The 230,686-nt window shown below is 44.7% G+C and carries 218 protein-coding genes, 4 tRNA genes, 1 pseudogene and 1 other annotated feature (2 of these 224 only partly in view); of the genes and pseudogenes, 129 read left to right on the forward strand and 94 right to left on the reverse strand.

Going from position 1 to position 230,686, the window contains the following annotated elements; translation table 11 throughout:
• Both FKN88_RS00515 and FKN88_RS00520 read left to right on the forward strand, forming a co-directional pair.
• Nucleotides 1-828: the 3' portion of a LacI family DNA-binding transcriptional regulator gene (locus tag FKN88_RS00515; RefSeq protein WP_004395499.1), read on the forward strand. It extends 174 nt beyond the left edge of the window; 828 of the gene's 1,002 nt are visible here — the last part of the coding sequence; the start codon falls outside the window, past its left edge; the stop codon is at nt 826-828.
• A 130-nt stretch (nt 829-958) separates the two neighbouring features.
• On the forward strand, nt 959-2,587 hold the full coding sequence (locus FKN88_RS00520) for a glycoside hydrolase family 32 protein (protein ID WP_154168465.1): 1,629 nt from the start codon (nt 959-961) through the stop codon (nt 2,585-2,587).
• A 167-nt stretch (nt 2,588-2,754) separates the two neighbouring features.
• On the opposite strand, the gene FKN88_RS00525 is transcribed toward FKN88_RS00520, so the two are convergent.
• Nucleotides 2,755-3,672: an aminoimidazole riboside kinase gene (locus FKN88_RS00525; RefSeq protein ID WP_154168464.1), complete on the reverse strand. Its 918-nt coding sequence runs from the start codon at nt 3,670-3,672 to the stop codon at nt 2,755-2,757.
• A gap of 252 nt (nt 3,673-3,924) precedes the next feature.
• Between FKN88_RS00525 and FKN88_RS00530 the strand changes: the two genes are divergently transcribed.
• The 7 genes from FKN88_RS00530 (at nt 3,925) to FKN88_RS00560 (ending at nt 11,591) form a co-directional block, all read left to right on the forward strand.
• On the forward strand, nt 3,925-4,308 hold the full coding sequence (locus FKN88_RS00530; RefSeq protein ID WP_154168463.1) for a DMT family protein: 384 nt from the start codon (nt 3,925-3,927) through the stop codon (nt 4,306-4,308).
• Between the two features lie 582 nt (nt 4,309-4,890).
• Entirely contained in the window at nt 4,891-6,522 is a 1,632-nt protein-coding gene (locus FKN88_RS00535) for an ABC transporter substrate-binding protein (RefSeq protein ID WP_154168462.1), read from the forward strand.
• A 104-nt stretch (nt 6,523-6,626) separates the two neighbouring features.
• On the forward strand, nt 6,627-7,547 hold the full coding sequence (gene oppB, locus FKN88_RS00540; RefSeq protein ID WP_072669302.1) for an oligopeptide ABC transporter permease OppB: 921 nt from the start codon (nt 6,627-6,629) through the stop codon (nt 7,545-7,547).
• Nucleotides 7,548-7,562: 15 nt separating this feature from the next.
• On the forward strand, nt 7,563-8,465 hold the full coding sequence (gene oppC, locus FKN88_RS00545; protein ID WP_004395493.1) for an oligopeptide ABC transporter permease OppC: 903 nt from the start codon (nt 7,563-7,565) through the stop codon (nt 8,463-8,465).
• Nucleotides 8,466-8,489: 24 nt separating this feature from the next.
• Nucleotides 8,490-9,458: an ABC transporter ATP-binding protein gene (locus FKN88_RS00550; RefSeq protein ID WP_161438609.1), complete on the forward strand. Its 969-nt coding sequence runs from the start codon at nt 8,490-8,492 to the stop codon at nt 9,456-9,458.
• Nucleotides 9,458-10,450, forward strand: a complete 993-nt coding sequence (oppF, locus tag FKN88_RS00555; RefSeq protein WP_306687058.1) for a murein tripeptide/oligopeptide ABC transporter ATP binding protein OppF — start codon at nt 9,458-9,460, stop codon at nt 10,448-10,450. Before FKN88_RS00550 ends, oppF begins: the two co-directional genes overlap by 1 nt.
• A gap of 193 nt (nt 10,451-10,643) precedes the next feature.
• Nucleotides 10,644-11,591: a glutathione S-transferase family protein gene (locus FKN88_RS00560; RefSeq protein ID WP_154168460.1), complete on the forward strand. Its 948-nt coding sequence runs from the start codon at nt 10,644-10,646 to the stop codon at nt 11,589-11,591.
• 89 nt (nt 11,592-11,680) lie between these two features.
• On the opposite strand, the gene pta is transcribed toward FKN88_RS00560, so the two are convergent.
• Together pta and FKN88_RS00570 are read right to left on the reverse strand one after the other, a co-directional pair.
• Complete coding sequence (gene pta, locus FKN88_RS00565) at nt 11,681-13,825, reverse strand: phosphate acetyltransferase (protein WP_004395489.1); 2,145 nt, start codon at nt 13,823-13,825, stop codon at nt 11,681-11,683.
• Between the two features lie 189 nt (nt 13,826-14,014).
• Entirely contained in the window at nt 14,015-15,211 is a 1,197-nt protein-coding gene (locus tag FKN88_RS00570; RefSeq protein ID WP_004395488.1) for an acetate kinase, read from the reverse strand.
• 351 nt (nt 15,212-15,562) lie between these two features.
• Here FKN88_RS00570 and yfbV point away from each other — a divergent pair, with 351 nt between their 5' ends.
• The gene (gene yfbV, locus FKN88_RS00575) at nt 15,563-16,015 is read left to right on the forward strand and encodes a terminus macrodomain insulation protein YfbV (RefSeq protein ID WP_040904387.1); all 453 of its coding nucleotides are present in this window, start codon (nt 15,563-15,565) and stop codon (nt 16,013-16,015) included.
• Between the two features lie 86 nt (nt 16,016-16,101).
• On the opposite strand, the gene dusC is transcribed toward yfbV, so the two are convergent.
• Nucleotides 16,102-17,049 (reverse strand): tRNA dihydrouridine(16) synthase DusC, encoded by a 948-nt coding sequence (dusC, locus tag FKN88_RS00580; protein ID WP_040904385.1) that lies wholly within the window; start codon nt 17,047-17,049, stop codon nt 16,102-16,104.
• A gap of 180 nt (nt 17,050-17,229) precedes the next feature.
• Here dusC and FKN88_RS00585 point away from each other — a divergent pair, with 180 nt between their 5' ends.
• The 4 genes from FKN88_RS00585 to serS all read left to right on the forward strand — a co-directional run bounded on the left by FKN88_RS00585 (nt 17,230) and on the right by serS (nt 21,406).
• Nucleotides 17,230-17,850, forward strand: coding sequence for an SEC-C metal-binding domain-containing protein (locus tag FKN88_RS00585; protein ID WP_154168459.1), 621 nt, complete (start codon nt 17,230-17,232; stop codon nt 17,848-17,850).
• A gap of 182 nt (nt 17,851-18,032) precedes the next feature.
• Nucleotides 18,033-18,626: an outer membrane lipoprotein chaperone LolA gene (lolA, locus tag FKN88_RS00590; RefSeq protein ID WP_004395484.1), complete on the forward strand. Its 594-nt coding sequence runs from the start codon at nt 18,033-18,035 to the stop codon at nt 18,624-18,626.
• Between the two features lie 21 nt (nt 18,627-18,647).
• On the forward strand, nt 18,648-19,997 hold the full coding sequence (locus FKN88_RS00595) for a replication-associated recombination protein A (protein ID WP_306687059.1): 1,350 nt from the start codon (nt 18,648-18,650) through the stop codon (nt 19,995-19,997).
• A gap of 101 nt (nt 19,998-20,098) precedes the next feature.
• A complete protein-coding gene (gene serS, locus FKN88_RS00600) occupies nt 20,099-21,406 on the forward strand; it encodes a serine--tRNA ligase (protein WP_161426372.1) in 1,308 nt (435 codons plus the stop codon).
• Between the two features lie 100 nt (nt 21,407-21,506).
• On the opposite strand, the gene bioA is transcribed toward serS, so the two are convergent.
• A complete protein-coding gene (gene bioA / locus FKN88_RS00605; protein WP_306687060.1) occupies nt 21,507-22,790 on the reverse strand; it encodes an adenosylmethionine--8-amino-7-oxononanoate transaminase in 1,284 nt (427 codons plus the stop codon).
• Between the two features lie 270 nt (nt 22,791-23,060).
• Between bioA and bioB the strand changes: the two genes are divergently transcribed.
• Genes bioB through bioD form a run of 4 tightly spaced genes read left to right on the forward strand, consistent with a single transcriptional unit; the run spans nt 23,061 to nt 26,761 of the window.
• Nucleotides 23,061-24,113 (forward strand): biotin synthase BioB, encoded by a 1,053-nt coding sequence (bioB, locus tag FKN88_RS00610; protein ID WP_004395479.1) that lies wholly within the window; start codon nt 23,061-23,063, stop codon nt 24,111-24,113.
• Nucleotides 24,100-25,257: an 8-amino-7-oxononanoate synthase gene (gene bioF, locus FKN88_RS00615; RefSeq protein ID WP_306687061.1), complete on the forward strand. Its 1,158-nt coding sequence runs from the start codon at nt 24,100-24,102 to the stop codon at nt 25,255-25,257. The genes bioB and bioF overlap by 14 nt, the downstream gene beginning before the upstream one ends.
• Nucleotides 25,254-26,060 carry a malonyl-ACP O-methyltransferase BioC gene (bioC, locus tag FKN88_RS00620; RefSeq protein ID WP_004395477.1) on the forward strand — a complete coding sequence of 269 codons (807 nt, stop codon included), beginning with the start codon at nt 25,254-25,256 and terminating at the stop codon, nt 26,058-26,060. The genes bioF and bioC overlap by 4 nt, the downstream gene beginning before the upstream one ends.
• Nucleotides 26,057-26,761, forward strand: coding sequence for a dethiobiotin synthase (gene bioD / locus FKN88_RS00625; RefSeq protein ID WP_154168452.1), 705 nt, complete (start codon nt 26,057-26,059; stop codon nt 26,759-26,761). The genes bioC and bioD overlap by 4 nt, the downstream gene beginning before the upstream one ends.
• A 90-nt stretch (nt 26,762-26,851) precedes the next feature.
• Here the strand turns inward: bioD and FKN88_RS00630 are convergent, their stop codons facing one another.
• The 12 genes from FKN88_RS00630 to FKN88_RS00685 all read right to left on the reverse strand — a co-directional run bounded on the left by FKN88_RS00630 (nt 26,852) and on the right by FKN88_RS00685 (nt 37,566).
• Entirely contained in the window at nt 26,852-27,241 is a 390-nt protein-coding gene (locus FKN88_RS00630) for a GspS/AspS pilotin family protein (protein WP_154168450.1), read from the reverse strand.
• Nucleotides 27,242-27,243: 2 nt separating this feature from the next.
• Nucleotides 27,244-27,540, reverse strand: coding sequence for a YciI family protein (locus FKN88_RS00635; RefSeq protein ID WP_154168448.1), 297 nt, complete (start codon nt 27,538-27,540; stop codon nt 27,244-27,246).
• 148 nt (nt 27,541-27,688) lie between these two features.
• Entirely contained in the window at nt 27,689-28,093 is a 405-nt protein-coding gene (yciA, locus tag FKN88_RS00640; protein WP_306687062.1) for an acyl-CoA thioester hydrolase YciA, read from the reverse strand.
• 118 nt (nt 28,094-28,211) lie between these two features.
• A complete protein-coding gene (locus tag FKN88_RS00645; protein WP_306687063.1) occupies nt 28,212-28,757 on the reverse strand; it encodes a septation protein A in 546 nt (181 codons plus the stop codon).
• Nucleotides 28,758-28,943: 186 nt separating this feature from the next.
• Nucleotides 28,944-30,143, reverse strand: coding sequence for a Na+/H+ antiporter NhaA (gene nhaA / locus FKN88_RS00650; RefSeq protein ID WP_158138307.1), 1,200 nt, complete (start codon nt 30,141-30,143; stop codon nt 28,944-28,946).
• Nucleotides 30,144-30,516: 373 nt separating this feature from the next.
• Nucleotides 30,517-31,329: a tryptophan synthase subunit alpha gene (trpA, locus tag FKN88_RS00655; protein WP_004395468.1), complete on the reverse strand. Its 813-nt coding sequence runs from the start codon at nt 31,327-31,329 to the stop codon at nt 30,517-30,519.
• Entirely contained in the window at nt 31,329-32,519 is a 1,191-nt protein-coding gene (trpB, locus tag FKN88_RS00660) for a tryptophan synthase subunit beta (protein ID WP_004395467.1), read from the reverse strand. Before trpB ends, trpA begins: the two co-directional genes overlap by 1 nt.
• 108 nt (nt 32,520-32,627) lie before the next feature.
• Nucleotides 32,628-34,037, reverse strand: coding sequence for a bifunctional indole-3-glycerol-phosphate synthase TrpC/phosphoribosylanthranilate isomerase TrpF (trpCF, locus tag FKN88_RS00665; RefSeq protein WP_306687064.1), 1,410 nt, complete (start codon nt 34,035-34,037; stop codon nt 32,628-32,630).
• A gap of 5 nt (nt 34,038-34,042) precedes the next feature.
• Nucleotides 34,043-35,041, reverse strand: a complete 999-nt coding sequence (trpD, locus tag FKN88_RS00670; RefSeq protein WP_306687065.1) for an anthranilate phosphoribosyltransferase — start codon at nt 35,039-35,041, stop codon at nt 34,043-34,045.
• Nucleotides 35,042-35,094: 53 nt separating this feature from the next.
• A complete protein-coding gene (locus FKN88_RS00675; protein ID WP_154168438.1) occupies nt 35,095-35,676 on the reverse strand; it encodes an aminodeoxychorismate/anthranilate synthase component II in 582 nt (193 codons plus the stop codon).
• Between the two features lie 4 nt (nt 35,677-35,680).
• Nucleotides 35,681-37,246: an anthranilate synthase component 1 gene (locus FKN88_RS00680; RefSeq protein WP_306687066.1), complete on the reverse strand. Its 1,566-nt coding sequence runs from the start codon at nt 37,244-37,246 to the stop codon at nt 35,681-35,683.
• Nucleotides 37,247-37,407: 161 nt separating this feature from the next.
• Nucleotides 37,408-37,509: a sequence feature (Trp leader region), on the reverse strand.
• Nucleotides 37,456-37,566, reverse strand: a complete 111-nt coding sequence (locus tag FKN88_RS00685; RefSeq protein WP_083797757.1) for a Trp operon leader peptide — start codon at nt 37,564-37,566, stop codon at nt 37,456-37,458. It overlaps the preceding feature by 54 nt.
• A gap of 88 nt (nt 37,567-37,654) precedes the next feature.
• Here FKN88_RS00685 and FKN88_RS00690 point away from each other — a divergent pair, with 88 nt between their 5' ends.
• From FKN88_RS00690 to rluB, 3 genes are all read left to right on the forward strand, one after another.
• On the forward strand, nt 37,655-38,527 hold the full coding sequence (locus tag FKN88_RS00690; RefSeq protein ID WP_158143989.1) for a PHP domain-containing protein: 873 nt from the start codon (nt 37,655-37,657) through the stop codon (nt 38,525-38,527).
• A gap of 2 nt (nt 38,528-38,529) precedes the next feature.
• A complete protein-coding gene (locus FKN88_RS00695) occupies nt 38,530-39,150 on the forward strand; it encodes an L-threonylcarbamoyladenylate synthase (RefSeq protein ID WP_004395461.1) in 621 nt (206 codons plus the stop codon).
• Nucleotides 39,151-39,268: 118 nt separating this feature from the next.
• On the forward strand, nt 39,269-40,309 hold the full coding sequence (gene rluB, locus FKN88_RS00700) for a 23S rRNA pseudouridine(2605) synthase RluB (protein ID WP_186463071.1): 1,041 nt from the start codon (nt 39,269-39,271) through the stop codon (nt 40,307-40,309).
• Nucleotides 40,310-40,424: 115 nt separating this feature from the next.
• Here rluB and FKN88_RS00705 read toward each other — a convergent pair whose 3' ends face one another.
• The 6 genes from FKN88_RS00705 to FKN88_RS00730 all read right to left on the reverse strand — a co-directional run bounded on the left by FKN88_RS00705 (nt 40,425) and on the right by FKN88_RS00730 (nt 48,854).
• Entirely contained in the window at nt 40,425-42,143 is a 1,719-nt protein-coding gene (locus tag FKN88_RS00705; RefSeq protein WP_306687067.1) for a hypothetical protein, read from the reverse strand.
• 160 nt (nt 42,144-42,303) lie between these two features.
• Nucleotides 42,304-44,025 (reverse strand): cysteine/glutathione ABC transporter ATP-binding protein/permease CydC, encoded by a 1,722-nt coding sequence (gene cydC, locus FKN88_RS00710; RefSeq protein WP_004395458.1) that lies wholly within the window; start codon nt 44,023-44,025, stop codon nt 42,304-42,306.
• Nucleotides 44,018-45,805, reverse strand: coding sequence for a cysteine/glutathione ABC transporter permease/ATP-binding protein CydD (gene cydD / locus FKN88_RS00715; protein ID WP_154168430.1), 1,788 nt, complete (start codon nt 45,803-45,805; stop codon nt 44,018-44,020). Before cydD ends, cydC begins: the two co-directional genes overlap by 8 nt.
• A 118-nt stretch (nt 45,806-45,923) precedes the next feature.
• A complete protein-coding gene (gene trxB, locus FKN88_RS00720; RefSeq protein ID WP_158138323.1) occupies nt 45,924-46,883 on the reverse strand; it encodes a thioredoxin-disulfide reductase in 960 nt (319 codons plus the stop codon).
• Nucleotides 46,884-47,024: 141 nt separating this feature from the next.
• Nucleotides 47,025-48,377 (reverse strand): MATE family efflux transporter, encoded by a 1,353-nt coding sequence (locus FKN88_RS00725; protein ID WP_004395455.1) that lies wholly within the window; start codon nt 48,375-48,377, stop codon nt 47,025-47,027.
• Nucleotides 48,378-48,389: 12 nt separating this feature from the next.
• Entirely contained in the window at nt 48,390-48,854 is a 465-nt protein-coding gene (locus tag FKN88_RS00730) for a MarR family winged helix-turn-helix transcriptional regulator (RefSeq protein ID WP_004395454.1), read from the reverse strand.
• Nucleotides 48,855-49,252: 398 nt separating this feature from the next.
• Between FKN88_RS00730 and FKN88_RS00735 the strand changes: the two genes are divergently transcribed.
• Together FKN88_RS00735 and FKN88_RS00740 are read left to right on the forward strand one after the other, a co-directional pair.
• Nucleotides 49,253-49,909: a 2OG-Fe dioxygenase family protein gene (locus FKN88_RS00735; RefSeq protein WP_186459779.1), complete on the forward strand. Its 657-nt coding sequence runs from the start codon at nt 49,253-49,255 to the stop codon at nt 49,907-49,909.
• Complete coding sequence (locus FKN88_RS00740; protein WP_373567165.1) at nt 49,884-51,143, forward strand: cysteine desulfurase-like protein; 1,260 nt, start codon at nt 49,884-49,886, stop codon at nt 51,141-51,143. The genes FKN88_RS00735 and FKN88_RS00740 overlap by 26 nt, the downstream gene beginning before the upstream one ends.
• 61 nt (nt 51,144-51,204) lie before the next feature.
• Here FKN88_RS00740 and FKN88_RS00745 read toward each other — a convergent pair whose 3' ends face one another.
• From FKN88_RS00745 to FKN88_RS00760, 4 genes are all read right to left on the reverse strand, one after another.
• Entirely contained in the window at nt 51,205-52,035 is an 831-nt protein-coding gene (locus tag FKN88_RS00745; RefSeq protein ID WP_154168422.1) for a DUF2797 domain-containing protein, read from the reverse strand.
• A 149-nt stretch (nt 52,036-52,184) separates the two neighbouring features.
• Nucleotides 52,185-52,943, reverse strand: coding sequence for a vancomycin high temperature exclusion protein (locus FKN88_RS00750; protein WP_199244796.1), 759 nt, complete (start codon nt 52,941-52,943; stop codon nt 52,185-52,187).
• Nucleotides 52,916-53,239 (reverse strand): DUF3392 domain-containing protein, encoded by a 324-nt coding sequence (locus FKN88_RS00755; protein ID WP_306687069.1) that lies wholly within the window; start codon nt 53,237-53,239, stop codon nt 52,916-52,918. The genes FKN88_RS00750 and FKN88_RS00755 overlap by 28 nt, the downstream gene beginning before the upstream one ends.
• 101 nt (nt 53,240-53,340) lie before the next feature.
• Nucleotides 53,341-55,029 carry an NAD-dependent malic enzyme gene (locus FKN88_RS00760; RefSeq protein ID WP_004395448.1) on the reverse strand — a complete coding sequence of 563 codons (1,689 nt, stop codon included), beginning with the start codon at nt 55,027-55,029 and terminating at the stop codon, nt 53,341-53,343.
• A 348-nt stretch (nt 55,030-55,377) separates the two neighbouring features.
• Here FKN88_RS00760 and FKN88_RS00765 point away from each other — a divergent pair, with 348 nt between their 5' ends.
• Nucleotides 55,378-55,776, forward strand: coding sequence for a transporter (locus FKN88_RS00765; RefSeq protein ID WP_154168420.1), 399 nt, complete (start codon nt 55,378-55,380; stop codon nt 55,774-55,776).
• 58 nt (nt 55,777-55,834) lie between these two features.
• On the opposite strand, the gene FKN88_RS00770 is transcribed toward FKN88_RS00765, so the two are convergent.
• From FKN88_RS00770 to FKN88_RS00800, 7 genes are all read right to left on the reverse strand, one after another.
• A complete protein-coding gene (locus tag FKN88_RS00770; protein WP_170906695.1) occupies nt 55,835-56,938 on the reverse strand; it encodes a phosphoribosylaminoimidazolesuccinocarboxamide synthase in 1,104 nt (367 codons plus the stop codon).
• A 180-nt stretch (nt 56,939-57,118) separates the two neighbouring features.
• Nucleotides 57,119-57,514: a SulA-like leucine-rich domain-containing protein gene (locus FKN88_RS00775; RefSeq protein ID WP_158138332.1), complete on the reverse strand. Its 396-nt coding sequence runs from the start codon at nt 57,512-57,514 to the stop codon at nt 57,119-57,121.
• Nucleotides 57,515-57,780: 266 nt separating this feature from the next.
• Entirely contained in the window at nt 57,781-57,966 is a 186-nt protein-coding gene (locus FKN88_RS00780; protein ID WP_083797756.1) for a hypothetical protein, read from the reverse strand.
• 154 nt (nt 57,967-58,120) lie between these two features.
• On the reverse strand, nt 58,121-59,131 hold the full coding sequence (locus FKN88_RS00785; RefSeq protein WP_306687070.1) for a J domain-containing protein: 1,011 nt from the start codon (nt 59,129-59,131) through the stop codon (nt 58,121-58,123).
• Between the two features lie 120 nt (nt 59,132-59,251).
• On the reverse strand, nt 59,252-59,920 hold the full coding sequence (locus tag FKN88_RS00790; RefSeq protein ID WP_004395444.1) for an OmpA family protein: 669 nt from the start codon (nt 59,918-59,920) through the stop codon (nt 59,252-59,254).
• Nucleotides 59,921-60,166: 246 nt separating this feature from the next.
• Nucleotides 60,167-60,850 carry a DUF2786 domain-containing protein gene (locus tag FKN88_RS00795; protein WP_004395443.1) on the reverse strand — a complete coding sequence of 228 codons (684 nt, stop codon included), beginning with the start codon at nt 60,848-60,850 and terminating at the stop codon, nt 60,167-60,169.
• 199 nt (nt 60,851-61,049) lie between these two features.
• On the reverse strand, nt 61,050-61,739 hold the full coding sequence (locus FKN88_RS00800; protein WP_004395442.1) for a DUF3334 family protein: 690 nt from the start codon (nt 61,737-61,739) through the stop codon (nt 61,050-61,052).
• Nucleotides 61,740-62,014: 275 nt separating this feature from the next.
• On the opposite strand from FKN88_RS00800, the gene FKN88_RS00805 reads away from it, so the two are divergent.
• Together FKN88_RS00805 and FKN88_RS00810 are read left to right on the forward strand one after the other, a co-directional pair.
• Nucleotides 62,015-65,083: an FAD-binding and (Fe-S)-binding domain-containing protein gene (locus FKN88_RS00805; RefSeq protein ID WP_306687071.1), complete on the forward strand. Its 3,069-nt coding sequence runs from the start codon at nt 62,015-62,017 to the stop codon at nt 65,081-65,083.
• Between the two features lie 49 nt (nt 65,084-65,132).
• Nucleotides 65,133-65,594: an isoprenylcysteine carboxylmethyltransferase family protein gene (locus FKN88_RS00810; RefSeq protein WP_154168409.1), complete on the forward strand. Its 462-nt coding sequence runs from the start codon at nt 65,133-65,135 to the stop codon at nt 65,592-65,594.
• Between the two features lie 160 nt (nt 65,595-65,754).
• Here the strand turns inward: FKN88_RS00810 and FKN88_RS00815 are convergent, their stop codons facing one another.
• Nucleotides 65,755-66,480, reverse strand: coding sequence for a DUF3581 domain-containing protein (locus tag FKN88_RS00815; protein ID WP_306687073.1), 726 nt, complete (start codon nt 66,478-66,480; stop codon nt 65,755-65,757).
• Nucleotides 66,481-66,690: 210 nt separating this feature from the next.
• Between FKN88_RS00815 and FKN88_RS00820 the strand changes: the two genes are divergently transcribed.
• The 4 genes from FKN88_RS00820 (at nt 66,691) to FKN88_RS00835 (ending at nt 70,476) form a co-directional block, all read left to right on the forward strand.
• The gene (locus tag FKN88_RS00820; protein ID WP_154170666.1) at nt 66,691-66,837 is read left to right on the forward strand and encodes a DUF2256 domain-containing protein; all 147 of its coding nucleotides are present in this window, start codon (nt 66,691-66,693) and stop codon (nt 66,835-66,837) included.
• Nucleotides 66,837-68,312 (forward strand): cryptochrome/deoxyribodipyrimidine photo-lyase family protein, encoded by a 1,476-nt coding sequence (locus FKN88_RS00825; protein ID WP_306687074.1) that lies wholly within the window; start codon nt 66,837-66,839, stop codon nt 68,310-68,312. The genes FKN88_RS00820 and FKN88_RS00825 overlap by 1 nt, the downstream gene beginning before the upstream one ends.
• 158 nt (nt 68,313-68,470) lie before the next feature.
• Entirely contained in the window at nt 68,471-69,445 is a 975-nt protein-coding gene (locus FKN88_RS00830) for a transposase (protein WP_154168406.1), read from the forward strand.
• Nucleotides 69,446-69,897: 452 nt separating this feature from the next.
• The gene (locus tag FKN88_RS00835) at nt 69,898-70,476 is read left to right on the forward strand and encodes a DUF1440 domain-containing protein (RefSeq protein ID WP_306687076.1); all 579 of its coding nucleotides are present in this window, start codon (nt 69,898-69,900) and stop codon (nt 70,474-70,476) included.
• 111 nt (nt 70,477-70,587) lie between these two features.
• On the opposite strand, the gene hutH is transcribed toward FKN88_RS00835, so the two are convergent.
• The 5 genes from hutH to hutC all read right to left on the reverse strand — a co-directional run bounded on the left by hutH (nt 70,588) and on the right by hutC (nt 77,188).
• Nucleotides 70,588-72,138 (reverse strand): histidine ammonia-lyase, encoded by a 1,551-nt coding sequence (gene hutH / locus FKN88_RS00840; protein WP_154168404.1) that lies wholly within the window; start codon nt 72,136-72,138, stop codon nt 70,588-70,590.
• 12 nt (nt 72,139-72,150) lie between these two features.
• Entirely contained in the window at nt 72,151-73,848 is a 1,698-nt protein-coding gene (hutU, locus tag FKN88_RS00845) for a urocanate hydratase (protein WP_154168403.1), read from the reverse strand.
• Nucleotides 73,849-73,969: 121 nt separating this feature from the next.
• On the reverse strand, nt 73,970-75,037 hold the full coding sequence (gene hutG / locus FKN88_RS00850; protein ID WP_306687077.1) for a formimidoylglutamase: 1,068 nt from the start codon (nt 75,035-75,037) through the stop codon (nt 73,970-73,972).
• Nucleotides 75,030-76,232 (reverse strand): imidazolonepropionase, encoded by a 1,203-nt coding sequence (gene hutI, locus FKN88_RS00855; protein ID WP_306687078.1) that lies wholly within the window; start codon nt 76,230-76,232, stop codon nt 75,030-75,032. The genes hutG and hutI overlap by 8 nt, the downstream gene beginning before the upstream one ends.
• 242 nt (nt 76,233-76,474) lie before the next feature.
• Entirely contained in the window at nt 76,475-77,188 is a 714-nt protein-coding gene (gene hutC / locus FKN88_RS00860; protein WP_154168401.1) for a histidine utilization repressor, read from the reverse strand.
• Nucleotides 77,189-77,395: 207 nt separating this feature from the next.
• On the opposite strand from hutC, the gene yqfB reads away from it, so the two are divergent.
• The gene (gene yqfB, locus FKN88_RS00865; RefSeq protein ID WP_306687178.1) at nt 77,396-77,695 is read left to right on the forward strand and encodes a N(4)-acetylcytidine aminohydrolase; all 300 of its coding nucleotides are present in this window, start codon (nt 77,396-77,398) and stop codon (nt 77,693-77,695) included.
• Between the two features lie 143 nt (nt 77,696-77,838).
• Here yqfB and FKN88_RS00870 read toward each other — a convergent pair whose 3' ends face one another.
• Together FKN88_RS00870 and yeiP are read right to left on the reverse strand one after the other, a co-directional pair.
• On the reverse strand, nt 77,839-78,159 hold the full coding sequence (locus FKN88_RS00870) for an HI1450 family dsDNA-mimic protein (protein WP_004395430.1): 321 nt from the start codon (nt 78,157-78,159) through the stop codon (nt 77,839-77,841).
• Nucleotides 78,160-78,161: 2 nt separating this feature from the next.
• Nucleotides 78,162-78,728 (reverse strand): elongation factor P-like protein YeiP, encoded by a 567-nt coding sequence (gene yeiP, locus FKN88_RS00875; protein ID WP_004395429.1) that lies wholly within the window; start codon nt 78,726-78,728, stop codon nt 78,162-78,164.
• 206 nt (nt 78,729-78,934) lie between these two features.
• Between yeiP and FKN88_RS00880 the strand changes: the two genes are divergently transcribed.
• Nucleotides 78,935-79,702, forward strand: coding sequence for a nucleotidyltransferase domain-containing protein (locus tag FKN88_RS00880; RefSeq protein WP_154168397.1), 768 nt, complete (start codon nt 78,935-78,937; stop codon nt 79,700-79,702).
• Between the two features lie 11 nt (nt 79,703-79,713).
• Here FKN88_RS00880 and FKN88_RS00885 read toward each other — a convergent pair whose 3' ends face one another.
• From FKN88_RS00885 to FKN88_RS00895, 3 genes are all read right to left on the reverse strand, one after another.
• Nucleotides 79,714-82,077 (reverse strand): DNA polymerase II, encoded by a 2,364-nt coding sequence (locus FKN88_RS00885; RefSeq protein ID WP_154168395.1) that lies wholly within the window; start codon nt 82,075-82,077, stop codon nt 79,714-79,716.
• 255 nt (nt 82,078-82,332) lie between these two features.
• Nucleotides 82,333-84,198: a DUF4105 domain-containing protein gene (locus FKN88_RS00890; protein ID WP_154168393.1), complete on the reverse strand. Its 1,866-nt coding sequence runs from the start codon at nt 84,196-84,198 to the stop codon at nt 82,333-82,335.
• 125 nt (nt 84,199-84,323) lie between these two features.
• Nucleotides 84,324-84,806, reverse strand: coding sequence for a DUF3015 family protein (locus FKN88_RS00895; RefSeq protein WP_004395424.1), 483 nt, complete (start codon nt 84,804-84,806; stop codon nt 84,324-84,326).
• Nucleotides 84,807-85,388: 582 nt separating this feature from the next.
• Between FKN88_RS00895 and uvrY the strand changes: the two genes are divergently transcribed.
• The 7 genes from uvrY (at nt 85,389) to FKN88_RS00930 (ending at nt 89,217) form a co-directional block, all read left to right on the forward strand.
• Entirely contained in the window at nt 85,389-86,033 is a 645-nt protein-coding gene (gene uvrY, locus FKN88_RS00900) for a UvrY/SirA/GacA family response regulator transcription factor (RefSeq protein WP_154168391.1), read from the forward strand.
• The gene (uvrC, locus tag FKN88_RS00905) at nt 86,033-87,862 is read left to right on the forward strand and encodes an excinuclease ABC subunit UvrC (RefSeq protein ID WP_306687079.1); all 1,830 of its coding nucleotides are present in this window, start codon (nt 86,033-86,035) and stop codon (nt 87,860-87,862) included. The genes uvrY and uvrC overlap by 1 nt, the downstream gene beginning before the upstream one ends.
• 46 nt (nt 87,863-87,908) lie before the next feature.
• The gene (pgsA, locus tag FKN88_RS00910) at nt 87,909-88,466 is read left to right on the forward strand and encodes a CDP-diacylglycerol--glycerol-3-phosphate 3-phosphatidyltransferase (RefSeq protein WP_072669232.1); all 558 of its coding nucleotides are present in this window, start codon (nt 87,909-87,911) and stop codon (nt 88,464-88,466) included.
• 351 nt (nt 88,467-88,817) lie between these two features.
• Nucleotides 88,818-88,891, forward strand: a tRNA-Cys gene (locus FKN88_RS00915).
• 2 nt (nt 88,892-88,893) lie between these two features.
• A tRNA-Gly gene (locus FKN88_RS00920) sits at nt 88,894-88,969 on the forward strand.
• Between the two features lie 48 nt (nt 88,970-89,017).
• Nucleotides 89,018-89,104: transfer RNA gene (locus tag FKN88_RS00925), tRNA-Leu, on the forward strand.
• A 37-nt stretch (nt 89,105-89,141) separates the two neighbouring features.
• A tRNA-Gly gene (locus FKN88_RS00930) sits at nt 89,142-89,217 on the forward strand.
• A 167-nt stretch (nt 89,218-89,384) separates the two neighbouring features.
• Here FKN88_RS00930 and FKN88_RS00935 read toward each other — a convergent pair.
• Entirely contained in the window at nt 89,385-90,314 is a 930-nt protein-coding gene (locus FKN88_RS00935) for a LysR family transcriptional regulator (protein WP_154168389.1), read from the reverse strand.
• A gap of 10 nt (nt 90,315-90,324) precedes the next feature.
• A complete protein-coding gene (locus FKN88_RS00940; RefSeq protein WP_154168387.1) occupies nt 90,325-90,807 on the reverse strand; it encodes a GNAT family N-acetyltransferase in 483 nt (160 codons plus the stop codon).
• Between the two features lie 283 nt (nt 90,808-91,090).
• Here FKN88_RS00940 and pheS point away from each other — a divergent pair, with 283 nt between their 5' ends.
• The 4 genes from pheS (at nt 91,091) to FKN88_RS00960 (ending at nt 97,949) form a co-directional block, all read left to right on the forward strand.
• On the forward strand, nt 91,091-92,074 hold the full coding sequence (pheS, locus tag FKN88_RS00945; protein ID WP_154168385.1) for a phenylalanine--tRNA ligase subunit alpha: 984 nt from the start codon (nt 91,091-91,093) through the stop codon (nt 92,072-92,074).
• Between the two features lie 17 nt (nt 92,075-92,091).
• Entirely contained in the window at nt 92,092-94,479 is a 2,388-nt protein-coding gene (pheT, locus tag FKN88_RS00950) for a phenylalanine--tRNA ligase subunit beta (protein WP_154168383.1), read from the forward strand.
• Nucleotides 94,480-94,906: 427 nt separating this feature from the next.
• Complete coding sequence (gene ihfA, locus FKN88_RS00955) at nt 94,907-95,203, forward strand: integration host factor subunit alpha (RefSeq protein ID WP_004395417.1); 297 nt, start codon at nt 94,907-94,909, stop codon at nt 95,201-95,203.
• A 328-nt stretch (nt 95,204-95,531) separates the two neighbouring features.
• Nucleotides 95,532-97,949: a M9 family metallopeptidase gene (locus tag FKN88_RS00960; RefSeq protein ID WP_306687080.1), complete on the forward strand. Its 2,418-nt coding sequence runs from the start codon at nt 95,532-95,534 to the stop codon at nt 97,947-97,949.
• 122 nt (nt 97,950-98,071) lie between these two features.
• Here FKN88_RS00960 and FKN88_RS00965 read toward each other — a convergent pair whose 3' ends face one another.
• Nucleotides 98,072-98,848, reverse strand: coding sequence for a RelA/SpoT domain-containing protein (locus FKN88_RS00965; protein ID WP_154168381.1), 777 nt, complete (start codon nt 98,846-98,848; stop codon nt 98,072-98,074).
• Nucleotides 98,849-99,174: 326 nt separating this feature from the next.
• On the opposite strand from FKN88_RS00965, the gene FKN88_RS00970 reads away from it, so the two are divergent.
• Nucleotides 99,175-99,822 (forward strand): thiopurine S-methyltransferase, encoded by a 648-nt coding sequence (locus tag FKN88_RS00970; protein ID WP_004395414.1) that lies wholly within the window; start codon nt 99,175-99,177, stop codon nt 99,820-99,822.
• Nucleotides 99,823-99,927: 105 nt separating this feature from the next.
• Nucleotides 99,928-101,232 carry a PAS domain-containing methyl-accepting chemotaxis protein gene (locus FKN88_RS00975; protein ID WP_306687081.1) on the forward strand — a complete coding sequence of 435 codons (1,305 nt, stop codon included), beginning with the start codon at nt 99,928-99,930 and terminating at the stop codon, nt 101,230-101,232.
• Nucleotides 101,233-101,314: 82 nt separating this feature from the next.
• Here FKN88_RS00975 and purT read toward each other — a convergent pair whose 3' ends face one another.
• Entirely contained in the window at nt 101,315-102,490 is a 1,176-nt protein-coding gene (gene purT / locus FKN88_RS00980) for a formate-dependent phosphoribosylglycinamide formyltransferase (protein ID WP_154168377.1), read from the reverse strand.
• Nucleotides 102,491-102,814: 324 nt separating this feature from the next.
• Between purT and FKN88_RS00985 the strand changes: the two genes are divergently transcribed.
• Nucleotides 102,815-105,508 carry an EAL domain-containing protein gene (locus FKN88_RS00985; RefSeq protein ID WP_306687082.1) on the forward strand — a complete coding sequence of 898 codons (2,694 nt, stop codon included), beginning with the start codon at nt 102,815-102,817 and terminating at the stop codon, nt 105,506-105,508.
• A gap of 33 nt (nt 105,509-105,541) precedes the next feature.
• Here FKN88_RS00985 and cdd read toward each other — a convergent pair whose 3' ends face one another.
• The 6 genes from cdd to FKN88_RS01015 all read right to left on the reverse strand — a co-directional run bounded on the left by cdd (nt 105,542) and on the right by FKN88_RS01015 (nt 110,735).
• Nucleotides 105,542-106,429: a cytidine deaminase gene (gene cdd / locus FKN88_RS00990; RefSeq protein ID WP_154168375.1), complete on the reverse strand. Its 888-nt coding sequence runs from the start codon at nt 106,427-106,429 to the stop codon at nt 105,542-105,544.
• 163 nt (nt 106,430-106,592) lie between these two features.
• Nucleotides 106,593-107,270, reverse strand: a complete 678-nt coding sequence (locus tag FKN88_RS00995) for a CidB/LrgB family autolysis modulator (protein ID WP_154168373.1) — start codon at nt 107,268-107,270, stop codon at nt 106,593-106,595.
• Entirely contained in the window at nt 107,270-107,656 is a 387-nt protein-coding gene (locus FKN88_RS01000) for a CidA/LrgA family protein (protein ID WP_115152724.1), read from the reverse strand. The genes FKN88_RS00995 and FKN88_RS01000 overlap by 1 nt, the downstream gene beginning before the upstream one ends.
• Nucleotides 107,657-107,688: 32 nt before the next feature.
• Nucleotides 107,689-109,131: an exodeoxyribonuclease I gene (sbcB, locus tag FKN88_RS01005; RefSeq protein ID WP_154168371.1), complete on the reverse strand. Its 1,443-nt coding sequence runs from the start codon at nt 109,129-109,131 to the stop codon at nt 107,689-107,691.
• A 274-nt stretch (nt 109,132-109,405) separates the two neighbouring features.
• Nucleotides 109,406-109,792: a thiol-disulfide oxidoreductase DCC family protein gene (locus FKN88_RS01010; protein WP_154168369.1), complete on the reverse strand. Its 387-nt coding sequence runs from the start codon at nt 109,790-109,792 to the stop codon at nt 109,406-109,408.
• Between the two features lie 55 nt (nt 109,793-109,847).
• Nucleotides 109,848-110,735 carry a LysR family transcriptional regulator gene (locus FKN88_RS01015; protein WP_154168367.1) on the reverse strand — a complete coding sequence of 296 codons (888 nt, stop codon included), beginning with the start codon at nt 110,733-110,735 and terminating at the stop codon, nt 109,848-109,850.
• A 108-nt stretch (nt 110,736-110,843) separates the two neighbouring features.
• On the opposite strand from FKN88_RS01015, the gene budA reads away from it, so the two are divergent.
• From budA to FKN88_RS01030, 3 genes are read left to right on the forward strand one after another with little or no spacing between them, the layout of a single operon-like run.
• A complete protein-coding gene (budA, locus tag FKN88_RS01020; RefSeq protein WP_154170661.1) occupies nt 110,844-111,629 on the forward strand; it encodes an acetolactate decarboxylase in 786 nt (261 codons plus the stop codon).
• Nucleotides 111,630-111,661: 32 nt separating this feature from the next.
• Nucleotides 111,662-113,368 (forward strand): acetolactate synthase AlsS, encoded by a 1,707-nt coding sequence (gene alsS, locus FKN88_RS01025; RefSeq protein WP_306687084.1) that lies wholly within the window; start codon nt 111,662-111,664, stop codon nt 113,366-113,368.
• Complete coding sequence (locus FKN88_RS01030; protein WP_154168365.1) at nt 113,365-114,123, forward strand: SDR family NAD(P)-dependent oxidoreductase; 759 nt, start codon at nt 113,365-113,367, stop codon at nt 114,121-114,123. Before alsS ends, FKN88_RS01030 begins: the two co-directional genes overlap by 4 nt.
• A gap of 113 nt (nt 114,124-114,236) precedes the next feature.
• On the opposite strand, the gene FKN88_RS01035 is transcribed toward FKN88_RS01030, so the two are convergent.
• Nucleotides 114,237-114,773, reverse strand: a complete 537-nt coding sequence (locus tag FKN88_RS01035; protein WP_154168363.1) for an RNA methyltransferase — start codon at nt 114,771-114,773, stop codon at nt 114,237-114,239.
• Between the two features lie 160 nt (nt 114,774-114,933).
• On the opposite strand from FKN88_RS01035, the gene blaCARB reads away from it, so the two are divergent.
• On the forward strand, nt 114,934-115,824 hold the full coding sequence (gene blaCARB, locus FKN88_RS01040; RefSeq protein ID WP_154168361.1) for a CARB/PSE/RTG family carbenicillin-hydrolyzing class A beta-lactamase: 891 nt from the start codon (nt 114,934-114,936) through the stop codon (nt 115,822-115,824).
• A gap of 85 nt (nt 115,825-115,909) precedes the next feature.
• Here blaCARB and FKN88_RS01045 read toward each other — a convergent pair whose 3' ends face one another.
• Together FKN88_RS01045 and FKN88_RS01050 are read right to left on the reverse strand one after the other, a co-directional pair.
• Nucleotides 115,910-116,215, reverse strand: a complete 306-nt coding sequence (locus FKN88_RS01045) for a DUF6482 family protein (RefSeq protein ID WP_154168359.1) — start codon at nt 116,213-116,215, stop codon at nt 115,910-115,912.
• 199 nt (nt 116,216-116,414) lie between these two features.
• Nucleotides 116,415-117,302: a LysR family transcriptional regulator gene (locus tag FKN88_RS01050; RefSeq protein ID WP_154168357.1), complete on the reverse strand. Its 888-nt coding sequence runs from the start codon at nt 117,300-117,302 to the stop codon at nt 116,415-116,417.
• Nucleotides 117,303-117,391: 89 nt separating this feature from the next.
• Here FKN88_RS01050 and FKN88_RS01055 point away from each other — a divergent pair, with 89 nt between their 5' ends.
• Nucleotides 117,392-117,850 carry a PACE efflux transporter gene (locus FKN88_RS01055; RefSeq protein ID WP_154168355.1) on the forward strand — a complete coding sequence of 153 codons (459 nt, stop codon included), beginning with the start codon at nt 117,392-117,394 and terminating at the stop codon, nt 117,848-117,850.
• 84 nt (nt 117,851-117,934) lie between these two features.
• Nucleotides 117,935-118,669: an RNA methyltransferase gene (locus FKN88_RS01060; protein ID WP_154168353.1), complete on the forward strand. Its 735-nt coding sequence runs from the start codon at nt 117,935-117,937 to the stop codon at nt 118,667-118,669.
• A gap of 119 nt (nt 118,670-118,788) precedes the next feature.
• On the opposite strand, the gene fdxA is transcribed toward FKN88_RS01060, so the two are convergent.
• Nucleotides 118,789-119,112 carry a ferredoxin FdxA gene (gene fdxA, locus FKN88_RS01065; protein WP_154168352.1) on the reverse strand — a complete coding sequence of 108 codons (324 nt, stop codon included), beginning with the start codon at nt 119,110-119,112 and terminating at the stop codon, nt 118,789-118,791.
• Between the two features lie 225 nt (nt 119,113-119,337).
• Here fdxA and FKN88_RS01070 point away from each other — a divergent pair, with 225 nt between their 5' ends.
• Complete coding sequence (locus FKN88_RS01070; protein WP_306687085.1) at nt 119,338-120,942, forward strand: NAD(P)/FAD-dependent oxidoreductase; 1,605 nt, start codon at nt 119,338-119,340, stop codon at nt 120,940-120,942.
• 79 nt (nt 120,943-121,021) lie between these two features.
• On the opposite strand, the gene FKN88_RS01075 is transcribed toward FKN88_RS01070, so the two are convergent.
• The 4 genes from FKN88_RS01075 to FKN88_RS01090 all read right to left on the reverse strand — a co-directional run bounded on the left by FKN88_RS01075 (nt 121,022) and on the right by FKN88_RS01090 (nt 125,980).
• The gene (locus FKN88_RS01075; protein WP_306687086.1) at nt 121,022-122,734 is read right to left on the reverse strand and encodes a putative 2-aminoethylphosphonate ABC transporter permease subunit; all 1,713 of its coding nucleotides are present in this window, start codon (nt 122,732-122,734) and stop codon (nt 121,022-121,024) included.
• A 22-nt stretch (nt 122,735-122,756) separates the two neighbouring features.
• Nucleotides 122,757-123,824, reverse strand: a complete 1,068-nt coding sequence (locus FKN88_RS01080) for a putative 2-aminoethylphosphonate ABC transporter ATP-binding protein (RefSeq protein ID WP_154168350.1) — start codon at nt 123,822-123,824, stop codon at nt 122,757-122,759.
• Between the two features lie 99 nt (nt 123,825-123,923).
• Nucleotides 123,924-124,943 (reverse strand): putative 2-aminoethylphosphonate ABC transporter substrate-binding protein, encoded by a 1,020-nt coding sequence (locus FKN88_RS01085; RefSeq protein WP_154168348.1) that lies wholly within the window; start codon nt 124,941-124,943, stop codon nt 123,924-123,926.
• Between the two features lie 119 nt (nt 124,944-125,062).
• Nucleotides 125,063-125,980 (reverse strand): LysR substrate-binding domain-containing protein, encoded by a 918-nt coding sequence (locus FKN88_RS01090; RefSeq protein ID WP_154168346.1) that lies wholly within the window; start codon nt 125,978-125,980, stop codon nt 125,063-125,065.
• Between the two features lie 157 nt (nt 125,981-126,137).
• On the opposite strand from FKN88_RS01090, the gene FKN88_RS01095 reads away from it, so the two are divergent.
• Nucleotides 126,138-126,788, forward strand: coding sequence for an HAD family phosphatase (locus FKN88_RS01095; RefSeq protein ID WP_154168344.1), 651 nt, complete (start codon nt 126,138-126,140; stop codon nt 126,786-126,788).
• Between the two features lie 459 nt (nt 126,789-127,247).
• Entirely contained in the window at nt 127,248-128,900 is a 1,653-nt protein-coding gene (locus FKN88_RS01100; RefSeq protein WP_154168342.1) for a methyl-accepting chemotaxis protein, read from the forward strand.
• 248 nt (nt 128,901-129,148) lie between these two features.
• Here the strand turns inward: FKN88_RS01100 and FKN88_RS01105 are convergent, their stop codons facing one another.
• The 10 genes from FKN88_RS01105 to FKN88_RS01150 form a co-directional block, all read right to left on the reverse strand.
• The gene (locus FKN88_RS01105; protein WP_306687087.1) at nt 129,149-130,387 is read right to left on the reverse strand and encodes an integrase; all 1,239 of its coding nucleotides are present in this window, start codon (nt 130,385-130,387) and stop codon (nt 129,149-129,151) included.
• Nucleotides 130,388-130,588 carry a hypothetical protein gene (locus tag FKN88_RS01110; protein WP_306687088.1) on the reverse strand — a complete coding sequence of 67 codons (201 nt, stop codon included), beginning with the start codon at nt 130,586-130,588 and terminating at the stop codon, nt 130,388-130,390.
• A 37-nt stretch (nt 130,589-130,625) separates the two neighbouring features.
• Nucleotides 130,626-132,158, reverse strand: a complete 1,533-nt coding sequence (locus FKN88_RS01115) for a DNA cytosine methyltransferase (protein ID WP_306687089.1) — start codon at nt 132,156-132,158, stop codon at nt 130,626-130,628.
• A gap of 66 nt (nt 132,159-132,224) precedes the next feature.
• Nucleotides 132,225-132,821, reverse strand: coding sequence for a hypothetical protein (locus FKN88_RS01120; protein ID WP_306687090.1), 597 nt, complete (start codon nt 132,819-132,821; stop codon nt 132,225-132,227).
• A 24-nt stretch (nt 132,822-132,845) separates the two neighbouring features.
• Entirely contained in the window at nt 132,846-133,853 is a 1,008-nt protein-coding gene (yejK, locus tag FKN88_RS01125; protein WP_306687091.1) for a nucleoid-associated protein YejK, read from the reverse strand.
• A gap of 42 nt (nt 133,854-133,895) precedes the next feature.
• A complete protein-coding gene (locus FKN88_RS01130) occupies nt 133,896-134,609 on the reverse strand; it encodes a DUF2786 domain-containing protein (protein WP_306687092.1) in 714 nt (237 codons plus the stop codon).
• Nucleotides 134,609-134,848 (reverse strand): hypothetical protein, encoded by a 240-nt coding sequence (locus FKN88_RS01135; protein ID WP_306687093.1) that lies wholly within the window; start codon nt 134,846-134,848, stop codon nt 134,609-134,611. The genes FKN88_RS01130 and FKN88_RS01135 overlap by 1 nt, the downstream gene beginning before the upstream one ends.
• Nucleotides 134,849-135,090: 242 nt before the next feature.
• On the reverse strand, nt 135,091-135,462 hold the full coding sequence (locus FKN88_RS01140; protein WP_306687094.1) for a hypothetical protein: 372 nt from the start codon (nt 135,460-135,462) through the stop codon (nt 135,091-135,093).
• Entirely contained in the window at nt 135,459-135,719 is a 261-nt protein-coding gene (locus FKN88_RS01145; protein WP_306331051.1) for a hypothetical protein, read from the reverse strand. The genes FKN88_RS01140 and FKN88_RS01145 overlap by 4 nt, the downstream gene beginning before the upstream one ends.
• Nucleotides 135,720-135,867: 148 nt before the next feature.
• Nucleotides 135,868-136,137, reverse strand: a complete 270-nt coding sequence (locus tag FKN88_RS01150) for a hypothetical protein (protein ID WP_306687095.1) — start codon at nt 136,135-136,137, stop codon at nt 135,868-135,870.
• Nucleotides 136,138-136,739: 602 nt separating this feature from the next.
• On the opposite strand from FKN88_RS01150, the gene FKN88_RS01155 reads away from it, so the two are divergent.
• Nucleotides 136,740-137,408 (forward strand): hypothetical protein, encoded by a 669-nt coding sequence (locus tag FKN88_RS01155; protein WP_306687096.1) that lies wholly within the window; start codon nt 136,740-136,742, stop codon nt 137,406-137,408.
• Between the two features lie 15 nt (nt 137,409-137,423).
• Here FKN88_RS01155 and FKN88_RS01160 read toward each other — a convergent pair whose 3' ends face one another.
• A complete protein-coding gene (locus FKN88_RS01160) occupies nt 137,424-138,326 on the reverse strand; it encodes a LexA family transcriptional regulator (RefSeq protein ID WP_306331047.1) in 903 nt (300 codons plus the stop codon).
• An 88-nt stretch (nt 138,327-138,414) separates the two neighbouring features.
• Between FKN88_RS01160 and FKN88_RS01165 the strand changes: the two genes are divergently transcribed.
• The 42 genes from FKN88_RS01165 (at nt 138,415) to FKN88_RS01370 (ending at nt 168,841) form a co-directional block, all read left to right on the forward strand.
• On the forward strand, nt 138,415-138,609 hold the full coding sequence (locus FKN88_RS01165) for a hypothetical protein (protein ID WP_306331046.1): 195 nt from the start codon (nt 138,415-138,417) through the stop codon (nt 138,607-138,609).
• Between the two features lie 73 nt (nt 138,610-138,682).
• Nucleotides 138,683-139,231, forward strand: coding sequence for a toxin YdaT family protein (locus tag FKN88_RS01170; RefSeq protein WP_306687097.1), 549 nt, complete (start codon nt 138,683-138,685; stop codon nt 139,229-139,231).
• Nucleotides 139,232-139,298: 67 nt separating this feature from the next.
• Nucleotides 139,299-139,433, forward strand: a complete 135-nt coding sequence (locus FKN88_RS01175) for a hypothetical protein (protein WP_272924509.1) — start codon at nt 139,299-139,301, stop codon at nt 139,431-139,433.
• Nucleotides 139,430-140,218: a helix-turn-helix domain-containing protein gene (locus tag FKN88_RS01180; RefSeq protein ID WP_306687098.1), complete on the forward strand. Its 789-nt coding sequence runs from the start codon at nt 139,430-139,432 to the stop codon at nt 140,216-140,218. Before FKN88_RS01175 ends, FKN88_RS01180 begins: the two co-directional genes overlap by 4 nt.
• A 2-nt stretch (nt 140,219-140,220) precedes the next feature.
• Nucleotides 140,221-140,952 (forward strand): ATP-binding protein, encoded by a 732-nt coding sequence (locus FKN88_RS01185; protein ID WP_306331043.1) that lies wholly within the window; start codon nt 140,221-140,223, stop codon nt 140,950-140,952.
• Complete coding sequence (locus FKN88_RS01190; RefSeq protein WP_306687099.1) at nt 140,952-141,584, forward strand: DNA N-6-adenine-methyltransferase; 633 nt, start codon at nt 140,952-140,954, stop codon at nt 141,582-141,584. Before FKN88_RS01185 ends, FKN88_RS01190 begins: the two co-directional genes overlap by 1 nt.
• Nucleotides 141,581-142,096: an SAM-dependent methyltransferase gene (locus FKN88_RS01195; RefSeq protein WP_306687100.1), complete on the forward strand. Its 516-nt coding sequence runs from the start codon at nt 141,581-141,583 to the stop codon at nt 142,094-142,096. Before FKN88_RS01190 ends, FKN88_RS01195 begins: the two co-directional genes overlap by 4 nt.
• Nucleotide 142,097: 1 nt before the next feature.
• Complete coding sequence (locus FKN88_RS01200) at nt 142,098-142,682, forward strand: transposase (RefSeq protein ID WP_306687101.1); 585 nt, start codon at nt 142,098-142,100, stop codon at nt 142,680-142,682.
• Entirely contained in the window at nt 142,683-142,985 is a 303-nt protein-coding gene (locus FKN88_RS01205; RefSeq protein ID WP_306687102.1) for a hypothetical protein, read from the forward strand.
• A gap of 62 nt (nt 142,986-143,047) precedes the next feature.
• On the forward strand, nt 143,048-143,185 hold the full coding sequence (locus FKN88_RS01210; RefSeq protein WP_306687103.1) for a hypothetical protein: 138 nt from the start codon (nt 143,048-143,050) through the stop codon (nt 143,183-143,185).
• A 196-nt stretch (nt 143,186-143,381) separates the two neighbouring features.
• Nucleotides 143,382-143,660: a hypothetical protein gene (locus FKN88_RS01215; RefSeq protein ID WP_243032901.1), complete on the forward strand. Its 279-nt coding sequence runs from the start codon at nt 143,382-143,384 to the stop codon at nt 143,658-143,660.
• A complete protein-coding gene (locus FKN88_RS01220) occupies nt 143,638-144,138 on the forward strand; it encodes a hypothetical protein (RefSeq protein ID WP_306687104.1) in 501 nt (166 codons plus the stop codon). Before FKN88_RS01215 ends, FKN88_RS01220 begins: the two co-directional genes overlap by 23 nt.
• A gap of 26 nt (nt 144,139-144,164) precedes the next feature.
• Complete coding sequence (locus tag FKN88_RS01225; RefSeq protein ID WP_306687105.1) at nt 144,165-144,443, forward strand: hypothetical protein; 279 nt, start codon at nt 144,165-144,167, stop codon at nt 144,441-144,443.
• Complete coding sequence (locus tag FKN88_RS01230) at nt 144,440-144,655, forward strand: hypothetical protein (protein WP_306687106.1); 216 nt, start codon at nt 144,440-144,442, stop codon at nt 144,653-144,655. The genes FKN88_RS01225 and FKN88_RS01230 overlap by 4 nt, the downstream gene beginning before the upstream one ends.
• 640 nt (nt 144,656-145,295) lie before the next feature.
• Nucleotides 145,296-145,766, forward strand: coding sequence for a hypothetical protein (locus FKN88_RS01235; RefSeq protein WP_306687107.1), 471 nt, complete (start codon nt 145,296-145,298; stop codon nt 145,764-145,766).
• A complete protein-coding gene (locus tag FKN88_RS01240; protein ID WP_306687108.1) occupies nt 145,747-147,834 on the forward strand; it encodes a terminase gpA endonuclease subunit in 2,088 nt (695 codons plus the stop codon). The genes FKN88_RS01235 and FKN88_RS01240 overlap by 20 nt, the downstream gene beginning before the upstream one ends.
• Nucleotides 147,831-148,049, forward strand: coding sequence for a hypothetical protein (locus tag FKN88_RS01245; RefSeq protein ID WP_161425309.1), 219 nt, complete (start codon nt 147,831-147,833; stop codon nt 148,047-148,049). Before FKN88_RS01240 ends, FKN88_RS01245 begins: the two co-directional genes overlap by 4 nt.
• Nucleotides 148,042-149,541 carry a phage portal protein gene (locus tag FKN88_RS01250; protein WP_306331034.1) on the forward strand — a complete coding sequence of 500 codons (1,500 nt, stop codon included), beginning with the start codon at nt 148,042-148,044 and terminating at the stop codon, nt 149,539-149,541. The genes FKN88_RS01245 and FKN88_RS01250 overlap by 8 nt, the downstream gene beginning before the upstream one ends.
• Nucleotides 149,534-151,570 (forward strand): ClpP-like prohead protease/major capsid protein fusion protein, encoded by a 2,037-nt coding sequence (locus tag FKN88_RS01255; protein WP_306687109.1) that lies wholly within the window; start codon nt 149,534-149,536, stop codon nt 151,568-151,570. Before FKN88_RS01250 ends, FKN88_RS01255 begins: the two co-directional genes overlap by 8 nt.
• Before the next feature lie 71 nt (nt 151,571-151,641).
• Nucleotides 151,642-151,974: a DUF2190 family protein gene (locus FKN88_RS01260; RefSeq protein ID WP_306331032.1), complete on the forward strand. Its 333-nt coding sequence runs from the start codon at nt 151,642-151,644 to the stop codon at nt 151,972-151,974.
• A complete protein-coding gene (locus FKN88_RS01265; protein ID WP_217516390.1) occupies nt 151,974-152,309 on the forward strand; it encodes a hypothetical protein in 336 nt (111 codons plus the stop codon). Before FKN88_RS01260 ends, FKN88_RS01265 begins: the two co-directional genes overlap by 1 nt.
• Nucleotides 152,287-152,814 carry a phage tail protein gene (locus tag FKN88_RS01270; RefSeq protein WP_306687110.1) on the forward strand — a complete coding sequence of 176 codons (528 nt, stop codon included), beginning with the start codon at nt 152,287-152,289 and terminating at the stop codon, nt 152,812-152,814. The genes FKN88_RS01265 and FKN88_RS01270 overlap by 23 nt, the downstream gene beginning before the upstream one ends.
• Nucleotides 152,780-153,283, forward strand: a complete 504-nt coding sequence (locus FKN88_RS01275) for a hypothetical protein (protein WP_306687111.1) — start codon at nt 152,780-152,782, stop codon at nt 153,281-153,283. The genes FKN88_RS01270 and FKN88_RS01275 overlap by 35 nt, the downstream gene beginning before the upstream one ends.
• Nucleotides 153,246-153,944, forward strand: a complete 699-nt coding sequence (locus FKN88_RS01280; RefSeq protein WP_306687112.1) for a phage baseplate assembly protein V — start codon at nt 153,246-153,248, stop codon at nt 153,942-153,944. Before FKN88_RS01275 ends, FKN88_RS01280 begins: the two co-directional genes overlap by 38 nt.
• The gene (locus tag FKN88_RS01285) at nt 153,941-154,285 is read left to right on the forward strand and encodes a phage baseplate protein (protein ID WP_306687113.1); all 345 of its coding nucleotides are present in this window, start codon (nt 153,941-153,943) and stop codon (nt 154,283-154,285) included. Before FKN88_RS01280 ends, FKN88_RS01285 begins: the two co-directional genes overlap by 4 nt.
• Nucleotides 154,282-155,271, forward strand: a complete 990-nt coding sequence (locus FKN88_RS01290) for a baseplate J/gp47 family protein (RefSeq protein ID WP_306687114.1) — start codon at nt 154,282-154,284, stop codon at nt 155,269-155,271. Before FKN88_RS01285 ends, FKN88_RS01290 begins: the two co-directional genes overlap by 4 nt.
• Nucleotides 155,255-155,998 (forward strand): phage tail protein, encoded by a 744-nt coding sequence (locus FKN88_RS01295; RefSeq protein WP_306687115.1) that lies wholly within the window; start codon nt 155,255-155,257, stop codon nt 155,996-155,998. Before FKN88_RS01290 ends, FKN88_RS01295 begins: the two co-directional genes overlap by 17 nt.
• On the forward strand, nt 155,995-156,552 hold the full coding sequence (locus FKN88_RS01300; RefSeq protein ID WP_161425320.1) for a phage tail protein: 558 nt from the start codon (nt 155,995-155,997) through the stop codon (nt 156,550-156,552). The genes FKN88_RS01295 and FKN88_RS01300 overlap by 4 nt, the downstream gene beginning before the upstream one ends.
• On the forward strand, nt 156,545-157,801 hold the full coding sequence (locus FKN88_RS01305) for an SUMF1/EgtB/PvdO family nonheme iron enzyme (protein ID WP_306687116.1): 1,257 nt from the start codon (nt 156,545-156,547) through the stop codon (nt 157,799-157,801). The genes FKN88_RS01300 and FKN88_RS01305 overlap by 8 nt, the downstream gene beginning before the upstream one ends.
• Before the next feature lie 64 nt (nt 157,802-157,865).
• Nucleotides 157,866-158,228: a diversity-generating retroelement protein Avd gene (gene avd, locus FKN88_RS01310; protein ID WP_306687117.1), complete on the forward strand. Its 363-nt coding sequence runs from the start codon at nt 157,866-157,868 to the stop codon at nt 158,226-158,228.
• Nucleotides 158,225-159,499 (forward strand): RNA-directed DNA polymerase, encoded by a 1,275-nt coding sequence (locus FKN88_RS01315; protein ID WP_306687118.1) that lies wholly within the window; start codon nt 158,225-158,227, stop codon nt 159,497-159,499. Before avd ends, FKN88_RS01315 begins: the two co-directional genes overlap by 4 nt.
• Complete coding sequence (locus FKN88_RS01320; RefSeq protein WP_161425322.1) at nt 159,492-159,779, forward strand: hypothetical protein; 288 nt, start codon at nt 159,492-159,494, stop codon at nt 159,777-159,779. The genes FKN88_RS01315 and FKN88_RS01320 overlap by 8 nt, the downstream gene beginning before the upstream one ends.
• A gap of 40 nt (nt 159,780-159,819) precedes the next feature.
• On the forward strand, nt 159,820-160,014 hold the full coding sequence (locus FKN88_RS01325) for a hypothetical protein (RefSeq protein WP_161425323.1): 195 nt from the start codon (nt 159,820-159,822) through the stop codon (nt 160,012-160,014).
• Entirely contained in the window at nt 160,014-161,183 is a 1,170-nt protein-coding gene (locus FKN88_RS01330) for a phage tail protein (protein ID WP_306687119.1), read from the forward strand. The genes FKN88_RS01325 and FKN88_RS01330 overlap by 1 nt, the downstream gene beginning before the upstream one ends.
• Nucleotides 161,176-161,661 carry a phage major tail tube protein gene (locus FKN88_RS01335; RefSeq protein ID WP_306687120.1) on the forward strand — a complete coding sequence of 162 codons (486 nt, stop codon included), beginning with the start codon at nt 161,176-161,178 and terminating at the stop codon, nt 161,659-161,661. The genes FKN88_RS01330 and FKN88_RS01335 overlap by 8 nt, the downstream gene beginning before the upstream one ends.
• A 59-nt stretch (nt 161,662-161,720) precedes the next feature.
• Nucleotides 161,721-162,425 carry a phage tail assembly protein gene (locus FKN88_RS01340; protein ID WP_306687121.1) on the forward strand — a complete coding sequence of 235 codons (705 nt, stop codon included), beginning with the start codon at nt 161,721-161,723 and terminating at the stop codon, nt 162,423-162,425.
• A 111-nt stretch (nt 162,426-162,536) separates the two neighbouring features.
• Nucleotides 162,537-165,659, forward strand: coding sequence for a phage tail tape measure protein (locus FKN88_RS01345; protein ID WP_306687122.1), 3,123 nt, complete (start codon nt 162,537-162,539; stop codon nt 165,657-165,659).
• A 3-nt stretch (nt 165,660-165,662) separates the two neighbouring features.
• Entirely contained in the window at nt 165,663-166,028 is a 366-nt protein-coding gene (locus FKN88_RS01350) for a phage tail protein (protein ID WP_161425328.1), read from the forward strand.
• On the forward strand, nt 166,028-166,231 hold the full coding sequence (locus FKN88_RS01355; RefSeq protein WP_161425329.1) for a hypothetical protein: 204 nt from the start codon (nt 166,028-166,030) through the stop codon (nt 166,229-166,231). Before FKN88_RS01350 ends, FKN88_RS01355 begins: the two co-directional genes overlap by 1 nt.
• Nucleotides 166,231-167,208 (forward strand): hypothetical protein, encoded by a 978-nt coding sequence (locus FKN88_RS01360; protein WP_306687124.1) that lies wholly within the window; start codon nt 166,231-166,233, stop codon nt 167,206-167,208. The genes FKN88_RS01355 and FKN88_RS01360 overlap by 1 nt, the downstream gene beginning before the upstream one ends.
• Nucleotides 167,208-168,488: a tyrosine-type recombinase/integrase gene (locus FKN88_RS01365; protein WP_306687126.1), complete on the forward strand. Its 1,281-nt coding sequence runs from the start codon at nt 167,208-167,210 to the stop codon at nt 168,486-168,488. The genes FKN88_RS01360 and FKN88_RS01365 overlap by 1 nt, the downstream gene beginning before the upstream one ends.
• Nucleotides 168,489-168,538: 50 nt before the next feature.
• Nucleotides 168,539-168,841 carry a helix-turn-helix domain-containing protein gene (locus FKN88_RS01370; RefSeq protein WP_306687127.1) on the forward strand — a complete coding sequence of 101 codons (303 nt, stop codon included), beginning with the start codon at nt 168,539-168,541 and terminating at the stop codon, nt 168,839-168,841.
• Nucleotides 168,842-168,992: 151 nt separating this feature from the next.
• Here FKN88_RS01370 and FKN88_RS01375 read toward each other — a convergent pair whose 3' ends face one another.
• Nucleotides 168,993-169,328 carry a helix-turn-helix domain-containing protein gene (locus tag FKN88_RS01375; protein ID WP_306687128.1) on the reverse strand — a complete coding sequence of 112 codons (336 nt, stop codon included), beginning with the start codon at nt 169,326-169,328 and terminating at the stop codon, nt 168,993-168,995.
• A gap of 199 nt (nt 169,329-169,527) precedes the next feature.
• Between FKN88_RS01375 and FKN88_RS01380 the strand changes: the two genes are divergently transcribed.
• Nucleotides 169,528-169,749 (forward strand): hypothetical protein, encoded by a 222-nt coding sequence (locus FKN88_RS01380; protein WP_306687129.1) that lies wholly within the window; start codon nt 169,528-169,530, stop codon nt 169,747-169,749.
• 312 nt (nt 169,750-170,061) lie between these two features.
• Here FKN88_RS01380 and rplY read toward each other — a convergent pair whose 3' ends face one another.
• Both rplY and FKN88_RS01390 read right to left on the reverse strand, forming a co-directional pair.
• Complete coding sequence (gene rplY, locus FKN88_RS01385; RefSeq protein ID WP_154168340.1) at nt 170,062-170,340, reverse strand: 50S ribosomal protein L25; 279 nt, start codon at nt 170,338-170,340, stop codon at nt 170,062-170,064.
• Nucleotides 170,341-170,519: 179 nt separating this feature from the next.
• Nucleotides 170,520-172,259: a DEAD/DEAH box helicase gene (locus tag FKN88_RS01390; protein WP_306687130.1), complete on the reverse strand. Its 1,740-nt coding sequence runs from the start codon at nt 172,257-172,259 to the stop codon at nt 170,520-170,522.
• A gap of 86 nt (nt 172,260-172,345) precedes the next feature.
• On the opposite strand from FKN88_RS01390, the gene rsuA reads away from it, so the two are divergent.
• The 3 genes from rsuA to FKN88_RS01405 all read left to right on the forward strand — a co-directional run bounded on the left by rsuA (nt 172,346) and on the right by FKN88_RS01405 (nt 175,094).
• Nucleotides 172,346-173,041 carry a 16S rRNA pseudouridine(516) synthase RsuA gene (gene rsuA, locus FKN88_RS01395; protein WP_154168336.1) on the forward strand — a complete coding sequence of 232 codons (696 nt, stop codon included), beginning with the start codon at nt 172,346-172,348 and terminating at the stop codon, nt 173,039-173,041.
• 185 nt (nt 173,042-173,226) lie between these two features.
• Complete coding sequence (locus FKN88_RS01400; protein ID WP_004395386.1) at nt 173,227-174,435, forward strand: Bcr/CflA family multidrug efflux MFS transporter; 1,209 nt, start codon at nt 173,227-173,229, stop codon at nt 174,433-174,435.
• Entirely contained in the window at nt 174,435-175,094 is a 660-nt protein-coding gene (locus FKN88_RS01405) for a DUF2913 family protein (protein WP_187003206.1), read from the forward strand. The genes FKN88_RS01400 and FKN88_RS01405 overlap by 1 nt, the downstream gene beginning before the upstream one ends.
• 205 nt (nt 175,095-175,299) lie before the next feature.
• On the opposite strand, the gene FKN88_RS01410 is transcribed toward FKN88_RS01405, so the two are convergent.
• The 3 genes from FKN88_RS01410 to FKN88_RS01420 all read right to left on the reverse strand — a co-directional run bounded on the left by FKN88_RS01410 (nt 175,300) and on the right by FKN88_RS01420 (nt 178,642).
• Nucleotides 175,300-176,139, reverse strand: a complete 840-nt coding sequence (locus tag FKN88_RS01410; RefSeq protein ID WP_306687131.1) for a lipase secretion chaperone — start codon at nt 176,137-176,139, stop codon at nt 175,300-175,302.
• A complete protein-coding gene (locus tag FKN88_RS01415) occupies nt 176,139-177,053 on the reverse strand; it encodes a lipase family alpha/beta hydrolase (protein WP_373567166.1) in 915 nt (304 codons plus the stop codon). Before FKN88_RS01415 ends, FKN88_RS01410 begins: the two co-directional genes overlap by 1 nt.
• A 161-nt stretch (nt 177,054-177,214) precedes the next feature.
• Nucleotides 177,215-178,642: a DUF2867 domain-containing protein gene (locus FKN88_RS01420; RefSeq protein ID WP_306687132.1), complete on the reverse strand. Its 1,428-nt coding sequence runs from the start codon at nt 178,640-178,642 to the stop codon at nt 177,215-177,217.
• Between the two features lie 181 nt (nt 178,643-178,823).
• Here FKN88_RS01420 and FKN88_RS01425 point away from each other — a divergent pair, with 181 nt between their 5' ends.
• The 15 genes from FKN88_RS01425 to nspC all read left to right on the forward strand — a co-directional run bounded on the left by FKN88_RS01425 (nt 178,824) and on the right by nspC (nt 198,784).
• The gene (locus FKN88_RS01425) at nt 178,824-180,200 is read left to right on the forward strand and encodes an MATE family efflux transporter (RefSeq protein WP_004395381.1); all 1,377 of its coding nucleotides are present in this window, start codon (nt 178,824-178,826) and stop codon (nt 180,198-180,200) included.
• 125 nt (nt 180,201-180,325) lie between these two features.
• Entirely contained in the window at nt 180,326-180,997 is a 672-nt protein-coding gene (locus FKN88_RS01430; RefSeq protein WP_306687133.1) for an ABC transporter ATP-binding protein, read from the forward strand.
• Entirely contained in the window at nt 180,978-183,437 is a 2,460-nt protein-coding gene (locus tag FKN88_RS01435; protein WP_306687134.1) for an ABC transporter permease, read from the forward strand. Before FKN88_RS01430 ends, FKN88_RS01435 begins: the two co-directional genes overlap by 20 nt.
• The gene (locus FKN88_RS01440) at nt 183,434-184,552 is read left to right on the forward strand and encodes a lipocalin-like domain-containing protein (RefSeq protein ID WP_306687135.1); all 1,119 of its coding nucleotides are present in this window, start codon (nt 183,434-183,436) and stop codon (nt 184,550-184,552) included. The genes FKN88_RS01435 and FKN88_RS01440 overlap by 4 nt, the downstream gene beginning before the upstream one ends.
• 631 nt (nt 184,553-185,183) lie before the next feature.
• Nucleotides 185,184-186,377 carry a Na+/H+ antiporter NhaA gene (gene nhaA / locus FKN88_RS01445; protein ID WP_004395375.1) on the forward strand — a complete coding sequence of 398 codons (1,194 nt, stop codon included), beginning with the start codon at nt 185,184-185,186 and terminating at the stop codon, nt 186,375-186,377.
• 491 nt (nt 186,378-186,868) lie between these two features.
• Complete coding sequence (locus FKN88_RS01450) at nt 186,869-189,160, forward strand: putative monovalent cation/H+ antiporter subunit A (RefSeq protein WP_154168322.1); 2,292 nt, start codon at nt 186,869-186,871, stop codon at nt 189,158-189,160.
• Nucleotides 189,157-189,588, forward strand: coding sequence for a Na+/H+ antiporter subunit B (locus FKN88_RS01455; protein ID WP_040904350.1), 432 nt, complete (start codon nt 189,157-189,159; stop codon nt 189,586-189,588). The genes FKN88_RS01450 and FKN88_RS01455 overlap by 4 nt, the downstream gene beginning before the upstream one ends.
• Before the next feature lie 5 nt (nt 189,589-189,593).
• Nucleotides 189,594-189,947 carry a Na+/H+ antiporter subunit C gene (locus tag FKN88_RS01460; RefSeq protein WP_154168320.1) on the forward strand — a complete coding sequence of 118 codons (354 nt, stop codon included), beginning with the start codon at nt 189,594-189,596 and terminating at the stop codon, nt 189,945-189,947.
• Entirely contained in the window at nt 189,944-191,440 is a 1,497-nt protein-coding gene (locus FKN88_RS01465) for a Na+/H+ antiporter subunit D (protein ID WP_306687136.1), read from the forward strand. The genes FKN88_RS01460 and FKN88_RS01465 overlap by 4 nt, the downstream gene beginning before the upstream one ends.
• On the forward strand, nt 191,437-191,910 hold the full coding sequence (locus FKN88_RS01470; RefSeq protein ID WP_040904346.1) for a Na+/H+ antiporter subunit E: 474 nt from the start codon (nt 191,437-191,439) through the stop codon (nt 191,908-191,910). The genes FKN88_RS01465 and FKN88_RS01470 overlap by 4 nt, the downstream gene beginning before the upstream one ends.
• Before the next feature lie 6 nt (nt 191,911-191,916).
• Nucleotides 191,917-192,192: a monovalent cation/H+ antiporter complex subunit F gene (locus tag FKN88_RS01475; protein WP_040904345.1), complete on the forward strand. Its 276-nt coding sequence runs from the start codon at nt 191,917-191,919 to the stop codon at nt 192,190-192,192.
• The gene (gene mnhG, locus FKN88_RS01480) at nt 192,185-192,595 is read left to right on the forward strand and encodes a monovalent cation/H(+) antiporter subunit G (RefSeq protein ID WP_154168316.1); all 411 of its coding nucleotides are present in this window, start codon (nt 192,185-192,187) and stop codon (nt 192,593-192,595) included. Before FKN88_RS01475 ends, mnhG begins: the two co-directional genes overlap by 8 nt.
• 748 nt (nt 192,596-193,343) lie before the next feature.
• Complete coding sequence (locus tag FKN88_RS01485) at nt 193,344-196,229, forward strand: pyridoxal phosphate-dependent class III aminotransferase (protein WP_306687137.1); 2,886 nt, start codon at nt 193,344-193,346, stop codon at nt 196,227-196,229.
• Between the two features lie 14 nt (nt 196,230-196,243).
• Nucleotides 196,244-197,488, forward strand: a complete 1,245-nt coding sequence (locus FKN88_RS01490; protein ID WP_004395366.1) for a carboxynorspermidine synthase — start codon at nt 196,244-196,246, stop codon at nt 197,486-197,488.
• A gap of 165 nt (nt 197,489-197,653) precedes the next feature.
• Nucleotides 197,654-198,784 carry a carboxynorspermidine decarboxylase gene (gene nspC / locus FKN88_RS01495; RefSeq protein WP_306687138.1) on the forward strand — a complete coding sequence of 377 codons (1,131 nt, stop codon included), beginning with the start codon at nt 197,654-197,656 and terminating at the stop codon, nt 198,782-198,784.
• A gap of 76 nt (nt 198,785-198,860) precedes the next feature.
• On the opposite strand, the gene FKN88_RS01500 is transcribed toward nspC, so the two are convergent.
• Both FKN88_RS01500 and FKN88_RS01505 read right to left on the reverse strand, forming a co-directional pair.
• Nucleotides 198,861-199,373, reverse strand: coding sequence for a glycine cleavage system protein R (locus FKN88_RS01500; protein ID WP_004395364.1), 513 nt, complete (start codon nt 199,371-199,373; stop codon nt 198,861-198,863).
• Nucleotides 199,374-199,551: 178 nt separating this feature from the next.
• The gene (locus tag FKN88_RS01505) at nt 199,552-200,448 is read right to left on the reverse strand and encodes a DUF3943 domain-containing protein (RefSeq protein WP_306687139.1); all 897 of its coding nucleotides are present in this window, start codon (nt 200,446-200,448) and stop codon (nt 199,552-199,554) included.
• Nucleotides 200,449-200,734: 286 nt separating this feature from the next.
• Here FKN88_RS01505 and FKN88_RS01510 point away from each other — a divergent pair, with 286 nt between their 5' ends.
• Nucleotides 200,735-201,985 carry a CinA family nicotinamide mononucleotide deamidase-related protein gene (locus tag FKN88_RS01510; protein WP_306687140.1) on the forward strand — a complete coding sequence of 417 codons (1,251 nt, stop codon included), beginning with the start codon at nt 200,735-200,737 and terminating at the stop codon, nt 201,983-201,985.
• Nucleotides 201,986-202,177: 192 nt separating this feature from the next.
• Nucleotides 202,178-202,444 carry a hypothetical protein gene (locus FKN88_RS01515; protein WP_040904342.1) on the forward strand — a complete coding sequence of 89 codons (267 nt, stop codon included), beginning with the start codon at nt 202,178-202,180 and terminating at the stop codon, nt 202,442-202,444.
• A gap of 26 nt (nt 202,445-202,470) precedes the next feature.
• Here the strand turns inward: FKN88_RS01515 and yfaE are convergent, their stop codons facing one another.
• From yfaE to ubiG, 4 genes are all read right to left on the reverse strand, one after another.
• Nucleotides 202,471-202,749: a class I ribonucleotide reductase maintenance protein YfaE gene (gene yfaE / locus FKN88_RS01520; protein ID WP_004395361.1), complete on the reverse strand. Its 279-nt coding sequence runs from the start codon at nt 202,747-202,749 to the stop codon at nt 202,471-202,473.
• Nucleotides 202,749-203,882, reverse strand: coding sequence for a class Ia ribonucleoside-diphosphate reductase subunit beta (gene nrdB / locus FKN88_RS01525; protein ID WP_004395360.1), 1,134 nt, complete (start codon nt 203,880-203,882; stop codon nt 202,749-202,751). The genes yfaE and nrdB overlap by 1 nt, the downstream gene beginning before the upstream one ends.
• Before the next feature lie 76 nt (nt 203,883-203,958).
• Nucleotides 203,959-206,241, reverse strand: coding sequence for a class 1a ribonucleoside-diphosphate reductase subunit alpha (nrdA, locus tag FKN88_RS01530; RefSeq protein ID WP_158138393.1), 2,283 nt, complete (start codon nt 206,239-206,241; stop codon nt 203,959-203,961).
• Nucleotides 206,242-206,741: 500 nt separating this feature from the next.
• Nucleotides 206,742-207,449, reverse strand: a complete 708-nt coding sequence (ubiG, locus tag FKN88_RS01535; RefSeq protein WP_306687141.1) for a bifunctional 2-polyprenyl-6-hydroxyphenol methylase/3-demethylubiquinol 3-O-methyltransferase UbiG — start codon at nt 207,447-207,449, stop codon at nt 206,742-206,744.
• A 350-nt stretch (nt 207,450-207,799) separates the two neighbouring features.
• Between ubiG and gyrA the strand changes: the two are divergent.
• From gyrA to FKN88_RS01560, 5 genes and pseudogenes are all read left to right on the forward strand, one after another.
• A pseudogene (gene gyrA, locus FKN88_RS01540) lies at nt 207,800-210,356 on the forward strand (DNA topoisomerase (ATP-hydrolyzing) subunit A); the annotation flags it as partial.
• 484 nt (nt 210,357-210,840) lie between these two features.
• Entirely contained in the window at nt 210,841-211,029 is a 189-nt protein-coding gene (locus FKN88_RS01545) for a hypothetical protein (protein ID WP_372436266.1), read from the forward strand.
• A 479-nt stretch (nt 211,030-211,508) separates the two neighbouring features.
• On the forward strand, nt 211,509-212,156 hold the full coding sequence (gene ribA / locus FKN88_RS01550; RefSeq protein WP_154168307.1) for a GTP cyclohydrolase II: 648 nt from the start codon (nt 211,509-211,511) through the stop codon (nt 212,154-212,156).
• 389 nt (nt 212,157-212,545) lie between these two features.
• Nucleotides 212,546-214,084 (forward strand): murein L,D-transpeptidase, encoded by a 1,539-nt coding sequence (locus FKN88_RS01555; RefSeq protein ID WP_306687142.1) that lies wholly within the window; start codon nt 212,546-212,548, stop codon nt 214,082-214,084.
• Between the two features lie 109 nt (nt 214,085-214,193).
• A complete protein-coding gene (locus tag FKN88_RS01560; protein ID WP_306687144.1) occupies nt 214,194-214,850 on the forward strand; it encodes an MBL fold metallo-hydrolase in 657 nt (218 codons plus the stop codon).
• 66 nt (nt 214,851-214,916) lie between these two features.
• Here the strand turns inward: FKN88_RS01560 and FKN88_RS01565 are convergent, their stop codons facing one another.
• Nucleotides 214,917-215,582, reverse strand: coding sequence for a DUF2982 domain-containing protein (locus tag FKN88_RS01565; protein WP_161438150.1), 666 nt, complete (start codon nt 215,580-215,582; stop codon nt 214,917-214,919).
• A gap of 247 nt (nt 215,583-215,829) precedes the next feature.
• On the opposite strand from FKN88_RS01565, the gene FKN88_RS01570 reads away from it, so the two are divergent.
• Entirely contained in the window at nt 215,830-216,216 is a 387-nt protein-coding gene (locus FKN88_RS01570) for a MarR family transcriptional regulator (protein WP_154168303.1), read from the forward strand.
• Between the two features lie 69 nt (nt 216,217-216,285).
• Here FKN88_RS01570 and FKN88_RS01575 read toward each other — a convergent pair whose 3' ends face one another.
• Nucleotides 216,286-216,762, reverse strand: coding sequence for a MarR family winged helix-turn-helix transcriptional regulator (locus FKN88_RS01575; RefSeq protein ID WP_004395351.1), 477 nt, complete (start codon nt 216,760-216,762; stop codon nt 216,286-216,288).
• Nucleotides 216,763-217,391: 629 nt separating this feature from the next.
• Here FKN88_RS01575 and FKN88_RS01580 point away from each other — a divergent pair.
• Together FKN88_RS01580 and FKN88_RS01585 are read left to right on the forward strand one after the other, a co-directional pair.
• On the forward strand, nt 217,392-218,966 hold the full coding sequence (locus tag FKN88_RS01580) for a BCCT family transporter (protein ID WP_004395350.1): 1,575 nt from the start codon (nt 217,392-217,394) through the stop codon (nt 218,964-218,966).
• A 224-nt stretch (nt 218,967-219,190) separates the two neighbouring features.
• The gene (locus FKN88_RS01585) at nt 219,191-221,074 is read left to right on the forward strand and encodes a methyl-accepting chemotaxis protein (protein WP_154168301.1); all 1,884 of its coding nucleotides are present in this window, start codon (nt 219,191-219,193) and stop codon (nt 221,072-221,074) included.
• 128 nt (nt 221,075-221,202) lie between these two features.
• On the opposite strand, the gene FKN88_RS01590 is transcribed toward FKN88_RS01585, so the two are convergent.
• Nucleotides 221,203-221,919 carry a 3'-5' exonuclease gene (locus FKN88_RS01590; protein WP_187985807.1) on the reverse strand — a complete coding sequence of 239 codons (717 nt, stop codon included), beginning with the start codon at nt 221,917-221,919 and terminating at the stop codon, nt 221,203-221,205.
• Nucleotides 221,920-221,926: 7 nt separating this feature from the next.
• A complete protein-coding gene (locus FKN88_RS01595) occupies nt 221,927-223,816 on the reverse strand; it encodes a DUF294 nucleotidyltransferase-like domain-containing protein (protein WP_158138402.1) in 1,890 nt (629 codons plus the stop codon).
• A 227-nt stretch (nt 223,817-224,043) separates the two neighbouring features.
• On the opposite strand from FKN88_RS01595, the gene FKN88_RS01600 reads away from it, so the two are divergent.
• Nucleotides 224,044-224,664: an Ail and OmpX gene (locus tag FKN88_RS01600; RefSeq protein WP_187985806.1), complete on the forward strand. Its 621-nt coding sequence runs from the start codon at nt 224,044-224,046 to the stop codon at nt 224,662-224,664.
• A gap of 101 nt (nt 224,665-224,765) precedes the next feature.
• Here the strand turns inward: FKN88_RS01600 and FKN88_RS01605 are convergent, their stop codons facing one another.
• Together FKN88_RS01605 and asnS are read right to left on the reverse strand one after the other, a co-directional pair.
• Complete coding sequence (locus tag FKN88_RS01605; RefSeq protein WP_187985805.1) at nt 224,766-225,956, reverse strand: amino acid aminotransferase; 1,191 nt, start codon at nt 225,954-225,956, stop codon at nt 224,766-224,768.
• A gap of 221 nt (nt 225,957-226,177) precedes the next feature.
• On the reverse strand, nt 226,178-227,578 hold the full coding sequence (gene asnS / locus FKN88_RS01610) for an asparagine--tRNA ligase (RefSeq protein ID WP_154168294.1): 1,401 nt from the start codon (nt 227,576-227,578) through the stop codon (nt 226,178-226,180).
• A 430-nt stretch (nt 227,579-228,008) separates the two neighbouring features.
• Here asnS and queD point away from each other — a divergent pair, with 430 nt between their 5' ends.
• Nucleotides 228,009-228,368, forward strand: coding sequence for a 6-carboxytetrahydropterin synthase QueD (gene queD, locus FKN88_RS01615; protein WP_004395344.1), 360 nt, complete (start codon nt 228,009-228,011; stop codon nt 228,366-228,368).
• A gap of 38 nt (nt 228,369-228,406) precedes the next feature.
• Here queD and FKN88_RS01620 read toward each other — a convergent pair whose 3' ends face one another.
• Both FKN88_RS01620 and FKN88_RS01625 read right to left on the reverse strand, forming a co-directional pair.
• On the reverse strand, nt 228,407-229,789 hold the full coding sequence (locus FKN88_RS01620) for an efflux transporter outer membrane subunit (RefSeq protein WP_187985804.1): 1,383 nt from the start codon (nt 229,787-229,789) through the stop codon (nt 228,407-228,409).
• A gap of 2 nt (nt 229,790-229,791) precedes the next feature.
• On the reverse strand, nt 229,792-230,686 hold the 3' portion of the coding sequence (locus FKN88_RS01625; protein ID WP_170905836.1) for a MacB family efflux pump subunit. The gene runs 1,070 nt beyond the window's last position; only the last 895 of its 1,965 coding nucleotides appear in the window; the start codon falls outside the window, past its right edge; its stop codon occupies nt 229,792-229,794.

Here is a 230,686-nt window from a genome sequence, read left to right on the forward strand (position 1 = left end):
ACCAATTTGATTGGCGTGATTGTGCCTCGGGTCTCTTCCCATGCCACCGCGCAAGGGGTTGATGGTTTAACGGCTATTTTTGAACAAGCAGGAAAGCATGTATTGCTCGCCAATACTCATCAAATTCATGCTAAGGAATTAGAATACATTCAAATCTTTAATCAAAAGCGGGTTGAGGGAATCATCTTCTATGCGACTCACCTTGATGAGCCTTTGATTAAAGCGATTCAACAATCTCATGTTCCCGTTGTATTAATTGGTCAGGATGGCTCGCTATACAATATCCCTAGCGTGGTGCATGATGATTTACGAGTCGGGTTTGAAGCAGGTAATCGCTTAGTCGCGGCCGGGTGCGAGCAGATCGGTTTTATCGGTGTGCAAAGTGATGATTTGGCGGTGGATGCCCTGCGTTCGCAAGGGTTAGCTCAGTCACTAGCGCTTCATCAGCGAGAGTTATTGTTTCATGCACGTGGTGATTTTTCGATTGAATCAGGTTATCGGTTAGCTAAGCAGCAACTGCAAGTTTTCCCTCAACTCGATGGACTATTTTGTGCGACTGATCGATTAGCGGTCGGGGCAATTAAAGCCCTGCATGAGAGCGGTAGAATTGCGGGTCAGCAGGTGAAAATACTCGGGGTCGGTAATGACGAGTTGGCTTATGTCAGTACTCCAAGCTTATCTACTTTCAATTATGCTTTTGATAAAGCAGGAGAAAATGCCGCAAAAATGTTGCTTGATCGTATTGCTGGGCAAGGTTTAGAGATGAGTAAAGTCGTGTTGACCTTTCAAAATATTGATCGTGAGACTTGCTCACCATTAGTCTCGTAGAGACTCGTCGACAATTTTGTGTTCTTTCTCACATTGCTCTCGTCGAGTTACTCATGAAAATCAGAAATACTTGCCTATCGGCGTAATGTCTTATACTTTTTGAGAACGTTCCCGATTTAATGGTAATTCTATGTCTCTTAATTTGTTGATTGAACTCGCTGGTGGGATAACCAATATTCTGCGTATTTTAGCACCAGAAGGGCGGGTAACCGTTGCGGTACGTGATTTACAGCAGGTTAAACCGCTGCCAACATCGATAGTCTCAGAGTCGGTATTAGGGGAGTGGCAGCTTTCTATGCCGATCAGTGATGAAATTTCTGAACACGATTTGGCAGAGGTTGGCATTCACATTGCCAAGCAGCAACGTCAACAAGCTAAAGCTTATTTACCGCCGACCGAAAGTGTATATCGTCCGCAATGGCATATTTCGCCGCCACAAGGTTTACTCAATGATCCTAATGGCTTTGTTTATCATCAAGGTGAATATTATCTGTTTTATCAGTGGCACCCGTTTGCTTGCCAGCATAAAGACAAATATTGGGTGTTACTCAAGAGCCAAGATCTCATCAACTGGCGTTGGCATTCGATCGCTTTAACGCCTTCAGATTGGTTTGACAGTCACGGTGTATTTTCAGGTCATGCGGTCAGTGATGGTGACGATCTGTGGCTGTTTTATACCGGAAATACTCGATTAGGACAGGATCGTCAGCGGCAGACCATGCAGTGTATTGCCAAAGCTAACTCCGAAGGTGGTTTCACTAAGCTAGGCCCGGTTATTCGCACTTTACCAGATGGTGTTACTGAGCATATTCGCGACCCTAAAGTAGTCTATAAACAAGGCCGCTGGCAGATGCTGCTCGGCGCGCAAACTCAGCAATTAGCGGGTTGTTTAGCCGTTTATCATTCGGATAACTTACATGATTGGCAATTTGATGGATTGTATGGTCAAGAATTAGCGCCTTATGGTTATATGTGGGAATGCCCAGATAGATTTGAACTGGATGGCCAAACCTTGGTTGTTTTTGGTCCACAAGGTATTCGCTCATCTAATCCTCATCACACCATTGAACACCACAATCGAATTTTTACCGTCGCCGACAATCAGCAAGGACAGCTACAATTCTTACAAGGTTGGGAGCTTGATAGTGGTTTTGATTTTTATGCGCCGCAAACGGCATTAACGCCAGATGGACGCCGCGTACTCTGTGGTTGGATGGGGCTACCGGACGAGGTCGATCACCCCAGTTGCGTTGATGGTTGGATCCATCAATTAACCGCGTTACGTGAGTTACGGTGGATAAATGGTCGCGTGATACAGAGCCCGATTCGTGAACTGACTCAGTTGCGTGGCGAAAAACGCTCACTACATTTGACCGAGCAGGGTATCGACATTGGCGGTAAAAGTTATGAATTACAGGTCACTTTACCTTGGGGGAGTGAGCTGCATTTGATGAAAAATCGTCACCAGCAAGTTGTGTTATCCCTTGATGATCAGAGCCACACTTTACGCTTAGATCGCAGTCAAACTGAGACCCGTCAAGGGGATACAATACGAGAGCTAAACCTCACGACAGAACAAGTTAAGCTACAAATTCTGGTTGATCATTCGTCGATTGAAATTTTTATCAACCAAGGAGAGCAAGTGATGAGTAGCCGCGTGTTTACCGCGCCGGATGCTACGCAAATCGCTTTGTTCGGCGCTGAGGTTGAAGCGGATTACTTCCCTCTTCAGGCAACATTAAAGCCGTTTGCTGCTTAAGGTTATCCTCCTCCTATTTGCAACTGTAGCGATGTTTGCTACGTTCGTTCATCCCAATAAAATAGCTTGTTTATGCTTATTGGGATGAATTCATTTGCCGCTTACCTGTGACTCCAAATCGTTTGGGTATAGTGGCTGTTGGTTCAACAAGACCAACAGCCATTCAATTAAGATTCGATAAATTCGAGTAATGCTTGTTGATTAGGCAGAGCCGTCATGGCTCCTTTTTGGGTAGTGGCTAATGCACCGCAGCCATGTGCCCATTGGATGGCTTGGGCAATATTCTCTTGCCAGTTATGGCTTGTCGCCAATTGGTACAACAAACCACCGACAAATGCATCGCCTGCGCCAGTGGTATCAATAGGTTTGACCACTTTACCTGTAACTAACTGCTGTTGTTTGCCTGTTACCACTAAAGCACCTTTTGCCCCTTGAGTGACCACCACTAAGGGTAAGGCGAGGGGAGCTAATGCGGTTAACCCTTGCTCAATAGTTTGTGTTTGAGTTAAAAAAGTCAGCTCTTCTTCAGAAAATTTCACCACGTCAGCCTGACTGACTGCCTGCATCACGATCTCGATAATCTGCTCCGGGTTTTGCCAGACTTCTTCTCGTAAATTAGGATCAAAACTAACATAACCGCCGGCTTGTTTGATTCGTTCTATAGCTGCAAAAGTGCTGCTGCGACTTGGCTCGTTAGCAAGAGCAATAGAGCAAGCGTGTAACCAGTCACCTTGTTTAAAGTTTGGGATATCGGTTGGCTGTAGGAACTGATCGGCACTGGGTTTGACCATAAAAGTGAAGCTACGCTCACCAGAGCTATCGAGATCAACCACCACGGTTGAGGTGCGTTGCTGCTCATCGAGAATAAGATGTTGGCAATCGACTTGTTCCGTGGTTAAGATTTGTTGGATAAATCGACCAAAGGGATCGTTCCCGACTCGACCCAAAAAAGCGCTTTGCCCACCTAATCTTGCAATAGCAACGGCAACATTAGCAGGAGCCCCTCCGGGACATTTTAAGTAATGCTTGTCTCCTTCGGGAATTAAATCGACGACGGCATCACCCGTTACCCAAATTTTGTTCATTGTCATTTCTCCAGATAATGGTTTGTTCCAGTTTAGCTGATGGACTAGGGAGTAAAAAGCGCCAAGTGATGAGTAGAATATTTTGCTTCTCAAAATGTGACCGTTTATCAATAAACGAGGTAAATTTAAGATTTTTAGTTTAATTTCCGGTATCGTTCCCAGTTTGATTTAAATTACGCTTGGACAGATTGACGAAAATAAAATCTCAGCGCAAACTGCGCTGGTTTTTCTACTTGTTGCGGAGCGTTTAGCATGTTTTCCTTACCGCCAATGTTGGTCACTATTGGTCTATTATTGATCAGTAATGTTTTTATGACCTTCGCTTGGTATGCCCACCTAAAAGATTTAGCTCATAAACCTTGGATCATTGCTGCATTGATCAGTTGGGGAATCGCCCTATTTGAATATATGTTTCAAGTACCCGCCAATCGTATTGGTTATACGGTAATGAACTTAGGCCAACTGAAAATATTGCAAGAAGTTATTACGTTAACTGTGTTTGTACCTTTTGCGCTGATTTATATGAAAGAACCTTTTCGACTTGATTTTATCTGGGCCGGACTGTGTTTACTTGGCGCGGTGTTTTTTATTTTCCGTCCACAAATACTTGAAATTCTGACGCGTTCTCTTGGATAGCTGATGTTTAGGCGAATATCGGACGAAGAGTCATTAAAACTAATCGGTTAGGCGTGTAGTTATTCTTTTTGTGAATGCGATATGCTGGGGCAATATGATCAGCTTAATGCAAGGTAGTGACCCTCTTCACAGAACGCAGGGCTTTAACAGGGGATTATTACAATAAGTTAGACGTTCTACTGTTTAAATGTTAATTTTTTGCTAAATTGACGGCGAAAGATACTGCTAATCGGGTTGTAAGCAGTGCTTATGCCCGACTTATCTAAAGATTGTTTCCCCTTGTCGATTAAAAAGGCTACTGGCTAAGTAAGTGGTGGTTTATTAGTCACTAGGGTATAGCCGCAAACGCGCAGCGGTACAGCGTTATAGTGGAGTAATTGCCTAATAATTGATGTGGGTTAAGGATATCATTGGTTAGCTTTACATTTTATTGGCAAATTACTTCGATGATTGCTAATGTGCGAAATTCTTTATTAGGTCTAGGTTATATTGCTTGGTTTTTGCGCTAAGCCACCTGATTCAGGCCGTTCTGAAGGCTTAATAAAGAGTCATGGATGCAAAATAAAAACTTGGAGTTTATGCATGTACAAAAATAAAATCACACAAGCCTTGTTACTTGGCGCAGGTTTAACTGTCGCTACGGCCTCTTTCTCTGCGCTCGCTGCTGATGTTCCAGCAGGAACTAAACTTGCTCCTGTTCAAGAGCTTATCCGTGGTAATGGTACTGAAGTTGCTTCTCTCGATCCGCACAAAACAGAAGGTGTACCAGAATCGCACGTAATTCGCGATTTGCTCGAAGGTTTAGTTAACCAAGATGCTGATGGTAATACCATTCCTGGTGTTGCCGAGCGTTGGGAAACCTCAGATAACCAAACTTATACCTTCTATTTACGTAAAGATGCAAAATGGTCTAATGGCGATCCAGTGACTGCGCAAGATTTCGTTTACAGCTGGCAGCGTGCGGTCGACCCTGCTACAGCGTCACCTTATTCTTGGTATATGGAATACACCAAGATGAAAAATGCGAAAGAGATCATTGCCGGAGAAAAAGCCAGCACGACATTAGGTGTTAAAGCATTAGACGATCATACTTTGGTGGTTGAATTGGATACGCCACTGCCGTATTTCGTGATGATGACTGGTCATACCACAATGAAGCCTGTCCATAAAGGGACGATAGAGAAACATGGTGATGAGTGGACTCGCGCGGGTAATTATGTCAGCAATGGCGCTTATATGTTGGACCGTTGGGTAGTTAATGAGCGTTTAGAGCTGAAACGTAATCCAAATTACTGGGATGATTCAAAAACAGTGATTAATAAAGTCACGTTTTTACCGATTGAAAACCAAGTCGCAGAGATGAACCGCTTCTTATCTGGTGAGATTCACATTACCAACGAAGTGCCGATTGAGCATTTCCGCCGTTTACAACGAGACCATGCTGACTCGGTTTCGGTAGTAGGAAGTTTATGTACTTACTACTATGGTTTTAATAACCAAAAACCGCCTTTGGATGATGTGCGAGTTCGAAAAGCGCTCTCTTTCGCGATTGACCGTGATGTCATCGCCAATGCGATTATGGGCCAAGGTGAAAAACCGGCTTATTTCTTAACCCCAGAAATTACCGCTGGTTTCCAACCAGAAATGCCTGCTTATGGCAAAATGACTCAACCGCAACGTTTGGCTGAAGCGAAAAAGTTACTAGAAGAAGCGGGTTATAATCGTAGTAATCCACTGCGCTTTAATTTGCTATACAACACCTCAGAAAACCACCGTAAAGTCGCGACCGCGATTCAATCGATGTGGCGTTCAGGCCTTGGAGTGAACGTTACGCTAGAGAACCAAGAGTGGAAAACCTATCTTGATTCACGCCGTGAAGGTAACTTTGACGTGACGCGTGCTGGCTGGTGTGGTGACTACAACGAAGCTTCATCATTCCTTACCTTGATGAAGTCAAGTAACAGCTCGAATGATCCAAGATATCATAACGAAGAGTATGATGCGCTGATGGTCAAAGCCATGGCAACTACCTCAGAAAAAGAGCGTCAGGCGATTTACGCTCAGGCAGAAAAACTGCTTGCACGTGACATGCCTATTGCCCCTATCTATCAATATGTTAAATCTCGTTTGTTATCACCACAGGTCGGTGGTTTCCCGAGCAATAACGCTGAAGAAAAAATCTACACTAAAGATCTTTATCTCATAGCAAAATAATAATTGAGTGGTTAAACCACCTGTTGTTCGACTCTGCATGTACGTAACGGTGCATGCAGTGTCGTTTGTATTTTTTATTATCACAGATTGGAAAGAGTGAGTTTATGTTTAAATTCATCGTAAAAAGGATATTTGAGGCAATACCAACCATGTTGGTATTGATCACCCTGTCTTTCTTTCTCATGCGCTTTGCACCGGGAAATCCGTTTTCTAGTGAGCGTCCATTACCACCGGAAGTCATGGCCAATATCAATGCCAAATATGGCCTTGATAAGCCCGTTTCAGTGCAGTATATCACTTATCTCGGTAATATTTTGCGTGGTGATTTAGGTCCCTCGTTTAAATATAAAGATTATACCGTGAATGAGTTGGTCGCGAGTTCACTGCCCGTGTCGGCAAAAATTGGTGCTGCGGCGTTTATCTTTACCATTATTATCGGTGTCTCGATTGGTACGATTGCGGCGTTAAAGCACAATACTTGGATAGACTATACGATTATGTCGACCGCGATGCTCGGGGTCGTCATGCCTTCCTTTGTATTAGCGCCGGTATTAATTTATGTCTTTTCCATCAAATTAGGTTGGTTTCCGGCCGGTGGCTGGCTCGATGGATCCTTTAAATATATGGCGTTGCCAGTGATTGGTATGTCGTTGCTGTATGTTGCAACTTTTGCCCGTATCACCCGTGGTTCGATGATTGAGACCTTAAACAGTAATTTTATCCGTACCGCTCGTGCCAAAGGATTAAGCTATCGCTATATCGTGTTTAAGCACGCGTTAAAACCCGCTTTACTGCCGGTTGTCTCTTATATGGGACCGGCTTTCGTTGGCATTATCACTGGTTCGGTGGTCATTGAAACCATTTTTGGTTTACCCGGAATTGGTCGTTTGTTTGTTAACGCGGCATTTAACCGAGATTACTCCTTAGTGATGGGAATCACCATTTTGATTGGTTTCTTATTTATCTTATTTAACGCGATTGTCGATATTCTTCTGGCTTATATCGACCCGAAAATTCGCTACTAGTTTGAGGGCGAAAGCATGTTAAAGAAACAAGAACACTTACAAGCCATAGAGAAATTTACCGAAAACCTTGAGATTGAAGGTCGTAGTTTATGGCAAGACGCTCGTGTACGTTTTATGCGCAACAAAGCGGCAATGGCGAGCTTATGTATTTTATGCTTCATCACTTTACTGGTGGTGTTTGGGCCGATGTTGGCTAATTTTAGTTACGATGAAACCGATTGGTATGCGATGCACGCGGCCCCTTCGGCAACCCATTGGTTTGGTACTGATGCCTTAGGGCGAGATTTGTTTGTCCGGACCCTAATTGGTGGTCGAATCTCTTTGATGGTCGGGATCATGGGTGCGTTTGTTGCCGTACTGATTGGGACTTTATACGGCGCGGCTTCTGGTTTTATTGGTGGTCGTACCGACCGTGTGATGATGCGTGTTTTGGAAATTTTATACGCGATTCCTTTTATGTTTCTGGTTATCGTTCTCGTCACCTTTTTTGGCCGTAACATTGTGTTGATCTTTGTTGCGATTGGCGCGATTGCTTGGCTGGATATGGCACGGATTGTTCGTGGGCAGACCTTAAGCCTACGCAGCAAAGAGTTTATTGAAGCTGCGCATGTCTGTGGTGTCAGTCAATGGCGAATTATCACTCGTCATATTGTGCCGAACGTACTGGGTATTGTTGCGGTTTACTCTACGCTACTGATCCCGAGTATGATTTTAACCGAGTCATTTCTTTCTTTCCTTGGTTTAGGGGTTCAAGAGCCGATGACCAGTTGGGGGGCGTTGTTACAGGAAGGCGCTAACACAATGGAAGTCGCGATCTGGCAACTTATCTTCCCGGCTACTTTTATGATCGTCACTCTATTTTGTTTTAACTACGTCGGTGATGGGCTGCGTGACGCGCTCGATCCTAAAGACCGATAACCCAACTTAGCTAAGGAATAGATAATGAACTTATTAGATGTTCAAGACCTGCGAGTTGAGTTCTCGACTCGGGATGGCATGGTCACTGCGGTCAATGATTTAACCTTCTCTTTGCAACAAGGTGAGACCTTGGGCATTGTTGGTGAGTCTGGTTCGGGCAAGTCACAAACCGTGTTTGCTTTAATGGGTTTGCTGGCCAAAAACGGAAAAATCAGTGGCAGTGCTAAATTTGAAGGGCGAGAAATTTTAAACTTGCCTGAACGTGAATTGAACAAAGTTCGCGCAGAACAAATTGCAATGATTTTCCAAGATCCAATGACGTCGCTCAATCCATACATGAAAGTCAGCGATCAGTTGATGGAAGTGTTAATGCTTCATAAAGGCATGAGTAAGGCGCAAGCTTTCGAAGAGTCAGTGCGTATGCTCGATGCGGTGAAAATCCCCGAGGCACGTAATCGGATCACCATGTATCCTCATGAGTTTTCTGGTGGTATGCGTCAACGGGTGATGATTGCAATGGCACTGTTGTGCCGTCCAAAACTGCTGATTGCCGATGAGCCGACGACCGCACTGGATGTGACAGTACAAGCGCAAATCATGGATTTGCTCAATGAGCTGAAAAAAGAGTTTAATACCGCGATCATTATGATCACCCATGACTTGGGCGTCGTCGCTGGTTCATGTGACAAAGTGCTGGTTATGTACGCCGGGCGGACCATGGAATACGCTGACGTGGATGATATTTTCTATAATCCAAGTCATCCGTATTCAGAAGGGTTATTAAAAGCCATTCCTCGTTTGGATACGGAAGGGGAAATTTTACCGACCATTCCGGGTAATCCACCGAATTTATTACGTCTACCACCGGGGTGTCCGTATCAAGAACGCTGTCATCGAGTCACCGATCGTTGTAAACGTGAAGCGCCGCAGTTACTGACTTTTGCCGATAATCGTCAGCGCGCTTGTTTTTCGGATTGGGAGGGATGGAAGTAATGAACTTAGAAAAAAAATTATTGTTGGATGTGCAAGATCTGAAAGTACATTTTAGCATTCCAGCCAAATCACCATGGCCATGGGCTAAACCCTCGACACTTAAAGCGGTCGATGGCGTGAATGTGCGTTTGTACGAAGGGGAAACCTTAGGTGTGGTCGGTGAGTCAGGGTGCGGTAAATCGACCTTTGCGCGGGCAATCATTGGCCTAGTCGAAGCGACCGAAGGGCAAGTGGTCTGGTTAGGGCAAGATTTAACCCGTCTGAATGCTGTTAAGCGACGAAATACTCGTAAAGATATTCAGATGATTTTCCAAGATCCATTAGCATCACTCAACCCGCGGATGACGGTGGGCGATATTATCGCCGAGCCACTACAAACCTTTTACCCTGAGCTATCTAAACAAGAAGTGAAAGATCGCGTTAAAGAGATGATGGCCAAAGTCGGTTTACTGCCGAACGTGATTAACCGTTATCCTCATGAATTTTCAGGTGGTCAATGTCAGCGTATTGGCATTGCCCGTGCGTTGATCTTAAATCCGAAAATGATCATCTGCGATGAACCCGTCTCAGCACTCGATGTGTCGATTCAGGCTCAGGTGGTTAACTTATTGCAGCAGTTGCAAAAAGAGCTAGGCTTGTCGTTGGTGTTTATTGCTCATGATTTGTCGGTGGTTAAGCACATTTCCGATCGGGTATTGGTGATGTATTTAGGTAACGCGGTGGAGTTGGGCACGTCCGAAGCTCTATTCTCCAATCCGCTGCATCCTTATACCAAAGCCTTGATGTCGGCAGTGCCTATTCCTGATCCTAAAAAAGAGCGCAGTAAAACCATTCAGATGTTAGAAGGGGATCTGCCTTCGCCGATCCATCCACCTTCTGGTTGTGTATTCCGCACTCGTTGCCCACAAGCCACGGCAGAGTGTGCGCAAACCAAACCGCAAATCAAAGGTAATGATATTCACGCTGTGTCGTGTCTACACGTCGAAATATAGCCTAATATCTACCTCTACCACATCGCCCCGAAAGATTGATTGTCTTTCGGGGTGATATTCAAATGGTTTTATTTACTTTCCCCATCAAAAATTTTGAACATCTAGGCCAATTCCCTTCGGTTCTCTTCTTACGGCTGCACTTTATACTAGCGTATCAATACTGAGTAGCAAAATACGTAAAGAGAGGTCAAGCATGGGTAGACTAGTGGCAGGCCAATGGCAGGACGTTTGGTACGATACGAAACAGAGTGATGGGCAATTTGTGCGTGAAGACGCTGGCTTTCGCGATTGGATAGACAATACACCGAATGCTCGATTCACTCCCGATTCAGGTCGTTATCATCTGTATGTTTCTTTAGCTTGTCCATGGGCGCACCGCACGTTGATCTTTCGAGAGTTAAAACAGCTGACGGACCATATTGACGTAACAGTGGTTTGCCCTGATATGCTAAGCCATGGCTGGCAGTTTGGGATCCCCGAGCCTTTATTTGGCCATCGTTTTTTGCATCAACTCTATACTCAAGCCAAAGCGGACTATACCGGACGCGTTACTGTGCCAGTACTATGGGATAAACAAACCCAAACCATCGTCAGTAATGAATCTGCAGATATTATCCGAATGTTTAACTCGGCTTTTAACTCATTAACCGGCAATGATATCGACTATTACCCATTGGCATTACGTGAAGTCATTGATGATTGGAATGCTTTTATTTATCCCAATATTAATAATGGCGTTTATCGCTGTGGTTTTGCTACTACCCAGCAAGCATATGAAGAAGCGTATGAAGCACTCTTTGCGGCTCTAGATAAGGTAGAGCAACATTTGGCAACGCATCGTTATTTGGCTGGAAAAGTGTTAACTGAAGCGGATTGGCGGTTGTTCACGACCTTGATTCGTTTTGATGCGGTGTATGTGGGTCATTTTAAATGCAATAAGCGACGGATTGCTGATTATCCTCATCTTAATGGCTATCTTAAAGAGTTGTATCAGCATCCGGGAGTGCGTGAAACGACGGATTTTTATCATATTAAGCGGCACTATTATTTTAGTCATAGCATGATTAATCCAACGCAAGTGGTGCCAAGAGGTCCAGAACTTGATCTTGATAGTGCTCATGGTCGTGAACAGTTAAGTTAATCGACATTTGGTCGTCATGATTAAAAAAGCCCTCGAATTACATCGAGGGCTTTTTGTCTGCCATTAACCGTGAGCAATCATTATCTCAATTATTTTTGCTCTTGGTCTGCTTGAATCGCAGTTAAGGCGATGGTGTAGACGATATCGTCAACCAAAGCACCACGTGATAAGTCGTTCACCGGCTTACGCATGCCTTGCAGCATTGGACCGATAGAAACCAGATCCGCTGAACGCTGTACGGCTTTATAAGTGGTGTTACCTGTATTCAGATCAGGGAAGATAAACACGGTTGCTTTACCTGCAACTGGAGAATTCGGTGCTTTAGAAGCCGCGACATTTTCCATGATGGCAGCGTCGTACTGTAGAGGTCCGTCAATGATTAAATCAGGACGTTTCTCTTGAGCAAGACGAGTGGCTTCGCGCACTTTATCCACATCCGCGCCTTTACCTGAGGTGCCGGTTGAGTAAGAGATCATCGCGACGCGAGGCTCAATACCGAATGCAGCCGCAGAGTCTGCCGATTGAATCGCGATCTCCGCCAATTGTTCAGCAGTTGGATCTGGGTTAATCGCGCAGTCACCGTAAACCAAAACTTGATCAGGCAGCAGCATGAAAAACACCGAAGAGACGATCGAAGCGTTCGGCGCAGTTTTGATGATCTGGAATGGTGGAACAATGGTATTGGCTGTGGTGTGAACCGCACCAGAAACAAGACCATCGACTTCATTCGCTTCAAGCATCATAGTGCCGAGGAATACCGAATCTTCAAGCTTTTCACGAGCGACGACTTCGGTCATGCCTTTCGCGCCACGCAGCTCAACCAAACGAGCAACGTAATTTTCACGAACGGCTGCAGCGTCAATAATTTCAACGCCTGCACCAAGCTCAACGCCTTGCAATGCAGCAACGCGTTTGATCTCTTCTGGGTTACCAAGCAGTACGCATTTTGCAATACCACGCTCTGCACAGATCGCAGCGGCTTTAACGGTACGTGGCTCATCACCCTCTGGTAGCACGATACGTTTGTTAGCACGACGAGCAAATTCAGTCAGTTGATAACGGAACGCTGGTGGGCTTAAACGACGCGTTGCTTGAGTGCCTTCGGTCAGCGAATCAATCCATGGGCCATCAATGTGGCTAGCAACATGTTCACTGACAAACTCAACGCGCTCTTTATCATCCGCTGGAACTTCAAGGCTAAAGCTTTGTAGGTTCAATGAGGTTTGCCAAGTATTGCCTTGCGCTTTGAAAATCGGTAGGCCAGTGTCAAAAGCAGGCTTACATAGGTTAGCGATCTCTTTAGGAATATCGTAACCACCGGTCAGCAATACGGCACCAATTTCTACGCCATTCATCGCCGCTAAAGCAGCAGCAACAATAACGTCAGGACGGTCGGCTGAAGTCACTAATAATGAGCCAGGTTTAAAGTGCTCAATCATATGCGGGATAGAGCGTGCACAGAAAGTGATGCTCTTAATGCGTCGACTGTTGATATCACCTTCATTAACGATTTCGGCTTTGAGATGTTTCGCCATATCAATCGCACGAGTCGCGATAAGGTCAATGCTCCATGGCACGCAACCAAGTACGCGAATTGGGCTACTGTTGAAGATTTGCATTACTTCAAGGTTGGCCTGTTTTGCACCATCGGCATCGTCAAAAATCTCTGACAAATCGGGACGAGTACGACCCGCATCATCGACTGGCGCATTGAGTTTGTTAATAACCACACCAGAGATGTTTTTATTCTTAGTGCCGCCAAAGTTAGAGCAAGCGACTTCAATACGCTCTTTGAGCTGAGTTGGATTATCAGTACCAGGCGTGGCAACGAAGACAATTTCAGCGCCTAACGTTTTAGCAATCTCTGCGTTAACTTGGTTCGCAAAAGGATGCTTACGCGTTGGGACTAAACCTTCGATTAACGTGACTTCGGCATCAACAATAATTTGGTTATAGCGTTCAACAACCGTTTCCAGTAGTACATCCATTTTTTCGCCGCCAATCAGCGCTTCGGCGGCTGACATGGCCATTGGTTCAGCAATTTTGATATCGCTACTATGACGAATAATGGTTGATGTTAAATCTGGCTGATCGCCACCGCTACGTGGCTGTGAAATTGGTTTGTAAAAAGAAACGCTTACACCTTTACGCTCCATGGCGCGCAAAAGACCCATGCTCACACTGGTTAAACCCACACCGGCACTGATTGGGACAAGCATAATAGTACGGGACATACGTTAAGTACCTCAACACTATCGATACAATCTAAACGAGTTAGATTGAAAGGAACAAAGCCCAACGCCGTATTCCGTAAGAATAGGTCTTGAGCCCCTAAAAAAATAGGCTACATCTTGAGACGCTAGATAAACCTTGCCGATAAGTAACACTATCGGCAAGGAAGGAAGAGTCGCCTACATGGACAATTAGATGCCTGCTAAGCGCGCAGTATCTTCAGCAATCACCAGCTCTTCGTTGGTTGAGATAACCATTGCAGGGATGCGGCTGTTTGCTGTGGTGATCACACCTTCACCGCCAAAACGAGCTTTGAGGTTAGCGGCGCTATCGACTTCAATACCAAAAATTGCTAAACGATTTAGAACCATTTCGCGAATTGGACCCGAGTTTTCACCGATACCACCAGTAAAGACGATAGCGTCTAAACGGCCATCCAGGCTTGCAGTGTAACCAGCAACGTATTTCGCTAGGCGATGGCAGAATACGTCCATTGCGCGAGTGGCTTCTTCTTTTTCACCGTAGTTATCTTCAACAAAACGGCAGTCTGAGGTCACTTGAGTTAAGCCTTGTAGGCCAGACTCTTTGGTTAGCATCGTGTTGATTTGCTCAACCGAGTAACCTAATGCATCATGTAGGTGGAAAATGATCGCAGGATCGATATCACCACAACGAGTACCCATTACTAGGCCTTCAAGTGGTGTTAAACCCATTGACGTATCAACCGATTGACCGTTTTTAATTGCACAAACTGAAGCACCGTTACCTAAATGGCAGTTAATGATGTTCAATTCATTGGCTGGTTTACCTAAACGCTCAGCGGCTTCACGAGCAATAAATAGGTGAGAAGTTCCATGCATACCGTAGCGACGGATACCGTGCTCTTTATAAAGATGGTAAGGTAGTGCGTATAGGTAAGCTTCTTCAGGCATGGTTTGGTGGAATGCGGTGTCAAATACAGCAACATTTTTCAGCGCTGGAAAAGCTTTTTTAGCCGCATTGATACCAATGATGTGTGCAGGGTTATGCAGAGGTGCGAAAGTTGCAGCGTCTTCAATCCCTTTTAGTACCGAATCATCGATTAGCGCTGATTGAGTGAATTGCTCACCACCGTGTACCACTCGGTGACCAATAGCTGCAAGGTTTTCAGCTAGTTCAGGTTTTGAAGCAAGGATGGTATCAACCATAAATGCGAGCGCTTCTTCGTGAGCTGCGCCATGACCTAATTGGGCTTCATGTTTACCATCAAGTTTCCACTTGATACGCGCTTCAGGAAGGTGCAGACATTCTGCAAGACCGGAGAGATGCTCATTGCCGTTTTCTGCATCAACAACCGCAAACTTGAGCGAAGAACTACCGCAGTTTAAAACTAAAACTAGCTTGGACATGTATAACTACCTGTATAATCAGTTAGGATAAAATTTAACCACAAGAATAGCTGAACCCGTAAAAAGTGAGAACTAATCTTGATCAATAACACGGTGAATATCCGTATAATAGGGACGTGACTGAATCAGTATAATCGCCGACGCATTCCATGCTGATTTCGTCTTACGGTTGCCTAAATTGTAAATAACAGCAACAATAAGATTGAGAGTCCGCAGAGGATAGCGATAATGGCTCAGTATAACAAAAAAAATTTGAAACAATATTAGCTTTCGTCAAATTTTTACGCCATTTGTTGAATCATTAAACTATTTTTTAGTCTTAAGGTTCATCAACAGTGAAGGAGAGAGGGTATGGCCAATAGAGCAGGAATCATCCATAGTTTAAGAGATGGCCAAAAGTACATGGATACCTGGCCAATGCGTAAAGAGCTCAACTTACTGTTTCCGGAAGCACGTATCATAAAAGCGACCCGTTTTGGCATTAAAGTCATGCCAGCCATTGCGGCGATTAGCGTACTGACTCAAATGAGCTTTCATAATTTACAAGCCATGCCACAAACCATTGTGGTGGCTCTGTTTGCGATCAGTTTGCCATTACAAGGCATTTGGTGGTTAGGCAGTCGTGCGAATACCCAGTTGCCTCCTTCATTGGCAGGCTGGTATCGTGAATTGCACCAAAAAATCATTGAGACGGGTTTTGCGCTTGAGCCACTCAAAGCGAAACCTCGTTATAAAGAGTTGGCTTTAGTGCTTAACCGCGCTTTTCGTCAGTTAGATAAAGGGGCGTTAGAGCGCTGGTTTTAAATAAGATATCGACGGTCATATGACCATATAAACGAATAACACCGCGCCGCTGATTGAGCCGCGCGGTGTTTTGTTTTGGGAGCCGATTAGCGCAGTTGATCGCGATAGCGTTGAAAGTGGCTCACGATGGCGTTGACGTCAGTCAGTGTGCGTATCTCTCTAAATAGCTCTGCCGCTTCTGGATACGCTTGACGTAAATACGAAAACCACTGCTTGACGCGGTTAGGATAGTAGCGACCTTTATCTCCGCGCACTTCATAGGCAGAGTACTCGAGTAATAACTCGACAACTTGATTCCAAGGCATTGGCGCATGGTTGTATTTGACTATATTGCCTAAGTTAGGAATATTCAGCGCGCCGCGGCAAACCATTAAAGAATCAACACCAGTCGTACTAATACAAGCTTGAGCATCGGCATAATTCCAAATTTCACCGTTGGCTATCAAAGGGATGGTGCTTTTTTGGCGGATCTGATCAATATAGTCCCACTGAATTTCACTGGCTTTGTAGCCACCCGCTTTGGTTCGCGCATGCACGGTCAGCTCATCGGCCCCTGCCTGAGTCACCGCATCGACAATGTCAAAACAGTCATTAGGATCTTCCCAGCCTAAGCGAATTTTAGCGCTGACAGGGATGTGTTTCGGTACCGCGTCACGGCAGGCTTTAACCACCTGATAAATCAATTCAGGGTGTTGCAGCAGTGCCGCGCCGCCTTTGCTTTTATTGACCATTTTCGCGGGACAACCAAAATTGAGATCAACGCCATAGGCGCCCAATTCAGCGGCGCGTACGGCATTTTCTGCCATCCATTGTGGCTCTTGGCCTAAAAGCTGGACTTTGATTGGGGTACCGGATTGAGTGCGTGAAGCGTGTTTAAGCTCGGGGCAAAGACGATAGAAAACATGATCCGGTAGGAGCAAATTGACCACGCGAACAAATTCGGTGACGCAAAAATCGTAATCATTGATTTCGGTGAGCATTTGACGCATCAAGTGGTCAAGAACGCCCTCCATTGGGCCTAAAATAACGCGCATAATAAAGAGTGGTACCGCCAATAACAAAGACGCGAGATTGTAGTGGCAGATGGGCGATGAGTCATCCTCTTTTGTCGTCTTACGGATCGATTGTAGCAAGTGATACTCGGATCATGGCTGCAACTGACAACGGTTTACGTTTATACTGTGTCAATCTTAATTGACCGATACCGATAATTTATGAACTACCCATTGATAATGCTCCCTAAGCACTTCTGCTCTGTATCCCCCTTGTTTATCGAAGGCAGTATATTAGCGGCGAATTTTGCTACTCAGCCACTGGATCCTAAGCAGTGGTTAAGTGAGTTGTTTCCAGACAATGTCGATGAACTGGAACCTTTGGTTACCGCCCAGATCAATGCACAGTATCAGCAGCTTAAAGCCAATCAATTTGCGTTGTTAAGTCTTTTATCGCAACACGCAGAATCACGTGAAAAGGGGTTAACGGAGTTTGCTCAGGGGTTTATGAGTCTATGGCCGATGATCGAACCGCAATGGCAGACGAGCAGTCATTCCGATGGTTCATTACGCATGCTACAAGCGTTATTAACCACCTTAATGTTGGCGATTGATGAAGCGGGGACTCATCAGCAGATGCAAGCCGCGGGTTATCAATCATTACCCACGTTAGCGCATATGATTGAACAACTGGATTTAATGGTTCATGAGGTGGCGCTGGCCGCCGATGAAGCGATGCTTGGTGCTAAAGCCCAAACCATTAATCCTTATAAACAAGTTGGGCGTAACGACGCTTGTCCATGTTCGAGTGGTAAAAAATTCAAGCATTGCTGTGGCCAATAACCACACTTAGACGGCGTCATGTCAACCTTGTTTTCGACATGACGCGGTTTAACCACGAACTTTTTCTACCGAATGTTGACATATAAAACAAGGAAAGCCGTTATACCTTAGCATTGAAGATATTGATGCGGTTAATCATCACGGATTTATCCTTAAGTCAGGTTGTCAGGAGTAAAAATAAAATGAAAAAATGGATAGTGCTGCTGTTTTGTAGCTTTTCGGTATTGGCGAGTCCTAAAGAGACGCTGAGTCAGCGTTTAGCATTAACCGAAGGTTTTAGTGCCCAGTTTGATCAGCAAGTGCTGAGTCCAGAAGGGGAAACAGTCATGGAAGGTAAGGGCACCGTTGAAGTGGCTCGTCCGGGATTGTTTCGCTGGGAAACCTTTGAACCGGATGAAAATATCTTGGTCTCCGATGGACAAACACTGTGGTATTACAGCCCATTTATCGAACAAGTCTCAATTTATAATCAGCAACAAGCCACCGAGCAGACACCTTTTATATTACTGACTCGTAATCAAGCCAGTGATTGGAATGCGTACCAAGTCGAAGCTGAAGGCGATGTGTTTACCTTAACACCGATTACCTTTGAATCGAACCAAGGACGTTTTCAGATCGTGATTGATGCACAAGGGAAAGTGACCGGATTTACCGTCATCGAGCAAGATGGTCAGCAAAGTCGTTTTACGTTCCATGATGTCACTTTGCAAAAGCCGCCTATCAGCCGTTTTCAATTTGTCATCCCCGATGGGGTTGATGTTGATGATCAACGCTAATCACGGAATCAATGAGCGATCGTGAGTAATTACCGTTTAGATTTTTCAGGGGATGAAGATTTTCGTCCCCTTGCGGCACGTATGAGGCCACAAACCATTGAGCAATATATTGGCCAGCAGCATATTCTTGGCCAAGAGAAACCACTGCGTCGTGCGTTACAGGCGGGGCATCTTCACTCGATGATTCTTTGGGGCCCGCCGGGAACTGGAAAAACGACGCTAGCTGAAGTCGCTGCCAATTACGCGAATGCTGAAGTAGAACGTGTCTCAGCCGTCACGTCCGGCGTTAAAGAAATTCGTGCGGCTATCTATAGAGCGAGAGAAAATCAGCGCGTCGGGCGGAGGACGATTCTTTTTGTCGATGAGGTTCATCGCTTTAATAAATCACAGCAAGATGCTTTTTTACCGCATATTGAAGATGGAACGGTGACCTTTATAGGCGCGACGACCGAAAACCCGTCATTTGAATTAAACAATGCGTTGTTATCTCGCGCACGGGTGTACAAACTCACCTCATTGAGTGTCGATGAAATTTTACAAACGCTGCAACAAGCGATTGACGACAAGCAAAAAGGGCTTGGCCAACATCCAGCTGATTTTCATGATAACGTTTTGCAGCGGCTCGCCGAGTTGGTTAATGGCGATGCACGAATGTCGCTCAATTATTTAGAACTGTTGTATGACATGGCAAGTCAAGATGCGCAAGGCCGTAAACAGATCACGCTCAGTTTATTGGCTGAAGTGGCGGGAGAAAAAGTCGCTCGTTTTGATAATAAAGGCGATATTTGGTACGACTTAATCTCGGCATTACACAAGTCGATTCGTGGTTCCAATGCCGATGCCGCCTTGTATTGGATGGCGAGAATGATCAGCGCAGGGTGCGACCCATTATATATTGCGCGTCGTTTACTTGCGATTGCTTCTGAAGATGTGGGTAATGCAGACCCAAGAGCAATGCAAGTCGCTCTCTCTGCTTGGGACTGTTTTACCCGTGTCGGTCCAGCTGAAGGTGAGCGCGCGATTGCTCAAGCGGTGGTTTATTTGGCCTGTGCTCCGAAAAGTAATGCAGTTTATACCGCTTGGAAACAGGCCCTGAATGATGCTCGTAACTTACCAGAGTATGAGGTGCCAGCACATTTGCGTAATGCACCGACTCATTTAATGAAAGATCTCGGGTATGGTGCGGAATACCGTTATGCCCATGATGAGCCTGGGGCTTTTGCCGCTGGTGAGCGTTACTTACCGCCAGAAATGATAGGTAAGCGTTATTATCAGCCAACTAATCGTGGCCTAGAAACTAAGATTGCGGAAAAACTCCAGTATCTAGCCGATTTAGACGCAAAAAGCCCACAAAAGCGCTATGAAAAGTAGTGGCTTTTGGTTATCTTTGGCTGAGTAAATTCAATACGTGTGATGTTGTTCAAAAAAACAACGTCCATGTTTCTTCACAACATTAAAGCATAGGATTAGCAATGCTGGATTCTAAATTACTTCGCACAGAGCTGGATGAAACAGCTGCAAAATTAGCACGTCGTGGCTTTACGCTCGACGTCGACACCATTCGCACCCTTGAAGAGCAACGTAAGTCGATTCAAGTCGAAGTTGAAAATTTACAATCCACGCGTAACTCCATCTCCAAGCAAATTGGCCAACTGATGTCGCAAGGTGATAAAGCGGGCGCGGAAGCGATTAAGCAGCAAATTGGTACTCTCGGTGAGGATCTCGACAGCAAGAAAGTTGAGTTAGACAAAATCCAAGCGGAACTAGAAGCGATCACGCAAACCGTGCCTAATATTCCTGATAGTTCAGTACCCGATGGTAAAGATGAAGATGACAACGTGGAAGTGTCACGCTGGGGTACACCGAAAGAGTATGATTTTGAAGTGAAAGATCATGTCGACTTAGGTGAAATGAGCGGCGGTTTAGACTTTGCGAGTGCAACCAAAATTACTGGCGCTCGTTTTGTGATCATGAAAGGTCAGTTTGCTCGTTTGCATCGTGCTATTGCCCAATTTATGCTTGATTTGCACACCGAACAACATGGTTATACTGAGCTATACGTTCCTTACTTAGTCAACCAAGAGACGTTATTTGGTACTGGTCAGCTACCTAAATTCGGTAAAGATCTGTTCCACACCGAGCCATTGACGGAAAAAGCCAGCGATGAAGATCCACGTCGTTTTTCTTTGATCCCAACGGCCGAAGTTCCAGTGACCAACTTGGTACGTGATGTGATTTTGGATGAGGCAGATCTGCCACTGAAAATGACCGCTCACACACCGTGTTTCCGCTCTGAAGCCGGATCTTATGGACGCGATACGCGTGGTTTGATCCGCATGCACCAATTTGACAAAGTTGAGCTGGTGCAGATCACTAAGCCAGAAGATTCGATGGCGGCGTTAGAAGAGTTGACCGCTCATGCAGAAAAAGTGCTGCAACTGTTAAATCTTCCTTACCGTAAAGTGGTGCTATGCACCGGTGATATGGGCTTCGGTGCTTGTAAAACTTACGACTTAGAAGTGTGGGTACCCGCGCAAAAAACCTACCGTGAGATTTCATCATGCTCAAACATGTGGGATTTCCAAGCTCGCCGTATGCAAGCTCGCTTCCGTCGTAAAGCAGAAAAGCGCCCTGAGTTAGTACACACGCTGAATGGTTCTGGTCTAGCGGTTGGCCGTACCATGGTAGCGATTTTGGAAAACTACCAGCAAGCGGATGGCCGTATTGAAATCCCAGCGGTATTACAAAAATACATGGGTGGTTTAACCCACATCGGTTAATTTCTGCCTTATTGTTACTCAAAACCGACGCTCAGTGCGTCGGTTTTTTATTGGATGCTAAGCTGCGCGCTATCGATTTAAAACCAGTTTTCGTTTATTGCTAGCTTATTTGGAAACAGGCGTCATTTTGCACAGCCATCTCGATAGCATCTAACAGAGCATCAATGTGTTTATGGTCACTGATATAAGGTGGCATTAAATAGATTAAGCGGCCAAAAGGCCGGATCCATACACCAAGCTCGACAAACAGTGCTTGAATCACACTCATATTGACTGGATGGTGGGTTTCTATGACGCCAATGGCGCCAAGCCAGCGCACGTCTTTTACGTGTCGGTAGGTGGTAAAATCGGGTAAACGTTTGGCAAATTGGCTTTCAATATTAGCCACTTGTATTTGCCAATCTCCTTTGGCAATCAGTGCGAGACTGGCGGAAGCGACAGCACAAGCTAAAGGATTACCCATAAAGGTTGGTCCGTGCATAAAGCATCCAGCTTCACCACTACAAACCGCATCAGCGACTGCTTTGCTGGTTAATGTTGCCGAAAGGGTCATATAACCACCGGTTAAGGCTTTACCAAGACATAATATGTCTGGTTGTATATCGGCATGCTGACAAGCAAACAATTTCCCCGTTCGACCAAAACCGGTAGCAATTTCATCAACAATTAACAGCACGTTATAGTGATCACAAAGTTGACGTACTTCACGTAGAAATTGTGGATGATAGATGCGCATGCCTCCTGCACCTTGAACGATCGGCTCAAGGATCACCGCGGCAATCTGTTGATGATGGAGTGCGATCTTGCTGCGAAAATCGTCGATATCAGACTCTTGCCAACGATCATAAAAACCAGTTTTTGGTGAATCAGCGAAGATGTGCTCAGGTAAAAAGCCTTTATATAGGCTATGCATTGAGTTATCCGGATCAGTCACTGACATTGCAGCGAAAGTATCACCATGATAGCCATGACGTAAGGTAAGAAATTTAGCGCGTTGTTCACCTTTGGCGTGCCAATACTGTAGCGCCATTTTTAGGCTAACTTCCACGGCTACTGAACCGGAATCGGCGAGAAAAACCTGCTGTAAGTTGTTGGGCGTCAATGCGAGTAGTTGTTTACATAGTTCGATTGCCGGTTGATGCGTGAGGCCGCCAAACATGACATGGGCCATTTTATCCACTTGCTGATGCGCCGCTTGATTTAAAGCTGGATGATTATAACCATGAATGGCCGCCCACCAAGACGACATACCATCAACCAATGTTTTGCCATCTTCTAAGTAGAGAGTGACGCCTTGTGCATGAGTGACGGGATAACAAGTTAACGGGTTAATGGTTGACGTATAAGGGTGCCAGATATGTTGGCGATCAAAAGCTAAATCCATGAAAAATCCATACTCAAGTGAGAGCTTAAAGTAACCTTTTGTAAACTCAATGGGTTTTTAAATGTTGACAGTCTAGCTTGGAGGGGTGATAGATCCAAGCATAAGCGGTATAAAAACTGGGGAAGGTGATGAGAAATTTATCTAATGCGTAAGGTTGTTATTTAATCGACTGTAAACTTGCAAGTTAATTCAGTGTTGACAGTTAATGTCGCTTAAGTAGACTACAGCGCATAAATGTCACCAAGCAAGGCACATTGCTAAGGATTACTCGTGGAAGTACGTCACAACTGGACAAGGGCGGAGGTTACTGCGCTGCTTGATCAACCATTTATGGATTTGTTATTTACTGCGCAGCAAGTTCATCGTCAGTTTCACCCCCACAATCATGTTCAGGTCAGTACCTTATTATCGATCAAAACTGGGGCTTGTCCGGAAGATTGTAAATATTGTCCACAAAGTGCTCATTATCGGACTGATGTTGATAAAGAGCGACTTATGGAAGTAGAGCGTGTTTTAGACGCGGCGGAAAAAGCCAAGCAATCGGGATCGACGCGATTTTGCATGGGAGCAGCATGGAAAAACCCCAAAGCGCGCGATATGCCATTGTTGAAAGCGATGATTGCTGGTGTCAAAGAAAAAGGGCTAGAAACCTGTATGACGTTAGGCATGCTCAGTGCAGAGCAAGCGTATGAGCTAGCGCAAGCGGGATTAGATTATTACAACCATAATCTTGATACCTCTCCTGAATTTTACGGCAATATTATTACCACGCGAACCTATCAAGACCGTTTAGATACCCTGTCTCATGTCCGTGATTCAGGAATGAAAATTTGTTCTGGCGGGATCATCGGCATGGGAGAAAGTGTTGATGATCGTGCTGGCCTGCTCGTTGAGTTGGCGAACCTACCGACTCAACCTGAAAGTGTGCCGATTAATATGCTGGTTAAAGTTCAAGGAACACCACTCGCGAGTGCAGAAGAGGTTGAGCCTTTTGATTTTATAAGGTTAATTGCGGTTGCACGGATCATGATGCCAAAATCTGCAGTACGTTTGTCGGCAGGACGAGAGAAGATGAATGAACAGATGCAGGCACTGTGTTTTATGGCTGGTGCCAACTCAATCTTCTATGGTTGCAAATTATTAACTACGCCAAATCCTGCTGAAGACAGTGATCTGCAGCTGTTTAATAAGTTAGGTATTAACCGTCAACAAGCGATTCAAAAACCGGATCAAGTGACAGAAAACGATCTGCTCGATCAAGTGATTGAACGTGTTGCATCAAGACCAAGTAATACGGATCTGTTTTACGATGCTAGCCTTTGAGCAACGGATTGAGTATGCGCTGAATGAGCGAAACCAACGAGGCTTAACCCGCCAATTGTCAGCAGTTCAAACCACAGATTCAGCGCAATTAGTTCACGCAGGGCGAAAGTATGATCATTTTGCGAGTAATGATTATTTAGGATTAGCGAGAGACCGCTCATTAGTTGAAGCGTGGCAGCAAGGCTTAGCTCACTTTGGTGCTGGCAGCGGCGCTTCACCATTAGTGAGTGGTTTTTCACCCGCGCATCAGCGGCTTGAAGCCTTGCTTTGCGAGTGGTTAGGGTATCCTCGAGCTATTTTATTTAGCTCTGGCTTTAGCGCCAATCAAGCCCTGTTGTTCACCTTGTTAGAGGAGGGGGACCTGCTCTTACAAGATAAGCTTAATCATGCCTCGTTGATTGAAGCTGGTCTATTATCTTCAGCTCAATTACGGCGCTTTCAGCACAATAATCTTGAACACCTTAAGCAATTGTTAACCGCCCATTCATCCCAGCACGCGTTGGTAGTCACTGAGGGGGTATTCAGTATGGATGGTGATAGAGCGCCTTTATCATCAATCCAGCAGCAGGTTGATCAACGAGCATGGCTGATGGTTGATGATGCCCATGGTATTGGTGTTTTGGGGGAGCAAGGGCGAGGAAGCTGCGCGCAAGCAGGAATTCACCCCGATATTTTGGTCGTCACCTTTGGTAAAGCGCTTGGTTTATCGGGAGCAGCAATCTTATGTAGTGAGGCTTTGGGAGATTATTTAACTCAATTTGCTCGTCATCATGTCTATTCAACGGCGATGCCGCCAGCACAAGCTTATGCTCTCTGCCATTCTATCCAAATGGTGCAACAACAATCGTGGCGCAGAGAGAAGTTGCAAGAACTTTCTATGGTCTATGACCAAATGCTTACTGGTGTGCCTGGCTTTGTTTCCACTTCAACTCCCATCAAACCATTTATCCTTGGAAGCAACCAGCGTGCCATCACTATTGCTGACCGACTGCGTGATGGTGGCATTTGGGTGGGTGCAATTCGCCCCCCCACGGTCCCGACCAATCAAGCAAGACTGCGAATTACGTTAACGGCCAATCATACCAATCAACAAGTCACAAAGCTGGCTGACGCTTTAATGATGGCGATGGAGGGGCAATTATGAACCTCGCGGTTGGGGTAGAGCACGCTGAGCAAGGGGCAACGAAAAAAGCCATTGCTCAAGCCTTCAGCAAAGCGGCATCTCGTTACGATCAACATGCGGCTTTTCAACGTGATGTCGGGCAACGGTTATTGGACACTTTGCCCAAACAACTGGTGGATTGGCAGGTACTGGATTTGGGATGTGGTACGGGTTATTTCGCTCAGCAACTGCGATCACGGGGTGCGACCGTCGTCTGTGCGGATCTTTCATCAGCAATGTTGTATCAGGCTAAACAGCGTTGTGGTCATTATCGAATGCATTATGTCCAACTTGACGCTGAAGCTCTCCCTTTCAAAGCTGCGCACTTTGATCTGGTGTTTTCGAGTTTAGCCTTGCAGTGGTGTGAGGATTTAGTCGTTCCGCTGCAAGAAATTCATCGCATTCTCAAACCTCAAGGACAAGCAAGATTTTCCACTTTATTGTTTGGATCATTAACCGAGTTAGCACAAGCGTGGCAGAAGGTTGATGTACATCAACACGTTAAACGCTTTGCGGATGTGAATAAGATAAACCTTGCGTTAGCGCAATCTGACTTTGCGCAATATCACTTAGACTTACCCGCAATAACCGTGTGGTATGAGAGCGCTTATCAATTAATGCGCGATCTGAAAGGTATTGGGGCCACCCATATCCATGGCCGATCTCAAGGGCTAACGGGCCGCCACACTCTTGCTCAGGTAGAGCAGGCCTATCAGCAGTTTGCTGGTCAGCAAGGCCTCCTACCTGCAACGTATCAAGTTTGTTTAGGGGTGTTACATCGATGATTAACGCAATATTTATTGCCGGTACGGATACCGATGTGGGTAAGACCGTGGCTTCAAAAGCGATTTTGCAGGCATTGGCCGCTCGTGGTTTTTCTACTATAGGTTATAAACCAGTAGCGGCTGGATGTGAGCAAACGGCAGAAGGAATGCGTAACGGCGACGCTTTACATTTGTTGCAAGCAGCAACCGTCAAAATGCCGTATGAAGATATTAATCCGTATCCGTTAGCCTTGCCGGCTTCGCCTCATATTGCCGCCAAACATGAGCAGGTAAATATAGATACTAGTGTGCTGAGTGAAAAACTCGCGAAGTTACAATCTCATGCTGATGTTGTATTGGTTGAAGGCGCAGGTGGTTGGCGGGTACCAATATCGGATAGTGAGGGTTTATCTCGCTGGGTGCAGCAAGAACAATTAGCAGTGATTTTAGTTGTTGGTATTAAACTGGGTTGTTTAAGCCATGCTTTACTAACGGCAGAAAGCATTCATGCTGATGGATTAAAGATTGTTGGCTGGGTAGCGAATCGAGTCAATCCTGGAACCGAGCACTATGCAGATATTATTCAATTACTAGAACATCGGATTGATGCGCCAAAGTTAGGTGAGATTCCCTACATGCCAAGTATTAAGTGCCGAGATTTGGGTAAGTATATTGATTTATCCCCATTATTGATTGAGCAGCAAGAAGCGCTGACTTGTTAGAGAAACAAGGTCTACCGGAATGGTTAGACCTTGTTCATTTGAGTTTGCCCGCGACTGAATTCTCATCGATAGGAAAGCCGAATTTAGCGTTTATTTGCAGCTACTTTTCGTCATCGATTGGTCAACCATGGTTTGTCCTCGTGGGTTGCGTACCAAGAAACGATAACTAATGCCGACATCAAGATTGGCACGAATATCAGGTGTCGAGCAAAAACGTTGTAAACTGGATTGCATCACTTGATCAATTGGGGTCGCACCTTGTTGGTCGTTGTTATAAATCATCATCATTTCAATCATTGTCCCCTTGGCGCTGGCACGCATGATAGTCAAAGGGCCTTGTTCAATCGGGAGTTCAGCGTTTAATACGCTGGCGCGATTAGCGGCAAGCAGTTCTAGGTGTTTTTGTTGATCGGCGGTTGAACTACAGCCAGCCAATAATAGCATCGTCAGTCCTACGCAGGACAATAGTAACTTATTCATAATTAAAACACTTTTTTGAATGGTTTGACGATCACCTGGGCATAAACGCCAGCCGTGACATAAGGGTCGTTGTCAGCCCATTGCTGGGCGGCTTGTAGAGATTCAAATTCAGCAATCACTGTTGAGCCAGTAAATCCAGCGTCACCTGGATTCTCTGCATCAATAGCAGGCATTGGTCCTGCGGTAAGCAAGCGACCTTCATCACGTAATGCTTGTAAGCGTGCTAAATGAGCAGGACGAGCACTAAGGCGTTGTGTTAGAGAATTCGGTACATCCTGAGCAAAGATCACATACCACATATTGATATCCTTATTGGTGTTTAAAAGTAGATTATCTGTCTACCTATAACTTTCGGTTTAGTCAGTATGGTTGATGTTAATGTACTGAAAGTAAAGCGATTTTAAAATGCCTATTGACGATTAATATTATTAATCCTTCGTTATGTGATCAAGCGCCTCTCTGCTTTATCACTCGAGGCCGCCCATCTACATCAATCGCGACATAATTAAACGTAGCTTCACACACTTGAAAGCGATCAAGTACCCCATCTTCTTTGATTGGCTTGACCCACACTTCAAGATTAATCGACATCGAGGTTCGGCCGATTTTGGTGCATTCACCATAACAGCACACCACATCACCGACTTTGACTGGTTTTTTAAAGGTAATACTAGAAACAGAGACAGTAACAATACGTCCGCTGGAAATTTCTTTAGCGAGAATACCACCAGCGAGATCGAGTTGCGACATAATCCAGCCACCAAAGATATCACCATTGGCATTGGTATCGGCTGGCATCGCTAACGTTCTCAATAATAGTTGGCCTTTAGGAGAGTGTGCATCCTGATTCATTTTCGACATCCACAATAAACAAAACAGCGACCCACAAGGGTCGCTGAAAAAGAACTGAGATTATACCCTTAAAATAGGATTAAGCTCAAAAGTGTTATGAGTATCGGGCTGCCTCCCGTTACTGCTCCGTGTCTTTTTTCTCTTTTGGCAGGTGTTTATAGATATAAAATCCGGTCAGTAAAGTATAGATAAACGTTGCGGCAAGTAAGCCAAAAACCTTGAAATTAACCCATACTTCTAACGAGAGCTGAAAGGCAATGTAAGTATTGAGAAGCGCACAGACAGCAAAAAACATCACCCATGCCCAAGTGATTTTGGCCCAAATATCATTCGGTAGTGAAATTTCTTTGCCAAGCATACCTTTAATCGCTGATTTACCCAGTTTATGGCTGACAGCAAGTCCGATAGCAAACACCAGATAGACAATAGTCACCTTCCATTTTATAAAGTTATCATTATGTAAGAAGATGGTCATGCCGCCAAAAATAGCCACAAGAGCAAAAGTGATCAGCTGAATCTTTTCGACTTTTTTGACTAAAAAGTAAGTGATCACCACTTGCAGTGCGGTTGCGGCGATCAGCGCGCCAGTCGCAATATAGATATCGTAAAGCTTAAATAGTACGAAGAAAATAATCAGCGGAATAAAGTCGAGCAGTTGTTTCATTATCAGATGAGGCCCAAAAGGAGACGATGGCGACAGTCTAGCGAAATAATCACTAAATCAAAACAGATAATCGCTCACCGTGGTGTTGGCTTACCCCAATCATATCGTTTATTTATATGATTGGGGATTCACTTCGTTACTGCCTAATTATAATTCCACGTTGTTTGAGTATAGAAGCAACCATGATTATTTAATTCGGCTTTGTTGCAACTCACTTACTCTGGCTTGGCTAGAGACAATGTGTGGCGTTGATACTGGAAGCGCCTTGATTAACATAGAAAACCCCAAGATGGCTGAAGCGGTCGAGCCCATCAAAATACCGATTTTGGCGTAATCGACCATCACACTTTGCTCAGCGGTAAACGCGAGAGTGGAAATGAAAATAGACATAGTAAAACCAATCCCACACAGTACAGCTACCGATAGAATCATGCGTAGGTTGACAGTAGGGGGCAGTTGAGCGACGCCAAGCTTAATCGCTAACCAACTGAATAAGAAGACACCGATAGGTTTACCGACAAATAATCCTAGCGCAATACCGAGCGGTAAGTGAGCATTACTACTGACGATATTAATCGACGAAAACGTGACGCCAGAGTTAGCAAAGGCAAACAGCGGTAAGATTAAAAACGCGACATAAGGGTTCAATAAATGCTCAACCCGTTTCGCTGGGCTCTTTCCTGCTCGGCAAGTCAGTGGAATTAAGAAACCAGCGATAACGCCTGCGAGCGTAGCGTGAATTCCTGAGTGGTAGACGGTAAACCAAAGTACAAGGAATAATACAAAATACAGCGCGAGAGAGGAAAATTGCTTCTTGCCACAAAAGAATAAAAACAAACTGATGGTCAAGACAAACAGCAGCATCATGCCTGAAGGCTCACTGTTATAGAATAGAGCAATAATAAAAATCACGCCTAAGTCATCAATAATGGCCAAAGCCAACAAGAAGACTTTCAATTCAACGGGCACTCGTTTACCGAGTAAGCTTAAAATCGCTAAAGCAAAAGCAATATCTGTCGCCGCTGGAGCTGCCCAGCCATTGATGGCAATCGGATCTTGATAATTAAAAAACAAGAAGATAGCGATAGGGAATAGCATGCCACCTAAGGCAGCCATCGCTGGTAACATGGCTTTTGAGCGACTATTTAACGATCCCTCAATCAACTCACGTTTTACTTCTAAGCCAATCATTAAAAAGAATAAAGCCATTAAGCCATCATTGATCCAATGACTGACGCTGATCCCAAAAACATAGAAGTTTAAAAATTGTTGATAAGAGTGTTGTAGTGGTGAGTTAGCGATGGCAAGTGCGGTGATGGCGGCAAGCAGCAGTAATACACCGCTCGCAGGATCACTGGTGAGAAAATATTTAATCCTTTTATACATTGTCATTCTTCCATTGTTATTTTTTTAGTATTGCTATAGCCGATAGTTTCAATCTAGTCGTGTAATGAAACGTTAAGTCTTCTATCAACATTGGTCTTGGGCATTGTCAGAGTAAAAACTCAACATCTGAGCCTATGATAGTTGACTGTAAAAATATTCGTCTCGTTTATATCGATTAAATCTTGTTTAACAATCGGGATTTCCGAATTGGAGCGTAAATTGAAGGGTGAAAAGTGAATACTTGGAGTCAGTTCACATTTGTCACCAGAAGAGGAAGTGAGAGAAAAATAGACTGGGTTTGTAGATAAAAGGAAGCGAAAAAATAGGCGACCATAAGGCCGCCTCAGTGAAACGCTAAGTACTTAGCGGATAATTAGTTATCGCGTTGAGTAGCGTTTTTCATTGCCGAAATAAAAGTTTTCAGTTCATCCAGCATCACTTCGGGTTCGGCAAGATGTTGCTCGATAATTTTGACTACCGCCGAGCCAGAAATCGCCCCAGCAGCGCCAGCCTCAATGGCCTGTTTGACTTGTTCTGGCTCTGAAATTCCAAAACCGAGTAACGCTGGAGGCGCTGAAAATTGGTTAAGGCGATCGAGTAAGGCGTGAACGGGCATGTTGGCTTTGGTTTCTGCGCCCGTTACCCCTGAGCGAGATAAAAGGTAGGTATAGCCGCTACCTAGCTCTGCAACCGATTGTAAGGTCTCATCACTGGCGGTAGGTGGTGCAATAAAAATTGGATGAATGGCGTATTTTTTCGCTGCGGTCACAAACTCAGCACTTTCATTGGTGGGGACGTCAGCGATTAACACTGAATCAACGCCCGCTTGTTGGCAGCGTTGATAAAAATTATCGATGCCGCGAGCGTAGACCAAGTTGGCATACATTAATAAACCAATGGGTAAATCAGGATATTGTGCTCGAATGGTGCTGATCAGCTCAAAGCATTGATCGGGTGTGGTACCGGATGCTAACGCGCGAATATTCGCCCCTTGAATAGTCGGGCCATCCGCCAAGGGATCTGAAAATGGCATACCCAGCTCTAGTGCATCGGCTCCGGCTTCAACCAGGGTTTGCATAATGCGCAGCGACTGCTGTGGGTTAGGGTCGCCAATGGTGACAAACGGAACAAAAGCGCCTTGGTTCTGTGCTGCCAAACGTTGGAATAAATGTTGATAACGATCCATTATAGTGCGCCTCGTTCTTCTAATAATTGATGGACGGTGAAGATATCTTTATCACCACGACCAGATAAATTGACGACCAGTAACTGCTCTTTATCGGGCTCGGCATACGCCATTTTTACCGCATAAGCGAGAGCGTGTGAGGATTCCAAAGCCGCGATGATGCCTTCGTTACGCGCGATAGATTGAAACGCCTCTAACGCCTCATCATCGGTAATGCTTTCATATTCTGCGCGGCCAATGGCATTCAGGTGCGCGTGCTGCGGGCCAACGGATGGAAAATCCAACCCAGCAGAAACCGAATAGGACTCTTCGACTTGGCCATACGAGTCTTGCATCAGTGGCGCTTTCATACCAAAAAAGATCCCCGTTTTACCGTGTTTGAGTGGCGCGCCGTGTTGATGGGTATCAATGCCTTTTCCTGCTGGCTCAATACCAATCAAACGTACGTTAGGTTCATCAATAAAATCGGCGAACATACCAATCGCGTTAGAGCCGCCACCGATACAGGCTAATACGGCATCAGGTAAGCGTCCTTCACGAGCCAAAATTTGCAGCTTAGTTTCTTCACCAATGATGCGTTGAAATTCACGCACTATGGTCGGGAAAGGGTGTGGGCCTGCCGCCGTACCGAGTAAATAGTGAGTCGTTTCATAAGTAGCAGACCAATCACGCAGCGCCTCATTACAGGCATCTTTTAAGGTTGCCGAACCAGAATGAACAGGGATAACTTCTGCGCCCATCAGTTTCATACGAAAGACGTTCGGGCTTTGGCGCTCAACGTCCTTAGCGCCCATGTAAACGCGACATTTCAGTCCAAGTAGCGCGCAAGCGAGCGCGGTGGCTACCCCGTGTTGCCCAGCGCCGGTTTCGGCGATGATTTCATGTTTGCCCATCCGTTTTGCTAGCAAGGCTTGGCCTAGAACTTGGTTGGTTTTGTGCGCGCCGCCGTGCAATAAATCTTCTCGTTTTAGGTATAGCTTGGTTTTGGTGCCCTTAGTGAGATTGCGGGTTAGGGTTAGAGCGGTTGGGCGACCGGCATACTCTTGCAACAAGGTCATAAATTCAGCACGAAAGTCAGGGTCTTCTTGCGCATCAATAAACGCTTGCTCTAACTGATCCAGCGCAGGGACTAAAATTTGTGGCACATATTGACCACCGTATTCGCCAAAATAGGCATTAAGCTTTGCCATGATTCGTATCCTTTGTCTTGTCATTGGTTGCGCATGATCCTCTTGTCATTGGCGTCGTTTGCCCCCCTAGTGGGTGGTTTGGACTGTTGGTCATGCGCAAATCGGTGATTAATAATGCCTAATGGCACGAAATGCTGAATTCAGTTTCTGTTGATCTTTTTTACCGGGTTGACTTTCTACTCCTGAATTGAGATCTAATCCCAAACAGCCAAGGCTTGCCGCCTGCTGAGCGTTGTCTGGGTTTATTCCTCCCGCGAGCATCACGTTATTGACCTCATCGAGCAGTTGCCAGTTAAAAGCTTGTCCTGTGCCACCCGATTGAGCGCCGACTTGGCTATCAAACAGATGACGATCAATATGCCGTTGCAGAGTTTTTGGCTTGCTATCACTCACGCCATAGGCTTTCCAGATCTCAATCTCATTGGCTAATTGCATTCTTAATTGATCAACGTAAGCTTGGTCTTCATCACCATGCAACTGTACCGCTTTGAGCGATAGCTGCTGCGCGATATCGACCACCTCTTGCAGTGAATGATTTTGAAATACCCCCACGTAATGCAGTGGTGCGCCGCTCATGACGAGTCGTGCCTGTTCAATATCCACATAACGTGGTGACTTAGACACAAAAATTAACCCGCCAAACACGGCTCCGGCTTGATAGGCTTTGGCGGCATCATCGGCATGGGTTAAGCCACAGACTTTATTTTCACCGAGGATAATTTTGCGCACCGCCAGTTCAAGATTTTGCTCGGCCATCAGTGAACTGCCGATTAAAAAGCCGCTGGCATAATGGGCCAGATCACGCACTTGTTGATGGTGATAAATGCCCGATTCTGAAATGATGATGGTGCCTTTTGGTAATAAGGGAGCTAACTGTTTAGTGCGATTGAGATCAGTTGAGAGATCGCGCAAGTTACGGTTATTAATACCAATCACCTTGGCTTCTAGGGTGATGGCGCGCTGTAATTCCGCATGGTCACTGACTTCGGTTAATACGCCCATGCCCAGTTGGTGAGCAATCGCGGCTAAGTGTTGATACTGCTGATCATCGAGTACCGATAGCATCAATAAAATCCCATCAGCGCCATAATGACGAGCCAAATACACTTGATAAGCATCAACCATAAAATCTTTACACAGGATTGGCTGACTCACTTGCCCTCGGATCCGTGGCAGAAACTCGACATTGCCTTGGAAATATTTTTCATCGGTTAAAACCGAGATCACATCTGCATATTGATGGTAAACCGAGGCAATATAATCCAAATCAAAATCTTCGCGAATCAACCCTTTGGACGGTGAGGCTTTTTTACATTCTAAAATAAAGCGCGTTTTCTCTGGACTGAGGGCGTCATAAAATGAGCGATCGGCTGGTGTCAGCAAGGCTTGAAAAGTATTCAGCGGCTGTTTGGTTTTACGCTGTTCAACCCAAAGGTACTTATCTTGCACGATTTTAGCTAATACTTCGGCCATCTGAGTATCTTGGATTGAAATATGTTCGGAGAGTTGCTCAGACATAGGATTTAACCTCTTTGTGCTAATTGTTGAACCAGTTGAAACGCTTTACCCGAGTTCATCACGTCGATGGCTAACTGGGCGTTGGCTTTCAGATCGTCACGGCCAAATAGGCGTAGCAGCAGAGCGACATTCACCGCAACAGCAGCCAGTTGTGCATCGCTGCCTTTCCCCGTCAAAAGATGGGTAATGATGGCGCGGTTTTCTGCCGGCTCTCCGCCTTGAATAGCAGAGAGAGGGTAAGACTCGAGGCCAAAATCTTCAGGGGTCAAGGTGTATTGAATAATCTCACCATGACGAATTTCTGCAACTAAAGTTTCACCATGGATGGCGACTTCATCCAAGCCGCTACCATGCACCACGGCAGCACGTTGCAGCCCCATTTGTAACATGGTTTGGGCGATTGGCAATACTAGCTCAGGGCTGTAAACCCCCATCAGCTGAATCGAGGGCCGAGCTGGATTGATTAAAGGCCCTAAGATATTGAAAATGGTGCGTGTTTTCAGGGTTTGACGCACGGGCATCGCATGGCGAACCCCTTGGTGATATTGAGGTGCAAATAAAAAAGCCACGCCTAACTCATCCATGGCTTGACGAGTTTGCTCAGCGCTCATTGCAAGGTTGATGCCAAAAGAGTCCAACAGGTCAGAAGAGCCTGATTTGCTAGAAACGCCTCGATTACCATGTTTGGCGATTTTCACGCCGCAGGCGGCAGCCACAAAAGCGGCAGTGGTGGAAATATTAAAAGTATTCGCACCGTCACCACCAGTACCGACGATATCCGCAAAGTCATAGTCGGGACGTGGGAACGGCTCAGCGTTAGCAAGTAAAGCTTGCGCCGCGCCAGCGATTTCATCCGGTGTTTCGCCTTTCATTTTTAAGGCGGTTAATACTGCGGCGATTAAAATGGGGTCAAGTTCACCGCGAATGATGACGTCAAATAGCTGCTGACTTTCCAGTTGCGAAAGTGACTGCTGGGCATACAGTTTATCGATGATGTGTTGCATAAAATATCCCTATCAATCTGTGTATAAAATTAGGCGGAGCATCGTGGTTGAGCTTATTCGCTCAGTGCCCAATCAATGGCATTGGCAAGCAATGTGGCGCCATAGGTGGTCATGATCGACTCAGGATGAAACTGAAAACCACAAATTTTGTCTTGTTCATGGACAACAGACATCACCAAACCATCAACTTTTGCTGTAATAGTTAAACAGTCAGGGACTTGTGTGGCGACCAGTGAGTGATAACGCGCAATCGCCATCGGTGAGGGCAACTGGGCATAAATCGCGTGATGCTGATGTTCCATCATTGACACTTTGCCATGTACGATGTCTCCGGCTCCAGCAACGGTGCCGCCATAGGCTTCAACGATGGCCTGATGACCAAGGCATATGCCGATGATCGGCACTTTACCTTTTAAGCGTTGTAGTAGCTCGGGCATACAACCCGCGGCAGATGGCGCACCCGGTCCTGGTGATAAGACCAGCAAAGGATTATCTAGTTGCGTGATGGCGTGTTCAATGGTTTGCGCGGTAATGTGGTTACGATAAATGGTCACTTGATGACCTAAGGTGCGAAATTGATCGACCAAATTGTAGGTAAAGGAGTCAAAGTTATCGACAAACAAAATATTCGCCATGAGGTTACTCCTGATGCGCGGATTGAATCGCCGCGATCACGGCTTGGGCTTTACCGCGTGTTTCATCGGCTTCGGATTGCGGATCAGAGTCATAAACAACACCAGCGCCCGCTTGTACTTGTGCGATGCCATTTTCCACATACGCTGAACGGATCACGATGCAGGTATCTAAATCACCATCCCCTGTTAAATAGCCCACCGCACCGCCATAGCTACCACGTCTGGTTTTTTCTACTTCACGAATAATTTGCATGGCGCGGATCTTCGGTGCTCCCGTTAACGTGCCCATGTTCATACAAGCTTGGTAAGCGTGTAGGGCATCGAGATCGCCCCGCAACTGACCAACAACGCGAGAGACCAAATGCATCACATGGCTATAACGGTCAACTTTGAGTAAATCAGCCACATGGCGGCTACCGGCTTGCGCAATTCGCGCCACATCATTTCTTGCCAGGTCAACCAGCATCATGTGTTCGGCGTTTTCTTTTTTATCACCGCGCAATTCAAGCTCAATACGACTGTCTAAATCATGATCAAGGGATCCATCAGCGCGTTTACCGCGGCGGCGGGTACCGGCGATCGGATAAATCTCGACTTGATTGCTGTCGGTTGAGTATTTCAAGGCGCTTTCTGGCGAAGCCCCAAACAGAGTGAAACGGGTATCCTGCATATAAAACATGTATGGGCTTGGGTTGCTGTCTTTGAGTTTTTTATACGCAGCCAATGGAGACGGGCAAGGCAGCATAAAACGGCGAGAGGGGACAACTTGGAAAATATCGCCTTTCACGACCAAGGTTTTTAGGTGCTTGACCGTCTCACAGAATACCGGATCAGAAAGATTGGTGGTCACGCTGAGATCAGCGACTTTTTGTGCTGTAGGCAGTGGCTTTGACTCTGCACTAAGAGTGGTAATGGTTTGTAAGCGAGCGGCTAACACTTGGCGTTGCTCTTGATTGGCGCTAAACAGCGTCGCTTGTAGGCGGCAGTGTGCGTTTTTATGGTCAATGACCATTAAAGTTTCAGCGACATAAAACACATAATCTGGACACTGGTCGATGGCCTCTGCATTGCCTAAAGGTTCAAAATTAGCCACTAGGTCATAAGCAAATAAACCGCCGAGAAAAATCGCATACTTATCTTGGTTGCTTAGATCAAAGCTGTGCTGCACTAAACGCAGCGCATCAAATGAACTGGCTTCTTGCAAGCGTGAATCTTCATCTAGCTGATCACTGAGTGGAGCGAAGTTGAGGGTTAATGTATCATGATCGAGCTGGTGGCTAATATCGGTAGCAATATTATGTTTAAGTAACTCAACCAACTGCTGGCCATTATCGGTGAGGGCGTGAAAAGTGACGCGATGACCGACGCAAGTAATGCGCACCGCGGCATCAATCAGCAACAGGCTTTTGACATCTTTTTTTGATTCAATATCCGCGGATTCCAGTAATAAACAGTCGGTTTTATCGGCACACAAGGCATGGAAGACACGCGTCGGATCCGGTGTATAAGGTAGCGTTGTGTGAAGAACCTCAAGCTGCCCTTGTTGTTTGATATCAATAGCTTTGTTCATAAAGCTTCCTTGATGAATGGTTTTCTTGCTACTTTGCATACTCGCATAATCCTGTGTTTGACCCAATCGTCTTGTGATGTATTTCTAAGCTGTTATCCCTTTTTATTGAAAGTGGTCACTCCAAGTCGTTTAGGGAGAATAAAAGTCAGCGATCTGAGTCAATAAAAAAGCCCGCTCAGTATCCGCGGGCTTTTGGTTGCGTATTCGATTTAGAAATACACCGTTGCCCACCAAGAACTTGTCCAAGTGCGCCACCAAGTGAGTTCAGCAGAAGCTGCACTAAAATTGTGATTATGGTTTTGGTTAAATTCTTGTAACATAGGAAGCCTTAATACGGTGCTTTTGTATTTGCGTACTAGTTAACTAGTTCGAGAGCAGAAAGTCAAGCCTAAATAACAGGCAATAGATATGAAAATAGATCTCCACAGTCATACGACTGCTTCAGACGGTCGATTTAGCCCTGAGCAATTGATCGATCGCGCGTTAGAATTTAATCTCGATGTATTGGCGATTACCGATCACGATACCATTGATGGTTTAGCTCCAGCCCGAGCCTATATTGAAGCTGGTCAGCATCCGATTACGTTAATCAACGGTATTGAGATTTCCACGGTATGGCAGAATAAAGATATTCATATTGTTGGGTTAAATATTGATCCCGATAATATCGCTCTCACTCAATTAATTGCAGAGCAAAAACAGCACCGCGTGGGGCGTGCTGAGCTGATCGCTGAGCGGTTAGCGAAAGTGACGAGAGAAGGGGTATTGGAAGACGTTAAGCGGATCGCTGGTGATGCACCTATCACTCGTGCTCATTTTGCCAAATGGCTGGTTGACCAAGGCTACGTCAAATCCATGCAACAAGTGTTTAAAAAATACTTAACCCGTAATAATCCCGGCTACGTGCCACCCAACTGGTGCAGTATGAGTGAGGCTATCAGTGCGATTCATGCCGCTGGGGGACAGGCGGTTTTAGCCCATCCAGGGCGATATGACTTGACGGCGAAATGGCTTAAGCGCTTAATTAGCGCATTTGTTGAAGCGGGAGGTGATGCTATGGAAGTGGCACAGCCTCAGCAAGCACCGCAAGAAAAGCGCACCCTTGGTGATTACGCAATACATTTTAATTTACTCGCTTCGCAAGGCAGCGACTTTCATTATCCCTCTCCTTGGATGGAGCTTGGGCGAAATCTTTGGTTGCCAGCAGGCGTTGAAGCGGTTTGGAAAGAGTGGCAGCACCTGCCAAACCAGAGAGTCGTGAGACTCAATGAAGAGGAATAATCATGAGCCAATTTTTTTATGTTCATCCTGAAAACCCACAAGCACGTTTAATTAACCAAGCGGTTGCGATTATTCGTAATGGCGGTGTTGTCGTCTACCCAACGGATTCTGGCTATGCGTTGGGTTGTCAATTAGAAAATAAACAGGCTTTAGAGCGGATTTGTCAAATTCGTCGTTTGGATGATAAACATAATTTCACATTATTATGTCGCGACTTATCGGAGTTATCTTTGTATGCACGAGTCGATAATACCGCGTTTCGTTTGCTCAAAAATAACACACCGGGCCCCTATACCTTTATTTTCAAGGGTACTAAAGAAGTCCCTCGTCGTTTAATGAATGTGAAACGCAAAACCATCGGTATCCGCGTACCAGATAATAAAATTGCTCTCGATTTATTAGAGGCGTTAGGTGAGCCATTAATGTCCACTTCGTTGATTCTTCCTGGCAAAGAAACTACGGAATCGGATCCGGAAGAGATTCGCGATCGCTTAGAGCATCTCGTTGATGTGATTCTCAATGGTGGGTATTTAGGGGAACAACCCACCACGGTGATTGATTTCAGTGAAGATGAAATGGTTGTTGCACGTTTAGGTGCAGGAGACCCAACCCCATTTCAATGATCGCATCAGTCACAAAACGGATGCTTTTTGTTGGATTATTTGCAATAATATTCGACCGCGATTTTAAGATCGCATATTGTCATTCGACGTCTGAGAAGACGACATCATAGGTAGATAAATGAGCGAAAAGTTACAAAAAGTTTTAGCACGTGCTGGTCATGGTTCTCGTCGAGAGCTTGAAGCTCTGATCCGAGCTGGACGTGTAAGTGTTAATGGCAAGGTAGCTATACTCGGTGAGCGTCTAGAAGATGAAACCGCCGTAGTACGTATTGATGGGCATGCCGTTTCTGCTAAAGCGCCAGAAGAAGTGATCTGTCGTGTGCTGGCTTATTATAAGCCGGAAGGTGAGCTGTGTACTCGTCACGATCCTGAAGGTCGTCGCACCGTCTTTGACCGTTTGCCGAAAATTCGCGGGTCACGTTGGATTTCAGTTGGACGTCTTGATGCCAATACTTCCGGTTTACTATTGTTCACTACCGATGGTGAGCTGGCTAATCGTTTGATGCACCCAAGTCGTCAAGTAGAACGTGAATATTTAGTTCGAGTTTTTGGCGAAATTAACGAAGAAAAAATTCGCAACTTAGTGCGCGGTGTGCAGCTTGAAGACGGCATGGCTCGTTTTGAAGATGTTATGTATGCGGGTGGTGAAGGTATGAATCATACCTTCTATGTGGTGATTAATGAAGGGCGTAATCGCGAAGTTCGCCGTTTGTGGGAGTCACAAGGCACCACAGTAAGTCGTTTGAAGCGCGTGCGTTATGGCGATATTTTCTTAGATAAGAAATTACCGCGTGGGGGATGGGTAGAGCTCGATCTTAAACAAGTTAACTACTTGCGTGATCTCGTTGAACTACGCCCAGAAAAAGAAACCATGCTGGATGAATCGAAAGATAATACATCGCGCAAACGTGAACGTTCACGTAGTCAGAAGATCCGTCGTGCTGTGAAGCGTCATGAAGAGCGAATCACGACCACCACCGCTAAACCGAAAAGCCGAGTGACTAACGGGACAACGACTGGTGGTTCGACAGGCAATACACCTACACGTGCTCGTCGCAAACCTGGTTCAAGTACTCGTAATAGTGCACAAGAGCAGAGCTCCCGTCAGGGTACCCGCGCTCCGAGCGGTAAAGCTAAAGCGCCACGTCGCCAAGGCTAAGCGCATTTTTTGTTATTGAATAGGTTTATCCATAACAAAAGTAGCACTTGACCTTTGGTTAATGATTGAAAAATCCCGAGCAATGCTCGGGATTTTTATTTGTTCATCAATAAGATTACTGTACCGATGGGGCTGAACGTTGATGATAGTCAACCGTGATACCGCTATCGTTAATATCGATGACAAACTGAGTAATCACATTACTCGTTGAACCATGCATTAACTCTTCAGGTAACTCTTCGCCACTGAACTCTGCGGCTAATCGCATGGCTTCCATAAAACGTGGCATATTAACATCAAACTGAAACAGACCTTTAGCCGTTAATGGTTGTTTTAAGATAGCTTCTGCGGAGGTTGCTGATTGGGCACCAGAATAAAGAGCAAGGTGTTTATCATTAAGCCGAGCAAATAGTGGCGTTTGCATCCCTGTTTCAGCTCTCACCAGTGTCGAGAGATCAATCGGCTCTCCATTGGCTTCAAGTGTCAATTGCGCTAATTCTGGCACGAACATCTGAGCGCTGAGCAAGAGGTTTTCTGGTTGATTAGCTGAAAGAGTGAAGAGAAAATCGAGTTTATCCCATTGTGGTCCAAAAGGATGCTCTGTATCCAAGGTCAGGTCATTCAGCGCAAAATGCATACCTTTGACACTGCTTAGCATACTTGCCCCTAGACTGAGCATTGTCGCCGGGTTTTCATCGCCTAAACTTTGTTGAAAATCTGCCAACAAACCACAAGAGTAGCTTGGTTGACGTAAGTCATTCCAAATGCTACCAACAGAAGTGGCTAATTTTGAAACATCTAAACCCAGACCGATAGAAAAAATGCGCTCTGTGGGATCGGTCACTTCAGGTAAAAAGCCACGTATGGCTTTGAGTGCATTAATGATCACTTGGTTATGGCTTTCAATGACCAATTTACCCTTGATCGCCGCTTGTCCATTATGCATGCTATATTCAGCAAGCCCAACGGTGCGTGGCCAGTTACGGGCAATGGCTGCTAACTCTGTTTGACAATTGGGGTGACGAATTTCATCAAGAAATGGTTCAGAGGTCTGTTGTTGTAATACCTCCAGCTGACGAGCAATACGGTTACTGGCTGGTTGGGTGAGACCTTGGATAATGGCTTGATGATCTAAGTAAGCATAGTTGCTGTATTGTTGACCATATTTGGTTTTCAGCTCGCTAAAACGATCGCTTTGCGCAAAAGAGAGTTGTGGTTTTTCAATGCCTAAAGCTAATTTAAGCGGGTTTTCTTCACCAAGCATTGGCAGATCAAGCGTAAAGGTCGCGACTTGATTACCTACCGCAATGATCAGACCAATATCTTCATCCTCTTCTTCAGTGAGTCGATAACGGCGATAAGTGACTTCACCGAATTGGCCAGTTTGGTAGGTTGCCCCTGTTTCTTGTTCAACTTGCGAGATGGTTCGCCAAAAAGCGTCGCTGTTTTCGAGCTGAAGCTTATACACAGGAACTAAGCCTAAGGTATACATCACTGGCTTAATGTTATCCGGTGCACCGAGGTAGGTTTTCAGAGTCTGTTTATCAACAGCACTTTGTAAATAACCATCAAGATATTGAATAATAAAGGCTTGCTCTGCGGTGAGCTCTCTATCATCAAGATAGTCGTACAAACTCTCTTGAGCATAACCGAAGGCATGTAGATATTGATAATGATCGTAGTCTTCGGTAGCGAAAGAGACAAAAGCCGATTCTGCTGGGATCAGAGTCAGTAAAGGATCGATGTCACTATCGGTTTTTGGATCAAGATGGTAAAAATAGCCACCCGCCGCTGCCGTGGCAGCAATGGCAGCGGCAAGAATCAGTTTTTTCACGGTCAACTCCGTTGTGTCCCTACGATGAATCGTCAATAAACCGAGATTAAAGAGGGCATAGTGATGATTGAAATAAGTCGCCCTACGTTATGTAGGGCGAGTATAAAAACCATATCATATAGTAATGACTATGCTATTCAATACGTTGTTTATTGATTGCTTATAAAGTTTGTTGCAGTTGAAAGTATCGTCCTTGTTGAGCGAGTAGTTGGTCATGATGACCTTGCTCGACGATTTCCCCTTGATCAATCAGGCAAATCGTATCCATCGACTCTAGAGCAACCAAACGGTGAGTGATAAACACCACCGTCTTATCGACAAAATGGGTTTGTAGTAAGGCCATAATTTGTTGCTCAGTTTGCTTATCTAAACCTTCGGTAGGCTCATCAAGCAGCAAAATTTTTCCGTTATGGAGCAGTGCTCTTGCGATACCAATCCGGCGTTTTTCACCTCCGGAAAGTTGACGTCCACCATCGCCAAGCCAAGTATCTAATCCTGGGCCATCCAACAATTTCTCTAGCCCGACTTGATGAAGTAATGGTTCTAATTCACGGTCGGTTACATCAGGCTTAGCCATCAGAAGATTATCACGCAAACTGCCATTTAGAATATCAACCCGTTGACTGACGACACTGATTGCGCGGCGTAAATCGCTCTCTTGCCACTCTTGCAAACGAGTTCCACCAATAGAAATGCAACCTTGTGATGGATCCCAATAACGACACAGCAATTGAATGAGTGTTGATTTCCCCGATCCGGTTTGACCCACAATGGCAACTTTTTTACCAGCAGGAATCGTGAGATCAACCTTATCAACAACGGTTTTTGTACTGTCAGGGTAAGCGAAACTAACCTGATTAAACTCGATATCCAATTGCTCAGCATGTTGAGTGGGTGACAGGGGGAAAACCACGTCGGGCTCACTAAGAATGATTTCATTTAAGCGACGAGCGGAGGTTAAGGTTTGTCCTAAATACTGAAATGCACCGGCAATCGGCATTAATAATTCAAAGCTAGCCATGGTCGCAAAGGCCATTAAGGCAATCATCGGATCGGGTGCTTGACCATTGACGCCATCTGCCGCTAACCAAAGCATGAGTAGCAATGCCCAGCCGTTAGCGAGAAGCAAGAGGGCTTGTGCAAGGCCAGTATAATGGGTATTGACCTTTTGATTGTATAGGAGCTTATCTTGGGCAATAAAAATCGCATTGCGGTAGCGCTGCTCAGCATTAAAAATAACCAGTTCACTATAACCTTGCAGCCAGTCTAGCGTTGCAATACGCATCTGCGCTTTATGTTCCGTTAACGCTTGACCATTACGTTTACCTAGCAGGTAAAACAAAGGCGGCCAGACGAGCAGTAACGTCAGTAAGATAGCCCCTAACGTTAACCCCAAACTCATATCAAACCAACAGAGTAGGGCGGTTAATGCGCCAATCCCAAAAATACCCACGGTTACTGGGTTAATGAGTCTTAGATAGACATGATCCATCGCATTGATATCAGCGACTAAGCGATTGAGCAAATCCGCATCACGCAGATTATTGATTCGTCCGGGAATCAAGGGTGCTAATTTAGTAAAAAAGAATACTCGCAGATCGGTCAGCAGTTTGAAGGTGGCATTATGGCTAACCACTCGCTCACCCCAGCGGCCTGCTGTACGCTGCATAGCAAAGCCGCGGACAAAAGCCCCAGGTAGCATATAATTAAACGTTTCTCGGGCAATGGTTAAGCCTGCTACCGCTGCAGCCGATAAAAACCATCCTGACAGTGTTAATAAACCGATTGAGGCACAAACCGTAAAAAAGGCCAGTAACATACCCAGTGATAAGCCAAACCAATGTTTTTTATACAGCTTGAGATAAGGCAATAATTCACGCATCTAAATTCCCCTTATCGGCTTCTTTTCTAGTTTGGTTTGCACTAAGCATGCGAGAAAAGAGTCCTGGTTGCTGACTAAGTTGATGAAAATTACCTTGTTGAACGATCTGTCCCTCTTGCATCACTAAGATTTGATCGACGGAACGTAAAGGTTCAAGTTGATGAGTCACAAATAGCGCCGTTTTATCACTAATTTGTTGTGTTAAGCTGCGCATAACCAGTTGCTCACTTTGTGCGTCTAAGCTGGCAGTTGGCTCATCCAAGAGCCAAAATTTGCCGTTCTGTAACATCGCTCTCGCCAGTGCTAGGCGTTGAGCCTGACCGACGGATAAGCCACCAGAGCGATCACTGATTGGGTAATCTAATCCATGTGAGTGAACAAATTCGCTAGCAAAAGCCTCATCTAATACTTTTTGTAGCTGTTTATCGTCGATACTTTCTTTACCTAAAGTGACATTGTCACGAATGGTTCCGTGGACTAAAAGCGGGTTTTGTCCAATCCAACTGATTAACGCTCGCCAAGAAGCATGGTCGATTTGACTTAATTCCGTACCATTAATGGTTAAACTGCCTTGATAAGGCATAAAACCAAGCAGGGCATTGACTAGGCTGGTTTTGCCTGCGCCACTTGGTCCGACTAACGCCGTGGTTTGACCATGGGTTAATTGAAAAGAGATCGGACCAACGAGCGTTTTTCCTTCTAGGCTTAACACGGATAAATCTTTGGCAATAATCTCGATAGAAGGGGCATTGGCCATAGAGTGATGGCCTGATTGGACTTGTTCAACATCGATACTTAAGAAATCCACCATACTTTCAGCGGCAGCAATCGCTTGTTGTTTGGCATGATAAAAGGTGCCTAAATCACGTAAAGGCTGATAAAACTCTGGGGCGAGGATCAAAATAAATAATCCTGCAAATAAGGTCACGCCAGTACCGTAATATCCAAAATTGAGTTCACCGATAAAGCTAAAACCAAAGTATACCGCGGTGATGGCAATCGATACCGAGGCAAAGAACTCTAATACTGCGGAGGATAAGAAAGCAATGCGTAAGATATCCATGGTTCGTTTACGAAACACTTCCGAAGCCCCTAGCATTTGATCGGTTTCTGCTTGGGTTCGATCAAATAAACGGATCGTCGTCATGGCCTGTAAACGATCATAAAAATGACCGGATAAACGTTGCAGCGCTTTAAAGTTTTTCTTGCCTGCATCAGCGGCTTTCATGCCCACTAAAGCCATAAATAGCGGAATAAGCGGAGCGGTGATCAAGAAAATTAATCCTGCCGCCCAGTTGACCGGGAATACCACCACTAAAATGATAAAAGGGATCAATACTGCCAGCGCCATTTGTGGTAAATAACGAGCAAAAAAGTCATGCATTTCTTCGACTTGTTCAAGCGTTAAGGTTGCCCATGCTCCGGCAGGTTTACCTTTAATGTAGGCTGGTCCTAAATCACGAAGTTTATTAAAAATCAGTTGCCGAATGTAGGTTCTGATCTCTTGACCAGCACGAAATCCAGCCATTTCTCTCGCCCACGAACAGCCAGCGCGCAGTGCAATGGTCATGGCCAATAAACCGAAATGCGTGACTAAGGCTTGTTTATCTACCTGCTCGATGATTAGCTGGTGAAGAATACTGGCGATCAAGGCGGCTTGCCCGAGCAAGAGCAAGCTCGAAATAACGCCTAACCCAATAGCAAGCATTAACCAACGTTTGGCAAGTTTGCTTTGCTGTTTGAGCCAAAGATTGAGGCTGCGTTGCTTTTTCTTATCCATTTTAAAGGCTTATTGATCATTATTATGAAAGGTAAGTCGGCTAGTATACAAAAGAAAACCCAACGGATATACCGCTGGGTTAGTCAGTTGTCACACAGGAGGCACAATCGATGGTTTTTTATTTGTTATTGAGGCTATCAAGGTAGCGCTCAGCATCGAGTGCGGCCATACAACCTGTACCAGCAGAAGTGATGGCTTGACGGTAATTATGATCCATCACATCTCCCGCAGCGAAAACTCCAGCTACGCTCGTTTGAGTGGCATTACCTTCTAAGCCAGATTGAACCCAAATATAGCCATCTTTCATATCAAGTTGACCTTGGAAGATGTCGGTATTGGGTTGATGACCGATAGCAATGAAAACTCCCATGACATCGAGTTGTTCGGTTTGATCAGATTGTGTGTCTTTTAAACGAACGCCGGTCACGCCCATCTCATCGCCAAGCACTTCATCTAACGTGCGGTTGGTATGTAGAACAATATTACCGTTGTTGACTTTATCCATTAAACGGTCAATAAGAATTTTCTCTGAGCGAAAGGTATCTCTGCGATGAATTAAGTGAACTTCAGAGGCGATATTGGCAAGATACAAGGCTTCTTCGACAGCGGTGTTACCGCCACCGACCACCGCGACTTTTTGGTTACGATAAAAGAATCCATCGCATGTTGCACAAGCAGAAACCCCTCGGCCTTTAAACGCTTCTTCAGAAGGTAGGCCTAAGTATTTTGCGGAAGCACCGGTTGAAATAATCAACGCATCGCAAGTGTACTCTTGGCTATCACCTTTCAAGCGGAAAGGGCGCGTTGAAAAATCGACCTGATTAATATGGTCAAATACAATTTCAGTTTCAAAGCGCTCTGCGTGTTGCTTCATCCGCTCCATTAAATTGGGTCCGGTTAATCCTTCTGGATCGCCTGGCCAGTTTTCCACTTCCGTGGTGGTCGTAAGCTGACCACCTTGTTGCATCCCAGTGACTAACACTGGATTTAGGTTCGCACGCGCTGCGTAAACGGCAGCGGTGTAGCCAGCTGGGCCTGAGCCTAAAATAAGTAGTTTACAATGCTTTACATCGCTCATGATGACTCCGCTGTGAGTTCTAAAAAGTTAATCGATTGTAAGGAATAATGTTCGGGATGAAAAGCCATATATCCCCTTGCTACTTGAAGCCGTGGTGTGAGCTGCCTCCACCACTGGCCACATCAAGTTATTAGAGGTTCGCTAGGGGATGACTAATGAATCGGGTTGATGACCGAGTTTTTTCCATTGGCGATACAACATAAAACCCACCAGTAAGGATAAACAGATATTGGACAGCGGAACCGCGAGCCATACGCCATTTAAACCAAAGAAATGGGGCAAAACCAACAAAAAAGGAATCTGAATCATCATATTACTCATGGTAATAAACGTCGCTTTATTGCCTAATCCTAAGGATTGAAACCACGTTGCGGTTAAAATAAGAAAACCGTCTAAAAACATGGCACATAAAAACAACCGCATTGCCCATGTGGTGGTGGAGAGCAGTGCTTCATCGCCTTGAGCAATAAAAAATTGTGCAAAGAAACTGGGTGACCATTGAATCGCCAGAACCAGGAAAATACCACTGCCTAGGGTAAATGCGCTGGCGATTTTAAACGTTGCTTTGACGCGTTGTTTAAGATTCGCACCGTAGTAAAAACTGGTCAGAGGCTGCATCCCTCCTGCAGTGCCTTCGGCCATCAGATAGTAAAAAGTCAGTAAATAACCAGCAATACTATAAGCAGCAACATGGATGGCTTGACCATGTTTGAGCAGCAGCATGTTGTGCAGCACAATAGAAAAACTGATATATAGGTACATCAGCATACTCGACAAGCCGGTTTTTAGAATGTCGAACACGGCTTTGCTTTGCCAGTGAAAAGCTTGTTTTGAGATAGGTAGTTGGCTGCGACGGCTCAGTAAATAGTTTAAACAGATGGCGACGGAGATCAGCTCCCCCAGTAGAGTAGCAATCGCTGCCCCTTGCAATCCAAAACGGAAATAACCAATAAATAGGGCGTCCAAGGCAATATTACTGATCGCACCAATTCCCATCGCGAGTGTTGCTAAACGTGGTGCTCCGGCGTTACGTACTAACAGTGGTAAGGCAATACTGCCGAGAACAATCGGAGCGCCAGCCATCATCCAATACAGATAATCTGCTCCTTGTAAGTAAGCTCCATCTGTTGCACCTTGAAAATGCAAAAACATTGGACTTAGAAAGTGCAGTGCAATGCCTAGCGGCAAGCCGACAGCGACCAGTAATAGTAGGCCGTGGATCAAATAATTAATTGCAGACGAGGTTTCACCTGCGCCCATTTTTAACGACGTATGAGCCCCTGCACCCATGCCAATCATCATACCAAAGGCGAGTAATACGCCGACAAATGGCCACGCTAAGCTAATTGCGGCTAATCCATCGGCACCGATAAAGTGGCCAACAAAAATACCATCGACAATTTGATAGGTACCACTGACCATCAATGCGGCAATCGATGGCAAGGTGTAGTGCCAAAACGCTTTACCGACAGAAGTGCGCTGTAAATTTATCATGTTGTTTCTCAATTAATAAGGACGAGAGGTGAGCTGAGGCGGCTCCATGCCCCCAAGATCTAAATCACGACAAGCTTTCATTAACAACTGTTCTAATTGTCTCAACTCATCGCTGGTTAATGTCTGTTGAAAGTGCACAATGGCGGAGTGATACACCTCTGCTTCATATTCTTGCATGGCCAACATTTTTTCACTCGGCAATAGGCGCTGTGCTCGCGCATCCTCCAGGCAAGGTTCACGAATGATATAACCTTGTTTTTGCAGCTTATTGACCATGGCACTCGCTGAAGCTTTGCTCACCTTCATCTGGTCAGCCAATTCGGTTAAACGAATGCCCTGTTCCGCATAGGCAAGTAAGGTATAGATATACTGCAATTCACTATTGGTTAACTCTAAATGACCATTATGTTTTGCTTGTTCACGCCAATGATGCCATAAGTGCCACTCTAAGCGCTGTAGGCTATGCCTTAAGTCCATAATTTACTCTTGCGTTTATCTTTTTAGTTAGTCTAACTAATGATTTCCGTGGTAACAAGAAAATCATTATTCAATCCATGGAACGACAGGCCAGTCGAATGGAATGAATGGTTAGATTACGCTTTAGTATTCTAAGACAGTTTTTATGTATAACCATTTGTTTTAATTTAATTTTTATTTTTCTTGGTGTGTGAGTCTGAAATTTGGGCTATGCAATGTTAGTTTTTGGTTTATTAGTCTAATTTTAATGCATTAATTGGCTTTTTATTTCTTATTGTTGCTGTCTCTTAGGGTTTATTGTCTGCTTGGCTTGAATAAAGCGTATTTCTGCGTATTCTTTATGTGAATATAATGTTAACTAAAAGTATCTGACATGTGTTTTCATTAAGGAGTCAATAATGTTATCTGCACATGAAACAACCCTACAAATAACTCATTTAAGTCCAGAGGCCACGCGCCAATTAGCGCCATCGTTTGCCACGCTGCCCCATACCGAACATGCGGATGGTAAATACCGCTTGCGTCGTTATTCCGTGATTCAGTATCGAGATGGTCAAGTGGTTTCCCTTGGAAAAAATGAGTTTGTGCAAAGTGAAGACATTAACCATTTTCAAGGGGATATTATTCGTCAGTTTGAGCCGATTCTTGCCGAGACACTCAATAGTGAGGGAATGCGTGAGGTGTGCGAGTTATTTATGCAGGCTAATGAGTTACCTAATGGGCAAGAGATAGAGATTCATCAAATTCGAGTCACGGCGATTTATGATGAAACTCAAGTCGCTCCAGAAGGCGTTCATCAAGATGGGTTTGATCATATCGCCTTAGTCAGTATTGACCGTCATAATATCGTTGGTGGTGACATAATGCTTTACAACGACTGCCATGAAGCGCCATTTTTCCGTAAGGTGCTTGATAATGGCGAGGTGGCGATACTCGCAGACAGTAAGTTATGGCACAACGCGAGTCCCATTCGCTCGGTGGATCATACTCAAGAAGGGCACATGGATGTTTTTGTTCTAACCGCTAAGGATGGTCGCCATGAGTTTCACTCCTGAGCAAGCACGGGTGCAGTTTTCTGCTTTAGCCCAGACTCACCATGATCGGCCAGTGTATTTCTTTGATGGGCCCGGTGGTTCTCAGGTTCCTCGCTCAGTGCTACAAGCGATGACGGATTATCTGGGTCACTTTAATTCTAATCTTGGTGGTCACTTTTTTTCGAGCCAACGGACAACGGATCTCATGTTACAAGCAAGAGAATCGGCTCAAGCGCTACTCAATGCTGAATCGTCGGGTAACATTGTCTTCGGTGCGAATATGACCTCCTTGACGTTTCAACTCAGTCGCAGCATCAGTCGAGAGTGGCAAACGGGTGATGAAGTGGTTGTTACGGCCTTGGATCATTATTCTAATGTATCGAGCTGGGAACAGGCCGCACAAGATAAAGGGGCGCTTGTTCATCAAGCAAGGATCAATCCTGAAAACGGTACGCTGGATATTGATCATCTTTTAAGCCTAATTAATGCTCAAACAACTTTGGTCGCGTTGACTTATGCGTCTAATACGACGGGTTCAATCGTCGATGTCAAAAGGGTTATCGAGGCAGCTCACGCGGTAGGGGCTCAAGTGTTCATTGATGCTGTGCATTATGCGCCGCACCATTTAATTGATGTCCAAGATTTGGAGTGTGATTTCTTAGTCTGTTCGGCGTATAAATTTTTCGGGCCCCACATCGGTATTGCCTATATCCACTCTCAATGGCTACACAGTTTGCAACCTTATAAAGTGGAACCCGCAACCAATATTGGTCCCGGCCGATTTGAAACGGGAACCCAGAGTTTTGAAAGCTTAGCAGGCTTAGTGGCTGCGATTGATTATTTGGCTCAATGGGGAGAAAGCGGTGCGCCTTTACGTCAACGTTTGGCGCAGAGTTTTGCACAATTTAATCAACATGAGCAGCAGCTGAGTGGTTATTTTCTGCGTAAATTACAACAATTACCGCAAGCTCAACTGTATGGTCGATGGGAAGCGGACAGCGATAAGCGTACACCGACGTTCGCGATTCGTATCGCTGTTCATTCACCAGAATGGATAGCCAAGACGTTAGGTGAACAAAATATTTGTGTCTGGAATGGCCATTTTTATGCGCTAGGTTTGATTCGTCAACTAGGGTTAGAAGCGAAAGGTGGAGTGGTGCGAATTGGTTTAATGCACTACAACACCGTTGAAGAAATCGATCAGCTTTTTAACGTATTGGCGCCATTGGTTAAGCCGGTATCGCTCGTCGAGTAACGCCGCCAGTCGCCATCGGGCAAACTTGTTTGCTCGATGGCTCTCTGGATTATTTCCGATATTATTCGTTGTAACTCACTTCTACTTCGTAAGCGGTGTATTTGCGAATATTGATCACGCCGCTATCAAAAATCAGATATTGACCTTTAATACCTTGTAACACACCACTAACTAATGGCTGTTTATCAAAATTATGGGAAGTGATTTTAATCGGATGTTGTTCAACCGGATAACTGATCTCGGTACCGCTCTCATTCAACTCAATTACCGCATCATCTCCAAATTGTTGTTTTAATTCGGTAATTTTTTCTGCTAATAATGGTGTTAACTTTGCAGCGTGTTCGGCTAAGGGCAGAGGTTCACCATCCCCTTTCAGTAGCGTTCGCCAATTGGTTTTATCAGCGATGTGTTTAGCCAGTTCGACTTCGAGTAAGCCTGAAATATGTCGAGTTTTGACTTTGTACAGCGGTAATCCTTGAGTGGCTCCTTGATCTATCCAGCGCGTCGGAATTTGATTATGGCGAGTGATGCCGACTTTTAAGCTCGAGGTGTTGGAGAGATAAACGTAATGATCGACCATGCAGTGATTTTGTGCCCATTCAGGTTCACGGCAGGTGCCTTGTTCAAAATGGCAGGTCTCTGGTTTCATGATGCACATATCGCAACTAGCAAGTTTCTTCATGCATACAAAACAATGACCTTGAGAGTAACTTTTTTTGGTCTTTTTGCCGCATGAATGGCAAAAAATATTACCCGTATGGTGAAGCGTCAGTGTTTTACCAATCAATGGATTAAGGTCGATCAAATGCTCGCCAACGGGAAGTTGGTAATGAACCGTTTGATGATGTTGAGCGCGCATTTTTTGTAATACGCCGCGAATAGTTAAAGACATGACATCGCTCTTTTTTGTAGTGTTATCCCTTACTGACCGAAACTTACGTTGCTTATGACCTAGTTAATCAACAGATTATTGAGATCCGTAAGCCAGAGCATAGGTTATTATCGGCGTGTTTTCGGTCGTTTGGGTTTAGAATTATGTGATTACTTTTGAGTCCAATCAGACTCATCGACAGTGTTCTCGCTTAGTGTACCATTATCACGAGATTCAGACAGGATAGGTTCTTTGGGACCTAAGAACCTTGGTTGCGTATCGAGGAAGTAAAGATCTAAAACCGCTTTGCTTCTTGCGAAGACTTCACGTAAACGTACTTTGTATCCTAGATGATTTTTAGGACCGGGAACGGCTAGACAAGTAGCGTTAATCTCGTGATGTTGAGCGATAAAGAGCGCACGCTCGCAATGAAAACGTTGAGTGACGATCAAGAAATCATCGGTATCAAAAATGCGTTTCGCTCGGACAATCGAATCTAAAGTACGAAAGCCAGCGTAGTCGAGATAGATCTGCTCATCGGGCACGCCCGCTTTGAGTAAATCGCGTTTCATCGTCCAAGGTTCGTTATAAGAACGATGAGCATTATCGCCGCTCAGAAGAAAATAATCGGTTTTATTGAGTTGATAAAGCTCAATCGCCGCTTCAATACGGTGTAGATAATAATCGTTTAAGGTGCGCCCAAGGTACTTACTGGTTCCTAGCACCACCGCGACATCAAATTTGGGTAATTTATTGATATCACTAATAATATGCGGTTGAGTTTGCCAGCTTACCCAGCGGTCGATAGAAAAAATGACGGCTACGGCTATCAGGAAAAGCAGCATCAGCAAGGCTACGCCGCGGAGAAACCAACGTAAAAGCGTTTTCAGTCGGCCAATCATTAAATTTGTCGGTTTTTTTGTGCCCATAAACCTATCACAATAAAACTGATCATGATGATACTAAACATCATGCCTCGCTCTAAGTTGGCCAGTGTGCGAGTTAGGTAAGGGCTGGCTTTGACAATCAGTAAGCCATAACCAAACGCATTGACGATAATAAAGACTAAAGTGCGGATAATAAAATGCTGGTTATGCATCAGGCGACGCAGTAACGCATTCACCTCTCCGCCTAGCATTACCAACCAGCAGGCGATTAGCGCCATCGAGATTTCAGCAAGATAGGGGGCCAGATACTGACCGGCTGGGGCAAAAAAACTCATCATATCGGTGCTCTAGTGATTAAAGCCTTGGAGCTGCTAACGTTGCACGACAAAACAGTGCAAAAATTAACAGCTCCTATTAACGCTTTGTTCAACGGGACGAATTAAAAAGCAGTACGCTTGTAACGACGATAAGCAGGTTGCCAGAAATGCTGTTCAATGGCAACGTCCAAAGCTTCATCCGTAATTTCTAACGCAACACCTTGTTCTATCGCTTTTTTAGCAACAGCGAAGGCGATTTTCTTCGAGACAGAATGAATCGATTCTAATGGTGGTAGAAGCGGACCGTGACCATTAATCGCTAGTGGTGAGCAGAGTGATAAGGCTCGGCTCGATTCCATTAACATTTCATCGGTCACTCGTTTTGCGCCCACGGCGAGTACGCCTAAGCCAATCCCGGGGAAGATATAGCTGTTATTACACTGGGCAATCGCGTACGTCTTACCATCATGGATGACGGGAGCAAACGGACTTCCTGTTGCGACTAACGCTTCACCATTTGTCCAATGAATAATGTCAGCAGGTGTCGCTTCAACTCGACTGGTTGGATTAGACAAAGGGAAAATAATTGGTCGAGGGCAATGCGCATGCATCTCTTTGATCACTTCCTCACTGAACAGACCCGGAGCGCCTGAAACACCCACCAACACGGTTGGTTTGGCATGACGCACTACATCGACCAATGAGTAACCATTACCTTCAGAAGTCCAATCTTGTGTATTGTCTTTTTTCTGCACCAGACGCTGTTGGAAATCAAGCAGATTCGGCATCCCTTCTTCTAATAGACCCCAGCGATCGACCATATAGACTTGTGAACGAGCTTGAGCATCGGAGATCCCTTCGGAGACCATCTGGGCAATAATCGCTTCAGCAATGCCACAGCCAGCAGAGCCTGCACCTAAGAAGGTGATCCGCTGTTGTGATAATTGGCTACCTGCCGCTTTACAAGCCGCCAGTAGTGAGCCAACGGTGACCGCCGCTGTACCTTGAATGTCATCATTAAAGCAGCAAATGCGATTTTTGTAGCGTTCCAACAGTGGCATGGCATTTTTTTGCGCAAAATCTTCAAATTGAATTAACGCATCTGGCCAACGATGTTGTACCGCTTGGATAAAATCTTCGACAAAGTTATCGTATTCGGCTCCGGTGATCCGAGGATGACGCCAGCCCATGTACATTGGGTCTGCTAAGCGTTGCGGGTTATTGGTACCGACATCCAATACGATAGGTAAGGTATAGGCCGGACTGATTCCGCCACAAGCCGTGTAAAGTGATAATTTACCGATTGGAATGCCCATCCCTCCAATCCCTTGGTCGCCAAGGCCGAGAATACGTTCACCATCAGTCACCACAATCACTTTAACGTTATGGTTTGCGGCGTTATTAAGCAGATCGTCGATACGATCTCGGTTAGCGTAGGAGATAAATAGCCCACGACCACGACGGTAAATATTAGAGAAATTCTCACACGCAGCGCCAACCGTCGGGGTGTAAATGATCGGCATCATTTCAGAGATATGGTTTTGTACTAAACGATAGAAGAGAGTCTCGTTGGTGTCTTGAATATTACGTAGGTAAATATGCTTATCCATATCACTTTCAAAGCTGCAATATTGTTGGTAAGCACGGACCACTTGTTCTTGAATCGTTTCTGTCGATTCCGGAAGTAAGCCTTCCAAGTTAAAAGATGCACGCTCTTCGGCGCTAAAGGCACTACCTTTGTTCAATAAAGGGGTGCTAAGTAGCGCAGGGCCAGCATAAGGAATATAAAGCGGACGTTTATCGTTATTCATTTGGTGCCTATGTAGGGTAGGTGGGAACAGATGGTTAAAAATGATAGCGGCTTATCCGCTAAGTTGTAAATAGATAAGCCTTTCCGTTTAAGTGATTATTTTCATTATAGACTTAATTAAAGGTTAAATCGGTCACTCTCGCGTACTTTTTGATGGATAACCTTCTGTTGACGAGAAGAGTACCAATCAGAAACATAGTCGGTATATAGTGTTACAAGTTTGATTTTTTATATTCCAGTTAGAAGAGAATACTTCCCATAAAAGATTGTTTTTACATATCGTATTGCTATATAAGTGTTCCTGCATAATAGTAAGCCCGCTAGGATAGATTTTTACATTGAGGTAAACATGCAACAATCACAACGAGTTTCTGTCGTGTTTGATTATGCGAGCTTTTTAGGAGCATCGTGTACCAAGCGATGGAATTTTTCTGATGTATTAGCCTCCTTTGCTCCGATTTTCGGTACCGTCTGGCAAGATACCGTTAAACAGAGTAAAACCCATGAAGAGCGACTATGGGATTTGGCCTTAAGCACGTTATCTAGCCGTCGAAGTGACGAAGCCAATCTCATCGCATTGCTCAAACTGGCTAAAGCCGAAGGGATAGAAGAGCTAACACTGATCATGCCTTATGGATTAGAGCCTGCGCAGGTTCTGTTGATCGAGCAAAGCGCCGAGGTTAAATTACAGCCCGCTCAGGGGGATGAGTTTTTGGTGATCGTTAACCCCGCTTTGCCCGTGAGTTAGCGCTTTGATTATCATCCGCACCCATCGATCAGATGATGAGTGCGGGTAAAAAACAGCGTTAGACAATCAAATCGTATTGATCACGCAATATAGCGATGATCTCTTGTTTAGGATGGCTACTCAGTTTGATAGGGTGGCCGACAATTTTTTCTGCAATGCCTAAATAGGTGCGCGAAATGTCCATCAGTGCTTCTACCGGAAGCGCATTATTTTGTGCCAATGCTTCGCGCTCTGTCATCCGTTCTTTATTGAGTAAAATATCTGGGTCAGGGAAGTAACCAAGCAAGAATTGGCGGAAGCCTTCTTTTGAATTTTCGACGATTTGGCCTTTTTGATAATATTCGGTGTCCCAAATGCGCGAAGAGTCGGGCGTACCAACTTCATCCATATAAATCAGTTTTTCTTGTCCATTGGCATCGGTAACATAACCAAACTCAAATTTGGTATCAACAAACTGTTGCCCGATGGCTTTTAATGCTTCACTAATCACGCTAAAACCCTGTTTAAGCAGCGTTTCGTAATGATCAATATCAGCAGGATGAGTAAAGTTAAATGCAGCGAAATTCTGTTCGATATCGTGTCGAGTGATATTCACATCATCGGCTTCAGGAATACCAGGGATCCCAGTTAAAATCCCTTTGGTTGATGGCGTGATCAGTAGCTCAGGGAGTAGGCTATCTTTTTCCAATCCATCAGGCAGAGCAATACCACAAAATTCGCGTTCACCTTTAGCGTAAGCACGCCACATCGATCCAGTGATGTATTGGCGGCAGATCGCTTCGATTTTAATCGGTTTGGCTTTTTGGACTATCCACACTAAAGGGTGAGGAATGTCGACGATGTGACTATCGGCTAACCCTTGTTGTTTGAAAAGGCTAAACCAATGGTTAGAAATAGCATTGAGCGCCGCGCCTTTACCGGGAACGCCTTTTAATCCACCTTCTGCATGCCAAATACAATCAAAAGCAGAGATACGATCGCTGATCACCATAATTGCCAGTGGTGCATCTTTGGCAATCGGATAACCTTTTTCTTGGATCAATCGCTGACTGTCTTGTTCGGTAAGCCAGTAAACCGAGCGGACTTTACCGCTATGTACAGGCAAGTGGGTACGAATGGGGAGGTCGTCATTGACGGCAAGAACTTGATCAGCAAGACTCATGAAACATTCCTATCTGGATTAAACAGCGTTGACAAGAAAGACCCTCTGGTTTGTAAACCGACCATTGGGTCTTGTTTATGGCACGCATCATACCAGAACTATTTTCTGTCGCCATATAAAAAGCAAACGTTTGCCTTGGTGGGTTATTGATGGATTCAGTCTCTGCTCGGGGTACCGTCGTTAATGAAAGACCGGCGAGTTTTTGTTCAGGAAAAAAACTTCACATTGGTGCTGTTTCGCCATGTGTTGTAAACGGCGTTGATTTGCTTTATCGATACCTGCCGAAGCAACAATAGCACTGGCATTGCCTGATTGAATCGCTTTGAGCACAATGTCTATTTCAGAACCTGAACGTGAAGCCTTCATATGAATAATTTTATGGCACTGGATCCGGTGTATGCTTAATTGTTGATAGTGAGGACGCGGGCATTGTGCCGTATAGAGAATCCATTGGTGTTGCTCGGATAGCTGAGCTAATCGAGACAACATAGGATAATTGAGCAGTGGTACGCTGTGGTGATTGACTGTGCAAGTCTCGTAAATCGTGTCTGAATAATGGAAGGTAGTGTTAAGCATAATACTGTCCTCATATACATGCTGTATGTATATACAGTAGTTGAGGCGTGGATGATGATCAAGTGGTAAATGTGTTCGTTTTTGGTTCATTTCTGACATTTAGTCGTCATTTTTATCCTAGATGATTGATAAATAAGCGGTTGTTTTTTGAACGAGAGAGTAGATGAAAGATGTGAATTTGTGATCAAATTTACAGTTTGTTGAGATGAGAGATGAAAAGGGAATTTATTTAACAATAAAGCGCCTTGGCGGCGCTTCTATCGAGGTTAGGATGCTTGGTGCATTTGTCGTTCACGGGAGGCGAGTTCATCAAGATTGAATAATCTGACGTCCATTCTTGCCAGATCATGGCAATTTGGACAAGAATAATGCGCTTTACCGTCAATATATTCATGCTTAGTTAATTGGTTTGACAGTTTGCACCAATCGCACACTCCGATCACAGTAAACATTACTTCTCCCCACCTTATTCTGTTTGGTGTTTAATCTGTGCAGATTATCGCACATGCTCAGTAATTAAGTTAAGTATCTGTTACTGGCTTTGCGATGCTAATCGTTTGCTTTCTAATTTATTTAGAAGAGGTTGCGATATGTTTATTATAATTATTAACGCTTAGTTAACCTTTGGTTGATGATTTTCATCGCGCCGTTGAGACGTTTCATCTCTTCTTCGTTGCCTTGCAGATCGGGATGATAGATTTTACTCAGTTGTTTATAGCGTTGTTTGATGATTTTTTCATCGGGTAATCGATGAGGGTGAAAACCGAGTAGGGCGCAGGCCAAAGAAAAAGTCTGGTCGTGTTGGTGATGTGCCTGTTGGTGTTGTTGTTTTTTAAACTCTTGATAGAGCTTATCAAGTTGACGTTTTTGTTGTTTTATAATCGCCGCTTGCTGTTGGATCTGCTCTTTTTGTTCCATATTTAATTGCTCGGCTTGATGCTGTTGTTTGTTTTTGATTGAACGATACAGAGACAAGATGCCCATAATTAACAATAGGCCAATTAAAACGAACAAAAAATCGCTCATCAACGACATCGTATGATCTTGAGTTTGGCGTTCTTGTAACGCCTTATCTTCGTCCTCGTTCCTTAAACCGTCCTGTTGCGCTTGTATTTCGAGATTTTGTAAGGCAATTAATTGATTGGCTCGACGTTGATTAAAACGTTGTTGTAATAGTTCACTGTAGCGTTGTTCACCTAGCGGATGGCGATCCGCAATACTGTGATACCAAATTTCTGCCATGAGCAATGATTGAGGGAGATATTCTCCTTGTTGATATAAACGTCCCATTGCTAAGGCTGCCTCAACATCACCTAAGGTGGCTGATTTGGTATACCAAAGTAGAGCTTGGGTTACATCAGTAGACGTACCTAGACCCTGTAAATAAGCATTGGCTAGTGGTGTCATTGCGGGTTGATAGCCGCGCTCTGCCGCTTGTAAAAACCAGTAATAGGCTTGGTCTGATTGCTGCGCTTGTTGATAGCTCACTGCTAATTGAAATTGTGCTTCCGGATTACCTAAGCGAGCTTGTTGGCGAACTTGATCGGTTTGCGCGGCAATAGGCCATGAACACACCAAGGTGAAAAACAGCAGTAACCAGGGTGATAAAACGTGCATGCTCAGCGTGTCCTAATGAGTTGATGGTTGTGATCACCGTATCGGTGCTAATGAGAAAAAGGCCCAATTAAGGGCCTTCTAAGTATACTCTTGTTCACTAAACTTGCCTTGCTGGAGGGCTTATTTTAGCGGCAAAATTTGAATGTCTACTCTGCGGTTACAAGCTCGTCCTTCCACAGTACTATTGGTACAAATTGGGAAGCGAGAGCCATTACCTCGCGCGATAGCTCGTCCTGGAGCGACCCCTTGTGACAACAAGAAGCTGCGCACTGACTCAGCACGACGTTCCGATAGCACTTGGTTAGTGGTATCACCACCAGTACTGTCGGTATGCCCATCAATCACTAAACTGGTGTCTGGGTATTGGACAAGAATTTTGGCTACGCCGCGTAGTGTACGGTGAATGCTTGAGTCGAGTTGATAAGAGTTGGTTTGGAAACCGATGCCGTTTTCCATACGCAATAAAAGTTGATTGTCGCCGACACGTTGAACTTGTACGCCTGAATGAAGCAATTCTTCACGCAAAGCCGCTTCTTGTTGGTCAAAATAGTAACCGACACCACCACCTACAGCCGCGCCACCAGTCGCACCAATTAAAGCGCGTTGACGGCGCTGTTTCGCATTATCACCAGTGGCTAAACCCGCGGCCGCACCAGCTACCGCGCCAATTAATGCTCCGCGAGTGGCGGCATTCGTTTCTGATTCGCCTGTTGTGGCATTTTGCCTTTGTGTGGCAGCACAGCCAGACAATGTGATGACCAGTGCCATCGCCAGCGTGATTTTTTTCAATGTATTCTCTCCGTGTTGGCAGTATGTGTTCATTTCCGCTTATTGGCTACGCCATGTGTAGTTTATAGCCTTAAACTTTTTAAGCTTTGGTTGGAAGTTGTTGGTCATCCAGCGGTAGGGGCGATAGGGAAGACGCCTTGAGTCCACTGGAATTAGCCTGAAATAAACAAAACTTATCGAATAAAGTCAATCCATTGATCTAAATTTTACATTCGCATCACTTAATTGAGCGTTATAGACGAAAGGTTATTTAAGTCGTTTTGGCGCTTGTGCGCCATCAATCGGTCTATTAACGGAAACTTTACGGCCTTTTTTGAGCCCGACTTCATAATCTGCGGTGATGTTCTTCATCGCATCACGTAGCTGTTGCTTAAAGGTTTCCCGATCAATGTTTTCGAACTCTTTATCAATGTAACTGTTGATTTTATTCATTGAGTTTTCGTCAGGCGTAATGGTTGGCAATTTTTCCAGTGCGCCTTCTACCCAACCGGATAAAAACGAATTTACGCGCCGCGAGACTTCTGTCGTTGGTGTGCCACTGCCTGCAAAACTGTTGCGAAACTGCCCAGTCTGTTCATTCATTTCACGATAAACAATATCAAAAGCAAAGGCGGCAAAAATCGCTCTGTCTGCCTCACCGATAAATTCGACGCGTTTTAAACCTTTATGATTGATCAAAACGGCTTCAACACCAAATTTGGTATTAATGCCTCGGATAATACGTAAAATGCCGGAACTGATGGAGGCAGGCAGAAGATGAGTTGATTGGGTTTTGCCCATTTTAATAAACTCAATATCGTCTTTATCCAACCCATATTTGAGCATCAGCCGGTGGGCCATTTTGATCGCGTTGGCCGCTTCATTGACATTAGCGGAGTTACCTAACTCTAGGCATTTGGCTATTTTTTTTAAGGCTTTTTGTTTATCCATCGAATTATAAAATCGGTTCCGCAGCGCTAAGAAAAGTCAGCTATTTTACCGTTTTTATCTAAGGAGTGAAAGGGATGCTGGATATTCGCCTACCGGCGGGACGAATTAACCGGTAATTCGATGTTATCTTGATGGTAACTTGAAGTTGCGGCTCGGTTGGTAAGCGACAACTTCAAGTAGGGTAAAGATAGATACTCGGTTAGATACCTAGTTCATCGAGTAAATCGGCGGAGAGGTCACTATTTGCTTGGCTTGCCGCTTTATTGGCCGCTTTGTCGGCCATCTTTTGTTGTGTATCAGCTAAAATAGAGTCTGGACTTTCATCTTCCTGAATTTCAAAGTCTTCCAATTGAATAAACTCAGTGCGATCCATGGCCAATTCTAGATAGAAAATATTATTATTTTCGGTCGAGAAGGTTACGCGGCGGGCTTGTGGTCGATCTAAGTTAGTATCAACCGATAAGTTAACTTGTTTGTTGAGTGACAACATTTTCGGCTGGTTTTGAGTGATGTTGGTTTGTAACTCTTTGCGTACTTTGTTGGTGAAATCACCGACCAGTTGGTTCATCAGTTCACCGAGTACATCACCAACTTCGTCGGAGGTGTGTAATACCGCAAGTTCATCTTCTGGCATGCCCATATTGCGCATATATTGGGTATACACTTCTAAAGCGGCTTTAGAAGTGAAGTTAATTACCACTAAACCAGAAAATCCGCCATCAAACAAAACGAAGCAGCCAAAGTCTGGTTTGAGTGACGTTTTGGTGATTTTTTGTACCATTGCCGAGTAGGTGATGTTCGAACCCGTGGCTGAGGAGAGTACGGTTGAAACCGATTGACAAAGTTTCAATAGAATATCTTCTGTGGTAACGACTTTATTTTTTTTCATATCTAGGTCCATGAGTGTGTCAGGGCTAAGTGGTTAATCAATGACCGCTTAGGAAAGTAGGCGACGAAAATGTATCTGTGTTTACTTAACGATAGCTGGATTTAGCTGACCTTCAACTCTTCCGTTATCTAAAAAATGGCTTAACTCTATTGTTGTTAAGATTCTGATTTGATCACTGATTTAAATGTTGTAAAGTGACCGGACTCAAAAAAATAAATTAAAACTCACCCATTACATAGCGCTGATTGGATCAGCGGCGTTCGGGCAGGAAGCAAATGTTACCAAGACTTCACCTCCAATCTGATGTTGATCCGGTTGTTTTAACCTTTTTACATGAGTTAAAAACAGCTGGGTTTACGGGCGATATCGAAACACAGTATGCCAGTCGTTTAGCCGTGTCTACTGATAACAGCGTTTATCAGCAACTTCCACAAGCGGTTGTTCATCCTAAAACTAGCCATGATGTTTCGCTTATCGGTCAATTAAGTATTAGGCCAGAATTCGAACGTGTCACGTTTTCTCCGCGTGGAGGCGGGACAGGCACCAATGGTCAAGCCTTAACCAAAGGGATTGTGGTTGACTTGTCTCGCCATATGAATCAAATCCTTGAAATCAATCCAGAGCAAGGTTGGGTAAGGGTTCAGGCTGGTGTGATTAAAGATCAACTGAATGATGCGGTGCGCCCTTATGGGTATTTTTTCTCACCGGATCTCTCCACCAGTAACCGAGCTACATTGGGTGGGATGATTAATACCGATGCTTCAGGCCAAGGTTCACTCAAATACGGTAAAACCTCCGATCATGTTCTCTCGCTACAAGCGATATTTGCCGATGGGTCAATCTTAGAAACCGACGGTTCACGGGGCGACCCGCAAGCCAATAGCTATGCTGAAAAAGCCATGCAGGTTACCGAAACCGTCTGCCGTAACCAGCGAGAGCAGATAGTCGCCAAGTTTCCGCCTTTAAACCGTTTTTTAACTGGCTATGATTTAAAAAATGCTCTTGATGAACATACTGACGAATTTAATATCACCCGCGTACTGTGCGGCGCTGAAGGTTCATTGGCTTTTATTACCGAAGCCAAACTCAATCTCACCCCAATTCCTAAAGCGCGAACCTTAGTTAACATCAAATATGACAGTTTTGATTCGGCATTACGTAATGCGCCGCTAATGATTGAAGCCAATGCGTTATCGGTGGAAACGCTAGATTCAAACGTACTCAATTTAGCGAAACAAGACATTGTTTGGCATAGCGTCAGTGATTTGTTAACCGATGTGCCTGGCAAGGAATTGCTCGGAATCAATATGGTTGAGTATGCAGACCAAGACCCAGAGCAGGTAAAACAATTAGTCACGCAATTGACCCAGCGTTTAGATGTGATGATCAGTCAGCAGCAAGCCGGGATTATTGGTTATCAAGTGTGTGATGATTTAGCCAGTATTAACCGTATTTATACTATGCGTAAAAAAGCAGTAGGTTTATTGGGCGCGGCCAAAGGACGAGCTAAACCGGTGCCATTTACCGAAGATACTTGTGTGCCACCGGAGCACTTGGCGGATTTTATTAGTGAATTTCGCGCGCTGCTTGACGACAAAGGCCTCAGTTACGGTATGTTTGGTCATGTGGATGCTGGCGTATTGCATGTGCGTCCCGCACTTGATTTATGCGATCCCAAGCAAGAGTTAATGATGCATGAGATTTCCGATCAAGTCGTTAAGCTGGTGGCGAAATACGGCGGTTTAATGTGGGGGGAGCATGGTAAGGGTTATCGCTCTGAGTACGGCCCTGAGTTTTTTGGAGCGGATCTATTTACCGAATTACGCCGCGTCAAAGCGGCTTTTGATCCTCACAATAAGATGAATCCCGGTAAGATTTGTACGCCCCTTAATAGCAGTTTTGAGCTGGTTAAAGTATCGGATACCAAGCGTGGCTATTTTGATCGGCAGATTGCCGTTAAAGTTCGTGACAGCTTTAAGCAAGCGATGGAATGTAACGGCAATGGGCTATGTTTTAACTACGACACTAGCTCCCCGATGTGTCCATCGATGAAGGTTACCGCCGACCGTCGTCACTCGCCAAAAGGTCGAGCGGGTTTAGTGCGTGAATGGTTGCGTCAACTGACGGAGCAAGGGATTGATATTCTCGATTTAGAGCAACAAGCCTTGCAGAAAACAGCCAGTATCAAAAGCCTATTGGATCGCGTTCGGCAGCGTATTCGTCCCTCTCATGAGTATGATTTCTCTCATGAAGTGTATGAAGCGATGAATGGCTGTTTAGCCTGTAAGGCCTGCGCTAGCCAATGCCCAATTAAAGTGGATGTGCCGAGTTTTCGTTCACGTTTCTTAAATCTTTATCACACTCGCTATCCGCGTCCGGTTAAAGATTATTTAGTGGCTAATATCGAAATCATGTTACCGCTGATGGCGAAAGCGCCACAAGTGGTCAATGCGGTTATTGATCAGCCATGGATTGAACGCTTAACGGCGGCGACAGTCGGCTATGTCGATACCCCTCGGTTATCTATCCCGACCTTAGCGGCGCGAGCTCGTCGTCATAATATTGTGCCGTTTGATCGCCAACAATTGATGGCGCTTTCTCAGCAGCAGCGCTCTGAACATGTGATTATCGTACAAGACCCTTTCACCAGTTATTATGATGCGCAAGTGGTGGAAGATTTTATCGCCCTGGTGATTAAGCTGGGTAAAAAACCGATTTTGCTGCCGTTTAAGCCTAATGGTAAAGCGCAACATATTAAGGGCTTTTTACAGCGCTTTAAGAGTACAGCAACCAGTACGGCTGGCTTTCTATCTCAAGTCGCGGATCTTAATATTGCTATGGTTGGGGTTGACCCGGCTCTGGTGCTTTGTTATCGCGATGAATACGTGGAGATTTTAGGTCAGCAACGGGGCGAGTTTGAAGTGCTTACCGCACATGAATGGTTATTACCACGATTGGCTGAGATACCATCGCAAGCCAATGTTACTCAAGCGAATATTGATCAAGGACAGGCACCACAAGCGCCTTGGTATTTATTGGCTCACTGCACCGAAAAAACTAAGTTACCTAATGCTGAAAAAGAGTGGGGGCAGATCTTCAGCCACTTTGGGGCTGAGTTGCACACCGTACCTGTAGGTTGCTGTGGTATGGCAGGTACCTTTGGTCATGAAGTGGATAAGCTACAGATGTCGAAAGACATTTATGCCTTAAGCTGGCAGCCAAATTTAGATAAACTGCCTAAAGAACGCTGTTTGATGACCGGTTACTCTTGTCGTAGCCAAGTGAAGCGCTTTGAGGAGATACAACCAAGGCATCCTATCCAAGCCTTGTTAGAGATCCTATGACCCTAGCGGCCATCTTCGGATGGCCGTTTAACCAATGAGGAGAGGAGTTGTGCGTTATTTAGAACTGAAAATTCCACCCGTGGCCCTGTTTTTAGTGGCACTGGTGATGTCTAATCGGTTAGCGTATCTATTTAGCTTTGCCGATCTTACTCTTCCGTATACCAAGCTGATCTTTGCATTATGCGTTATGTTATCAGGGGTAGTCGGTATCTCTGCCGTTGTACAATTTCGCAGGGCGAATACCACGGTCAATCCCACTAAACCGGATCAAGCTTCTACTGTTGTCGATTCTGGAATTTTTAACTACAGCCGTAATCCTATGTATTTAGCGTTATTACTATTGTTATTTGGCGTGGCATATTGGCAGCAAAATCTAGTCAGTTTATTAGTGGTGATAGGGTTCATCGCTTACATGAATCGGTTTCAGATCCAGCCAGAAGAGCGAGTATTAGAGCGGGTGTTTGGTGAGCGTTATAGCAATTACAAAGCGCGAGTTAGGCGTTGGATATGATTTATAGCCTTCCTACTTGGAGCTGCAGCGGTGTTGGCTACGTTCGTTCACCCCAATCACATAGTTTGCCTATGCTCATCGGGATTCACTCACTTGCCGCCTACCTGCAACTCCAAGTCGTTTGGATATAGCTCCTCCGGTAGTGGCGGAGCTGAGATGATTAGGCCGCTTGTGATAACTCAGCCAGAAAACGCACTTTGCGGTCGTTAAAGCGCTGCACTAAATCATCAATATCGGCTTGGTTATAAGGCTTTAATCCACTGGCAACCATACGTTTGATGCCTTTGCCGACTAATTGGCCTTGATCTTTAAAGGTAAAATTCAAGGTCACGACGCCTCGTTTACCATCGACATCGAAGGAGGCACCGCTAAACTCAACTTCTGGATGGCTAAGATCCAAGCGCTCAAATTCCACTTCCATACTTTCATAAATCACCAATGGACGCTGGCAGTTGATCATCACTTGTTGCTGCTCCATCAGTGGCACCATAATGTGTGGAAAGTTCATGCCTGAAAATTGGACATAACTTTTAATCACATGCTCAATAAACACCGCATCGTGGGAAACTTCTCCCTCGCGTTGCATTAATAAATATTCTTTACCCGATTGATCGACCAACGAACTCATTTGGCTGCATTGATTTTCAACATGCAGCGCAACGCCATCACTGACCATGCCGGAGAAAGTAAAGCGCATTTTTTGGCTAATACCGTTCTTTTTCAAGAGCACAGCAAACAGCAGATCGCCGGGTACGCAAAACCGCTTACTGTCTTCGTCGTGGATCGGATTGAAATCACCCGCCACTTTCTTGGCAAAATGGCTCGCTTGTCGGCGAGTAAATTGAAATTGATGTTCAGCAGATGAAAAATAAGGTTTAAGCAGCATAATCAACACTTGTTCATAAAAACTGTTGCCGATTATAGCCCCAAGAAAAGTTTTAATGGTCCAATCAGTGTTAAATTGTTCACAATTCGTGCCTTTTGGCAAAAAGAAAGGATTTTTAGCTTATAAAACAGCACGATTTTAGCTAAAACCGTGATCGTGGTTGGCAAGCTTGACGTAATTAACGGCATGATAACGAATCAATCAATGGTCATGACAAGTCATCAAAAAGCCTTTTTACCTGAAAAACTCTGCTCAGTGTGTAAGCGCCCTTTTCGTTGGCGGAAAAAGTGGCAACGTTGTTGGAATGAAGTGAACTATTGTTCAGAACGGTGTCGTCGTCAGCGAGGTAAAGCATAATGAGCCCTCCAGCCATCAACATTGTTTGGTTCAAGCGCGATTTACGTTTAAGTGATCATCCCCCCTTGTGCGCTGCATTAGATAGCGGAATACCGACGCTGTTGGTGTATTTCTTTGAGCCCATGCTGCTCAATGATCGCCATTATTCTGAGCGCCATTGGCGTTTTGTCTGGCAATCACTGCAAGATATCAATCAACGGCTCGCTCGATTTGGTCATCAGATACTGATTGCTAATATCTCAGCTGAGCAAGGTTTGGCGACATTAGCGGCACATTTTTCGATTCAAGGCCTTTATTCTCATCAGGAAGTGGGTCTTGCCAATACCTTCGAGCGTGATGTTGCCCTTCAGCATTGGTGTACGGAGCAGGGGATAAGTTGGCATCAAAGTGCTTATGGCGCCGTACGCCGCGCGGCAACTCATCGTCAAGGTTGGGATGAGCACTGGCAAGCAATTATGCGAGCACCATTGGCAATGCCGAATTTAACCGCACAGAGGTTAATTTCTGTTTGTGCTACCGATTTAGGTTTGGATAACAATGTACCATCAGCTTGGCGACGTAAAGAGAAAGGATTCCAAACAGGCGGTGAGACACTCGCTAAACAGACCTTAGCGGATTTTTTTCAGCGTCGAGCAAAAAATTACTACTTTCAGATATCCAGCCCGTCGCTCGCCCGAGTATCTTGTTCGCGTATGTCCCCTTATCTTGCATGGGGGAATATCTCATTGCGCGAGATGTATCAAACGCTACTCAGTTATTGGAATACGACTGGGTTAAGGCGGAGCCTAATTGCGTTAGCTTCACGGTTACACTGGCATTGCCATTTCATACAGAAATTTGAATCAGAATGTGAGATGGAGTTTCGCTGTGTAAATCGTGCTTATGAGCCGCTTCTGGCGCAAGCGTGTCAGCCGGATACAGAACTATTGGAAGCTTGGAAAAGCGGCCAAACAGGCATTCCATTAGTCGATGCCTGTATGCGTTGTTTGTACCATACCGGTTATTTAAACTTTCGTATGCGCGCAATGTTGGTGAGTGTGTTGACTCATCATATGAATCAAGATTGGCGTGCTGGGGTCGGGCACTTAGCACAGCTATTTTTAGATTTTGAACCAGGCATTCATTATGCTCAATTTCAAATGCAGGCTGGGGTGACTGGGATCAATACGATTCGAATTTACAACCCAATCAAACAAGCTCAAGAGCATGACGCGCAAGGTGTTTTTATTCGGCAGTGGGTGCCTGAATTGGCAGAAGTACCACTATCTTTGCTGTTTGAACCGTGGCAAATGAGCCCTATGGAAGCCATTATGTATCAATTGCCCGCCGATAGTCGCTATTTAAACCCAGTGATTGATGTGGCAGCTTGCGCTAAGCAAGCGCGAGATAGGTTATGGGCTTGGCGCAAACGAGAGGATGTTAATCGTGAAGCTCAGCGTATTCTTGCCATTCACGCGCGGGTGAATATGAGGTAATGGGGATTTTTGTACAAAGACGGGGGCTGGGTTAGCTACATTTATTGGGGATGTTATGGGACACACACCAAAAGTATGGAAAAAGTATGATTTTTAGTCTTTTGGTGATTTGATAGCACATTTAATCATCATTTATTGCTAAGGTTCCTTCACGTTTAATGGAGGACACTACTTTGACCACCGCTCGACAACAACTGGTTTCTACGGATGTAACATCTTATTATCACTGCATTTCTCGCTGCGTGAGGCGTAGCTTTTTATGCGGAAAAGATACGCTGACCAATCGTTGTTATGAACATCGAAGAGAATGGATAGAACAAAAAATCTATTCGTTAACTAACGTCTATTGCATTGATATTTGTGCATACGCAATCATGAGCAATCACTACCATTTAGTGGTAAATATTAATCAAGACAAGGTGTTAAACCTCACGCATCATCAAGTCGTTGATCGCTGGAGCCAAGTTCATAAACTCCCAGTACTAATCCAACGTTGGCAAAATAAACAACTCACTAGTCTAGCTGAACAAACGTGCTGCATTGAACTAATAGAAGTTTGGCGGGAAAGGTTATCGAGCTTGAGCTGGTTTATGAAAGAGCTCAATTACGACATTGCTTGTAAAGCTAACCGAGAAGACAATTGCACTGGACACTTTTGGGAGAGCCGCTTCAAAAGCCAAGCGTTACTGGATGAAAAAGCACTGGTTGCGGCAATGGCTTATGTTGATTTAAACCCGATACGAGCGGGGATAGCTGATACCCCAGAAACCAGTGAATTTACCTCGATAAAAGCCAGAATTAATGCGCTAAGCAAAAATTTAGTGACAGCGCCTTGTTTGCATCCATTTATTGGTAACCCAACTAATGAGCTGCGAGAGGGGATCCCTTTTCGTCTGATGGATTATTTAGAGTTGGTTGACTGGACCGCTCGCCAGTATCGAGACGGCAAAGCATCCATGAGCAATAAAATGCCAAATATTTTGTCGCGATTAAGTTTCAATTCAAGGGATTGGCTAAAAATCTGCATTGGTCTAGAGAAGTCGCGCGCGACCGCTATTGGTACTCGGCCTCAGGCAGCAATAGCGAAGGTAGTTTTTAAAAAACAAAAGATGCACCTGTATCTTTTGGAGTAAGTGTTAGCTTTACTATAAAAACTCAGTATAGAAACTAGACCAGAACCTTTGCTGGAATTATGCATTCTTTTAATTCAATCAATATACGATATCTACCTACTTGTTATAACCTCGTTTTAATTAATTTAGTTTAAATAGACCTTAAACGCTTGGAGACAGAGTTAGTTTCACTATCATTTGATAAGTTTTTAGTACTAATCCTTAGAAATGGGGTTATTTAGTGTGTGTCCTGTAAAAGATATTAGAAATGGAGTTATTTGGTGTGTGTCCTGTAAAAGATAAAGGTATACGAGAGAGATGAAGATATCTTGGAGTATGCTGATAACTACAGCTACACTGAAATCACATGAGCATATGATGTTTACTGCACAGCTATCTTCGAAATCAACAGTGGATGGTCGTGTTTTTACTGACAGTGCAAGAAATTGCGCGAGCCAAAAAGGATCTCGAGAATGTCCTCTCAAAACATGAATAGATTTGATTTTATTTTCGACAAAAAAAATGCCATGGTTTTGGTGCTTGCTACCTTTATTGGGGGCTTTATTAGTTCTCTCGTAAAATCAGGTACTGAGGCTAATATGCCGCCACGTATAGCGGGTGAAATATCGCCGCCTGCCGCGAATATTGATGCTTGGTTAGGATGGCTAGGAGTAAACTCTCATTCGCTGGATTATGTTTATCAAGGCATTACTATCCCTGGTGCGGTAATGCTTTATCACTGGCTATTTAGTTTTGCTTTTGCCTTTGTTTATATTTTCATCTCAGCAATAGCACCCAAGATAAGACTTTGGTATGGGGCAGTGTACGGAATTATAATTACATTAGTCATGCATGGTCTATTGATCCCCGCATTAGGTTTTCGACATCCAGCGTATCTTGATGGACAAGTAGGATGGTTATGGAATCTTAATGGTTATGAGTTTTGGAGTGAGATGATCGGCCATATTTGTTGGTCCGTTTCGATTGAGATCAGCCTTATTGCCGTCTTAGCTCTGCTTGGAAAACCGATCATAGGTAATTGGGCTAAGTAGATTGTCTATAATAGCGGAGATTTTATAAGCTAATCGAATGCACGCTGCGCTGATATAGCACAGGGATTAATCTGACGATCAATCCCTGTGTTAGTGGATTACCTTTTATTATCACATGGTTACATGATGAGTAACACTTGGCAGCAAGCCTTCAGGCATTAAACCATTATGCACCGCTTGTTTAAGCAACTCGTTCGCTTGTTGTATGTCTGGTGCAAAGTAGCGATCTTTATCATAAAACGATACTTTGGCGCGTAACATTTGCTTGGCCAGTTCAATGCGTTCAGAAGAGCGATGCGGCGCACGAAAATCTAATCCTTGCGCGGCTGAGAGATATTCAACCGCCAAAATCCCACGCGTATTTTCTGCCATATCGCGCAGTCTTCTGGCGGCAAAGGTTGCCATCGAGACGTGATCTTCTTGATTCGCTGAAGTGGGTAAACTGTCAATCGAGGCTGGATGGGCATAGGTTTTATTTTCACTCGCTAGTGCAGCCGCGGTGACTTGGGCAATCATAAACCCTGAGTTGACACCGCCATTATCAACCAAAAAGGGCGGTAGTTTACTCAGCGCACTATCAATTAACAGCGCCATGCGCCTTTCTGACAAGCTACCAATTTCGGCTATCGCTAAGGCGAGGTTATCGGCAGCCATTGCCACAGGCTCGGCATGAAAGTTACCGCCAGAAATAATATCGCCATCATCAGCAAACACCAGAGGATTATCAGATACCGCATTCGCTTCAACGCTAAGCACTTCCGCAGTTTGGCGAATTTGCTGCAAACAGGCCCCCATCACTTGTGGTTGGCAGCGTAGCGAATACGGGTCTTGCACCTTTTCGCAACCTGAATGTGAATCGCCGATTTCACTACGACTATCAAGTAAATGACGATAGGCAGCGGCGGCATCCATTTGAGTACGATGACCACGAACACGGTGTATGCGCGGGTCGAATGGCTTACGGCTGCCTAACGCCGCCTCAACGGACATCGCGCCGCAGACCGTTGCCGAGGCGAACAAATCTTCGGCCATAAATAAGCCTTGCAGCGCGAATGCGGTTGAGGCTTGAGTGCCATTGAGTAGCGCCAGTCCTTCTTTAGGCGCCAAAGTAATTGGTGATAGACCAGCAATGCGCAGCGCCTGAGCACCATCAATGATCTCCCCTTGATAACGTGCCTGTCCCTCACCGAGCAATACGGTGCTCATGTGGGCGAGAGGAGCTAGGTCACCTGAAGCTCCCACCGAGCCTTTTTGTGGTACGCAGGGGTAGACTTGATGATTGACTAAAGTGATTAAAGCCTCAATCACCGATAAACGTATGCCTGAGAAGCCGCGCGCTAGGCTGTTAATTTTTAACACCATCATTAAACGCACGGTGTCATCGTCCATCCATGCGCCAATGCCAGCAGCGTGGGAAAGGACAATACTTTTTTGCAGCGTTTCTAAATCTTCAGGGGCGATTTTGGTGTTGGCCAATAAGCCAAAACCGGTATTGATCCCGTACACGGTTCGGCCTTCCGTGATCACTTGCTCGACCACTTTGGTGCTTTGTTCAATCGCTGGAATCGCGCTTGGATCTAAACTCAAGCAGACAGGGGATGAGTTAATGTGGCGCAGTTGGCTCAGCGTCATCTCGCCGGGAGTAATGGTTAAGTGATGCATGGGTTATCCTTATTATTTTAATTGAGCCAACTCTGCGTTAAGCATAGGTAAATCGAGTTTTTGTTCCGCCGCGCAGCGCTTGGCAATGTCGTAGCCTGCATCAGCATGACGCATTACCCCGGTAGCAGGATCGTTATGCAGCACTCGGGCAATGCGCTCGGCTGCATCGTCACTACCATCACAACAGATCACCATTCCTGAGTGCTGTGAAAAGCCCATACCAACGCCGCCACCATGATGAAGCGAAACCCAAGTCGCGCCGCTGGCCGTATTGAGTAGTGCATTCAATAATGGCCAATCAGAGACGGCATCAGAGCCATCAAGCATCGCTTCGGTCTCTCGGTTAGGGCTTGCCACTGAACCAGAATCTAAATGATCACGACCAATAACGATGGGCGCTTTTAGCTCGCCATTTTTGACCATTTCATTAAACGCGAGTCCCAGTCGTTGGCGGTCTTTTAAACCCACCCAGCAGATACGCGCTGGTAGCCCTTGAAACTGGATGCGCTCACGAGCCATATCGAGCCAATTATGCAAGTGAGGATTATCAGGAATGAGTTCTTTAACTTTTTGATCGGTTTTATAAATATCTTCCGGATCGCCCGATAAAGCCGCCCAGCGAAACGGTCCGATACCTTCACAAAATAAGGGACGAATATAAGCAGGGACGAAACCGGGGAAGTCGAACGCGTTAGCAACACCCTCTTCTAAAGCCATTTGCCGAATGTTATTCCCATAATCTAAGGTCGCCGCGCCGCGTTGCTGCAAGGTGAGCATGGCTTGTACTTGAGTGGCCATCGAGGCTTTAGCGGCTGCCGTGACTTTAGCTTCATCTTCTAAGCGGCGCTGCGCGGCTTGCTCCATCGTCCAGCCTTGCGGTAAATAGCCATTGAGTGGATCATGAGCTGAAGTTTGATCGGTCACCACATCAGGCGTGATATTACGCTCAACTAACTGTGGGAAAACATCCGCGGCATTACCTAATAAACCGACCGAAACCGGCGTCTCTGATTCATAAATAATGGCTAATGCTTCATCTAAGCTAGTGGCTTTTTTATCGACATAGCCAGTGCGTAGACGATAATCAATGCGCGATTCATCGCATTCAACGGCAATCATTGAAAATCCTGCCATGGTTGCCGCGAGAGGCTGAGCGCCGCCCATACCACCGAGACCACCGGTTAAGATCCAGCGCCCTTTGGCTTGACCATCAAAATGTTGTTTAGCAACCGAGACAAAGGTTTCGTAAGTGCCTTGGACAATGCCTTGTGAACCAATATAAATCCATGATCCGGCGGTCATTTGCCCATACATCATCAGTCCTTGTTTATCGAGCTGATTAAAATGCTCCCAATTCGCCCAATGAGGGACTAAGTTTGAGTTGGCAATCAACACTCGTGGTGCGTTTTTATGGGTCGGGAACACCGCCACCGGTTTGCCCGATTGAATTAACAGCGTTTGATCTTCTTCAAGACGCTCTAATACCTCGACGATTTTATCGAAACATTGCCAGTTGCGCGCCGCGCGGCCAATACCACCGTATACCACTAATGCATGAGGATGTTCGGCAACTTCCGGATCTAAGTTATTCATTAACATGCGCAGTGGTGCTTCGGTCAACCAAGATTTCGCGCGCAGAGTCGTGCCGTGCGGAGCACGAATAGTTCGAGTGGTATCTAAACGAACATCGTTATTGGGTGGTTGTGACATGGTGTTGCTCCTTATTCATGGTTCCGTTTACGGGTCAAACCCTTTTTTATCATCGAGGATAGATGCATGACCCACTCAGCCAGTATGGGGGCCGGTAATGAGTGAGTCGTTTGATTGAACTTTAAATATCATCAGAAGGAGAGTCAGTGCTCTGAACTTCAACCGATGATGGGGTAGCGTGTGACTGCTCTTGGTGCTGAGTCATGGCACTGGCGATTTCCCAACACAGACGAGCAGCAAGTCGCGCCGTTTGATTATCGATATCGTGGCTCGGGTTATATTCAGCCAGATCGGCAATCAGCAGCTTATCAATATGGTGTTGCAGTAGATGATCGAAGTAGAGATGGAAATTATCTAAACTTACGCCTTGGGCAGCAGGAGCGCTGACACCGGGGGCGGTCGCCGCTGGAAAGACATCGAGATCGATGGTTAAGTAGAGATAATCACAATCGGCGATAAATGCATCCATTTTCTCGATTAACGCAGCATGATTGCGTTCGTTGAGGGTTTTATCATCGACATACCAAACACCAAGCTCATCGGCACGCTGGAATAGAGCGGTCGTATTGTTAGCACGGCTGACACCTAAGCAGGCGTAATGAAAATCCCAGCCGATTTGTTGGCAGTGATCAGCGATTTGCATAAACGGAGTGCCAGAGCTGGGTTTGATGGATACCTTCTCACTGCTAAAGGATCTGAGATCAAAGTGAGCATCAAAATTGATGATCGCGATCTTTGGCGTTTTCATGCCTTGTTTGAGTAAATGTTTGCCCAGTCCTTGAAAACTCGCCCACGCCACTTCGTGACCACCGCCAAGTACAATCACTGGTGAGTGTTCTAAAGCGTCAGCAATTAACTGAGCACAACGGAGTTGGGATTGCTCTAAGTCATCATCATGGCAGTGAATATTGCCCAAATCGCATAACGAGCTGGTATGGTGCCACGCTAAATTGGCTAATGCTTGTTTAATTAAATTCGGTGCATGTTTTGCGCCGATCCGCCCTTTATTGCGCTCAACACCGGCATCACATTCAAAGCCGACCAATGCAACGCTATGGGAGGCCTCGGTTAATTCATCAAGGTGTTTTATTTGCATAACATGGTGGACTCGCTGACCCAGTTCACCATCTTCAACATCATCACGACCTTGCCACTGATAAAGATGGGAAGGGGAAACGGAATTAGTCATGACAGAGCTCTCCATCAACCATACGGGCTTGTAAAGAAGGGATACCAACTTGATAACTCAATTCAGCAGGATGATTGAGTGACCAGAAGGCCAAATCGGCATCATAGCCGACGGCAATTTGGCCGCGGCTTGCCGCGACACCCAGTGCTTGTGCTGCATGAGTGGTAACCCCACGCAGCGCTTCTTGCGGAGTTAAGCCGAACAAGGTGCAAGCCATGTTCATCATTAAGGTCAGGTCAGCAAATGGTGAAGTGCCAGGATTGATATCAGTAGCAATCGCCATGGGTACTTGATAGTGGCGTAACCATTCAATGGGTGGCTTACGTGTTTCGCGTAAAAAATAAAACGCACCGGGCAGCAAAGTCGCGACGGTCGTTGATTGTGCTAATGCTTGCACTCCAGCTTCATCGAGATACTCAATGTGATCGACCGATAGCCCGTTATAGCGCGCCGTTAAAGCGCTGCCACCGAGATTGGACAGCTGTTCTGTATGGCCTTTAATCGCTAAACCATGCTCAATGGCACACTGAAACACTTGCTCAGTTTGCTTAAGATTAAAGCCTACTGATTCACAAAACACATCGACACTGCTTGCCAATTGCTGCTCTGCCACTTGTGGAATGATAGTTTGGCAGATGAAATCAACATAACTATCGGCTTTACCGGCAAACTCAGGTGGCACGGCGTGGGCGGCAAGTAGGGTGGTGGTGATTTTCACTCGGCGGTGGGCTTCCAACGCTTTCGCGGCTTTGAGCATTTTAATTTCATCATCAAGCGTCAGCCCATAGCCAGATTTGATCTCTACACTGGTGATCCCGCTGCGTAATAAACCATCTAAACGAGGCAGTGCTAACTCGATTAATTGATCTTGTGAGGCTTGGCGGGTGGCTTTCACCGTTGACATGATTCCGCCCCCTTGAGCGGCAATCGTCTGATAAGAGACGCCATTTAAGCGTTGTTCGAACTCATTGGCTCGTTGACCTGCATAAATAAGGTGCGTATGGCAATCAATCAGTCCCGGAGTGACTAACTGGCCTTGGCAATTGGTTCGCTGTGGATGGTCGGCTAAGGTGTTTGTGGTGATGTCGGCAATTTTTCCGTCACGGATGACAATTGAAAGCGGCTCACTGGGCTGATAGCCGATATCACCAGCTTGCATACTCACTATACGCGCATTGGTTAAGACGTGTTCCATTTCCCCTACTTAGCGAGCCAGAGGTTCGCGATGATACCGATTTCCTTGTTACTTGAAGCTACATCGACATTGGCTACGTTCGATCATCTCAATTCAATCGCTGAGTTTTCGACTGTTTGAGGACGATTTTTCCAAACAGGTAACATTAGGTCGTTAAGGATGATTTAATGTATATACAATTAATAGAATTAACGGGTGATGAATGCAACGATTATGTTACAAAAATGTGATCGACTCTATGGTTATGGATAGACAATTTTCGAACTTAATTTGTACTTACTGGCCGGATGATAGAGCTGAGCGAAGCTCACTAAATGCTCACCACTCCAAGTACGACGATTAAGCAGCAAGCAAGGTTCGTTAGCTTTGAGTAGCAACGCTTCACTGATTGGTTTGTCAGCGATCAAAGCTTCGACCGTATGCTCAATCGCACTGAGTGGGCAGGCCTCGGAAAGGTATTGATTAGGCGTAATATGAGTAAAGTCTTGTTGAAGGTAGTCAGGGGCATGCCTAGGGTTAACCCAACGAACTTCAAGTTGTAATGGTTGATCGTTCGCGTAATGTAATATTTCACTATAAAACAATGGAGTAGAGAGCATTACCCCTAATTGAGTAGCAAGAGTTTCATCGGCAATTAAAGAGTGATGAGCGCGAACTTTATTATGATAACGCTGACCTCGACTGACGATTTCCTCGGCAATATTGCGTATATCTAACAGTGGAGATTCGGCTTTTTCTGGTGCGGCGCAGACAAAGGTGCCTAACCGTGGGCGACGTTGCAAGCGGCCTTCAGACACTAAATCTCGAATCGCTTTATTGACCGTCATGCGACTGACAGAAAATTGCTCAGTTAATTCCAATTCGGTGCTGATCCGTTCACCAACTGGCCATTGGCCGGATTCGATCTGGTGAATAATGTGCTGTTTAATTTGTTGGTACAGGGGTGAAGTAGGCATACAAATCCATTACATTTATTTATCTATACAAATGATTGATGAGCGAGCTAAAAAAAGCAAGTCTATTTGTTCGTATTTAGCGCAGGGCTATACAGATAATGTTTTTTGCGATTTAAAGCCTTAGGCTTATTCGCTATAGTGTCAGCTATTTCTAGGCTAATAAGAGAGAAAAATATGCTCGCATCCTCGACCAGCATTCCTACAGAAATGACTTTCTTTTCACGATTTGAAAGCGATATTTTAACCGAAAAAAAAGTCATCACTATTCGCGATCAAAGCGAGAAGGATTATCAACCGGGTTCTATGGTTGAAGTGAGTACCTTAGAAGAAGGGCGTTGGTTTTGCCGTTTAAAAATCATCAATGTTGAGCCGATCCAGTTTGATGACTTAAATGAGTTTCATGCTCAGCAAGAAAATATGACCTTAACTGAATTAAAACAGGTGATCAGTGATATCTATCCAGGGATAGAAGAGTTGTATGTGATTCATTACCAACTAGTCGAATAACGATCTTTGGTTATTTAACTGCCGTGCTAAGTTGATTTTTCTTTTAGGAAAAAAAACAATGCCAACTCGTGCTGAGTTGGCATTGTCGCTGATCCCCTTCTTACTTAAAGTTTTCTGGGTATCGTCCGTTAACGAAACGAATATTAGTCACGTTTCCAACGAATATGACAAAACTTTTGTTCAGGATCTCGGCTTAGCAATAAACGTGCAAAAACGTCATCCAGTACGTCGTTACTCTCATTGACCAATCCTATGCAAATTTCTGCATAGCGCTCTTTATCGACGCTAAAGCCCACTTCCGCATCCCAATCATCACTAATATCAACCACTTCAGCTGCGCCGCGCTCATCGAACTGGGCAACAAAGAGCAGGACATCTGCTGGTTCAAGGTTATCTTCCGCCATTTCTAAGAAAATGTCGTAAGCGGTATCGATGGCTTCATCGTAAGAGAGTAAGTCTGTCATGCTCACGCTCGGTTCATGTATTTACGCTCAGCGGTATTGATCACAATGCGATCACCGTTAGCGATATATTCAGGCACTTGTACCACTAGACCCGTGGCAAAACGCGCTGGTTTAGTACGAGAAGAAGCAGAAGCCCCTTTGATTGATGGATCGGTTTCTTCAATCACCATCTCTACAGAAGAAGGTAATTCGATGGCAACAGGTTTACCATCAACCAACACCACTTGTAGACCTTGAATTTCTTCAGTGATAAACAGCAGTTCATCTTCGATATCGGCTTTTTTAAAGGTGAATTGTGAGTAATCTGCATTATCCATGAAGATATAATCATCACCGTCGACATAAGAGAAAGAAACGTTGCGTTTGTTCATCTCTACCGTATCAAGAAAATCGTCAGATTTATAACGTTCGTCGACGCGAGCACCTGTAGTTAGGTCAGTACAACGTAATTTGTAAATTTTAGAACCGCCACGGCCACCTGGAGTGGTGACTTCGATATCTTTGATTAACAATGTTTTGCCGTTAGAAATAATCGCAAAACCTTTTTTTAGTTCACTTGCCTTTGGCATGGAAAATACCCTTTGTGCTTGATTTCGGCGCATTATAACGAATGCTTTCCCAGAAAAGAAATGCTTCATGCGCTCCTGAAAAGAAAAAGTTGTTGTGCAGTGGAAATTGTCTTGCAAGACACGGTTGGTCATGATTTGGCTATTGATTCGAACGCGCGCATAGGAGAACATAACTTTATGTTTCACTTGTTGAGTTACTTTACGACATGACCTTGTCGCCTATTGATGCCAAGCAGCCTTTCCAAATTGATTATCAACCTGCGATTAAGGAGTTGGTCTCTTTTTTGCGCGCTGGATTAGGCGAGCAGCTACATAGCGTATATCTCTATGGCAGTGTGGCACGCAAAACTGCGCGTCCCAACTTTTCAAATCTGGATGTGATTGTGGTGACTTATGGTTCAATCGAGAACACTCGTACGACGTTAATCAATACCATTCGTTGGCGTTTTCAAAAACGCTTTGCGTTTATTACTGATGTCAGTTTTAAAACCGCTGAAGTGAAAGAAGTCGCGACGTTAGACAGTTTATTTTCTTGGGGTTTTTTACTGCGCCACTGTAGCGTTTGTGTCTATGGCGATAACCTCGCAGAATGTTTTGGTGATTATGAGCCAAGTTGGGAAATCGCCAAGTATTGGAATATGGATGTCGAAGATTGGCTGTTGTTTTATCGTGATAAAATAGCCAAAACCCATGATGCCGCTCAACAGGCGAACGCTCAGCAGATGATTGCTAAAAAACTGCTTCGTGCCAGCTATTCATTGGTCATGTATCAGGACAAAAATTGGTTTGATGATCCGCGTCAGTGCGGCGAGCAGTTTTTACGTTACTACCCAGAGAAACAAACTGAGGTTGACCGTTTAAAAATTTTGCTGAAAGGGCAAGTGATCCCCAAGCGTTCGGTGATAGGTTTATTAGATAGCTTTGGTCCGTGGTTAATCAAACAGTATAAAAAAACCGAATTTAAAATTGGTTAATAATCGTTGAGTTAAAATAACCCGAGTTGCGCGGCGGTGATTTGCTCAAACTGACGGTTAATAAAAGGCAAAATCGCATCGGCAACGGGTTTGAGTTGTTTATCAATGTAATGTTGGTAATCGATAGGGCTGGATAAGTACTGCTTAGGTTCAGGGCCATTAAGTGTCATACAGTATTCAATCGAGCCTTTATTTTGATATTGTAAAGCTCTACCTAAACGCGCATTGATTTCATCTGCTAGGCGAGCGGCGCGTACTTGAGGAGGCACGTTTTTTTGGTACTCGTGCAGCTTGCGTCGCAGGCGCTTTTGGTAGGTTAGCTGCTGATCAAACTCTCCAGCTAACGTTTGCTCAACGGTCGTGCGAATATACTCATCTGGCTGCTGATCGTGAAATATCATCCAATACAGTTCAGACTGAAAACGTTGGGCAAGAGGCGTCCAATCACTGCGGGCGCTCTCTAAGCCTTTAAACACCATTTTTTCCGCACCGGGTTCACCAATCAGGCCAGCGTAGCGCTTTTTCGACCCCGTTTCTGAGCCACGAATGGTCGGCATTAAAAACTTGCGGTAGTGAGTTTCATACTCCAGCTCTAAAAAAGAACTTAATCCGTAGGCTTGCTGAAGATGGGTTGCCCACCACTGGTTAATGTGCCAGACCAAGTCACGTCCGATTTTGTCAGCTTGTGTTTGGCTAAATACGCCACCTAATGAAACAAAGGTTGAATCGGTATCACCATAAATGACCTGATAACCTTGCGCCTCAATTAAGGTTTTGGTCTGCTTCATGATTTCGTGGCCGCGCATGGTAATACTTGAAGCCAGACGAGTATCAAAAAACCGGCAGCCAGATGATCCAAGTACGCCATAAAAGGAGTTCATAATAATTTTGATCGCTTGCGAAAAGGCGGGCTCGTTGTTTTGCTTAGCAATATCCCGAGCGGCCCACAGTGCTTCGATCATTGCCGGCAAAAAATGGCGTTGACGATGAAACTGGCCGCCACGAAATCCAGCGACCGCTTGATGTGGTTTATTGCCGATCTCAAGTGGTAGACCTTCAATCAGCCCTAAAGGGTCAATTAAAAACGACCGGATAATTGAGGGATAAAGGCTTTTAAAATCAAGTAGTAGGACTGAGTCATACAAGCCAGGGCGAGAGTCCATGACATAACCACCTGGACTGGCAATCCAGTTTTCGGAGTGCAGGTTGGGCGCAACATATCCAGCACGGTGTAGTTGAGGCAGATAGAGATTCGTGAAAGCGGCTACTGAGCCGCCAATTCTATCTAACTCTAATCCGGTTAATCGAGAGCGCTGAATAACAAAGTCCAATAAATGGGTATGTTGGAAAATCTTCTCGACTAAAATGCAATCTTGCAGATTGTAATGGGCGAGCTGAGGTTTATCTTGTCGGTAAAGGCGATTGATTTCTTCCATTCTATCGTGCGGCTGAGTAATGGCTTTACCTTCTCCTAACAGTTGACGGGACACGGCCTCTAAAGACCAAGAGCGAAACTGATAGGTCGCGGTTTTTAAGGTATCGATTCCATCCAGTACTACGCGTCCGGGAATGGTAATAAAGCCTTGGTTCGTTTGCGCAGCTGATCGAAAATAACTGGCCTGCTTAGCTCGGCCAAGTTTGAGCTTTAATTTATGCCATTCGGCCCGCTTATGCAGTAAGCGAAAGTCAAAATCAATCACATTCCAGCCAATGATCACGTCCGGATCAAAGCGTTGAAACCAATCGACTAAAGCATTGAGTAAGTGATATTCATCGCTGACCCATTCGATAGTGGTTTCAGCGGACTGTGGCTGGCCGACCATGATCACACGACTATCGATGGGGCTATGCAAACCGATGGAGTAGAGTAAGCCTTTCTCTGAGCATTCAATGTCTAATGAAACCACATGGAGTTGTGGTAAATAGTCGGCTTGTCGGCATTTTGCTTGACGGACTTGGCGATAGTCGCCGTAGTGGGTTATGGTGCCGGTAAACTCAAGGCTGCCTTGAATGAATCGTTCCATTAAATAGCGATCCGCCAGTTTAATATCGGCTTCTAAAGTGATGATATTCTCATGCTGGAGCGCTTGAGCCAGTTTGGATGCTTGATAATGGCTCGCAAAATAACAACCTGCCAGTGACTGTTGGTTAAAGTCTTTAAGCTCAAGAGGCCGAATATCAACGGTTATTTGCTGTTGTTTGGCGATGGCTTGGCAAGCTTGAATCTGCGTTTGTTCGATAAAGAACACCGCTTGTTCGCCCTCGATAATCAACTGTGTTGGCCCTTGATTTGTCGCCAGCCACAACTCAATGTGACTTTTACCGTTGATATCTTTTGCTTGGCGGGTGAGGACAAAACCTGATTCGAGAGTCACAGTCAACCTTATTGATGGCAGTATTTAGGCAGAAGATATCTTCCTTTGCTACTTGTCGTCTATCTGTAACATCAAGTCGTTTGGGGATACCTAAAAAATAGCAGAAGATAATACCATCTTCTGCTATTCGCGTCAGGACGCGTTGAGGTCGGTGTAATTTGAGGTTTTGCCGATAGTGGACCTTATCAAGTTCATGATATTTCTAAACTAAAGTGAACATTATTATAATGGGCCACTGCGATTTACTTGTCGCGCTTAGTAATAAAAATAACCAGTGACTTTTGCACTCATTTCTTCTTGTTGCCAATGCTGATAGCGAATTTCACTGCGCAGTGCCCAATGACGAGCAAGACTCCAGTTCCAAGTTAAATTAATCTGGCTATGATGAGCGGCAGCGCTATTCAATAAAGCCAAGTATTGTCCCTGTAACCCTAAACGGTGCTTGTCTGCCACTTGCCAGAGGACGCCTGCTTCCATCCCCACACCGGTGGTAAGACGATAATCGGTCAGTGAACCATGATTGAATGCCAGTGAGGCTAATCCATAGCTGTGTAAGTTATTGGGGTCACCCCATGCCTGACCATAACCACCTTGCACAAACCACCGTCCTTGACGTTGTTGCTGGCTTGGCTGGCGATCAAAACCAAGTCGCATATTCCATGATGCACTAGAGAATAGATTGTGATTTGGCGCGACTGTCATGGCATCAAGCAGATACAACTTTTCTAAACGTGTGGTGTTATGTTGATCTTGACTTAATTGTAGATCCAAAAAGCTAATTTGTGCGCCAGGAATAAAACCTTGCTGAGCATCTAATAAGTCGTGATAGGCGGCGCGCCACTCAAGATTTAACGCTGATGGTGTATGATGCCAATACTGCCCACCGATGCCGAGTCGTGCCGAACCATGCCCTTGTTCAGGAGAAAAAGCCGGTATCGGTACGGGCTCAAAAGGTGATGAGGCGTTGATTTGGCTACGCAGTCGTAATAATTGCGTCAGCCGCTGCGCCGTCGGATCGCGTTCTAAGCCTTGATCATACAATTGAAAATTGAGCCATTCATAAGCAAATTCATAAATCGTGGCTAATTCTTGATCGTTAAACTGGTTAGGGTCAGGAAACTGACCTTGTGTCGCCAGTTTTGCTGCTTGAAAAAGCTCTGGAGAGACTTGTTGTGACTGATGGATTAAACGCGTACCGAATGATTCCCGATAACGCGGGGTATCAATCAAGCCGCGTTTGGCTAAGGCGTTGACGGTATCTGATGGAATGGCTTGAAAAGGAAAATCTTCCACTAAAAAAAGATCATCTCGAGCCAATTCTAATAAAGCGAGCAGTTGGTAAGAGCAGTTTTCATCCAAGAAATAGTAATCAAACTCGGCTAATTGCATTTCCCATAAATGCAGCAGCACTCGTTCGACTTCTTGCTCAGTTAAATTCAAGGGATATTCCCAAATATCACGTGACTCAATGTCATTGTATTCACGCACTTTACGATAATAAGGCATCACAGTGAATCTACCCGGATAAAAACCAAATAAACCTTTCATCGCATATAATGCAGGGTTGTCATTGCCTTCGGGTTCGGCGGCAAAATTGATCGCAAACGCGACCAGCTCTTGATGACGAGTTTGATCTTTTGCATCAATCCGGAGCAGAGTATGACCAAACATCGAAGAGGGATTATTCATAAACGCAGTAGGAAAGACCAAAGTCATCCCTGCCGGATCGATCACGCTGCGCCAATTGTCTAATTCTGGACAATTAAGCTGAGCTGTACGGCCTAATTGTGATTCTATCCATGTATAACGTGCTGGATAAGTGCAGCGAGCTTGCTCTGCTATGGCCGGATCGGAATGATAAAGCGTATCTAATGTCGCCTGTAATTCGGCTTGCGGATTAATTTTACCGTCTTGAGCAAGGAAAAATGGCGTTGAATCGATAGTGCTGCGATATCCTCCCCATCGAGGCAGATAGTGACCTAATTTTAGCCAATAAGGGTGTGTGGCGAGATCCATCGTGTTCAGTTCTGAACTGGCGAAGGCGGGGCGAGTTAATACTACGCTGAGTAAAAAGAACCCTAAGGAGCGCCAATGGCAGTAATGTCTAGCAGAAAGTCTCATACTTATCGTGTTCTTTGGGGGGACGAAAATAAATAAAGAGTGCCCTTATCGGGCACTCTATAGGTAGCTTATTCATCAACCTAAAACTCAACCATTAGGCTTTTGCTTTGGTCAGGAATCAGCGATTAGATAGTGTAAGCAGCAAGCGCTTGATCTTGAGCAACTAAGGTATTTAGATTAGTAAATACTTCTTGTGAAGTCACGTTTTCAGATTGGAAAACGTTGGCAAAATTTTCTTTTGCTAGTTGATTAAACGCTGCTTTATCAGAGGCTTGAATTCCCCAAACTTCAGAAAGTGTTGCCAGTGTTTCGCCTTCGCCACGTGCGATATCACGTGCAAGGTTATCAAGGTTACCATCGATAAATAGCGCAAGTTTTTGTGCGGAATTAATGGTGCCAGTGCCATCACACCCTAGTGTACCAAAAGTGATACCGAAGGTTTGGTTACCAGAAGTACCGTTGGTGGTTGCACCAAGTACTTTAAACACTTTACCTTCCTTACCATCAAAGATCATGGTGCCGACACCACAACCAATATCAGAGTCTGCCATTACTGCGTTAGAAAAAGGGAGTGCTACAAGAGCGGCCACTGCGAATAGTTTTTTCATGTTTTTATATCCTTAAGATTATCGTTTTAATATCAAAATATCCCAAAGCGCTTTACCTATTTAAATCGCGCATGAGTGGTGACTCAGTGAGCTGATAATAAACGGTGCGTATTATGGGATTGATTGACGGGACTTATAAATATATGAAATTGACTGCATTTTCAATCGAAAGTTACGAATGACTCTCAAAAAGTGGGTGTTTTGTGTGATCTTTGTTCAGTATTAAGCCTGTTTATAAAATGAGGATGTCTATTTTTTAATTACCTTCATAGTGTTTGAGAATAACGTCATAGATTCTTCAATCTCATCATTATTGCTCTGCCTAATTGGATTTGGTTATGGTTGTCACTGATTGTTTGCTAAATTTAATGTTAGCGATTTATGGTGTTGAGTAGAAACGTTTTAATGAGAGCCTAATTGCCTATTAAACTGCACAGTTTGTAAAAGAAATACTTGCCAAACGTGTGCTTTCGGCACATATTCATTGGCAGCGAGCTAGCCATTTAGGTTAGACTAAGCAGCCATGCTGCATCTTTAATATGATAAAGTGCAGAGCGAATAGATAAGTGTGGAGATACAAGTTTGATCAATGTTTTCCTTGTAGATGATCACGAGCTGGTTCGCACAGGGATACGACGTATTATTGAAGACGTCCGTGGAATGAACGTAGTAGGGGAAGCGGATAGCGGTGAAGATGCAGTAAAATGGTGTCGTAGTAATAACACTGATATTGTATTAATGGATATGAATATGCCCGGTATTGGTGGATTGGAAGCCACTAAGAAGATTTTACGTTTTAATCCAGACGTAAAAATCATTGTGCTCACTATTCATACTGAGAATCCGTTCCCAACCAAAGTGATGCAAGCTGGTGCTGCTGGTTATTTGACCAAAGGTGCCGCGCCCGATGAAATGGTGAACGCTATTCGTATTGTGAATAGTGGCCAGCGATATATTTCTCCTGAAATCGCTCAGCAAATGGCATTAAGCCAGTTTTCACCCGCCTCTGAAAATCCGTTTGCTGGTCTATCAGAACGTGAGCTACAAATCATGATGATGATCACTAAAGGCCAAAAAGTAACCGATATTTCTGAGCAACTCAATCTTAGTCCAAAGACCGTCAATAGCTATCGTTATCGTTTGTTTGCCAAGCTAGATATTAACGGAGATGTTGAGTTAACCCATTTAGCCATTCGACATGGGATGCTCGATACAGAGAAGTTGTAGTGGCTGATTTCGATTCTGCTTCCTTTTTAAAAAATGTCACCCATCAGCCCGGTGTGTACCGTATGTATAACACTGAGGCTGAGGTGATTTATGTTGGTAAAGCCAAAGATCTTAAAAAGCGACTGTCTAGCTATTTTCGTAGTAAAGTTGATAGTGAAAAGACCCGAGCTTTAGTCAGTCATATTAATAAAATTGACGTCACGGTTACTCATACTGAAACCGAAGCGTTGATCCTCGAACATAACTACATCAAGCAGTATTTACCTAAATACAATGTGTTGCTGCGGGATGATAAATCTTATCCTTATATCTTCATCAGTGCGCACAAGCATCCTCGTCTCTCTGCGCATCGCGGTGCAAAAAAACGCAAAGGTGAGTATTTTGGCCCTTATCCAGATTCTGGTGCGGTGCGAGAAACGTTGCACCTGATTCAAAAAATATTTCCAGTGCGGCAATGTGAAGATACGGTGTACAGCAATCGTGTTCGCCCTTGCTTAATGTATCAAATAGGCCGCTGTGCGGCTCCTTGTGTGAGCAGCCTTATTTCTGATGCCGATTATGCCGAGTTAGTGAACTATGTACGGCTGTTCTTGCAAGGAAAAGATAAGCAAGTTTTGGAAGTGTTGGTTCGAAAAATGGAGACGGCCAGTCAGGCGTTACGTTTTGAAGATGCAGCAAAGTTTCGTGACCAAATTCAAGCGATTCGCCGTGTGCAGGAACAGCAGTTTGTAGCAGAAGACTCACAAGATGATCTGGACGTGCTTGGTTTTGCGCAGGAGAAAGGGTTGGCCTGTATCCATATTTTGATGATCCGCCAAGGTAAAGTTTTGGGGAGTCGGAGCTTTTTTCCAAAAATCCCAGCCAATACCGAGTCGCAAGAAGTCTTCGAAAGTTTTTTAAGTCAATACTATCTTAATCATACTGATAGCCGAGTGGTTCCGAGTCGAATCATTCTTAATCAGGGGTTATTAAAAGAGACTAAACCATTACAATTGGCGTTGCGTGAATTAGCTGGGCATAACGTTCATTTTCATGTCAGTCCGACAGGGACACGTGGCCAATACTTGAAGTTATCAAATACCAATGCATTGAGCGCGATGACCAGTAAGCTTAATCACAAGATGACCATTCAGCAGCGTGTTAATGAACTTCAGCGTGTATTAGGTATAGATAATGTAACTCGTATGGAATGTTTTGATATTTCTCACACCATGGGAGAAAGTACCGTTGCCTCTTGTGTGGTGTTTAATCAAGAAGGACCACTCAAAGCGGAATATCGTCGTTATAATATCACTGGAATTACTGGTGGCGATGATTATGCAGCCATGGCTCAAGCTTTAGAGCGTCGATATGCCAAACAATTGGATGTGGATAAAATACCAGATGTAATATTTATTGATGGTGGCAAAGGTCAACTCAATCGCGCGCTACAGATCATTACTCAATGTTGGCAAGATTGGCCGAAGCGACCACAGTTGATTGGTATCGCGAAAGGAATTAGTCGTAAACCTGGCCTTGAAACATTAATCACCACCGAGGGCGACGAGTTTCATTTACCTAGCGATGCGCCTGCATTGCACCTTATCCAACATATTCGTGACGAAAGCCATAATCACGCTATTACCGGACATCGTGCTAAACGAGGTAAAACTCGACGTACTAGTACTTTGGAAGGGATTGAAGGCGTGGGGCCTAAACGTCGGCAAGCTTTATTGAAATACATGGGGGGCTTGCAAGAAATTAAGCGTGCGACTGTTGAAGAAATCGCCAAGGTGCCGGGTATTAGTCACTCTTTAGCAGAAATTATTTATCAAGCATTGAAACCATAGTCAAAATGCAGCACCATTAACGCGCCATTGATCAGAGCCTACTATTATGCGTTTAAATATTCCTAACATCTTGTCGTTGTTGCGACTTTTTCTCATCCCTGTCTTCATCGTTGTTTTTTATTTGCCTTATAGTTGGTCTCCCTTTGCGGCTGCCATGATTTTTTTTGTGGCTGGTTTTACCGATTGGCTAGATGGCATGTTGGCGAGAAAGCTTGGCCAAACGTCGCGTTTTGGTGCGTTTATTGATCCGGTTGCTGACAAGGTTCTTGTCGCTACTGCGCTGATTTTGATCACCGAGTATTATCATTCAATATGGATAACCATCCCCGCGGTGACCATGATTGGTCGAGAAATTATTATTTCAGCATTAAGAGAATGGATGGCTGAAATCGGTAAGCGCGCTAGTGTGGCTGTTTCTTGGATTGGTAAAGTAAAGACCGTTAGCCAAATGTTTGCATTGTGGATTTTGATCTGGCGTTACGATCAATGGATGGTTTGGTTAGGATTTATAGCTCTGTATGTCGCGACTATTTTAACGTATTGGTCTATGGCACAATACTTAGCAGCGGCGAAAAATGATTTGCTAAATGAAGAACATCATTAGAAAAGCGGGCATCGGCCCGTTTTTCTATTTTTAAACACCGCCGATCTGGATGTCGATTGGACTTGGCTGCGATTATTTCTTAATAACGCGTTTCTTGTTGATTAATGATCGTCGCTTATTGTTCGATAAAGAGTAATCAAAAGCCGAGTAAAAATGGATTTTTGCTCGTTATGTTCTGGATAAATAGAGACTTTTTGCTAAAAAAATAAACAAAAAAACCATTTTTGAATGCAAAGTAATCAAACGATTCAAAAAGCAAAAAAATTCTATTGACTGATCGCATCGAATCCGTAGAATGCATCCCGTACTCAAGAGCAACGCGATAAAGAAGCAAGCGGTTTGAGTTTCGAAGGCGCGTTGGCAGAGTGGCCATGCAGCGGATTGCAAATCCGTGAACCTCGGTTCGACTCCGGGACGCGCCTCCATTGCGACACTAGCTCAGTTGGTAGAGCGCAACCTTGCCAAGGTTGAGGTCACGAGTTCGAACCTCGTGTGTCGCTCCAGATTATATCGGTATGGCGAAAGCGGTGCTGAGATTAAAAAATTAGTGTGCCCTGGTGGTGAAATTGGTAGACACAAGGGATTTAAAATCCCTCGACTTTCGAGTCGTGCCGGTTCAAGTCCGGCCCGGGGCACCATTTATAAAGAGCAACGTGATAGCGTCACTTGCTTAATGCGACACTAGCTCAGTTGGTAGAGCGCAACCTTGCCAAGGTTGAGGTCACGAGTTCGAACCTCGTGTGTCGCTCCAAAATAAAAAAGCCCAGCCAAAAATGGTTGGGCTTTTTTATATTAACTGTTTTCTGTTGAAAAAGACTTACGTTTTAATAGATAGCATCATATCCAGATTTGCTGATGTCCGATTGATTGAACTATAGCCTAGGAAACCTATTCAATACTGGAGTACACAAGCAGTGACTAAGAGACCAGTAGTGAGTAGCCAATATCTTGTTTGTCTTTGATATCTTGTTTAAAAAACTGATAGCAAAATTCACGAAACCAGCGATGTTCAAGTGAGTGATGGTGTTTTGCATGCCAAAGTAAGTAATAATCGTGCTGAGGCAGCTCATAAGGCGTAGGAAAAAGGGTCACTGGGTGCCCTTGGGCATATTGAGCGGCGATATGTAATGGTAACGTAACCAAGCAGTCGGTACCAATCATGGTTTCAATGGCAAGACGAATTGAAGGTAACGTGGCAAAGATCCGACGTTTTTTTCGATAGCGTTGAAATAACGTATCAACTTGTAAGCTTTCCGTATGAAGTCCACTGACTAAAATATGCCTTGCTCGAAAGTAGTCATCAAGTGTGAGTGTTGTATTCTGCTCGATACGCTGTGACCAACGACAGACGACATACTGATCACTGGCTAATTTTTTACCATGTAAGTTTTCAGGAACAATAACAGATAATGTGGCGAGTAAATCTACTTGGCTTTCCGCTAACTCGCTGAGTGCACGATCTTGCCATAGTGTTGTATTGAGTCTAGCTCTGGGGGCTTGCTGATGAAATTCTCGGCAAAGTTGGGGCAGAATATCTGGTGAAATAAAATGATTGAGCGCGAGATTAAATGGCCGCTGAATTTTATGCACTTCACAATCGGCAGGTTGATAAAGTTGTTCCAGTTGTGTAAATACGGAGGGGAGAAGTGCCAGTAATGATTCTCCCCGTTTGGTTAATATAAATTGCTGTCCTTGCCTGATAAGTAACGGATCCTGAAACTCTTCGCGCAGTTGTTTAAGCGTTTTGCTGATAGCGGGTTGAGTAACGTTCAGTTTTTTAGCTGCATCAGTGAGATTTTTGGTCTCTAATAGGGCATATAGGGTCGGCAGCAATTTGTAGTTATGCATAGTATCCTGATTATAACTTTTTCATCATCCAAACATCACAGCCACCATGTTCAGTACCTTCGAGAGGTTTTGATAGGTGCTCAAAACCTAATCGTTCATACAATGCGATAGCTGAAGACATACTAGAAAGGGTATCAAGATAACAGTACTGAAACCCTTGAGATTTAGCAAATTCTAGACAGCGTTCGGCGATGATTCTTCCGCCGCCGTGACCCCGGCTTTTGGCTAGTAAGAACAACTTTTTTAATTCGCAAACACTCCTACTATCTTGAAATGGTGCTATTCCACCCCCTCCAACAATATCATTATCCAACAGGGCAACAAGATATAGACTATGTCTATCCTGAGTGTAGTACTTACTCATAGTTAAAACTTCTTCATCAGCAGGTCCAAAACCTTCGCCGACCGCACCAAATTCAGCACCGACTTGTTTAATAATTTGGCAAATTGAGGCATCGTGTTCTGCTTCAATGGGTAAAATTGTTAATGGCATTATCAACCTCTGGTTATAATCTTTGTGGGTCTAACCATAACGGGCAGCGTCATTTGAACAAAATCAATTTATGACAAAATCACTATAACTAAAAGTTATTTTGCAACTGCCTAACTTGATGAGTTAGCGATGAATAAACACGCAAAAAATGAAGGAAATGTGATTTCAATTTGGCTTTGACAGCGGCTTTCGTTACTATGTACAGCTTACTAAAAACCCCAAGAATCCCTTAATTCCCTCACGGGTGCCTTAAGGAAACTGCGCATCAGCAGACGAGGAAACAATGCAACATCTACAACAGATTATTGCTAACGCGACAGCAGCCATTAATGCTGCGGAGTCGTTAGTTGCACTGGATGAAGTGCGTGTTCATTATCTGGGCAAAAAGGGTGAGCTAACGGCTCAACTGCAAAGCCTAGGTAAATTACCACCAGAAGAGCGTCGTACCGCAGGTCAAGAAATCAACGTTGCCAAAGAAACCGTACAAAAAGCGATTTCACTGCGTAAAGATGCTTTACAACGCGCCGAATTAGAAGCGAAGTTGGCGGCTGAAACGATTGACGTGACTTTACCTGGTCGCCGTATTGATAATGGTGGTTTACACCCAGTCACCCGCACGATTGAACGCATCGAAAACTTTTTTGGTGAATTAGGCTTTAGCGTTGAGTCTGGCCCTGAGGTTGAAGATGCCTTCCATAACTTTGATGCGTTAAATATTGCTGCCGATCATCCGGCGCGTACCGATCACGATACCTTCTTTTTTAATCCTGATTTGATGCTGCGTACTCACACTTCTGGCGTACAGATCCGCACGATGGAAAACGGTAAACCACCGTTCCGCTTTATTGCTCCAGGTCGTGTGTATCGTAATGATTATGATCAGACTCATACGCCAATGTTCCATCAAGTCGAAGGCATGTTGGTCGATGAAAAGGTTAACTTTGCTCAACTTAAAGGCATTTTACACGATTTTCTATGCAACTTCTTTGAAGAAGAAGTTGAGGTGCGTTTCCGTCCATCTTATTTTCCTTTTACCGAGCCCTCCGCTGAAGTGGATGTGAAAGGTAAGAACGGTAAATGGTTAGAAGTACTGGGTTGCGGTATGGTTCATCCTAATGTATTGCGCAGTGTCGGTATTGACCCTGAGCAGTACTCAGGTTTTGCCTTTGGTATGGGAGTAGAGCGTTTAACGATGTTGCGTTATGGCGTGAACGATCTACGTTCGTTTTTCGAAAACGACCTGCGTTTCCTTAAACAATTCAAGTAATCCAGAGGCTTATCACTATGAAATTTAGCGAATCTTGGCTTCGTGAGTGGGTAAACCCTGCGGTTAGCACTGACGAATTGACTCATCAAATTACTATGGCAGGGTTAGAAGTCGATGACGTTCTCCCTGTTGCTGACGTGTTTAACGGCGTTAAAGTTGGCCAAGTGGTTGAATGTGGTCAACATCCTGACGCTGATAAACTGCGTATCACTAAAGTCGATGTCGGTGAAGACGAATTACTCGATATCGTTTGTGGCGCAGCCAACTGCCGTCAAGGCTTGAAAGTCGCGGTTGCTACCGTTGGTGCTGTACTGCCTGGCGATTTCAAAATTAAGAAAGCCAAATTACGTGGCCAGCCTTCTCACGGCATGTTGTGTTCATTCTCAGAGTTAGGGATTGACATTGAATCAGACGGGATTATGGAATTAGCGCAAGATGCGCCGATTGGCTGTGATTTTCGTGAGTTTTTAGGTCTTAATGATGTCACTATCGATGTCGACCTTACGGCTAACCGTGCTGATTGTTTCAGCTTGCGTGGATTGGCGCGTGAAGTTGGCGTACTTAACCGTCTGGATATTATTGAGCCATCGGTTGCTCCTGTAGCGGCGTCAATTAACGATACCCTAACGATTGATATCCAAGCACCTGCTGCTTGTCCGCGTTATCTAGGGCGAATTGTCAAAAACGTTAATGTGAACGCCGCCACTCCATTATGGATGCAGGAAAAGTTACGCCGTTGCGGTATTCGTTCGATCGATCCGATTGTCGACATTACTAACTATGTGATGCTAGAGCAAGGCCAGCCAATGCATGCGTTTGATTTGGCAAAGATTGAGGGCGGTATTGTGGTACGTCTTGCTGAGCAAGATGAAAAGCTAACTCTTCTCGATGGCACAGAAGCGACGCTCAATCCTGATACCTTATTGATTGCTGACCATAACAAACCACTGGCGATTGCAGGTATATTTGGTGGTGAGCATTCTGGGGTAAGTTCAAGCACGCAAGATGTGTTATTAGAGTCGGCTTTCTTCGCGCCAGATCATATCCGCGGTCGTGCTCGTCGTTATGGATTACATACTGATTCGTCGATGCGCTTTGAACGTGGTGTAGACTACGAGTTACAGCAAGCGGCTCTTGAGCGTGCTACCCAACTATTGATTGATATTTGTGGTGGTCAAGCGGCTCCTATTGTTGCTGCACAATCTGATCAGCATCTCCCAAGTGCGAATCAAGTGACTCTACGTCGGACGACATTGGATAATTTACTTGGCCATACTATTGCCGATGCCGATGTGGTCGAAATTCTACAACGTCTTGGCATGCAAGTAGAAACCACGTCACAAGGTTGGCAAGCGACTGCACCAACTTGGCGTTTTGATATCGCTATCGAGCAAGATTTAGTTGAAGAAATCGGCCGTATTTATGGCTATGACAATATTCCTAATCAAGCTCCTCAAACGGCATTGAATATGAATGCCCACAAAGAAGCGCGTTTACCGCTCAAGCGTGTGCGTGATTTGTTAGTGGATCGTGGTTATCACGAAGCTATTACTTATAGCTTTGTTGAACCGGAACAGCAAAAACTAGTGGTTCCGAATATAGAACCCCTCATTTTACCAAACCCAATTTCTGCCGATATGTCAGCGATGCGCCTTAGCTTAATCCAAGGCTTGCTGAATACGGTGGTGCACAACCAGAAACGTCAACAGCCGCGCGTACGCTTGTTTGAGCAAGGTTTGCGTTTTATTCCCGATCAAACTGCTGAAAATGGTATGCGTCAAGAGCCTATGCTGGCTGGTGTGATCGCTGGTACTCGTGGTGATGAACATTGGAACATGGAAACGGCTAGCGTTGATTTCTTTGATTTAAAAGGCGATGTAGAAGCAATCCTCGATTTAACTGCGAATGGCCGAGCTTATCAGTTTACGGCAACGCAGCATCCGGCATTGCATCCTGGTCAGGCGGCTGCGATTGTGCTGGATGGTAAAGAGATCGGCGTGATTGGTACCGTTCATCCAGAACTTGAGCGTAAATTTGGTTTAAATGGTCGTACAATCGTATTTGAAATCGAATGGTCAGCGATTAATACCAAAGTGATCCCTGAAGCCGTCGCTCTATCTAAGTTCCCTGCAAATCGCCGTGATATTGCTCTGGTTGTCGATCAAAATGTTGCTTCTGGTGACATCGTTGCTACTTGTCAATCGGCGGGTGGCTCGTTATTACGCGATGCTAAACTGTTCGATGTTTACGTTGGTAAAGGTGTTGAGGAGGGTAAGAAAAGTTTAGCTATTGCGCTTATCTTACAATCGGCAGAGCGAACGCTAGAAGATGCGGATATCACTGCTGCAGTGAACAATATTGTTCAAGCGGTGGCTGAACAGTACTCTGCAACACTGCGAGACTAAATAGATAAGATACATTCAGTAAACCAAAAAGCAGATCAACGTGATCTGCTTTTTTTAGGTCTAATTTTTAGAATTATAAAAACAACAGTATGATTTTTAAGATTATTTACAAAAATTTCAGATCGAGATCAATAAAGATAAGGTTTGTGTTTTTAGTGTTATAGTCTTTAATTGTCTTGTTTTATGTATAAATTTAGATTTAAATTTTTTATTTTTAATTAATTGAGTTTTTAATTTCGCGACTGTATGCAAAACGTACCATTCTAAAGGCTTTCCAGCCAATGTTGTTCATGATAAAAAAGTTGGCGAAAATCATAAGCTTGGCATACACTTTTCAACAGAGCCGATATGTCTTTGATTGGCTGAACAAAAATGATTTTGATGCTGCTTAATACAGCAAAGTTTAACCTAGCTTTGAGGAAAGTTTATGGCGCTCACAAAAGCCGATTTGGCTGAAAACCTGTTCGAAAAACTAGGGTTTAGTAAACGGGATGCCAAGGACACGGTGGAAGTATTTTTTGAAGAAATTCGTAAAGCACTTGAGAATGGCGAACAAGTAAAACTGTCTGGTTTCGGTAATTTCGATCTGCGAGATAAAAGTGAAAGGCCAGGTCGAAACCCTAAAACTGGAGAAGATATTCCGATTTCAGCTCGGCGTGTCGTTACATTTCGTCCAGGACAGAAGTTAAAAGCCCGTGTCGAAAATATTCAAGTGGTAAAATAGTAATACATCGCATCAGGCCATACGTTAAGTATGGCCTCGGTGTTTTTACTTAACCTGTTGATAGAAAAGCCTTTCTTAACTTCTGTTTTGGAAGCAGTCTCTTGTTTTTAAATTAACCCAGTTTCATATCCCCGCCGTTATCCGTATAACCACGCCTCTGTTCAATCAATAATAAAGCGCCTAAGTTTAAGCTTACCTAAGCAACTGGATGCTACCAATGTCTGTACCGTCTTAATAGGCTATAGAATGGCCTTCTATGAATGGCGTACCTAATTAGGTTTTTATCCAAGTCGTTAGGAAAGCTCACTTACGCTTTGGAGTGAGTTATATGGTTCCTTTTTCTTTACGTCGTCAACATCCATTAATGCTAGCCTGTTTATTGGCTTTTTCTTCGGCCAGTTTAGCTGATAACCATTGTTATTTTTCTGAATTAGCTCAGGCCGATGATCGGTTAGCCAGTATTAAACATGCAGACCACACTTGCTATAGTTCATGGTATAGCGCTGGAGTAGATAGCCTCAACGATTTATACAGCGAGCAGAGTATTGCAGCCATTCAGCGTGACTTAATGACTCACGTTGGTCAGTATCAAGGGCAGGCGGATCAAGCGAAGATCATTAATAATTTAAGTGAATTTATTCGTGCTGCTTATTATGTGCGTTTTTATGCCCAAGGTGAACATCAGCCATTTTCTCAAGCATTAAACGAGCGAATTGCACAAACAATCAATCAGTTTCTGCGCTCTCCTCATGTGGTTAATCAAGGCCGAGAGCAAGTTAGTGCCTTTAAAAACATGAGTTTGATGGCGGATAGCATTAAACAACTGCCATTGACGATGGACAGTATGATGGCGTTATTAGAGCACTTTACCCCCGATACTGCGCAAAATACTCAATGGGTTGATGGCTTAAATAATTTATTTAGAGCTATGGCCGGTCATATCGGACGAGATGAGTTTTATCAATATTTAGCTCACAATCCACAACATATTGATACTTTGGAGCGGTTTGCGCAAAACAATCAGTGGGCATTAACCACCGACGCAAAATTTTTAGTTTTTAATGCGATTCGAGAAACAGGACGGTTACTGGCTTCCTCTCAGTTAGTTACTCGCCAACAAGCGAAACAAGTGATGCTGGATACGTTACAACGTTACCCGTTAGGTAGTGAACATGAAACGCTATGGTTGGCAGCGGTAGAGATGCTCCAGCACTTCGCCCCAGAAGCGATTGCCGATATAAATATAGAAGCGCAAAAAGATAACCTAGCAGCGCGTATATTACCTAATTGGCACCAATGTGATGGCCCAGCGATTGTTCGTTCGCAAGATTTGACCATACAACAAGAGCGTGAAGTCTGTTCGGTTCTCAACGCGAAAGAGCAAGATTTCCATCAGGTTATCAACAGCGGTGGTCTACCGGTAGCCGACGATTTGAATGACAAAGTAGAAGTTGTGGTGTTTGCGAATAACCAAAGTTACGTCGATTATTCCGCATTTTTGTTTAATAACACGACGGATAATGGTGGTCAGTATCTAGAGGGCAATCCAGCCGATCCGAATAATCGAGCACGATTTATCGCTTATCGCTATGCTAACGGTGAAGATGCGCTATCAATTCTTAACCTTGAACATGAATATGTCCACTATTTGGATGGACGATTTAACTTATATGGCGGTTTTGGCGAAAACCTTGCTCATGGACATATTGTCTGGTGGTTAGAAGGTTTTGCGGAATACATGCATTATAAACAAGGTTACGATGCTGCTATTCGCACGATTCAACAGGGGAAAATGAGCCTTTCTGATGTTATGGCGACCACCTATTCTCATGATACTAATCGTATTTATCGTTGGGGTTATCTCGCAGTGCGCTATATGTTAGAAGCGCACCCTCAAGAGGTGGATCGCTTGCTGGCGTTGGCAAGACAAGGTCAATATGCACAGTGGGCAGAAGTGGTGAAACAATTAGGTACTCAATATGATGAGGACTTTTCGCGCTGGTTGGATACCTTAAATGTTGATGAGCAACCCTCGATTGATCCAACACCTGAGCAGCCACAAGAGGCACAACCGATAGAGTTAGAGGCTAATCAAGCGATAATATTGTACGGTAATTATCTTTCTGAGCAACTCTATTATATTGATGTTCCTGAGCGCACGTTAAGCTTTCAGGTTACGATTGATGGGCAAGGTGATGCGGACTTATACATGAGTTATGAAAAAGTCGCTCATTATTATGATTATCAATTCAGTAATGTTGCCCTTGGTAGTAATGAGAGATTAAGTTTTAAGCCTCAAGCGGATGGTTATGTACAAGCTGGTCGTTATTATATTAGTGTCACTGGGAGAGCGGCATTTTCTGATGTCAAGCTATTGGCACAGATCCAATATGACCAAACTAGCACCCCAAGCCATGAAGTTGACGATTTGAACCCGATACGCCTTGAGGCTGAGGTCAAACAGAACTTAATGGTGAATCAGCGTCGTTATGCAGCGATTTACGTCCCTGAAGGTGTTCAACGTGTCCAAATATGGATGACGCCAACACAATCCACCACGAATAATGTTGATCTCTTTGCAAGCCAAGTGACATGGCCAAGTAGAGATGACTATCAATGGAACTCTGTGCGATCAGACAGTCATGAATATCTATCGATGCCAATAGAAAAAGCCGGTTATATCTACTTCACTTTGGATGCGCAAGCACGAGGTGAGAATGTTGACTTAGTGGTTTATTTCGATTAATCACGATAAAAATTATTGAACTCAGTTTAGTTTGCTCAAAAACTAACGAGTTCATAGACAAAACATCAACAAAAGAACGCAGAGCCATCTAGACTCTGCGTTCTTTATTGTGTTCGAGATAATTAAGCCGCTTGGATATTTGTCGTAATGTACGGCTGCCAAGCCTGTTGATATAAGTTGAGAGATTGATGGCGAATTTGATGGATTTTGGCTACTTCCCAATCGGTGAGTGGTCTTTGCTCTTGGCTGGCGTTACGTTCGATATGCTGTATTTGTTCGTATAAAGCATGCTCTGGGCCACTTTTGACTTCCGCGATGGCTTTTAAGTGCAATTGAACTTCGGCAATAATTTTACTTTTTGGTAATTCGACTAAGAGATTTAAATCACGGTAGCCAGAGGCTGCTGGTGTTTTAAAGCGATTTTTTACTTTCACGATCCTCGCTTCGCGTCCTAACACCTCATAAGCTTCGACTAAACTTGGTACATCGTCAGCAATGATGGTCGCGCGTGCTAAATCAGTAATTCGTTCTGGTTGGCCATTGAGTTCTAATGCGATTTTTTCGAGCGCTCTTGAACGAGATTTAGTTCCAGAAAATAGGGCTTGAGCCGATGTGAGCATTGCAGTACCAGTACATAAGGCTTCTAGCTCTAGTTGAGCGTCACTCGCTTTTTGATAAAGTTCATCAAAGTTACTGTATGGTTGGATGACCGAGTGATGCGTGCTTTGGATACCGTATAAACCACTTAAACTATGCTTAAAGCGTTGGGCATTGATTTCATTTTGATATTCTCCTTGAGGCGTTTGAGACGATACATTGACCGGAATGGTTGCGGCGAAGGCAGGGGCTCGGCTTAACATGAATAGCATGAGGGCCGTCGTTCTTAGCAATAGACTCATTCATTCTCCTTAGCTTGCGTTGTTTAGGTCAAAAGAAGGACTTAAAAGAACGCTAATCCAACAACAAACAGAAGCCACTAAGGTTTAAGTTGGGGTGACTGAAACGAATTCAACCTAAAGTATCTTCTCTATTTCAATAATATGGCTTTGGTCACAGTGTTGAGACTCTTGATTGGGTCCACAGTTCCGCATTCGAATGTAAAGAAATGTATATCCTTCACATTTGATGTTGAGCCTTATTGATGACAACAGCATAATGCAGCCTTTTGCGTACTTTAGCGTATCAGTAAGCTAGTCGTCTTTGAATAATACAATGGTTGAGAAAAATGAGAGATCCAGAATTTTGGCATAACAAATGGGCGGCGAATCAGCTTGGTTTCCATCTTGATGACGTTAATCCATTACTCATGGAATATTGGTCAGCGACGTTACCCCAACGTAGTGATAACGTTTTTGTTCCTTTGTGTGGAAAAAGTGAAGACTTAGTCTGGCTAGCCGCTAGACATGATGAGGTTCAAGGTGTTGAGCTTAGCCCAATAGCAGTAAGAGCCTTTTTTGCTGAACATTTTTATACGCCATTAGTGACTCAACTGTCTGCACAGCATGAGAGTTATCAATTTGATGAACTGACTCTTTATACTGGGGATATTTTTACCGCGCCATTGACTCCGGTTGATATTATTTATGATCGCGCGGCCTTAATCGCTCTCCCAGAAGAGATGCGAGTACACTATGCTGAGCGCTTAAAAAGCTTACTGAAGCCGGGAGGTAGAATATTGCTGATCAGTTTGGATTATCCTCAAGAAGAGCGCAGTGGCCCACCATTTAGTGTTAATGAACAAGAAATTCGTCAGTTATTTAATGGCTTTGATATCCAACGTTTAGCTCGTGATGAAGTGGATGCACAGCATCCGGAAAGCGTCAAAAAAGGAGTCAGTTATTTTGCTGAAGAGGTCTGGTTAATAAAAACATAAAGAGCCAAGGCTTTTCGGCATAATGATATAAACTGTAATCAAGGATTTGTTAATTAGGCTCTATTTTGAGCCTCAGCCTTAGCCGTAGATAATAAGGATCGTTTTATGTTTTTTAATCAGCAGTCCAAACAATTAAAACAAGTTACTCAAGAGCGTGACCAGTTAATCGCTGCGGGCGATATTCTTGCGGCAATCGGTAATCATACCGCTTACATCGAGTTTACCCCCCGAGGTGAAGTGTTATCTGCGAATAAGCTTTTCTTACAAGTCACAGGGTATGGTTTAGAAGAGATTAAAGGGCATCATCATCGAATGTTCTGTGCTAAAAAACTGAGTGATTCACCTGCTTACTCAACTTTTTGGCAGCAGCTTGCTCAAGGGCAATCTCAATCGGGAACGTTCAGTCGTTTAACCAAAAGCGGGCAAGAAATTTGGATCGAAGCGACCTATATACCGATTAAAAATCAGCAAGGTAAAGTCTATAAGGTGATTAAAATTGCCAGTGATGTGACTAAAGCGAAACAAAAATTAGATTCGCAGGCGGCCGTTTTTAATGCTGTGGATAAATCGATGGCGGTGATCTCTTTCACACCGGATGGGACAATTATTGAAGCCAATAAAAATTTCTTAACGGCACTTGGTTATCAATTGAATGAGATTGTCGGTAAACATCATCGTATTTTTTGCGATGAAGCGTTTCATCAAGAACACCCTAAATTCTGGAGCGAATTAGCGAAAGGCAAGTTTCAATCAGGATTATTTAAACGCTTGACTAAGTATGGTGAGGAAATTTGGATAGAAGCGACCTACAATCCGATTTTTGATGATCAAGGTAAGATCGTTCGAGTTACTAAATTTGCTAGTGACATAACCGATAGAATACAAAGGTCAAAACGGATAGAAGAGGCGACTCTGATTGCTGAGCAGCGTTCTCAAGAAACGGTTTCTCTAACTCATGATGGTTCAAAAATGGTGGCCGATGCGGCTGCTAGTGCACAAGATATTGAAGCTACGGTCAATAAAGCCAATGAGCTAATGGGGCAATTAGCTGGGCAATCTAAACAGATTGTGCAAATTGTGACCACCATTTCTAGTATCGCTGATCAAACCAACTTATTGGCGTTGAATGCGGCGATTGAAGCGGCGAGGGCTGGCGAGTATGGCCGTGGATTTGCGGTCGTTGCCGATGAAGTCCGCTCACTTGCAGCCAACACCTCTAAAGCGACCGATGAAATCAGTGCCATTGTAAAAAGAAATACCGAATTAACGACAACCTCAGAAGCGAGTTTAGACAGTGTGCGTTCCAAGGTGACAGAGTGTAATAATCAGTTAAGTATTACCAAAACATTGATTGAAGAAATACGTAAGGGTGCGGTGTACGTGGCGGAGACGATAGAAAAAATCAAATAGTGTTGTCGTTCTCATTACTGATCATAATGAGAACGCTATTTTTGTTATCGACACGATTTATTGTTGAGTGACAGTAATACGATTAGTACTCAATACTAATCGCTTTAGCGCATTCTATGGCTCGATCTGTGGCTTCGGTCGTCGTTTTACCACGTGTTAAAGCGACACCTAAACGACGACGCCCATTAATCTCAGGTTTCGCAAATAGACGAACCTGAGCGGTTGGTACACTCAGCGCATCATCCAATCCTGAAAATTGGATGTTGTTTGAGATACCTTGACCAAGAATAGCGGCTGAAGCTGAAGGCCCATATTGAGTTATCGCTCCGACGGGTAAACCGATAAAAGCGCGCACGTGCAGTGCAAATTCCGATAAATCTTGCGAAATCATCGTCACCATACCAGTATCGTGTGGTCGAGGGGAGACCTCATTGAAAATGACTTGGTCGCCTTTGACGAACAATTCAACACCAAATAATCCATAGCCACCAAGCGCATTAACAATTTCCTCGGCAACATATTCAGCGGCTTTTAAGGCATTTTCGGACATTGCTTGTGGCTGCCAAGACTCACGATAATCACCCTCTTCTTGTCGGTGACCGATAGGGGCGCAAAAATGGACACCATCGATAGCGCGAATCGTTAATAAGGTGATTTCATAATCAAAATCAACAAAACCTTCGACGATTACTCGACCTGCACCTGAACGTCCGCCTTGTTGAGCATAGTGCCATGCTTGTTCAATATCTTCTGGGCTTTTTAAAACACTTTGACCTTTACCAGAAGAGCTCATGATCGGTTTACAGACACAAGGTAAGCCAATTTGCTCGACAGCGAGCACGAATTGCTCATAGCTATCCGCAAATTGATAATTGGAGGTTGGTAGCGATAGCTGCTCAGCCGCGAGACGGCGAATGCCTTCTCGATTCATCGTCAATTGAGTCGCTTTGGCGGTTGGGATAACCGTGAAACCTTGTGTTTCTAATTCGACCAGTTTATCCGTGGCGATGGCTTCCACTTCGGGCACGATATAGTGTGGTTGCTCTTGCTCGATGACTTGCTGTAGCGCTTGAGGATCAAGCATATCGAATACATGGTAGCGATGTGCGACTTGCATTGCAGGCGCATTCGCATAGCGATCACAAGCAATGACTTCTAAACCAAGACGTTGACATTCAATAGCGACTTCCTTACCGAGTTCGCCTGAACCAAGTAATAGCACCCGTGTTGCACTATTGAGAGTAGCCGTTCCCAACATAAAGAATCCTTATTCATACTCAATGCCCAGATGACATTGACTTTCGCTTGAGAGATAAAAACAGCGGCAATGATACTGGAACAGCATGAAAAAGAAAACGTTTGCGGCATAAGGTAACACTCGATTATCGATCGTTAAAACCTCAACGACATAGGCTTCATAACGGCGAAATGATCAGAGATAGTCCATACTGTTGGTATTGAAATAAGTGAAATGGATGGTTTTAGTCGGATACTTAACTTATCGTGGAGCAATATCACGTTACGTGTCGGTTTTAGCAACTAAAATCGGATATCTAAGAGCGATGTTAATGAAGAGACGACGATGATCCGTAAGGTTAATTTAGAAATAAAGACAGCTTTACTTTTTGCTCTAGGTTTAGTTGGCGTAGTACTCAGCAGTTTATTGCTGACTCGGTATTTTTTCTTATATAGCTTATATGAGTTAGAAAATATGGAGGTTAGACGAGCGAGCACTCAGGCCTCATCGGTAATTGAATCCATTATTAAGAGTCAAGAAGAGGCCTCTTATGATTGGGCTCATTGGGATGAAACTTATTTGTTTTTGATTGATAAGGATACGGTTTACGTCGAACGTAATTTAACACAGGAAAGCCTAGATATTTTAGGTGTTGATATTATGGTGTTTCTTAAGCCGATGGGAACGCTTTCGTTAGCCTATGGACGCTTTTCAGACTCAGAGGTTAGCCACATTACCGATCAAATGCTGAATTCGGACAGTGTGACAGAATATTTACATTTGATGGAAAGACGAAGAGATAGTGATAAACAAAGTTTTTCCGGTCTTATTCGTGTTGATCAGCAACTATGGGTTATAAGCCTCACATCAGTAAGAGATAATAGTGGTCAAAGTGACATGGTCGGTTGGATGCTTTGGGCTCAAGATTTAACCGCACGTTTTCCTGAACGTTATCAAGCGATTTTAATGGCTGACAATCAACTGATTACCGATTCTGAAGCATTAACATGGTGGACAGAGGTGAGTGTTTCGGAACCTTCATTGGTCATTGAGCGAACAGAACAGTTTTTAACGCATTATTCTCTACTTAAAAGCGCTGTAAATGAGCCGATTGGTGTCTTAAAAACCATAGAACCCAGAATGTATTTTCAACAAGCGAAAATAGTTTTCTTTCGTTTGATCGTAGTGATGACGGTGGTTACAAGTGCTATTGCTCTAGGAATGTACGGTATTTTTTGGATAACCGTCAGTAAACGATTCAGTTATTTTGAGAAGGGGATGCAAAGCTTATTAAGCTCGGTCGATGCTCCGATAAAGAACAAACACACTGATGAGTTTGATCGTATTACTCAATGGGTGAGTGCACTTGCCGAGTCTTCAACACAAACTCAAGAAAAACTGCAAGAAACACTACAAAAATTTGACGCATTATACCATGGACATACGGTTGGGATGATCCTATTAACGGATAAGATCATCGTGGATGTCAGCCCTACCTTGTTAATGTTGTTAGGGTTTCAACGTGAGCAACTGATTGGGCAACCGATAGGCAGTATCTGTGGATGCCACAACACTCAATGTGGCTCCGATCAATTTTATCGTTTACTCAGTCAAGGGCAGCATCACTTTGAAACAGCCATGAAGCGCAGTAATGGTACTGAGATCATCTGTTCGGTGGAAGCGGCGTTACTCAATGATCGTGATCAAACGTCTATTATGTTATCGGTGAAGGATATCAGTGAGCAAAAGCAGCAAGCGGCATTAATCCAAACCTTAACCCATTATGATCCCGTTTCAGGTTTATTAAATCGTCCTACGTTGGTGGACAATGCGAATCAATTATTACTTAATCACCCTCCGGTTAGTATTCTTTATTTATACGCAGCACGATTAAAAGAGATAGAGGCGGTATATGGTCATGATTATTATGATAGGGCTGTGCAGCATCTTGCGACGACTTTAAAACATACATTTCCTGATCTCTCGATAGGACGGGTGAGTGAGCATGCCTTTATGGTATTGAGTACGGATTCCCAAGATGAGTTAATACAAAAGGGCAATCGCATTTTAACGATTTATCGCCAGAAAATTGTGCTAGAAGATATTGAGTGCGATCTTGGCTTAAAAGCGACTTTAGTCTCTTCGTCTATTGGGGTGAAGGATTTTGAGCGTTTATCTCGTGGTGCTGATTATGCGGCGACTCACCATCGCTCCAGTGTATTTGTCACTATGGTCAGTGCAGAAGATACTCAACGCGCAGAGACATTATTAGTGATACATCGAGATATTATCTCTGCGCTAAAAGAAGGCCAATTTATGGCCTATTATCAGCCGATTGTAAAAGCCTCATCGGGTGAATTAGTAGGTTTTGAAGCGCTTGCTCGTTGGCAGCATCCACAGCTTGGTTTGCTTTTCCCTGAAGTTTTTATTCCTGTGGCTGAGCAGAGAAAATTAATTGTTGAGCTCGGAGAACAAATCCTTGATAAAGCTTGCCAATTTATTCAGAGTTTACCTCGCCATAAAAGTCATCATTTGAGTATTCATGTCAATATTTCCAGTCCACATTTTCATCATAATAGCTTAGTTGATACATTAAAACGTCTGATTCATCATTACCAACTGCATCCTAGGCAACTGGTGCTTGAATTAACAGAAAGTATTTTATTGGGTGCAGAAGAAGATATCATTCAACGGATGCAAACCATTAAAGCTCTAGGAGTGCAACTTGCCCTCGATGATTTTGGTACCGGTTATTCTTCTTTTAGTTCGTTGTGTAATTTCCCATTAGACATTGTTAAATTGGACAAATCTTATATTGATCGTCTGGAAGATAATCAAAAAGCGCAAATACTGATTAAAAATATTATCTATATGGCTCAAGAGCTGGGTATGACGACGGTTGCTGAAGGTGTTGAAAGTGTCGATCAGCTTAGGCAATTGCTGGTGTGGGATATTGATGAAATCCAAGGATACTATTTTTATAAACCGATGACTTCGGAGCAGGCAAAGGAGCATTTTTTGACACTACTCCAACCCTAAACCGACGAGCGATGTAGGGTTGGAACGTCATGGTTACAACGCAAGATAAGACAATGGAAGGTCTGGATTAATCGTTTCTAACGTGGCTTGTGTATCGGCTAAATGGCTGATTTGACCTTGTGCCATCTCGACTAACGCAGCGCCCGCTAAGTCGGTGAATTCTTCCCCTGCCATACGCAATTGGATTAACGCGACTTGTAACGGTGGTAAGCTTGGATTAAAAGCGGCATTCTCGGCATAAGCGCCGCTGTATTCAGCACCAGAAGCACTGCGCAAAGCTACGCCACTGAGATTATTAGTATAAGGGGCATGGCTACGGTTGAGTGCGCCGATAGCGGTTTGAATTAACGCATCTTGATCATCACTACGGTAACCATGATCAATCGGGGTCATTAATGCAGATTGAATTCCCAAATCACTTGGACCAAAAGATTCAGGTAAATAATACTGTAAGGACTTTTCTTCACGTTGTGGCAGTTGAATGGTTAAAGAGGGAGCGGTGTTCAGTTCATTCATAAACTGTCGGCAGTGACCACAAGGACTATAGTTAACGGTCATACTGGCTAGACCTTGTTCACCCTTCATCCACGCATGGCTGATCGCGGCTTGCTCTGCATGAATCGTTTGTCCTAGCTGCGCTCCAGAGAATTCCATGTTAGCGCCAAAATAGAGTCGTCCACTCACTCCTCGAGCAATCGCCCCCACATGAAAATTTGAAATAGGTACGTACGCATAAGCGGCAGCGAGTGGCAATAAAGCGACTCTGAGATCGGCGTCACTTAATCCCGATAAGGCGAGTAATTGATTGAATTGATCAGCAGAAAGGGTGGCATCAAAATGATCAGCCGTGACGATGGGCGTTAGATACTCGGTAAGCGCGGCTGGCATTGGGGATAATGCCTGTTCAATTCGGCTATGCATAATTCATCCTTAATTGGTCAATTGAGCTCCATTTTAGATAATTATCGCGGCCAATCTGTGATTGTTATCACTTTTTTAAATGTAAATTGATTTCATTTTTCATAATTAGAGTGAGGTCACACATAATACCCATCGAATTTCCCAAAACCTCAACAAGGCGAGTTTAATAAAAAAGCCATAGACTAAAAGCAAACAAGCCGGGAGCTAAAATGGAGGTGATTACACCACAGAGCACAAGAGCCAACGAGCTGAACGCCGCGTCTCGAGGATCTTTTTCAGCGCAGGTAGCCGTTCCTAGCGCGTGAGCAACAGTCCCTGTGGTTAAGCCTCTGGCAATCGGGTGGGTAATATTAAGCAGGTTATAAATCGGGTAGGCCATAATCGCGCCAAATAACCCCACCAACAGGACAAGAATGGCGGCGATAGCGGGCTCTCCACCCAAATTACTGCTCACTTCCATGGCAATCGGTGTGGTGACGGATTTGCCCATCAAGGCAGCGACTAACGCGACATCCGCTTGCATTGATAAGGCAATAATACTGGCCGTGAGCATGGACATAATACTTCCCACCCCACAGGCTAATAGAATAATCCGCCAATTCGAACGGATTTGTGGTAATTGCTCATAGAGGGGATAAGCGAGCGCCACGACGGCTGGCTGGAGTAAATCACTGATCCAATGGTTATCGGCGTAATAGACTTGGTAAGGAACCTCTAAAACGATCAGTAACGGAATTAAGATAGCGATGCAGATCAACAATGGGTTGACCAAAGGTGAACGGTATTTTTGTGCTACCCAACGAGCGAAAAAAAACACCATCAGCGTAACCAGTAACCACATTATTTTTTGCCTCTTTTGAGAAAGCGATCAAGCACATAGCCAAGAGAAACTAAAACCAAAGCGGTACCGCCAATCGCACTGGCGAGAATCGGCCAAAGATTAGCGGATAACCTATCAAAATGGACCATCAAACCGACGCTGATCGGTACGAACAGCAAAATCATATAACGGATAAAAAGATGCGCGCTGGGCCGAACCCAGTCGACGGGAACGAGACCGCTAGCCAGTAAAGCAAATAAAATCAACAAGCCAAAAATACTGCCTGGAATCGTAATTCCTAACCAATGTTGTAGGCTAACTCCAGCCCAAAGACAGAGGAAAATCAGTCCCATTGAGACTACGTACTGCGCGGTCGTTTTCAATAATTTGGCTAAGTTAGGTATCATAGCGTTAATAAAGCCTTCTTTTTATAAGCCGTTTAAGAAGCCAGCGCTTCAACATAATGATACACCGCTTTCAGTATGGCGATTTTTTTAGCATCGTGTTGATGTTGCTCGACCAAATTTTCTAAGTTGAGCATATAACTTGGTAACTGAGTAGCAAAGTAATCTTGACAATGGCTTGCCCAGCGGCGCTGTTCTGTTTCATTGAGTGTCCAAGGATAATGACGAGCTCGATAACGAAACAGCAGGGGTGCAATGCGTTGATCACTGAATTGAATATCTAAATCAGCGAGCGACTCCGGCACCGCAGAGCGAATAATGTCCATTGCCGCGCGATCGGAAGGAGAAAAGAACCCATCATAGAGCTGGCTATCGACATCACTGCTGGCTGAAAAGTCACGTTCAGCACTAAACACATCCACTAACTTTTCACGTAATGTTGGTTGTTGACGAATTTGCGAAAGATGAGCCAAGCACTGCTCGCGGTTAATACCTATGGTGGCGGCATTTTCAGCGGTAAGGGTTTTCGCTGGGGCTAAAATGGGGCACTTATTCAAATGAATCAACTTAACTGGCGCAGGCAGCTCACCCTCTGCCAAGTCATCATGTTTAGTATAGAGGCGCTGTAAGAGTTGCTCGCTGGTTAACTCGAATAACGGCTCGGGATTTTTCGCCAAATCGACCACGATTACGGCATTTTGATTGGTGGGGTGCCAAGCAATAGGTACAACCCAACTGGTGTAACTGCGCTCACGTCCTAGCATGCCAGAGACATGCATTAATGGCGTCATGTTAACAATATCAACCAAATCAATCAGCTTACGCTTATGGCGCATCGATAAGAAATAATCAAACAGCTTAGGCTGTGCGGCTTTGATTTTTTTTGCGAGCTCAATGGTGGCAATCACATCAGCCATCGCATCGTGAGCATTGCTGTGTTCTATACCATTGGCTTTAGAAAGGTGCTCCAGTTTAAAACTGGTAAAGCCTTCTTGGTTTTCAGGCCATTCAATACCTTCTGGGCGCAAAGCATGGCAAGCACGCATCACATCAAGTAAATCCCAGCGTGAGTTGCCTTGTTGCCAACTCCAAGCGTAGGGGTCAATAAAATTCCGATAACAGGTATAGCGAGTTACTTCATCATCAAAACGAATGCTGTTATAGCCTAAACTGGTGGTATTCGGTGTGGCCAGTTCAGCATGAATGCGGGCAATAAATTCTGGTTCTGGCAACCCTTCTGCCATCGCTTTTTGTGGCGTAATACCCGTTATCAAAGCGGCTTCTGGTGAGGGCAAATAGTCGCTAGGCAGTTGACAATAAATGACCAGCGGCTCGCCAATGATATTAAAGTCCATATCGGTACGCACACCAGCAAACTGGCTGGGACGATCTTTGGCTGGGCTCGTCCCCCACGTTTCATAATCTAGGAAGAAAAATGTCGGTTGATGATCTGCGTTGTGAGGTCTGGAATTTTTCAAAGTAGGCCTTATCTTTCCGTCGATTGATAAAGAGAGTTGCTGCTCTCATTCATGACGTCGGTTTGGACATTACGATACAACCACAGCCAGTAACCGATGGCACGATCTGGTTAGCGAGATCGGCGGAGTATTAGTATTCGGTCACTAGAAAATGATTGAGCAGTATTGATAGGCTAAGTATCTGATCATATCCACTGACAATGCAAGAGCGATCGCGCTTTGCACAAGCAACTGGCTTTCAATTGATGTCAATCTAGGCGCTAAAGAAAAATAGTTAACGCGAACATTGGTTATTAGTGCATTTAGCGGTGCCAGTTAACCAAAACGAGAAACGATAACGGTGTTTGGCAAAATACAAATACGCTTTATCGGCCAAAGGTTTAATCAATCGCCAACGTAGTGGAGTATAAATCCAACCTTTCCCGACCAATTGCCAAGCACGATGCACCGCGTCTAAGCCGAGAATCAGTTGCTGTGATTCGTCTAATCCGTGCAAAATAATGCCTGCTTGCTCAATATCAATCTGTGGATAAGCGGCAATATCCTCACTATAAATATCAATCATCTTAAGCGATTGTTTTTTATCTAGTCGCCTAAGAGTATCCATTTCTTTAACGCACAATGGGCAAGTGGCATCATAAAATAAAGTTAATTTAGTCATGGTTGGGTCCGGTTAAAATTATCATGGTTATTATACGTCTTCGTGACGGTGTCGATCACTGTTTAGGGCTGCGCATACATTGGATGCTGGTATTAATTAACGGGTGATGATGCCGGCTATTCCATACCAATGCGACCTGGCTGACAAAAGGCATGTCGTTGAGATGTTGTATAACGACGGATTGGTCGAGATGCTCAGTTAAAGATAACGGTACAATGGCGATACCAAAACCGGCTTGTGCCATGGTAATCGCGGTACGCAGTTGTGGTGCAGCGTAAGGCTGAGCTATATGTACGCCGGCATGATGTAAAGCTGCCTCAATACGATCGTATAACGCGGGTCCAGTATCTCTAGGAAACATCAGCACATTCTCATTATGCAACTGCGCCAAATAAAGTGTTGAATGAGCGGCCAATCGATGATTAATCGGCATGACAGCCACAAAAGGATCATCAAACAAGATCTGATGGTTGAGTGACTCACTGGCATAACAAGGCAAGCGCAGAAAAGCCAGCTCTAGACGTTGTTGTTTAAGTAACGTAACGAGCTCAGGCATTGAGTGCTCAACGGCAATTAAATGGAGAGTTGGACACTGTTCATGCAATTGGCGGATATTCTCTAAAACGCTGCGGCTACTGGCGGTTGAGGAGGCAAAACCGATACGCAGTTCCTGTTTTTCACCGCGCGCAATTTGTTCTAACTTACGTTGGCAGCGTTCGACTTCTTCTAAAATATGCTGTGCGTCATGATAAAACACTTCACCGGCAGTCGTGAGCTCCACACCACGAGGCAGTCGCTTAAACAGAGTGACTCCAAGCTCATCCTCTAACTTTTTGATCTGTTGACTGAGTGGCGGCTGGGCGATGCCCAACTGCTCAGCGGCGCGGGTAAAATGCTTGGCTTTGGCGACAGCGACAAAATACTTCATGTAGCGAAATTCCATGGTTCATCCATATTTTTTTCATATCAAAATAAATCTTTTTTATATTGGATTTGTTGCGCATAGCAAGTCAATCTAAATGTACGCTTTAGTTCATATTAGGATTGAATGATGCAACGTTTAATCTCTGCGGTCTGTTCTTGTCCTCAACAAATTGCACAACAATTTGCTCATTATCAGCAAGGTTCGGGAGAAGGGGAGATTTATCAGACTTCGCTGATGAGTGCCTTGATTGCTGGTGTCTATGAAGGTTCGACAACCATTGCCGAACTGCTTAAACACGGAGACTTCGGTTTAGGGACATTTAATCAATTGGATGGCGAATTGATCGCTTTTGATAGTCAAGTATTCCAATTGCACGCTAATGGCTCAGCGCATCCTGCTCAACTTGATCAAAAAACGCCTTTTGCGGTGTTTACTTTCTTTAAACCAGACATTGAATTGCCCATTAATGACACGTTAACTCGTCAGGAAGTGCATCAGCTCATCGATCGTTTGGTGCCTAGTGACAATGTATTTTGCGCGATTCGGCTTGAAGGAGATTTTCCATTAGTCCAAACCCGCACCGTACCTAAACAGCAGCGTCCTTATCGGCCGATGCTCGAAGCGATCAAACAGCAGCCAACGTTTCATTTTGAACATCAATCGGGGGTGATGGCGGGGTTTCGTAGTCCGCGATACACCACGGGGATTAATGTCCCCGGTTACCATGAGCACTTTATTGATCAAGCGAGAACGGGGGGCGGTCATGTTCAGGATTACGTTGTTTCATCGGGTTTTTTACAAATCGGTCGTGTGTCGCGTTTAGTGATTGATACACCGATATCGAGCGAGTTTCTTGACGCCGATCTGATGCCAAAAGATCTTTATTCCGCCATCGAAGCGGCTGAAAAATAATCCAATACTTTGTCAGTCAAAAAGGAAACGTTATGCCCTCTCATCATACTTTGCGCAATGGCGCGCAGTTAATCGCACAGCAGCTAGAAACTTTAGGCGTTCGTTACGTGTTCGGTATACCCGGTGCCAAAATTGATCGGTTATTTGACGCACTTGAAGATACCCGCATTGAGCTGATCCCGGTGAGACATGAAGCCAATGGCGCGTTTATGGCTGGTATCATGGGCCGCTTAACTGGTAAAGCGGGAGTCACCTTGGCGACCTCAGGACCGGGATGTGGAAATTTAGTGACTGGCGTTGCAACGGCTAACGCCGAGGGCGATCCGATGTTGGCTATTGGTGGTGCGGTAAAACGAACTTACCAGCAAAAACAGACTCACCAGAGTATGGATACCGTGAGCATTTTTCGCTCGGTAACTAAATATAGCGCAGAGATCCAGCATGTTGATGCGGCGAGTGAAATCATGGCTAATGCGTTTCGAATTGCCGAGTCTGGTCGTCAAGGGGCATGTTTTATCAGCGTTCCGCAAGATGTGTTAAGTGATCAAACGGAGACTGATTTAGTCATCCCACCTAGCTATCGCCCAACCGGTTACGCCGATCTGGCGGCGGTTGAAGAGGCCGCCAATCGGATCAGTAAAGCGCAGCGCTGCGTGGTGCTGCTTGGCTTACATGCGAGCGATCAAGTCACCGCCTCTATGATCAGTCAATTTTTACAAAAAACGCAGTTGCCGGTGGTTGGCACTTATCAAGCGGCAGGTGCGGTGGATATTAACTACTATCACCATTTTGCTGGCCGAGTCGGACTATTCAATAATCAGCCGGGAGATGTGTTACTGCAAGATGCGGATTTAATCATCACCATCGGTTTTAACCCGATCGAATACGACCCAGAGCTATGGAATGCGCGTCGTTGCCCGATCATTCATATTGATATTGAACCAGCACAGTACCAACAACACTACCAACCTTGTATTGAAATGATTGGTCATATTGGAGCAACGTTACAAGCCCTTTGTGCACAAATGACGGAGTTTGTCCGTTTATCGCCTACGGCATTATCGATTTTAGAAGAAGTGACGCAGCAAAGGCATATTATCAAAAGCTATCCGATTAAACAGCGGGCGGCAGGTTTTCACCCTTTAAGCTTGATTAAAACCATGCAGGCGATCATCACGCCCGATACGACATTATGTCTTGATATGGGGAGTTTTCACATTTGGATTGCGCGCTATTTAAGTTGTTTTCGAGCTCGGCAGATGTTGGTCTCGAATGGTCAGCAAACCATGGGCGTTGCGCTACCTTGGGCGATTGCTGCGAGCCTATTAAAACCTGGGCATAAAGTGGTCTCGGTTTCTGGTGATGGTGGCTTTATGCAGTCGAGCATGGAATTAGAAACCGCGGTGCGCTTAAAGTGCAACATTGTCCATATTATCTGGGTTGATCATGCTTACAACATGGTCGAAATGCAGGAGCAACAAAAATATCAACGCAGCTCAGGGGTAAAATTTGGCCCAATTGATTTTCAAGCTTACGCGCAATCGTTTGGTGCGCATGGATTTGCCGTGACCCAAGCGGATCAATTAATGCCTATTCTTCGCCAAGCCATGGAAGTCGAAGGGCCAGCAGTTGTCGCGATTCCAGTCGACTACTCAGACAACTACAAACTCATGCAGGCTCGTAGTGAGCAGCATCAAGATCCTGTTTTTCAAATCAATAATGAAGGAGTGTTACTATGAAAGGGTTAACGAATAAAGTCGCGATCATCACCGGTGCCGCTAATGGCATTGGTTTAGCGATTGCACAGCGTTTGTATGATGAAGGCGTTCAACTGATGCTCGCCGACTGGGATCAAGAGCAGTTGCTGAATGCTTTAGAGTATTTTGATAAGTCTCGTGTTGCCGCGCAGAAAGTGGATGTATCAAATGCCCAGCAAGTGGCAGCCTTGGTGCAAACTTGCGTAGAGCGCTTTGGTCAACTGGATATTTTAGTCAACAACGCGGGGATTCATATTCCCGGAACGGTACTGGAATGCAGCGTAGAAGACTGGCAGAAAATTTCGGCAGTCAATATCGATGGGGTGGTTTACTGCGCGAAATTTGCCTTACCAGAGTTATTGAAAACCCGTGGCTGCATTGTTAACACCGCGTCGGTTTCTGGTTTAGGTGGTGATTGGGGCGCAGCATTCTATTGTGCAACGAAAGGAGCCGTCGTCAATTTAACGCGTGCGATGGCGCTAGACCATGGTTTAGCTGGCGTTCGCATCAATGCGGTATGCCCAAGCTTAGTGAAAACCAATATGACCAATGGTTGGCCTGATTCAGTGCGAGATAAATTTAATGAACGCATCCCATTAGGGCGTGCCGCTGAACCACAAGAGATAGCTGCGGTAGTCGCGTTTTTAGCCAGTGATGATGCTTCATTTATCAATGGTGTGAATTTGCCCGTTGATGGTGGCGCGACGGCCTCAGATGGGCAACCGAAAATCGTCTAATCCGCAATTCACGATGATTTACACAGCAAAGCCAGTATGAGTGTAGAGCGTACTGGCTTTTTGTTCGAATGAATCAAAACACAGTGATGAGGGAAGAGATAGAGAGTTTTCGATTAATCATTCGCTGGATTGAGTTTGTTGCGCTGAAACTTCAAGCGGTTTTTGACATCGCGATTGGTAATGATTTGCTGTTGATGATCGATGTCAGCGTTAGTTTTGGCAAGTCGGTCATACAGTAATACATTAACACTAGCGGCTAAATTCATACAGCCCACGGTCGGGACATAGACTACATCATCGGCTTGATTGATAATGGCTTGAGGAATAGAGCCATCTTCAGGACCAAATACATAAAGCGCCTGTGGAGGGTGAACAAACTCAGGCAGTGGCGTCGCGCCTTCTGCCAGTTCCACACAAACAATTTTGCAACCACTCGGTAAATTTGCGGTGATATCAGTGACGGCGATCAGGGGAATGCTATTTTGACGGTTTTTGGTGTCCGTTTGCAGTTTCACTGCTCGGTCGTAACGGGTTCCCGTATAAAGAATCGCATCAGCTTGATAACACCCCACCGCACGCAGTACACCACCGACATTGGTTGGGCTTTTCGGGTTACATAAGCCAATGATCACTGACGTTTCATTGTTCACAACGTTTTCCTCTTAAAATTGGGGCGAGCAGTATAGCGCCAAAATCTTAGAGGATAAGCAAAATATTGAATCGAATAGGAGTACGTACTGTTCCTATTGATTTTATTGTAGATAATTTATCGGTAGAATGGTGAACAATCTAAGTTATGAGCGTGTCATTATGAGAATACTAAGCGTTTTTTTAGTCCTTTCAATTTTAATGCCTTCAGCATCGTTCGCCTTTAGCGAAAAGTTAACGCGAGTCGAGCAAGAGGTAAGATCAATCGAGGAGCAACTTTCTGCTCGTATAGGTGTCGCTGTTTTTAATACCGAAACCGGTGAACATTGGAATTATCGAGGAGAGGAACGGTTCCCTCTGACAAGTACTTTTAAAACAATCGCCTGTGCCAAGTTATTACATGATTCAGAGCAAGGTGATATTGATCCGCTTAGTAAAGTAAAGATAGAAGAAAATGATCTTGTTACGTATTCGCCGATTATCGAGCAATACGTAGGCCAAGAAATAACACTCGATGATGCTTGTCAGGCAACGATGTCTACGAGTGATAATACGGCCGCTAATATGATTATTAAGGCTGTCGGCGGCACAGAAAGCATTACCAGTTTTATCAGAGCAATGGGTGACGAAGTCACCCGCTTAGATCGTATCGAACCGGATTTGAATCAAGGATTAGTGAATGATCTTCGAGATACGACCACGCCAAATGCAATGGTCATTACTCTCCATGAACTACTATTTGGATCTGTACTTTCTGAGTCGAGCCAACAAAAGTTGTTAACATGGATGATAAATAATCAAGTCACGGATAACTTATTGCGTTCGGTATTACCTAATGGCTGGGGAATAGGCGATCGTTCTGGTGCTGGAGGTTTTGGCGCAAGGAGTATTACTGCTATCGTTTGGAGCAAAACGCAATCACCAATTATTATTAGTATCTATATCGCTCAAACAGAAGTATCAATCGAGCAGCGAAATCAGGCAATCGTTAAGATTGGAAAAGCGATTTTTGATAACTATATCGACAGCAATGATTATCACCGCGATCAGTAAGTAATGGTATAACAGACAAGCATAAAAAATGGTGGTGAAAAAATCCCTACGACTTTTTTCACCACCACTCTTACGGTTTTTATCTTTAGTAGTAACCATTATCACGAAGAGGGACTTCGAGAGTATTATCACCTTGTCGAGTTGGGGTGCCAATCATCTCATCATAAGGACTTTGATGGCGTAGCACTTGCTGCTGTGTATTCAGCTTTCTGCAACGTTTTTGCATTTCTACGATAGAGTGGGTCTTTAAGAGATTATCGTTGTTATCGACTACCCAATACTCTTGGTCATCAATAATTACTGACGCTTGATAAAGCGCCATATCCAACGCGTGAATAATTAACTTATTGATATAAAAGTACTGTTCTAGCGTAGTCAGTGTTTGTCTCATGATTCCTCCTTGATTATTAACCAATACGTTGGCTTATTAAGAGGCGATCACTCAACGTTATATCCCCTTCGTACTTGAAGCTGCAGCGGTGTTGGCTAGGTTCATTCACCCCAATCACATCGTCTGTCTATGCTTATGGGAATTCACTCACTTGCCGCCTACCTGCAACTCCAAGTTGTTTGGGTATAGATGACGCGGGTTATTCATCCGTCGAGTCATTAAATAAGCTTAATAAAGCTTTACGTGCTTGCTGGTGCAAAGGATCGGTATTCCATTTTTGGTGTTGAATCAGGTCAATATTAACCTCCCATGCAAAGTTGGTGAACGTGCCATTAATTCGAGTCAGCGCATTGGGCACGCTTTGTGCGAGATGGTTAGGTAAAAAGGACCAGCCAAAGCCGTTCACCGCTAATTCTAGAACTGTGTAATAGTTATCGGTGTACCAAATGTCCGGACTAAAGGCTTGATTTAAGCTACTAAATTGACTGTTTTTAGAGCGCACGGTGAGCTGTCGATATTGTCTTAACTCATCAATGTGTGTAATCGGTATGTTAGCCAGTGGATGATGTTTAGCGACAAATACATCAAAGGCGATATGACCTAAACTGAAAAAATCTAAGCAAGTGGGTAAGTCTGGTTCACTTAAAATCAGTCCAGTGGTGGCGCGTCCTGATTCGACTAACTCAATAATATCGCGGCTTGAGGCCATTAAGCACTCGATCTGAAGGTGAGGAAAGGCTTGTTCTAATTGACGTAAAGCAATCGGCAGTTTAGCGAGTGGAATTCCTTCATCCATCGCTAAAATTAATTGGTTGGCATCAGGGGTATAGAGCTGTGATGCTTTACTACTCATGCGAGCAAGCTGAATCAATGTCGCTTGTGCATAAGGCATTAACTCTTCCCCTTTAGCGGTTAGCTTTGGGTAACGTCCACTGCGATCAAAGAGATCGACCCCGCAATCTAATTCCATATTGATGATGTGCTGACTGATCACTGATTGTGCTTTGCCAAGTTCTCTTGCTGCTGAGGAAAACGAGCCTGTTTCTACGGTTTTGACAAAAGCACACAGCTGATCGATGTTGAACATATCGTTTTTACCGATGGTATCTAACTTTTAAGTATCCTTATTGTAGATAAAATGATGACTCTTGAATAGCTGAATTGAGGTAATTCATCATGGGTCGGAATGAGCGTATTTTTCACGCTGTGGTTTTCGAAATTATTGCACTATTAATGATGGTGCCCCTTGCTGCGTGGTTTTCTGGTAAAGGAACGGGTGATATGGCGTTAGTGAGTATCATTCTGAGTGTTACCGCGACAGTATGGAACTATATTTATAACGTGTATTTTGATAGGTGGTTTGGTGGTGAGCGGATTCAACGTGGTTTAATGATGCGCATTGGTCATACACTTGGCTTTGAAGGCGGGTTATTACTGATCACGATTCCGTTTGTTGGCTGGTTTTTACAAATGTCGTTATTAGAAACCTTAGCTTTAGAAGCGGTCTTTATTACGTTTTTCCTCTTTTATACCTTAGGATTTAACTGGTTATACGATAAATATCAGCCTTATCGTGCGCTAGCTAAATGGTTAAAAATAGGAAAGAGAGTAGAAACGAAGAGAATTTCTTCGTAACGATTGTTGCCACAACGCCCTAGCGCTCTTTAGCTCTAGGGCGCTTTACTTTATAATCGGCGCGCTTTCATCTGGGATAAAATTATGATTTCAAAAAACCAACTCAAATTACTGCGCGCGTTAGGGCAAAAAAAACAGCGTAAAGCGCACGGCCTATTTTTGGTTCAGGGTGAAAAAAACGTCCTTGAATTAACTCATTGCACCTTTAACGTTCAGCACATTTTTGCTACCGCTGAGTTTCTTAACCTGCATGCGAAGAGTTTAGTCGGTTACGCTTGCACTGAAGCATCATTGGATGAGTTGACCAAAGCCAGTACGTTGGTTAGTAATAATGCCGCGATAGCCGTGGTTGAGATCCCGAAGATTGAAGTCCCCAAAGCACAAGGTTTAATGATTGCTTTAGATGGTGTTTCTGACCCTGGTAATTTAGGTACGATTATTCGAGTCGCGGATTGGTATGGGATTAAACATATTGTTGCCAGTGTCGATTGCGCTGATCCTTATAATCCGAAAACCATCAGTGCAACTATGGGCAGTTTTGGCCGCGTTCAGGTGAGTTTGGTGGATTTACCCCATTACTTGGCACAAGCCAATCTGCCCATTTATGGTGCGTTTTTAGAGGGGGAAAGTGTCCATGCAACCTCCTTTAGTGCCCAAGGAATTTTATTGATGGGCAGTGAATCTCATGGTATCCGCGAACCGGCTGCGCAATGGGTAACCGATAAAATTACCATTCCGGCATTTGGTGGAGCAGAGTCATTGAACGTGGCGATGGCGACAGGAATTATTCTGGATAATATGCGTCGTCAGCATAGCTAATCACTATTTTCGTGTACCCTATGGCTATTTGATATTGCTACTCCACGTCGTTTGGCTATAAAGCAAAACACCAGCGCTAAGCTGGTGTTGTTGTGAGAGACAAAAATCAGGTAACTTGGCTATTTCTCTAGCATTGAAAGCTTATTTGGCACACCATTCCATTTAGCTGCTTCATCCATGGCTGGCTTGACTTCGGTTTGTGTTGGCCAGATTTCCGCCAGCTCGGCATTAAGCTCAATAAATAGCTTTTGGTCGTCGGGCAATTCATCTTCTTGAAAAATCGCTTGCGCATCACATTCCGGCACACAGAGGCCACAGTCGATGCACTCAATCGGATTGATAACCATAAAGTTGGGACCTTCGTGAAAGGCATCGGCTGGACATACCGCCACACAATCTGTGTATTTACATTGTATACAATTATCGGTGACTACAAACGCCATAACAGGTTGCTCTTTACTCAGTCAAAAACGAAGAAGGGGCATGATACGGATCCGAAGGCAAAATTCAACATTCTCTGCACAGAATGTTACTGTCAATCGGCTCAAATCTTTGCTGAATCGGGATTTAGTATGACATAGCAAGCAAATTCTCGTAAAATGCGCGCCATTGTGAGCCGGGCCTTAATGGCTCTAGCTAAGACACCAACCGATACGAGACATCACTTCATGATACGTTTAACTGAAATCAGACTCCCTTTGACACACGAAGAAGGCGAACTACGCGAGGCGATTGCCAAAAAATTGCGTATTCCTGCACAGCAAGTGCTCTCTTTTACTCTGTTCAAACGTGGCTATGATGCTCGTAAAAAAAACAATATCCAGTTGATTTACACTTTAGATGTGGAAGTCGAGAACGAAGCCGAGTTGCTGGCAACGTTGAGTGAGGATCCTCATGTTCGAATCACACCGGATATGGAATATAAATTTGTTGCTCAAGCACCGGCTGATTTGGCTGAGCGTCCAGTGGTGATTGGTTTTGGTCCTTGTGGTTTGTTTGCTGGGTTGGTTTTAGCACAAATGGGCTTTAAGCCAATTATTGTTGAGCGCGGTAAAGAAGTGCGTGAGCGGACCAAAGATACGTTCGGTTTTTGGCGTAAACGAACATTAAACCCTGAATCGAATGTTCAGTTTGGTGAAGGCGGAGCGGGGACCTTCTCTGATGGTAAGCTATACAGCCAAGTCAAAGATCCTCACTTTTATGGCCGCAAAGTGATCACTGAATTTGTTGCTGCCGGTGCGCCAGAAGAGATCATGTACGTCAGTAAGCCACACATTGGTACCTTTAAATTGGTGACCATGATTGAAAAAATGCGCGCGACGATTCTTGAACTGGGCGGTGAAATTCGTTTTAGCACCCGAGTGGATGATATTCATCAACAAGATGGCAAAATCACCGGTGTGACCTTGTCCAATGGTGAGGTCCTGCATTCTCGTCATGTTGTACTTGCCGTTGGTCATAGTGCACGTGATACGTTTGAAATGCTTTATCAACGCGGCGTTTATATGGAAGCTAAACCATTTTCGGTTGGTTTTCGGATTGAACATAAACAATCGATGATCGATGAGGCGCGTTTTGGCCCAAGTGCTGGCCACCCGATTTTGGGCGCTGCCGATTACAAATTGGTTCATCATTGTAAAAATGGTCGTACGGTATACAGCTTCTGTATGTGTCCGGGGGGAACCGTAGTCGCCGCCACATCAGAAGAAGGGCGCGTGGTCACAAATGGCATGAGTCAATATTCTCGTGCTGAGCGCAATGCGAACAGTGCGATCGTCGTTGGTATTGATCCTGAGCGTGATTATCCTGGTGACCCATTAGCAGGTATTCGTTTCCAACGTGAATTGGAGTCGGGCGCTTACCAATTGGGTGGTGCCAACTATGATGCGCCTGCACAAACAATAGGTGATTTTCTGGCTGGGCGTGAGCCAAATGCTCTCGGCGATGTTGAGCCTTCTTTTACTCCCGGTATTAAACTGACCGATTTATCGAAAGCGTTACCGGCGTTTGCGATTGAAGCGATTCGTGAAGCCATTCCCGCGTTTGATCGCCAAATCAAAGGTTTTGCCTCGGATGATGGTTTATTAACTGGCGTAGAAACCCGGACGTCATCACCTATCTGTATCAAACGTGGTAAAGATTTCCAAAGCATTAACTTACAAGGATTTTATCCTGCGGGTGAAGGCGCTGGTTACGCTGGCGGTATTTTATCTGCCGGGATTGATGGAATTAAAGTTGCTGAGGCGGTGGCGCGCGATATGTTAAAAGCGTAATGAACAGCGAGACATAACCTCAGTACTGCATCATCAAAAGCGCTCTTCGGGGCGCTTTTGATGTATTAATGCTCGACGTTTATTTATTTCGCCAGCGGCTGGTGGAGCGAGATAGCCCATAATGCAGCGCGCTGTGAATCAGTTTAGCGATAACACAAGTAAAAAAGATCACCATGGCCATGGCCGCCGCAGGGGCCGTTCCGCCCGCTTCTTCTAAGCTCATCACCACTACAGAGGCTAAACGAGAGTGAGGGCCATATAAGAAAACGACCGCAGAAACGGTGGTCATTGCGTTAACAAAAAGATACAGCGCAATATCCAACATCGCGGGTAAAGAGAGTGGCAAAATGAGTCGCGAAAAGAGATGAATCCGACTCGATTTAAGTGAATCGCCAACGCTTTCAAACTCACTATCCAATTGTTTTAATGAAGTTACCGCCGTTAAGTGTGCGACCGAATAAAAGTGCACCACCGTTGATAATACCATCACCATTAATCCCCCATAAAAGACATTGAGTGGATTACTTGGATGATTGAAAAAGAAGATATAAGCGATTCCTAAGACTAAACCAGGTACTGCCATCGGTAGTAACGCCACAAACTGATAGATTCTCGCTAACCAAGCCGGTTGTGGCGTGCGCTCTACTAACCACGCATTAAAAAAGACGACCGTAGTACCAATAATCATGGTCGTCGAGGCCATCATCAGCGAGTTTTGATAGGGTTTCCAGCCATGAGCGTCAAAACGTTCAAATTGATAGTTGGCGAAAGTGAGATCTAAATTATAGGGCCAATAAGTAAACAGTGAAGCCATCCCTGCCATCCCGAGAATCGTCAGGATAAATAAGCCGCTTGGTGCCACACACAGGATGCCAAATAGACTTTTACGCCATGAACGTGGCGGTTGATAAGGGACTGAACGTGCATTTAAACTGGCTACTTGTTTTTTGCGCACCCAAAGGTCGGCGGCAAAGGCGAGTAGAGCAGGAAGTAACAGGATCACACCGACCACGGCTCCCATTTCAAATCGTTGTTGACCAATCACTTGTTTATAAATGTCCGTTGCTAAAACATTAAATTGACCACCAATGATTTTGGGCACGCCGAAGTCGGTGATCACTAAAGTAAAGACGACAAAGCTGGCGCTGACTAAGCCATAACGAGCCGAAGGCACAGTGACAGACCAAAAGGTGCGCCATGGTGAGGATTTTAAGCTCGCTGCCGCTTCATATTGTCTTGCGTCAGCATGAGAAAGTGCCGTACAGAGGATCATTAGCGCGTGTGGAAAGGTCCAAAAGACCGAACCAAGGACAATACCAATTGGGCCATAAATAGTCTGGTCGGCGAGTAAAAACTTGAGAATACCTTGATTACCAAATAGATAAATTAAGCTGATCGCCGGCAATAATGAAGGGGCTAAAATTGGGATCGTTAGCAAAAGACGCAGCAGATGACTGCCCGGTAATCGAGTGCGTGTGAGAGCGTAAGCAGCCATAAAACTGAAGAAAATCACGATGACCGTGCTCATCGACGCCACCCAAAGCGAATGGTAAGCTGCGGTAGTGATCCCGCCCGATGAAATATAAGCTGCGAAATTAGCCAGCCCAACAAACTCGCCTTGTGCATTCATTAGGCTGCGGCTAAAGAGCGTGTATAATGGCCCCAATAAAACGATACTCAAAAATAATAGACCGACCGCTAATAAACAGGTTAGCCAAAAGCGCTCGCTGATTCGCCATTCTTGAGGCCAAGCGAAAGAGAATCTGGACGGCGACATCCTAGTTGATAACATGGTGCTTTCCTTTGTTTAACTTCTATGCCGCAAAGCAGTGAATGCTGTTTGCCTGTAATGATACGCCCACATAATCGCCAGTACGCAGTTGTAACCTCTGAGCAAGTCCGATAGTGATATCAGCATAAAGCGCTTCTGAAATGCCCTCGATCACTAAACTACAGCGTAAAAAAGCCCCCATAAATTCGATATGATTGATTTGTGCTTGAATATGACTTTCATGAGTTGCAACGAGGGAAACGTGCTCCGGCCTTACGGCGATACGTAGGGTTTTATCGATTGGGTTTGGATGGCTATGCGTTGCCAAAGCTTGCTGCACCGCGCTAAGTTGATGGATTTGACTCTCTTGTGTCGGTGTCATGAAGTTCATTTGACCGATGAAATGGGCAACAAAAGCACTGGCGGGTTGGTTATAAATTTGCTCTGGGGTGCCAATTTGTTCAATGACACCGTGGTTCATGACCACGATACGATCCGCCATGGCTAAGGCTTCCTCTTGATCATGAGTGACCATAATCGTTGTTACGCCTAAGCGTTTTTGTAAACTGCGAATTTCATGACGTAAATGGGCACGGACTTTAGCATCTAAGGCGGATAATGGTTCATCCAGTAGTAGTAAACCCGGCGCAGGTGCTAACGCTCGCGCAAGAGCGACACGTTGCTGTTGACCTCCGGAAATTTGTGCGGGAAATTTATGGGCATGTTCGGAGAGTTCAACCAAGTCGAGTAACTCATTGACACGTTGTTTAATTAAGCGACTTTCTGCGCCTTGGCAACGTAGGCCAAACGCAATGTTATCGAACAAGCTCATGTTGGGAAACAGCGCGTAAGATTGAAAGACAATCCCAAAATCACGTTCTTTGACAGCCAGTGTGCTGATGTCACGTTGGCCTTGTAATAACGTCCCGCTATTTTGTTGCTCTAATCCGGCGATAATTCGCAATAAAGTCGTTTTTCCGCACCCAGAAGGACCTAAAAAACAGATCAACTCTCCAGGTTGGATAGTTAAGTGAATGTTATTTAGCACTTGAGTTTCACCAAACCATTTATTGATATTTTCAAGAACCAGTTGGCTGCCTTGGCATCGCATGATGTTCTCCTTAACTAAGCTGAGATAAAAGGGGTAAAGAGGCGTCAACCAGTCTCTGCTATTTGCGACAAATCAGAAACTGGTTAACCATTATTTCGATTATTTAGCTTCAGATTTAGCGTCGTAACGACGTTCCCATTCGCGTAAAATCCGCTCACGATTAGCCGCTGCAAATTGGAAGTTATTATCAATCAGTAGGCTTTCTGCATTGGTTGGGAAATATTGGACGGGCTTAGCAATACCGGGCATGGCAACAATGGCGTATCCTTCGTTGTACATTTCCATCGCCGACTGACTGATTGACCAATCAACCAGTGTTTGAGCCGCTTGTTGCTGCTTTGTCCCCGCGATGATAGCGGTCGCTTCCATATCCCAGCCGACACCTTCGGTTGGGAAAATCAGCTCAAGGGGCGCACCACGTTGTTTTTCACGTGCGCCGCGAAAGGCAAAAGAAATACCGATAGCGGTTTCTCCGGTAGCGGCATGCACACAAGGACGAGATCCGGAATGGGTATAATTTTTGATGTTGGCGTGTAACTTATCCATATACGCCCAGCCTTGTTGTTCGCCAAACAGCTGTAACCAAGAAGAAACGTCTAAATAGCCGGTTCCGGAAGAGGCTGGATTCGGCATCACGATATGACCGCGATAGACAGGATTGGTAAGGTCTTGCCACGATGTTGGCATTGGCAAGTTGTGTTTTTTCGCTTCAATCGTATTGAAACAGATTGCTGCCATCCAAGCATCCATACCGACCCAATGAGTGGGTTGAGCGCTGTCTTTAAATTTAGGCGACAATTTTTCGACACCTTTAGGTGAGTAAGGCAGTAGCATCCCTTCATCTTGCAGCAACATTAGGCTGGTTGCCGCCAGTCCCCAAACCACATCGGCACGAGGATTGTTTTTTTCTGCCAATAGACGAGCTGTAATCACGCCCGTTGAATCGCGTACCCAGTTAATTTTAATGTCTGGATGAGCTTGGTTGAAACGCTCGGCGTATTTACGTAAATCATCTGATTCAATGGCGGTATAGACGGTCAGTTCGGTTGCGTGAAGCATAAAAGAAAAACTTGCCGAGAGAGCCAGTATTCCTTTGGCCAAAATGTGTCGTGCTGACATGGTTAACTCCTCATAACATATTTGTTGGACGAATATTTGTGGTGAACTTTATTATGATTACATTAAGCAAGTTAGATGACGAAACCGTTACGCCATTGGGTTAAATGGCCTAGAATTTCTTATGTCAGACCTAATAAATCAGCTTGTGTTGCATGGTGCTTGGCAACTTCACGACGAATCCAATCACAAAAAGCCAATACTTTGGGGCGATGATCGCCTTTTTTCCACACGAGATAATGTCCTCCAGTCGTTGTCATACTCGCCGGATGCGCCAGTACGAGGCTACCTTTAGCAAGAGGATCGGCGACCACAAAATTACGCGTCAGTAAGGCAATGTCACCGTGACGAACCGCTTGAATTGCTAGGGTAGTGGTATCGAACTCTAAGCAAGGTGCATCGGCAATCTCAGTGATACCTTGTTGACTAAACCAATCGAGCCAAGTTTCTCGATAACCAATAATCGCGGCGCGTGGCCAATCTAATAACTGTTTGGCACAAGTGACGTTACCGTAATGGTTTATGGCTTGTGGGCGGCACACCACTTGCCAGTATTCATGAGTTAGCCGTTCGACTTGACGCCCATCCCAGTCTCCATAACCGTTGTATATTTCAATATCAGGCTGACTTCTTTGATCAGATTGGCTCCATGGCGAGGTGTATAACCGAACTCGAAAGCGGGGATAATCTTTTAAAAAACTCGGCAATCTTGGGGCAAGGAAATGCTCAGCAAATGTATTGGATACACGCAGTGATAAGGTGTTATTTCCCCGCTCACCAAACAGATCTTCAGTTCCAATCCGTAATGAGTGAAAAACTTGGCTTAATACGGGTTGATAACTTTGTCCCGCATCCGTCAGTCGAATGCCTTTCGCCTCACGAGTAAACAATGTGGCTTTGAGATGATGTTCTAAAATTTTCACTTGTTGGCTGACCGCAGCTTGCGTGACATTGAGTTCATCGGCCGCTTTGGTAAAACTGCCTAAACGAGCTGAGGCTTCAAATGCACGTAAAGCATTCAGAGGGGGTAGTTGACTCATGATTAACTCCAATGGGATGTGGTTTAACCATAAATAAGAAAGATGAAGTTCCAATGACAGACATTAGTTAATATAGGGCTAAGGCCAAGCTAGACTCGCTATACAAAAGCAATTTGGCTTGGCATCCTATACAAAGGATTATCGATTAGGAAAAAATATGGAACTGGCTCTGTTTGATTTAGACCACACATTGATTGCTACTGATAGCTCTGCACAGTGGTGGCATTACATGTCGGAAATCGGTTGGTTGAAAGAGAGTGCATTGCATCATCAGCATGCACAGATGATGGCTGAGTACGATCATGGTGTACTGGACATGCATGATTATTTAAAGCTCACCCTTGCTCCTCTTGTCGGCAGGGAGTATCAGCAAGTCAGTCAGACAGCGGAAGCGTTTGTGCAGCAGCATTTATTCAAGCAGTTATATCCGATGGCGCAACAATTGATCAGAGAGCATCAACAAGCTGGACGTCGAGTCGTGATTGTTTCAGCCAGTGAGGATTTTTTGGTGCGCCCTTGGCAGCAGTTATTAGCGATTGATGCCGCGATTGGCATTGAGATAGAGACACAGCAAGGGATCATTACCGGACAGGCGCGAACCCCGTTGAGTTATCGGGAAGGAAAAGTGGCGGTAATTAATCGTTGGTTGGCCGAGCAGGGTATCAGCCCTGGTGATTGCTACGCCTACAGTGATTCACATAATGATATTGCCATGCTTGAGTTTGCCAGCCATCCAGTGGCGACTAATCCAAACCAACAGCTTAAAGCGCGAGCTTTAGTGTCTGATTGGCCGATCATGCATTTTTAGCTGTTGTTGATGCTGAATAAGTGAAGAAAAGGACATACGCCTACAGGAAATATTTTCTCCATACTTTTGGGTGTGTGTCCTTTATTATTTTTTGCCTTGTTATTTTACTTAATCAATCGCCATCAAGCAGAATCATCAATCTTCATCGTATATCTTGGTGCTAATTTTTAGGGATTGGTACTTTTGATGATTTTCCCTATCAAATTAATACGTAGATTCGATTAGCGAAGGCCCCTTTATTTCACTATACCTAATCAGACTAAAGTGGTCTTTTTAGTTTGCGTTACGTACAACCTGTTCAGCATTGATTCGACGTACGACACAGTAAAAACTGTTTTGTCTGAACGTGTGATACATCGGTGTGTTGACCCTATTTAGCCTATTTTTTGCATTAAATATTAGCAAGCTTAATAACAAGAAATACTAATAATTAATTGATACTTATTTTTGGAGGAAGCCATGGACTTTATGTCTCAATGGAAAGTAAAAACGCGACTTGCACTGGGTTTTGGCATTTTAGTCTGTTTAATGTTGCTGTTAACGATACTGGGTATTCAGAAAGTAAACTTGATTGACGATACTTTGTCACAAATCACCGATGTCAACTCACTCAAACAGCGTTATGCGATTAATTATCGAGGTAGCGTGCATGATCGCGCTATTGCAATTCGAGATGTTGCCATCGCCCGAAATAGTAGTGAGCTTAATAGATTAGAAAATGAGATAAAAAATTTAGAGCGTTTTTATCGAGACTCTGAAAATAACATGCAAAAAATGATCGCCAGTGGCGTGATATTTACGCCGAAAGAGCAGGCTATCTTACGCAGTATTGATCAAATCCAGCAAAAAACCTTACCCATGGTGCAATCGATCATCAGTGATAAGAAAAGAGACATTAATGCGAATGTAGCGCTCCTTGATCAGGTTCGTCCGGCATTTGTTGAATGGTTGAATAGCATCAACCAGTTTATTGACTATCAAGAAGAGTTGAATCAGCAGATGACGCCCGCGGCTCGTGAACAAGCAAGCGGTTTTCAAAACTTAATGCTGTTGCTATCGGGAGTGGCGATCGTGATTTCATTACTCGTCGCCATCGTTATTGAGAGAAGCTTTCGCCAATCATTGGGTGGTGAACCTTATGAAGCCCAGCAGGCGATCAAACGCTTATCAAAAGGGGATTTAACCCACCGCTATGGGCAACGAGCGAAAGACAGTATTTTGGATTCATTGTCTGGTATGTCATTAACCTTAACGGCTATCGTCAGTAATATTGTTCAAGCTTCAACCAAGATCGTTGGTCAAGTTTCAGAGGTCTCTGATGGGTCGAGTCGAGTTTTGAGTTCGGCCAAGCAGCAATCAAATTTAACCGCAGATACGCTTTCACGATTAGAAGATATGCGTCATACGATTGATCAAATCGCGGATATTGCTAAACAAACCGAAAGTAATTCGGTCATGACGACAGATAATGCTCATCACGGGCGCGAATTAGTCTTCTCGGTCGCGAAACAAATGGAAAAAATTGCTCTTACGGTCAACTCAACGGTTGAACAGGTCAAGTTACTTGAAGCGAAGACCAAAGATATTGGTGGAATATTAAATGTGATCAGTGGTATTTCAGAACAAACCAATCTCCTCGCGTTGAATGCTGCGATTGAAGCAGCACGAGCCGGAGAATCTGGTCGCGGCTTTGCCGTGGTTGCTGATGAAGTTCGTCAATTAGCCAAGCGTACCGGGGAAGCGACTTCGCAGATTGAATCATTGATCAGTGAAGTTCAGTCTCAAACGGCGATCAGTGTTAAGGCCATGCAAGCGACACAACCTCAGGTCGAAGAAGGTAATCAAAAAACCGCGCAAGCCAGCGATCTACTGATTAATATAGAAAAACAAGCTAAAGATACGCTTCATCGTATTCGAGAAGTGGTTTCAGCGACGGATGATCAAGTGGCTGTGGTTGGTGAAGTGGTTTCAGCGATGGGACAAATCTCATCCATGTCGAGTGAGTCGATCCAATTGATGGCAGTCAATGAAAATGCGGGGCACGAGTTAAATCGTTTAGCTAACGAGCTTAAAAAAGAGGTCGCTTACTTTAATATTTCGCACAACCGCTAACGCGATAAACCATGAGGGCATCGCTTTAAATGAAGCCCTTAAAACGGCGAAACCCCGATGTTGGTAGAGTAAATCTATAATCAAAGATAAATTTATTTAAATCAATATGTTAAGTGGTGTTTTTGTTGTTTTTTTGTCACCCAAAAACAAGCAAAAATCTAAATTTAACAATATATAAAAATCAATCAGTTATTAGAATTGAACCACTGTATAATGACACCCCCGGCAGAGCCTCTGCCGGAGCGTGTTTACTGGCGGGTTTTTACAGTGATTGGCGTTGCTTCATTCCATATCAGCTCACGAGATCCAGTATAAATTTTTGTGGTTTTGGCATCGGAATGAGCCATGCGTATTGTGGCGCTTTCTCCCATTTGCTCAATAAGCCTTGCAGATAGACCACGAATCTCGTGATATGTCGGACGCAATGAGATATCTAGGTTACTGTATAAGCCTAATTGATCTCGAATCTTACTGAACTCCTTACTGATATTGTGATGATGAACTTGATATGGGTGGTCACAATCTTTTGCAATCCCTCTTTTAGCCTGAATAGGCTTGCGGTGAACAATGTAAGGGCAATGAAGTCGGTCAGTTTTTGAAAGTTCGACTATTTCCTTAATTGCATCCGTAACAGGGATCGCTACCATTGACGACGCTGCCTTTTTTACCTTCTCTCGGTGTATGTACAACGTCCCGTGAATTATATTTCCATCTTGCAGCTTCGGCTCCTTGAACCAAACGATGCCGCAAACACCCTCTTTGGGTTCCTTAATCTTGTACTTGATGCGGTAAACTTCTCTAACAACGTGCGTTGTTTGTAATGAGAGAGCCATTGCAACTTTCAAAAAGAGTGGGGCGGCAGAATAAATATTTTCATAATCCTCAACGGTTAGGTTGTTTCGCCGTTTCTTAAAATCATCTTGTGATACTTTTTTGAGTTTCTTACTCAACATAAAGTTTGTATCGATAGCACTTTCATCGGCAAGGTATGAGAAAATCTTTTTTAAGTTACTAATCTTGCCGTTAAAAGTTCTTTTTGAATCGTTGCTGTAGTGAGAATTTAGAAATTCATTGATATGCACAAGCGTTAGCGATTTAGTTAAAACACCCCCCAAGTCCTGCTCTAACTTATTACATTCATTAACAAATCGGCTTAAAACACCTGCAGAAAGTTCCTCTTCAGATTTCACTCGTTTAATCACAACGGGCAGCCATTCCCGAAGAGGTTTATCCAGTGAGTCTTTCTTTTTCATTGGCGAAGGGTAATTGCTCGGAGCATCCAAACAAAAGCGCGCTTCACTTGCTCGATGCTTAGCGTTATATGCTAATGCAGCTTGAATGGCTTGCTGTTCAGTTGTACCCAGAGGAAACATTTTCCTAGAGCCATCTACAGTTTGAAATCTAAAGCGCGTTTTCCCTTTATGTGTCACTTTCCATAGGAACTCAGGGTAATGCGCAGTCTTGATGCTTCTTGGTCGAGCTGCCATTTACGACTCCAAAAACTCTAATAGTTCACTAGTTTTATCTGTATGCTGGGTCTGACTGTTGATAAGAACTAAGTATCGTCCAGTGGGTGTCATTGTGCCTTTTAATTTTCCGCGTTTTATCCAGTTGATGATTGTAGCGGCACACATACCAGAGTCAGGATAAAATTCATCAATGTATTGTTTAGGCTTTAATGTTCTCATTGCACTGATCTCCATTATTTCAATTTCAAGCCGCTGGTCAGGCGGCTTCTGATAGTTTATTTTGGTTTAAGTTAGCCTCAACAAGCGCCTGAGCCGCTGGAGGGCATACAGAATTACCGCACCTCGCCACTTGGCTTGCTTTGCTTATTTTCTTGCCTTGTGAGTTATGAGTAATTTTGTAATCAGACGGGAAACCTTGAGCTGCAAATAACTCATGTGGCTCAAGCATACGCATACCGATATCAACGATCTGGTATTGCTCACCATGAACAGTGACTAAACCAAAGCGGTCTTTTGTTGTTACAGTTCCAATTGGATATTGAAGGTCTTCACCATAACTAGTGCCGTAGCATTTGATAAGAAAGGCTCTAACTTCACCAAGGTGGAAACCACCGGCTGAAATGGTATGCAGCGGTTCATCTGTTGGGTGGCCTACGTTTGTTCCACGCAGTTTAACCATGTGGCTTGTTACTAGAGCTTGGGTGTTTGCAGTGCCAGGCCTTTTTTGTTCGCCACCGGATGTGATGGTATGAACTGGCGTTTCAATATCATATCCCACACTTCCAGCTCTGAACTTTGTCATGAATGCCATAACTAGTGCGTTATGATCAGTCGTTGTAACGGTCGCTAATGGCTCTCTTAAATCTGAACCAGTAACGCCTGTGTAGTGCTTGGCAATAAATGCGCATTCGTCGTTAACAATGAAAGGTGAATCAGAACTAAAGACAAACTTTTCCAGCCCCTTGGCGATGCGCTCCATTGTTTTTTCGGCAAGTGGTTTTTTTCTTCCGAAGATTGATTTAACAGGGATTGACCAGTCAATAATGTCTGCTGCAGTCGCGTAAGGGATTAATCCTGAACCTTTCGGGCCGTGTGTGGGTGCTGGCCAATCAATCGGTTTGTTGTCATTTCTTGCTACTAAGAAGAAACGCTTACGAATGGTTGGCGCACCGTAATCGCAAGCTGATAACGTTTTAAACTCAACGTTATAACCTAATCCCTTTACCAGTTTCATTTTCAGATTTATGTCGTAGCAAAAGTTTAACTTAAGAGAGTGATACATCTCTTTGAAAGCAGGATGACTTGGTTTAATACCTGTTGTTAATATTTTTAAGAATCCTTTAAATGTTTCGCCTTTACGATTTGAGCACGGTTTAAACTTGCCGGGCTCAACTTCAACAACTGGCCCCCAAGTCATAAATTCTTCAACGTTCTCAAGCATGATGATGCGAACCGGCACAAGTGCAGCCCAACGAATTGCAACCCAAGCAAGGCCGCGAATGTTTTTATCAACGGGTCGATTACCCTTGGCTTTAGAGAAGTGCTTACAATCCGGCGAAAACCAAGCTAAACCAACCGGACGCCCTGCACAGGCTTCAACTGGATCAACATCCCAAACCGATTCGCAATAGTGCTTCGTTTCTGGGTGATTCATTTTGTGCATATCAATCGCTTCGGGATCGTGATTGATTGCGATATCGACATAACGGTTAAGGCCAAGCTCCATCCCTGTGGATGCGCCACCGCCTCCGGCAAAATTATCTACAACTATTTCATTGTCTTTCAACATGTTAATCTCACTGCACTTGGTTAAAAAGGTATGGATTAAGCCGCTGGTCAGGCGGCTTTTGCTAGCTTATCTTGTATTAGGTTTGCATCTCGTTGCTTCGTAATGTTTCCAAGCTTCAAGATCTCCATTGGAAATGAAGAACTCTATATTCCCATCGCCATTTTGATCTCTAGCGCTTCCGCCATATTTCGCATTGGGGAAAGTAAACTCGGCTACGTTGGTAATCCAAGGGTGGCCACCTTGAAAATCGGTAAAAGTTAAGTCAGGGCGAAGCTTTTGAACCTTTTCTTTAAACTTCTCGAAATTCTCATTTCGCTCTGAAATTTCTTTCTCTCTGGCGCATTTGCATGAGATATTGCAATAAACCCAATCGCCATCAATTTCCAATTCTTCAACTGGTGCTTCATCTTCATCGGGAATTTGCTTTCCGCAATGGACGCATTCAAACCACCATCCAGCATCAATAAGCGCTTTGGTTGGAACCTTTCCCGATTCTGCGTATTCATCAAACTCAGGCGAGCGATTGCAAACAAGGGAATCGAAATCCCCATCAAGCTCACCACCGCCAAGTCTGCGAGCTGCCAATCCATGATGATGAAATACAACGCATGCCTTATCTGCGTACTCATCAGTTACCGTCCATGCAACTTTTTTCTTGTCCATTGGTGTAATCCTCTCAAGTACCAGTTATTGATTACGCACCAGTTGATCACGTAAATTCGGTGGCGTTCCTTTGATGGTTAACGTATCCGTTTCAGCATCATAGAAAACGCGTTCAGAGAGTAGGGCGCGGTCAAATTGAATCTTGATACCACCGCCTGCGCCTCTGAATGTTACAAGCTTGCTGATCAGCGGCTTATCAACGGGGAATTGCGCAGCGAGTTCGTAGCCGTTCTCAACCACGTAGCTTTCAAATGACTTTCCGCTGTTTGATGGCAGTTCACCCGAAAGCTCAACAACGTCTAATTCCTCGCCGTGTTTGGCCGCATCAAAACAAAAGTCTTTCACTTGCTTGCGAATCGCTAACGCTTCGTCTTTGTCTGCTTGCTGATCGCCGATAAAATCTTGTACTGCTTGCATTAACAGTTGGTTTTGCTGTTTGGGTTCTAGTCCAACTTCCAGACCGAGAAAATCAAGAAAGAAGTCACTCACGCCTCGCCCAGCTCGGCCTTTCAAAAACGTCACGTTGCGTTGCGAGTTAGTGCCGGTTTGGTATTCAGTCAGGTTGATTACTGCAGCAATCGTCATGCCTGGCATATTGAGATAGTTAAAGCGGTTTACTTTTAGCCCAAAACTCACGTTCATGCCCTCGGAGTGAGGCACTATAGCCACCATAAGTAAGTCAGTTGCAAGATGACGGTAGTGCGCAAACATGACTAACCCAGTATCTGCAAATGGATACTTTGCCAGCTCGTTAACAAGCCACCGAACACCGTAAGTAGAAAACTCAACGAAGTTACAGTGCTTATCAAGCAGTACATCTAGCTTGCTTTTAAAGACGCTATCTTCTTTAAAGTACCCAAACCCCTTTGCTGGCTTACTTGCAAAGCTACGATGTGATTCGTTAATCAAGCGCTCAAATTCAGCAAAGCTGATATGCGGCCCCAAATCGCCAGCGAAGTGGCATTGAACAAGTTCACCACTTTCATTTTTGATTAACTCGTCCACGTAGACGTTAATTATTTCAATACTCATTGCACATTTTCCTGTTTGTTGTTTAAGCCACTGGTCAGGCGGCTAAATGGTTAGTTTGGTGTTTTCTCGGCCATCAATTTGCTTATCAAGCGAAACGCTTTCTCCAGCTTTAATTCCGTGAATGAAAGCTTTTCTCTCTTCGATGGATGAAGGTTTGCGTGGCTCATGGCGGCGAGCTTCACCTAGCTCCCCAAAATGTTTTTCAATTTCAGTATTTTTGAGTAAAACTAATCCCGTGCCTGCTACGCTAGTAAATTGCTTTTCTCTACTGCGTTTAATTTCTATCGCTCGGTCTAGAACTTCGCTAGAAAATCCCCGCATAAAAAACTGACTTTCTGAAGCGCCTTTTATACCAACTGAATCTTTAGCTCTTTTTGCTGCTTTCACTAGGTATTCCATCGTCATTTTGGCCACAATGACATCAGACTTAAATCCTTGAAGAGACAAGTAAGAACCATTCTGGTTACGATTAATAACACTCCTACAGTCGTTTAAATTTGCGCAGGCAGCGGCAAGACTTCTCTCCCATAAGAACAGCTTCCCCTTTTGTTTTCCTACTTGAGCTTCTAGAAACTGACTGCCAATCTGAGTTTCAATATCCTCTTGAGACAATTGATATTTATCCATTAATGCTCGCGCTCTTTTTGCAGCAAGCAATGCTTCATTAGGGCTAGAGGTATCATTCGCCATTGCAAGCAGCTTGCTTATCTTGTCGATCACCTTGTCTAATGACTCTAAAGTATCTTTTGTGCTCATCACTTAACCTCCATATCCATAATTGGGTTGCGGCTTTGCTTACGGTTAAACAAGCGACGGATGGAATAACTACGGCCAATAGAAATCAGCGTAAAGTAAAAGCTGATTAGCAAATTCTCTTCAATCCGCAAGTGCACACCAAAGATCGGGAAAATAAGTAGTTGGCTCAAAACAGAAACCCAATAGCCAACCAGAACATTCGTTACGCTTTCAATAAAGCTGTGCTTCTTACTTTGCATCACGATCCCCAAATGAATAGATAGCCAAAAACACGACGCATCCAAGCGCATAAACTAAAACGCTCATACAGCATCACTCCCTAAACTATTGGTAGAAAACTGCTTCAAAAGCTTATCGATCACTACAACTGAATTGCTATAAGCTTTTAGCCTGTCAGTGTCCGAAACCTGTTTAGTAGCCGAGTAGGGCGATTGTTCCGCGAAACCAACAACGGGTTGGCCTTTTTTGTAACACTCCATGCTCACGCTCTCCCCGGTGTATAAATTCGAACTCGGTTGATCGTGTGCCAGCATTGAGCATCACCTTTAAATAACCCACCACTAGCCAATTTTGCGCAGCCCTGTGGTAGCTGCTCTCCACACTTGCTGCATGTTCCCAACTCTTGTTGGATGGGTGCCATATCGTTATGCGCTCGCAAAATGCACGCTTCAATCGCTTCAACTTCGCTGTAAGGCTCGGCAGGGTAAGCGTAAAACTCGCACACTTCTTTTAGCTTGCTATGCACTGTAGGGTGAAGTAAAAGCCCGCGCACCTCATGATGCTCTGCTTGCTTCTTCTTATCGCGGTACCGCTTGGCGCGCACGGCAGCTTTGCGTTTTATATCTTTGTTCATGCTGCTTTACCCCGCGAACGCTTGGCTTTTTCTGCCTTTTTCTTGGCTGGCAGCAAGAGTAAACGAGCGCGGCCAAGACAGTAGTCGAAGCATTTGCCCCCCCGTCCGCCAAATGCGGCGGTGGTACGGTAGGTTTCAACAGCTAAGTCAGCAGCGCGAGAGGCGTTAAGCGGTTCGTGGCCCTCAGCTTGAAGGATCTGAAACACATTCTTGTGAATGAATGCTTCTTGAGAGTTTCTAAATACGATGGTACTCATTGCACATTTCCTTTTTGGGGTGAATCCCCGCAATCAGGCAAACGCTTGTCAGAGTGGTCAGCCCTGTATATACTTGATTGCGAGGCGTTAAGTCTCATTGCACAAAGTTAACCCCTGTTGGTTGGTCACCGATGGGGGTTATCTTCTTTTAGTGGGCATACTTTCTTGCGTGAATTTGCCCTTGAATGTTAGTGATATCCGCGCCGATCTGCTGCATTAGCGCATAAGCCTCATCATCCACATGCAAAACCAACTCTTTTAGTGATTCCACTTTGTTTTGAATTGACTCAACGTGAATACGGATTGGGTCATCTTTCGCCAGTCCCATTCTTTGATCGTCAAAATCAGTCAGGCATACGTTAGCGACTTGAATGCCAGTTAGCAGCTGACGGGTTTGTTCTAGGGTTAATGGTTTCATAGCGGTTCTCGTTGTCAGTTTAAAATTTGCGGCTGGTCAGGCCGCGGTTATTGCACTAAAACCCTAGTTATGCACTAGGTGTGATCTTATCCCTGCTTTACCACCAAAAAAGTACAAAATTCTTAACAGCAAAAAAGCAGTTTGGTATAACTCTGTTTGAGCTTCATCCTAAGGGTGGCTCATTGCACTAAAACCCTAGGTTTCGGTCTAGGTGCGCCACTGAGGTGGCGGAATTGAGCCGTTGGCGGGGTGGTTCCTGTCAGCGGCTCTAACATTTCTGATTTAACCTCCCGAAGGAGGGCGGCTGGTCAGGCCGCCAAGGGTTGCTCATTGCACAAAAATCTTAGTTTCACACTGGTCGTGATCAGCGCTTTATTTCATTACTAAAAATTCACAAATACTTTCACAGTAAGAAAGCGGTTTGATATAAAAACTATCGATAAGCCTCTAGATAGGCTGTCACTACTAGTGTTTTTTGTTGTCAAACCAATTTGTATTTAAAAAGTACAACCTCGACTTGTTGTTGTCAAGTTCAATTTGGTTTCTTTTTTGGTTTTTTTCAATAAAGTTGTTTTTCGACTATTGGGTCTTTGGAGGACTTTGTGGCAAATGCAATAATTCTTTTTTTTATAACTCTTTTTTTCTATTGGCTAATTGGTGTAGTAATAAAACTAGTTCCAGCTTTAGGCAACAACACGTCTCTGCGTAGAAAAATTCAGGCGCTAGCAATTCCGCTAGTTCTTTTTTTATATTTTATTGATAAGGGAAAATCAGAGGTTGTTGTTCCAGAGGCTTACAATCTTGATGTGTCATTTTATGTTTATGACATCCCCAGGCCAAATCAATACGGACGTGTTTTGGCTGAAGCTAAAACGCGTAGCATTGGCACAGCAGAAGAGAGAATTGCAGTTGCGATGAAAGCAGCTGCAAGAGTGTATAATATGGTTGATAATGCCGAATATGTTGTTGTAAAAGTATTTGACGAGCGTTCGAAGGGATTAAATGCCATAGCTGTAGCAACTTTGGCTCCAAATGATTGTAAGCCAAATAACTGCAATGATTTCAAATGGAAGATCGAGTATTCAGATGAGGAAATTAGCGACCCTGAGTTCGCTATTTATGACGCATGGTATTCTAATAGAGATAACTTCCAAAAAAACGGCTTTACTGATGAGCCTGCAATTAAAGCTTTTATAGCTAATAAATTAGGCGTCCAAGAAAGCGAAATCGATCTGCCTTATTACTCTACAAGTAAAAGGCTTATTCTTTAGTCGCATGCCTAATATCTATTCAGGCATGTAACTACCAATTACTACGCCACATATCTCAATCCCACCATCAAAAATAGGTTGATGGTGCGGGTTGAGCGGTTTCAGGTAACGCTGGCCAAGTTCATTTTCTGCCAGTTGCTTGAATGTATGTCCTTGATCTGTTTTTGCAATAACCCGCATTCCTGGCTCCGCAACTTTTTCTGGATCGACAAATATGATTGTGCCTTCTGGATAAGTTCTACCGTACGGGGCAGTCATCGAGTCTCCCACAACTCGCAATGCAAAAGTGCGGCTTGATGCCGCCTTGTTTGGGCACAGTATCATTTCACAATCGTGAGGTAGCACTTGCGTTTCTGAATTACAAAAAGCGCCAGCTTGAACCCAAGAGATCACCGGAACCATGGAGGAGTAATTAATTGAACTTACATTGGCGCCATAATCCCCCTTGGTTTCACTTGCTAAATTTTTTGCAGATGTATTTAGCAGGTTTTCAACTGTAGTCCCAACAATGGCCGCAATCTCAGCAATTCGCTTAGTATCTGGCACAGCCTCGCCCACAATCCATTTACGAATCGCGGTCAAAGATATCTTTCTCGATAGCCTCTCTTGAATGTAGCCAGCCCTTCCTCGTGCCGGAATACCCGCCTCGTCACAGGCCTTATTCAATCGTTCCGAAAAATTCTCTTTGCTATAAGAGCCATTGCCATGGTTAGCATCTAGCCACCCATCAGCCTTACCAAAGCAACGCTCAATATGACGAGCCATTTGAGGTCCGATCGCAGTGGTAGGGTTACTACCCATGAACCTACTGGCTTGGGTGACTGAGCGATCTATTTTATTTGCGAAAGCGCTTGTCCCGCCAACTATTTGGGCGAGATATCTAGCGTTATCGACTCTATTTTCTTCGGCTGTTTTCATACTTATATGCTAAACCTTGTACTGATTAAGTACACAACGTTGTAAATACTTTATGGTTTGTGTATTCTGTACGTTGGAGGTACTCATTATGTACGCAAACTACTGGCGTCAACTAGACGCAAACCAACGTGAAACCTTAGCGAAGCATTTAAAAACAAGCACCGAGTATTTGCGCCTGATTTTATTTGGACACAAAACCCCCGGAGCAACGTTAGCTAAGAAAATTCATGATCAAACCAGTGGCGAGGTCGATAAACAAAAACTTCGTCCCGATATTTTCTAACTTAATTGTAGTTAATTGATCAGGAATCGCCTGACAACCAAAATTCTGTATAAATAACCAGCAAGGAGAAACCATGCAACACAGTTTAAAAAGCGTGATACGTAACGCCATTGAAGGTTGGCGAACCGAAGTGAGTAAAGAGTGCATCTCTCATCGGGTTGCCAGTATCTACCACCGTTTTGAATTGAAGTATGAAGTAGATGCTCAGCGCAAAGAGCTGCTGAAAAAGCCCGGCATTGACGACAAAAACAATGCGCAAAACTTTTTCCGCTACATCGAGCGCTCATCGATTGAATCAAAAGCAACGATCATGGATTTGCTACCCGCCATCATTAAAGCTTTACCCGTTGATCGCGCTTTGGCCGCGCTCAATCAATTCTTAAACCCGCTGGGTTTTTCAGTCGCCGCCATTGGAGCAAGGCAATCTCAATCATGTCGTGATCAGCTGCTTGCTGTACACAGCAAAGAAACCAGTGAGGCATTTAGAGCCGTTATCTCGTTAGGTGAGAACGCTAGCGTGGACCAGTTGCGCGAGGCCTACAGAGAGGTTCTTGAGGGCAAGGAGAGCCACGAACCGATTTTAGAATACCTTGAAACGTTAATGAGCAAAAAAGCCGCGTAGTGACTGACCATCACACCATGCGTGACGCATAACGCGAGTAAAAATTAACTATGGAGATCTTTGTGCAATGAGTCTTTACATCGTTTATAGCGGTGGCTTGCGGTTTTGGATAGCCGCAACACCAAAAGGGAAGCGTGTTGTCTCTCGTGATGAGGCAGCAGCTATTTTTCACCGAGTACAAGCGCATAAGGCGGCAGTATGAGCATTAAGATTATGTCTGCTGTGTGGGACGTTTCGGCATTCCGCGGCAATCAGAAGCTTATTTTGCTTTGCCTTGCCGATTTTGCCAGTGACGAGGGTTATGCATGGCCTAGCCTTGGCACGGTTGCCAAAAAGTGCGGAGTATCAAAATCCACCCTAAAAAGCCAAATCAAAACGCTGGTTGATCTTGGTGTGCTGAAAGTAAAGCACCGCAAAAAAGAAAACAGCCGCGATAACGATTCAAATATGTATTGGATAGACCTTTCAGTTATCCGAAAAATGGAGTTGACCGAGGTCGAAAATAAACCTAGGTCGAAATCTGACCTAGGTCAGAATGGCGGGGGGGGTGGGTCAAATTCTGACCCCAAACCCCCATTATTAGATCCACCATTAAATAATAGATCCCCCCTTAATCCCCCCAACGAGGAAACAGGGCAAAATTCGACAACGCAAAAAACCCGCAAGCGGACGAGTGCAAAAACGAAATTCCCGACTCAGTTCGAAGTGACTCCCGAAATGATCGACTGGTATGCCAAGCAAAAAGATTTTGTGCTCGGTGTGCAAGTTGCTACCGACCAGTGGCGTGATGCGATGATCGCCAGGGGAAGCGCTTACAGCGACTGGGTAGCTGCTTGGCGCAACGGCATGCGCTTGCAAAACCAGTGGGCACGCGAGAGAGGTACGCCCAAAGGCTCCACGGGCCAGACAACAACCGCGCAGGTCGGACAAAGCTACCGCGAGGGGATGGATGTATCCAAGTACCAATTACCGGAAAGCAGGGGGTAATCATGGCGTCACTACAACAACTTCAGGCTCGTATTCCGGCCCATGTCAGACCTTACAGCCAAGAGCAGATGGCCGAGATTCACAAGCGGGAGGCGGAAGAAATCAGCCGTCAAAGATTCAGCGAATACCAAACCGCAAAAGTACAAAGCGCTTTAGGGCGCAGCGGGATCAGCAAAAAGCATTCCCGATGCCGACTAGACAACTACATCACAGATAGCCAAGGGCAGCGCGTGGCGTTTAATCACGCTCATACGTGGATAAGCGATTATTTAAAACAGCCTCATGCCCGAAGCTTTGTTTACTCAGGTACGACAGGGACAGGCAAGAATCACCTAGCATCTGCCATTGGCAATAACCTTTTGGCGCGCGGAAAATCAGTGATGCTGATTTCAGTGCCCGATCTGATGATGAAAATACGCGACAAGTACAATTCCAATAGCGCGATGACGGAAGCAAAGTTTATCGAAGTGCTTAGTCAAGTTGATTTGCTTGTGCTCGATGAGGTGGGCGTACAGCGCAAGAGCGATCATGAAAACATCATGCTAAGTACGATCATCGATGCCCGCTGGTCGAATGACTTGCCAACCGGAATTCTAACCAACCTAGGCTACGAAGAATTGCAAGGTCTGCTTGGTGAGCGAGTTGTCGAACGATTGCTGGATAACGGCGGAGAGTGGATCTCGTTTGTGTGGGAAAGTTTCAGACTGAAAAGCCGTAAGCCGGAGGGGAAATAATGCCAATTTTAGTTCACTCAACAACGCCCGCGCAGGATAAAAACCGCTGGGGAACAATGTGGGAATGTTTTGAAGATGGTCAAGCCCTCTATGGCCGCAAGCTGCAGCTTGACGTTTGTGCCGAGCCAGCAACCGCCAAAGTTAACCGGTTCTACACATCAATCGAATGGCTTGAGCAGCGCGCAGGAAATTACGATCAGCGCGGTATTGGTTTTATCAGTGATGATTTTAACCCGCTTGCAAAAATTGTCGGCTTTGATGCGCTCCGCCTGCCCTGGGAAAATGACTTTTGGTGTAATCCTCCGTTTGACCTAAAGCAGTTGTTTATCAAAAAAGCCTTTTCTGAGGCTCGCGCCGGAAATAGCGGGATGATGTTATTGCCCTACGAACCAGCAACAGGATGGTGGCGTGAATTGGTTGATGGCAAAGCAACCGCGATTTATGAGCCGGATGGCCGCTACAACTTTTACGACATCGATGGTGTAACTAAGAAAACAGGCGTTAACTTTCCATCAGCATTTGTGCTCTGGACTCCGCACTACACCCATTACACTCCGAAAATTCCATTCACTCGCGGCGTAGCGGATGAATTGGGTATCAACTTCCGCACACGATTAGGAGAGGCGGCATGAACAAAGAAAATTGCTTGATCTTAGATGCATGTTGCGGTGCAAAAATGATGTGGTTTGATAAAAGCAATCCGCTCACTGTTTTTAATGATGTTCGAGAAATAGAAACAACTCTCTGTGATGGGCGTGAGTTTAATGTTAAACCCGATATCTTAAGTGATTTTACTGAGTTAAATTTTTCAAACTCCAGTTTTAAGTTGGTTGTGTTTGATCCGCCCCATTTAAATAAAATTGGGGACGATGCTTGGATGGCGATCAAGTATGGCAAGCTTCCATTGGAATGGAATCAAATGATTGAGCGTGGTTTTTCAGAATGTTTTCGCGTTCTTGAGGATGATGGAATTTTAATTTTTAAGTGGAATGAGCTGCAAATAAAAACATCAGAAGTTTTGAAGTGTGCTGGCTATCGTCCTTTATTTGGACACCCAAGTGGCAAAAGATCTGACACCCATTGGATTGTTTTTATGAAGAATCAGAGTTTTAAAAAATCCATATCCTGCATGGAGGCGGCATAGCATGAGACCTGAAACGTTATTGGCTAAGTTTGATTTAAAAGGCTTGAACTACGAACAAATGCAAAGCGGTGGCGGCAAAGGCTTGTTCTCGCTAGAAGAGCAGCTAGCCATGGTAGGGGTGACGTGGAAAGAGTCACCAATTGGATTTTTGATTTTGTTTGTTGAAATGCAAAATAATGAACATTCTCGCAAGATGTTAGAAAAAGCAGTCATGCTTGAGGTGATCAGCCAAACTCAAAAATGGCGCGGTCAGAAGTGCGAGAAAGCTTTCCTTGCTTTGGTTCGCGCAGCCATCGAAGAGGCGATCAACCCGCTAGGTCGGGTTTGCCCTGCTTGTAATGGTAGTGGTTTTTATAAAACCGAACGGCGTCAAACTCGCAGTTGTACGCATTGCAGTGATGGTCGAATCGGTTGGAACTATGAACAACGCTTTGTTGCGATGTGCTCTGGTGAGTTCGCTTGTACTTACAGTGTGTTTAAGCGTTATCACGAAGTGTTAGAGCCGATCACCAAGTGGCTTTCAGCCAAGCGCAATGCAGCAATGCTGGCACTGATGGAAAGAATTGAACGAGAAGAGGCGGCTTAGATGAGCATTGAATACAAGATCATATCGGGCGTTGAAGTTAAAGCCAATGTGTATGCAGGCAAGAACTGCGATCAACATGAGCCGTACTTAGAGTCTTGGTGTGAAGGCGATATGGGGACAGAAACCAGTAAACAGTTCTGCTTTGACTCTAAGCGTTGGCCTGTAGGTACAAAACTGCAAGTAATGGTTCCTATGTGTCCAAATCCAGACTGTCACGTTGACGCTGATTTCCAAGATGAGAACGGAAAGTGTACTGAATGTGGCTTTGATTGGGTAAACTGGGCAGAGGAACAATACTCATAGGCAGTATAAGTGCTACACATTAAAAGCTGAAAGTTATTTAACGATAAAGAGGTGGCGCGAGTATGAAATCGAGAATTGCTGTAAATAGTCTGATGTCGATAATCGATCACCAAGAGCAAGAGATAAAACAACCCAGAGCGCATCGGTACGCATTGTTAGTTGTGGTACTGCTACTCGCTAGCTATCTCGGCTTCGGTTAGCGATAAGTTCATGCATCTGGATAAATTTACAATATCTAGTGGGTGAGTGTTGACATTCACCCCTAAATGGAGCAAGATTACCACGATGCAAAGCCTCACCTATTCGGTGGGGCTTTTTCGTATTTGACACTTTCCTCTCTTGTTATGCGCCTTTCGTGGCGCTTTTTTTGTTCCTGAAAAAAGAGCCTAACTTCTTATGCCTCAAAAGTTTTTTGATTTATTGCATGAGTGGAAAGGGCGAATCATTTCGTATGGCGGCGGCTCAGGTGTTACCGCATTTAGCGGCACGGTTGCGGCAAAGGCGCAGCAAGCGGCAGAACATACTGTGAGCAGCCCTGACATCACCACAGCAAATATTATTTCCATCATCGGACTGATCTTCATCGGTTGCCGATTTGTCTTTGACGTTGTCGTTTGGTTAGACGAGCGACGAGAAAAGCGAGGTAAACAAAATGGATGCGAAGCAACTGACTGAGCTGGTTGTTAGGCCCGAACTCAAGCGGCTCGGGCTGCACAGCGAAGCTGCAGAGCAACTGATAATCGGTACCATATTTACAGAGAGCTTAGCTAAATACTTAAAGCAGCATGGCAGCGGTCCGGCGCTCGGCATCATTCAAATGGAGCCTGTAACGCACAATTGCATTTGGACGGATTACTTAAAGTTTCGTAAGCCACTTGCTGAAAAAGTGCTGCAAGCAGCGGGTAGCGGTTTTGTTGCTGTTAATCGCAGTATCCCTGTTCATGCAAACGAACTGATCAGTAACTTGCGATATGCAGTTGCAATGTGCCGAGTTCACTACTTAAGAGTTCCGAACGCTTTGCCTGCCGCTGGCGACATTCACGGCTTGGCGCGTTATTGGAAACAGCACTACAACACACCTCTTGGCAAAGGGAAAGTGACAGACTTTGTTGAGAAGTTCCCCCGAGAAATCCTCAAAAACACAAGCGCCTAGTCAGTCGCTTAAATGGAGATAGTCCAGTGAAGTTATCTAAGATCTTTATGGCGCTTGCCGCCGCAATCGCCGCGACGTTATTTTCCCTTGTTGCTTATGCGTCACCAGAAGCCGCAGCAGCGGTGAATGATGCGCCCGCATGGGTTTATGTTGCCCTTGGTGCAATTGGTGTCATGGCTGGTTTTATCGCTCATGTTGATGCGCAAATCAGTGAAGATTTTAAGCGAAAGTGGCCGTGGTGGATTCGAATGCCATGGGATTATTTGGCGGGCAATTACAAGCACTCTTGTAACGAAAAGAAATGAGCTGGCGAAACTTACTGCTCATTGTTGGTCGCTTGATTATTGCTTTTAAGCTCGAAAGAGACAAAAAGAAAATTGCTGATCAGGTTAAGCAAAGGGAGCAGCGGTATGACGACATTAAGCAGAACGCGAAAAATAGTCACGCTCACCGTTTTGGTGACAGTGCTGGCAGCGTGCAGCTCAATACAAAGTCAGATCACTCCGAGCCTGATTGATTGCAAGCCTGTTTCTCCAAAGCTTGAATGGTATGAAGTGGGCAATAACGAGGGGGTATATTACCCCAATCGCTCAGTTGAAAACTTGATGATTTATATCGAGCAGCTCAACGATTGCATTGATTACTATAACGTTAACCCCGGCTAGCTGGGGTTGATGTCATCGGGTTTGAGTGACTGAACCTGTTATCCGTTAAGTCATATTGTGAACGCAGCTTATCTCGCAATTGCCCGAAATTAAAAGGGAGAGAGTAGCTTTGGACTAGCGACCCATTAATGTATCAGTAGCTGACAAGACGATAATGCAGGCCCGCTTACTGCCTTAAAGTAAGCACACCTACCACCGCCAAGAGCAAAAGTGCGCATTCTTTTTGGTGTCGTCGAGCACCTAAGGCTTCGGCCATTATCCACAGTGCTTACGGCGGTGACCCTATCCTACGCGTTGGCTTCTCGCCGTCTTAACTTGTTAGCCATGACCACGAAGCGGTTTACCGCTTACTCCTTACGTGTAAGCGCAAGTTAAGAATCAAAAAGAAGCAAGTCAGGGTGAAAGTCCCCACATTAATGGCAACGTCAGCCTAAGGCGAAAAGGGCGTGACCACTCGGAGAGTCGGGACAATTTTTTAACTTTGAGGAAGCAATGAACAATGAAAAACGACTATGGAATTTGTCAGAGTTAGAAGTCTTTGGTTATCACCGCTCAACGATACGTAAAAAATTAAAAAACGCCGGGATAGAACCGATTGCACACAAAGGCTCAACGCCACTTTATGACGTGGTTCAAGTGGTTCCTTATCTCTGTCAGGCTCCGGTTAAACAAAGTGACGCGCCCGATTTGATGGGGTTTAAGACTGCTGCAGAAATGCGTGCGTACGTGCAAGGTCAACGTGAAAAGCTCGCGCTAATGAAAGATGCAGCCGAAAGTGTAACCAGAGAAGACTTTGAAAACGAGATTGCTGTTTGTATTGCTGGAGTTAAAGGCTTTAAAGATAAAGTCATTACTAGAATTGAGTCTTCCATTCCGTCAGCAACACCTCAGCAGCTTGAGGACTTAGAGCGATTATTGAACTTCGACTTAAAGGCAGTAGCAGATGAGCTTGGATCAGTTTGACACGCGTCTTGGGGTTCAGTTTGCGGATGCAAAAGCAATTCGTCGCAGCCTTGCTTATTTATGCCAACCAACGAACAAAACCCCTGTTCAGGCCGCTGACGAGGACTTATGGATTTCAGACGGCACGGATGTTACTAAATTCTTATCAACTCAAGTGCCTTATATGCGCGAGCCGCTGGACTGTTTAGCGCGTCGCATTTATGAAGCGGTCATTGTTGTTGGGCCTGCTCGCTCAGGAAAGACCAAAGCTATGGTTGAGGGGTGGATTAACTACTCTGTTACTCAAGCTCCGGGCGATATGCTGCTGATTTACAGCACGAAGACAAAAGCGGCAGACATGAGCAAGGTCGATCTGGATCGTTGCTTTCATGCCACGCCGGGCATCGCAAAATTAAAGACAGGGCGAAAATCAGACGACAATATTACATCCAAGAAATTCAAAAATGGCATGAACTTAAAGCTAGATTCAGCCACAGAAACAAGTTTATCAGCATCAACTTATCGCTATGCAGGTTGCACGGACTACGATCGGGCGGATGATTCTGTGGGTGAAGAGGGTTCTAAATTCGAACTCATGCTCATGCGCGTTCAAAACGCGAAATCATCCGGCATGGTGATGGCGGAATCTTCCCCTGGTCGCATCGTTCGTAACCCCAAGCCTATTGAAGAGCTTGCGCCTCATGAGGCACAGCCTTGTGGCGGTATCGCCTCGCTGTACAACCAAGGCGATAGACGTCGATTTTACTGGCAGTGCGATGATTGTGAAGCGTGGTTTAGACCGGATTTTGAAACGCTAAAATGGGTTGATCATAAAGACCCGATGGAAGCCGCTAAAACCGCATGGGTAGAATGCCCGCGCTGCACTCACAGAATCAACGAATCACAAAAACAGGATAAAAACCTAAGCGGTGAATGGTTTCGAGAGGGGGCCATTACTCAACACGGTGAATTGGTTGATGATGAAACTAAGGTCAGGACATCCAAATGGGCCACTTTTTGGTTTGAAGGTATTGTTGCAGCTTACGCAAGCTGGGAAAACCTAGTTTATCGCTACTTAAATGCGGACGCTCAATATCAAGACAGTGGGGATGAAGAGGCACTAAAGTCATTTATCAACACCCGCATGGGGCGCTCTTACATCCTGCAATCTCGCGCTTTAGAAGTCGGGGCGCATGAGTTAATGCAGCGCGCACTGGACCATCCGCGCAGTGTCGTTCCTAACGATGGTCGCTTTATCATCATGACCGTGGACGTACAAGGCGGTAAATCCAACCCGCGATTTATTGTGCAAGCTCATGTTTATGGTCTTGGTTTGCAGCGTTGGGTGATTGATCGCTTTGAGATACTCACCACCAAACATCGCAATGGCGATCGCATTAATCCGGCAGTTTATTCCGAAGATTGGGATCTGCTGATTGATGAGGTAATGAAAAAAACCTACCCGCTGGCCGATGGCTCAGGCCGAGTGATGAAGCCAATTTTAACCTTATGTGATTCTGGCGGCTCGGCTGGAGAAAAAGAGGGTAAGCAAACCTCGGTGACTGATTTTGCTTACCAATTTTATAACCGGCTTAAATCGCAAGGCTTGGCGCATTTGTTCCGCTTAGTTAAAGGGGCAAGCCGAGATATAGAGCACTTAGTGAAAGAGAGCTATCCCGACAAGCGTAGCAAAATAGCCCATGGTGAAATCAAGCTGCTTTTACTGCATACCAATCGGTTGAAAAATCGTGTCACCGCGAGCTATTCGCGTCTTGAGTTCGGTTCGCGTTACTTTCACCTGCCCGGGTGGGCGGAACGTAACTGGTTTGATGAACTCACCGCAGAATATATTGACGACAAAGGCAACTGGGTTTGCCCGCCAAACACTCGAAACGAAAGCTTAGATCTATGCGCATACGCAGAGGCGGGGATGCATTATCTGGGTGGCGACGACATTGATTGGAATAATCCGCCCGCATGGGCGTCACCTTGGCAGATCAACCCCAACGTTGTTGATGCTGACGTTAAGCCAGAATTTGAGCGCAAGCCACAACGCAGATATAACCATTCACAGAGTATTTACGGATGATTGAATTACCGACAAATAGAGAGCGACTGGCATGGTACGTTGCGGCAGAGCAAAAAATATTGATGCAGCAAGAAGTCACGACTGCTGAGGGTGAAAAGCTCACCTTGGCCAGCTTAGCGACGGTGCGTGCTGAAATAGAGCGCTTGACCCGCTTGATCGCTCAAGAGTCACTCGGTGGCAGGCGAAGCATGATCAGGAGGAATTACCTTGAGTAATCCGCTAAACCTAATCGACCGAGTTGTCGCTGTCTTTAACCCCGATAAGGGGTTGAAGCGGCTATACGACCGCTCACTACTAAACAAATACACCGCAGCCTTGCCAGTTGACCCGAAAACTAAGCAGAAACGTAAGTTTTCAAAGACCTCCGCGAATGAGCTGAACAAGGGCGCTAAAGCGATTTATGAGAGAGCCAGAGAGGGCGATGAAAACAACCCATTTGTAACGGCCATTCTTGATGAGTTATGCGCTAACGTGGTTGGCCCCAATGGGATCATGGTTGAGCCACAACCGCTCGATCACAAAGGTGAGGTGCATATTGAGTTTGCTCAAGCTATCGCAAAATGGTGGGAGCTGCACTCGCTGAAGCAAAATATTGATAACGAAACGTCTCGAAGCGAAACCGAATGGTTAGCATGCCGCACTTGGCTTCGAGATGGTGAGGTGTTTGGTCGAATGTACATGGGTTATCACCCACAAATCACCTATCCATCCAGCACGCCTTTTGCTATTCAGCCCTTTGAGCCGCAATACATTCCGCGCCACATTACTGAGCCGGAAGGCGGTTTAATCGAAGGGATAAAGCGCAATCGGCTTGGTCAAGCGGTTAGCTACTTGATTCAAAAAGATTCAATTGGATTTGAGTTTGCAGAGGTTGACGCTGATTTTATTTGTCACCTGAAGTTTACTCGGCGGCTGCATCAAAACCGCGGCGTATCAATACTGCATTCAGTGCTCGATCTTATTTCTCGGCTTGAAAGCTACGACAACTCTGAAATGGTCAGCGCTGAGATAGCATCACGCTTTGCTTACTACATTAAGCGCGATCCTACGCTTGGTGGCGACACTGGTGATGCTTTTTCTCGCGGCGGTGACATCTTCCTCGGTATGGGCAACTCATTTGAGTTAGCTCCTGGTGAAGACGCTGGCGTTGTCGAATCGAATCGTAAAGAAGCAATGAGCGCACCGTTTAGAAGCGGGCAGCAAAAGCTGGTTAGCAGCGCAGTCGGTGTGAATAACTCATCGGTCACACGCAACTACGACGGTGCCTATTCATCGAACCGCCAAGAGCTTGTTGATTCTTACGCTCGTTATCGCGTGTTGCAACGCAAGTTCGTGCTGAACTGGACACGCCCGCAATATCGCACCGCGCTATCTATGGCAATTCTTAGCGGCGAGCTAAAAGTACCCGCGAGCGTCAACGCAGCCAGTGTGTATAACGCGATTTATCAAGCGCCTGTCATGCCGTGGATTGATCCTAAGAAAGAGATGGATGGGATTGAGAAAGGCTCACGACTTGGCTTGTTCTCACTCAGTCAAGCGCAGCGTGAGCGCAACATTAACCCACTGGCAACACGCAAAGAGATTCAAGCAGAGCGCAAGCAGCTTAATGAAATGGGCATAATCAGCACCGCCGATCCTGCTCATAATCTTGCTCCTGCTGATCAGATTAAAACCAACGAAAAAGGCGAGGGAGTTCTCGATGCCTAGATCCACAGATAAACGCTGGTACACACTAACAAACGAAGCTGACGATAAGCCAGCACAGCTTTATATCCACGGCATTATTGGCAGTTACGATATTGCCGCTCTCGATCTGGTTGCTGCTCTGCAATCAATCGGTAACAAAGATATTAAAGTGCATATCCACACTCGCGGCGGCGGCGTTTACGAAGGCATTGCCATTCACAACGCCTTGAAAGCCCACAAAGGCAAAACCATCGGCGTTGTCGATGGTCTAGTCGCATCGATCGGTACTTATGTATTGAGTGCGTGTGATGTTCGCCAAATGCCGTCCAACACATCGATGATGATACACAATCCGCAGATCGGCGCGTGGGGTGAAGAAGATGACCTAGAAGCAGCGCTGCAGCAGTGGAAAAACTCGCGTGAGCTGATCTCTCAAGAATACGTAGAGCGATCAGGCGGCAAGAAAACGCTGGACGACTTTCTCGAAGCGATGAAAAAAGAGACGTGGTTCACCGCTGAAAAAGCCCTTGAGTGGGGATTGGTTGATGAAGTGACCGACCCCGTTGATTTAACCAACTGCTTTACCGAAGACGATGCGAAAGACATCGCAAAATTTAAAAATGTGCCTGAATCCTTGCTCAATGCACTGCCTCCTGAGCAGTCCAATGAAGCGTCAAGCGAGCCAGAACCAAGCACACCAACCAATCATTCAACCAGTGAACAGGTAAGCGACATGCCGAAACCATTAACACCAGAAGAGCTGCAAAACGCAGTAAAAGCCGAAAACAAGCGTCAAGCTGATATTCGCGCGTTATGCGCTCTGCACAAAGTAAGCGATGAGCTGACCAACCAAATGTTGAGTGACATTGAATGCTCGCTCGATAAAGCGTCAGCTAAGATTTTAGAAAACCTCGGCGATCAAAGCGCAACAGGTCAACGAAAACCAGATGCCAACTTAACGGCCATGCATATGCGTGTTGGCAATGGCGATCACGTCAAAGCTGAGCTGCAAAATGCGCTAAATGCGCGCGCAGGCGTTGAAGAGCTGGATCAGAAAAACTCGTTTGCACACGAGTCGCTGCTAAATATGGCACGGTTTAGTATCGGTGTTAACGCAGGTACCGGCTTAACCAAAAACGAACTAGTCAACCGCGCTTTCAACAGTGGCGATTTTGGTGACATTATCACTGAAAGTATTCGCACGGTAATGCGCGATGAAACCAAAGTTCGCGCCCCGCTTTGGCGAGAGCTGGCGAACGTGGAAAACCTCAGCGATTTTCGTGAAACCGAATTGGTGATGGTCAACGATGCGCCTGATCTGATGGCCGTTGGCGAAGATGGTGAATACAAATCAGCAATCCTAAAGGGCAGCGGTGAGCGTATTCAGCTAGCAACGTTTGGTCGTGCGATTCAGTTTACTCGCCAAGCCATCATCAATGACGAAATCGGCTTGATCGCCAAAGTGCCACGCAAGTTTATGCAAGCAGGCTACCGCCTATCGGACAAGTTGATGTTTAACGCGATTCTTAGCGGCAAAATGGGCGATGGCAAATCAGTATTCCAAGCCGCGCCGAGCGCTGATAAGTGGGGGAACCTTGTTGAAAATATGCCCGCTGACGACTATGCCACGTTGATCATGGCGCTGCATAAAGTGTTTGCCACAGCGACAAGTACGCCATTTAGCGGTGACAAAGATGGCGGCGGTGATGCACTAGATTTACGCGGTGAGATTTTAATGGCTCATCCTGATCACGCCTCCATGCTTGAAGCTGTATTGAATACTGCAAGCAAGCCGGACAGCTTTAACCCAGCTTACAAGAAGTTCAAAAAAGTCATTGAAACCGCTCGCTTAACAGGTATCAACGGCGCGATTGCTCTGACATCGAAAGATTTTGATTCGATTGTGATGGGCTTCTTGGATGGACAGCAAGATCCGTGGCTAGAAACGGGTGACGGCTGGACCAGTGATGGTGCGAAATTCCGTATTACTTACGATATCTCCTCGAAAGTTATCGATCGCCGCGGTATTGCCAAAGCAACCTTTAAGTAAGCTGGCAACAATCAAACCAAGGGTGAGCGCGTCTCGCCCTTTTGTTTATCTAGATAAAATTGGTGATAACGATGCGCTATAGCGACGGTAAAAAAATTGCAGTAATCGCCCCTACGGGCGGCTTTAAAAAAGACATTCCTTGTTTAGTAGGCAGCTTGTTGGTTGTACCAACACAAACCATTAAAGCAGGCGAAGTGGTGACGTGCCATATTGATGGTCACTTTGACGGACCAATAAAAGCTGGGGACACCCCGACATTTAAATGTGATGCGGCTTATTTTGACGCGGGCGAATTCACTAAGACTAAACCCACGAAAAAAGACGCAGTCGCGCAGCCAGTTGGCGTGTTTGTCGATGGCGGTGTGCTGTTGACGGGCGCAGTGATCACTGAGTTTGTTGCCTGATGAGCAGTTCATTTGACCATGCTCGGAGTTTACTCCGGGCATCTATCGCAGATTGCTTTGGGCATTCTATTTTGGTGACGACAAAAGAAGGCAATCAGCGAGAGATAAACGGTTACATTCGCCGTGCTAAGCGAGGGGAACTTACTGTCTATCGGCTCTTTACCGCTGACAGCCTGCCAGAGCAATGCTCAACGATTTACGATCAAGAACGGTTCATGCTGGTTTATGAGCAGCCTGTAAAATCGACCGGAACCGACAGCCAGATCACCCTTGAATATGCGATGGTGAAGATGGGCAGTGGAGCGCGCAAAGATGGCTGGTCAGAGTATAACTAACAACAATCGCTTGTTGATGGATACTGAGTTTATCCAGAAGTACGAAGCTTTCAAAGACGAAATCCCCAAGGCAGTTCAACGTGCGTCAGTGTTAACGAATCGCTGGTTAAGAGCCGTTAGCATGGCCGAGCTTGGCTACGAGTTGAAAATTGATAACAAAGCATTGCGATCTCGCTTTCGTCAATACAAAAAAGGCCGCATTTCAAAACTTTGGATCGGCGTAAATGAAATTGGCGTGCATCGCACGGGTAAGCCCATTCAAAATAAGCTTGGCGTGCGGGTGGGCAGCGAGTTCTATGAAGGAGCGTTTATCTCATCAATGAACAGCGATGAAGCGCTTGTATTTCGCAGAACTAGTAAGCAAAGAAAAAGCATTGAGCTCGTGACTGTGGATATTTCAGACGATGCTGAATCCATTGTGAACAACTATCTGCCCGATATTAATCGTAAGTTTGAGGAGTTTTTCCATCGTGAATTCAAACACGTTCTTTCGCTCGCCGCGTGATTGGGTGAAATTAGTCATTGAGCACTTAGAAAGCGCTCTCAATGTTACGATTAAATCAACTTATACACGTAGCCAAACTGAGCTATCCGAAACGCGTATCAGCTATTTGGTTGGCGAGGCTGAGCCAGTTTTGGGCTACGCGAACGATGGTCGAAACGCGCATGATATTGAGCTGAGGTTTCTGATTGAAGTTCCGACATCGATTGATGATTTCGATCTCGAAGCGCTCGATGCCTCAACGCGATTAGACCGAGAATTATCAAGCCGAGTTCTTGCATTTGATGATACCGATGAGGCTATTGTGGTTTCGAACCTCCCTAATCGCTTTCAGCCTGATCACGGTGTGTTTTCTCGCGTTGTGACCATGCGACAAAGAATTCGCATGGGTCCTATCGATGAAGAGCATGCCGAGCTTGTGGGAGTAAACACCAATGAATGCAATCAAGCGCATTCTTGCGTTGGAGAATGAGCTACGCGCAGTACGTGAAGAGCTAGCCGAAACCAACCGCCGATTAGCCAATATCATTCGTCTTGGAGTCGTTGAAAGCGCTCATGAGCGGTCGGTCAATGTTAAAACAGGTACGAATCTCGCCAAGAACGTGCCTTTTTTTGTGCCTGCCGCGGGGCGAGTGCGTCATTACCGACGCCCAACGGTCGGCGAGCAGTGCATTTTAATTAACATCGGTGACGGTGATAACTTAAACAATGCAGTATCACTAATGGGCTTGCGTTCTAATCAGTTTCCCTTTCCGACCTTGCAAGAAAACCAAGTCATGACGGACTACGGCGGCGGCATGACCGAGCTGTATAACCTCGATAACGGCTCGATCACTTGCAATTACCCCGGCGGCATGATCTTAAATGCAGATTTAACCCATGTTGGCAACCAAGAGCACACGGGCAACACGAACCGCACTGGCGATAGCATTTTCACGGGCAACTTAATTAATACTGGAGCCTTCAATCACCAAGGTGCGTTTGCTGTGGCTGGCGGCGCAGGCGGCGGTGCGGCAACATTTGCGGGTTCTATGGAGATTTCTGGCGGCGATGTCATTGTCGATGGCTATAGTGTGAAGCTGCATTACCACGTTGATTCAAACGGCGGCAATACCAGCGAGGCTAAATCATGATTAAGCATATTTTAGCTATCGATCAGGATACAGGGCGAACATTAACGGGGCTTGAGGCGCTTAGCTGTCGGATTAAGCGCGTGTTAACCACTCAAGTCGGCTCCCGCGTGAAACGCAGAGCGATCGGCAATCGAGCGATTAACCGATTAGGAAAAAACCAGAACCCATCTGAAGCCATGATTGTGCAAAACCTATCAATAGAGGCGCTAACCAACGCTAATAATCAGCTTGCTGGATTGACAGTGGAGCAGTGCCAAGCCATACCGACCGCGAGTGGGTTTTCTGTGAGCATAACAGGCAAATGGAACGGTGAAGCCATTCGAACGAGTGTAACGATATGACAACTCAAGATAATCGCCCTAAGGCATTTCAAGAGCCAGATTTTGAGACGCTGCTTAACGAATACATTAATTTCGCGGTTGAGCATTGCGCGGCTAGCGATAAAGAAAAAGCCGTTTATTTGCAAGAAGCCTTAACTAACGACAGTGAACTGTTAGCGCAAGTGCTACAAGCTTTAGTATTGAAGCACATTGCCGATACACGCGAGAAAAATTACTGGGCGCTGCAGATGTTTCGCAAGTTCGTGACAGAGAGCGACATGGTGGATTTGATGGCGCTGCAGTACAACTTGAAGCGCCAAGTTTTACAACCCGCTGATACGTCAGTTTTTCCGCCCAAGCCTGCAGTACTTGAGTCTAATGACGATCTCTTAAGGCGGTTCGATTTAGCGCCTTATCAGTTTCACACGACGGGAACTCGCTCTGGTTATCGATTTCACGCATTAACTTTAGACGAAAGGCCGGTGATCAAGATTGAGTCTGACACCGATGCTGTAGTTGTGCGTTACGAATTCCCCAAGACCGCTCAACCCGCTCTTGTAAAAGATGCGCAAGCCAGAATGACGGAGCCGAATTCGGGCAACGTTGCCGTTGCTATTTTGAGCCGAGAGACGACAAACGGCATCCCAAGCGCTGAGCTGCTTGAACGGGCTAGCAAGTATTTAAATCGTGATGATATTGCTCAAGAGAGTGATGAGATCACAACCAAGGCCGCAAGGCTTAAGCCTTACAAAATCAATGTAGTTCTTTATACCGGGGCAGATCCTAATAATCACATTGCTCATCCTGATGCCCGCAAAGCTGCTGATGTGTTTGTTGAGCGTAAACACCGACTAGGGTCAATGATCGATGTTGAAGAAATAGGGCATGAGTTCTATAAGCTGGGTGTTAAGCGCGTGAAAGTGTTGGAGCCAGTGGGTGATGTCATCTGCAACTGGGATGAAGCGCCACATTGCACTGAGGTGACCATTGATGTCAGAGCCGAATGAGTTCATTAGTGTACAGCCAGATAACCGAACCCTCATCGAAGAATCATTGGAATACGCATGGGACAGGATACTTAAACAGTCAACCAGCCCGTACCCCGATCTAAAAAACCCGATGCTCACACCAGATGAATTTGTTGTCTTATTGGCCAGTGAGCGCGGAGTTGCGGATTGGCAGCCCATTGACACGGAATTACATCAGCGCAGGACGGTGGATAAAGCCTTTGAAATACACAGCAAGGCAGGCACAAGAGCCGGTCTTGTTTCTGCAGTCCGAGCCGTTGGTTATGATGCGGATATTCAAGCTGGACACAAGCTTAAAGATCCAATCCCTTACCACGTTGAAATTCTCGCCTGGCGCGAACCTAGCGATGTTGTCGATGAGAAAAAAATAGCGCGGCTCGTAAGCAGAATTAACGCATATAAGTCAGAAAGAGACACGATTGAAGTTGCGATGACATTTGCGACCTTTGTCTCGCTGCAAGCTAAATCGGCAGCCCCTAGAATCATCGGGATTACAGGAATTTCAGGTCGAATGCAGGCAATGCATCAGCCTGAGGCTTTCGGCTCTTGTCATGCATCAATGGCGGGGCACTCGGTGTCACTATCTTCGATCAGCGCTACGGCAGAAATTAAGCAATACAGCGCGTCAGCCCGTATTGCGGTTCGGCAGAGCGCAATTGGCAAGTCGCTATCAGTCAAACAATACAACGCAAGAGCCAAACTATGAGTACGAACGAGGGTTACGCAGTAACTATAACGGCGCATGGGCTATCCGAGCTTATCAGTGCGAAAGAGCAGGGAATGAAAGGCAGGATCAAATGGATATCATTTGGCGATCGGGCATACACGCCAAGCGTTAATCAGCGCCGATTACAGAATGAAATCGATAGAGCCACAATCTCCGAATACGTTGATGTTGGAACTTCAGCGCTAAAAATGACAGCAAAAGTTGAGAGCGGAAACGAGTATGCAGTAAGAGAGATCGGCTTTTGGCTAGATACAGGAACGCTGCTCGGCGTTATTTCTGTGCCGAACAAAATACTCAACTACAAGACTGCAACAACATCTCTCATACAGATCTTCACGCTTGATCTCTCTGTTTTGCCGTCGAGCTCTGTCGAAGTCGTCGTTGGCATAGAAAACTTAAACATTTTAATCGACACGCAAATGATGAGCGATGCAGTTGCATTTTGTCGCTCTGAATTAACACAAACTAAGCAACTGTTCGCTCACCTAAAGCTAAGCGAGCAAGTGCAAAAAATGGAGCTAAGCAATGGCTGATATTCTCACCGAGCTGCAAGAACTCAAGAAAGCTACACAACAACAGACAGCAGCGTCGCAAGAAATAGCGGCGTATCACAATGACGCTGTCAAAAAAGTTGAGCACGCATCAAATACGGCAATCGCACGCGCTGAATCAAAATTCAACCAAAGCGTAACAGAGCTAACAGCTCACGCAATCGAAGGACACAAAAAAGCCATCGAGGACGCATCCGGCGGGCGCAATACTATCCTTGTTGACGATCAAGGCAACCCGAACATCATGGTTCGCATCCCTCGATTTAATTATCAGGATATTAATGCGGCCATTCTTGCCAAGCACGGTATTGATCTTAATCTTGGCGAAGGCACGCCAACCATGTTTTTAACCAATGGCAACCCACGCGGCGAAGTGCTGATTGCTAAATACCTCGCGTCATCTGGCAAAAACGGCGGTTGCTCTGTGATTGGCGGTGTTCAGCCCCGCACCTCCGTGAATTACGATGTTGCTAAAGCGCTTTGCGAAAACAAGGGCGCAAACTGGCACATGATGAGCATTCACGAGTGGGCAGCCATCGCACTGTGGTCGCTGGCTAATGATACAGTGCCCCGAGGTAACACAAACTTCGGTCGATCGCATGAAAATCGACTTGAAACCGCGCGTCGCGCAGACAACGGAACTCCGGGGGATGCTGGCGGCACAGGCAGAACCGACACGGGCAAGGGTCCGGTTACGTGGGCGCATGATCACAGCGCTTGGGGCGTTCAAGACTTGGTCGGTAACGTGTGGGAGTGGCTTGATCAGATGATGCTCAAGAACGGGCAGATCATCACAACGCTGGACAACAACCCGTCAATCGCAGAAGTTAACTGGCACAAACATGGCGCTTATTTCGACTCACCAAGCGATAGCATGAGCGGCACGGGCAATGTTGGCGCTCCAATTCTCAGTAATTCAATAACAAAGCGAAACGGACCGCTTGATGATAGCAGTCATGATTATCCGCATATGAGCACGTCAAACTGGGCTAGCATCACTCAATTCGCGACTTACCAAAAAATCGAACTGTTGCGACGCTTATTGATTGAGTCCGAAGTGCCCAACTCAGTGACGGGTGCAATATGGGTTCGAAACTACGGTGACCGAGTGCCGCGTCGCGGTGGCAGCTGGTTCGATGGCTCGAGCGCCGGGCTGGGTGCGCTCAGCCTGAACCACGCTCGGTCGAACTCGGGCAGCAGCCTCGGTTTTCGCCCCGCTTTCTTTGTGTAATTGATCACTGAATCTTTGAATGGCGCACGATAGTGCGCTTTTTCATTTTTTGACAGGAGGAACGTTGACAACGCTAATCATTGAAGAAAAATGCCGAGAAATGATGACGTACGGCTATCAAGCGTTAAAGCAATTCCCAAAACACGAACGGCACGTTCTTGGTGCGGAGATTAGGCTTTCAATGCTACAGCTTCAACGATTAATCATTACGGCGTTTAAGCGATATCACAAAAAGACGACACTCACCGATCTTGATATTGAACTCGCAATACTCAAGCGGCGCGTGAGACTGGCGAAAGATCTTCATTATCTGGATATTAAAAAATACCAACTATGGGTTGGGCAGCTCGTTGAGCTCGGAAAGATGATTGGCGGCTGGATACGTTCCGTTAATGCAAGCACTAAAAAACAGGTGGCAGCATTATGAATACGCGGAACCGAATGCCGCTTCGCGGTGGCAACTGGAACAATGGCTCGAACGCCGGGCTGGGTGCGCTCAACCTGAACAACGCTCGGTCGAACTCGAACAGCAACATCGGTTTTCGCCCCGCTCTTGATAACGCCAGAAGCAACCACCCCACGGGGTGCTGTCAGTGCGATCTTGAAAAGGATGCTTTCACCTCGGCAATGGCCGGAACAGATATAAAGCCCATTGATGCGTCACTGGGCTGCTCATTTGAGAAGATATTTGATTTTGAAAATCTTTTATCAGCGGCATACTCATGCCGAAAGGGAAAAACAAAGGCGAACGCAACGCTGGTTTTCTTCAACAACCTGGAAGAGAACATCATAGAAATACAAAACGAGCTGATGTGGGGCATGTACAAAATGTCACCCTATCACCATTTTTACGTATTCGAGCCGAAGCGCCGCTTAATATCCGCACCTCACTTTAGAGATAGGGTGGTTCACAGGGCGATATACAATATCATCGATCCGCTGTTTGATAAGACGTACATTTATGACTCTTACGCATGTAGACGAGGGAAAGGCACGCACAAGGGGGCTGATAGAACTCAAGCGTTTATCAGGGAAGTGGAGCACAAAAACGGCAAAGCGTACGCTCTGAAAGCAGATATTAGCCGTTACTTTTCAAGTATCGATCATCATATTTTGAAGTCGCTACTAGCAGCAAAAATACGCTGCAACCGAACGCTCGCCTTGCTCTATTACATTATAGATAGTAGCCCATGCGATGCGCTGGGTGTGGGGATTCCGCTTGGCAACTTAACGAGTCAGATTTTCGCCAATGTCTATCTGCATGAGCTGGATAGATTCGCAAAGCACACGCTGAAAGCTAAGCGCTACGTCAGATATATGGATGACTTCACGATCATCCACAACGATAAAGCCCAGCTTCATAAGTGGCGACAAGAAATCGAAGCGTTCCTTTACTCGATGCTCAGGCTTAAAACAAACAGCAAGACGCAGGTTTTTCCGATCGCAAAGCAAAACGGCAGAGCCTTGGATTTTCTTGGATATCGAATTTATTCAAGCCATAGATTGCTCAGAAAGTGCAGCGTCAAGCGCATAAAGAGCAAACTAAAGAAACTCAGAAAGCAGTACGAAATCGGTGAAATAGGAATTCCTGAAATCAATCAAAATATTCAATCGTGGCTTGGTCATGCGTCACATGCTAATTCACACAACCTAAAACTAGCGTTATTCAACGAGCCATTCCGGAGGCGAAATGTTTAACTACATTTTCAAAGGCGAGACATATACAGATACAAGTCGCGAATTCATGCTTAGCATTGGCATGGATGCGGAGCAGATTGAATCTGTTTTATCTCAGCAGCAGTACGAAGCACAGCAGAACGTAGAGTTGCGTCAACAAGCTTACAAGCGCGAAAGCGATCCGCTTTATATTGAGTGGCAATTTGAGCTTGAGAGCAAAAACCCCGAGTCTGATATCTACAAACAGGCTTGGATGGATAAAGTTAGCGAAATCAAAGTAAGGTTTCCAATTCCGCAATAACAACAAACCCCCACGGCGGGTTTTTTATTGGAGCTAGCCAATGGCAAAACCGCAAAAGCCCATTGCACAGGATTACGTAGTGCTGCAACCCTTTCGACTGAACGGGGTATGGGTTCATCCTGAAGGCAACAAAACCATTCCGCTTTTACCATCACAGGCCGCGATGCTGCTGCTTAATGGCAAAGTGGGTAAACCCGCAATCAAAGCGAATGACGCTAAAAAAGAGGGCAAATAATGCTTTCACCGATCAATGACTTTGAACTCAATGGCGTTGAAGTCAAAACGATTGAGCCATTACCGAGTATGGGGCCGCTTGCGCTGCAGGTGGTTCATTTAACCGGCACAGCGCCAAATAAGAACACGGCTATTGCTTACAATGAAGCAACGCGGCTTTGGAATTATTCGCACGCTATGATGATGCTCGATAGCACAGGTGAGCGCGCGGGGACGCTGCCCAACTTGGTACGCTATTTACTCGAGTATGTTAAGTGTATCGTTTACGTTACTGTTGTCGAAGATACTGGCGTTGTTGCCACTACGGAAGCCAATGTGATCGGCGGTATTGATAGCACAACGGGCGCAGTCACTGGCTTGCAAACCATCAAAGCATGCGCTGAAACGCCCACTATCATTGCTGCCCCCGGCTTTAACTCAAAAGCGCTCGGTCAAGCGTTGGCGCTGATCGGTCGTGATGTGCGTTGCCGCCCCGTCCTTGATGGTCCAAATACCAACGACATGGCCGCCGCTGAATTTGCTGCCGAATTTGGCGCAGAGGGAACCGGTGAAGATAAGCTTTGTATTATCGACCCTTGGTTCCTGAAAACTTACGATGGCGCTCAGGTATTAATGCCTGCCTCTATCGCGTTGGTTGCTGCTATGGCATCAGTCGAGGGCTACGAAAGTCCGCAAAACCGCGCGGTATTGTGTGATGAAACGTCGCGCAACGTGACTTACAAAATCAACGATAAAACGACGCAAGCCAACTTTTTGAATAAGCACGGCGTGGTGACGATTGCGCGCACACGCATGGGCGGCTATTCAATCATCGGCAACCGAACCAATACCGGGCGCTTTATCAGTCACGTTGGACTGGAAGATCTCATGGCTCGCAAGCTCGAAGAAACAAGCCAGCCGCTCATGGGCAAGCAGCTTACCGAAGCCTTTATGACTCAAGTGATTGACCGACTAACGAACTGGGGACAAAACCTAGTCGCTCAAGAAGTCATTCCGGTGTTCAAAGCGTTTCTTCATCCTGACAAGAACAATCTTGAGAATTACACCTCAGGGCGCTGGTTCTTGTGCGTTAACTACGGTCGCTACTCTCCGAATGAGCACATGGTGTACGAGATGAGCGTTGATAATGGCTTAATTGAAGCATGGCTAGAGGAGGTCGTTAATGGCTGATCGTATTCGCATGCGACTGACGGCACTGGTTGAATCTGTGCCGCTCATGAATGAAATCGTTGATTTCACCCCGCCTGACATTAAAAGTAAAGTTGCCAATAACGAAGGTAGCTTTGTGATGTCGGAAGACGTTGTCGGCTTTGAAGCGCTCAAGTGGACGCTGAAAGTCCATGGCGATCACCGTGCTCTACAAAATGCGCTGGGTAAGTTCTTTATGGATAACGCTCAGGTCAACATTACTGAGCAAGGCAAGCACACCGATGGCGCGAAGTACAAAGAAGAGTTTTCATTGTATGGACCGATCACCAACATCAAAAAAGAACCGGCCAAAATGGGCGAAAAGCCAACGGTAACCATTGAAGGTACCTGCAAAGCTTATAAGCTCACTGACACTGGTACCGTGGTTCACGATATCAATATTGATACCGGACAAACCATCGTTGGCGGCGCTGACTTGATGAGTCTAGCGGGCATTTAATCCTCAAATAACTAATGAGGCCTCTCCATTGTGAGAGGTCTTTTTTTTGGAGCATCACAATGAAAAAAATCAGCATTCTTAAGTTTTTCACCGCAAACGCAGAGCAAAGCAAGGCGCTAGAAGCAAAGCTAATCGAGTTTCGAAAGCAGCTAAAGCAGATCACAACCGATGACAGCGAAAGCGAAATTGAAACCTTGCAAAACGAGATAGATCGCGCCCAAAAAGAAGCGGACGCACTTAGAACCGTGCAACTTAAAACTATCTCAACCGCCGGATTTAAAGCATTACCGCACATTAAGTTATCTTCAATGTCTGCAAAGCAGGAGTTTGAGCAACGAAAAGCGCTCATCTTACTCTGTGCGGATATAACGGAAGCTAAATTTAACACGCTTCATGCGCCTGATTTTATTCAACTTTATGAAGATATTGTAGACATCATCCTTAAGCCTAGTGATGAACTGAAAGGCGGAAAACTTAGCGGCTCTAGCTTTGAGTTTGACTTGCTTGAACCGTTTGAGAACGAAGCGGGCGAGAAGTTTACTCGAATCAAATTCCAAGTGCCCAAAGTGGCCCACTCTCAAGCACTGGCAGACATTGAAGATGATGAAGAGCGTGAAGACTTCATGTTTCGTGTCGTCACTGGCTTACAGAAAGAAGACTTTAAGTACCTTTCGCTCAATGACTACTTAGCGCTAAAACCGCAGGTGGGCGCTTTTTTTCAACAATCGGCGGCATTCTTTCGCCCCGGGATGTTGAATCTCTGATCGATCTCGTTCCCATGCATCGCAATACGTCTGAGTCTGAGCTTCTTCAATGGAGCCAAGATGTTGCGGTGCGTCGTTATGAGTTGATTTTATCAAAACTCGGAGCGCGCAATGTCTGAGAAAATCAGCCTAATACTTGATACCACCGTCAAGGGTATCGAGGATATTACTTCTACCACATCAGCTGCAGAGCGCTTGACTACTGCAATAGAAACGCAGCGAGGCGAGGTGATCAGCCTTAATTCTCAACTTAAAAAAGTGGAGGGTTATCAGTCTGCTATCAAGCGCATGGAAAAGCTGAGAGAGCAGTCAAAACAAGCTGAAACCTCGGTGGGCGAACTTGGCCGAAAGTTAGAAGAGAGCCGCGCGCACACAAACAATCTAAAAGTCGCACAAAGCCAGACACAAGCCGAAATTCGTGGACTGAACAATCAACTCAAGAGCGCATCAGGCGAAGGTGCGGTTCAGCTGCAAAATAGGCTACATCAAGCTCAAAACCGTCTAGAGTCGCTTAACCTTGAGATGCACCAAGGCAAGGTTAAAACCTCAGAACTTAACTCTGCATATAAAAAAGCCAATCAACGCGTTACTGAGCTTAACAATAAAAAGGACCAGCAACGCAATAAGCTACGCGGGCTTGGCGCGGAGCTAAAAGCCTCTGGTATTAACACAAAGCGCCTAGGTGATGAACAGCAACGACTAGAAAAGCAAGCAGATAAAGCAACTTCGGCCATTGCTCGGCAAAATGCTCGCATGAAAGAGATGCAATCAATCCAGTCTCGGATTGACACTCGTAATGCAAAGTTAGGCGAAATTAGAAGCGAAGCGACTTCACTTGCTGTGGCTGCCGCACCAGTGGCCGCCACGCTATGGAGCGCGGTTAAAAATGAGTCGTCTTTTGCTGATGTGACCAAAGTTGTTGATATGTCACCAGAAGAAGCGGCGGCAATGAGGCAGTGGTCACTAAAAACCTCATCATCAAAAGAGGGTGGCGGCTTAAGCGCTAACGACATCAACGCAATGCTGGCCGCGGGCGGTCGCTCGGGTATTAAAGACCTAAACGATTTACAAAGCTTCGTTTTGGATTCAACAATGATGGGCGTCGCTTTCGACATGGAAGCGTCGCAAGCGGGAAAAACTCTATCTGATTTTAAAGCGGCGTTAAACCTAGATCAGCAAGGCGCACTCTCTCTGGCCGGCATGATCAATTACATGGCCGCTGACTCAAACATGGACCCCAAGCAACTTGCATCAGTGATGGCGCGGGAGGGAGCCACCGCTAAGCTGGCTGGCTTTTCTAATAACGACGCAGCAGCGCTGGCGACCACGATGATCGCGACAGGGATGAGCGAAGAGCGAGTGTCCACAGCGGTTAAAAACATCTCTGGACGATTAACGCTTGGCGAGGCTGCCTCAGGAAATCAGAAAAAAGCACTATCAGCGATTGGTTTTGATGCCGGCTCATTAGCGGCATCAATGCAAGATGATGCAGCTGGAAGCTTACTTGAAGTATTGGACGCGATTAAAGCTGCACCGCTTGAAGAACAAAGCGCCCTGATCTCTCAAATTTTTGGCGAAGAAGTAAAAGGCGCTGTTGCTGCTTTGGCTGGCAATACGGGCGAATTTGTTCGATTACGTAAGCTCGCTAACGAATCTGAAGAAGTTCACTTGAACTCGTTGAAAAAAGAATTTGATGCTCGTGTAAATACAAGCGAAGTCGGCATTCAACAGTTCGTTAACAAGTTAAATCGTTTAAGTGTGATTATTGGTACAGCGATACTGCCTGCATTGAACTGGGTGTTGCAGCCACTGGGCGAGGGTGTTGACATGCTCAGCAACTTTGCCGAAGCAAATCAAGGCGTCACAGCCGCTGTTGGTATTGGTATTGCTGCCTTTGTTGCGCTCAAAGGCGCGATGCTTGCAGGCAAAGCGGCATCATTAATTTTTGGCAATACGCTTGATAAGGGGCGGTTGTTTCGCAAAGGTTTAAATAGAGAAACGAATGAGAGCGGTCGCGCAGCTCAGTTTGCGACCCGGCAATTTAGTCGGCTAAATCAAACTTTAATGGCCTCGGGTCGGGGAGGCATGGGTCGCGGTGGAGTGCGAGGTGCTGGGCGACGTCGATCAGTCGCTAGTAATCGTCCCGCTCCTCGTCGTTCTCGCTCTCGAAACCCTCTCGCTAAGGCTTATAACTTTGCTTCTTCGGCAATGACCGCGAGATCACACGCTCTACCTATGTCGCTTGCGGGTGGCGCTTTAGCAATGATGCCAGTTCCTGCATTAGCTCAAGATGCAGTCGATATCGGCGGCGATATCGCAAAAGGTGGGCTAGGGAGATTCTTGCGACCGCTTTCCATTGCGATGTCAGCAACCAATATGGCTAGCGCACTGGTTGATGGCGATAAAAAGACCGCGATCGAGGAAGGTGGCGGCTTGCTGGGTGGGCTTGGTGGCGCAAGCCTTGGTGCTGCAATTGGTACCGCTATCATGCCGGGGATTGGCACCTTGGTTGGCGGGCTTGCTGGATCGTTGGTTGGGGATTATGCCGGAGGGTGGCTAGGTAGCTGGTTTGGCGAGAAGCTTGCCAAGAGCGAAAGACCTAACGAAAGCGAACTACAGCTAAACACTTACGCGAGAACAGATGGGCTTCCTGGCGAAAACAAAGATAGAAGTCATCAACTCAATGAGGCGGTGCAAATCTCGGATAGCTCCGTCAATGAGAACAGCCTTAACATTGTAAACAGGCAGCTCACAAAAGATGAAGAAACCCAAAGCTCAATCGCGAGCACTCAAAGTGAGAGCGAGCTAAAGCTAAACACTTACGCGAGAACCGATGAGTTTAATAGCGATCGAAAGGAGAAAAAACAACTCACAGAGGTGGCTAAGATATCAAGCATACTTGATGAACGAGCCGCATTTTCAGAAAAGCCGCTCTCATGGCAGGGCGGATCATTTAGCTGGCTAATGGGTGAGCCTCAAGACCGCTTGACCAGCTCCGATACTGTCAGGGAGAGAATTGAAGAGAAAGAGAAAAAGGAATCAATTGCTCGATCACAACCCCCGATACAGATCGGCGCTCCGCAAATTCAAATCAATGCAGCATCAGGTATGGATGAAAAGCAATTAGCTTTGCTGGTTGCTCAGCAGGTTTCTGATGCACTGCAAAGAGAGCTGGGCATGGCCGGACTGTCCATTGATGAATCACTATCCATATCAGCAATCGACAGGAGCTAACAAATGCACCACTTAGTGATCGGTGAATTCGTCTTTTCTATGGGGGATAAAACCCCCATAAGCAAAATGGAGCGAGTCAGCAATGGCGCTTACTCTGAGGTATCCGTGATCGATGGCAGCAAGTCTGAGTTTACGGGTAGGCCGTTCGATACGATTGATATTTCTGCAAAATGGACCCGCTACGGCGCAGCTAAAAATGCCGCATCATTGCGCGACCTATTGTTAGAACCCCAACAAGTCAGTGATGGCCAAGGGTTTAACTTGGGTAAATGGACCATTAAGCAAATCAAAGAAGGCCGATCAGAATTAGTTCATGATGGTCGAGCGATGGTTACGGAAGTGAGCTTGCAATTGATGGAGTTTCGTTAATGAGAGTAATAGCGAAAGCGGGTGGGCTAATTGCCGATCTGCTTTTTCAGCATTTAGGGCACGATGGCGATCGAGTCGAATCGGAGTTTTATCGACTCAATCCGCACGTTCGTGGAGACACGTTTTCTCACGATTGCACCGTCATTCTACCAGAACAAACAGTTAATCAGCGCTCGATAAGCGCAACACGGAGTTGGGATTAATGCTAAAACTTGAAGGTAAAAACGCTGAACTGATTATGGAGCTGCTAAAGACATGGCAGCTTACCGATGCGAACGGCGTTGAGGGAGACTCTCTCACGCTCTCCATTTTCTCTGAAGACGTCGATGGCATTCCTCAGAAGGGAGAAAAGTACAAAGTTTATTTAGGCGACGTATATCGAGACGAGTTTCAGATCTCTAAGCGTTCATTAAGCTTGTCGTCACGTGAGCTTCGCCTGATTTTAAGCGTTGCCCCGTTTAGTGTCACAGACGATACCGAATATCGGGCAAAGCGCTCAGCCAGTTGGAATGACGCAACGATCTATGAAATTGTTTCTGACTGTGTGGCCCCACATGGGTTCTCTGTTTTTGTTCATCCTAAATTACAAAATATTAAAATCGAGCATGTCGATCGCACTGATGAGAGCGCCCCTGCTTTTATTCGCCGTTTAGCTAAACAGTTCGATGCGATTTCCAAGATTGTTGAAGATAGGTATGTCATTGCGCCCAAGGGCGAGACAAGAAGTGCCAGCGGCAAGAATATTGAAACAATTACGCTGTCACATCTTGATGTTAATAAGGGCGTGCCATCTGAATTTGTGAACGTTGACATTGATCTTGACGGACGTGACGAGTTCAACGGTGTAAGAGCATCATACTTGACTACTGAAAGCGGAGATCGAATAGAGGTGATGGTTGGTGAGCGACCGTTTAAATTGATCGGTCGAGACTATCAGTCGGAAACTGAAGCAGAGCAGGCATGCAACACAGAATTAAGACGCATACAGCGAGAGGGCAGAAAATTAACGATTACCGCCCCGCCTAATCCTCTAGCATTTGCTGAGGGAATTGTTGTTTTAGATGCGTCATTTCCCCGAGCGTTTCAGGGTGAATGCTCAATTGACTCGGTGACATTCACAGGTAGAGGTAGACAGCCTAGCAGCATGATCATTCAAGCAACAGCATTAGGGAGTGAGTAATGGGTATTCGTTTGAATTACAAGGTGCATTCGCAATTTACGGTGGCACTAAAAATCTCTGATACTCAAGTGCGTAAATACTTGCGCGACCCCATGGTTAGGCAGCTAAAAGATGTACGAAGTTCTTTATATCTTCGTTTTAATGCAGCAAGAACAGGCGGCACTTGGTGGTTATATCAATATAAAAATGGTGAGCAAGTTCCGCATCGCATCGGCACATATCCAGCGACACAAGCAAAAGACATCATGGACTTAGTTAGCGCAACGACGGTTCAGATCGCTAAAAGCAACGTTGTTAACTTTAGGCGATTTGAGACGGTTGATCAGCTGATTGACTGGCATGTGACGAGGCAGTTTAAGCTAGGGAAGTCCTCAAAGGAGCGTTTGGCAAACATCAAGAGCATGGCAAATCGACACTTAATGGGTATCTTTCACGGTGAGCCGATCATGGCAATTGACGCCGAATTGATCGATGAAGAGCTTATTCAGCCAATGTTTGAGGGCGGCCTATCTTTAAGCTACGTAAAAGCGATGTTTAATTTACTCAAGTCTGCATACACGACAGCCAAAAGATTAAAGCACATTACTGTTAACCCGCTGGCTGATGTCCACTTTCGTGACTTTTTCCCTGATAATTTTTCAATCACAAAAGCTCAGGTTCGCGAATGCCGCTTATCGACAGATCAAGTTCCAGACGCATTGAGGGCATTAGACTTTGCTGATAATCCAACTCGCTTGCTTGTGATGATGATGCTTGGCCATGGCTCTCGTATTGGAGAAACTCGCAAAGCAAAATGGTCCAATGTGAGCTTTACAATGAAGTGCTGGACAATCCCAAGTGGCGATGCAAAAACACGGCAATGCATGGTTTACCCACTGTCTGACCCAATGATTGAGCTATTGCAGTCATACAAGCAATGGCAATCTGAACTAGGATATAAGGGTGAGCATTTATTCCCCACGGATTTACGATCTGGCTCATGCATCTACGGCGCACTGGCTAGTCAGTTAGTCAAGTCACTCTCGAAAGGCGCATGGACGGGACATGATTTACGTAAACGAGCTAGATCGATCTGGGCAGATATTGGAATAGATTATATGACAGCAGAGACGTTATTGAATCATGCCAAAGGCAAGCTAGATCTTGCTTATATTCACACTCACATTGAGCTGCAAAAAAAAGAAGCCATTTCTCGCTACCACGATTGGCTAAAAAGCTGCTGGCGAACCTGTTTTAGACCTGTCTCAATAGATCAAGAGATCATCAAAAAGGCTATTTAGATCAATTCAATAGCTCACATCAAATATAAATCTAAGCGGATGATAATTAGATGTCGTTTTTATGCCAAAATGAGCCAATAAACGAGGCTCTTATAACCGCAGCGCGCTCAGTACCACACCAAGTTGCGCGTATCAAACTAAGCAAGACTCAGTTGAGAGTGTTGCACTCGATTCGTCACGGTGAAAGCGTTACAGCATCACAAATAGCAAGTAGGTTGGAACTTTCTGATAGTTGGGCAAGCACTCTTCTGAAAGAATTAAATCGCAAGTTGTTTCTTAGTAGGCGAGGCTGCACTCGGCAGTGTGGAGGTGTTGAGTTCGTGTATTCGCTTCATTCATCCCTATGCCATTAAGGTAAAAGGTACTTTCCAGCCCTAATCCCATGCAAACGAGGGCAACCCACGGGAAATAAAAATTTTTCGGCTCGCTAGGTCACCACCGCCAAGGTGGTTAAAACTAGGCGCTGATAGGGCTTACTCGTTGGGCGTGATGCGTAACGCTGATTTATTTTGATTTGTTTTGGTTTATGTCGGCATGGAGGCTGAAAAATAGATCAATCATTAATCGCCTAGTTCTCTTTGGTAGCAGTCGAGATAAAGCAAGCAAATCAACATTACTTACATCGTCATAATCGAGCTTGTCTAAAACCAAATCGAGTTCGCTCAAGTTCAGCGACCGCAAAATTGATTCGTATTGACTCAGCTTGATATCGGTCTTGCCTTGCTCGATTCTCTGGTAAGTTTTCTTGCTCATCCCGCAAGAGTTTGCCATCTCTTCTTGCGTAAATCCTGCTCGTTCTCGTCTACTTCTGATCGCTGCTGCTAGTCGTTCTCGTGACATCCAGCACACGGAAAAGGACTATTTTGTCCCTTATTTGATTCAAATAGGACCATTTTGGGTTTCACTATTGATGGTTGATGAATAAATGATGAAAATGCGTGCGAAAATATGAAGCTAGTCCCGCAATAAAAGCCGCTATAGTGATAATTATAGCAATAAAAGGAGAGCTAGCAGTACTACGTTAGGCTAGAGGTAAAAAATGCTTAAGAAAAATATTGAACTCGATGATATCGAGAATGGCTTAAAACACGTCAGCGACATGGCTTCGGAGTTATACGCTGAGCTAGTTGACCTCGGATTAAATGAGGCAGCAAAGAAGGCTGAACGATTGGCATACATGTCGTGGATGATAACAAAGTTTGATTGTAAAGCAGATAAACAAGAGAGTAGTGCGGTTATTAACGCTATCAAGCACGGCTAATTCTCTGACATAAAATAGTGACAAAAATTAGCTTAGGCACCTATTACGGGTGCCTTTGCGCGTAAAGCAGCAGTTCAAAAACTACTGTATAATACCACCTTAATACCACCCTAATTACACCCACAAACCACTCAAGTATTATAAGTGCATGTAATTTATAGTTAAAATGGCTTTTTGTGGCCTATAAAACGGTGAAACCCCGATGTTGGTAGCATCGGGGTTTCTAATTTTTAGATGGTTTGGATGGTAAGGCCAAAAAATCTTATTTATGCAAAAGGTTGGATTTTATCCAACAAATTCCTTGGTAGGGAATTAGATACGGATGAAGTCCATGTGCTCAACTTTTGGCTTGAACACGTGACGTTGAACGTCTTGAGGCTTAACTTTAACTTCAGCACCGTCGATAACTAGAGTAATCGCTTCGTAGAACTCTGGCTTATCCATTTGGTTGATGATGTCATCGTGTTTTAGAGCGATAGATACTGGCGCTGCTTCACCACCGTAAACGATAGCTGGGAATAGACCAGTGTGACGTAGGCGGCGGCTCGCACCTTTACCTAGTTCAGTACGCACTACTGCATTGAATTTCATAGTATTTACTCTCAAATTAGTAAAAAAATAATAAGTGTGACAGCATCAATGCGACCTTGTGCTGTCGTAGCGCTTCGTTAGCGATAATAATCACTCTCAAAACGAGCGCGGATACTAACATTCTACGTTAGGATGAGCAATAAAAATGATGGCTTCATACTAGGCAATCCCCAGCATGGTTAATCACTGAGCTCATCGGCAAAAATTTTATCCCTCAGTGCCCAAAATCGGCCATTTTTTCGTGCGATAACGAATTGTGGTGGTCGAAAACGGTGCTGATGATCGACGACTTTACTCGGTGATGCGGCGTCAAATGCTCGATGTTTATCGGCCAGATGGGGGCGAACGAAACGCTGTTTAAAGATAGCTTTTTGTTTTGGGGTTGTGAGTGACCAAAACTCGTGCACTTGGGCGTTATTCTCACCAAGATAAGTCACTCGAAGATGGTTTTTTCCTTTGCTATCTTTATGAACGCTGAATGTCATGGTGAGACACTCAAACACTAAGGCATCTTTTAAGCTTAATGCCTCTTTAAGCTTTTTATCCGGATCCACTAGCGTCGCTTGGCATTCGTGACAAATTCGCGCGGCGATGTCGTTATCGGCTCCGCATTGATTGCAATATTTGGCACGAAAACGGTAGCCGCAATGTTCGCGCTCTGCAGTCTCTTTATCTTCAAAATAGCCTTGGCATCGCCGCCCATAGTGTTCGAGAAGAAAGCCGTTCGCATCCAGTTTGCCCCAAAAGTTATTATTAAAGCCGCAAGCAGGACAAGGAATAGTAATGATTTCACTATTAGAGTCGGGTTTCGGGTCGCCGACTTCGGGTTGATACAGATCATACTGATTACCCGCATAATCAAGCACCAAACATTCGGTTTTTCCCAGAGCGAGACGTAAACCTCGACCGACGATTTGTTGGTATAAACTCACCGACTCGGTGGGCCTTAGAATAGCAATCAAATCGACATGTGGAGCATCAAAGCCGGTGGTTAATACTGAGACATTGACCAAAAATTTGATCTCTTGCTGTTTAAAACGTTGGATGATCCGATCGCGATCTTGTGATGATGTATCGCCAATCACTAAGGCGGATTGTTGTTCAGGCAGTAAACTAAGGATCTCTTGGGCGTGACGAACCGTAGCCGCAAAAATCATTACCCCTTGCTTGTTGTGCGCTAACTGAATAATTTGTTGAACGATTTGTGGTGTTGCGCGTTTGGATTGCTCGATAACCAGATCGAGTTCAGATTCTTTGTATCGTCCGCTAGTCGTTGGGCTTAACTGAGAGAAATCGTAGCTGAGGATAGGCGCATCAATCAGACGCGCTGGAGTTAAGAAACCTTCATCCAATAAGTAGTGGATCGGTAATTCAAAAATGCAATCTTTGAAAAAACGTGGCTCTTCACTGCGCACGAGCCCACGAGTGTGGTACTGATAGATCCATCCCATGCCTAGTCGATAAGGGGTTGCGGTTAAACCGAGCACCTTCATCTTTGGGTTGAGGGTCAATAAGTGGCTAATGACTTTTTGATAGCTGCTGTCTTTATCATCGGGGACTCGATGACATTCATCAATCACTAATAACGAAAATGGCTGTTGAAAAGTCGATAAATTTCGTACCACAGACTGCACGGAAGCAAACACCACCGCATGTTCGCTCTCTTTTCGTCCTAGTCCGGCCGAAAATATGCCACCAGTGAGCCCATAGCCTTCATATTTGGCATGGTTTTGTTCCACCAGTTCTTTAACATGGGCAAGAACTAATACTCGCCCTTTAGCTAAACGTGCTAATTCAGCAATTACTAAGCTTTTTCCTGCACCGGTAGGGAGGACAATCACCGCAGGGGTACTGTGCTGACGAAAGTAATGAATCACGGCTTTGACTGAATCCGCTTGATAAGGTCGTAAGGTATACATAAAGGCAAGGGATTAATTATGTGAAATAGTTCAACTATTTTGAGTGAGGCTTGTATAATACCTGACTTCAAGCAGATGAGGTATTCATGCGTTTAGATAAATTTTTGTGTGATGCGCTCGGCACCACACGTAAAGAGTCAACTCAACTTTTAAAAAGTGGCGATGTAACGGTCGATGGTATTGTTCGTAAAAGTGGTTCATGTCAAGTTACCGAGTTATCCCAGGTTGAGTGGCAAGGCAGAGCGCTGACCTTAAGTGGCCCTCGTTATATTATGCTGCATAAACCTCAAGGTTATGTTTGTTCTCATGAAGACAGCTTCAACCAAACGGCATTTGTATTATTGGATGAGGCTAACCAACGGGACTTGCATTTTGCTGGGCGCTTGGACGTTGATACGACAGGGCTCGTGTTAATCACTGATGATGGGCAGTGGTCACATCGAGTGACTTCACCTAAACACCACTGTGAAAAAACCTACCGTGTCTGGCTCGCGGATCCTATTACCGCCGAGTATACTGAGCAGTTCGCGAAGGGAATTGAGTTACGCGGTGAGCGAGATCTAACCCGACCTGCTCAGCTAGAAATCATAGATCAACAACAGGTTTTGTTGACCATTCACGAAGGTAAATATCATCAAGTTAAGCGCATGTTTGCTGCCCTTGGTAATAAGGTGGTTGGGTTACATCGTGAACGTGTGGGCGATATTGTTTTGGACCCTGGCCTTGAGCCGGGAGAATCTCGTTATTTGACCGAATCGGAAATCGCTTCTGTCTGGAACTGATCGCTCAACCTTAGGAAACACGGCCATCGAGTTTCCTTATATTTGAACATACCATCGGCTTCGTAGCGAACGCTTATGCTAAGCCCTCGGAATAAAGAAATGGGTTGCTGATCGGCAACATCAGCGATTGAGTCGATAGGCTATCGACCAGAGTTAAATCATATTCATTGATAAAACGGAGACTTATGACTTCCAATACTGCCCCCGCTAAATATGATGCTTCTAGCCTTGGCTTTTTGCTGTTTATTGTGTTGGGCGCTATCGGGGCGTTAACCCCACTCGCTATCGACATGTATTTACCTGCAATGCCCGCTATCGCGAAAGATTTAGGTACTACTGCCGGTTCCGTGCAATTAACGTTAACGGCTTATACTGCAGGTTTTGCGATTGGACAATTATTGCACGGCCCGTTAGCGGACAGTTATGGTCGTCGTCCGGTGATGTTGTCAGGGGTGTTTTTATTTGCGGTGGCTTCGGTTTTTAGTGCCACGACACATGGTATCGAGGCATTAACTTATATTCGTGCCGCTCAAGGGTTTGCAGGCGCAGCTGCCGCGGTAGTGATTCAGGCGGTTGTGCGCGATATGTTTGATCGAGAAGACTTTGCTCGTGCAATGTCTTTTGTCACCTTAGTGGTTACACTCGCGCCGTTAGTTGCGCCATTGATTGGTGGGCATTTAGCCGTTTGGTTTGGTTGGCGTTCCATTTTTTGGGTGTTGGCTATCTTTGCTGTGGTCGTGATGGCGATGGTACTTTGGAAAGTGCCTGAGACACTGGCAATAGAAAATCGTCAACCATTGCGATTTATGAACACCATGAAAAACTATGCGCAATTATGCCGTAATGGTCAGGCGATGGGGCTGATTTTCGCTGGAGCTTTTTCATTTTCGGGAATGTTTGCCTTTTTGACCGCAGGATCTTTTGTTTATATTGACATTTATGGTGTGACACCAAACCAGTTTGGTTATCTGTTTGCGCTCAATATTATTGCGATGATCGCGATGACCAGCATTAATGGTCGATTTGTGCGACGCGTTGGTTCGCATGCCATGTTGCGCTTTGGATTATTTATTCAGTTATTGGCGGGCGTTGGTTTATTTGTCGGTTGGGCTCTTGATTGGGGATTATGGGGAACCGTTCCTTTTGTGGTGTTGTTTATTGGCACCATTTCAACCATTGGCAGTAATGCGATGGGGCTATTATTGAGCGGTTATCCTCGAATCGCTGGTACGGCTTCTTCTTTGTCCGGTACATTGCGCTTTGGTACCGGCTCGGTGATTGGTGCCGTGGTTGCCTCAATGCCAAGCGATGTGACTTGGCCAATGATTTTAGTGATGTCAGCATGTTCCGTGCTGTCAGCGGGTTTTTATTGGACATTGGGAAGAAACGCATAGTGGCGAAGTATTATTTAGAAATTCAGAAGCTGGTGAACAGCGCTTTAGAAGAGTTAGCGCAAGAACACGCTGCTGGAAAGTTGGCGAATGCTCCCGTGGCAAATAATCATTTTTTAGTACATTGGGTGACCAAATCTTTAAAAAGTCAGCGTTTTGACCGCTGTGTACGCGATGATTTAACCGTTTGGCAAAAAGCGGGGCGCTCGAAGGGGAATCAATCAGGACTATGGTTGCAATTTCGACGTATTTCGGCGTATTACGCCCAGTTTTTCAATGAGCATGCCGATAATCACTTAACGGATAAGAAAATAGACGCCTTTTTGGACGAAATGGAACAAGCTGGATGGGAAGTCTCAACCTCTGAACCATTAGTGGATTGTGGTAAAGTACAAATATTTATCGAAGGGCAAAACTCTTTCGCGCTTTGCTCAAGGCAGTGTGATGACTGTTTTGATGGCGAAGCCTTGATAAAACCGATGAACTGGTTTGTGCGTGGTCACCATGCCGGATTTGTCGAGAAAGCAGCGGCAGCAGGGTTTATGCTTCATAAACGTACTGATTACAAATCGAACGTCAAATACCATGGCGAATATGTGATTTTTCCAGATAATCAAGGGACCCAATTAGCGGAAATTCCCCTTTCTTTTCAAGCCTCTTAATTTTACCGTTTTAGCCTAAATCAGAGCGACGATTTATCGTGGCTCTGATAAATATAAAAGTAACGTTTCCTCTTTGAATCTACATCAGTTGTTGATGATGTTTGCTCACGTTAATCCAATAATTATTCCCCGCAATGGGGGAGTGACTTATCCGATCTCTTACTTATACTATCTTATTGACCAAAGCGCTTATTGAGCACAATGCTTATTGATCAAAGTGAATGCGTTCTAAACTTTGTACACGTCGTAAATCTTGTTCGGAAAACGTGCGACGACGTAGCTCGTCTAACTGTGTTTGTTGCTGATCAGGATGATCGGCTAAACGTTTAACAATTACTTTTCTTTGCTCAACATAATGCTGCCACTGTTGATCAAACTGCTGTCTTGATTGCCCAAGGTGATTAAGACGTTGAATGGTTTCTTCATCTACCCATTCTTTTAAAGCTAGGTAGTGGTCTTGTGGATCTTGCTCATCTAATGTGAGAACCGCTTTTAATAAACGATCATTGTGTTCATTACGTTGTATGTAATCCGGTTGTTGGTTGATCTGCTCATCCCATAAGCGTTGCGCTTTTTGTTGTGGATAGATTTCAAACAGTTTTTGTTTATCAATCGCGAGCTGACGAATACGATTTTCTTCAGTAAATAAAGATTGCTGATCGGTAGAAAAATGAACGCCTTGAAGATGAACGATTTTGTCATGCAGACGTTGCCAATCTGCAGCGAGTCCGTTCAGTGATGAAAAGCTTAACTTATCGAGAGCGTGGTGATAGTCGATTAATTGATGAAACAAAGGCTCATCAAAGCTGATTTTCTCATCAATATAATGCGCAAGTTGTTGTTTTAATAAGTTAACATCGATCTGATCCATTTCTGATACCAGATAATTCAAGAAATCGCGAGGGGAGGAAAGATCAACGTCACTTTTCAGTACACTCGGTGGTTGTGTGGTCACGGGTTGATCATCAGGCAACCATATTAGTGACAATGTCACTATCAATACTCCGAGTGCTAGGGCAGCCATCATGGGTTTATAACGCATCATTACAGTCCAAGTTGTTGCAAACGATTGGCATGTTGACGATAAAGAGTAATGGGTGAAACCTCAAAAAGATGGCGGATGCCTAAAAGCCCATTGACTTCATCGAGATGATTCATTTTATAGTGGGTACCAATGACTTGACCAAGATGGCTACTGCAGACAGAGACTAAGCCATCATTGGGTTCATCAAAAGCAAGGCTTAAAACTCCGATGGGGATATCGGTGGGATCAAGCAAGTTAGTAATGGCCGATGAACCTGTCCAAGAAAAATAATGAACACCATTACTGGCGAGCGCTTCACCTTGCCCACAATAGGTTGTCGGAACGCCTTCTGGATAATGACGATTAAAAGCCAATGAGCCTTCGGTGGTTAAGGTATCGAGCGCAGCTAATGCATCTTGTTCTAGCCCCTTGCCACCGGAGAGTACGTTGATCAAAGTGACAAAACTATTGGTGATTTTGACGGCTAAGGCCTCAGAAATTGAGTCTTCCGGTACGGTATTTCTCACAATATCAGCGACTCGCGATCCCCAGTTAACACCACCAACGCTAGTCACCGAAGCAACCAGATCAGGACGTACTGAAGCGACATAACGAGCGGTTGGACTGCCTTGACTGTGACCGATAAGATTGACTTTCTCTTTACCGGTTAGGGCTAGAATGGTTTCAACTTGCGCCAATAGTTGCTCGCCGCGTACTTCTGAGCGGTTAGCGGCTGCGACTTGCGCAGTAAATACGGTAGCGCCATCTTTGCTGAGTGCATGAGGAATGCCATAGAAGTAATCTATTTTGGCGATACTATCAAAGCCGAAAATGCCATGGACCAGTACTAATGGGTAGCGAGTTTCGGTATAACCACTATTGGCTAATGTTGCTGGGGCATGAAGGGAAAATAGTCCAATACAGAGTATACCTATCCATCGATATATGATGCTCACATTGATATCCTTGTGTTATTTGTTTTAAGTTGGCATTGATAATATCAATGTAAAATAGTGTCAATTCCTTGCACTGTCGAGAGTTTTCGCCGTGATTGTGACGGGGGTAACTCATCCATTGGTTAGTGACACCCACAGATTCATTTTCCGGTTTTTTTCACGATCGCTCTGACCATGCCTTTGAAAATAAATAGGTGGGCAGGCATCATTACAAACCAATAAAGAAGGCCACGAAACCCTTGTGGATGCCACCATGCGGTAATAGTCAGTTCACGTTGCTGACCAAGATCTTTAATGGCAAACTCCAGACGCCCTAAACCAGGCCCTTTCATGCCAAACAGTAACGACAAAAAGTGCGGCGGCTGGCAGCGAATTACCTTCCATGAGTCGATAAAATCGCCGACTTGCAACTCGGTTCCTGGTGGGCTGCGTCGAACCGGTTTTCCTCCACCAAATAACACATCGAGCCATTCACGTGTTCGCCACAACGAATTAGCAAAAAAATAGCCTTGATCGCGCTGGCCCATGGTCTTGACGACTTTCCATAGCTGTTCTGCACTTGCATCGGTGGTTATGGTTGCGCCAGTATGCTTAGGATAAAATCCAAACCCCGGTTGCCAACGTTGCATTGCGCCGGGGTCAAAGCCCCAGACATTACTGCGTACAAAGGTACCCTCTTGTTCGATGGTGGACTTTACCGCATCGTAATAACCAATCATTGTTTGTGGATAACGTTGCTGAAGCGCATCGTTATTGGCAATAAAATCATGGGCAAGGCCATCTAACAATGCGCGTCCGATACTCGACGGAACCGAGGTCACTAATCCAAGCCAGTAAGAGGCCATTCGAGGGGTGAGTAAACCAGTAGACCAAAGCCGAAAGGGTTTATTGGCTAATCGGCAAATCACTTCAAATTGTTCACGGTAGGTGAGGGTATCGGGGCCACCCGCTTCAAATTGTTGATGTTGTTCGGGAGTTTCCTTAGCAAGCGCTAACAGATAATGGTTAAGATTAGCTAAAGCAATCGGGTTGGCTTTTGAATCGACCCATCGCGGTGTGATCAGAATGGGTAAATTATAAACAAAATCGCGCATGATCTCGAAAGCCGCTGAGCCAGGGCCGATGATCACTCCTGCTCTTAATTCGGTTACGGGAACTTGGCTTTGACGTAAAATTTCGCCAGTTTTTTGTCGAGCGGCTAAATGGTCAGAATGGCCGGATGGTGGTTGTAAAGCACTAAGATAAATGACGTGTTTGACTTGGCTGTGTTGTAAAGCTTCGCGCATGTTATTCGCTAGGGATAATTCGTAGTCGATAAAATCGCCGCCTTGGGCCATGCCGTGCACTAAAAAGTAGACTAAGTCCGCTTGTTTGACCCAATGACAAGTCTGCTGTTGATCGGCTAAATCAAGGTAAATAATGGTCAGATTTTTATGTTTAGGGGTGCGATCGGTAAAATAATCGACTTGCCGAGCCGCCGCGGTGACTTGATAACCTTGTTCAAGTAATAAAGGGATAAGCTGAGAGCCGACGTAACCTGAAGCACCTAATACTAATACTTTTTTCATTTTTATTCCTTGGGATAGGCTAAGGCTTGAGCGTATAATCTTCAGCCACTATTCAGCCTTCTAACTTGACGTTGTAGCGATATCATTTGGTCCAGTAATCTCGATTAAACGGACCGCCGATTGATATTGATGCGACTCAATATGTCTTTTTCTGGTTAATGTTTGCCATTGAGGTGCTCCGTTGTCCGTTGTTTCACAAGTGATATATTACACCAAAGGTGACTTTTTGCGCCGCTTGATAGCGATTGCTTTGCCGATTACTTTACAAAGCATCATGTTTTCTAGCCGCGGGCTAGTGGATGTGTTGATGCTGGGACAGCTCGGTGAGGCAGAAATTGCGGCGGTTGGTGTGGCGGCAAGAGCTACGTTCGTGACCACAATTATGCTCGTGGGAGTAACGACAGGTGGAGCACTCTTAACCGCTCAATATTGGGGAGCAGCGAATAAACAGGGGGTGAGAGAAAGTACCGCCTTAACTTGGTTGGTGTCGATGTTGTTTGCGGTATTAACGGTGGGTTTATTTTTATTTTTTCCACAACAAATTATGGCATTGACCACCGATTCGGCGCTCGTTAATCAACTGGGCAGTCAATATCTCGTTATTACCTCTTTTAGTATGTTAGCGGTTGCCTGTGTCAGTAGTATGGCGGTCGGCCTACGTGCGATGCATAAGCCAGGCATTAGTACTTTTTTCAGTGGTATTGGGATTTTGGCTAACGTATTTTTGAACTGGGTGCTAATCTTCGGCAAATTAGGCTTTCCAGCACTCGGTATTCAAGGCGCAGCGATTGCAACGTTACTCAGTGGTTTTCTTGAAGTGGGCTGTTTGTATGGTTACTTATATTGGAAAAAGCATCTATTAGCTTTTGGATTACTTGATGTAAAAGCGGTCATGGTCTGGCAAACCATTGAACGATTTTTACGCTTATCACTCCCGACGACATTTAACTTTTTAGCATGGGCTGGAGGGTTATTTGTTTACCACGCCATCATGGGCCAAAGTGGAGTGCAGGGGCTGGCTGCCTTATCCGTCATGACGCCTGTTGAATCGATTTCTTTGAGTTTTTTAATTGGTATGTCTAATGCGGCCGCGGTACTGATCGGCAATCAGTTAGGCGCTAAGCAGTATGATGCGGTTTATTACCAAGCCATTGGTGTTACGGTGCTGAGCCTACTGTCTGGGATACTGGTTGCTATGGTTCTGTTTATTGTGCAGATCCCTATCTTAAATGCGTTTAGTGCTCTGACCGCAGAAACTCGTCAGTTAGCAGAAAAATTCATTGTGATTTTAAGCCTTGGCATTGTCTTGCGTTCCGTACCCATGACAGTGATTGTCGGAGTCCTTCGTGCTGGAGGCGATGTCAAATTTTGTCTTGGACAAGATGTGGTTGCGCAGTGGATTATCGGTATCCCTCTGGCGGCGATTGCCGCTATCTATTTTAACGTTAAACCTGAGTGGATTTATTTGTTGTTTTTAGTCGAAGAATTGATCAAATGGGTCGGCTCATTATGGCGAATGATCAGTAAAAAATGGATGCGGAATTTGATCGGAAACTAGACACATAACAACAAGTTGGTGCAATTGTGTTCATATTCTGTGATCTACAGCCAAAATACTTCCTACCCGAAGGGATTTAGTGTAGATTCTCAATCCTAATTTTAAGCAATGGTGTGAGCGGTTTAATGTTACAGCTGATAGACCTGAGCAAAGGTTTTGTGGATGGTGATGAGTTCCACCCTGTGTTACAAGGTGCAGAGTTGACGTTAAATCAAGGTGATCAGTTGGCATTAATGGGTGAGAGTGGCTCTGGCAAAAGCACCTTACTCAATTTGATCGCTGGTTTAGATAGTGTTGATTCGGGGGAGATTTGGTTTCCCGGCTTTGCGATGCACAGTACATCAGAGCATAAACGCACCGCCTTTCGGCGTAATAACATTGGTCATATATTCCAACAGTTTAACCTGTTGCCGACCTTAAATGTCGCCGATAATATCCGCTTCTGTCGGCAACTTAAAGGTTTATCCGAAGACCAAGGTTTATTGAGACAAATTCTCTCCTCATTAGATTTAATGCCGCTTTTAGGTCGTTATCCTGAAGAAGTATCGGGCGGTCAACAGCAACGAGCGGCAATTGCTCGTGCTTTGTATATGGAACCCAAAATCCTTCTAGCGGATGAGCCAACCGGTAGCCTTGATGAACGCAATGCTGAAGCAGTGATGCGCTTACTGACTTCATTGAGTCGTCAGTTACAATGTACCTTATTGTTAGTCACTCACAGTGAAAAAGTGGCGCAGCACATGGAAGGTTGTATTCGCTTACAAGGAGGAAGGTTGCATGTTATTGCCCGTAGTTAAAGCGTTACTTGGGCATTATCGTCGCTACCCGTTACAAATTTTTCTCGTCTGGCTGGGTTTAACACTCAGTGTTTCTTTATTAGTTGGTGTGACGGCGATTAATCATCATGCGAAACAAAGCTATCAGCATGGTGAAAAACTGTTTGCCAATCCTCTTCCTTATCGCATTCGACCAAAACATATTGCTAATAAAATTCCTCAAGGTTTTTACGTTCAGTTACGTCGAGAAGGGTTCCATCAATGTGTGCCTATTGATCATTATCGCTTAACCACGACAACTGGCACGGAGTTTTCGCTTTTAGGGATTGACCCAGTAGCGATGCTCCCCCTTAATAATCGTCAGTCATTCAATGAAATTAGTACGTTAGCCTTATTTAAATCGCCACATCCGATTTTAGTCAGTGATGGCTTTGCAACGTTACAAGGTTGGAATAATGGCGACTACATTCCATTACAAGATGGCAGCCTGCTTGGCCCACTATTGATTGATACCAATGGGTTGATTCATGGTACACGAGTCGTTGCCGACCTTTCATTGGTGCGCAGTATTCGTCAAAGCTCTGGGTTATCGGTGATTGCTTGCGGTGATATGCCGAAAGAGAAATTGCAAAGATTAACCGATAGTTTACCCAGTGGAATGGCGTTAGTACGCACCACGCGTAGTGAGTTAGAGTCACTCACCCAAGCTTTTCATATGAACTTAACCGCACTGGGTATGCTGTCTTTTTTAGTCGGTATGTTTATTTTCTATCAAGCCATGTCGTTATCGTTAATTCAGCGTCAGCCATTAGTGGGGATCTTGCGACAAACTGGAGTTTCTGGTTGGCAATTAGCGCAAGCGTTATCGATAGAATTGATCGGTTTGATTTTAATCAGTTGGGCCTGTGGTAACGTTTTGGGGTTAGTTTTGGCCAACCAATTATTGCCCTCGGTATCTGCTAGCTTAAGCAATTTGTATGATGCAAACGTAGGACTTTCCGTTGGGTGGAGCTGGCGCTGGAGTAGCTATAGTTTACTGATGGCTACTTGCGCTGCATTAGCGTCTTGTGCTTGGCCGTTAATTCGTCTGCTCAAGTCTCAACCGATCCGGTTAACCACACGTTTGTCGATGGTTCGTTTTGCTGGCTCAGAATTTACCTTTCAAGGATTAGTGGCTTGTGGCTTGCTCGTCTCAGCCATCGCGATTTATCAAGCACCGAAAAGTCAAACCTCTGGATTTGTGATCATTACCTTAATGCTCCTCAGTGCGGCGTTGTTAACACCTTATTTTATTTGGAAACTGTTTGTCAGTTTTTCTTATACTTTACGTGGCGTAAAAATACGTTGGTTTTTTGCGGATGCGGCTGCCAGCATGAGTTATCGAGGCGTTGCGACCATGGCGTTTATGTTGGCGATGACGGCGAATATTGGTGTAGAAACCATGGTCGGCAGTTTTAGAGACACCACGGATAAATGGTTGAATCAACGATTAGCTGCGGATATTTATCTTTATCCAACCAATAGTTCTGCAGCACGGATGACACAATGGCTGACTCAACAACCTGAAGTGCAAGAAGTCTGGCATCGTTGGGAAAAAGATCTCGCCAGTGACAAAGGTATGATCCAAATGGTGAGTACAGGCGATTCTGAAGGTGAGCGGCAATCATTAACCATTAAAGTCGGTGTTCCGGATTATTGGTATCTTCTTCATCAATCTCGCAGTGTAATGATTAGCGAATCAATGGCGTTACGGCTTGGTATTCGTCCGGGTGACTATATCGATTTATCGATGCCTTTAGGACAACATTGGTTAGTGGTCGGGGTGTATTATGATTATGGTAATCCCTACCATCAAGTCATGATGTCTCACCAAAGTTGGTTGCACGGTTTTATGAGTAGCGGCAATGTCTCTTTAGCGGTGACGCTTAACGCTGATCAGGTAACGGAGGGGGAAGCATTATTGAAACGCTTAAATAGTGTCTTTCGTCTTAATTCTGAGCGTGTATTTGATAACCGTTCTATTCATCATCAAGCCATGCAGGTATTTGATCGCACGTTTGCTATCGCTGATAGCTTAAGTAACATTACGCTGTTTATTGCTGTGTGTGGGATATTCTTTGCAACCTTAGCGGGAGAGGTCTCTCGTCAGCGGCATATCTCCCTTTTGCGTTGTTTGGGTGTATCAGGTAAAGAGTTAGTGGTGATTGGTGCGTTACAGCTATTGGTTTTCGGGTTGATTTCCTTATTGATTGCCTTGCCGCTGGGTTTGGCATTAGCAACACTGGTGATTGATGTGGTGATCCGTTACTCATTTGGATGGAGTATTGAGTTGCAACTGATGCCAGCCGCTTATGCAAAAACGGCTATGTTATCGATGCTGGCACTGATTATTTCTGGGGCGCTTCCTGTGATGCGTTTAGTTCGTCAGTCGGCGATTAAATCATTAAGGGATGCATTATGAGTAATAATATGAATCACAAGCGATGGCTGATAGCGGTTGTTTTGATCGCACTTGGTTTATTGATTGGATTCCTTGTCAGTCATTTTTTGACCTTATCGGCTGACCGTTTGTCATCGGTGACTCATTCCATCGATGAGCAACAGGTTTTTGCTTTTCCCTCTGCCGATAATCCCGTTCGTTTGCCACAAGATTTTGCTTTGCATCCCCAGTATCAACATGAATGGTGGCATGTTTTCGCTAATGTACAAGATGAACAGGGGCAAGAATACGGGATAGTATGGAATTTCTTTAAGTTGGCGAACGATTCCGAGCAAGGCGTCGGCTGGCAAAATTCGCAACTATTTTTATCGCATGTTGCGGTGGCGAATGCTTATCAAGTTTGGAAAGAGCAACGTATTGCCCGAGGGGGGATTGGTCAAGCCGATGTGACAACACCGCCATTTCGGATGTGGATCGATAACTGGCATTGGCGATCATTAAGTGCGGGGCCATTGCCGAGTCAGTTAGATATTGCCACCGATAACTTTCAGTTGGCGATGCATATGACACCTAAAGGTCCTTATATCTTACCGGGCGAACAAGGGTTTCAGCGGCGACAAAATCATCATTCATCACTGGCTTCTTACTCGGTATATGCGCCATTTGTCTCGATTCAAGGTACATTACGTTTAACGCCTTATACACAACCGATAGCCGTACGTGGTCAGGCATGGATAAGTAAAGAGTGGGGCAGCCGACTGATAGGCCAAGATCAGCAAGGTTTAGATTGGTTTGTACTGCACCTTGATCAACAGCGAACGTTGAGTGTCACTCGACATCGTTATCTGCATCAAAGACCTCATATTTATGGCACCTTGGCGAGTAAAGATGGAAAGGTGACTCATTTGACTGAGCAAGAAATCAAGATGATACCACTGCCATCCGTCAAACTTGCCAATGGCAAAACGTTACCTTTGCAATGGCAGGTCGTGATCGCTAAAGAAAATATCGATATTACCTTGAGTCCACTGAATCCTAATCTGTGGTTAGACTTCACCCAGCCTTATTGGCAAGGGCCCATTCATTCTCAAGGCTCGCATTCTGTCCGCGGTTTTATGCAGCTGACGGGCTATTAGTTTGATTTTTGTCTGTGTATTTTGGCCTAACCCTTCAGGCAGCGTTGGTGGCTCCTTTCTGCCGCGTTATCGGCTTATCAGGTAGCGTTACTACATTCCAACGCTTATGCCTTGTATAAAAAATAAAAAACCACTAACTGCTGTAAAAATCAGCTCGAAAGGTTAACAGACCCTAGCTCATGCCTTTTATTGTGTTCAACGTTTAAGCGTATGACGACTCAATAGTTGATTTATCTCCCCATCTTCTATTTTTACCTCATGTTTACGGTACAAGCATGGCTGTTCATTTTATCGTGTCTTGACTTATTTCGAATTCTGAATTCCTTTCTTTAAAATCAATATTATCATTTTAACTATTTGATAAGTTTTATTTTTATAAATGATCTTTTGATGTGATTTTTGAGTGAACATATTTTATTACATTATTTTTGTCTATTTTAACGACGGAAATTACGTTTGTTTTGTCTTTATAGATCGGATTTTCCGATGTTTAGTTTCATTAGAAGCGATTTTTAAACCGAGCAGCGAGTGAGTAGACTCAATCTCATCTTCTTGTACCGGATTTATTGTGTTTAGTGTCGTTAGGTACATTTCATCGTTGATTCTTATCATCACAAAGGACGATATCCCCATGATACGCATGATTCGTAGTTTCTTTAAAACAGAAGCCGCGGGTGGAGTGTTATTAGTTATGGCTGCTATTGCGGCTATGTTGATTGCCAATTCACCTGTTAATGAGCTTTATCAGCATGCTCTGCATGCTTATGTCTTCGGTATGTCTCTCTCTCATTGGGTCAATGATGGGCTGATGGCGATTTTCTTTTTATTAATTGGCCTAGAAGTAAAACGCGAATTAATCGAAGGATCGCTAAAATCAAAAGAGCAGGCTTTATTCCCAGCCATTGCTGCTTTAGGGGGAATGTTAGCGCCAGCATTGGTTTACACTTGGTTTAATTCAGCGGATCCTACGGCAAGCCAGGGATGGGCGATTCCTGCGGCCACCGATATTGCTTTTGCTTTGGGGATTATGGCGTTACTGGGTAATCGAGTGCCTGTGAGTTTGAAGGCTTTTCTATTAGCGTTGGCGATTATTGATGACCTTGGCGTGATTATTATTATTGCCCTATTTTATACCAGTGAGCTATCGAGTTTTGCGTTAGCAATGGGTTTACTGACGGCCGGTGGTTTATACTTACTTAATCGTTACAAGGTCACGTCGTTAGTGCCATACTTGATACTTGGCGCAATATTATGGTTTGCTGTCCTACAGTCAGGTATTCATGCCACCCTTGCTGGCGTGATGATCGGTTTTGCGATTCCTTTGAAAGGTAAACAGGCAACCTCTCCATCGCCATTAAAGCGCTTAGAGCATTGGTTACATCCATGGTCAACGTTTGCCATTCTGCCGCTGTTTGCTTTTGTGAATGCGGGGATCTCGTTAGAAGGGATCTCGTTAGCAGGATTAACATCAACGTTACCTGTTGGTGTCGCGTTAGGGCTTTTTGTCGGTAAACCGCTTGGCATCTTTACCTTTAGCTGGATTTCCGTCAAATTAGGGATGACAAAGTTACCAGAAGGTATTGATACTCGGCATATTTTTGCTGTCTCGGTGTTATGTGGTATCGGCTTTACGATGTCGATCTTTATCTCTTCGTTAGCGTTCGGTCATGCTCATCTTATTTTGGATAACTATGCCCGTTTAGGTATCTTGATTGGGTCAACCGCTGCGGCGCTGGCGGGCTATATTATGCTACGTGCTACGCTACCGAAAAAAGTATTGCTTGATGAGCCTATTTTAGTGAAAGAGATCAAAGCGAAGTTCTAATCACTCAAGGCTTCGCTAATCGAGTCAGCGGATTAAACATAGTGTGATTGGATAGTGGCTTAATGTTTCAAGAGATTGCTATCCTATGGTATTAGAGCCTTAGTTAAGGAGATACTAGGCCTTATTGACTGTTCGAGCCGTATACATGGGTGATAACAGTAACGTAAATTCTGGTTGGTGCTGAACAACGATACATGTGCCTATCTTTATCTTGTGTTAATGTGTCATGGTTTATAGAAAAATCCCTTGACAGGTCAATATACTCTCAGAAAGCATAAAACTTTGTTTTTATGCTTTCTTGTTTTAGGAAGAGTAAGCTACTCTTCATGTAAGTTGTTTATATTAAAGTATTAACCTTTTAGGATAATACGTAACACGGTTCGCATTCGCCGTTCAGCTTTATTTTTAGTGTGGTTGTCATTTAATCACTTGCATTAGGGAAACGAACCCTTGTTGTCTACGACAGGATTTCGACGTTTGGAGGTCATTAGATGCTATTAGCATTAATGTCAGGTTTTATTGTTGCTTTTTTTGTACCTTGGCTGTATCGCCAATTAGGTGAGCGTGCAGTATGGTGGGTTGCTTTGCTTCCTGCCTTGCTGTTTGTGTATTTCTTAGGCTTTGTTCCGCAGGTGACGGCTGGGCATAGCTTATTATTCTATTACGATTGGATTCCGTCATTAGGCATTTCGCTTGATATTCGTCTTGATGGCTTAAGCCTATTGTTTGCATTATTGATCACTGGGATCGGTACATTAGTTGTCGTGTATGCAGGAAGTTACCTATCAGGCCACGTCGATCAGCGTAAGCTAGTGATGTATCTTTGTGCATTTATGGGCGCCATGCTTGGTGTCGTGTTAGCGAACAACATTATGGCGATGTTTGTTTTCTGGGAACTGACCAGTATTACTTCATATATGCTGATTGGTTTTCATCATGAGCAAGAAAAGTCGCGTAAATCAGCCTTGCAGGGGCTGTTTGTTACGGTCGGTGGTGGCCTTGCTTTAATGGCGGGAGTCATATTACTCGGTCAGATTGCCGGTACCTACCAGTTGGATCAAATTGTCCGTCAAGGAGCAGAAATCCAGCAACATAGCCTATTTTTACCAATGATGTTACTGGTATTGGCGGGAGCATTTACTAAATCGGCTCAGGTTCCATTTCATTTTTGGCTACCAAACGCAATGGCAGCACCAACGCCAGTTAGCTCATTCCTACATTCCGCTACGATGGTGAAAGCTGGTATCTATTTAATGGCTCGCTTACAACCAGTCATGGCAGGAGACAGTACGTGGACGATGCTGCTCGTTGGCGTCGGTGCATTGACGATGTTGGTAGGCTCGGTAATGGCGGTGACGAGTACCGATCTAAAACGTATTTTAGCTTATACCACGGTTGCTTCTTTAGGCACCTTAACCTTATTAATCGGGATTGGTACGGAAGCGGCGTTAATTGCCGCCATGGTGTTTTTATTGGCCCATGCACTGTACAAGGGGGCTTTGTTTATGGCCGCCGGTACGGTGGACCATGAGACAGGAACCAAAGACATTCGTCAGTTGAGTGGTTTACGGCGCAGCATGCCACAGACGGCGATTTTTATGTCACTAGCGGCATTAGCTCTAGCAGGTATTCCACCGGTTTTCGGTTTTATTGCTAAAGAAGCGATGTTAGAAGGGCTGTTAACCAGTCCATGGCAAAGTGCATTACTGTTTGTTGGCGTAGTCTCTTCCATCTGCTTAGCGGCTTGTGCCGGACTGGTTGCGATTAAGCCGTTTTGGGGAGAGGTGATCACAACGCCGAAAGAAGCCCATGAAGCTCCTTTTGCTATGCGGATTGGTTTTTCACTCCTCGCAAGTTTAGGGCTAATCTTTGGTTTGATTCCATCCTTGGTTTCACCACTCATTACTGCTGCGGCTTCATCCATTTCTGGGTATAAGGTTGATCCTATCGCTTTATCTTTATGGCATGGATTTAATTTACCTTTACTGCTCAGTGCCGTCGCATTAGCAGGGGGCTATTTACTCTTTAAACGCTGGGGCCGTTTAGCGCCTAAAGCTATTTTGGCTAAGCCTTTACTTAACTATGGTCCAGAAAAAGGTTACGACCTCTTTATGCAAGGGTTAGTGATTTTTTCTAAATGGTTAACAGGTCGTGTACAAAATGGTTATCTTTCCAATTACATTTTAACCATCTTTATTACCACCATTGTATTGGTTGGCTACACCATTGCCACGCGCGTTGGTTGGTATGGTACGCTGGATTTTTCTGGCGTTGAGGTTTACGAGATTCTGATCTCGGGCATCATTATTGCGGTAGTGAGTTATGCCTGTATCACCTCGCAGCGTTTGGGTGCGGTTGCAGCGATCGGCGCACTAGGCTTTAGTATGGCGTTGATTTATGTCTTCTTTAGTGCCCCTGATTTGGCGATTACCCAGATACTGATTGAAACGCTAACGGTGATCATGTTGGTCTTTGTATTGTTTAAATTGCCGCGTTTTCAACGCTTATCAAGTTCAGACGTTCGTTGGCGTGATGCTTTTGTCGCCATTGTGTTTGGTGGCATGATGACATTGCTGGTGATGACCGTGACTCAATTTGCCGAACCCGATAGGATCAGTGATTACTTAATTGAAAATAGTTATGTGATAGCAAAAGGACGCAATATTGTTAACGTAATACTGGTTGATTATCGTGCGTTAGATACCTTGGGTGAACTATTTGTTCTTGCTTTGGCCGCCATTGGAGTCACGGCGATGATCAAGTTGGAGAAAAATAAACCATGAAAACAGATAGTGCGTTAATTCTACAAGTCGCGGCACGATTTCTATTACCAATGTTGTTGCTGTTTTCGATTTTCTTATTGCTGCGTGGACATAATGAACCGGGGGGCGGCTTTATTGCTGGTCTTGTTGCCTCCAGTGCTTTTGCCTTGCATCTGTTTGCTTTCACACCAGTCCAGACCCGACGTCTGATTGGTGTCGATAGTTCACAACTGATGGGTGTTGGATTAATGATTGCCATGTTTAGTGGTGTGATCGGTGTGATTCTGTCAGGCAGTGAATTTTTGACCAGTGTGTGGTGGACGGTTTATCTACCTGGCGTCGGTGAACTGAAATTGAGTACACCATTATTATTTGATATCGGGGTTTATCTGGTCGTTATTGGTATGGTAACGACGTTATTGCTGACCCTTGCTGAAGTGGAGGATTAAGTAACATGACCACTTTATTTGCTTTCGTGATTGGCGGATTGTATGCCGCCGCTCTATTTATGATGTTACGTCGCAGTATTGTTAAGCTTGTTATTGGTTTAATGATCTTATCCAATGCGGCTAATTTACTGATCTTCACCGGAGGCGGGCTAGTGAGAGGTGCTCCGCCGTTGATCCCGGTAGGAATGACCGTACCGTTTGCTGAGATTGCTGATCCACTCCCACAAGCTTTGATATTAACGGCGATTGTGATCAGCTTTGGCGTACTGGCTTTTGCCGTAGTACTGATACATCGCGCCTATAAAGTCATTGGTGCGGATGACATGAACAAAATGAAGACGACAGATACTCAATTATGATGTTATTAATGCCTATTCTTATTCCTATGTTTGCAGCGGCATTATCGATGGTCATTTGGCGTCATCGAAAGCTGCAACGTTGGGCCAGTGTACTTTCCAACTCCACACTATTGATTGCTACGTTGATTTTATTCCACAACGTGTATTTAAATGGAATTCAAGTTACTCACTTGGGGGGATGGCAAGCGCCGTTTGGTATCTCCATGGTCGCCGATTTACTGGCGGTGACGTTAGTTACGTCTTCTGCTTTTGTTGCGTTATGTGTTTCCATCTATGCATTGGCAACCATGAGCGAAGAACACGAAGCGTTTGGTTTTTATCCATTATTGCATCTGATGCTGGCTGGGGTGATCGGTGCTTTCTTAACCGGCGATATCTTTAACCTCTACGTTTGGTTTGAGATCATGCTGGTTGCGTCATTTGGTCTATTGATCCTTGGCGGTGAACGAGCCCAAATGGAAGGGGCATTAAAGTATGTGACCCTAAACTTATTATCATCGGCGTTATTTTTATCAGCAATTGGCTTGTTATACGCTTATGCTGGCACATTAAATATGGCTGATTTAGCGCAAAAGCTAGCGGCATCCGACAACCCACAAATTGTTACGTTAATCTCGCTGCTCTTTTTGGTGGCGTTCGGGATTAAAGCAGCAGCGTTCCCGCTGTTTTTCTGGCTACCAGCATCTTATCACACACCACCAGTAGCGATTTCTGCGATTTTTGCTGGCCTATTAACTAAAGTTGGCGTCTATTCGTTGTATCGCGTGTTTAGTTTGATTTTTATCTCCGATGTGGCATTTACTCACCAAACTATTTTGTTATGGATGGGGATCTTCTCCATGGTGGTGGGTGTGTTAGGGGCTGCGGCTCAATTTGAGGTTCGACGTATCCTCGCTTTCCACAGTGTCAGTCAGATTGGTTATATGCTGTTAGGCTTAGCGTTGTTCACACCGTTAGCTATTGCTGGTGGTATTTTGTACGTCGTACACCACATGATTGTGAAAACTAATTTATTTTTGATCAGCGGCGTGATGTATCGTCGTCACGGTAGCTACCAACTGGATAAGTTAGGTGGGTTATACCGTAGTGCGCCTTTATTAGCGTTCTTGTTTGCGATCAGTGCTGCATCGTTAGCTGGGCTTCCGCCATTCTCTGGTTTTATTGCTAAATATGTGGTCATAACCGGAGGGATTGGTATTAGCCATTGGATTGCCGTTGGTTCTGCGTTAGCGGTTGGCCTTCTAACACTTTATTCAATGATTAAAATTTGGGCAGAGGCTTTTTGGAAGAAATTACCTGATGATGCGCAAACGAATTCACCGATGAGTGATAGTGAACGTTTCTGTATGTACGTTCCAATCATCCTTATGGTGTTAATGAGTGTTACCATCGGTTTATGTGCAGAGTGGTTTATTCAGCTGATGAATGCTACCGCTGAGCAGGTGATGAATCCACAAGTTTATATTGATGCGGTACTTGGAGGTCAGTCATGAAAGCCTTTGGATGGAATATGTTGCTTGCCTTGGTATGGCTCATCTTATCGGGTACCTATACCATCTCTAACTTATTTGCTGGCATGCTGATGAGTTACGTGATTTTGGCTTATTTGCTACGAGATAGCCCAACGTTTAAAGCCTATTTTAAAAAATTACCGAAAGTGATCAGTTTTGGACTGTTTTTCATTTGGGATTTAATTAAGGCTAATGGGCGAGTGGCTTATGATGTATTAACGCCGACGCATTTAATGAAACCAGCCGTGATTGCGATTCCTCTCGATTTACGAGACGAAGGGGCGATCACTATGTTTGCGACATTAATTACCGTCACACCGGGATCTTTGGCATTGGATGTGGCCACCGATAGAAGCGTGTTGTATGTCCATTTAATGTACTTTGAGAATGAAGCTCGTCAGATTGAAGAGTTCAAGCGTCTTGAAGCTCGTGTGATTGATTTACTGGGGTAACAGACTATGTTGAATATTGTTTATACCCTTTGCTTTGCCATGTTAGCAATTAGCTTGGTTTTGGCAACGGTACGTTTATTAAAAGGTCCATCTTTACCTGATAGGGTGGTGGCCTTAGAGTTAATGGCCTCTTTAACCGTTGGCTTAGTCGTACTCTACAGCATTCGCTACCAACAACCTTATTTTATTGATGTGGCGATTGTGTTGGCCTTAACGTCATTTATGGCAGCGGTCGGTTTTTCCCGTTATTTAGAAAAACGAGGACACAGAGACGATGACTGATTTAATTATTGCGATACTCATTCTTACCGGCTCATTTTTAATGTTGCTAGCAGGCATTGGTATTAACCGTATGCCAGATTTATTAACTCGCATGCATGCAACAACCAAAGCTGGGGCATTGGGTGTTGGCTTGATGGTGGTGGCGTTTGCTGTGGTTAACTGGGGAGACATGGCCTTTGTGGTACGAGCTCTCGCTGTAGTGGTATTTGTTATCTTGACGGCACCGATTGCTGCTCATGTTTTAGCTCGCGCTAGTTATTTTGTTGGCGTACCACAGTGGGATGGTGTCGTGAAGGACGTGATTAAAGAGCGTTATGATCTAGAAACGCATGAATTGGCCAGCCGTCATTTACCCGTCAAAGAAGCCGAGCCCGCGGGTAAAGAGAACGACAACAAAAACTAGGGTTAATCAACGCTAGTTACTCTTTTATTACGTTTAATCATCAACCTCTAGCGCATGGATCATGCGCTAGAGGTTTTTTACCACTTATTGCTCAATAGTCGGATTATTTGGCTGAATGATATACCCTTCCTACTTAAAGCTGCAGCGGTGTTGGCTACGTTCGTTCACCCCAATCACATCGTTTGCCTATGCTCATGGGGATTATGAGAGCCATCCGTGGCTCTCACCAAAGGCCAGCCTACGGCTGTTCAAATTTGTTCCAGACAAATTTGTCATTCACTTGCCGCCTACCTGCAACTTCAAGTCGTTTGGGGATAGAATAAAAATCATTGCGAACGCGGTCAATTTTATGTTAACGTCCGCCTCAATCTCGGACTGCGTTTTCTGGGGGATACGCGTGGTGAACATTCAAGCTGATTGCGGCACCACGTAGGGTAGGTATCAGCAAACCTTTTGCTGATAGACGGGATACTCTTGCTGTGGAAACAGCATGTGAATGGGAAACCCAACATTGAACTCACTTAACTTACACACATTAATAATCAGCTTTGTGCTTCCTCTATGCCCTGTTTATCAAGACAGCAGCATAACCGAACCTTGATTCTCTGTTTTAGTGATTTGCCATTTACGCTAATGGTCCGTATTCCGAAGGTGTCTTACGACAGCATCGGAAATTTTGCTATTTGTCATTTTTCCTCGCATGACGACGAACAATGGACAGAATTTTAACCATTTCAAGGTGACGAAGATGAGTACAGCCTTTGAAGTCGATAACACTATCGCAACCTGTTTTTCCAACCAAGTACCAATACTAGATGGTCTTTATGATCTAACGCCTGATCAAGTTTTGCTTGATCAAGCTGAACACGAATCCGCGGTACGTTCTTACCCACGTCGTTTACCGATTGCGATTAAACAGGCTTTTGGCTGTTTAGTGGAAGATACCCGTGGACAGCTTTTCCTCGATTGTTTAGCTGGCGCAGGAACGCTTGCGTTAGGCTATAACCATCCTGAAATCAATCAAGCGTTGAAAGACCAGCTCGATTCTGGCTTGCCTTATCAAACCTTGGATATAGCAACTACGGCAAAAACCCATTTTATTAAAACAGTGAAAGGATTTTTACCGACAGAACTTGCTGAACAGTGTGTCATTCAGTTTTGTGGTCCTTCTGGTGCGGATGCCGTCGAAGCCGCGATTAAATTAGCCAAGCAAACGACTGGTCGTAATACCATGTTTGCGTTTCGTGGCGCTTACCACGGCATGACCAATGGGACGATGGGTATGATGGGCAACCTAAATACCAAGGCACGTCGTACCGGTTTAATGTCCGATGTGCATTTTATGCCCTTCCCATACAGCCTGCGTTGTCCGTTTGGACTCGGCGGTGATGAGGGAGCCAAAGCCAGCATTCGTTATATAGAGCGCTTATTGCATGATGACGAAGCCGGTATCATGAAACCCGCTGCCATTATTGTCGAGCCCGTGCAAGGTGAAGGTGGCGTTATCCCTGCGCCAGCATTTTGGTTACGTGAATTGCGCCGTATCTGTGATGAACATGGCATTTTACTGATTTTCGATGAGATTCAGTGTGGGGTTGGTAAATCCGGTTATCACTTTGCGTTTGAAGAGTCAGGAATCATCCCTGATGTACTTTGCTTATCAAAAGCGATTGGCGGTGGTTTACCGATGTCGATTTTGGTGATCAATAAACAGCACGATACATGGCGTCCAGGCGAACATACGGGGACTTTCCGCGGTAACCAATTAGCGATGATCTCTGGAGCTAAAGCACTAGAAATTATTGTTCGCGATAATTTGGTTGAGCACGCCAATATTGCGGGACAATACTTACGCATGGGCTTAGAAAACATTCAACGCCGTGTGAATTGTATTGCCGAGGTTCGTGGTAAAGGTCTGATGCTTGGCTTAGAAATTCAAGATCCAAGTGGTGAGCTTAATCAATTTGGTGAGCCTAAATCGGCACCGCAATTAACGCTGGCGATTCAACGCGCCGCATTAGAGCGCGGACTAATTGTTGAGAAAGGCGGACGTGATGGTTCGGTGATCCGCTTCTTACCACCATTGATCATCTCTTTCGAGCAAATTGATTTTGCATTACGTGTGTTAGAAGAAGCCATTCTTGCGGCTGGCGGAGGCTTGAAAGAACCTGAAGCCGCGAATGAACAGTGGAAAAAGCATTTTATCCATACTGGGCATTTAGGCAGCCAAGCGTTCGCTCAAGTAATGAATCACACTACGGCTGCAATGAAAGCAGTATTTGAGCAAGTTAATGCACCTTATTCGGGGTTAGAGCCAAAGATCCTCGAAAATGCGATTAACGCCGTTGATCTGGATAATAAAAATGCGTCTTTGCACGATGTGATTTCAGATACTGCTGAACTGATTGCTAAAAATTCAATCATTGTTCAGCATCCAGATTGTATTGCTCATTTACATACTCCACCATTGATGCCATCGGTAGTGGCTGAGGCGATCATCGCTTCACTCAATCAATCCATGGATTCTTGGGATCAATCTTCTGCGGCAACGTTTGTTGAGCAGAAAGTGGTCGATTGGATGTGTGACAAATACCACTTAGGTTCACAAGCGGACGGTATTTTTACCAGTGGTGGCACGCAAAGTAACCAAATGGGCTTGATGTTAGCTCGTGATTGGATTGCCGATAAATTAAGTGGTCATTCGATTCAAAAACTTGGTTTGCCTGACTATGCCGATAAGCTGCGGATTGTTTGCTCGAAAAAATCACACTTTACGGTACAAAAATCCGCCTCTTGGATGGGCTTAGGTGAAAAAGCCATTCTTGCTGTGGACGCACTGCCAAATGGCACGATGGATGTCACTCAGCTAGACGCTGTGATTCACCAAGCGAAAGCGGAGGGGTTAATACCTTTTGCGATTGTGGGTACGGCAGGGACAACCGATCACGGTGCCATTGATGACTTAGTGGCGATTGCCGATGCCGCTCAGCAACATGATCTATGGATGCACGTCGATAGTGCTTATGGCGGCGCGCTGATTTTGAGCAGCCATAAACAGCGTTTAAATGGTATCGAACGCGCTCACTCTATTAGTGTCGATTTCCATAAGTTGTTTTTCCAAACCATCAGTTGCGGTGCGTTACTACTGAAAGATAAGCATAACTTTAAATACCTGCTTCATCATGCGGATTATTTAAACCGTGAACACGATACGTTACCAAACTTGGTCGATAAATCGATTGCGACGACCAAACGCTTTGATGCGTTAAAAGTGTTTATGACTATGCAAAACGTGGGACCACAACAAATGGGTGCCATGTATGATCACTTGCTTGAGCAAACTCAACAAGTGGCGCAGCTAGTTCGCCAGCATGACGCTTTTGAACTGTTAGCTGAACCTTGTTTATCTACCGTGTTGTTCCGCGCGGTAAACACACAAGCGTCTGATTTAGATGAGCTGAACAAAACCGTTCGTCTGCAGGCCTTGGTACGCGGTGTCGCTGTACTTGGCGAAACCATAGTGGATGGCAAAACAGCTTTGAAATTCACAATCTTGAACCCATGCTTAAAGATTTCAGATTTTGAATCTTTACTGGCTAAAATTGAAACTCTAGCGGTTGAGCTAGCGAAATAAAGGTAACGGATACTATGTCAATTCTACAGATTGGTGCGGGCGGTGTTGGTTGGGTAGTTGCTCACAAAGCAGCGCAAAACAATGACGTACTGGGTGATATTACCATTGCTTCTCGTTCTATCGGGAAGTGTGAGAAGATCATTGAATCCATTAAAGGTAAAAATAACCTTAAAGATTCGACTAAGAAGCTAGAAGCTCGCGCAGTGGATGCCGATGATGTTGCTGCACTTGTTGCGTTGATTAATGAGGTGAAGCCTGATCTAGTGATCAATGCTGGTCCTCCTTGGGTTAACGTCACAATTATGGAAGCTTGCTACCAAGCAAAAGTCTCTTATCTAGATACGTCAGTGGCTGTTGACTTATGCACAGAAGGGCAGCAAGTACCAGAAGCTTACGATCCGCAATGGGCATTTCGTGATAAGTTTAAACAAGCAGGTATTACTGGTATTTTGAGTGCGGGTTTCGATCCAGGTGTGGTGAGTGTATTTGCCGCTTATGCGGTCAAACATTTATTTGATGAAATTGATACCATCGACGTGTTAGATATTAACGCGGGCGATCATGGTAAAAAATTCGCCACCAACTTTGATCCAGAAACTAACTTACTGGAAATTCAGGGCGACTCTTTCTATTGGGAAGAGGGACAGTGGAAAAGCGTTCCTTGCCATACCCGTATGCTGGAGTTTGATTTCCCTAATTGCGGTAACTTTAAAGTCTATTCAATGTCTCATGACGAGATTCGTTCGCTACAGGAATTTATTCCAGCTAAACGGATTGAATTCTGGATGGGCTTTGGCGATCGCTACCTGAATTACTTTAATGTGATGAAAGATATTGGTTTACTGAATCCAGAGCCATTAACTCTGCATGACGGAACGGTAGTGAAACCATTGCAAGTGTTAAAAGCCATGTTACCCGATCCAACGTCACTTGCTCCGGGTTATACCGGATTGACCTGTATTGGTACTTGGGTTCAAGGTAGAAAAGACGGCAAAGAACGCAGTGTCTTTATCTATAATAACGCTGATCACCAAGTGGCTTATAAGGATGTTGAGCACCAAGCAATTGCTTACACGACGGGTGTACCTGCGATTACTGCTGCGCTACAGTTTTTCCGTGGTGAGTGGGCTGAAGCTGGAGTATTCAATATGGAGCAGTTGAATCCCGATCCGTTCTTAGAAACCATGCCATCGATTGGTTTGGACTGGGATGTGATTGAACTTGAGCCAGGACAGCCTGATATTAAAATTCTCAAGTAATGATCGCTGAGGGCATCCTAGAACTGATTGCTTGGATATTGATTCTAGAGATGTGAAATAAATACCGCGTGTTTAAAACAGCAGCTACTGAGTAGCGGCTGTTTTTTCCTTTTTAGGATATTTCCAGTAACGAAAGTCACTGGATATGAATAGGAATAAAATCAGATGCAAAAGAGTGAATTAAACACCCCTTACTTCATGATCGATGAAGCGAAGTTGATCGCTAATTTGGAAATCGCTAAGCGTTTAAAAGAACGTTCAGGGGTTAAATTAGTGCTAGCATTGAAATGTTTCTCGACTTGGGGCGTGTTTGACATCATTAAGCCTTACCTTGATGGCACGACCAGCTCGGGCCCGTTTGAAGTCAAGCTAGGTTATGAGAAGTTTGGCGGTGAAACTCACGCTTACAGTGTTGGTTACAGTGAGCAGGATGTTAAAGAGGTTGCTGATATTTGCGACAAAATGATCTTTAACTCTCAATCTCAGTTGGCGGCTTATCGCCACTTGGTGGAAGGTAAGGCATCACTAGGTTTACGTTTAAATCCGGGAGTGAGTTATGCGGGGCAAGATTTAGCTAACCCTGCTCGTAAATTTTCTCGTCTCGGAGTACAGTTTGATAAGTTAGATACCAGCGTTTTCGACTCTATCAATGGTGTCATGTTCCACATGAACTGTGAGAACAAGGATGTGGACGCATTTATTGCGCTGCTTGATGCCATTTCTGAAAAGTTTGGTGCTTATCTCGATAAACTTGACTGGGTAAGCTTAGGTGGCGGTGTCTTCTTTACTTGGCCGGGATACGATGTAGATAAACTCGCCGATGCGCTGAAAGCTTTTGCTGATAAGCACAAGGTTCAGTTGTATCTTGAACCGGGTGAAGCGATCATCACTCAAACCACAGATTTAGTCGTGACCGTTGTTGATATTGTAGATAACGAAATGCAAACCGCGATTGTTGATTCGGCGACAGAAGCGCATCGTCTTGATACTTTGATTTATCGTGAACCAGCATCGGTACTTGAAGCCAATGAACAGGGTGAACATGAGTATGTGATTGGTTCTTGCTCTTGTCTTGCTGGTGATCAGTTCTGTGTTGCCAAGTTTGCTGAGCCATTACAGATCGGACAAAAGCTGCATATCATGGACAGCGCCGGTTATACCATGGTGAAGCTAAACTGGTTTAATGGCCTAAAAATGCCATCGGTGTATTGCGAGCGCCGTGATGGACAAATCATTAAATTAAATGAATTTGGTTATCAAGACTTTAAACGTTCTTTGTCTCAGTGGTCGATTTAACTTTTGTCTGCTTAGCACTGCATAGCAATTAGGGAGGCGTTTGCCTCCCTTTGTTATTTTATTGGACCCATTTTATTTAAGATTCCAACATCACTCGGGTATCTTCACTGAGTGCTTCCAGCTCTTTAATGACATCTTCAATCCGGATTTCTGCTGGTAAACGAATGGCCATCGTTGAACTAAATAGGCTCGAGCTTACGCCACCACCGGTTGCTAAAAACACTCGTTGACAATCCATATCAAGAATATTGATCCCTTGCCCATCAAGTAAATGGGTGATTTCATTAACAATCCCAAACCGATCATTGGCATCTAAGCGGACGTGATAAATCTGCTCTTCTTGGTTTGTTTGTGCTTCACAATCAATAATTTGTACCAGCAATTCGGAGTGAGATTGAAAGGCGGATTTCACTATGTCCGCGTTGTTTTGCGGTACTTCAATTTTAATCACCGCGGCCACTTGATTGTCGATGAAGTTGACTTTGCTGATTAGCCATTTGCCCTCATTTTCATGAGTGATCGCCGCCAATTGTTTGATCGTTGCGGCAGTGGCTGTGCCAACAAAGTTTACAATAAAAGTACTATTCATAATGACCTCCTAGCATAGCCTGAACGCTTATTATCAGTGTAGGCGGTTATGATGAATAAAAATTGAGGTAGGTCAATGTTTGCGAAAAGGATACCGATCAAGGTCTGATAATTCTATTTTTCGCACAAAAGTCATTGAATAAGGTGACCTTTAGCGAAAAGGCCACCTTGAGAATCCGTTAAAAAGAAATTTTAAAATCAATACCATAGAACTGACTATCGTATTTTGCACCGGAATCGAGGGCAAATTTAGCCGCATTGCTATCACCAAACCAAGGTGTACTTTGGAATGTCACTTCAGCACTACCACCCCAAGCATCACTGACCCAACTATGAATGTGTCCAACAGGATTCAACAGAAAGAGGCTGACGCTGCCTAGACGTTGAGAACCAAATACTTCACCACCCTTGGCGACAATGTCTTGCTCTTTCTCAAACATCAGTTCCCCGACTACCGCGCCAAAGAAAGGGGTAATAAAGAGATCTTGCCAAGAGGGGACTTCAGCAAACGCTTCTACACCATACTCCCAGAAGAAACTCGACATCGTGGCCGAATAAAGAAAAGACTCAAATTCATTAAAGCCAGCATGTCTTGCCGCGGTGTAGTACACCCCGCCAAAATATGGATGCATAATATAGTTCAGAAAATGCTCATCGCGATCCCACGTTGGTCCAGAAGTGACATTATCTTTCCATTTTCGGCCTAAGCCACTTAGGTTGCGGTCCTCTTCATCCCATTTTGTGATCGATTCAGGGAGCAGAGTCATCAATCCTACCGTCGCAACACTGAGTCCTAATATGGTGTATGTTTGACCTCTTAAATAAGCCCAGTCCCGAGTATCTGAAATGGTTAAATAACGCGGTAGTGATGAATCTTCGATCTTTAGTGTTGGTTGTTGCTTTAATGGTGTAACAAAAGTGAGTTGAGAAGGAACTACGGCTTCTGGCTGATGACAAACGACTTGTAGACAGTCGACATTATAAGATAACTCTATATGTTGGGGCATTTGATAGTACGCCGCATTGGCATAAGAAGTGCAAGATAATAGCAATGCAAGACTATATTTTTTAGGCACAAAACGCTCCAATCATTAAATAAATCGTTGTTGATGGGGTCAAGCGGTTGAGTTTTTAGCTCGCTCAACATGCTCAGTAGTATAAAGGGTTAATTATCCATGAAAATGCTCATGATGAAAATGATCAATAGGCTTATTCATTGAACGACTTACCGCTTGCGGTCATTTTCAATGTTCAAGTATAGCGTTGGTTCGGATTTAAGCATTCAACCAAGTATATCTAATGCCATCGGTTGGTTATACTGATGGCTATAATGAGAAACGAGTACTCAAATAAGGTCAAACTATGCTCAAGATAGCAATGTTAAGTACTGGAGAAGAGGTATTGCATGGTGACATCGTCGATACCAATGCGGCTTGGTTATCACAGCTATTTTTTGAAAATGGCTTTAGTCTCACCAAACGTTCTACGGTAGGTGATAGTCAATCTGCCTTGGTCGAAGAGTTGTTAATGCTCAGCTTCAATAATCAGGTCGTCATTGTGAATGGTGGATTAGGCCCGACCAGCGATGATCTCAGTACAGCGGCTGCGGCTCAAGCCGCTGATCAACGTTTAGTCGTCTTTCCTGAATGGGTTGAAGTATTACAACGTTTTTTTGCTCAGCGCCAAAAAACCATGCCAGACAGTAATCTTAAACAAGCGATGTTACCAGAGAAAGCCACCCTGATTGATAACCCTATTGGTACCGCATGTGGATTTAAATTGTCTATCAATGATTGCTGGTTTTATTTTACGCCAGGGGTGCCAAGCGAGTTTAAGTTGATGGTTCAGCAACAGATTTTGCCAGATCTAAAACAGCAGTTTCCGCAACAAGTCGGTTTTGAATGCAGTAAATTGTATACGTTTGGTAGCTCGGAATCCGGGCTTTCCGATAAGCTTGATAAGTTACAGCTTCCACAAGGTTATCAACTTGGTTATCGCTCGTATTTGCCTTTTATCGAAATTAAACTTTTTGGCCCGGCTAATGATTTAGCGACACGAGTACGGGTATTACAGCTGATTCATTCGCATATTGAAGCTTATGTGGTGAGTGTCGATGAACCTATGCTGACTCATATTGGGCATTTATTGCGAGATAAAGGGCTATCGTTGTCGATAGCTGAGCAGGCGACGAAGGGATGGCTTTCCTATTGGTTACTCAGTGATGAGCAAATTGCTCGCTTAAGTGGTCATAGTTGGATATTGAGTCATGGTGCTGAAGCCGGACTGAGTGAACAAGAGCCTCTTGCTGCGGTATTTGCGTTGGCAGGAGCGACAAAAGAGAAGTGTGCCACATATCTGGCGTTAGTCAGTGGCCCACTGCAAGACGATACTTTTTGTGTGGCTTTATCGACTCCTCATGGCGAATGGGCCCAACAATTGAAATTTAATCGTACTTATTCTGCAGACGATCAAAAACAGCTGATCGCAACCATTGCGGGGGATATGCTACGTCGTTATTTGTCGGCGAAGCCGATATTCGCTCACTATAGCAGTGTAACGAGCCTTAAAGAGATGCATTTACCAGCTAGCATGCTCAATAAACAACCATCTTGACCTGATAAGATGGTGATTTACCAACTTATTACCAGAGACGTTTTAGATAAGCCGCAGTATGCCTAATCAGTCTAAATAGTAACCGTTTGATTTGCTGAAGCTTGCCCTTTTAGCTGAAAAAATGATCGATCCAGCGAGTGAATTTATCTGTAGACTAACAACTCGCTCGATTCATTTCGGCAGGAGGCTGGTATGTTCCATCAATCTAAAATTCTTGTTTGGTATAAAGTCGCAAGTCAAAAAGTTATCTTAGGTGAGGCGTTAATTCATCAACATCAAGATGTGGTTTCACTTTGGCTGCATACCCCAATAGAAGAACCGAATAGAGAGGATTGCTCACCAAATCAATACGGTTATCAATTGTCTCTATTTGATGATGGGGGAAGGGAGATTGCGCAAAAATCGGTATCAGGAAGTACGGTCGATAGACTGTTATTTGGTATTAAAGCCAGCGCATAGTGCTGGCTTTAGATAAACACGAGAAATTAAGCGCGCTTGGCTTTTGGGCGATAATTCACCCCAACCAGCTCAAGTGCGCTTTTTGCTTTGCAGATACAGGGTAGAATTTCATTACCTTGCGTATAAGCCATCGCAAAACCAACATATTCCACTTCACCGGAAACAAGGGTGCAGCGGCACGCGCCACAGTGCCCGTCTCGGCAATTATATTCTGGCTCTAACCTCGCTTGTTCCATGCTTTCTAACAGCGTATTAGAGGAATTAGACTCAATGGTTACGGTATTGTTGATTTTGACACTGGCCATTACAGTTGGAAATCCTCAAAATCATCAGCATTGACTTCATTATCAATTTGACCGACTAAGTACGAACTTATCTCCGCTTCTTGTGGGGCAACTTGAACATTATCAGAAGATAACCACGCATTAATCCAAGGGATCGGATTACTGGTTGCTTTTGGATAAGCTGGCTCTAGGCCGACGGCTTGCATGCGGATGTTAGTAATGTATTCAACGTATTGGCATAAGATGTCGCGGTTTAGACCAATCATCGATCCATCTTTAAATAAATACGCTGCCCACTCTTTTTCTTGTTCAGCTGCTTCTTTGAACAAATCAAAACATTGCTGCTTACATTCTTCAGCGATTTGCAAGAAGGTGAAATCATCCAATCCGTTACGAAGCAGATTAATCATATGCTGTGTACCGGTCAGGTGTAATGCCTCATCACGAGCAATCAATTTAATGATTTTCGCATTCCCTTCCATCAGTTCACGTTCGGCAAACGCAAACGAACAGGCAAAACTAACGTAAAAACGAATCGCCTCTAGCGCATTAACCGACATCAAGCAGAGATAAAGCTTCTTCTTTAACTCAGTCAAGCTAACATTAATCGTTTCATCATTAAGCTGGTGTTTCCCTTCACCAAAACGATGATAATCATTCGTCGCTTGGATTAAGTCATCGTAGTAATGGGCGATGTCTTTTGCACGCTTAAGGATATGCTCATTTTCAACAATATCATCAAATACAACCGCAGGATCATTGATGATATTACGAATAATATGCGTGTAAGAGCGAGAGTGAATCGTTTCAGAGAATGACCACGTTTCAATCCACGTTTCAAGCTCAGGTAATGAGACTAAAGGAAGTAGCGCAACGTTCGGGCTGCGTCCTTGAATAGAATCGAGCAGAGTTTGATATTTTAAATTAGAGATAAAAATATGCTTTTCATGATCAGGTAATTTACCATAGTCGATTCGGTCGCTCGATACATCGACTTCTTCTGGTCGCCAGAAAAAGCTTAATTGTTTTTCGATCAGTTTTTCGAAAATTTCATATTTTTGCTGGTCATAACGAGCAACGTTGACTGGTTGACCAAGAAACATAGGTTCTTTCAGTTGGTCATTTTTTTTCTGAGTAAAAGTGCTGTAAGCCATAGTGGTTTCATCCGTTTAGCCCCTTACTCTGCAAGGGGCATACAAATTATCAGTGAATAACATTCAAAAAAGTTGCTTAGATCTTACATCCGCCGCCAGCGCAGTCATCATCTTGTGCTTGCACAGCATCTTTTTGATCATCTTTAGCGCCATCACGCGTGTTATGATAGTAAAGCGTTTTTACGCCATACTTATACGCAGTGAGCAGATCTTGGAGCAGTTTTTTCATCGGAACTTTACCAGAATCGTACTGGCTTGGATCATAATTGGTGTTCGCTGAAATCGCTTGATCAACGAACTTCTGCATAATACCGACTAAATGCAGGTAACCATCATTAGAGCCAATATTCCATAACAACTCGTAATTCTCTTTAAGCTTGATGAACTCAGGAACGACTTGCTTAAGAATGCCATCTTTAGACGCTTTGACCGATACATAGCCACGTGGTGGTTCAATACCATTGGTCGCATTAGAAATTTGCGATGACGTTTCAGACGGCATTAAAGCAGTCAACGTTGAGTTACGTAAACCAAACTCCATGATCTCAGTACGTAAGCTATCCCAATCGTAATGCAATGGTTCATCACATAATGCATCAAGATCTTTTTTGTACGTGTCGATCGGTAGCAGGCCTTTAGCGTAGTTAGTCTCGTTAAATGCAGGGCAACGGCCTTGCTCCTTCGCTAATAACACCGAGGCTTTGAGCAGATAATATTGCATCGCTTCAAAGGTACGATGCGTTAATCCGTTCGCGCTGCCATCGGAATATTTCACACCGTGTTTTGCCAAGTAGTAAGCGTAGTTGATAACACCTACGCCTAACGTACGGCGGTTCATGGTTGACTTACGAGCCGCTGGAAGAGGGTAATCCTGATAATCGAGTAGAGCATCTAATGCACGCACCACCAATTCAGCTAACTCTTCGAAATCATCGAGTTTTTCTATTGCACCTAAGTTAAAGGCAGACAGAGTACAGAGTGCAATCTCACCGCTATCGTCTTCGACATTCGTCAGTGGTTTGGTAGGTAGAGCAATCTCTAAACACAGATTCGATTGACGTACTGGTGCGACGCTAGCATCAAATGGACTGTGAGTATTACAGTGGTCCACGTTTTGAATGTAGATCCGACCTGTTGAGGCACGCTCTTGCATTAACAGCGAGAAGATCTCTAACGCTTTGACGGTACGTTTTTTTATACTAGGGTCATTTTCATAGTTAACGTACAGACGTTCAAATTCATCTTGATCTTGGAAGAAAGCGTCATATAAGCCAGGGACATCAGACGGTGAAAAGAGGGTAATATTGCCGCCTTCCACTAAGCGTCTGTACATCAGTTTATTGAGCTGAACGCCATAGTCCATATGACGAACACGGTTTTCCTCGACACCACGGTTATTTTTCAAAACCAATAAGGATTCTGCTTCACCGTGCCACAAAGGATAGAATACCGTTGCTGCACCGCCACGAACGCCACCTTGTGAGCAGCATTTCACCGCCGTTTGGAAATACTTGTAAAATGGAATACAACCCGTATGGAATGCTTCACCGCCACGAATTTCAGAGCCTAATGCGCGAATGCGTCCAGCATTAATACCGATCCCTGCACGTTGTGAGACGTAACGGACAATCGAGCTTGCCGTTGCATTAATCGAGTCTAAGCTATCACCACATTCAATCAACACGCATGAGCTGAACTGACGCGTAGGGGTGCGCACACCCGACATAATCGGTGTTGGGAGTGATATTTTAAAGGTCGACGTCGCATCGTAAAAACGTTTAACAAAATCAAGACGTGTTGCTTTGGGATACTTGGCGAATAAACAAGCGGCCACTAACAGATACAAAAATTGTGCACTTTCGTAAATTTGTCCAGTGACTCGGTTCTGTACGAAGTATTTGCCTTCCAGCTGTTTGACGGCGGCGTAAGAAAAATCTAAATCGCGTCGATGATCAATAAACGTATCCATCATCGCAAATTCTTCGGCGCTATAATCTTCAAGTAAGTGACTATCATACTTACCTTTTGCGACCATTGCAGAAACGTGATCATAGAGTGCGGGTGGCTCATATTGACCATAGGCTTTTTTGCGTAGATGGAATACCGCGAGCCTTGCTGCAAGATATTGGTAATCTGGTGTCTCTTCAGAAATCAAATCAGCGGAAGACTTGATGATCGTTTCATGGATATCAGAGGTGGTGATCCCGTCATAAAACTGGATGTGAGCGCGCAGTTCTACTTGTGAAACGGAGACGTTATCCAGACCTTCAGCGGCCCATTCGATTACGCGATGAATTTTATCTAAATCGATATTTTCTTTGCGGCCATCACGCTTGGTGACAGTAAGTTGTTGGTTCATTCTGCTTTATTTCCCTAACAAAACTGATAAAAGCCATGTTTTGGTGTAATTATTGTAAATCAAACGTTGGCTTTGTGATAAAAATCGCCCTACAGCCAGTGGTGAGAAACACTATATATAGGGGTGTATCAGTGTTCGGGTTACAAGATAGTGCTATCTGGTCATGAATGCAAGTTACAGAACTTGCACATATTGTGGATAACCTGAGAAATAAAAAAATTCAGTTAGTAGCTACTTACCGACAATCAAAGGGTAGATTTAATGGTAAAAAATCTGCCTTTGCAGATTGCTTTTTTACTAACCAAGCTTAAAAAAAAATGACTTGATCTTTCAGTAATTTTTTCAGTAAAGATTGAGACCCGAGTCAAAGGTTTACTAAGGTCTTGTCAAGCACCAATTGACACGATAAATGTGCTGGTCATGATGCCCAAGACCCGTTGTTCGTTCTACTTATGGTTGCCAATGCTCTTTGCTATCGATGAGCAAAGAGAGCGGTTATTTTAGAGCACTCGGGTATGAATGATGTAATTCACATCCACATTCTTTCCCAAACGGTAACGATCAGTAAGGGGACTGTAATGCAAACCAGTGATGCCTTGTTCTTGTAACGCAGTTTGATCAATCATACGTAACAGCTCAGAAGGGCGAATGAACTTGCTGTGGTCATGGGTTCCTTTCGGCACAATCTTGAGCAGTTGCTCAGCACCGACAATCGCAAATAGATAAGATTTAATATTGCGGTTTAAGGTAGAAAAAAACACATGGCCGCCGGGTTTCACCAAACGAGCACAGGCTTTGACCACGGAGAGAGGATCGGGTACGTGTTCGAGCATTTCCATACAGGTGACCACATCATAATGATGCGGATATTGCTGGGCGTGATCTTCGACGGTACTTTGTAGATAAGTCAGCGTTGTGCCTGTTTCAAGCGCGTGTAAGCGAGCCACTTCCAATGGTTCTTTGCCCATATCAAGGCCAGTCACGATTGCGCCTTCTCGAGCCATACTTTCGGCTAAGATCCCCCCGCCACAGCCAACATCCAGTACGGTTTTCTCAAATAAACCATTAGCATTATCCAGCACGTAATTAAGACGTAGCGGATTAATTTGATGCAATGGTTTAAATTCGCCGTTTAAATCCCACCAACGTGATGCCATATCGGCAAATTTTTGAATTTCATTTGGATCGACATTTTGTGCTTTGGTCATACTTCTGATTGCCTATGTTTTCCACACGAATAAGCGCTCATTATAACCCGCTGAGCAATACACACCAGCCGTTATCTTTAACCCAAAGAGAGTTGATGGAAAAGTAACCATTTATCAGTTAGATATAAGACGAATGTGTGATTTCTCGGCAGTTGATACTTAACCACGGTCACAACCTGATAAAAGGGCAGGGAAAGTGATGCCGAAGTGGGTCAACTTGTGTTATATTTTTCAACCTTATAAGTATCAATATTATTCGGCCAACAAAACAGTTAAACCAAGGCTCGTTGTCGAGCAAAACTGAGTGTGGTTTGAATAATCCGATCAAACTATAGAGGGATAATGGCTCTATGAGCGATCTAGCTAAAGAGATCACACCCGTAAACATTGAAGATGAGCTACGAAGTTCATACTTAGACTATGCGATGTCAGTCATCGTTGGTCGTGCTCTTCCAGATGTGCGTGATGGTCTAAAACCAGTGCATCGTCGCGTGTTGTTCGCGATGAGTGTCTTGGGTAACGATTGGAATAAACCCTACAAAAAATCGGCTCGTGTAGTAGGGGACGTCATTGGTAAATATCACCCACATGGTGATAGTGCGGTTTACGATACAATTGTACGTATGGCGCAACCTTTTTCTCTGCGTTATATGTTGGTCGATGGCCAAGGTAACTTTGGTTCGATTGACGGTGACTCAGCGGCAGCGATGCGATATACCGAAGTTCGGATGTCGAAAATTGCTCACGAGCTTTTGGCCGATTTAGATAAAGAAACGGTTGATTTTGTACCTAACTATGATGGTACAGAGCAAATTCCTGCTGTCATGCCGACAAAAATTCCTAACTTATTGGTGAATGGTGCGTCTGGTATTGCGGTTGGTATGGCAACCAATATCCCGCCTCATAACTTGACTGAAGTGATCAATGGCTGTTTGGCTTACATTAGTAATGAAGATATTACTATTGATGAGCTGATGGAGTATATCCCAGGTCCCGATTTCCCAACTGCTGCACTGATCAGTGGTCGTAAGGGCATTGTTGACGCCTATAAAACCGGGCGCGGCAAAGTCTACATGCGTTCAAAAGCGGAAATTGAAACCGAGAAAAATGGCAAAGAGACGATCATCGTTAGTGAAATTCCTTATCAAGTGAATAAAGCGCGCTTGATTGAGAAAATTGCCGATTTAGTAAAAGAGAAAAAAGTCGAAGGGATTAGCGCATTACGTGATGAGTCTGATAAAGACGGTATGCGTATCGTAATTGAGTGTCGTCGCGATGCCGTGGCGGAAGTGGTATTAAATAATCTTTATGCCAATACTCAATTGCAAACGACGTTCGGCATTAACATGGTGGCACTTGATAATGGTCAACCAAAACTGTTCAACTTAAAAGAGATGTTGAAGTGTTTTGTTAACCATCGCCGTGAAGTGGTTACTCGCCGCACCATTTTTGAACTACGTAAAGCGCGTGAAAGAGCCCATATTCTTGAAGGTTTATCACTCGCGTTGGCCAATATCGATGAGATCATCGATCTGATTCGTAAAGCCCCGACACCGGCTGAAGCAAAAATGGGTCTTGTTTCTCGTGGTTGGGATTTAGGCCATGTTGCCGCTATGCTTGAGCGTGCTGGTACTGATGCCGCGCGTCCGGAGTGGTTAGAGCCGCAATACGGCATTCGTGATGGTCAATATTTCTTAACTGAGCAACAAGCTCAGGCGATTCTTGACTTGCGTTTACACCGTTTAACAGGTCTAGAACACGGCAAAATTCTTGATGAGTACAAAGCGTTATTGGATGAAATTGCCGAGCTAATCCATATTTTGTCGAATACAGAACGCTTGATGGAAGTGATCCGTGAAGAGTTAGAAATGGCTCGTGATAATTTTGGTGATGCACGTCGTACCGAAATTACTGCCGCTAGCCACGATATCGATATGGAAGAGCTGATTGCTCGTGAAGATGTTGTCGTTACTTTGTCACATGAAGGCTATGTTAAGTATCAGGTATTGACCGATTACGAAGCGCAGCGTCGTGGTGGTAAAGGTAAGAGTGCGACACGAATGAAAGATGAAGATTATATTGAGCGTTTATTAGTAGCCAATACGCACGACAATATCTTATGTTTCTCAACTCGTGGTAAGACCTACCGTCTGAAAGTGTATCAATTACCATTGGCTAGTCGCACTGCACGTGGTAAGCCGATTGTTAACTTACTGCCACTTGAAGAAAACGAGCGTATCACCGCTATTTTACCAGTAACGGAATTCAGTGAAGATAAATTTATCTTTATGGCAACCGGTGATGGTACGGTTAAGAAGACCTCACTTGATCAATTCTCTAATGTTCGCGCTAATGGTTTGATCGCTGTTAACTTACGTGATGATGATTCGTTGATCGGGGTTGAAATTACCGACGGTGAAAGCGATATCATGTTGTTCTCAAAATCAGGCAAGGTGGTTCGTTTTAACGAAAAACCGATTGTTGATGATGAAGGTAATGTGAAAGGTGGGGTTCGCCCAATGGGACGTACTGCATCTGGTGTTCGTGGTATGAAGCTGGTTGAAGGCGATCAAGTCGTATCTTTAATTGTGCCAAAAACCGATGGTGACATCTTAACCGTGACTGAAAATGGTTACGGTAAACGAACTCAGCTTTCTGAATACCCAGCGAAGAGCCGTGCGACACAGGGCGTTGTGTCAATCAAAGTTTCAGAACGTAATGGTAAAGTTGTCGGAGCGGTGCAAGCCGATGAAGGCGATGAATTCATGATGATTACCAATGCAGCAACTTTGGTTCGCACTCGTGTTTCTGAAGTGAGTCAGGTAGGGCGTAATACCCAAGGTGTCACGCTTATCCGTACTTCAGAAGGTGAGAAAGTGGTTGGCCTGCAACGTATTGAAGAGCTTGATGAGGCAGATTTGCCACAAGATGATGATGTTTCTTCTGAAGATCAGTCATCGGTGGAGTCAACGTCAACGGTGATCGACACTGATTCAACGGATGTAAATACGGATCCTACTGAATAAGTTGTCATATTCACACCGCTTTAATAAATAAGCAGTGGTGAATATTACGAATAAAAGACCGAGATTAAATACTCGGTCTTTTTTATGGTTAAAAGAAGTGCAGATATTAAGATCATAATAGGATCATTAAGAACGATCGATATAATTGAGCGATCATTTCCTGTCATGATTTTACTCTTCACTCACTCTCAATGATCCCTTTTATTATATAGTCAACGTATTGGTGATCGTCTTAGATTCAAAACGCTCTACTAGCTCATATAAATAAATAGTGTGATTATTATTGCAATTCTAAAATATTCTTGCTAGATATTAACAGGAAGTGATATTATTTTTAGAGTAAATTATAATCAAATCACCATAGGATATTTGCCGTGGACTACGCCATAATCTCGCAATTAAAAAAAGATTTTTATGCGCAAATTAGCGCGTTTCAGTCTTATGCTTTGCCCCAGCAAACCACGACCTTATCGTTGTTAACTGAAGAAGAATTAAAAGAGCTAGAGCAAATTTGGGTTGAATTAGCGGTTTGGAAGCGCTCGCAAAGTCATTAATTCAAAAATGGTAACATCGACTAATGAATGGATCTCGATGATATCATCATTTTTGATTGAACAGAGCATCGTCTATCTATTTTATCATTTAGCTATTCTTTTTTTTGACCATCTTTTCTTACGACTTAAGTGCCACACTTTTTCTGCTTGATTGACGCCAGTCTAGTCTGGATAGGTTCGCATATTCTTTATGCTGCAATGTTGGCCACAAGCCTCACTATCTATCCCCTTCCGACTTGAAGCTGCAGCGGTGTTAGCTACGTTCGTTCATCCCAATCACATCGTTTGCCTATGCTCATGGGGATTCACTCACTTGCCGCCTACCTACAACTTCAAGTCGTTTGGGTATAAGCTCTTCACTCTTTTGTTGCGATCTTAATGAATTGTTATAATATAACAATTTGAGCTTATTGTGATCTTTTCGTTGAAAAATGGGGTATTAGTCTCCATAGTAAAAATCATCAGATAAGAGTAACCTTATGCATACCATAACTAGCGTGCAGTCAGAACGAATTCAAGTGAGTAAAGATATGGCGGAAGTGAGAGCCAGAGTCGACTTTAAAGTTGGCTTGAAAAGTAATATTGATGCTGAGATTCTTTCATTCCGAGGTTTACAATCGGATAAAGAACACGTAGCCGTTATCTTTCAAGCGGCAGATAAAACACAACCTATTCCATTAGTTAGAATGCATTCTGAGTGTCTAACTGGCGATGTTTTCCATTCTTCAAGGTGTGACTGTGGGGAGCAACTTGAAGAGACCATTACTAAGATGGGCGAATATGGCGGTATCATTCTCTATTTGCGTCAAGAAGGTCGTGGAATCGGCTTGTATAATAAGATTGATGCTTATCGCTTACAAAGCCAAGGCATGGATACATATCAAGCCAATAATCATCTTGGCTTTGGTGATGATTTGCGCGACTTTACCGAAGCTGCGCAAATGCTAAAAGCACTTGGGGTGACTAAAATTCGTTTAGTAACGAATAACCCTAAGAAAATAAGAGAATTACAAGAGCACGGTATTGAAATTATCAGTGTCGTTAATACAGCTGCACACATTAAAAATGGTAATGAAGACTATTTAAAAGCGAAAGTCTCACATGGTAAACATCATTTGAAGTTATAAGCGGTTATCTTTTTCAGTGTAGAAGTCTCTGCGATATCGATGTGTGTTTCTCCATCGGCGTCATCTACGTGATATTTTCTATGACTGCTCATTAAAATTTTATGCCCAAACCCCATCATTTCTTGATTTGAAATGATGGGGTTTGCCGTTTGTACGTTGCAGATTTTTCCTGTCGATAGCCTATCAAGATAACGCGCTACTTGCTCAAGAGCAGCCGATAAACGTTTGGCTTAGCCATCGAGATCAATTTGGATAAAGAGTGGGTAAAGCGGGGAATATTTGCCATACTTACTCCAACATCGGTTGGACGGTTTAGTGGTGGGTATCGTCTATACTCACCTATCCTAAATTAACCAATGCTACTGGTTAGCCAAGGGAGCACTAAAAATATGAAGCGTTACTCATTGATGGCCATTGTTTTGCTTTGGATTAGTTTGCCACTTTTTGCCAATACGCCAGTGGTTCAACTTTCTGATCTCAAAGGACAAAGTGAGTATGCGTTACATTATCCTCAACAAGTCGAGAAACTCTATCAGCGTAATCAGTATCAATTAATTTGGCGAGATGAGTTGAGTCGAGTCTATTTTGAGCAGCAACTTGCGCTGATCCATCAAGCGAATATTAGTCCGTTATTTTCAAAACGCTATAAGCAATTACGAGCCTTGAGTGAACAACAAGCATGGGTTCAATATGATGTTTTAGCGACAGACACCATTATCGGCTATCTTAGTTATGCTCAATTAGCCCCTCAACAAGGGATTGATTGGTTTTTTAACGGTAAACTTAACCACGTTTTGCCTTTGCCGAGTGCATCTTCACGGTTAGCTCTGTCTGTTGCCGCTGGCACGCCAGCGATGGCTGATTTAGTGTTGCAGCATGCACCACAAGATCCCGCTTATCATCAATTGGTTTATGCTCACGGTTTTTTATCTGCGCTCAAAGCGACACCATTACCGCTTTATCGACAAGCGGGTCTGAAACGGCCGGGCGATAAGTTGGATGACCGTCTTACCTTGATCCAGCGTTTAGCTCTGGTCAATATTGATGTCACAGTGATTCGTGATGATGTCTCTTGGTACGATAATTCATTAATCGAACCCATAAAGCATTTTCAGCAGTTACATGGACTAACCGCTGACGGTGTGATTGGTCCGCAGACATTAAAATGGCTTAATCTCTCCGTTGAAGAACGTTTGGGTCTGATTGCCTTGAATGCTGAGCGAATGCGTTTATGGCCAACCAGTAACACATCCATTGTGGTTAATGTACCGAGCTTTGAATTGAAATATTGGCATGCGGGGGAAAACGTCTTTCAATCAAAGGTGGTGGTGGGACGCATTTCACGACCGACGCCAGTCATGACGACTCGTTTGGATTCTTTAATTGTTAATCCCACTTGGAATATTCCCTATAAAATCATGGTGGAAGATATTTTACCGATAGCGAAGCGAGATCTTCGTTATTTAGATCGTCAGAATCTAGAGATTCTACCGCGTTGGGGAGCGACACAGACTCTAGATCCGACATCGATAGATTGGGAAAATATCTCATTAGAGGCATTTCCCTATCGTATGCGTCAAAGAGCGGGCTATCATAATGCTCTGGGATTATATAAATTTAACACCCCGAATCGCCGAGCGATCTTTTTGCATGATACTCCAAGTAAATACTTATTTGAGCGTGACTCAAGAGCGTTTAGCTCGGGGTGTATTCGGGTTGAACATGCCGATCAATTTGCCAATATGTTGTTAACTAAACAGGGGTTAGACTCTCAACAATTTGCTCCGCAAAGTAGCTCAGTGAACCAAGCAATCCCATTAAGACAGCGCATACCAGTGCAGATCATTTATCAAACAGCATGGTATGACGCAGGACAATTGCATTTTAGAGAAGATATCTATCGTCTCGATAAGCTAGTGACTCAATAGCGACTCTCCTTATCACGTCAAGTGATGTGAGTCGCGAGCGCGACTTGTCAAAACGTAGTGAGAATGTCATAGTTGATGATAATTTTTTGCTGGTTGTTCAGGTTTTCTCATGTCTTTGAAGTATCAAATTGTCCCCGTTACTCCGTTTGCGCAAAATTGTTCGATTGTATGGTGCGATGAAACCATGCAAGGTATTGTTGTTGATCCCGGTGGTGATGTAAAACAACTGAAAATGTTGATTGATCAACTAGGTGTTCAGGTAGTTAAACTGGTTCTGACTCATGGTCATTTGGATCATGTCGGGGGAACACAGCCTCTCGCTGCATTGTTGGGTAATATTGACATTATTGGTCCTCATAAAGCCGATAACTTTTGGTTGCAGGGCTTAGAAGGACAGAGTCAAATGTTTGGTTTTCCGCTCACAGAAGCCTTTGAGCCTCATCAATGGTTAGATGAAGGTGATACCGTCACGTTTGGCAACCAGACACTTACTGTCTTGCATACGCCAGGCCATACCCCAGGTCATGTGGTTTTATTTAGTGAAGAAGCCAGCTTAGCGTTTGTAGGCGATGTGCTTTTCAATGGCAGTATTGGACGGACGGATTTCCCACAGGGCGATTTCAACACCTTAATTGATTCTATTAAGAACAAATTGTGGCCATTGGGCAATCACGTGACGTTTATTCCTGGCCACGGACCGACGTCAACGTTTGGTCGTGAACGTGCGAGTAATCCCTTTGTAGCCGATGAAATGCCGCTTTACTAGCAGAATAGATATTACGTTTACTATGACAAGCAGGGAAGGTTCGGTGGTCTCTAAACCAAACTTTTCTTATTCTGGTTTGGCTGCGGCGAGATAGCGTCGAGCCAGACCAATAAATTCATCAGCAGAACGGTCAAGATCATTCTCCGAGATGAAGACATCAAAGCCATAAAAATTACGTTGATGCTGCATACGGTTAGCGAGCATCGCCATTAGGCCAGTGTATACTTTGCCTTGTGGATCCGTATAGGGGGTAGAGTCTAATACGATGTCTTCAAAAAGCAGGCTTTTATCATGCTGCTTCATGCCTAAATACAGTAAGGCTCGTTGGTTAAATAACATTTCTCGAGCAATTCTTGGGCAAATCCCGTCTAAAAAAGGGCTATAATTTTTTAAACGAACACCTATCCATGGTAGCGGCTGATGCCAACCCTCTTGTTGATGGGTGCATATTCCAATTTGACTGATATTTTGCCATTTCACCACCCATCCACCATAGTAAAAATGTTGCTGTAAATGGCTGGCGGTGAGAGTAAAACCAACCCAACTTTTACGTGCTAGCCAATAACCAACACCACATAAAATCAACACACACATCACCGAAACTAACGCTTGTTGCCAACTGTTCGATAAGCGAATCAAAGCAGTAATGATCAACAACACGATCAATAAACCGATTTTGACGTAAGGTGAATGTCGATCAAATTGATAATTAGATAAGTGGATTGTTGGCATACCGACCTCGCATGCAAATACTTTATGATTAATACTCAATGTTCGTCGACAATGATCACTGATCCTCACTGAAATCGTAAACAGCAAATAATGATTTACTGTTTAAATTCTAGTCGCTTATGGTTTAAATCTCGTTTTTGTCGTCTGAACTTGAGCGATACCCTACAAAAGGTCGATGAATTTTGCTATAAAACGCGCTTCAAATTTTCACCACTGCATCTTGTGCAGTGAAATGGAGAGATACTCGATGAGACTTGCTCATAAGCGTAAAGTGCAGGCAAAACTGCAAAAACGCATCATAGCGATGGTAGCAAACATTACCTCAGCACCAAAAACAGCCAAGCCTGTAGCCGTTAACCCTGTCGTTGCAAAGAAAACGGCACACCCATCAAGTGAACCCGTTTCACCAACAACACGTGCAGAGATCGTGTTAACCCCTAAGCAGCAACAAGTGTTTGATATTGTTGTCGCGAATGCGGAAGGTATTAATCCTAAAGGGATTGGTTTGGCGGCAGGACAAGAAGAGAGTAAAGCGGCGTCTTGGGCGACAGGGGCATTAAAGAAACTACTTGAAGTTGAATTAATTGCCAGAGAGTCCCAAGCGGGCAACAAGGTTATTTATAAAGCGCTGTAAATAATTAAAGATTCTACAACTGCTCTTGTCACTCAGGCGGCAGTTGTAGAACGGTACTGATTGTCAAACTTACTCAATTTTGGTGATGCTGCCAATTTCCAGCATCGGTGCGACATCCATCTTTTCTGCATTCATCATTGCAGATAAACGTTGAACCGATGAGAGTAATAAACTTTGCTCCCAATCGGCCAAATGCTGAAACTGTTCCACAAAACTGTCTTGTAGCGGCTGTGGTGCGCGAGCCAAGAGTTCTCGGCCAGTTTCTGTTAAATGGGCATGGACTTTACGTTTATCGGTGCTACTTCTAACACGTTGTACGTATTGATTCCGCTCTAAGCGGTCTAGGATGGTCGTGGCTGTTGCTTGACTCATGTTAGTATGTTTTGACAATTGACGAATGGTAACTTCCCCCAACTCTTCAATTGAACGCATCAAAATCAACTGCGGTCCCGTCAACCCTGCGTATTTGCTTAATTTTTTTGAATGCAAATCGATGGCTCGGATAATTTGACGAATCGCAACCAACACCTCTTCGTGTTTTTCCACAATATTTACCTACAACAAACAAGAGACCAATTGGATCGGACCATACCTTAGTTGGGGATAATTGAAAAGTAGAGAAATCGTCTTCCTACTGCAAGCTACCGTAGTGTGAGTAACGTTCGTCCATCGCCAATCTGGTCCTTTCTCTATATTGATGAGGAAGATTTATCTGCGGATTGCTTAGTCAAGCTCTGCTTCTCGCTGAGCAAATTTATCACTCACCTGCTGCCTAACTGTAATCGCCATTATTTGGGCAGGCGAGGATACCTCCAAAATCTCACAAGTCTCGAAACGATGGATTGAAATGCCATGGATACAATAGGTATTTGAGTGAACGATTTCGTGAATAGCACACATTACTTACCAGTAAACCAATGCCCATTAAATGTTTGAGCTCGAACTAAATTGTGGTGGTGGCTTGTAACTTTTAGCGATAATTTACTATAAAATGGTCGATTTTTATCCTGAATAACTTTGTTTTGTGGATTTTAATCTAATTTTCTGTAATATATCCCCCCTTAAATGAATTCTTTAGTTATGAGTACGAAATATATTTTAATGGTAAGTCTGTGAATTTATTTCGTTGTCATGGTTACTGAATTTTGTCTGTCGTTACCAAAAAGAGAAGATCAATGACAAAAGGAATAGACAAGTACAGCATTGACAGTACCGACTATACAGTCGGTCAGGATAATGTACAGAAGTGGGGGTTTGATGTTCATAACCCTGTATTTGGCATCAGTGCGGGATTAATTGGTTTATTTTTACTCGCCACTCTGTTGGTAGATGCTGATACCGCTAAGAATGCACTAGACGGGGTTAAATGGAAAATTATTGGCTCATTTGATTGGTTATTCATTTGGTCGGGTAACCTTTTTGTGATTTTTTGTTTGGCTTTGATTGTATCGCCATTTGGTAAAATTCGCTTGGGTGGTAAAGATGCGGTGGCTGATTACTCGGTGATCTCATGGTTATCGATGCTCTTCGCCGCTGGCATGGGCATTGGTTTGATGTTTTGGAGTGTTGCGGAACCAGTTGCTTACTTTACGGGATGGTATGAAACACCATTAGGTGTAGAGGCCGGTACACCAGAAGCGGCAAGACTGGCTTTAGGCGCGACCATGTATCATTGGGGACTCCATCCTTGGGCGATTTATGCTGTTGTTGCCTTATCGCTGGCATTTTTCTGTTATAACAAAGGGTTGCCTTTATCTATTCGTTCTATTTTTTATCCTATTCTCGGTGATAAAACGTGGGGATGGCCAGGGCATCTGGTTGATATTTTAGCGGTATTAGCGACGTTATTTGGCCTTGCTACTTCGCTAGGTTTAGGGGCTCAACAAGCCGCAAGTGGTATTCATCACGTGTTTGGTCTTGATGCAGGAATAGGATTACAAATCATTGTTATCCTAGTGGTAACCGCATTAGCGACGATTTCGGTCATTCGTGGAATTGATGGCGGGGTCAAAGTGATCTCTAATATCAACATGATTGTAGCCTTATTACTTGTCGCGTTAGTTGCTCTGATTGGTTATGCGGTCACTTTTGCGTCGATTCCAACCACATTGATGTCGTACATTGAAAATATCATTCCATTAAGTAACCCTCATGGACGTGAAGATGAAGCGTGGTTCCAAGGTTGGACCGTTTTCTATTGGGCATGGTGGATCTCATGGTCACCATTTGTCGGTATGTTTATTGCTCGGGTATCAAAGGGGCGGACGGTTCGTGAGTTTATTACCGCAGTGTTACTGATTCCAACAGCCGTCACTGTGATCTGGATGTCTGTATTTGGTGGATTAGCGATTGAGCAGGTGATAGGCGGTGTTGGCGAATTAGGTCAAAAAGGTTTAACGGATGTGTCATTAGCCATGTTCCAAATGTTTGATGTATTACCACTGGGGACTTTACTCTCGATTATCGCGGTAGTGTTAGTGTTGGTGTTTTTCATTACTTCATCTGATTCTGGTTCATTGGTTATTGATAGCATTACGTCTGGCGGTAAAATGGATGCGCCAGTGTTACAGCGAATTTTCTGGGCAATCATGGAAGGGGCGATTGCCATAGCCTTACTGTGGATCGGTGGTGCGCAGGCCGTTCAAGCTTTGCAAGCTGGTGCGATTTCGACGGCTTTACCCTTTACTTTTGTCTTATTACTGATGTGCGTTAGTTTGGTGATGGGCATGCGTACAGAGCTGAAAAAGTAAGTCAAGTGGATACATAGAGGTTTAAAAAAGCTGGCTGAGCCAGCTTTTTTTGTGGATAGACGAATAATGTTGGAATGATGACATTTGTCACTAATTTGACGGTAATGTGATTAAAAGCAGATAGTTATTGCAACGGTGTTTATTTTTACATAATGCGTGCAAACGCTTATAAACCTCGCTATTATTTGCCGCCCAACTGTTCCTTTTATCAGCGATAATTCACTATGAAATTAACCCTAAAACAAAAGCTTATTGGCACCAGCCTGTCAGCGGTCGTCGTGATGGCGGCCGCATTAACTTGGTTGTCAGCCGATCAACTCAAACAACAAACCAGTCGTGGTGTACTTGCCCGTGCACAAGCCATTTCTGAAACGGCATCGAAAGGTATTTCTGATTGGATTTCGATCCGAAAAGATATTTCCACCGCCTTTAATGACTATACCGTACAACCTGATGTGGTGCCTTTTTTACAACAGGCGCGTAAAGCTGGCGGATTTGACGATATTTTCTTTGGTACTGTTAACGGTGAAATGTATCGCTCCCATCCAGAGCGCAACCGAGCTGATTATGACCCTCGTACTCGTCTTTGGTATCGTGATGCCGCGAATGCGGGTAAGCAAATTATTACCACGGCATATCAAGATGCGATCACTAATGCTTTATTAGTGACTATTGCCGAGCCTATTCGTCACAATGGTCAGTTACGTGGTGTGGTCGGTGCTGATGTATTGATTGATCAATTAATCAGTGATGTGTTGAGTATCGACGCGGGTGATAATGCTTACGCGATGCTGATTGATACCCAAGACGGCTATTTTCTGGCACATCCAGACAAACGATTGCTTTTAAAGCCTGTCAGTTCGCTCGATAACGCATTAACCATGAATGCTATTCAGCAAGCCGCCAATAGCCGTCAGCTAATGACACTGAACCATAACGGTCAAGAGAGCTTGTTTTACTTCGATCGAGTTGCCGATACGCCATGGGTATTTGCTGTGCAGATGGATAAAAATACCGAATTCGCAGCACATACTCAATTGCTCACCGGCTTGTTGATCACAGCGATTTTCATCACCTTGATTGTGGTGTTGATCGTCTCTTGGCTAGTCAGCTTTTTATTCAGAGATTTATTACGAGTTTCTAAAGCATTAGAAGAAATCGCAACCGGAGATGGTGATTTAACGCAACGCTTAGAGCCACGTAGTGACGATGAAGTGGGGCAATTAGCGAATAATTTCAATATTTTTGTTGGCAATATGCATACCATGGTCAGTAAATTGAGTGAGGTTTCGGCATCGCTTTCATCACAATCGCATATGACCGCCGCGCATGCTGAAGAACGTAGTGCACGTATTCGCATGCAGCAAGATGAAATCAATATGGTCGCCACAGCGATCAATGAAATGGCCGCTGCGACCCAGGAGATTGCTAACAACTCTGAGCATACTGCGCAAAACTCATCCGAGGCGGTAACCGCTTGTGTCGATGGCTCTAAGCAAGTGTCGCAAACGCAGAACTCTATTCTTTCTTTAGCGAAAGAAGTGCAGGTAGCAACAGGCGTCATTCAAGAGCTGGAAGAGCATGGCAATCAGATCAGTACTATTCTTTCAACCATTCAAGGGATTGCAGAACAGACCAATCTATTGGCATTGAATGCGGCAATTGAAGCGGCTCGTGCTGGAGAACAAGGTCGCGGCTTTGCGGTGGTTGCGGATGAAGTGCGGGTACTGAGTCAACGTACTCACGCCTCAACCAAAGAAATTCAAACCATGATTGAAATGCTGCAAGGCACGACAGGCAAAGCGGTCGGGATCATGAATGATAGCCGAATGCTAGCCGATACGAGTGTTGATGATGCGCACTCTGCAGCAGCGAGCTTAATGCAAATTCATCATGCGGTTGAGCGGATCAGTGATATGGCAACTCAGATTGCCTCAGCCGCTGAGGAGCAGGCATCCGTCACCTCTGAGATTACGCGTAACACGGTAGGCATTCGCGATGTCTCGAACGATCTCGCTGAAGAAGCCCATGAAGCTGCAGCTCAAGCTGCGGAGCTATCACAACTTTCTTATCAGCTTGACCAAGAGATCCGTCGCTTTAAGTTATAAGCTTTAATTGATAAGACATCAGTCTACAAACTTAAGTCATTCGCGATAGTTTGTTTATGATAAATAATAGGGAGCGAAAGCTCCCTATGTTGATCCTTGAGACTAGTGATAACGACTTCAGTGAAAAGCTATAACCAAAAATGTTTAAGCCGATCATCTGGTGAATAATGATGGGCGATTTGCGCCTGCATCAGTTCTGCTGTAGCAATCGCATCCGTCAGGGCGTGATGAGGATTATAAGCCGGTAAACCATAGCGTTGTCGGGCTTGGCCTAAACGCAGTGATTGCGGTTTCTTACCGCGCAGTTTATTCCAAATCCCTGCGGTGAGGCGTTTTTGAATCTCCGCTTCGAGTTGCATGGTATCGATAATTGGAAACTCAATGCCTTCATTTATTCGCCGTTTAAAGGCTTGATCCAAAAACTCACGCTCAATTTTATGGTAGTGGGCCACAACGATTTTCCCTTCCAGTGCGGTTAATAACGCTTCGAACACCTCACTTAAATCAGGGGCGTGCATAATATCACTGTGCGTGATGCCGTGAATGATCACCGAGCCCTCGTCTAATTTTTGTCGAGGACGAACGATCCAGTGTTGCGCTCGCTTAAGATAGACGCGCTGTAAAGTGAAGGGTACTAAGCCAATGGTAATAATTTCATCTTTATTTGTATCAAGCCCAGTGGTTTCAAAATCCATTGCGACAAACTCAATCTCACCCAACGCCGAATTGCCATCAGCCAGTTCAGCTTGATAAAAACGTTGCAGCAAAGGGGATTGGGCAAGCTTTTGTTTCGCTCGATATTTATAAGGCCAATCGATACTTGGCGCTTGAAATAGTCCTTTCATGCTCACCTTATTTAAAATTGCTGCTCGCTTGATAACGATATTTAAGGAAGTTTTGTCCGTTACTCAAAATTTGAAAGGCATCTTTTAAATTACGTCGTTCAAATTCAGAGAGATTTTCTGGCTCAATGTTGTTATCGGGTTCATTATTATTTTCTACATCCAGAGCTTGATGGCGAATACGTACCATCGAAATAAACTCTAAGGCATCTCGCAGATCTTGCCCTCGTCCTTTGGGTAAGATGCCCGCATCGATGACATCATCGAGTCGTTCGAACGAGTTTTTCGCTCGAGAGCCGACTGCCAGAGCATGAACGCGAATTAAATCCGCCAATGGAGCGGTACCGCGACGTTTTAAATTCATTGAGTTATTGTGGCGGCCATCTTTTTCCATGACGAAGTTTTTGAAAAAACCGAGCGGTGGAGTACGGTTTAAGGCATTGCGGGCCAAGCACGCTAAAAAGCGGTTATTACGTCTGGCGCGGCGGACAATAAAGCCATTCAGTTGCTCTGCCCATTTTAGACGGCCATAAACCCCATCTAAGTCAAAGAAAATTGAGGCATTCAGTAAAGCTTTCGGGTTGGGATTATCAATCCAATCGGCAAAACAGGCTTCCCATTGTTGACGAGTCATTCGCCACATAGGGTTAGTCGCCATGATCTCGCCAGTACAATAGGTATAACCGCATTGATCGAGCCCATCACAGACAAACTGAGCTAAGTCGGCAAAATATTGGCCGTGCAAGGCTTCATCATAACTGTCATCCAGCAGCAGAGCATTGTCTTGATCAGTGACAATCAGTTGTTCATCGCGTCCCATTGACCCCAGTGCTAAAAAGCAGTAGGGGACGGGCGGAGGACCAAACTTCTCTTCAGCCAGCTCTAATAGTCGTTGCTTGAAGCTACGACCAATCGTTGACATGGCTGTGCCGACCATATGTGAGTTCGCGTCTTCATTAACGAGGCGTACGAAAGCATGTTTGACCTGTTTGGCTAAATTCGCTAAATCGTCAATGCTATTTTGATGGAAAATCGTACTGACTAATAACAATGAGTTGTGGGATTCATGACGAACGATATCGGTAATATCGACGATACCGATCGGATTATTTTCTTTTAGCACCGGTAGATGATGTACGTTGTAACGTAACATGAATAGCATGGCTTCATAGACATAAGCATTATGATCCAAGGCGATCACTTCGCTAGTCATGACTTCTGTCACTGAGTGGCTGAAGTCTAATCCGGTGGCAATCACTCTTCGACAAAGATCGCGATCAGTAAGGATGCCAACGACTGGGCTGCTGTCGTCTTCGTTGTCTTTCATAATGCTGGGATCGATGATCAGTAACGAAGAGACGTTCTCTTCTGACATTTTGATGGCAGCTTGCTGAATGCTGGCATCGTTATAGACGAAAGGGGCCTCACGAGTCAGCAAATGTTTGACTTTAGAGGTCGTTAAATCATTTTGTTCTTGGGTATTAGATACGGTTTGTCGTAAGCGTGCATTATCTTGAACTTCAACATAATCCGCAAAGGTATCGTATTCATCGTATAACTTTTGAAATATAGCTTCCGGCATGCAATAAATGAGTGTGTCTTCAATCGCGGTAACGGGAAAACGCACTTTATTATTGGTGAGCAACCCCATTTGTCCAAATAAGCCACCTTCGGAGAGTCGGTTATATAATTCCCCTTTACGACGATAAATTTCGACTACACCACTGCGGACAATATATAAATCTTGAATATGGTCGCCAGCGTGAATGATTGGGGTGTCTTGGCGATAATAAGCAATCTCTACTTGGTGAACGGCTTCATTAAGCGCTGATTCAGGAAGCTCATTAAAAGGCGGGTATTGGGCAAGAAAGTTTTTAATTTCGATTAATTCTGCTTCCATCAATGGACTCCTTTAGCCAAAAATAATCCTTAATCTGGACCATGTTGGTATCACAATATGCTTGAGTATTTATAGGACGAGATCGGCAATATTCGCAGTCCCTATCTCTTTAATTAATGATCTAGTCTACACGATTTTGTGGCTCAGCGCAGATTTGAGGCAGCGCTTACTCTTTTCTTATCGATTATCCGTTATTCTAAGACCAGACAAAGAAAATAGGTATGGCGATGAACAAAACCAGTGTATTGATAATAGCGATGTCGATTTTTCCGCTAGCACACGCGGAAAATTCTCACGCTGAACAGCGGTTGAAGTATGATTTTTTTAGTGCAGAGCTGACGTCGGGAACCATGAGTGGTTTATACGCCGCTGGAAAAAGTGATAATACGACAGCACTGTCGATAGGAGTGAGTCATCAACTTGCCGAGCGACGCGTATTGTTGATCTCCGATTACAGTGCTCGCTTTTATCATCCTAATGACGAGACGATCGAACAGTACCGTTTACGATTTGGGGCTGGCTATCATTGGTCAATAATCGACAAGCTTGATCTGGTTAGTCATGCCCGAGTGGGGATGTTAAGGATCAGCAGTGATTATACGGTCGATAATGAAACTCGCTCCGTTTTTGGCGCGGATATTGGGCTACGTTACCTCATTCGTCCCGACTGGGAGGCAAGTTTATTTGCCGAAGCAAATTATAATCACTGGCAAGATGAATACGTGTTTACATTAAGAACTGATTATCAGTTGAGTAAGCGCTTAGCGTTAGGTGGGCTTGTCACTTATCGAGATGGTGAATTGCAAAATATCAATGAAGTTGGCATAACGATGCGAATTCATTATTAACATTATATGTCGATATCAATTAAAAAAGCCAAGCAGAGGTTGTTTCTGCTTGGCTTTATATTCATCGCTGTGTTTGCTCAACCTGTCGGTAGATAAGCCATTTATAAAACGACTTTAATCCCTTCACATAGAGGAGACATGTTGTTTTTCGTCATCCCAGCAACACTGATCCGACCTGAGCCAACAATATAAATACCAAATTCTTCTTTCAGTCTCTGAACCTGCTGCTTATTTAAGCCAGAGAAAGAGAACATGCCATTTTGGCGTTCGATAAAGCTAAAATCTGCATTAACGCCGATTTCTTGTAAACGAGTAACGAACAGTTCACGCATTTCTTGAATCCGTTCACGCATCTCGGCGACTTCTGCTTCCCATTCAGCGCGCAGGGCAGGGTTTTGCAGAATGTAGGTGACTACGGCGGCACCATGGGCTGGTGGGTTCGAGTAAATGGAGCGAATAATCGCTTTGACTTGTGAGAACGCCGTATTAGCCACATCGGCTGAGGCGGCGACTAAGGTAAACGCACCGACGCGCTCGTTATACAAACCGAAATTTTTTGAAAATGAAGAGGCGACTAAAATTTCAGGATTGTATTGAGCAAAAATACGCAGCCCAGCGGCATCCTCTTCGACTCCTTTAGCAAAACCTTGGTAAGCAAAATCAAACAGTGGGAGTAAGCCTTTTTCTGCCACCAATTTAGCCAAAATTTCCCATTCTTCTAACGTAGGATCAATCCCTGTTGGGTTATGGCAGCAACCATGCAGTAAAACCACATCACCCGCAGACGCTTGCTCAAGGTCGGCAAGCATCGCTGGAAAATCTTTATCTTTTTTCTCGGCGTTGTAATAAGTGTATTCAGTAGTTTCAAGTCCCGCAGCACCAAATACGCCATGGTGGTTGGCCCATGTTGGGTTACTGATCCAGACTTTGACATCACCAAGCTGACGTTTGATAAACTCACCCGCGACGCGAAGCGCACCTGTACCACCAGGCGCTTGAGCGGTTTTAGCACGTTGAGCATTAATGATGTCGGCTTGCTCACCAAACAATAATTTCTGTACCGCTAGGCCATATTCAGCCGTGCCTTCAATGGTTAAATAAGATTTGGTTTTCTCCGATTCAAGCAGCGCAGCTTCGGCTTTCTTTACCGTCGCCAAGACAGGCGTTTGACCAGCTTCGTTTTTATAAATACCGACGCCTAAGTTGATTTTGTCTGTCCGAGGATCGCTTTTAAACTCTTCAGTTAAACCAAGAATAGGGTCAGCAGGTGCTGCGACAACTTTTTCAAACATAATGTCCATCCATGTAAAGTTAAGGTGATACTCTTCGTGTTTGACTTTGCCGTGATGCTAGCAGCATTCACTGTGGCGGCTTACCAATAGCGCCAAGTCGTGTGCGGAGAGAAGATTGATTGTCAGTATTTATACCTTTCTGATTGAAGAGTGACAACCATCACGCTAAGGAAAATGAAAAAAAACCTCCGCGAAGCGAAGGTTTTTGGTGAAAAGTAAATTTAGAAGTTGGCACTGCGTGGTGTACGTGGGAATGGAATCACATCACGTACGTTACCCATACCGGTCACATAAGAGACCAAACGCTCAAAACCAAGACCAAATCCTGCATGAGGAACGGTGCCATAGCGGCGTAAGTCACGGTACCAGCTCATGTGTTCAGGGTCGATGCCCATTTCAATCATGCGCGCATCGAGAACATCTAGACGCTCTTCACGCTGTGAACCACCGATGATTTCACCAATTCCCGGCGCTAATACGTCCATAGCGGCAACGGTTTTACCGTCGTCGTTAAGACGCATATAAAAGGCTTTGATGTCTTTTGGATAGTTTTTAACGATCACCGGTGCTTTGAAGTGCTCTTCAGCAAGATAACGCTCATGTTCTGAAGACAGGTCGATACCCCATTCCACATCAAATTCAAACTTGCGACCAGAATCAAGTAGAATTTGAATCGCATCGGTATAGTCAACTTGTGCAAAGTCCGATTGAACGAATTGCTCCAAACGAGTAATCGCGTCTTTATCAATGCGAGAAGCAAAGAATTCAAGGTCATCACGACGTTCAGTAAGTACGGCATTAAACACGTACTTGAGCATATCTTCAGCTAATTGAGCCACATCGTGCAAATCAGCAAAGGCAACTTCAGGCTCTACCATCCAAAATTCAGCTAAGTGACGGCTAGTATTGGAGTTTTCTGCGCGGAAGGTTGGGCCAAAAGTATACACTTTGCTCAGTGCACAAGCGTAAGCTTCAGCGTTTAACTGGCCTGATACGGTTAAGAATGTCTCTTTACCGAAGAAGTCTTCGTTAAAGTCAATCTCACCGTTTTCTTGGCGAGGCAGGTTAGCGAAATCTAGAGTCGAAACACGGAACATCTCACCCGCGCCTTCAGCATCGGAAGCGGTGATCAGCGGGGCAGAAACCCAGAAATAGCCCTGTTCATGATAAAAACGGTGGATCGCTTGAGACAAGCAGTTACGTACACGAGCAACAGCACCAATCACGTTGGTGCGTGGGCGAAGGTGAGCAACTTCACGTAAATACTCAATAGAGTGACGAGTTTTAGCCATCGGATAGGTTTCCGCATCTTCTACCCAGCCGACAACCTTCAGTTCAGTCGCCGCTAATTCGAAATCTTGACCACTGGCAGGAGACTCAACAACCGTACCTGTAATTTCTACAGAACATCCGGTGGTGAGTTTGAGAACTTCGTCTTGATAATTATTGAGTGAATTCGGGACCACGGCCTGAATCGGGTCGAAACAAGAGCCGTCATATAAGGCAAGGAAAGAGATTCCAGCTTTGGAATCACGACGTGTGCGGATCCAGCCGCGAACAGTAACTTCACTGTTTACTGCAAGCTTGCCGCTTAATACGTCTTTTACAGGCGCGTAAGTCATGGTTAATATCGTCTCCATTGAGGTAAAAACTCAACTCAAAAGTGTTGCTTCCCTGACGACTTGAAATAACGATAACGTGTGAGTTATTAGCGTCTTTTAGACAGATACCGTTACCATATTTGAACAAGTTGATTGAAAAAAGCGAAACATTGAGTTGGCTAAAATTTTACAAATTCAATGGCACATATTACCTGTCAATTTGTCCGCATCAACCTTTAATATGCTCTGATTGTTGATTTCTTATTCGAAAAGCTAAATTGATGGAATAAATGGCGTATTCTTACCGTAAAACTGATGATGATTTACGATTTAAGCAAGCCGTTTAGGGGATAATACTCGCCTTTGGTTGGTGTGCTTGACTGGATTTGGCTTGTTTCATTTAACAAGATTCCGTAGTATGGCGGCTCTTTTTTTAAGCTTGAGTTGTACGATGAAAACCGAAATTTATAAAGAGTTCATGTTTGAAGCTGCCCATCATTTACCTCATGTGCCTGAAGGGCACAAATGTGGTCGTTTACATGGACACTCTTTTTTAGTTCGTCTTTATGTCGCTGGAGAAGTGGACGCTCATACCGGTTGGTTGATTGACTTTGCGGAGATCAAAGCGGCGTTTCAACCGATTTATGATCGTTTGGATCACTACTATTTAAATGACATTGAAGGATTAGAAAATCCGACCAGCGAAGTGTTAGCAAAATGGATCTGGCAACAACTTAAACCAAGCTTACCGCTACTCAGCAAGGTCGAAATTAAAGAAACCTGTACGGCTGGGTGTGTGTATACGGGATGATTTTTAGCCAAGCTATGCTGTTAGCTTGGCTAAAGGGTCTAACTCTCTTCCTCTATAAGGATCGTCTGCCCCCCTAGGCTTCGATAAAGGGTGCTTAAGGTTACTCGTTGATGATAGTCGTTTTCCAGTAAAGCGGCTCGAGCATTACGTTCGTTTTCTTGGGCATCCAATAGCGTCTTAATTTCTATAGCACCATGCTGATATTGGCTTTGATAGATACGCATTGCTTCAGCGGCGCTTTGCCATTGCTGAACTAATTTTTCAGCTTGGTACTGATAATTTTCTCGGGCGGATAAGGCATTATCCACATCCTGAAAAGCGGCATACAAGGTTTTACGGTAGTTGATGATGGCCGATTCATACTGTACTTGTGCGATATCTCGCTTTAGCTGCATTTCATTCCAATTTAAAAATGGCAAAGTTAAGTCAGCGCCTAAAGTACCGATAGGATCGCTCAATAGTTTTTTTAGTTCCGTCGATGACCCACCCAGAGCTCCAGTTAGTGTGAGCGCAGGAAAATAGCTGCGGCGAGTACTCTCCTTGGCAGCCAGAAAAGCTTGAAGTTGATACAAGGCTTGTTTGACATCGGGTCTACGTGCCAAAACTTCCGCGGGTATTCCTGCAGAAATAGCAGGCAAGGCCGGAGCGGGTTGTTGATCAATTTCAATAGCGGCTTGTTCGGGATCTTGCTCAAACAAAATAGCTAAGGCATTGCTGGCTTGTCGATATTGTTGTTGATAATCACGGTGTGCCGCTTCCAATCCAGCCAGTGAGCGTTTGGTTTCTAATACGGTCAAGCGTGAGGTTGCGCCATGAGTATATTGACTTTGAGCAAGATTGAAGTTTTGGATAGCGTTGTCAATATCTTGCTGACTTAAACGAATTCGTTGTTTTAAATAGCCGATTTGCCAATAGAGTTGAGCGGTGGTTGCCACTAAACTTTGAGCGGTTGCTTCTCGTTCTTGTTGCGTCGCGAGGGCTTTCCACTGACTTTCATCTATTGTCGCTGAAAGCTTACCCCATAAATCCACTTCATAACTGACGCTGATTCTAGCCTGATAGTTGTTAGACGTGTCGCCATGATTGAGATCCTTTGAACGGTTACCGGATACCCCAGCGGCGAGATCGGGAATCTGTTGATCTCTGTCTAAATTCGCGTTTAAGCGAGCCTGTTTTAAAGTGAGCGTCGCCAATGCAAGATCGTGGTTGGTGGACAGGACGCGCTCAACTAACAGATCAAGCTTAGGATCTTGAAAGTTTTTCCACCACTGGCTTTCCCACACCGTATTGGTTTCTTGTTGAGGTGTGTGCCAGTCAGTGGCAATAAAAACAGAAGGCTCTACAAGATCATAGTGAGCGGAACAGCCAAGCAGTAGCAACATGGATAAAGCTAAGCTGGAATATTGAGTTGCAGGTAACATGTTTACTCCCGGGCAAGCGCATCAATCGGATTTAGCTGAGCGGCATTTTTCGCAGGAAGATAGCCAAATAGAACACCGATTAATGTTGAGCACAAAAAGGCAGAGACGATTGAAGCGGTAGAATAGATCAAGGTAAAACTACTACCGAATGAGGAAAAACCGACGCCGATTAAATAGGCGAGGGCAATTCCGACGATCCCACCACACAAACAAACAAGTACAGCTTCGATAAGAAACTGACGCAAAATATCGTTCTGCCTTGCACCAACCGCCATACGAACGCCGATTTCTCGGGTACGTTCAGTGACCGAAACCAGCATAATATTCATTACGCCAATCCCCCCGACAATTAATGAAATAACGGCGATGGCGGAGATGAGTAAGGTCATGGTCGCTGTTGTTTTTTGAATATTTTGTTGAATGGTGTCGGTATTAATCGTAAAGAAATCTTTAGTACCATGACGCATGGTTAACAAAGAGATAATCGCTTGCTCTGCCGCATCACTAGGAATGTTATCATCAAGGCGTACAGTGATTCGGTTAAGGTGGCTTTGACGCATCATTCGTGCATTAATCGTACTGTAAGGAACCCATATATTGAGAGCGTCGTTATTGCCAAATGCACTCTCTTTCGCCGCAGTCACGCCAATAATTCGGATGGGGAGCTTACCTGCAAAAATGACTTTACCGATGGGATTCTCATCAGCAAAAAGAGCCGTTAATGTATTGTGATCGATGACAGCTTCTTGGGCCAAGTTATCCACACTGGTTTGATCCCAATATTGCCCTTTGGCGAGTTCATAGCCACGGACTCGGAAAAAATCAGGCCCAACTCCTTGTATGGAAGCGGTGACCGATTGATTACTAAATTTGATGGTGGCGGAACTATTGACGGTA

This window comes from Vibrio sp. 2017_1457_13 (assembly GCF_030851525.1).
In the GTDB taxonomy this organism is placed as follows: Bacteria; Pseudomonadota; Gammaproteobacteria; order Enterobacterales; family Vibrionaceae; genus Vibrio; species Vibrio metschnikovii.

What these genes read in the sequence shown, in the direction of transcription:
- FKN88_RS00520 (WP_154168465.1), top strand. Translation starts at nt 959, where the DNA reads ATGTCTCTTAATTTGTTGATTGAACTCGCTGGTGGGATAACCAATATT.
- FKN88_RS00525 (WP_154168464.1), bottom strand. Translation starts at nt 3,672, where the DNA reads ATGAACAAAATTTGGGTAACGGGTGATGCCGTCGTCGATTTAATTCCC.
- FKN88_RS00530 (WP_154168463.1), top strand. Translation starts at nt 3,925, where the DNA reads ATGTTTTCCTTACCGCCAATGTTGGTCACTATTGGTCTATTATTGATC.
- FKN88_RS00535 (WP_154168462.1), top strand. Translation starts at nt 4,891, where the DNA reads ATGTACAAAAATAAAATCACACAAGCCTTGTTACTTGGCGCAGGTTTA.
- oppB (WP_072669302.1), top strand. Translation starts at nt 6,627, where the DNA reads ATGTTTAAATTCATCGTAAAAAGGATATTTGAGGCAATACCAACCATG.
- oppC (WP_004395493.1), top strand. Translation starts at nt 7,563, where the DNA reads ATGTTAAAGAAACAAGAACACTTACAAGCCATAGAGAAATTTACCGAA.
- FKN88_RS00550 (WP_161438609.1), top strand. Translation starts at nt 8,490, where the DNA reads ATGAACTTATTAGATGTTCAAGACCTGCGAGTTGAGTTCTCGACTCGG.
- oppF (WP_306687058.1), top strand. Translation starts at nt 9,458, where the DNA reads ATGAACTTAGAAAAAAAATTATTGTTGGATGTGCAAGATCTGAAAGTA.
- FKN88_RS00560 (WP_154168460.1), top strand. Translation starts at nt 10,644, where the DNA reads ATGGGTAGACTAGTGGCAGGCCAATGGCAGGACGTTTGGTACGATACG.
- pta (WP_004395489.1), bottom strand. Translation starts at nt 13,825, where the DNA reads ATGTCCCGTACTATTATGCTTGTCCCAATCAGTGCCGGTGTGGGTTTA.
- FKN88_RS00570 (WP_004395488.1), bottom strand. Translation starts at nt 15,211, where the DNA reads ATGTCCAAGCTAGTTTTAGTTTTAAACTGCGGTAGTTCTTCGCTCAAG.
- yfbV (WP_040904387.1), top strand. Translation starts at nt 15,563, where the DNA reads ATGGCCAATAGAGCAGGAATCATCCATAGTTTAAGAGATGGCCAAAAG.
- dusC (WP_040904385.1), bottom strand. Translation starts at nt 17,049, where the DNA reads ATGCGCGTTATTTTAGGCCCAATGGAGGGCGTTCTTGACCACTTGATG.
- FKN88_RS00585 (WP_154168459.1), top strand. Translation starts at nt 17,230, where the DNA reads ATGAACTACCCATTGATAATGCTCCCTAAGCACTTCTGCTCTGTATCC.
- lolA (WP_004395484.1), top strand. Translation starts at nt 18,033, where the DNA reads ATGAAAAAATGGATAGTGCTGCTGTTTTGTAGCTTTTCGGTATTGGCG.
- serS (WP_161426372.1), top strand. Translation starts at nt 20,099, where the DNA reads ATGCTGGATTCTAAATTACTTCGCACAGAGCTGGATGAAACAGCTGCA.
- bioA (WP_306687060.1), bottom strand. Translation starts at nt 22,790, where the DNA reads ATGGATTTAGCTTTTGATCGCCAACATATCTGGCACCCTTATACGTCA.
- bioF (WP_306687061.1), top strand. Translation starts at nt 24,100, where the DNA reads ATGCTAGCCTTTGAGCAACGGATTGAGTATGCGCTGAATGAGCGAAAC.
- bioC (WP_004395477.1), top strand. Translation starts at nt 25,254, where the DNA reads ATGAACCTCGCGGTTGGGGTAGAGCACGCTGAGCAAGGGGCAACGAAA.
- bioD (WP_154168452.1), top strand. Translation starts at nt 26,057, where the DNA reads ATGATTAACGCAATATTTATTGCCGGTACGGATACCGATGTGGGTAAG.
- FKN88_RS00630 (WP_154168450.1), bottom strand. Translation starts at nt 27,241, where the DNA reads ATGAATAAGTTACTATTGTCCTGCGTAGGACTGACGATGCTATTATTG.
- FKN88_RS00635 (WP_154168448.1), bottom strand. Translation starts at nt 27,540, where the DNA reads ATGTGGTATGTGATCTTTGCTCAGGATGTACCGAATTCTCTAACACAA.
- yciA (WP_306687062.1), bottom strand. Translation starts at nt 28,093, where the DNA reads ATGAATCAGGATGCACACTCTCCTAAAGGCCAACTATTATTGAGAACG.
- FKN88_RS00645 (WP_306687063.1), bottom strand. Translation starts at nt 28,757, where the DNA reads ATGAAACAACTGCTCGACTTTATTCCGCTGATTATTTTCTTCGTACTA.
- nhaA (WP_158138307.1), bottom strand. Translation starts at nt 30,143, where the DNA reads ATGTATAAAAGGATTAAATATTTTCTCACCAGTGATCCTGCGAGCGGT.
- trpA (WP_004395468.1), bottom strand. Translation starts at nt 31,329, where the DNA reads ATGGATCGTTATCAACATTTATTCCAACGTTTGGCAGCACAGAACCAA.
- trpB (WP_004395467.1), bottom strand. Translation starts at nt 32,519, where the DNA reads ATGGCAAAGCTTAATGCCTATTTTGGCGAATACGGTGGTCAATATGTG.
- trpCF (WP_306687064.1), bottom strand. Translation starts at nt 34,037, where the DNA reads ATGTCTGAGCAACTCTCCGAACATATTTCAATCCAAGATACTCAGATG.
- trpD (WP_306687065.1), bottom strand. Translation starts at nt 35,041, where the DNA reads ATGCAACACATCATCGATAAACTGTATGCCCAGCAGTCACTTTCGCAA.
- FKN88_RS00675 (WP_154168438.1), bottom strand. Translation starts at nt 35,676, where the DNA reads ATGGCGAATATTTTGTTTGTCGATAACTTTGACTCCTTTACCTACAAT.
- FKN88_RS00680 (WP_306687066.1), bottom strand. Translation starts at nt 37,246, where the DNA reads ATGAACAAAGCTATTGATATCAAACAACAAGGGCAGCTTGAGGTTCTT.
- FKN88_RS00685 (WP_083797757.1), bottom strand. Translation starts at nt 37,566, where the DNA reads ATGTTACAAGAATTTAACCAAAACCATAATCACAATTTTAGTGCAGCT.
- FKN88_RS00690 (WP_158143989.1), top strand. Translation starts at nt 37,655, where the DNA reads ATGAAAATAGATCTCCACAGTCATACGACTGCTTCAGACGGTCGATTT.
- FKN88_RS00695 (WP_004395461.1), top strand. Translation starts at nt 38,530, where the DNA reads ATGAGCCAATTTTTTTATGTTCATCCTGAAAACCCACAAGCACGTTTA.
- rluB (WP_186463071.1), top strand. Translation starts at nt 39,269, where the DNA reads ATGAGCGAAAAGTTACAAAAAGTTTTAGCACGTGCTGGTCATGGTTCT.
- cydC (WP_004395458.1), bottom strand. Translation starts at nt 44,025, where the DNA reads ATGCGTGAATTATTGCCTTATCTCAAGCTGTATAAAAAACATTGGTTT.
- cydD (WP_154168430.1), bottom strand. Translation starts at nt 45,805, where the DNA reads ATGGATAAGAAAAAGCAACGCAGCCTCAATCTTTGGCTCAAACAGCAA.
- trxB (WP_158138323.1), bottom strand. Translation starts at nt 46,883, where the DNA reads ATGAGCGATGTAAAGCATTGTAAACTACTTATTTTAGGCTCAGGCCCA.
- FKN88_RS00725 (WP_004395455.1), bottom strand. Translation starts at nt 48,377, where the DNA reads ATGATAAATTTACAGCGCACTTCTGTCGGTAAAGCGTTTTGGCACTAC.
- FKN88_RS00730 (WP_004395454.1), bottom strand. Translation starts at nt 48,854, where the DNA reads ATGGACTTAAGGCATAGCCTACAGCGCTTAGAGTGGCACTTATGGCAT.
- FKN88_RS00735 (WP_186459779.1), top strand. Translation starts at nt 49,253, where the DNA reads ATGTTATCTGCACATGAAACAACCCTACAAATAACTCATTTAAGTCCA.
- FKN88_RS00740 (WP_373567165.1), top strand. Translation starts at nt 49,884, where the DNA reads ATGGTCGCCATGAGTTTCACTCCTGAGCAAGCACGGGTGCAGTTTTCT.
- FKN88_RS00745 (WP_154168422.1), bottom strand. Translation starts at nt 52,035, where the DNA reads ATGTCTTTAACTATTCGCGGCGTATTACAAAAAATGCGCGCTCAACAT.
- FKN88_RS00750 (WP_199244796.1), bottom strand. Translation starts at nt 52,943, where the DNA reads ATGGGCACAAAAAAACCGACAAATTTAATGATTGGCCGACTGAAAACG.
- FKN88_RS00755 (WP_306687069.1), bottom strand. Translation starts at nt 53,239, where the DNA reads ATGATGAGTTTTTTTGCCCCAGCCGGTCAGTATCTGGCCCCCTATCTT.
- FKN88_RS00760 (WP_004395448.1), bottom strand. Translation starts at nt 55,029, where the DNA reads ATGAATAACGATAAACGTCCGCTTTATATTCCTTATGCTGGCCCTGCG.
- FKN88_RS00765 (WP_154168420.1), top strand. Translation starts at nt 55,378, where the DNA reads ATGCAACAATCACAACGAGTTTCTGTCGTGTTTGATTATGCGAGCTTT.
- FKN88_RS00770 (WP_170906695.1), bottom strand. Translation starts at nt 56,938, where the DNA reads ATGAGTCTTGCTGATCAAGTTCTTGCCGTCAATGACGACCTCCCCATT.
- FKN88_RS00775 (WP_158138332.1), bottom strand. Translation starts at nt 57,514, where the DNA reads ATGCTTAACACTACCTTCCATTATTCAGACACGATTTACGAGACTTGC.
- FKN88_RS00780 (WP_083797756.1), bottom strand. Translation starts at nt 57,966, where the DNA reads ATGTTTACTGTGATCGGAGTGTGCGATTGGTGCAAACTGTCAAACCAA.
- FKN88_RS00785 (WP_306687070.1), bottom strand. Translation starts at nt 59,131, where the DNA reads ATGCACGTTTTATCACCCTGGTTACTGCTGTTTTTCACCTTGGTGTGT.
- FKN88_RS00795 (WP_004395443.1), bottom strand. Translation starts at nt 60,850, where the DNA reads ATGGATAAACAAAAAGCCTTAAAAAAAATAGCCAAATGCCTAGAGTTA.
- FKN88_RS00800 (WP_004395442.1), bottom strand. Translation starts at nt 61,739, where the DNA reads ATGAAAAAAAATAAAGTCGTTACCACAGAAGATATTCTATTGAAACTT.
- FKN88_RS00805 (WP_306687071.1), top strand. Translation starts at nt 62,015, where the DNA reads ATGTTACCAAGACTTCACCTCCAATCTGATGTTGATCCGGTTGTTTTA.
- FKN88_RS00815 (WP_306687073.1), bottom strand. Translation starts at nt 66,480, where the DNA reads ATGCTGCTTAAACCTTATTTTTCATCTGCTGAACATCAATTTCAATTT.
- FKN88_RS00820 (WP_154170666.1), top strand. Translation starts at nt 66,691, where the DNA reads ATGACAAGTCATCAAAAAGCCTTTTTACCTGAAAAACTCTGCTCAGTG.
- FKN88_RS00825 (WP_306687074.1), top strand. Translation starts at nt 66,837, where the DNA reads ATGAGCCCTCCAGCCATCAACATTGTTTGGTTCAAGCGCGATTTACGT.
- FKN88_RS00830 (WP_154168406.1), top strand. Translation starts at nt 68,471, where the DNA reads ATGGAGGACACTACTTTGACCACCGCTCGACAACAACTGGTTTCTACG.
- FKN88_RS00835 (WP_306687076.1), top strand. Translation starts at nt 69,898, where the DNA reads ATGTCCTCTCAAAACATGAATAGATTTGATTTTATTTTCGACAAAAAA.
- hutH (WP_154168404.1), bottom strand. Translation starts at nt 72,138, where the DNA reads ATGCATCACTTAACCATTACTCCCGGCGAGATGACGCTGAGCCAACTG.
- hutU (WP_154168403.1), bottom strand. Translation starts at nt 73,848, where the DNA reads ATGTCACAACCACCCAATAACGATGTTCGTTTAGATACCACTCGAACT.
- hutG (WP_306687077.1), bottom strand. Translation starts at nt 75,037, where the DNA reads ATGACTAATTCCGTTTCCCCTTCCCATCTTTATCAGTGGCAAGGTCGT.
- hutI (WP_306687078.1), bottom strand. Translation starts at nt 76,232, where the DNA reads ATGGAACACGTCTTAACCAATGCGCGTATAGTGAGTATGCAAGCTGGT.
- hutC (WP_154168401.1), bottom strand. Translation starts at nt 77,188, where the DNA reads ATGCCTACTTCACCCCTGTACCAACAAATTAAACAGCACATTATTCAC.
- yqfB (WP_306687178.1), top strand. Translation starts at nt 77,396, where the DNA reads ATGACTTTCTTTTCACGATTTGAAAGCGATATTTTAACCGAAAAAAAA.
- FKN88_RS00870 (WP_004395430.1), bottom strand. Translation starts at nt 78,159, where the DNA reads ATGACAGACTTACTCTCTTACGATGAAGCCATCGATACCGCTTACGAC.
- yeiP (WP_004395429.1), bottom strand. Translation starts at nt 78,728, where the DNA reads ATGCCAAAGGCAAGTGAACTAAAAAAAGGTTTTGCGATTATTTCTAAC.
- FKN88_RS00880 (WP_154168397.1), top strand. Translation starts at nt 78,935, where the DNA reads ATGACCTTGTCGCCTATTGATGCCAAGCAGCCTTTCCAAATTGATTAT.
- FKN88_RS00890 (WP_154168393.1), bottom strand. Translation starts at nt 84,198, where the DNA reads ATGAGACTTTCTGCTAGACATTACTGCCATTGGCGCTCCTTAGGGTTC.
- FKN88_RS00895 (WP_004395424.1), bottom strand. Translation starts at nt 84,806, where the DNA reads ATGAAAAAACTATTCGCAGTGGCCGCTCTTGTAGCACTCCCTTTTTCT.
- pgsA (WP_072669232.1), top strand. Translation starts at nt 87,909, where the DNA reads ATGCGTTTAAATATTCCTAACATCTTGTCGTTGTTGCGACTTTTTCTC.
- FKN88_RS00935 (WP_154168389.1), bottom strand. Translation starts at nt 90,314, where the DNA reads ATGCATAACTACAAATTGCTGCCGACCCTATATGCCCTATTAGAGACC.
- FKN88_RS00940 (WP_154168387.1), bottom strand. Translation starts at nt 90,807, where the DNA reads ATGCCATTAACAATTTTACCCATTGAAGCAGAACACGATGCCTCAATT.
- pheS (WP_154168385.1), top strand. Translation starts at nt 91,091, where the DNA reads ATGCAACATCTACAACAGATTATTGCTAACGCGACAGCAGCCATTAAT.
- pheT (WP_154168383.1), top strand. Translation starts at nt 92,092, where the DNA reads ATGAAATTTAGCGAATCTTGGCTTCGTGAGTGGGTAAACCCTGCGGTT.
- ihfA (WP_004395417.1), top strand. Translation starts at nt 94,907, where the DNA reads ATGGCGCTCACAAAAGCCGATTTGGCTGAAAACCTGTTCGAAAAACTA.
- FKN88_RS00960 (WP_306687080.1), top strand. Translation starts at nt 95,532, where the DNA reads ATGGTTCCTTTTTCTTTACGTCGTCAACATCCATTAATGCTAGCCTGT.
- FKN88_RS00965 (WP_154168381.1), bottom strand. Translation starts at nt 98,848, where the DNA reads ATGAGTCTATTGCTAAGAACGACGGCCCTCATGCTATTCATGTTAAGC.
- FKN88_RS00970 (WP_004395414.1), top strand. Translation starts at nt 99,175, where the DNA reads ATGAGAGATCCAGAATTTTGGCATAACAAATGGGCGGCGAATCAGCTT.
- FKN88_RS00975 (WP_306687081.1), top strand. Translation starts at nt 99,928, where the DNA reads ATGTTTTTTAATCAGCAGTCCAAACAATTAAAACAAGTTACTCAAGAG.
- purT (WP_154168377.1), bottom strand. Translation starts at nt 102,490, where the DNA reads ATGTTGGGAACGGCTACTCTCAATAGTGCAACACGGGTGCTATTACTT.
- FKN88_RS00985 (WP_306687082.1), top strand. Translation starts at nt 102,815, where the DNA reads ATGATCCGTAAGGTTAATTTAGAAATAAAGACAGCTTTACTTTTTGCT.
- cdd (WP_154168375.1), bottom strand. Translation starts at nt 106,429, where the DNA reads ATGCATAGCCGAATTGAACAGGCATTATCCCCAATGCCAGCCGCGCTT.
- FKN88_RS00995 (WP_154168373.1), bottom strand. Translation starts at nt 107,270, where the DNA reads ATGTGGTTACTGGTTACGCTGATGGTGTTTTTTTTCGCTCGTTGGGTA.
- FKN88_RS01000 (WP_115152724.1), bottom strand. Translation starts at nt 107,656, where the DNA reads ATGATACCTAACTTAGCCAAATTATTGAAAACGACCGCGCAGTACGTA.
- FKN88_RS01010 (WP_154168369.1), bottom strand. Translation starts at nt 109,792, where the DNA reads ATGACTAAATTAACTTTATTTTATGATGCCACTTGCCCATTGTGCGTT.
- FKN88_RS01015 (WP_154168367.1), bottom strand. Translation starts at nt 110,735, where the DNA reads ATGGAATTTCGCTACATGAAGTATTTTGTCGCTGTCGCCAAAGCCAAG.
- budA (WP_154170661.1), top strand. Translation starts at nt 110,844, where the DNA reads ATGCAACGTTTAATCTCTGCGGTCTGTTCTTGTCCTCAACAAATTGCA.
- alsS (WP_306687084.1), top strand. Translation starts at nt 111,662, where the DNA reads ATGCCCTCTCATCATACTTTGCGCAATGGCGCGCAGTTAATCGCACAG.
- FKN88_RS01030 (WP_154168365.1), top strand. Translation starts at nt 113,365, where the DNA reads ATGAAAGGGTTAACGAATAAAGTCGCGATCATCACCGGTGCCGCTAAT.
- blaCARB (WP_154168361.1), top strand. Translation starts at nt 114,934, where the DNA reads ATGAGAATACTAAGCGTTTTTTTAGTCCTTTCAATTTTAATGCCTTCA.
- FKN88_RS01045 (WP_154168359.1), bottom strand. Translation starts at nt 116,215, where the DNA reads ATGAGACAAACACTGACTACGCTAGAACAGTACTTTTATATCAATAAG.
- FKN88_RS01050 (WP_154168357.1), bottom strand. Translation starts at nt 117,302, where the DNA reads ATGTTCAACATCGATCAGCTGTGTGCTTTTGTCAAAACCGTAGAAACA.
- FKN88_RS01055 (WP_154168355.1), top strand. Translation starts at nt 117,392, where the DNA reads ATGGGTCGGAATGAGCGTATTTTTCACGCTGTGGTTTTCGAAATTATT.
- FKN88_RS01060 (WP_154168353.1), top strand. Translation starts at nt 117,935, where the DNA reads ATGATTTCAAAAAACCAACTCAAATTACTGCGCGCGTTAGGGCAAAAA.
- fdxA (WP_154168352.1), bottom strand. Translation starts at nt 119,112, where the DNA reads ATGGCGTTTGTAGTCACCGATAATTGTATACAATGTAAATACACAGAT.
- FKN88_RS01070 (WP_306687085.1), top strand. Translation starts at nt 119,338, where the DNA reads ATGATACGTTTAACTGAAATCAGACTCCCTTTGACACACGAAGAAGGC.
- FKN88_RS01075 (WP_306687086.1), bottom strand. Translation starts at nt 122,734, where the DNA reads ATGTTATCAACTAGGATGTCGCCGTCCAGATTCTCTTTCGCTTGGCCT.
- FKN88_RS01080 (WP_154168350.1), bottom strand. Translation starts at nt 123,824, where the DNA reads ATGCGATGCCAAGGCAGCCAACTGGTTCTTGAAAATATCAATAAATGG.
- FKN88_RS01085 (WP_154168348.1), bottom strand. Translation starts at nt 124,943, where the DNA reads ATGTCAGCACGACACATTTTGGCCAAAGGAATACTGGCTCTCTCGGCA.
- FKN88_RS01090 (WP_154168346.1), bottom strand. Translation starts at nt 125,980, where the DNA reads ATGAGTCAACTACCCCCTCTGAATGCTTTACGTGCATTTGAAGCCTCA.
- FKN88_RS01095 (WP_154168344.1), top strand. Translation starts at nt 126,138, where the DNA reads ATGGAACTGGCTCTGTTTGATTTAGACCACACATTGATTGCTACTGAT.
- FKN88_RS01100 (WP_154168342.1), top strand. Translation starts at nt 127,248, where the DNA reads ATGGACTTTATGTCTCAATGGAAAGTAAAAACGCGACTTGCACTGGGT.
- FKN88_RS01105 (WP_306687087.1), bottom strand. Translation starts at nt 130,387, where the DNA reads ATGGCAGCTCGACCAAGAAGCATCAAGACTGCGCATTACCCTGAGTTC.
- FKN88_RS01110 (WP_306687088.1), bottom strand. Translation starts at nt 130,588, where the DNA reads ATGAGAACATTAAAGCCTAAACAATACATTGATGAATTTTATCCTGAC.
- FKN88_RS01115 (WP_306687089.1), bottom strand. Translation starts at nt 132,158, where the DNA reads ATGTTGAAAGACAATGAAATAGTTGTAGATAATTTTGCCGGAGGCGGT.
- FKN88_RS01120 (WP_306687090.1), bottom strand. Translation starts at nt 132,821, where the DNA reads ATGGACAAGAAAAAAGTTGCATGGACGGTAACTGATGAGTACGCAGAT.
- yejK (WP_306687091.1), bottom strand. Translation starts at nt 133,853, where the DNA reads ATGAGTATTGAAATAATTAACGTCTACGTGGACGAGTTAATCAAAAAT.
- FKN88_RS01130 (WP_306687092.1), bottom strand. Translation starts at nt 134,609, where the DNA reads ATGAGCACAAAAGATACTTTAGAGTCATTAGACAAGGTGATCGACAAG.
- FKN88_RS01135 (WP_306687093.1), bottom strand. Translation starts at nt 134,848, where the DNA reads ATGCAAAGTAAGAAGCACAGCTTTATTGAAAGCGTAACGAATGTTCTG.
- FKN88_RS01140 (WP_306687094.1), bottom strand. Translation starts at nt 135,462, where the DNA reads ATGAACAAAGATATAAAACGCAAAGCTGCCGTGCGCGCCAAGCGGTAC.
- FKN88_RS01145 (WP_306331051.1), bottom strand. Translation starts at nt 135,719, where the DNA reads ATGAGTACCATCGTATTTAGAAACTCTCAAGAAGCATTCATTCACAAG.
- FKN88_RS01150 (WP_306687095.1), bottom strand. Translation starts at nt 136,137, where the DNA reads ATGAAACCATTAACCCTAGAACAAACCCGTCAGCTGCTAACTGGCATT.
- FKN88_RS01160 (WP_306331047.1), bottom strand. Translation starts at nt 138,326, where the DNA reads ATGAAAACAGCCGAAGAAAATAGAGTCGATAACGCTAGATATCTCGCC.
- FKN88_RS01165 (WP_306331046.1), top strand. Translation starts at nt 138,415, where the DNA reads ATGTACGCAAACTACTGGCGTCAACTAGACGCAAACCAACGTGAAACC.
- FKN88_RS01170 (WP_306687097.1), top strand. Translation starts at nt 138,683, where the DNA reads ATGCAACACAGTTTAAAAAGCGTGATACGTAACGCCATTGAAGGTTGG.
- FKN88_RS01175 (WP_272924509.1), top strand. Translation starts at nt 139,299, where the DNA reads ATGAGTCTTTACATCGTTTATAGCGGTGGCTTGCGGTTTTGGATAGCC.
- FKN88_RS01180 (WP_306687098.1), top strand. Translation starts at nt 139,430, where the DNA reads ATGAGCATTAAGATTATGTCTGCTGTGTGGGACGTTTCGGCATTCCGC.
- FKN88_RS01185 (WP_306331043.1), top strand. Translation starts at nt 140,221, where the DNA reads ATGGCGTCACTACAACAACTTCAGGCTCGTATTCCGGCCCATGTCAGA.
- FKN88_RS01190 (WP_306687099.1), top strand. Translation starts at nt 140,952, where the DNA reads ATGCCAATTTTAGTTCACTCAACAACGCCCGCGCAGGATAAAAACCGC.
- FKN88_RS01195 (WP_306687100.1), top strand. Translation starts at nt 141,581, where the DNA reads ATGAACAAAGAAAATTGCTTGATCTTAGATGCATGTTGCGGTGCAAAA.
- FKN88_RS01200 (WP_306687101.1), top strand. Translation starts at nt 142,098, where the DNA reads ATGAGACCTGAAACGTTATTGGCTAAGTTTGATTTAAAAGGCTTGAAC.
- FKN88_RS01205 (WP_306687102.1), top strand. Translation starts at nt 142,683, where the DNA reads ATGAGCATTGAATACAAGATCATATCGGGCGTTGAAGTTAAAGCCAAT.
- FKN88_RS01210 (WP_306687103.1), top strand. Translation starts at nt 143,048, where the DNA reads ATGAAATCGAGAATTGCTGTAAATAGTCTGATGTCGATAATCGATCAC.
- FKN88_RS01215 (WP_243032901.1), top strand. Translation starts at nt 143,382, where the DNA reads ATGCCTCAAAAGTTTTTTGATTTATTGCATGAGTGGAAAGGGCGAATC.
- FKN88_RS01220 (WP_306687104.1), top strand. Translation starts at nt 143,638, where the DNA reads ATGGATGCGAAGCAACTGACTGAGCTGGTTGTTAGGCCCGAACTCAAG.
- FKN88_RS01230 (WP_306687106.1), top strand. Translation starts at nt 144,440, where the DNA reads ATGAGCTGGCGAAACTTACTGCTCATTGTTGGTCGCTTGATTATTGCT.
- FKN88_RS01235 (WP_306687107.1), top strand. Translation starts at nt 145,296, where the DNA reads ATGAACAATGAAAAACGACTATGGAATTTGTCAGAGTTAGAAGTCTTT.
- FKN88_RS01240 (WP_306687108.1), top strand. Translation starts at nt 145,747, where the DNA reads ATGAGCTTGGATCAGTTTGACACGCGTCTTGGGGTTCAGTTTGCGGAT.
- FKN88_RS01245 (WP_161425309.1), top strand. Translation starts at nt 147,831, where the DNA reads ATGATTGAATTACCGACAAATAGAGAGCGACTGGCATGGTACGTTGCG.
- FKN88_RS01255 (WP_306687109.1), top strand. Translation starts at nt 149,534, where the DNA reads ATGCCTAGATCCACAGATAAACGCTGGTACACACTAACAAACGAAGCT.
- FKN88_RS01260 (WP_306331032.1), top strand. Translation starts at nt 151,642, where the DNA reads ATGCGCTATAGCGACGGTAAAAAAATTGCAGTAATCGCCCCTACGGGC.
- FKN88_RS01265 (WP_217516390.1), top strand. Translation starts at nt 151,974, where the DNA reads ATGAGCAGTTCATTTGACCATGCTCGGAGTTTACTCCGGGCATCTATC.
- FKN88_RS01270 (WP_306687110.1), top strand. Translation starts at nt 152,287, where the DNA reads ATGGCTGGTCAGAGTATAACTAACAACAATCGCTTGTTGATGGATACT.
- FKN88_RS01280 (WP_306687112.1), top strand. Translation starts at nt 153,246, where the DNA reads ATGAATGCAATCAAGCGCATTCTTGCGTTGGAGAATGAGCTACGCGCA.
- FKN88_RS01285 (WP_306687113.1), top strand. Translation starts at nt 153,941, where the DNA reads ATGATTAAGCATATTTTAGCTATCGATCAGGATACAGGGCGAACATTA.
- FKN88_RS01290 (WP_306687114.1), top strand. Translation starts at nt 154,282, where the DNA reads ATGACAACTCAAGATAATCGCCCTAAGGCATTTCAAGAGCCAGATTTT.
- FKN88_RS01295 (WP_306687115.1), top strand. Translation starts at nt 155,255, where the DNA reads ATGTCAGAGCCGAATGAGTTCATTAGTGTACAGCCAGATAACCGAACC.
- FKN88_RS01300 (WP_161425320.1), top strand. Translation starts at nt 155,995, where the DNA reads ATGAGTACGAACGAGGGTTACGCAGTAACTATAACGGCGCATGGGCTA.
- FKN88_RS01305 (WP_306687116.1), top strand. Translation starts at nt 156,545, where the DNA reads ATGGCTGATATTCTCACCGAGCTGCAAGAACTCAAGAAAGCTACACAA.
- FKN88_RS01315 (WP_306687118.1), top strand. Translation starts at nt 158,225, where the DNA reads ATGAATACGCGGAACCGAATGCCGCTTCGCGGTGGCAACTGGAACAAT.
- FKN88_RS01320 (WP_161425322.1), top strand. Translation starts at nt 159,492, where the DNA reads ATGTTTAACTACATTTTCAAAGGCGAGACATATACAGATACAAGTCGC.
- FKN88_RS01325 (WP_161425323.1), top strand. Translation starts at nt 159,820, where the DNA reads ATGGCAAAACCGCAAAAGCCCATTGCACAGGATTACGTAGTGCTGCAA.
- FKN88_RS01330 (WP_306687119.1), top strand. Translation starts at nt 160,014, where the DNA reads ATGCTTTCACCGATCAATGACTTTGAACTCAATGGCGTTGAAGTCAAA.
- FKN88_RS01335 (WP_306687120.1), top strand. Translation starts at nt 161,176, where the DNA reads ATGGCTGATCGTATTCGCATGCGACTGACGGCACTGGTTGAATCTGTG.
- FKN88_RS01340 (WP_306687121.1), top strand. Translation starts at nt 161,721, where the DNA reads ATGAAAAAAATCAGCATTCTTAAGTTTTTCACCGCAAACGCAGAGCAA.
- FKN88_RS01345 (WP_306687122.1), top strand. Translation starts at nt 162,537, where the DNA reads ATGTCTGAGAAAATCAGCCTAATACTTGATACCACCGTCAAGGGTATC.
- FKN88_RS01350 (WP_161425328.1), top strand. Translation starts at nt 165,663, where the DNA reads ATGCACCACTTAGTGATCGGTGAATTCGTCTTTTCTATGGGGGATAAA.
- FKN88_RS01355 (WP_161425329.1), top strand. Translation starts at nt 166,028, where the DNA reads ATGAGAGTAATAGCGAAAGCGGGTGGGCTAATTGCCGATCTGCTTTTT.
- FKN88_RS01360 (WP_306687124.1), top strand. Translation starts at nt 166,231, where the DNA reads ATGCTAAAACTTGAAGGTAAAAACGCTGAACTGATTATGGAGCTGCTA.
- FKN88_RS01365 (WP_306687126.1), top strand. Translation starts at nt 167,208, where the DNA reads ATGGGTATTCGTTTGAATTACAAGGTGCATTCGCAATTTACGGTGGCA.
- FKN88_RS01370 (WP_306687127.1), top strand. Translation starts at nt 168,539, where the DNA reads ATGTCGTTTTTATGCCAAAATGAGCCAATAAACGAGGCTCTTATAACC.
- FKN88_RS01375 (WP_306687128.1), bottom strand. Translation starts at nt 169,328, where the DNA reads ATGTCACGAGAACGACTAGCAGCAGCGATCAGAAGTAGACGAGAACGA.
- FKN88_RS01380 (WP_306687129.1), top strand. Translation starts at nt 169,528, where the DNA reads ATGCTTAAGAAAAATATTGAACTCGATGATATCGAGAATGGCTTAAAA.
- rplY (WP_154168340.1), bottom strand. Translation starts at nt 170,340, where the DNA reads ATGAAATTCAATGCAGTAGTGCGTACTGAACTAGGTAAAGGTGCGAGC.
- FKN88_RS01390 (WP_306687130.1), bottom strand. Translation starts at nt 172,259, where the DNA reads ATGTATACCTTACGACCTTATCAAGCGGATTCAGTCAAAGCCGTGATT.
- rsuA (WP_154168336.1), top strand. Translation starts at nt 172,346, where the DNA reads ATGCGTTTAGATAAATTTTTGTGTGATGCGCTCGGCACCACACGTAAA.
- FKN88_RS01400 (WP_004395386.1), top strand. Translation starts at nt 173,227, where the DNA reads ATGACTTCCAATACTGCCCCCGCTAAATATGATGCTTCTAGCCTTGGC.
- FKN88_RS01410 (WP_306687131.1), bottom strand. Translation starts at nt 176,139, where the DNA reads ATGATGCGTTATAAACCCATGATGGCTGCCCTAGCACTCGGAGTATTG.
- FKN88_RS01420 (WP_306687132.1), bottom strand. Translation starts at nt 178,642, where the DNA reads ATGAAAAAAGTATTAGTATTAGGTGCTTCAGGTTACGTCGGCTCTCAG.
- FKN88_RS01430 (WP_306687133.1), top strand. Translation starts at nt 180,326, where the DNA reads ATGTTACAGCTGATAGACCTGAGCAAAGGTTTTGTGGATGGTGATGAG.
- FKN88_RS01435 (WP_306687134.1), top strand. Translation starts at nt 180,978, where the DNA reads ATGTTATTGCCCGTAGTTAAAGCGTTACTTGGGCATTATCGTCGCTAC.
- FKN88_RS01440 (WP_306687135.1), top strand. Translation starts at nt 183,434, where the DNA reads ATGAGTAATAATATGAATCACAAGCGATGGCTGATAGCGGTTGTTTTG.
- nhaA (WP_004395375.1), top strand. Translation starts at nt 185,184, where the DNA reads ATGATACGCATGATTCGTAGTTTCTTTAAAACAGAAGCCGCGGGTGGA.
- FKN88_RS01450 (WP_154168322.1), top strand. Translation starts at nt 186,869, where the DNA reads ATGCTATTAGCATTAATGTCAGGTTTTATTGTTGCTTTTTTTGTACCT.
- FKN88_RS01455 (WP_040904350.1), top strand. Translation starts at nt 189,157, where the DNA reads ATGAAAACAGATAGTGCGTTAATTCTACAAGTCGCGGCACGATTTCTA.
- FKN88_RS01460 (WP_154168320.1), top strand. Translation starts at nt 189,594, where the DNA reads ATGACCACTTTATTTGCTTTCGTGATTGGCGGATTGTATGCCGCCGCT.
- FKN88_RS01465 (WP_306687136.1), top strand. Translation starts at nt 189,944, where the DNA reads ATGATGTTATTAATGCCTATTCTTATTCCTATGTTTGCAGCGGCATTA.
- FKN88_RS01470 (WP_040904346.1), top strand. Translation starts at nt 191,437, where the DNA reads ATGAAAGCCTTTGGATGGAATATGTTGCTTGCCTTGGTATGGCTCATC.
- FKN88_RS01475 (WP_040904345.1), top strand. Translation starts at nt 191,917, where the DNA reads ATGTTGAATATTGTTTATACCCTTTGCTTTGCCATGTTAGCAATTAGC.
- mnhG (WP_154168316.1), top strand. Translation starts at nt 192,185, where the DNA reads ATGACTGATTTAATTATTGCGATACTCATTCTTACCGGCTCATTTTTA.
- FKN88_RS01485 (WP_306687137.1), top strand. Translation starts at nt 193,344, where the DNA reads ATGAGTACAGCCTTTGAAGTCGATAACACTATCGCAACCTGTTTTTCC.
- FKN88_RS01490 (WP_004395366.1), top strand. Translation starts at nt 196,244, where the DNA reads ATGTCAATTCTACAGATTGGTGCGGGCGGTGTTGGTTGGGTAGTTGCT.
- nspC (WP_306687138.1), top strand. Translation starts at nt 197,654, where the DNA reads ATGCAAAAGAGTGAATTAAACACCCCTTACTTCATGATCGATGAAGCG.
- FKN88_RS01500 (WP_004395364.1), bottom strand. Translation starts at nt 199,373, where the DNA reads ATGAATAGTACTTTTATTGTAAACTTTGTTGGCACAGCCACTGCCGCA.
- FKN88_RS01510 (WP_306687140.1), top strand. Translation starts at nt 200,735, where the DNA reads ATGCTCAAGATAGCAATGTTAAGTACTGGAGAAGAGGTATTGCATGGT.
- FKN88_RS01515 (WP_040904342.1), top strand. Translation starts at nt 202,178, where the DNA reads ATGTTCCATCAATCTAAAATTCTTGTTTGGTATAAAGTCGCAAGTCAA.
- yfaE (WP_004395361.1), bottom strand. Translation starts at nt 202,749, where the DNA reads ATGGCCAGTGTCAAAATCAACAATACCGTAACCATTGAGTCTAATTCC.
- nrdB (WP_004395360.1), bottom strand. Translation starts at nt 203,882, where the DNA reads ATGGCTTACAGCACTTTTACTCAGAAAAAAAATGACCAACTGAAAGAA.
- nrdA (WP_158138393.1), bottom strand. Translation starts at nt 206,241, where the DNA reads ATGAACCAACAACTTACTGTCACCAAGCGTGATGGCCGCAAAGAAAAT.
- ubiG (WP_306687141.1), bottom strand. Translation starts at nt 207,449, where the DNA reads ATGACCAAAGCACAAAATGTCGATCCAAATGAAATTCAAAAATTTGCC.
- ribA (WP_154168307.1), top strand. Translation starts at nt 211,509, where the DNA reads ATGCATACCATAACTAGCGTGCAGTCAGAACGAATTCAAGTGAGTAAA.
- FKN88_RS01555 (WP_306687142.1), top strand. Translation starts at nt 212,546, where the DNA reads ATGAAGCGTTACTCATTGATGGCCATTGTTTTGCTTTGGATTAGTTTG.
- FKN88_RS01560 (WP_306687144.1), top strand. Translation starts at nt 214,194, where the DNA reads ATGTCTTTGAAGTATCAAATTGTCCCCGTTACTCCGTTTGCGCAAAAT.
- FKN88_RS01565 (WP_161438150.1), bottom strand. Translation starts at nt 215,582, where the DNA reads ATGCCAACAATCCACTTATCTAATTATCAATTTGATCGACATTCACCT.
- FKN88_RS01570 (WP_154168303.1), top strand. Translation starts at nt 215,830, where the DNA reads ATGAGACTTGCTCATAAGCGTAAAGTGCAGGCAAAACTGCAAAAACGC.
- FKN88_RS01580 (WP_004395350.1), top strand. Translation starts at nt 217,392, where the DNA reads ATGACAAAAGGAATAGACAAGTACAGCATTGACAGTACCGACTATACA.
- FKN88_RS01585 (WP_154168301.1), top strand. Translation starts at nt 219,191, where the DNA reads ATGAAATTAACCCTAAAACAAAAGCTTATTGGCACCAGCCTGTCAGCG.
- FKN88_RS01590 (WP_187985807.1), bottom strand. Translation starts at nt 221,919, where the DNA reads ATGAAAGGACTATTTCAAGCGCCAAGTATCGATTGGCCTTATAAATAT.
- FKN88_RS01595 (WP_158138402.1), bottom strand. Translation starts at nt 223,816, where the DNA reads ATGGAAGCAGAATTAATCGAAATTAAAAACTTTCTTGCCCAATACCCG.
- FKN88_RS01600 (WP_187985806.1), top strand. Translation starts at nt 224,044, where the DNA reads ATGAACAAAACCAGTGTATTGATAATAGCGATGTCGATTTTTCCGCTA.
- FKN88_RS01605 (WP_187985805.1), bottom strand. Translation starts at nt 225,956, where the DNA reads ATGTTTGAAAAAGTTGTCGCAGCACCTGCTGACCCTATTCTTGGTTTA.
- asnS (WP_154168294.1), bottom strand. Translation starts at nt 227,578, where the DNA reads ATGACTTACGCGCCTGTAAAAGACGTATTAAGCGGCAAGCTTGCAGTA.
- queD (WP_004395344.1), top strand. Translation starts at nt 228,009, where the DNA reads ATGAAAACCGAAATTTATAAAGAGTTCATGTTTGAAGCTGCCCATCAT.
- FKN88_RS01620 (WP_187985804.1), bottom strand. Translation starts at nt 229,789, where the DNA reads ATGTTACCTGCAACTCAATATTCCAGCTTAGCTTTATCCATGTTGCTA.